The organism is Azonexus sp. R2A61 (assembly GCF_021401135.1).
Classification (GTDB): Bacteria; Pseudomonadota; Gammaproteobacteria; order Burkholderiales; family Rhodocyclaceae; genus Azonexus.
Map to the genome: position 1 here is coordinate 617,512 of NZ_JACBFO010000001.1, position 223,560 is coordinate 841,071.

The following is a 223,560-nucleotide window of genomic DNA, read 5'->3' on the forward strand; positions in this document are numbered from 1 at the left end:
GAGAACATGGACCTGCAGCTCGAATACTGCAAGGAAGCCCCGTTCTACACCCTTGGCCCCTTGACCACCGACATCGCGCCGGGCTACGACCACATCACCAGCGGCATTGGCGCCGCGATGATCGGCTGGTACGGCACGGCCATGCTCTGCTACGTGACGCCGAAGGAGCACCTCGGCCTGCCCGACAAGAACGACGTCAAGGAAGGCATCATCACCTACAAGCTCGCCGCCCACGCCGCCGACCTGGCCAAGGGCCATCCCGGCGCGCAGATTCGCGACAACGCGCTGTCCAAGGCGCGCTACGAGTTCCGCTGGGACGACCAGTTCAACCTCGGCCTCGACCCGGACAAGGCCAAGTCCTTCCACGACGAAACCCTGCCCAAGGAATCGGCCAAGGTCGCCCACTTCTGTTCGATGTGCGGCCCGCATTTCTGCTCGATGAAGATCACGCAGGATGTGCGCGATTTCGCTGCACAACAGGGTTTGAACGACGAAGATGCGTTGCAGAAGGGTATGGAGACCAAGGCCGTCGAATTCGTGAAGACCGGGGCGGAGATCTACCACAAGGTATGAGCGAGCCTACGGCGCCTAGCGAAGGCGTCCTGATTCGACTGGCCGCCTGGGTCGAACGCCGTTTCCGGCAGGCCCAGGCGTACGTCCGTTCCAACCAGAACTACCTGCTGGCGCAGGGCAGGATATGGCTGGGCCGTGCCGTGTTCTGGAGTTTCGGCATCATCGTCGGTCTGGCAGCAGTCGGCTTCGCATTGATGACCGACCATGCGGCCCATTTTTTTGCCACGGCGGCCGGGCGCCATCCCTGGCTGCCTTTCGTCGTCGCGCCGCTGGCCGGGGCCGGTTTGCTGTGGGTGACCCGGAACTGGTTTCCGGGCTCGCAGGGGTCGGGGATTCCGCAGGTGATCGCCGAAATGAAGCGGGCCACCGATCGGCCGTGGCGGCCGTTGATTTCGTTGCGCATTGCCGTCGGCAAGATCATGGTTGGTGTGGCTGCGGTCGGTTCCGGGTTTTCGTTCGGCCGCGAGGGGCCGACGGTGCAGGTCGGTGCCTGCCTGATGGCGGCGGCCGGCCGTTTTCTGCCGACCACCCTGCGCATCCAGCGCGCCCATCTGCTCGTCGCCGGCGGCGCCGCCGGCATCGCCGCTGCCTTCAATGCACCGCTGGCCGGCATCGTGTTTGCCATCGAGGAGCTGTCGCGCAGCATCGAGTCGCGGATGAGCGGCGTGGTGATTACCGCGATCGTGCTGGCCGGCGTGATCGCCCAGCATTTCCTGGGCAGCGACAATTATTTCGGGCGTGTCGTGGTGTTCGGTGACAGTGCCGAACTGGCTTACGCGATTTTCGTCTGCGCCCTGGTGACCGGCATTACCGGCGGCTTGTTCGCCCGTCTGTTGCTGACCTCGGCGCTGGGCTGGAAGGGGCGGCTGGCCGACTGGCGCGCCGCGCATCCTTACGGTTTCGTGGCCTTCTGCGGCCTGCTGGTCGCCGCGCTCGGGCATGTCACCGGCGGCGTCACCTGGGGCAGCGGTTTCGAGCAGACGCACATGTTGCTGAGCGGTCAGGCCGACATGCCCTGGTATTTCGGGCCGGCCAAGTTCGTTGCCACCGTGGTTTCCTATCTTTCCGGACTGCCGGGCGGCATCTTCGCGCCATCGCTGGCCATCGGCGCCGGCGTTGGGCAGAACCTGCAGCCCTTGCTCGGCGGTCATGCCTTTCCGACGACGGTGGTCGTGCTGTGCATGGTCGGTTTTCTTGCCGCGGCCACGCAGGCGCCGATCACCGCCTTCGTGATCGTCATGGAGATGGTCGACGGCTATCCGCTGGTGATCGGCCTGATGGCCACTGCGCTGATCGCTTCGGCGGTCTCGCGGCTGGTCTCGCGGCCACTCTATTCCTCGCTGGCCGAACACATGGTGCGCCAGCAGCAACCGCCGCCGGCGGCCACACAGGCGGCGATTAGCGAGCCGCCTGCCGAGACGCCGAAAACATCGGCCGGCTAGCCGGCCGCCGTTTTCAGAGAGTCAGGTTGCTGCGCAGACGGGCCAGCAGTTTCACGCCGACGCCCTTGGCCCGGGTCAGTTCGTCGAGCGAGGCGTAGGGACGGGCGGCAACGATGGCCTTGGCGAGTGTCTTGCTGATGCCTTTGACAGCGGCGATTTCCGCTTCCGTTGCGCTGTTGACCGCAACCTTGCCGGCGCTCGTCTTGCCGGCAGCCGTTGCCGGTTTGGCCGTTGCCGGGCGCGCCAGCGGACGGAAGTCGCGGGTCAGGTAACCAGCCGGCGTCCACTCGCGCAGCATCAGGGTCAGGTGGCCGTTGGCCGGCAGTTCGCCAGTCGGTACGCTGAAGCGCAGGTCTTGCCAGCTCTGCTGGCCGTCCAGGCTGCCGAGCATCAGGCCGGCGACCGGCTCGCCCTGCCAGGGGCCGCCGTCGCAGGGGGCGGCGAGCGCCCAGATTTCCAGCGCCAGCGTGCCGCTGCGGTTGTCGCTGGGGCGCGGGTTGATGATGCGGTCGACGGCGATTTCGGCGGTTTTTTCGTCAAAGCCGACGTTGACCGCAGCTTGCAGGGCCGGTTGGACAAAAACGATCGGCGCCGGATAGGCCGCGCGGTCGGCGATTTCGCCATCGCGCAGCAGTTCCAGTGCCGGCCACCACGGGCCTTCACCGGCCGGCGGGACGAGCAGGGCGTCGCCGGCGATCAGCGATTGACCCGGCGGCAGCGGCAGCGTGGCGACGACGATGCCGTTGCCGACCACCAGGCGCAGCGCCCAGTTCGCCGAGGTGTCGGGAATGTCGCTGAGTTCGGCATTCAGATGGACGAAGTCGCCGTCGGTACGATAGCCGTGGCGGGGGCCCAGGCGGATGGATTGGGTAGGCATGTGTCGAGCTCCGGGAGCGGCAAAAAGGCGCGCATTATAGGCAGGTCGCGATGGAAATCCGGTGAAATCCAAAAGAATATTTTGTGATGCACTCATGCGGTGCAAATGGCTTGCGGATGCGGCTTTCGGCGTGATTGTATTGTCCGGAATGCGACATGCCAATATGATATTTCCGCACTGCAAAGAGGCGTTTTCCGGCAGCTTGCCGTCGGGTTTGCGACAATGGCCGGATGTCCGAGGAAATTCCCGTTTGCCGTGCCGGTTGCGGCGCCTGTTGCATCGCCCCGTCGATCTCGTCGCTGGCCAAGCCGGCGGGCGAGCCGTGCCGGCATCTCGACGCCGAATGGCGTTGCCGGCTGTTCGGCGATCCGCGGCGGCCGGCCTGCTGCGGCGGCCTGCAACCGTCCGTCGAGATGTGCGGCAGCAGCCGGGCGCATGCCCTGCAGTGGCTCGCTGAACTGGAGGCGCAGACCCGGCCCTGAGGGTAAAATGCGCGCTCCTGTCATAGAAGCGCCCCCATGGATACCCTGCTCCTGTTCAAAGCCCTGATCCTCGGCATCGTCGAGGGTCTGACCGAATTCCTGCCGATCTCGTCGACCGGCCACCTGATCATCATCGGCAGCCTGCTCGACTACACCGACGAGCAGAGCAAGGTGTTCAAGATCGTCATTCAGTTGGCGGCCATCCTTGCCGTCTGCTGGTTCTACCGCGAGCGCATCGTCCGCGTCGTCGGCGGCCTGGGTAACGATCCCGCGCAACGCCGTTTCACCGGCCTGCTGATCGTCGGTTTCCTGCCGGCGGCGGTGCTCGGACTGATGTTCCACAGCATCATCAAAAACTACCTGTTCAACCCGTTGACCGTGGCCGGCGCGCTGATCGTCGGCGGTCTGGTCATCCTCTACGTCGAGCGCAAGGCTTACCACCCGCGGGTGGACAGCGTCGAGGCGATGGGCTGGCAGGATGCGCTGAAGGTCGGCTTCGCCCAGGCGATGGCAATGTTCCCGGGCGTTTCGCGTTCCGGCGCGACGATCATGGGCGGACTGATCTTCGGCCTGTCGCGCAAGACGGCGACCGAGTTCTCCTTCTTCCTGGCCATTCCGACGATGTTCGCGGCGACCGTCTACGACGTCTACAAGAACTGGTCGCTGCTGCACATGGCTGATCTGCCGGTGTTCGCTGTCGGCTTCGTGGCCTCTTTCGTCGCCGCGATGCTGACCGTCAAGGCGCTGCTGCGTTACGTCTCCAGTCACGATTTCACCGTTTTTGCCTGGTATCGCATCGTTTTTGGCGTGATCGTGCTGTTGACCGCGCAATTCGGCTGGGTCGAGTGGCACGCGGGCTGATCCTTTACCTGCACGGTTTCCGTTCCTCGCCAGGCGCCTGGAAGTCGCGCCTGCTTGGCGAGGCAATGGCCGAACGCGGGTTGGCGGAACATTTCCTCTGCCCGCCCTTGTCGTCGGTGCCGGCGCAGGCGATGGCCGACGTGTCGGCGCTGATCGGAAACGCGCAGACGCAAGGGCGCGGGCCGGTGACCCTGGTCGGTTCCTCGCTCGGTGGGCATTACGCCAGTTATCTGGCGGCCCGCCACGGTTTGCGCGCGGTGCTGATCAACCCGGCTGCGGTCGACCGGCTGGATCCGGACAAATTCGTCGGCGAACACCGTTACCTGCACGGCGAGGACAGCTTCGTGTTTACCCGCGAACATGCCGCGCAATTGCACGCCCAGATCCTGCCGCCGCCGGTCGACGATCTGTGGCTGCTGCTGGAAACCGGCGACGAGGTGCTCGACTACCGGCAGGCGCAGGCTTTCTGGCTGGGCTGTCGGCAAACGGTGCTCGAAGGCGGCGATCACAGCTTCACCCGTTTTCCTGAGTTCATCCCGCAAATACTTGAATACGCGAGGTTATAATCCGCCGATGAACGTATTATTCGAAGAAGACGGCGGTTTCAAGGCAGGCAGCATCATGGCCGACAACGACAGTTCGTTGCAGGTCGAAATGCCCTCCGGCAAGCGCAGCAAGATCAAGTCGGCCAACGTGTTGCTGCGTTTCGCAGCCCCGGCGGCCAGTGCCCTGCTCGACCAGGCAACGCCGCTGGCCGATGAAATCGAGGCGGATTTCCTGTGGGAGTGTGTCAGCGATGGCGAATTTTCGTTTCTGGATTTTGCCCGTGATTACTACGGACACGACCCCGCGCCGGTCGAAGCGACGGCGGTGCTGCTTGCCCTGCACGCAGCGCCCGTCTATTTTCATCGCAAAGGCAAAGGGCATTTCCGCAAGGCGCCTGCCGACATTCTCGCAGCCGCTCTGGCCAATTTTGAAAAAAAGCGTCAGCAAGCGCTGGCGATGGAAGGCTGGCTCGCCGAGCTGAAGGCATTCCGCCTGCCGCCGGAAATCGGCGCGCTCACCGACGCCCTGCTCTACGCGCCGGACCGCAACAAGCCGGAAACCAAGGCCTTCGAGAGCGCCTGCGCCGAAACCGGCCTGAGCGCCGCGCAACTGCTGTTCAAGTGCGGCGCGATCAAGTCGGCCTACCACCTGCACTACAAGCGTTTCCTGCACGAGCAGTTCCCCAGGGGCACCGGCTTCCCGGCGCTTGAGGCACCCGGCCTGCCGTCCGATCTGCCGAAAGCCGGCGTGCGCGCTTTCTCGATCGACGACGCCAACACCACCGAGATCGACGACGCGCTGTCGGTCACCTGGCTGCCCGGCATCGGCACCCGCATCGGCATCCATATCGCTGCGCCGGGGCTGGCCATCGAGCACGGCTCGCCGCTCGATGGCGTCGCCCGCGCCCGGCTGTCGACGGTGTACATGCCCGGCAACAAGATCACCATGCTGCCTGACGCCGTGGTCCAGAACTACACGCTGGCCGGCGGCGTCGATTGCCCGGCGGTGTCGCTGTATCTGACGGTCAACGACGTTTTCGAGGTGGTTTCCCACGAATCCTGCGTCGAACTGGTGCACATCGCCGACAACCTGCGTCACCACGACGTCGAACCCTGGTTCAACGCCGAGACGGTCGGCGGCGCCCTGCCGGACAAGCCCTTTGCCCGCGAGCTGCTGCATCTGTGGCACTTCGCTAACGCCTGCGAAGGCCGCCGCGGCAAGCCGTCGGCGGTGCAGGGCGTGAACGACTACAATTTCGAGATCGCCGGCGACCTCGCCGACCCGGACAGTTGCACTGTCGGCATCAGCGAGCGCAAGCGCGGCAGTCCGCTCGACAAGCTGGTCGCCGAGCTGATGATCGTCGCCAATTCGACCTGGGGCGGTCTGCTTGCCGAGAAGAACATCGCCTGCCTGTACCGCGCCCAGACCCAGGGCAAGGTGCGCATGACCACTTCGCCGCTGCCGCACGAAGGCCTCGGCGTGCCGCAATACGCGTGGATGACCTCGCCGCTGCGCCGCTATTGCGACCTGGTCAACCAGTGGCAGCTGATCGCCTGCCTGCGCGGCAATCCGCCGCCCTTCCCGCAAAAGTCGGCCGAGCTGTTCGCGGCGATGCGCGATTTCGAGCTGACCTACGCCGCCTACGCCGATTTTCAGCGGCTGATGGAGCGCTACTGGTGCCTGCGCTGGCTGCAGCAGCATCAGGTCGTCGAGATCGAGGCGACGGTACGTCGCGAACAACTGGTCAAGCTTGACCACCTGCCGCTGATGCTGCGCGTGCCGTCGATGCCGGCCGATCTGGCGCCGGGCAGTCGCGTGCGTCTGGCCGTTGAGCAGATCGATCTGCTCGGGCCCGAGGTGAGCGCCCGCTTCGTTGTCGCCCTCGATTCGGCTGAAGCCGAAGCCGCGCTGCCGGAGGACGAGGCGGCGTGAGCAAGCGCTTGGCCCTGCCCCTGCCGGAAAATCCCGCCGATCGCCGGTTGACCCTGGCGATCGTGGTTTCCCTGCTGGCGCACGGCCTGCTGTTGTCACTGCATTTCGCCTTTCCCGATGCGTCGAAGATCGCCCGTGAAAAGGCACTCGACATCATCCTGGTCAATGCCCGGTCGGCCAAGCGCCCGCACGATGCGCAGGCGCTGGCGCAGAGCAACCTGGATGGCGGCGGCAACACCGATGCCGAGCGGCGCGCGGCAACCCCCCTGCCGTCCACCGAACGGCAGGAGTCGGGCAATGACCTGCAGCAATTGCGCCGTCGCGTGCGCGAACTGGAGGCTCAGCAGCAGCGCATGCTGACGCAGGCCGAGAGCAAGGCCCGGGTGAATGCGGCCGAAACCCGCAGCGAGCAGCCGGCGCCGGCACCGGTCAGCGGCCTGGACCTGGCCGATACGGCGCGGGCGATGGCCCGCCTGGAAGGCGAGATCAACAAGGCAATCGATGAATACAACAAGCGGCCGCAGAAGAAGTTTATCGGCGCACGCACGATGGAATACGGCCTGGCGCCGTATTTCGATGCCTGGAAGCAGAAGATCGAGCGTATCGGCACGCTGAATTATCCCGAGGAAGCGCGCGGCAAGCTGTACGGCAAGGTAGTGATCTACGTCGAGCTGCGCGTCGACGACGGCAGCATCTACAACGTCGAGATTTCCCGTTCGTCCGGGCACAAGGTGCTTGATCAGGCGGCCATGCGCATCTTGCGCCTCGGCGCGCCCTTCGGGCCGATTCCGCGCGAGGCGATGGGTGGCGCGAGCATCCTGTCGTTTGCCCGCGAATGGAATTTCGTGCCCGGCGATACCGTCGCCACCAGCAACCGCTAGAACTCCATCATGTCCGATCTCTACGCCGTGTTCGGCAATCCGATTGCCCACTCGAAATCGCCGCTGATCCACGCTGCCTTTGCCCGCTCGACCGGGCAGGATCTGATTTACGAGGCGCGGCTGGCGCCGGTGGACGGCTTTGCCGCCGCCGTTGCCGAATTCGTCGCCGCGGGCGGGCGCGGCGCCAACGTCACCGTGCCGTTCAAGGAAGAGGCCTTCCGTCTGTGCGACGAACTCAGTCCGCGCGCGGCGCGGGCCGGTGCGGTCAACACCTTGCGTTTCGAAAAAAGCCGGGTGTTCGGTGACAACACCGACGGTGCCGGGCTGGTCGCCGACATCGAAGGCAATCTGGCCTTCCCGCTGCCCGGCAAACGGGTCCTGTTGCTTGGCGCCGGCGGTGCTGCGCGCGGGGTGATCGAGCCGTTGCTGGCCGCTCGGCCGGCTGCGCTGGCCATCGCCAACCGCAGCGCCGACAAGGCCGAGGCGCTGGCTGCGCTGTTTGCCGACATGGCTGCGGTCGACGCCGGAGATTTCGCAAAAATGGCCGGCAGAAGTTTCGATCTGGTAATCAACGCGACCTCGGCGAGCCTTTCCGGCAACGCCCTGCCGCTGCCGGAGGGCCTGTTCGCGCCGGGCGCGCTGGCCTACGACATGATGTACGGCAAGGGTGAAACGCCCTTCCTGCGCCAGGCCCGCGAGCAGGGGGCGGCACAGCTGGCCGACGGTCTGGGCATGCTGGTCGGCCAGGCGGCCGAAGCTTTCGCCGTATGGCGCGGCGTGCGGCCGGCGACGGCGCCGGTGCTGGCCGGTTTGCGCCAGGCGCTGGCCGGATGAAAACCGTCGGCCGCTGGCTGCGACGCGGCCTGCTGTTCGCCATCGGTGCGCTTGTCCTGTGGCTGCTCTGGCTGCTGGCCTGGGTCGCCTTCTGGGGGGTGGTCAATCCGGGAACGACGCGTTTCATGGAAATCCGCCTCGCCGAATTGCGCGAAAAGCAGCCGGATGCAGTGCTGCGCCAGCAATGGGTGCCTTACGAGCGCATCTCGACCCATCTGAAGCGGGCGATCATCGCCGCCGAGGACGCGAAGTTCGTCGATCATGAAGGCTTCGACTGGGAAGGTATCCAGAAAGCCATCGAAAAGAACCAGAAAAAAGGGCGCTTCGTCGCCGGCGGCTCGACGATCAGCCAGCAACTGGCGAAGAATCTCTTCCTGTCGCCGACCAAATCCTATTTCCGCAAGGCCGAGGAAGCGGTGATCACGCTGATGCTGGAAAACCTGTGGAGCAAGCAGCGCATCTTCGAGGTTTACCTGAACGTGATCGAATGGGGCAACGGCGTGTTCGGTGCCGAAGCCGCGGCACGTCATTACTACGGCGTGTCGGCCGGCCAGCTTGGGCCGGAACAGGCGGCGCGACTGGCCGGCATGGTGCCTAATCCGCGCTTCTACGACCGCAACCGCAGCGCGCCGGGCCTCGGTCGCAAGACGGCGATCATCTTGGCCCGGATGCCTTCGGCCAGCGTGCCCTGAAGCGCTCCGCCTAAGGGTAATCCGCAGCAATTTGCCCCTTGGTCCGCACCGTCGCGGTGCTAGAATGCCGCATCTTTTGCGGCACTGCACCATGAGCGAAGAAGGCCAACTGACCGACACCGAAGACCTGCAGGAGCGCCTCGCCGAGGTGCAGACCCTGCTCGCTCGGCACAAGCTGGTCGAGGAGCTGGTGCACCGTCAGGAAGGGCCGCGCCACGAGCTGGTCGAAGGGCTGGTGCACAAGCAGCATCTGCACGAACTGCAGCACATGCTGGAGCCGATGCACCCGGCCGACATCGCCTTCATCCTCGAGGCGTTGCCGCTCGACGATCGTCTGATCGTCTGGGATCTGGTCAAGGCCGAACACGACGGCGAAATCCTGCTCGAAGTCTCCGACGCGGTGCGCGAAAGCCTCATCGAGTCGATGGAGCGCACCGAGCTGCTGGCCGCCGCCGAAACGCTGGATGCCGACGAGCTGGCCGACCTGGCCCCCGATCTGCCGCAGAGCGTCATCGACGACGTCTTCCAGAGCCTGTCGGTCGAGGAGCGCGAACACCTGCGGGCGGCGATGTCCTATCCCGAGGATTCGGTCGGCGCGATCATGGACTTCGACATGGTCACCGTGCGCGAGGACGTCACGCTCGAAGTCGTGCTGCGCTATCTGCGCCGCTTCGACGAACTGCCCGATCATACCGACCAGCTGTTCGTGGTCGACCGCAACGAGCATCTGAAGGGCGTGCTGCCGTTGAACATCCTGCTGGTCAACGAAGTCGAGGTCGAGGTCGGCTCGCTGATGCATGCCGACTTCGTCCATTTCGAGCCGGACGATGATGCCGAGGACGCCGCCAAGGCTTTCGAGCGTTACGATCTGGTGTCGGCGCCGGTGGTTGACAGCATCGGCCGGCTGGTCGGCCGGGTGACGGTCAACGAGGTCGTCGACTACATCCGTGAGGAAGCCGAGCAGGAGCAACTGGCGCAGGCCGGTCTGGCCGAGGAGGAAGACATCTTCGCCTCGGTCTGGGATTCGGTGCGCAACCGCTGGGCCTGGCTGGCGATCAATCTGGTCACCGCCTTCGTCGCTTCGCGGGTGATCGGCGCCTTCGAAGGGTCGATCGAGAAGCTGGTGGCGCTGGCCGCGCTGATGCCGATCGTTGCCGGTATCGGCGGCAATTCCGGCAATCAGACGATTACCATGATCGTGCGGGCGATCGCCATGGGTCAGGTCCAGCCCGATGCGATGCGCCGCCTGCTGCGCAAGGAACTCGGCGTGGCGACGATCAACGGCCTGATCTGGGGCGGCCTGCTGGGCATTGCCGCCTGGTGGCTGTACGGCAGCTATCCGCTCGGCCTGGTGATGACTGCGGCGATGACGCTCAACCTGTTGCTTGCCGCGACGGCTGGCGTCGGTATTCCGCTGCTGCGCCAGAAATTCGGCGCCGACCCGGCGGTCGGTGGTTCGGTGATGATCACCGCACTGACCGATTCCGGCGGTTTCTTCATCTTCCTCGGTCTGGCGACCGTGTTCCTTCTCTGAGCCTTCAGCGAGCTGTCTGAGTATCCGGTTGCCACGCGGAGGGGGTTGGCAAACAGCCGAGACGGCGCAGCATACGTTCCGGCGATAGCAGGATCAGTATCCGCCGTTCGCCGGCTTCGTCGATCGGTTTGACCAGCGCGTCGATGAGTGACGTGCCGTCGCTCATCATCTCGGGAAGCGCTTCTATCCTGCCGGCGGGAATTTCGCTGACGGCAGCCAGCTGGTCGATCAGGATGCCGAAGCGCGGTCCGTTGCGGCCGGATTCGAGCACGACGATCTGGCGCTGTCCGCGGTCGCCGGCCCGGCGGCGTTCGGGCGATGGCGTACGGCTGGCCAGCAACGGGGCCGGGTCGATCACGCTCAGCGCCTCGCCGCGATACATCAGGCAGCCACAGAGATTGTTGCCATGGTCGGGCAAGGGGGTCAGGTGCTCGCAGGCGACGGCCTCGATTACCTGCTCGGCGCGAATGCCGTACCAGTTGCCGGCGATGTGGAAACACGCGATGTCGACTCCGTTCGCACCGGTCTGGCGTTTGGCCGCCGTCTGCTGAGCGACGGGCATGCGCTGCCGGGCCAGGCGTTCGCCGTCGACGATGCCGGCGGAAAGCGGGCGGAATACCAGCGCCAGTACATCGTCGCGCTGCGCCGTTTCGCCACTCCGGTATTCCCGGTAGCCGGCGCTCATCGTCGAACCGACGGCGTAGTAGCGCCCATCGAAGATGACGATGTTGGTGAAGCTTTCGCCGCGGCCCAGATTGAAGAATTCGGAACCGATCAGCAGCGGGGTACCGGCTTCGATGTGCGGCGCTGTCGTCGCCATGACCCGGCCGTCGCGGCCGGCGAACACGGCAAAGGTATCCGGGACCGGGCTGCCATCGGTCTGTCGTGGCAGGATGTCGTCGAGCATGGCGCGGAACTGCGGCTCGGCATCGAACACGATGGCGATGCCGCCGACCGGCTCGTTGCTGTCGGGGGCGCGGACGGTCGCCGCATGGATGTAGGTCGGGCGTCCGTCGTAGAGCGGGCTGGGTTCGAAGGCGGATTGCGTGTAGTGCTGCGTGTCGGCCAGATTCAGCGTCGGGCGGACCCAGGCCGCTTCTAGTCGGCGGCCCAGCCAGTCGTTGTCGGCCGGGTTGGAGACGGCGACCACCTTGCCGCTGCCGTCGAACAGCATCAGGTTGCTGTAGACGGTGTACAAGGCATTGATCCGGCGCAGCACGTCGGTCAGTCGTGCCCGTTGCCCGGCATCGATGTTGCCGGGCTGAGCGAGTATCTCCCGGAAGCATGGCGTGAGCGCCCACCAGCGGCAATCGTTGGCCCGTTCGTACAGGTTGCGGTCCAGAATATCGATGGCCAGCGCCGCTTGCGTGCCGCAGTCGAACAGCGTCGATGAAATCACCGCCTTGTAGAGATTGGCGATCGCGCTGGCGAATACCGTGCGCGTGTGTTCCCCGGTATGTCCGATCTCGCGCAGCAGGATTTTGGCGAAACCGGCATTCTGTGCCGCATCGGGATCGCGACACAGCCAGACGTGACCGTTCCAGACCGAACGGTTCAGTTCATCCTGAATACGTGCCGCTTCGCGCGGGATGGCTTTGAGTTCCGGGCTGAACAGCGTCGAGGTTTCCAGGACGCCGGCCAGGAAGTCGTCGGGAACCATGGCCAGTTCCTCGCAGCCCGAGCTTTCGAAGGCGTGGTTGAGTGGCGTCAGCGCATGCGCGACCCAGCCGGGCACCCGGTAGCCCTGATAGCCGTGTGTCCGGCGCGTGGTGGCCAGGTATTCCCGGCCGGCAAAGCGGACGATGCGGCAGGCGTCGTCGGCGACAGCTTCGAGCGTAACGCCGAGCGGAAACTGGTTGGTGTCGCTGCTGGCGATGACCCGGCCGGTTGCATCGAGCAGGGTGATGACGGTCCAGTCATCCGGCGCCACCAGGCTGTCGAAAATCCGCCGGCATTCATCCTGGAAGCGGAAGCACAGGCACAGGATGGCGACCGGTCGCGTGCCGTCTTCCGACATGACGCGATAGGCGTAGATCAGCGGGCTGGGATCGCCCGGCAGCAGATCGCTGGGCCGGAAGATTTCGACATAGCCGGCGTCGGTGGCCAGCGCTTCGCCGATCAGCCGGTCTTGCGAAGCGCTGACCGGATTGTTGCCGTCGAGCTGCAGCAGCACCTCGCCGGACGGCGAGAGCAGCATGATGTTGTGGTAGACCGAGTATTTCTCGACATATTCGGTGAAGCGGGACAGCAGCTTCATGCTGGCGAACGGGTCCGATGTCCGTCTCGGGTCGTCGCAGCCGGCCTCGGCAAAGCGCCGTATCTCGCTGTCGGTGGCCAGGAAACCGATATCGGCGGTGCGCTCGAAAAGGTTGCGGGTCAGCACGTCGACCGCAATACCGGCAGCGGCGCCGAGATGCAGCAGGGCTTTCTTGTGCTGCTCGCGGACCAGTTGCTCGAGCAGTATGTCGGCCTGACGGTTGAATTCGCCACGCATCGCGCTGATGTCGGTGCCGGCCGAGAGCAGTTGTCCGAGCAGGCTGAGCTGGTCGTAAGCGGCCCGGATTTCCGCCAGTCGGGCACGATCTTCGGCCAGGCTGTGCATGAAGCCGGCCAGATAGTCGAGACCGGGTTGTGGGCGGGCGTGGGCGCGTTTTCTCATGAGGTGGCTCCGGAATGGTGCAGCGACAGGTCGTTGCAGCAAAAACGGTGCCCGATGAAACGAGCCATTCCGGGGCAAAACTGCCCTGTTGTGGGGGCGGGTGCAGGCTTTGGCAAAAAAAGGCGCACCTTCCGGGTGCGCCGTTGCGTGCCAGACGCAGGGCGGTTCGGGCCCGCCCTGCGCTGTCCGCATGTGTCGCCGCTCGCGTCAGGCGGCGATTGACGCAGATCGCCTGTCAGCAGGAACGAAACAGGCGGAACCGCTGGCGTTCAGGCTTGCGTCGCGAACCAGGCATCCGCGGCGGCAATCGTGCCGGCGATGTCGGCCTCGCTGTGCGCGGCCGAGACGAAACCGGCCTCGAAGGCCGACGGCGCGAAGTAGTGGCCGGCTTCGATCATGGCGTGGAAGAAGCGGTTGAATGCTTCCTTGTCGCAAGCCAGCACTTCGTCGTAGCTGCCCGGGCAACGCTCGGCGAAATAGAGGCCGAACATGCCGCCGACGTTCTGCGCGCTGAAGGCGACACCGTGCTTCTGCGCAGCGGCGACCAGGCCATCGCACAGCGCCTTGGTTTTTGCGGTCAACGCCTCGTAGAAGCCTTTTTCCTGAATGAGCTTCAACGTCGCCAGCCCGGCCGCCGTGGCGACCGGGTTGCCAGACAGCGTGCCGGCCTGATAGACCGGGCCGAGCGGCGCGATCTTTTCCATGATCTCGCGGCGACCGCCGAAGGCGCCCATGGGCATGCCGCCGCCGACCACCTTGCCGAAGGTGGACAGGTCCGGGGTGATGCCAAAGAGGCCTTGCGCGCTCTTCAGGCCGACGCGGAAGCCGGTCATCACTTCGTCGAAAATGAGCACGGCGCCGTACTGCGCGGTCAGCTCGCGCATGGCCTTGAGGAATTCCGCCGTCGGCGCGATCAGGTTCATGTTGCCGACCACCGGCTCGACGATCACCGCGGCGATCTTGTCGCCGTGCGCCTTGAAGGCTTCGGCCAGACCCTGCGGGTCGTTGTAGGTGAGGACCATGGTCGTTTCGGCGGTGCCGGCCGGTACGCCGCCCGACGACGGGTTGCCGAAGGTGAGCAGGCCGGAACCGGCCTTGACCAGCAGATGGTCGGCGTGACCGTGGTAGCAGCCCTCGAACTTGACCAGGATGTCGCGGCCGGTGAAGCCGCGCGCCAGGCGGATGGCGCTCATCGTCGCCTCGGTGCCGGAGGAAACCAGGCGGACCATGTCGAGCGACGGCACCATCTCGCAGAGCAGATCGGCGATCTCGACCTCGCGCTCGGTCGGCGCGCCGAAGGAGAGGCCGTCGACCACCGCGGCCTGCACGGCGGCGATGACCTGCGGGTGGGCGTGGCCGAGGATCATCGGGCCCCAGGAGCCGACGTAGTCGGTGTACCACTTGCCGTCGGCGTCCTGGACCTGGCTGCCAGCGCCCTTCTGGAAGAACAGCGGCGTGCCGCCGACCGAGCGGAAGGCGCGCACCGGCGAATTGACGCCGCCAGGGATGTGTTTCTGGGCGCGGGCGAAGAGTTCTTCGTTACGGGAGGTCATGACTGGGCTTCCTCGAAAAGTCGTTGATAGGCGGCGGCGCGGGCTTCGATGTCCGGTGCCGAAAAAAGATCGGTGATGACGGCGAGCAGGTCGACGCCGGCGGCGAGCAGCGGCGGTGCGTTAGCGACGGTGATGCCGCCGATGGCGCAAAGGGCTGCGGTCAACTGCGGTTTTTGATCAAAAAACAGGTCGACCGTGGCGCTTGCGGCATCCGGCTTGATCGACGACGGATAGACCGCGCCGAAGGCGACGTAGTCGGCCCCGGCCTGCTGGGCAGCCGCGGCCAGTGCCGGTTCGGCGTAGCAGGAGGCGCCGAGGATGGCTGCCGGACCGAGGATGGCGCGGGCCAGTTTCAGATTGCCGTCGTCGCGGCCGAGGTGAACCCCGTCGGCATCGACCAGTCGGCACAGCGGCAGGTCGTCGTTGATCAGCAGGCGGGCCGAGTAGCGGCGTGTCAGGGCGCGCAAGGCATGGGCGCGGCTGACGCGTTCGGTCGGCGGGCTGGTCTTGTCGCGGTATTGCAGCAGCCGGCAGCCGCCCTGCAGCGCGGCGTCGACTTCGGTCAGCAGTCGGGCGCGGTCGCTGCGTTCCGGCGTGATCGCGTAGAGCCCGCGCAAGCTTGCGCGCGATTCAGGCATTCTGCCCGTTCTCCTGTTCGGCCTCGTCGCCGCGGGCCCAGAACAGGCGGTCCGGAATGAACTGGCCCATGCCGCCGCGGAAGCCGTGCTTGAGCGCCTGCCAGGTGTAGTCCTGGGCATCGCGAACGGCTTCCTCGATGCTGGCACCGCCGGCGATGCAGCCGGCAATGGCCGAGGCCAGCGTGCACCCGGAACCGTGGTAACTGCCCGGCAGCCGTTCCCAGCGGTCGTGGCGCAGGGTGCCCTCCGGCCCGTACAGCGTATTGATGACCAGCGGCGTGTTTTCGTGCGTGCCGGTGATCAGCACGTACTGGGCGCCCATCTCGATCAGCCGGGTGGCGCACAGGTCGAGCGCCGGTTCGTTGTCGTCCTCGTCGCTTTCCGCCAGCCGCCGGGCTTCCGGTGCGTTGGGCGTGATCAGCGTGGTCTGCGGCAACAGCATCTCGCGCATTGCGGCAATGATGTCCTCGCCGGACAGATTGTCGCCACGCCCGGAGGCGAGCACCGGGTCCAGCACCAGCGGGATTTCCGGGTAGTCCGAGACGATTTCGGCGACCATCAGCACGTTTTCGACGCTGCCCAGCAGGCCGACCTTGAAAGCGGCCACCGGCATGTCTTCGAGCACGGTCCGCGCCTGCTGTTCGAGCAGTTCGGCGGCGACCGCCTGCAGGCTGGTGACGCCGGTGGTGTCCTGGACGGTCAGCGCGGTCAGCGCGGTCAACGGATGGCAGCCCAGGCTGGCCAGCGTCAGGATGTCGGCCTGGATGCCGGCGCCGGAAGTCGGGTCGCTGGCGGCAAACACCAGCACCTGGGCGGGGGTGGCGGGGATCGGGGTGTGATTTGGCATGAAGGCTTGGCGCCGGCGGGTTCTTGATGGGCGGGCGCCCGATTCTAGCCGATTCGCCGGGCGACCGGCGGCCATCCGTCGGATGATGCAACAGTGCGGCGGGACTTGGCCCCGACGTGCGCTTCCGTAGTATGATGCGCCGATAGCAAGGACACGCATCCATTTCGAGCCAGGGGACAGCGAATTGACTGATTTATCCAGACTGCGCGGCGTCCGGGTGATGGTCATCGACGACAGCAACACCATCCGGCGCAGTGCCGAGATATTTCTCGTGCAGGCCGGTTGTCAGGTCGTGTTGGCCGAGGACGGTTTCGACGCACTGGCGAAGATCGCCGATCATCAGCCGGCCGTGATCTTCTGCGACATCATGATGCCTCGTCTGGACGGTTACCAGACCTGCGCCCTGATCAAGAAAAACCCCCGTTTCAAGGCCACCCCGGTGATCATGCTGTCGTCCAAGGACGGCCTGTTCGACCGGGCGCGCGGTCGCATGGTCGGCTCCGATCAGTACCTGACCAAGCCGTTTACCAAGGACAGTCTGCTGCAGACGGTAGCCACTTTCGCGCTGCCGGCGGAAACGGAAATCAACCCGTAGTTTCAGGAAGCAACAAATGCCCGTCAAGAACATACTCGTCGTCGACGATTCCCCTACCGAACGTTTCTTCGCGGTCGATCTGCTGACCAAGGCCGGCTATCAGGTGAGCACGGCCGAGAATGGCGAGGAAGGCATCGCCAAGGCGAAGGTGGAGAAGCCGGACCTGATTCTGATGGACGTCGTGATGCCTGGGCTGAACGGCTACCAGGCCACCCGCACGCTGACCCGGGACGAAGCCACCAAGCACATCCCGGTGATCGTGTGCACGACCAAGGGCCAGGAAACCGACAAGATCTGGGGCTTGCGCCAGGGGGCGGTCGATTATCTGGTCAAGCCGCTCAATCCGACCGACCTGCTGGCGCGCATCGCCGCCCTGTCCTGACCGGCGATGGCCCGCAAGAGCAGCCTTCGCGACTTTCAGGCCTATCTGGCCGGGCGCCTCAGCGATGCGGCGCAGGGCGGGCGGGCGGCCTCGTGGTTGGGGATCGAGGCGCGCGGCGAGTCCTGGCTGGTAGAACTATCTGATGGTGGCGAAATCGTGCAGGCACCGCAGTTGACCGAAGTGCCGCTGACGCGCCCCTGGTTTGCCGGAATCGCCAACGTACGCGGCAACCTGCATTCGGTGACCGATTTTTCGGCTTTTCTGGGTGGACCGCAGACACCGCGTAATGCCAATACCCGTCTGCTGTTGATCGGCACGCGGCATGGTTCGAATGCCGCGCTGCTGGTATCGCGCATGCTGGGGCTGAAAAACCCGGAGGATTTCGTCCCGGCCGACGCCGACGAACAGTTGCCGGCGTGGGGGCGCCAGCGCTTCTCGGATGTCCATGGCGGGATGTGGCACAAGTTGTCGGTCCGCGAATTGCTGGCCGATCCGGAATTCATGAATATCGGAACCTGAGATCAAAGGCGGATCGCGAAAAGCGGTTCGAGAGGAGGAAAACGACATGGCATTCAGCCTGAAGCTGCCGAAATTCGGCGCCGGTGCGAAAAATGATGGACCGATGACGATCGCTGCTGACGAAGACGCGACGACACCGGGCCGCAAGTCGGCAAAGTTGCCGATGCCCGCCTTCCTGGCGGACAAGCCGGCCGTCCAGCAGATGAAGATCCTGGGTGGCGTGTTCGTCGCCCTGCTGCTGCTGATCGCGGTGCTGGTCTTCCAGGACAACCGCAGTTCGACCTACGGTACCGCCTACGTCGCGGCCTCCGGCGAAATGCGCATGCTGTCGCAACGGCTGGCCAAGGCTTCCTCCCTTGCGCTGCAGGGCAACCCGGAGGCCTTCGTCCAGCTCAATGATTCGCGCAACACCTTCGCCACCCTGCTGGAACGACTGAATGCCGGCGGTGAGTTGAGCGGTGTCGATGTGCCGGCTTCGCCGGGAGCGGTCAGGCCTCAGCTCGAGGCGCTTGGCGAACTGTGGGCGCAGACCGACAAGGACGCTTCGGCGGTGCTGGCGCAACAGAAGAGCCTGGTCGAACTCGGCCGTAGCGTGGCAACCATCGACGACAACAATGCGGTGATGCTCGAGCTGACCGAACAGGTCGCCTCGCTGAAACTGCAGGCCGGTGCCGGTGCGCGCGACGTTTTTTCGGCCAACCAGCTGGTCATGCTGACCCAGCGGATTGCGAAGAATGCTTCCGCGCTGCGGGTCGGTACCGAAATCAACCCGGAGGTCGCTTTCCTGCTCGGCAAGGACACCAACAACTTCCGCGACCTGCTGCAGGGCTTGCTCAAGGCGGGGGGCGATGGTGAGGTGCGGGGCAAGCTGGACGCCTTGCAGGCGGCGTTCAAGGATTACGAGACGGCGATTTCCGGCATCCTTGGCAACATGCAGCCGCTAGTCCTGTCCAAGCAGGCCGGTTCGCGCATCTTCAACGGCAGCGAGCAACTCCTGCTGGCAACCGACGAACTGGCGCGCGCCTATCAGGCCGGCCTCGCCGGGCATGCCTTCTTCCTGCTCTTCCTGGTCCTGTTGATCGCGGCCGCGGCCGGCGTGCTTTATCTGCTGGCCCGGGTCTATTTGGCCGACAACCAGCAACGGACGCTGGAAGCCGAAGCCCAGCGCCTGACCTCCGAGCAGGCCAACCGTGAAAACCAGGATGCCATCCTGCGCCTGATGAACGAACTGGGCGACCTGGCCGACGGCGACCTGACCGTTACCGCCACCGTGTCCGAGAACATCACCGGTGCGATCGCCGACTCGATCAACTACACCATCGAAGAACTGCGCGTGTTGGTCGGCCGCATCAACGATGCGGCAAATCGCGTGACGGCGGCGACCGAAATCGCCCGCCAGACGTCTTCCGAACTGCTCAGCGCCGCCGAGCGCCAGTCCAGCGAAATTCAGGAAGCCGGTCAGTCGGCGTTGGTCATGGCGCGGTCGATGAACGAAGTGTCGGGTAACGCCATGCAATCCGCCCAGGTTGCCCGCCAGTCGCTGCAAGCCGCCGAAAAAGGGACACAGGCGGTGCAGGATTCGATCAAGGGCATGAACGAAATCCGCAACCAGATTCAGGAAACCTCGAAGCGGATCAAGCGCCTCGGCGAAAGCTCGCAGGAGATCGGTGAAATCGTGGAGCTGATTTCCGACATTACCGAACAGACCAACGTGCTGGCGCTGAATGCCGCCATCCAGGCGGCTTCCGCCGGCGATGCCGGGCGCGGCTTTACCGTGGTTGCGGAAGAAGTGCAGCGTCTGGCCGAACGCTCGGGTGAAGCAACCAAGCAGATCGCGGCCATCGTGAAAACCATCCAGACCGATACCCAGGACGCGGTTTCCGCGATGGAGCAATCGACACAGGGGGTGGTCGAAGGGGCCAAACTGTCCGATGCCGCCGGTCAGGCACTGTCCGAGATCGGACAGGTGTCGCGCAATCTGGCCGACCTGATCGAGTCGATCTCGGGCGCAACGCAGGAGCAGGCCGATTCGGCAACACACGTTGCCGGTCTGATGCAGGACATCCTGCGGGTGACCGAGCAGACCACCGCCGGTACGCAGCGTACCGCCGAGGCGGTCGATGAACTGTCCGCGCTGGCTTCCGAACTGAAGGGCTCGGTGGCCGGTTTCAAGGTCGATTGATTCTGATAGACGAGCGCGCATGAACGTCGCAACGGAATTCGATCTCGGTCCGCTGACCTGGGTCAAGGGCGAGATCGACCTGGCCCTGGGCCGGGCCGAGGAAGCGCTGGCCGCCTGGGTGGCCAGCGGTGATCCAACGCAGGTCAAGTTCTGCCGGACGCATGTGCACCAGGTGAACGGTGCGCTCGACATCGTTGGCCTGAGCGGGGTGACCGAGTTGACCGAATTGCTCGAAGCCCTGCTCCTCGACGTCGAGGAGGGGCGGCTGGCAGCGGCGGCGATCGTGCACGAGGTGGCGGCCGAAGCCCTGGCGGCATTGCGGCAGTATCTCGACGACCTGATCGCTGGCGAAGCCCATCAACCCTTGCGCCTGCTGCCGATCTACGGGCGCCTAGCCGAGGCGCGCGGGGCGCCGCCAGTGCATCCCGGCGACCTGTTCTATCCCGACCTCAGCCTGCGACCGCCGAAAGCGCAGATCACGCCGCCGGTGCTGACGCCGGACGAAATGCGTAAGGCGCTGCGGACGCAACGCGCCCGATTCCAGAAAGGCCTGTTGCGCTGGCTGAAACAGCCGGCCGAGGCGGCGGCCGGGCGCCAGGCGATGAGCGACGCGCTGGCCGCCATTGAAGCGCTACAGCCGAATGCCGCCGCCCGGTCGTTCTGGTGGGTGTCGCAGGCCTTTCTTGAAGCGCTCGGCGAACCGAGTATCGCCAATGAACCGTTGGCCCGCCAACTATGTTCGCGCATCGATCTGCAGATTCGCCGCTTGCTCGAAGGCTCGGGCAATCTGGCCGAGCGTGTCATGCGCGAGGCATTGTTCTATGTGGCCCAGGCGCCGGCCGACGCTGCGCCGCTGGTGTCCCAGGCGCAGGAAATCTTCGATTTGCCGGCCCTGCTGCCGTCGACCGCAGCGGTGCAGGCCCTGCCCAAGGCGCAGGAAATCGCCTTGCGCCGACTGCGCGAACTGGTGGTCGGCCTCGAGGAAGGCTGGAACAAGTACTGTGCCGGCAGTCCGGCCAGTCTGGCGGCGTTCGTCGAACAGGCGCGGCAGGCCGCACAACTGACCGGCGAACTGGGTCATACCGACCTGAAGCGGCTCGGTCAGGGCATGCTGGCCATCGCCAACTGGCTGCTCGAAGACGCTGCCCGTTTTGCCGACAATGTCGCCATGGAGGTGGCAACCGCCATTCTGCTGCTGGCCGATGCGCAGGAGAATTTCCGGCGGCTGGGTACCGATTTCGCGCAGCAGGTCGATCTGATGGTCGATCGGCTCTATGCCTGCATCGCCGGCCGTCAGGCCAGCAACGAGGCGCTGCCGCTGCTCGACGAAATGACCCGTCGGGCGCAGGAAAAGCTGCTCATCGCCCAGGTCGGCCGGGAAATCCAGGCCAGCCTGGCTCAGGTCGAGCAGGCGCTCGACGGCTTCTTCCGCGACACCGGCAAGGGGCTGGATACCAAAGCCCTTGAGGCGCCGCTCAAGCAGATCGGCGGCGCACTGGCGATGCTCGGGCATTTTGCTGCGGTCAACAGCCTGAAACAGACGATTTCCCGGATCGAGGGCTTTGCCGCGCCCGGCTATGTGCCGGCCGAAGGCGATTTCCAGACGGTGGCCGACGAACTCTCGGTGCTCGGCTTCTTCGTCGATGCGCTGCAACACGGCGAGCACGATTTCACCGCCTTCTCCCGCCGCCTGCACGGCGAAAGCGAGGCGGTTGTCGCCGACGATCCGGTGCTGACGGTCGAGGCCGAACTGGCTCAGCAGGCACGCGAAACCAAGGCGTTGGCCGATGCATTGCGGGCAGCGCCCGACAACCAGCATCTGCAGGAAGCCTTGCGCCAGAACCTGACGACCCTGCAGAAGGACGCCGATCTGGTGGCCGACCGCGAACTCGGCGAATCGGCCAAGGCCGCACTGGCTGCGCTGGAGTCCGGCGAACAGGTCGAAGCGGCCCTGTCCGGCCTGCGTGCGCCGCAGCTCGATGCGCCGGCGCCGTCTGCCGAAACGCTTGAACTGGCCGGTTCCAGCCATGAAATGATCGATGCCGAGCTGCTGGCCATCTTCATCGAGGAAGCGCACGAAGTGCTGGCCGCGATGGCGGAACAGAAGGGTTTGCTGGCGGCCGATCCGCACAACCTCGACGCACTCACCACGATCCGCCGCAACACCCACACGCTGAAGGGTTCCGGTCGCATGGTCGGGCTGGGCGAGCTAGGCGAAACGGCCTGGGAAATCGAACAGACGCTCAACCTGTGGTTGCGCCAGGACATGGCGGTCACGCCGGAACTGCTGGGCATGATCGACGACGAGCATGCGCTGTTCTCGGCCTGGGTCGCCCATCTGGCCAGCGGCGAAGGCACGGCGCCCGAGCCGCGGGCGCTGGTTGCGCTGGCCGCTCGTCTGCGCGGCGTCGAGGCAGTGGATGCTATCGAGGGAGCGCTGCCGCAGGCCGCCGAAGTGCCATCGGAAAGTCTGCCGGCGGCCGAGCTCACGGTCGAGGAGATCACACTCGATCTGCCGGATTTCCTGCCTGACGAGATCGACGCCATCGCCGTGACGGCGGAAGATACGTCCGCCGCCGAACCGCCGGTCGAGCAAACGGCGACCGAACCGGCCACCGAAGTGCCCGCCATCCTGTCGGACGACTCGACGCTGGCTGCCGAAGCGCTTGCACCGGTGCAGACCATCCAGGTCTCGCCGACCTTGTACGACATCTTCCGGGATGAAGCGCGCGGGCATCTGGTCACCCTGATCGAGGCCTTTGCAGTGATCGATGCCGATCCGCTGGCACCGACCACCTTCGAAATGACACGGGCAGCCCACACCCTCGGCGGCATCGCCGCGACGGTCGGCCTGTTGCCCCTGCATCATCTGGCGATCGCGCTCGAGCACGCCCTGTTGCGGCGCGATGCGTCGGGTCAGCCGGGCAGTGTCGAAGGTCTGGAAACGGTGCGTCAGGCGATCCTGACCTTGCGCGAAATGTACGACGGACTGGCCGTGCAGCGGATGCCGGAAGAGGCTTCGTCGCTGCTCGTTGCGTTGACCGAGATCTTCCAGCACGTGCCGTCGGCGCCGGTTGCCGGCGAAGGCGTGGCGGAGGTCATCCCGCTTTACCCGGCGGCCCGGGAAGCGGCGCCGGCCGAGCCGGCTGTCGATGTCGCGCCGGCCGTCGCCAGCGTGCTGCCGCAACTGAACGATGAACTCGACGAGCAACTGCTGCCGATCTTCCTTGAAGAAGCGGTGGATCAGTTGCGCGAATTGACCGAGCAACTGCGTGCCTGGCGCCAGGCACCGAAGGAGGGGGCCGCGCCGCGTGCCATCGCCCGCCTGTTGCACACCTTCAAGGGCAATGCCCGGATGGCCGGGGCGATGAACCTCGGCGAAGCCACCCACCTGCTTGAGACGCGTGTTCAGGAAGCCAGCGTGGCCGGCGATGCAACCAGCGCGTTCATCGACGAAATCGAGAACGGTTGCGATGCGCTGGCCCAGGCGGTCGAGCGCCTGTTGGCTGGTGAATCGGCGACAGCGACCGGGCACGAAGGCCTCGCCGATGCCGGAGAAATTGCGCCGGCGGAGCCGTCGACCGCAGCCGACGGCCCATCGGTCGGCGAGACCGATGGCGCGGGCCAGCAGGCCAACCTGCGCGTACGCGCCGACCTGATCGACCGGCTGGTCAACGAGGCCGGCGAGCTGTCCATCGCCCGCGCCCGGATCGAAGGCGAAATGCGCGGCCTGAAGGGCTCGTTGCTCGACCTGACCGAAAACGTCATCCGTCTGCGCCGCCAGTTGCGCGAGATCGAAATCCAGGCCGAGACCCAGATCCAGACGCGTGTCGCCCAGTCGCACGACGGTCAGGCCGAATTCGATCCGCTCGAACTCGACCGCTTCACGCGCTTCCAGGAGCTGACCCGCTTCATGGCCGAGTCGGTCAACGACGTGGCGACCGTGCAGCAGACCTTGCTCAAGAACCTCGACGACGCCAACGCCGCCATCCTCGCCCAGGCACGCCTCAACCGCAGCCTGCAGCAGGAGCTGATGGGTGTGCGCATGTTGCCGTTTGCCAGCCAGTCGGAACGGCTCTACCGGATCGTCCGGCAGACTGCCAAGGAAGTCGGCAAGCGGGCCAACCTCGACATCGTCGGCGGTCAGGTCGATGTCGACCGTTCGGTGCTGGACAAGATGCTGGCGCCGATCGAACACATGCTGCGCAACGCGATCACCCACGGCATCGAAGCGCGCGACGAGCGTGTCGCTGCCGGCAAGGCGGAAAGCGGCGAAATCGTCCTGAAACTGGCTCAGGAAGCCAACGAAATCATCCTGACGCTGAGCGACGACGGGCGCGGCCTGGACCGCGGGCGCATCCGGGCGCGGGCCGAAGCCCTCGGGCTGCTGGCGCCGGATGCCGATATCGGCGATGCGGCACTGTTCGATTTCATCTTCCAGCCCGGGTTTTCGACCGCCAGCGAGGTGACCCAGGTATCCGGCCGCGGCGTCGGCATGGATGTGGTCAAGACCGAAGTCTCGGCGCTGGGCGGGCGCATCGAAATCGCCAGCGAAGCCGGTCAGGGCACCACCTTCCGCCTCTACCTGCCGCTGACGTTGGCGGTCACGCAGACGCTGCTGGTGCGGGCGGCGACGCAGATGTTCGCCGTGCCGTCGACGATGATCGAGCAGGTGCTCGAACTGAAGGAAAAGGGCCTCAACGCGATCCGCGAGGTCGGCGAAGCCGTATGGCAGGGGCAGCACTATCCCTTCCATTTCCTGCCCCATCTGCTGGGTGACGTACAAACGCAGCCGGAAGCGCATCGCCAGTACTGGGTGCTGCTGCTGCGTTCGGGCAGCCAGCGCGTTGGGGTGCTGGTCGACGAACTGAAGGGCAACCAGGAAGTCGTCGTCAAGAATATCGGTGCCCAGCTGGCGCGCGTGGTCGGCGTGGCCGGGGCGACCGTGCTCGGCGACGGACGCGTGGTGCTGATTCTCAACCCGGTCGCGCTGGCCAGCCGCCGCGATGCGCTGCCGGCCGGCAGCGTGGTGCCGCGCGCCGTGGTGGCGCAGGGCGAGCAGCGTCTGCCGACGGTGATGATCGTCGACGACTCGCTGACCGTGCGCAAGATCACCAGCCGCCTGCTGCTGCGCGAGGGCTATCAGGTCCTGCTGGCCAAGGACGGCGTCGATGCGCTGGAGCATCTGGTCGACGAACGGCCGGATGTCATCCTGTCCGACATCGAGATGCCGCGCATGGACGGTTTCGACTTCGTCCGCAACGTCCGGGCCGACGCGCAGCTGCGGCATATTCCGGTGATCATGATCACCTCGCGCACGGCCGACCGGCATCGCAACTACGCGCTGGAAATCGGCGCCAACCATTACCTCGGCAAGCCCTACGACGAGGAAGAACTGCTCGCGCTGGTCGCCGGCTATTGTCGGAAAGCCGAGTGATTTCCGGTTGACCGCAGCGCTGCGGTCAACCGGCTGCCATTGCCGAAAATCGCAAGCCGCGCTCGCCAGCGAAATTCCTGCATGCCTATAATGAGAACTTGTTTCGATTGAAGCCGGGGAAAGCGGTCCGATGGACAAGGAACAGGAAATTCTCGCGATCAGCCGGCTGGTCTTCGACCTGACCCGGATCGACGGCGGTGACCTGGACGACATGCTGGGGCGCTTGCATGAGCTGCTGTGTTCGCTGCCCGGCATCCGGGTTTTGCCGCACAGCCTGATCCTGCTGTACAACTCGCGCGGGCTGTTGCTGCAGGCGGCCCAGTTCGGCCTGCCGCCGGCCTGGGACTGCATCGATGCCGAAGTTTCGCCGTATCACCTGGCGTCGGAGGACGACGACCAGGTCGTGCTGAGCCGCAGCGTTGCGGCGCGTCTGCCGTTGCCGATGCGGCAAAGCATTCCGGCCGATGCCGCTTGCTTCATGCTGCCGCTGCGCGACAACGGCCGCCTGATCGGCAAGGCATTGATCTTCGTCGATCCCGGCTGGCAGGCCGATGCCATCGAATTCGAGTTCATGGGCGACCTGGCGCAGGCGTTGTCGGTACTCGTCTGTCGCCTGATCATCAACGAAACCCTGCGCGTGCGCGAGGTCGAACTGGAAGATGCCCGGACCGACGCCATCCGGCGTCTCGGCACGGCTTCCGAATATCGCGACAACGAGACTGGCATGCACATCATGCGCATGACCCATATCGCCACCGCGATCGCCAAGGCCATGGGCCTGTCGGCCGAGGAGCGCGAATTGCTGAGTATCTGTGCGCCGATGCACGACGTCGGCAAGATCGGCATTCCCGATGCCATCCTGCTCAAGCCGGGTCGGCTGTCGTCCGACGAATACGAGGTGATGAAGGGCCATACCGGCATCGGCAAGCGCCTGCTCGATGGCGACGATGCGCTGATCCAGGCGGCCCGCGACATTGCCGCCAGTCACCACGAGCACTGGGACGGCGGCGGTTACCCGGAAGGTCTGGCGGGAGAGGACATCCCGCTGCTGGCGAGGATTTGCGCGGTTTCCGACGTGTTCGACGCGCTGACTTCGCGGCGCCCCTACAAGGATCCCTGGCCGGTCGATCAGGCGGTGGCCTGGGTGCGCGAGAAATCCGGCAGCCATTTCGATCCGGCGGTCGTCGCAGGGTTCATGCAGGCATTGCCGGAGGTGATGCGCATCCGCGAACTGTACCGCGACGACATCATCGATCCGAATCAGGTGCTCGACCTGCCCGAACTGCCGCCGCACCAATGCGAGTGGGTGCGCTGGGACGATGCACTGAGCGTCGGCATCGACGTCATCGACGAGCATCATCGTTACCTGTTCGACCTGACCAACGATCTCTACGAAGTCGTGTCGACCAAGCGCGGCTCGCGCGAGGTGGCGCGCGTCATGAAGGCGCTCGATCAGTACGTGCAGGTGCATTTCCGGGCCGAGGAACGGATGATGGATCATCACGGCTATCACGCCCTGGGGCGCCAGCGGCACCAGCATGGCGAGTTCGAGGCGCGCCTGCGCGAGTTCTACGCCGAACTGCACGACAACCCGCTGACGGCGCAATTCGACGTGCTGGTCTATCTGCGGACCTGGCTGGTCCGCCACATCCTGCACGAGGATGCCCGCTTGCGCGAACTGGTGAATTGACCGCCTTGCTGCGGTCGACCGCAGCCTAGCCGGTTTTTCTGACCACCGCGTAGCGCGCCAGGGTTTTCTCCCGGGCCGCCGCGTGATCGACGATGGGCGCCGGGTAGTCGCGGCCGATGACGGTGCCGATGGCCTCCTGTTCCAGGTGTCCCATGCGCCACGGTGCGTGGATGTACTTGTCCGGTACCCGCGCCAGTTCCGGCAGGTAGCGGCGGATGAATCTGCCCTGCGGGTCGAATTTTTCCGACTGGGTGACCGGGTTGAAGATGCGGAAGTAGGGCTGCGCATCGCAGCCGCTGGACGACGCCCACTGCCAGCCGCCGTTGTTGGCCGACAGGTCGAAATCGTTCAGGTGATCGGCAAAGTATTTCTCGCCCAGCCGCCAGTCGACCCCAAGATCCTTGCACAGGAAGGAGGCGGCGACCATGCGCAGCCGGTTGTGCATCCAGCCGCTATGGTTGAGCTGACGCATCGCCGCGTCGACCAGCGGATAACCGGTACGCCCCTGCTGCCAGGCAGCCAGGCCGGCCGGCCAGTCATCCCAGCGGATGGCGTCGTATTCGGGCTTGAAAGCGCCGTCGACCGCATGCGGGAAACGGTCGAGGATCATGAAGTAGAAATCGCGCCAGATCAGCTCGTTGAGCCAGCTGTCGGCTCCCTCGGCGAGCGCTGCGGTGACCAGTTCGCGGATCGATAGGGTGCCGAAACGCAGGTGCACCGACAGGTAGCTGACGCCCTTGACCGCCGGAAAATCACGCAACTGGCCGTAGCGGGCGAGGCGCGATGTGCGGAACTCGTCCCACAGGGCGCGGGCGCCCGACATGCCCGGCTGGATGCCCAGTTCGCCCAGATTGGTCGGCAGGAAGCCGAGCTCGGCCAGCCCGGGCAAAGCATTTTCCGGGCTGGGCGCGAGTCGACCGCGACAATCGATCGGCGCGTGGTCGGCCGCGGTCAGGCGCTTGAGCCAGGCATTGCGGTACGGCGTGAACACCGTGTACGGGCGGCCGGCACCGGTGAGCAGGGTATCGCAGTCGAAGATCGCCTGATCCCGGCAGGCATGGAAGCGGATGCCCTGTTCGGCCAGCCGGCGCTCGACCGTGGTGTCGCGCTGCTTGGCGGCAGGCTCGTAATCGCGGTTGGCGAATACGGCACCGACTCCCAGCTGGCGGGCCAGGGCGGGAATCTCGTCGACGGCGCGGCCGTGCCGGACCAGCAGTCCGCCGCCCCGCTGACGGAGCGCAGCATCCAGTTCGCGCAGGCTGCCGAGGATGAATTCCAGCCGCCGATCCCGGCGCTCGGGCAGGGCATCGAGGATGTCGGTATCGAAGACGAAGGCGCAGTGCACCGGCGCACCGCTGGCGATGGCGGCGCCGAGTGCGGCGTGATCGTGGTCGCGCAGGTCGCGACGGAACCAGACAAGGGCGGGGGCAGGCATGGCGGATCGTTCCGGAATTGTTCCGCCGGCATTATAAAAAAACCGCCGCACCCGGGGGCGCGGCGGTTTGCCTGCAGGGAGCTCGTCGAGCGGTCAGGAACCGATCAGGCCGCCGTTGTCCTTGGTGATGACAATGGTCGTCGAGCGCGGACGGGCGCTGCCGCCATCCGGCCAGTGGCTTTCGAAGCTGGCCGGGGTGCCGATCACGCCGGCGCCGGTATTTTCGCCCGGGTGCTGGATATTGACGAAGATTGCCTTGCCATCGGGGGTTTCGGTGATGCCGGTGATTTCGCAACCCTTCGGACCGACCAGGAAGCGGCGCAGTGTCGCCGGCGTCGCATTCTTGCCGGCGTAGCTGGTCACCGATTGGTCGGCACCGGCATTGGCCGGTACCGCCAGGTTGTCGACGGTGACCGTGCGACCGTCGCCGACCTTGCCCGGCAGCGCGGCGAGCATCATGCAGTTGGTCACGTCGGTATAGGCGCCATCGTCGGTCTGCAGCCACATCAGGCCGGGTACCGCCTGGCTGAACCATAGGCCGTCCGGGCTGGAGAAGTTGTTGTCATCGGTCAGGCCGGAGAGGTTGATCGAGGTGTTGCCGAACTGATCGTCCTCGGCACCGAACAGGTAGACGTCCCAGGTGAAGGTGGTTGCGGCATGGTCGTCACCGGTTTCGCGAATGCGCACGATGTGGCCGTTGACGTTGCCGGTGTTGCCTTCGCCATCGTTGTAGTAGCGCGGATTGGCCGCGTCGAGGGCGCGCGATTTGCCGCCGGTCGTCGTGCCGGTCTTGCCGCGGTCGCTGTTGTTGGTCAGCGTGACGTAGATTTCACCGGTCACCGGATGCACGCCGGTCCATTCCGGACGGTCCATCGGCGTTGCGCCGACGACGTCAGCCGCGATCCGGCAGTTGATCAGCACATCGGCCTGGTCGGCAAAGCCGTAAGCGGCAGCGGCAATGGCGGCATCGGCGATGTTGAGTTCGGTCCAGGTGCCGCTGCCGTTGGCAGCGAAGGTGGCGACGTAGAGCTTGCCGTCGTCGAGATACTTGTCGCCCGAAGTAAGGCCGCCATTGGCATCGCTGGCGCTCCAGTTCTGGGTCGACACGTATTTGTAGATGTACTCGCCGCGGGAATCGTCGCCCATGTAGTAGACGATCGGCTTGCCGACCACAGCCTTGGCCGGCTGGGCGCCTTCGTGGCCGAAGCGGCCCATCGCGGTACGCTTGTGCGGCGCACTGGCCGGGGCATATGGGTCGATCTCGACGACCCAGCCCATGGTGTTGGCGGCGTTGCGGTAGTCGGCCGTTGCATCGGCGCCGGTCTGCGAGATGTTCCAGCGATCGTAGAGCCCGTTGCCGCTGGTGTCGCCGCCGGTCGGGTTGGCCCAGCCGTAGCTGCCGTTGCTGGCACCGGAGCCGATATAGCGGTTCTGGGCCGCGGTTTCCTTGGCCGAGGAGAGCGAGGCGCTGGTCTGGCGCTTGAAGTAGCCGGCCCAGTTTTCCTCGCAGGTCAGATAGGTGCCCCACGGCGTGGTGCCGTTGGCGCAGTTGTTCAGCGTGCCGCGGGTGGCGACGCCGGTCAGCGAGTAGGGCGTGACCATCAGGTCGTCGCCGGCCGCCGGACCGCTCAGGGTCATGTCGCTGGCTGCGGTGTAGCGGCGGTTGAACCCGGACAGCTTGTTGACCGAGAAACTGCCGCTACGGACGACCTCGATCACCGACACGCCGTGGGCATGAACTTCCTTGTCGATCTGGGAGACGACGCGCGACGCGGTCGGGAAGCCGGCACCGACTTCGGCGACGGTGTGCAGGAAGATCTGCGTGATGTTTTCGTGGTTCATGCACAGCAGGCCGCGGCCGACGTTGCTCAGGTCCTTGGCCAGGCCGCTGCTGTTCAGGCCGAAATAAGCCATGCCGTCGTGGTGGTCGCCGGCGCGGAACTGGAAGCTGGCTGCCGTGTCGGTGCCATCGTTGGCATAGCTCGGGGTCAGCGTGTTGATCGGGTCGCCGAGGCGGTAGAGCGTCGTGAAGGTGTAGCCGCCCGGAATGCGCAGTTCGTCGGTCAGGCCCTTGGCGACGGCGCTGAAGCCGAGCGAGAAGGCGTTGCTGCTTTCACTCTTGCTGTCGTTGCAGCCGGCGAGGCCGAAGCTCATGAAACTGCCGGCAGCGAGGCCGAAGCTGCCCTTCAGCAGGTTGCGGCGCGACAGGCGGGCTTCCAGCACGCTGGCGAAATCGAGGTTGCCGGAGTCGTTCCTGGAAACGTCGTCGCAGCCGTTCGGGGAGTCGGGGTGGTGTTTGGTCAAGGCGTCGGACATGGCGGTGGCTAGTAAAGGGAAATGAAGGAAGCGGCATTATCGAAAGCCATCATGACACGGCGATGAACGGCATGTTTCAGGGCAGGCTGGCCGAAACCCGGTAGTCTCCCGGCGCCGTCTGCGCGGTTCCGGGCAGCATGCCCAGATAGGGAGCGAGGATGCCGAGCGCCGGCGCCTGCAGGCGGATGTCGGCATGCAGTCGATGTCCGTCGATCCGTGCGTCGGCCCGGACGATCTCGCCGCGGCCGCCGGCGAGTTGGCCGGTAAAGCCGCTGTCGGGCAGGTATTGCCAGTCGAGGCGATAGTCGCCCAGCGGAAAATCGGCGAGCAGCCCGCTGGCGGCGCCCAGCCAGCGGATCTGCCCGTCACCTTGCCAGCGCTGCAGCGCGGCGGGATCGATGCGCAGCCGGGCCGAGTCGATTTGCAGCAAGCCTTGCCAGTGCGCGGTCGGCAGCGCCAGTGCCGGCTGGCCGAGCACGGCGTTCGCCGGTACGGCCAGATCGGCGATCTCGATGCGGTTCGGGGCCGTCCAGCGCACCACGCCATTGGCCAGGAAGAGTTCGCCGATGGCCCCGTCGGCCGGCAGGCGCCAGCGCAAGTCGCCGAGGTCGATCCAGTTGCCGTCGATGGCGACGAACAGGCGTCCACTGCCGCGCCAGATGCTGCCTTGCGTGGCGGCGATCCGGCACTGGCCGGCGCAGGCGTTCTCGGCCAGGCGACCGGCGAGATGCGCCGGCAAGCGCAGGATGAGCAAGATCAGCAGCGCGGCGAACGCGCCGAGCCAGGGCGTCCGCTTCACGATTCGCCGCCGGCCGGGCGGTAGACGGCATCGATTTGCAGTCGCCCGTCGACGTCGCGGAGCGTGCATTTTTCGGGAATCAAGCGGTATTCCCTTTGCACGGCTGCGGTCCACGCGATCCAGCGGGCAAAATCCGCCTGCCCGGTCAGGGCGAGCCGCCGGCCTTGCCAGCGGGCCTGCATGCCCGGCCCGAGTTCGCTCAGTCGGGCCTCGATGGCCGGCTGGAGCGTTGCCATCGATGGCGCTTCGAGATCGCCCGGCGGGGCTTGCAGACGCCATGCTTCGGCCAGTTGCGTCATGCGTTCCGCACTGGCGGCGAGTATCGGCAACTGGCGCAACTGACGTTGCCGGTATTGCGCCAGCGACCACAGCGTCTGCGCCAGCAGGGCAACGAGCAGGATGCCGGCGAGCAGGCGCAGGGCCAGGCGCTCGCGCGGTGCGCGCTGCGACCAGAAGGCCTGGGTGCGCTGGCGCAGGCTGGGGGGCAACGGCGCTCTCATCGTGTTTCTCCGGGCGTCAGCGTCAATTCGTCGGGCGATGTCGCATCCAGCGCGATGCCCCGGCGCGCCGCGGCGGCGCTCAATCGTGCGCGGTTCTCGGCATCGAGCCGGGCGCTGATCCGCAAGCGGCCGTCGGCATAGTCCATGGCAACGATGCGCAGGCTGCCGGCGGGTAGCTCGGCGAGTGGCGCGGCCAGTGCCAGGAAATCGTCGGCCGCCAGTTGGCCGTTCTGCCGGCGGGCGTCGGCCAGCCGTCGTTCGAGCTGGCGCTGCGGGTCGACCTTGACGGCGCCCGGCAAAGCCGCGGTAAAGGCCTGGTCGATGCGGCCGCGCATTTGCCGTTCCTGCCAGGCGAACCAGGCGCTCTGGGCGACCAGCAGGGCGACCAGCAGCAGGCTGCCAAGCCCCGCCAGGCGGCCGGCCGGGCGCAGCCGGGAGAGCCAGGCGACGGGCGCTCGCGGCGGGGCCAGTTCGCCGTACAGGAAGCCGGGGCCGGCCGGCGCCAGCGGCGGCTGTTCGCTGCGCGGCAGGCGGTCTAGCGTTTCGTCGTGGCGGCCGGCCGGCGCGTCGTCGAGCACATGCAGCGTCAGTTCGGGGCCGAGGCCCGGCCACTGCGTCAGTCCGGCATCCGGCGCGAGGCTGTGGCAGCTGTCGGCATGGCTGATGGTGAGTTCGCCGCCGCACAGCCAGGCCGCCGGGTGCGGACGGCACAGGCCGAGCGGCCAGGCGGCGCGCGGCGTCCAGCCGAGTTCGCGCAGCCGCTCGACGAGGGCGGCGAGGCGCGCCCGCGCAACGATGCCGACGCGTTGCCCGCTTTTTTCCGGATTTTCGCTGTCGACCGCAAACAGCAATTGCGCCGGCGCCTCGAGCAGTTGTTCCTCGAGCGCGGCGCCGATCACTGCCGGCCGGTGGCCGGCCGGCGGGGGCGGCAGCGCGACCCGTCGGGCGCTGGTCTGGCGGCCGGCCAGCAGCAGGATGCAGGATGCGCCGTTTGCCGGCGGCGCGGGCCACTGTGCCGGTTCGCTGCAGCCGCGGCGCAGCAGCCGGCCGGCGGCATCGTGCAGCAGCCACGGGCAGTCGCGGCGGCGTTGCGGCCAGTCGGCAGGAATGATCAGGGTCAGGGTAGGGGTCACAGCAAGGTCAGCCAGAGAAGGATGGGTTGCCGGCCGGCCAGCGGCCGTTGCAGCAGCGCGACGGCACGGCTGCGGGCATGCTCGCGGTCGACTTCGATGTCGACCAGAAAATGCCGGCTGCCGGCGGCGATCGGGACCAGGCTGGCGGGCAGTCCGGGGTCGGCCAGGCGGTTGCGGAAATCGCTGCTGTCGCGAAAGGGCAGGCTGCGCCGGCCATCGGCGAGGACCCGTGCGGCGGCCAGCGACAGCCCCGGCTGGATCGCCGCCAGCACTTCCGGCGTCGCGGTATTCACGTTCACCGGCTGCTGGCCGGCCAGGACGCCGATATGCGTTTGCAGGCGGGCGAGCACGGCCGGCGTGTAGCCGACGATCCGTTTCAGGTCGCCGGGCGTGCGCAGCGGCTGGCCGGGTTCGGCGGCTGCCGGGCGGGTGCCGTCGGGACGGCTGCCCAGATGGTCGGCCAGCGTCTCGGCCAGTTCGGGCGCCAGGCCCAGCGACAGCAGCAGGCGGCGATAGGCGGCGTAGGCCCGGTCGTCGATCCGGCCGTCGTCGCGGCGCAGGTTGTTGAGGTTGAAGCGGCCCTGCAGGTCGCTGATGCGCCCGCGCAGCGTTGCCGATTCGTGGCGCAGCGGCGGGAGTTGGCGTGCCCATTCCTCGTCCAGCGAGTCGACCGGGCCGCGCGTCGCGTCGGCGGCCAGCAGGCTGCCCGCATAGTCCACCGCGTTGCGCGCCAGTTCGCCGGTCTGCGCCTTGTCGCGCAGCAGTGCGCTGCGTTCGATCCAGTCGTCCATCCGGCCGTAGAGCATGCTGCCGGTCGCGGCGACCAGCGCGACGACGAGCATCGCGGCGATCACCGCACTGCCGCGTTGTTGCGGTCGACGGTCCGCCGGCGGCATTTTTGCAGCCGGGTCAGCGCGCGGCGGCGACATCGAAAATCCTTTCCAGCGTACCGAGTTCGTGCAGCCGGATGCGGATGCGCAGCGCGCGCGGCAGGTCTTGCGGGTCGCGCGGGCGCCAGGCGGTCAGCCAGCGGTTGTCGCGATCCAGGCTGGCCAGTTCGATGGCCTCGACGCCGGTGAGCAGGGTGTAGGCCTGCGTCGGTGCGCTGGAGTCGATCGATGGCCAGGTCAGCAGTTCGAGCCGGTCGTCGCGCAGGCGCCAGGTGATGCGTCCGAGGCTGTCGCCGGCATCGGCGATCCGGCTCAGGGTCAGCTGCGTCGCCTCCTGCTGCCAGGCGGCGGTGCGCCGTCCGGCGTCGTCGCGGCCCGGCTGGCCGACCGCCTGGCGGACGTCGCTGCCCAGCCGGGCGAAGGTCAGTGCGACGTCCTGCCAGCGAACGGCCATCGCCTGCAGGCGTTCGGCGTGGCGGGTCGAGGCTTCCAGGCCACGGTAGCCGAGCACGCCGAGCAGGCCGAGCAAGGCCACGGCGACCAGGATTTCGATCAGCGTGAAGCCGCGTTGCGGGCGCATCAGGGACGCCCCAGGTAGCCGACCAGCGTGGCCAGCGCTACGTCCTGGTCGGCGGCGGCAACCGCGATCTCGAAGCGCCGGAAGCTGTCGCGGGCCGCCGGTTCGACGCGCATGCGCCAGACGAAATCGCGCTCGCCCAGGCGGCTGCTTCCCTGTGTGCTGCCCGCTTCGGGCCAGGCGCGGGTGGCGTGCAGCAGCGCCGCCTGGTTTTCGGCGACCCAGCCGGCCAGCTGGCGTTCGCGCAGCGCTTCGGCGGTGTTCGCCGCGCCCAGTCCGGCACGGCCGGCAGCGGCCAGGCCGAGCGCCAGGATGGCCAGCGCGACCAGGATTTCGAGCAGCGTGAAGCCGCCAGTCCGGCGCGTCACGGCAGCCGCTCCATGGCGATCGCGCCGCTCGGCCGGCCGGCGATGCGCCAGCGTTTTCCGCCGTCGTCGAGGTCGACCGCAAAGAGCGGCGGAATTGCCGCAAAAACAATGCGGCCGCCGGTCATGCCGGTCTGCCCTTCGATGTCCAGCGTGCTCAGTCGCAGCCCCGCGGGCAGCGGCCGCCAGTGGCCGTCGGCGCCGGCCGCCGGTCGCCATTGCCCGTTTTCGTCGACCAGCAGGCGGGCGGCGGTCAGGTTGCCGGGCGCCTGGCCGATCTCCCAGGCCCAGGGCCGCGCGCCGGCCAGCGCGCGGCGGGCCGCCAGATCGGCCTGGCGATGCCAGTCGCGCAGCGCTGCCGAGCGCTCGGCAGCGGCCGGATCGGGCATCGCCAGCGCGACGCCGCCGGCCAGCACGCCGACGATGACCAGCGCGACGAGAATCTCGATCAGCGTGAAGCCGCAGTTTTTTGCGGTCGACCGCGGTCGACCGCAGAAAACCGTCGGCCGATCACAGCGACCAGTTGCCGATGTCCGCATCGTGGCCTTCGCCGCCCGGCGCGCCGTCGGCGCCGAAGCTGAACACGTCGATTTCGCCGCGCAGTCCCGGATTCAGGTACTGGTAGGGCTGGCCCCACGGGTCGAGCGGCAGCCGCTCGACGTAGCCGCCGGCCTTCCAGCCGTCGGGGATCGGCGCCAGCGTCGGCTTTTCGGTCAGCGCCTTCAGGCCCTGTTCGCTGGTTGGGTAGCGGCGGTTGTCGAGGCGGTAGAGCTTGAGCGCCTGCAGCAGGCCGGCGATGTCCTGGCGGGCGGCGACGATGCGCGCCTCGTCCGGCCGGCTCATCACCTTGGGAACGACCAGCGCGGCGAGAATGCCGAGGATGACGACGACGACCATGACTTCGATGAGGGTGAAGCCGGTCTGGCGAAAAATGGGGTTTTTCATGGGTTTACCGCAGCAGTTGGTTGATTTCGATGATCGGTTGCAGGATCGCCAGCACGATGAGCAGCACGACGCCGCCCATCAGCAGGATCAGCAGCGGTTCGAGCAGCGTCGTCGCGGTGCTCAGCCGGGTGGTGACTTCGTCGTTCTGCTGGCGCGCCGCTTTTTCCAGCATTTCGCCCAGTCGACCGGAGGATTCACCGCTGCCGACCATATGCACCAGCAGCGGCGGAAACCGCCCGGAACGGGCGAGCGCGCGCTGCAGGCTGCTGCCTTCGCGGACCTCGGCGGTGGCGGCGGTCAGCGCCTGCTGCAGCGGCGCCAGCCAGACCACCGCGCAGGCCGCCTGCAGCGCGCCGAGCAGCGGCACGCCGCTCGACACCAGGATGGCCAGCGTCTGCGCCAGCCGGGCGCTGTCCAGCGCGACCAGCAGCCGGCCGAGCACCGGCAGGCGCATCAGCCGCGACTGCCGGGCGTGGCGGAAGGCGGCATGGCGCCAGGCGCGGCGCCACAGCCAGAGACCGCCGGCGGCGCCGGCCAGCAGCAGCGGCCAGATCGCGCGCAGGGCATCGCTGACCAGGATCAGGCCCTGCGTCAGCAAAGGCAGGCTCTGCTTGCCGCTCTGGAACACGGCGACGACCTGCGGCACGACGTAGAGCATCAGCGCGCCGACGACGAGCAGCGCGACGACGCTGACGACGGCCGGGTAGATCGTCGCCTGCAGGATTTTCTGGCGCAGCGCGCCGCTGCTTTCCAGGCTGTCGGCCAGCCGTTGCATGACCTGGTCGAGCTGGCCGCTCTGCTCGCCGGCGGCGACCAGCGCGCGGTACAGGCTGCCGAAGGTCTGCGGGAAATGTTCCAGCGCCCGGTGCAGCGGGTGGCCGGCCAGCAGTTCGTCGCGGATCGCGCCGAGCAGTTGCCGGGTCGGCGCCTCGTCGCTCTGTTCGATCAGCGCCGCCAGCGCGCGTTCGATCGGAATGCCGGCGGCGAGCAGCGTGGACCAGCGGCGGGTGAGCAGCATCAGCGCGGTGTTGCCGAGGCGCGGCGGGCGGCCGCCGGTGCTTGTCGCGCCGACGGTTTTTGCGGCGGTCTGCAGGTCGACCGCAAGCAGGCCGCGCTCGCGCAGCGCGCTGCGCGCCTGGCGCGGCGAATCGGCGTCGATGCTGCCCTGGCTTTCGCGGCCGTCGAGGGCGATGGCCCGGTAGTGGAAGGCGGTCATCGGCGCGGTCTCAGGCGCGCGTCACGCGCAGCAGTTCTGCCAGCGAGGTATCGCCGGAACGCAGCCAGCGCCGGCCGTCCTCGCCGAGCAGACGCAAGGCCCGCGCGCCGCGCGCCGGATCGCCGGCGGCCTCGCGCAGGGCGCGCTCGCCGGCCTGCTGGTGGATCAGCGGGCGCAGGCCGTCGTCCACTTCGAGCAGTTCGTACAGGCCGAGCCGGCCGAGGTAGCCGGTGTGTGCGCACTGCGGGCAGCCGACCGGCTGCCACAGCCGGCCGATTTCTGCCGGCAGCCCGGCGTCGACCGCAGCCGGGCCGGGCTGGCGGCAATGCGGACACAGCCGGCGCACCAGGCGCTGGGCGAGCACGCCGAGCAGCGACGACGACAGCAGGAAGGGCTCGATGCCCATGTCGGTCAGCCGCGTTGCCGCGCTGGCCGCATCGTTGGTGTGCAGCGTGGCCAGCACCAGATGGCCGGTCAGGCTGGCCTGGACGGCGATCTGCGCGGTTTCGGCATCGCGGATTTCGCCGATCATGACGACGTCCGGGTCCTGCCGCAGGATGGCGCGCAAGGCCTTGGCGAAGCTCATGTCGATGCGCGGATTGACCTGGATCTGGCCGATGCCGGGCAGGTCGTACTCGACCGGGTCCTCGACCGTCATGATGTTCAGCCGGCGGGCGTCGAGCCGCGACAGCGCGGCGTACAGCGTCGTCGTCTTGCCCGAGCCGGTCGGGCCGGTGACCAGCAGGATGCCGTGCGGCTGGCGGATCAGCGCATCGATGCGGGCCAGCGTGTCGTCGCCCATGCCCAGCTTGCTCAGGTCGAGGCGCGCCGGGTCCTTGTCGAGCAGACGCAGCACGACGCGTTCGCCGTGGCTCGACGGCAAGGTGGAGACGCGCACGTCCATGCCGCGGCCGGCGATGCGGACGCCGATGCGGCCGTCCTGCGGCAGGCGTTTCTCGGCGATGTCGAGGCCGGCCATGATCTTGATCCGCGAGACCATCGCCGCGTGCAGCGCGCGTTTCGGCGAGACCACGTCGTGCAGCACGCCGTCGAGGCGGAAACGGACGACCGACTCGCGCTCGTAGGGCTCGATGTGGATGTCGGAGGCGTTCTCGCGCGCCGCCTGGGTGAGCAGCGCGTTGATCATGCGGATGATCGGTGCGTCGTGCTGCGCGTCGAGCAGATCCTCGACCGGCGGCAGTTCCTCGACCAGGCGGGCGATGTCGAGGTCCTGGCCGATGTCGCTGGCGACCTCGGCGGCGCTCTGCTCGCCGCCGGCGTAGGCGGCGGCCAGGCGGCGTTCGAATTCGTCGGTGTCGACTGCCTGCGGCCGCAGCGGCCGGTCGAAGACGCGCGCCAGTTCGCCGAGCGCGGCCAACGGCGGGCCGCCGGCCTGGTCGTGGCGGTACCAGATGTCGACGACCTCGCCGCCGATGTCGCCGGCCAGCACCCCGTTGGCCCGCGCAAAGGCGTAGGGCAGGCGGCGCCCGGCCAGACTCACGGGCGATCTCCGGCAACAGCGCCCGCTGCCGGCAGGCGCGGCCCCTCGTGCTCGCCCCAGAGCGCCGGATTGCGCGCATCCTGAGCGATCTGCCGGTCGAGCAGCAGGCCGTAGCGGTCGCCGGCCAGTGCCTCGTAATCGCCGGCTTCACGGACGATGCGCGGGCGCAGGAAGACCATCAGGTTGGTCTTCTTGCGGTTGCGCGTTTCGTAGCGGAACAGGTTGCGGATGAGCGGGATGTCGCCGAGCAGCGGCACCTTTTCCTGATTGTTCGTCAGGTTGTCCTCGATCAGCCCGCCGAGCACGATCAGCCGGCCGTCGTCGACCAGCACGCTGGATTCCAGTGCGCGCTTGTTGGTGATCGGGCCGGCGGCGTTGGTCGAGGTGCCGGATTGCACCGACGACGCTTCCTGGTAGATCTGCAGATGCACCACGCCGCCTTCGGTGATCTTCGGCCGCACCTTCAGCGTCAGCCCGACGTCGCGCCGCTCGTAGGTCTGGAAGGGCGTCACCGAGGTCGATGCCGAGCTGGTGCTGTACGAACCGGTGACGAAGGGCAGGTTCTGGCCGATGACGATCTTCGCCTCCTCGTTGTCCAGCGTCATGATGCTCGGCGTCGACAGGATGTTGGCCTGCGCCTCGCTCTCCAGGAAACGGGCGAGCAGGCCGAGGTTGGTGATGGTGCCCAGGCCGGGCACGTTGACCGTTCCGTTGACTACGCCGAAGTTCAGGCCGCGGCCGAGATTGGCCATGCTGGTCGCCGCCGAGACGATGTTCTGGCCGCTGTTGCCGAAATTGGTGCCGCCGACCGCGCGCGTGCCATTGCCCGACAGGCCGCTCAGGTCCTGCCACTGGATGCCGAATTCGGCGGCCCGCTCGGCCGACAGTTCGACGATCAGCGCCTCGATGTGCACCTGCGCCCGGCGCCGGTCGAGCAGCCCGATGACGTTCTGCAGGTTGGCGAACAGGCTGTCCGGCGCGGTGACGATCAGGGAATTGCTGGCCGGATCGGCCTGGATCATGCTCCCAGGCTGCAGGCCGCCGCTGTTGTGCTGGCTGCCGCCGGTTGCGCTCGCGGCGTTGCCGGCCGGGGCGAGGGCGCTGCTCTGGGCGCTACCGGCGAGCGTGTTCTGGCCGACGCCGAGGCTTGCGGTCGACAGCGGGCTGGCGGCATTTTGCGTCGTGCCGCCTTCGCTGCCGAGGATGGCGCGCAGGGTTTGCGCCAGTTGCGCCGCGTCGGCGTGCTTCAACGGCACGACGCGGATGTTGCCGACGCCGGCTTCCGGGCGGTCCATCTCGGCCGCCATGCGCGCCGCACGAACCTGCAGCGCCGGGTTGTCCGAGCGCAGGAACAGGCGGTTGCCGCGCAGGTCGGTGCCGACGCTCAGATTGCCGCCGCCGTTGGCGCTGCCGGCCGGAAACAGCGTCTGCAGGCTGCGCGCCGCTTCCAGCGCCGAGACGTGGCGCAGCGTGACGACCTGCGGATCGTTGCCCTGCGGCACGTCGATCGAGGCCAGGATGCGCTCGATGCGGCGCAGGTTGTCGGCCGATTCGGAAATCACCAGCGTGTTGCTCGCCGCATTGGCGCTGATCGCCTGGTTGGCGCCGATCAGCGGTTTCAGCGCGTTGACCAGTTGCGGCGCCGATTCGTAGCGGACCGGGAAGACCTGGGTGACGATCTGCTCGCCGCCGGCACCGGGCTTGCCGACCGCGCCGGGCTGCATGCGGGCATCGGCTTCGGGCAGGATGCGCGTGACGTTTTTGCCCTCGACGACGGCGAAACCCTGCAGGCGCAGCGCGGCGACCAGCGTCTGATAGGCGGTGTCGGGCGTTACCGGGCGGCCGGAAACGATGTTGATGCTGCCCTTGACGCGCGGATCGATGATGAAATTGCGGCCGGTCACCTGGCCGACCGCCTTGACCGCCGATTCGATGTCGGCGCCGACGAAGTTGATGGTCAGCGGGGCGCTCGGTTCGCCGCGCAGCGCGGTTGCGGTCGACATCAGGCAAAGGGCAAAAACCGTGGCGGCGAGGGGGCGGAGCATCCGGGAATCAATCATGGTCGGGAGCGGCCGGTGCGGTGCCGGCGGGTTGCGGGAGCGTCAGGCGGCTGTGGCCGGCGGGACCGGTCAGGACGACCGCGTCGCGTTCGATGCGGTCGACCCGGGTGCCGGCGGAAATTTCCTCGCCGACGGCAAGGACCAGGATGTCCGGCTGGCCGTCGCGGCGGATCAAGGCACGCGCCAGGCGAGGATCGGCGGAAGCGGCGATACCGGCGAGCAGCAGGTTGGCCGGCGCGCTGGCCGCCGTCTGGCGGGGAGCGGAAAAATCGAGCGCGGCCAGTTGCCCGGCGACGCGCAGCGGGTCGCGTTCGATGTCGACGACCGGTGCCGGTCGCGGCAGCAGGAAATCGCCGATCAGCCCGGTGGCCAGCCAGCCGAAGCCGAGCGCGACGAGCAGCGTGGCCAGCGGCCCGGCGATCCGGGCGGCGGTGTCGGCCGGCGGGATGGGACGGCGCATCAAGGGCGGCAAGCGAAGGCGGCGCATGGCAATGGCGAAGGCGATGACGAGCCGGCGACATTAATGCAATCCTGTTACGTTTCCGTGACGCCGCCCGGTGGCTGTCGTCCGCACCCGTCCGGGCCGGGTTTTCCTTTAAAATCGCGTCCATGGACAACGTCAATCTGACCGATCACTTCCTGATTGCCATGCCGGCGCTCGAAGACCCCTATTTCGCCAACGCGCTGGTCTACATCTGCGAGCACAACGAAAACGGCGCACTCGGCATCATCGTCAACCGGCCGCTCGACATGAACCTGGCCGGCCTGTTCGAGAAAATCGAGATCAAGCTCGAAGCCGAGTCGCTGGCCGGTCTGCCGGTCTATTTCGGCGGCCCGGTGCAGCTCGACCGCGGTTTCGTGCTGCATCGACCGGTCGGTCACTGGCAATCGACGCTGGCGGTGAACAGCGAGGTCGGCCTGACGTCGTCGCGCGACGTGCTGGCTGCCGTCGGCAAGGACGGCCAGCCGTCGGAAATCCTGGTGTCGCTCGGCTATGCCGGCTGGGATGCCGGTCAGCTGGAAGACGAAATTGCCCAGAATTCCTGGTTGACCGTGGCCGCGCCTGCCGCAATCCTGTTCGATCTGCCGCCCGAGGAGCGTCTGGCGGCGGCGATGCAGAAGCTGGGCATCAGTTTTTCGCAGCTTTCCGACGTGGCCGGGCACGCCTGACGTGGGCACCGTGCTGGCTTTCGATTTCGGTGAGAAGCGCATCGGCGTGGCAACCGGCGAAACGCTGCTCGGCAGCGCCCATCCGCTGACGGTGATCCGCGCCGAATCGAACGACCAGCGTTTTGCCGAGATCGGCAAGCTGATCGCCGAATGGCAGCCGGAGCGGTTGATAGTCGGCTTGCCGACGCACGTCGATGGTACGCCGCATGAAATGACGCGTCTGGCGACCAAGTTCGCCGAACGTCTGGGAAAACGTTTTCAATTGCCCGTTTCGCTGGCCGACGAGCGCCTGACTTCGCTCGATGCCGAAGCCCGGTTGCGCGAAACCGGTCGCAACGCCAAATCCGCCAAGCCGCTGCTCGATGCGGTGGCGGCTCAACTGATCCTGCAAACCTGGTTCGAAAGTTCTCCGCATGTCTCTTCCTGAATCCCTGCCGGACGCCGACGCGCAGTGCCGCCAGCTGGCGGATGCGCTGCGTCCGCACCTGTCGAAGCAGCCGGTGCTGGTCGGCATCTACAGCGGCGGCGCCTGGGTCGCCGAGCGCCTGGCCGAACTGCTCGGTCTGCCCGACGAAATCGGCCTGATCGACGTTTCCTTCTACCGCGACGATTTCGCCGAGAAGGGCCTGCATCCGCAGGTCAAGCCGACGCTGATCCCCTTCGACGTCGAGGGCCGGCACATCGTACTGGTCGACGACGTGCTGTACACCGGCCGGACGACGCGGGCGGCGATCAACGAACTGTTCGACTACGGCCGGCCGGCTTCGGTGACGCTGGCGGTGCTCGCCGACCGCGGCGGCCGCGAGTTGCCGATCTCCGCCGACTGGTGCGTCTGGCCGACGGCGCTGCCGGCCGGACAGAACCTGGTGCTGGCGCGCGACGAGCGCGGTCAACTTGCCTGGAGACTGGAAAATGCATAACCCGCAGTTGAACGAGCATGGCGAACTGATTCACCTGCTGTCCACCGAAGGCTTGCCGCGGCGCATCCTCGAGCAGATTCTCGACACCGCCGAATCCTTCATGGAAGTGTCGGCGCGCGAGGTCAAGAAGGTGCCGCTGCTGCGCGGCAAGAGCGTGTTCAACCTGTTCTTCGAGAACTCGACGCGCACCCGGACGACCTTCGAGATTGCCGCCAAGCGTTTGAGCGCCGACGTCATCAACCTCGACATCGGCCGTTCGTCGACGGCCAAGGGCGAAACCCTGCTCGACACCATCGACAACCTCTGTTCGATGCACGCCAACCTGTTCGTCGTCCGCCACGCCTCCTCCGGCGCGCCCTACCTGATCGCCGATCACCTGCGGCGCATCGGCCGCGACGACATCCACGTCGTCAATGCCGGCGACGGGCGTCATGCGCACCCGACGCAAGGCCTGCTCGACATGTACACCATCCGCCACTTCAAGAAGGATTTCTCGAACCTGCGCGTGGCCATCGTCGGCGACATCCTGCACTCGCGCGTCGCCCGTTCCGACATCCACGCGCTGACCACGCTCGGCGTGCCGGAAGTCCGCGCCATCGGGCCAGAGACGTTGCTGCCCAAGCACCTCGACAAGCTCGGCGTGCAGGTTTTTCACGACATGAACGAAGGCATCCGCGACTGCGACGTGGTGATCATGCTGCGCCTGCAGAACGAGCGCATGAACGGTGCGCTGCTGCCGTCGGCCGGCGAGTATTTCCGTCACTACGGCCTGACCCCGCAGAAGCTGGCGCTGGCCAAGCCGGACGCCATCGTCATGCATCCGGGGCCGATGAACCGCGGCGTCGAAATCCATTCGGCCGTGGCCGACGGGCCGCAGGCGGTCATCCTCAATCAGGTCACTTTCGGCATCGCCGTGCGCATGGCGGTGATGAGCATCGTTGCGGGGAACTGAGCGCATGAACATCGAAATCAAGAACGGCCGCGTGATCGATCCGAAACATGCGGTCGACCGCGAAAATACCTCGCTTTTCATCGTCGACCGCAAGATTGCCGCGATCGGCACGGCGCCGGCCGGCTTCGTCGCCGAACAGACGATCGACGCTGCCGGCTGCGTCGTCTGTCCCGGCCTGATCGACCTCGGCGCCCGGCTCAATTCCATCGAGGCCGAACTGGCAGCGGCGGTGGCCGGCGGCGTGACCAGCGTCGTCGTCCCGCCGGATGCCGATCCGCCGCTCGACGAGCCGGAACTGGCCGACCGCCTGGTGCATCGCGCCAAGGAAATCGGCAAGGCGCGCGTCTTCCCGCTCGGCGCGCTGACGCTGGGCCTGAAGGGCGAGCGTCTGTCGGAACTGGCCGGACTCAAGAAGGCCGGCTGCGTCGCTTTCTCGCAGGCCAAGGTGCCGGTGATCGATACCGAAGCGCTGCTGCGCTCGCTGGAATATGCCGCGACCTTCGGCTTCCCGGTCTTCCTGCACGCGCAGGATCACTGGCTGTCGCGCAACGGCATCGCCCACGACGGCGAGGTCGCCGCGCGGCTCGGCCTGGCCGGCATCCCGGTGGCCGCCGAGACCATCGCCATCGCCACCATCGTCCAGCTGGTCCGCGACACCGGTTGTCGCGTGCACCTGACGCGGCTGTCGTCGGCGGCCGGCATCCGCCAGCTCAAGGCGGCGATCGACGAAGGCCTGCCGGTCAGTTTCGATGTCGGTATCCACCACCTGCTGCTGACCGAAAACGACATCGGTTTCTTCAATACCCACGCCCGGTTCATGCCGCCGCTGCGCACCCAGGCCGACCGCGAGGCGCTGTCGACTGCCGTTGCCGAAGGCTGGGCGGCGATCTGCTCGGATCACACGCCGGTCGGCGCCGACGACAAGCTGGTGCCGTTCGCCGAAGCCCGGCCCGGTGCCACCGGCCTCGAAGTGTTGCTGCCGCTGACGCTGAAATGGGCCGCCGCCGCCGGTGTCGACCTGATCGACGCACTGGCCCGGATCACCAGCACGCCGGCCGACATTCTCGGCCTGCCGGGCGGCACGCTGGCCGTCGGAGCCGTTGCCGACATCTGCATCTTCGATCCGGCGGAAACCTGGGTGCTCGGTCCGGAAACCCTGAAGAGCCGCGGCAAGAACTCGCCCTGGCTCGGCTATCCGTTGAGCGGCAAGGTCCGGGCGACGCTGGTCAGCGGTCGGCGCGTTTTCTGAAGACGCCCGGAGCGACCCGAAAACGGCCCTGCGGGGCCGTTTTTATTTGGCCGTTAATTTATTTGTCATATTCATTTAGAATGAATGGCCCGTGTGGGCGTTCATTCGAGGAGCTTTCCATGAAACATCTCATCGCGCTGATTACCGGCCTGCTGGCCGCCATTGCCGTCGCCTACGCGGCGGTCGACCTGAACTCCGCAAGCGTCGCACAGCTGGATGGCGTCAAGGGTATCGGCCCTGGCAAGGCCAAGGCCATCGTCGAATACCGGGAGAAGAACGGGCCGTTCAAGTCGGTTGACGACCTGAAGAACGTCAAGGGATTCGGCGACAAGAGCATCGCCAAGCTGCGCGGAGAACTGACGGTGGGCGGCGCGGCGCCGGCGAAGGCGGCGAAATAGGGGCTCAGCCCCCGGCCAGCGCGGCCGCCTGCGCTGCGCTGGCCCCGCTGACGGCCAGCACCTTGCGCCGCGAGGTCTGGCCGCTTTTCAATTGCACGGCCGATTTCGGCAGGTCCAGCCGATCCGCCACATAACCGATCAGCGCCGCATTGGCCTTGCCGTCGACCGGCGGCGCGGCCAGCCGGATTTTCAATGCGTCGCCATGCAGGCCGGCGATGTCGGTCTTTTTCGCGCCGGGCTGGATGTGCAGCGTCAACAGCAGCACGCCGTCGCCGTCGACGCGGTACCAGTCGGCCATCAGACGAACATCAGCACGACCTGCAGCAGCAGGATGGCGACCAGTGGCGACAGGTCGATGCCGGAAATCAGCGGCACGATGCGCCGGAGCGGATCGAGAATCGGCCGGACCAGCTGATTGACCGGCGCGGCGATCGGCGAATAGGGATTGACCCAGGACAGTACCGCCTGCAGGATCAGCGCGCCGATCATGATGTAGATGGCCAGCCGGATCGTGCCGCGCACGGCCAGCATCAGGATCATCAGCGCCATGCCGGCACCGTCGGCGCTCAGCGCGATCGGCGACAGCGCCAGGACCAGGCCGGCCAGCATCAGTTGCAACCACAGCACGGCGACCAGGCTGGCCCAGTCGACGCCGGCCACGCCGGGGACGATGCGGCGCAACGGCTTGACGGCCCAGTTGGTCAGGCGGACGACGAAGTCACCGAGTTGTCCGGCGAACGAAACGCGGGCCAGCTGCATCATGAAACGCAGCAGGAACAGCGTGCAGAAAAAGCTGACGACGGCGTTGAGCAGAAAGAAGATGGCTTCCATCAGTCGGCTCCGAGCAGCTTGCCGAGTTCCGCACCTCGTGCGGCGGCGGCGTGGCAGCCGGCGACGATGCCGGCCTTGACGCCGCGCTCGTCCATGACCTGCAGCGCGGCGGCCGTGGTGCCGCCCTTGGAGGTGACGCGCTCGCGCAGCGTGGATGCCGGCTCTTCCGAGCGGGCGGCCAGCGCGGCGGCACCCTGGACGGTCTCGATGGCCAGCTGCCGGGCTTGTTCGGTGCTGAACCCGAGTTCGCTGGCAGCCTGCTGCAGTGCTTCGATGAACAGGAAGACGTAAGCCGGCCCGCTGCCCGAAATCGCAGTCACGCCATCCATTTTGGCTTCGTCGTCGATCCACACGGTGCTGCCGACGGCGTGCAGCACGCTGTCGGCGATGTCGCGGCCGATCGCGTCCACGTCGGGCGCAGCGCACAGGCCGGTGATTCCGGCACCGATCAGGGCCGGCGTGTTCGGCATGCAGCGCACGATGCGCCGGTGACCGCCCAGCCAGCGGCTCAGCGCGGCGATGTCGAGACCGGCAGCGATGCTGATCACCAGGGCGTTGCCGAGCCGGCCGACGAGCGGTGCCACGGCTTCCTTCATCTGCTGCGGCTTGACCGCCAGCACCAGCACGTCGGGTGCCGCCGGTGCCTGCGTTGCCGCTTCGTGGCAGATCACGCCGTAGCTGCCGGCCAGCCGGCCGCGCGCTTCGCTGCCCGGGTCGATGACGTGGATGTCGCTGGCCGCGTAGCCTTGCTTGACCATGCCGCCGATGAGGGCGTTGGCCATGTTGCCGCCGCCGAGGAACAGAATCTTCATGTGTAGTCTCTTTCACCAAAAATGGCCGTGCCGACGCGAACGATGGTCGCACCTTCGGCGATGGCCGCTTCGAGATCGTGGGTCATGCCGATCGACAGGGTATCGAGCGGCAGGCCGGCAGCGCGGATCTGATCGGCCAGTTCGCGCAGGCGGCGGAAGGGAAGGCGCTGCAGTACGGGGTCGTCAACCGGTTCCGGAATCGCCATCAGACCGCGCAGGCGAAGTCCGGGCAGGTCGGCGACTGCCTGGCACAGGGCCTGGGCTTCATCCGGCCGGCAACCGCTCTTGCTGGCTTCGCCGGACACGTTGACCTGCACGCAGACGTTGAGTGGCGGCAACCCGGCCGGACGCTGTTCGGACAGGCGTTCGGCGATTTTCCTGCGGTCGACCGAATGTACCCAGGAAAAATGTTCGGCCACCGCCCGCGTCTTGTTGCTCTGCAACGGACCGATGAAATGCCAGTCGAGCCTGCGGTCGACCGCCGTGGCCAGCACTTTTTCAACGCCTTCCTGGACGTAGTTCTCGCCGAAGGCCAGTTGCCCGGCGGCGACCGCAGCAAGGACATCGTCCAGCGGCTTGGTCTTGCTCACCGCCAGCAGCGTCACCGAATCCGGCGAGCGGCCGGCGGCCCGCGCTGCTTGGGCGATCCGGGCGCGAACAGCTTGCAGGTTGGCGGCGATTGCGCTCATAATTCAGCGGGCATTTTTTCAAACAACCCAGTATACACGGGCTCCGGGAACGAACCGCATGGACATCACCGAACTGCTGGCCTTCAGCGTCAAGAACAAGGCTTCCGACCTTCACCTTTCCGCTGGCCTGCCACCGATGATCCGGGTGCACGGCGACGTCCGGCGGATCAATCTGCCGCCGATGGAGCACAAGGACGTGCACGGCATGGTGTACGACATCATGAACGACGGCCAGCGCAAGGTCTTCGAAGAGACGCTGGAGTGCGACTTCTCGTTCGAGATTCCCAACCTGGCGCGTTTCCGGGTCAATGCCTACAACCAGAACCGCGGTGCCGGCGCCGTCTTCCGGACGATTCCGACCAAGGTGCTGACGCTGGAAGAGTTGAACTGCCCGAAAATCTTCCGCGAGATTTCCGAATATCCGCGCGGTATCGTGCTGGTGACCGGCCCGACCGGCTCCGGCAAGTCGACGACGCTGGCGGCGATGGTCAACCACGTCAACGAAAACGACTACGGCCACATCCTGACCGTCGAGGACCCGATTGAATTCGTCCACGAGTCGAAGAAGTGCCTGATCAACCAGCGCGAGGTCGGCCCGCATACGCTGTCCTTCTCGAACGCACTGCGCGCCGCGCTGCGCGAGGATCCGGACGTCATCCTGGTCGGCGAATTGCGCGACCTGGAAACCATCCGCCTGGCGCTGACCGCAGCCGAGACCGGCCACCTGGTGTTCGGCACGCTGCACACCTCGTCGGCGGCCAAGACCATCGACCGTATCGTCGACGTGTTTCCGGCTGCCGAAAAGGACATGGTCCGCGCGATGCTGTCCGAATCGCTGCGCGCGGTGATCTCGCAGACGCTGCTCAAGACCAAGGACGGTCAGGGCCGTGTCGCGGCGCACGAGATCATGATCGGCACGCCGGCCATCCGCAACCTGATCCGCGAGAACAAGGTCGCCCAGATGTACTCGGCGATCCAGACCGGCCAGTCAGCGGGCATGCAGACGCTCGACCAGTGTCTGATCGACCTGGTTCGTCGCAACGTCATTTCGAGCAACGAGGCACGCCTGCGCGCCGCCAACAAGGACGCCTTCCCGGCCTGAGCGGCCGCGGCGTCAGCAAGGGGAAACCATGGAACGCGATCAGGCCATGAAATTCATGCACGACCTGCTGCGCCTGATGGCGCAGAAGCGAGGGTCGGACCTGTTCATCACTGCCGGCTTTCCGCCGGCGATCAAGATCGACGGCAAGGTGACGCCGGTCTCCAACCAGGTGTTGACCGCCCAGCACACCGCCGAACTGGCACGGTCGATCATGAACGATCGCCAGGCCGCCGAATTCGAAGCTTCGCGCGAGTGCAACTTCGCCATCTCGCCGACCGGCATCGGCCGTTTCCGGGTCAATGCGCTGGTCCAGCAGGGGCGCGTCGCGGTGGTCTGCCGGACGATCAACATGAGCATCCCGACCCTCGACGATCTCGGCCTGCCGGCGGTGGTCAAGGACCTGGCGATGACCAAGCGCGGCCTGATCATCTTCGTCGGCGGCACCGGCACCGGCAAGACCACCTCGCTGGCGGCGCTGGTCGATTACCGCAACGAGAACAGCTACGGCCACATCATCACGATCGAGGACCCGATCGAATACGTGCACGAGCACAAGAACTGCATCGTCACCCAGCGCGAGGTCGGCGTCGACACCGACGACTGGGCGCCGGCGCTGAAGAACACGCTGCGTCAGGCACCGGACGTCATCCTGATGGGCGAAATCCGCGACCGCGATACCATGGACTACGCCATCGCCTTCGCCGAGACCGGCCACCTGGCGCTGGCGACGCTGCACGCCAACAGCACCAACCAGGCGATCGACCGGATCATCAATTTCTTCCCGGAAGAGCGCCGCCAGCAGTTGCTGATGGACCTGTCGCTGAACGTCCGGGCGATGGTCTCGCAACGCCTGCTGCCGAAGAAGGACGGCAAGGGCCGGGTTGCCGCGGTCGAGGTGATGCTCAACTCACCGTTGATTTCCGACCTGATCTTCAAGGGCGAGGTGCACGAGATCAAGGAAATCATGAAGAAATCGCGCGAACTGGGCATGCAGACCTTCGACCAGTCGTTGTTCGATCTCTACGAAGCCGGCAAGATCACCTACGAGGATGCCTTGCGCAACGCCGATTCGCTGAACGACCTGCGCCTGCAGATCAAGCTGCACGGCAAGGAAGCCAAGGACCGGGATCTCGCTGCCGGCATCGGCCATCTCGATATTGTCTGAGCGGAGGTCTTTCATGCGGCGTTACCGGTTTTCCCTTCAAGCAAGCATTTTTTCCGTTTTTCTGGCGTTGACCGCAGCAAGCGTCCAGGCCGCCGGTCTCGATGCCATTTCCAGCGGCGACGCCAGTGCGGGCGTCAAGGAAGCGCTCGCCAAGGGCGCCGATTTCGCCGTCGCCTCGCTGGGCAAGAGCGATGGTTTCCTCGGCAACGACAAGGTCAAGATTCCGCTGCCCGGCTACCTGCAGAAGGCCGAATCGGCCCTGCGCATGTTCGGCATGGGCAAGCAGGCCGATCAATTGGTCGAAACGATGAACCGGGCTGCCGAGAACGCCGTCGCCGAAGCCAAGCCGGTCCTGTCCGATGCCATCAAGCGCATGACGGTTCAGGATGCCAAGGCCATCCTGACCGGCGGCGACGATAGCGTGACCCAGTATTTCCGCCGTACGACCAGCGATCAACTGGCCGCCCGCTTCATGCCCATCGTCAAGAAGCAGACCGGCAAGCTGCAGCTGGCCGACCAGTACAACGCTTTCGCCGGCAAGGCGGCCAGTGCGGGCCTGGTCGACAAGAAGGATGCCGATCTCGACAGCTATGTCACGCAGAAGGCGATGGACGGCCTGTTCCTGATGATCGCCGAGGAAGAGAAGAAGCTGCGCGCGAATCCGGTGGCAGCCGGGAGTGCCGTGCTGAAGAAGGTGTTCGGCGCACTGTAAGGCGCTGATTCAAGTTTGTCGGGCCACCGGCCGTTAATCCCGGTAAAGGAGCCTGGCCATGAAGTTGTCCCGTCTCGAAGGCAAGACCACCGCCTACTCCCGCGATGCGATGGAGCGGGCGGCGCATGCCGGCGATCAGGCGGTACGGCGGGTCGAGGCGATGGAAGGCATGGCCGGCGACCGCGAGCGCAGCGTACGCCAGGAGGTCGATCTGATCGAGCCCGGGGCGATCGGCCCTTTCGACGGTGCCGGACATGTGCTCGACGAGGCTCGCGCCGTGGCCGGACAACTGGCCGAACTCGATGACATGCAACAGCTGATCGATACCCAGGCGATGGGCCACTGGCGCCCGGGTGTGGACGACGAGGCCTGAACTCGCCGGCCGGCGGGTTAAAATGCGCGGCCCTTTTCGACGTTTTCGGGTTCGCCCTTTCCGATGTCCGGTCTCAATCCCCAGCAACGCGAAGCGATCTACTATCTTGACGGCCCCCTGCTCGTGCTCGCCGGCGCCGGCTCGGGCAAGACCCGGGTGATCACGCAGAAGATCGCCTACCTGGTTCAGGATTGCGGTTTTCAGCCGCGCAACATTGCCGCCATCACCTTCACCAACAAGGCGGCCAGGGAAATGCACGAGCGCGTCGGCAAACTGCTGTCGGCATCGGTGGCCAACGAACTGCAGATCTCGACCTTCCACTCGCTCGGCGTGCGCATCCTGCGTGAGGAAGCCAAGGCGCTCGGCTACAAGCCGCGTTTCTCGATCTTCGATTCGGCGGATTGTGCCGGCATCATCGGCGATTGTGCGAAGACCGTGGACAAGGCGACGCTGCGCCGCCTGCAGTCGATCATTTCGAACTGGAAGAATGCGCTGGTGACGCCGGAGGCGGCCCGTCACCTCGCGACAAACGAGCACGAGGCGCTCGCCGCCGGCGCCTATCTGAGCTACGAGGCGACCTTGAAGGCCTATCAGGCGGTCGATTTCGACGACCTGATCGGTCTGCCGGTCAGACTGTTCAGCGAGCATCCGCAGATCGCCGAGAAGTGGCAGAACCGCTTGCGCTACCTGCTGGTCGACGAATACCAGGACACCAACGCCTGCCAGTACCAACTGCTCAAATTGCTGACCGGCGTCCGTGCGCAGTTCACCGCGGTGGGCGACGACGACCAGGCGATCTACGGCTGGCGCGGCGCCGACATCGACAACCTGAAGAAGCTGCCGGCCGAATTTCCCGGTCTGAAGGTGATCAAACTCGAGCAGAATTACCGGTCGACCGTGCGTATCCTCAAGGCCGCCAACAACGTCATCGCGCACAACGAAAAACTGTTCGACAAGACCCTGTGGTCCGAGCTGGGCCATGGCGATCCGGTGCATGTCACCGCCTGCCGCGACAACGAGAGCGAGGCCGAAAGCGTGGTCATGAAGCTGCAGGCGCATCGCTTCGAGCATCGCGGCAAGTTCCGCGACTACGCCATCCTCTACCGCTCGAACCATCAGGCGCGCCTGCTCGAAACGCAATTGCGCAACCAGAAGATTCCCTACCTGTTGTCCGGCGGCCAGTCCTTCTTCGACAAGGCCGAGATCAAGGACATCACCAGCTACCTGCGCCTGCTGGCCAACGAGGACGACGACCCCGCCTTCATTCGTGCGGCGACCACGCCCAAGCGCGGTATCGGTGCGGCGACGCTGCAGGTGCTCGGCCAGTATGCCGGCGAGCGTCATGTCTCGCTGTTCCACGCCGCCTTCGAAGAGGGGTTCGCCCATCGCGTGCAAGCCCGACAACAGGAACCGTTGCTCGAATTCTGCGAATTCATCAACCGCATGCAGCACCGGGCCGGCCGCGAACCGGCCCAACAGGTGCTGCCCGACCTGCTCAAGGCGATCGATTACGAGACTTACCTGTACGATGCCGAAGAGCAGCGCACGGCCCAGAACCGCTGGGCCAACGTCTGCGAATTCGCCGAATGGATCAACAAGAAAGGCGAAGAGGACGGCAAGACCTTGGTTGACATGGTCCAGAGCATTGCCCTGATCAACATGCTGGAGAAGCAGAACGGCGAGGAAATCGATGCCGTCCAGCTGTCGACCCTGCATGCCTCGAAGGGACTGGAGTACAAACATGTCTTCCTGGTCGGCGTCGAGGAAGGCATCCTGCCCCATCGTGAATCGCTCGATCCGGCCAAGTTGCAGGAAGAGCGGCGCTTGATGTACGTCGGCATCACCCGCGCCCAGCGCTCGCTGCATATCAGCTGGTGCGAGAAGCGCAAGCAGGCGCGCGAGCTGATTCCCTGCGAAGCTTCGCGCTTCATCGCCGAAATGGGCGAAGATATCCGCCACACCGGCGGCAAGCAGGCGGCGCCGCCGGACAAGGCAACCGGCAGCGCCCGGCTCGATGCCATGAAGGCGATGCTGGCCGGCAAGCGCTGAAAAATCGTTTATTCCTGCGGTCGACCGCAGAAAGACGGGAAAAACCCGGGGCGGGAAAAACAAAAGGGAGGCCGCAGCCTCCCTTTTTGTTGCAAGCGTCGGGCGCTTACTTGACCTTGCTCATCACGTATTCGACGGCGTTCTTCACTTCCTCGTCGGACAGCGAGGCACCACCCTTCGGCGGCATCGCGTTCTTGCCGTTGGTGACGCTCTTGATCAGGGCGGCTTCGCCTTGTGCGATGCGCGGGGCCCAGGCAGCCTTGTCGTCGATCTTCGGCGCGCCGGCGGCACCGGTGTTGTGGCAGGCACCGCAAACGGTGTTGTAAATCGTCGGGCCATCCTTCGGGCCGCTGTCGGCGGCTGCGGCGTCGGCCTTGGCCAGCGCAAAGCCGGCAACCGGCTGGATGCGGGATTCGGCATCGTCGGCGGCGCTACCGGCGGCCGGCGAGAAGGACTTGTTGGTCAGCGGATAGATGATGGCAATCAGGACGATCGCGATCACGATCGTCACCCACATGATGCGCTTGGAGGAGTGTTGCTCGGCCATGCTGGAGACCCCGTTGCAAATAAATTAAAGTTCGCGATTATACGGCGCGTTCGTTGCACTGCGCAAAAAAAACCCCGCCAGCGGCGGGGTTGAAATTTCTCGAATGGGGGAGATTCGAGAGGAGGGGTTCAATGAGACGATTGCAGTGTATGTCGTCGGACACGCCGGGTCTGTCGCTGTTTGATGCAGGTTCTGTAACCAATTGTTCCCGGAGAGGATATGACCATGGAAAACTCGATCGAAGCGCTCGCCGTCCGTCTGGGCGAAGTCCTGTCGGCACACGGCGCCAGCCTGGCGACGGCTGAATCCTGCACCGGCGGCTGGGTGGCTCAGGCGGTGACGTCGGTGGCCGGCAGTTCGGCCTGGTTCGATCGCGGCTTCGTGACCTATTCGAACGCTGCCAAGCAGGAGATGCTGGACGTCAGCGATCTGACGCTGGCACGCCACGGCGCGGTTTCCGAGGCGACGGCGCGGGCGATGGCCCTGGGGGCGCTGGCGCACAGCCGGGCCGACTGGGCAGTGGCGATCACCGGCGTTGCCGGTCCCGGCGGCGGAACGCCGGAGAAACCCGTGGGCCTGGTGTGTTTTGCCTGGGCCGGCCGGGAGGCCGGTTGCGAGGCGCAGGTCTGCCGGTTCGACGGCGATCGTGAAAGCGTGCGTGAACAGTCGGTCAGGCAGGCCTTGCGCGGACTGATCGAGCGGATCGAAGCCGCCCGCCTCGTCGCCTGAGCCTTACAGCTGCCCGGCGACTTCCTCGACAATGCCGGAGAACAGCTGGTCGATGATTGCAGCGGCGGCCCCCGGCGGCTTGCGGTAACCGAGCCAGACGGTTTCCGGCTGTTCCGGCAGCGTGTACACGGAAATGGCGAAGGGACAGAGCACGATGTTGTGCGGATCGACTTCCATCGTCTGGCGCGACAGGGACGCCGAGCAGAATTCGATGATTTCGGCCTGCGTGAACAATTTGCGGCTGGCACCGATGTCGGCGCCGGTCCGTTCCAGCATGTCGCCAATATGCGAAACCTGGCTGATCACCATGCCGCGGTTTTCGATGGCCATGACCACGGCGTCCCTGGCCTCGGCAAATGTTCCCTTCAGCGGGCGGTTGACCCGCCATTCGTCGGCATTGGCCAGCGGAATGGCCAGAATCAGCAGCAGGGTGGACAGCAGTTGGCGCATGGTGCGGGCTCTCGGCATCACTCGGGCAGCGGTTCGAACAGGGCGGCGATGTCCTCGTCGCCGAATTTGACGTTCACCTGATGATCCTCCGACAGGATGCCGGCCGCCAGTTCCGCCTTGCGTTCCTGCAGCGCGAGAATCTTTTCCTCGATGCTGCCGCTGACGATCAGCTTGTAGACGAAGACCGGCTTGTCCTGTCCCAGTCGGTGCGCCCGGTCGGTGGCCTGGTTTTCGACCGCCGGGTTCCACCACGGATCGTAGTGGATCACGGTATCGGCGGCGGTCAGGTTGAGACCGACCCCGCCGGCTTTCAGGCTGATCAGGAAGATCGGGAGCTCGCCTTCCTGGAAGCGGCGGATCGGCGTCTCGCGGTCGACCGTGTCGCCGGTCAGAATCGCGTAAGTCAGGCCGATTTCACGCAACTCTTCCTCGATCAGCGCGAGCATGCTGGTGAATTGCGAGAACACCAGGATGCGTCGTCCCTCTTCGACCAGTTCCGGCAGCATGGCCATCAGCAGATCGAGTTTGGCGCGTTCGCTGACCTTGCGCGCTGCGGCGGCGCGTACCAGGCGCGGGTCGCAACAGACCTGGCGCAGCTTGAGCAGGGCGTCGAGGATGACGATCTGGCTGCGTGCCAGGCCGCGCTGGGCGATTTCGTCGCGAATCTTGGCGTCCATCGCCGCGCGCACGGTTTCGTAGAGATCGCGTTGCCCGCCTTCGAGCTCCACGCTGCGCACGATCACAGTCTTCGGCGGCAGTTCCTGGGCGACATCTTCTTTCTTGCGGCGCAGGATGAAAGGGCGGATGCGGCGGGCCAGCAGGTCGCGGCGGTCGGCGTCGCCCTGTTTCTCGATCGGTGTCCGCCAATGGCGGGTGAACTGCTTGCTGCTGCCGAGGAAGCCGGGGAGCAGGAAGTCGAATTGGCTCCATAGCTCGCCGAGGTGGTTTTCCAGCGGCGTGCCGGTCAGGCACAGGCGATGCCGGGCGTCGATCTTGCGCACGGCCTCGGCGCTTCGGCTCTGGGCATTCTTGACGGTTTGCGCTTCGTCGAGGATCAGCAGGTGGTAGCTGTGTTCCATCAGCTCCGCGGCATCGCGCCAGAGCAACGGATAGGTCGTCAGCACCACGTCGTGCGCCGGGATGTCCGGGAAATGCTTCTTGCGTTCCGGGCCGTGCAGCGACAGCACGCGCAGGCTGGGGGCGAAACGTGCGGCTTCGCTCTTCCAGTTGAAGATCAGCGAGGTCGGCAGGATAACCAGTGCCGGCCGGTCGAGGCGGCCGCCTTCCTTTTCCAGCATCAGGTGAGCGAGCGTCTGCGCCGTTTTGCCCAGCCCCATGTCGTCGGCGAGGATGCCGGACAACTGGTTGGTGCGCAGGAACTGCAGCCAGGCCAGGCCTTCCTTCTGGTACGGGCGCAGCGACAGGCGCAAGCCTTCGGGCGGCGCGATGTCGCCGATGCCCTGGGCCGCTTGCAGACGCTCGGCCAATGCCATGACATCGTTCTGACCGCGGAACAGCCAGCGGCTGGTGTCGGTCAGTTCGGCCAGGCGCGGTGCATCGAAACGCGACAGGCGCAGGGTCGGGCCGCCGGAGAAGCCGTCAAACAGGTCGATCAGGGTTGCTGCCAGCGGTTTGATGCGGCCGGCCGGTACGCGCAGGCGCTTGCCGCGCGGGGTCAGCAGCTCGATGCCTTCCTCGTCCGGGATGCGGCCCAGTTCGCCGCCTTCCAGCCAGCGCGGGTCGCGTCGGAACAGCGAGGCGAGCAGCGGGGCGAGCGGTAGGCGCTCGCCTTCGACGATGATGCCCATGTCGAGGTCGAACCAGCCGTCTTCCGCTTCGAGCAGTTCGGCTTCCCAGCTATCGACGTCGACCACGTGGTGGCGGAAATCCTCGGGAAACTCGATCTGCCAACCGGCCTGGCGTAGCCGGGCGAGCGCATCCTGCATGAAGGGAAACCAGCTTTCCTCGCTGTCCAGCCCGTAGATGCCTTCCGGCTGGCTGCCGAAGGTGTGCAGGGTGTGCGGCGGCAGTTTCTGCAGGCCGTTTGCGGTCAACGCCGCCAGCGCGGCCTTTTCCTCGTCCGGCCGGCGCCTGACGCGCACCGTTTCGCCTTCCGGCAGGGTGACGAATTCGTTCTTCTCGTCCGGACGCAGGTCGGCATCGGCATAGCGGAAAAGGACCCGGGCGACATCGAACAGACCGCCACCGAAACTCTGCGTGTATTTGCGCCAGGCCCGCTGGCCATGTGTATGCAGCGTTTCCAGCATCAGCACCGGCTGCAGCGGACCGTCGATCAGCCGCAGGCGGGCGCCGGCATCCTCGGCCGGCAGCGGCAGGTCGGGCGCCAGCTCGGACAGGGCCTCGGCAACCAGGCCGGCTTCCTTGGCCGACAGCGGCGGTAGCGTGAACAAGCGGTTGACCACGGCCGGATTGCCGGTGACCTTGAGCGGCCCGGTTTCCCCTTCGGTGAGATCGACATACCACGGGGGATCGACCCCGACGATCAGTTCGGTCGCCGGTTCGGGTTTCAGGTAGGGGCGCTGGAAACCGTTGCCGTCGATCTGCCAGCCGACGCTGGCCGGGCGTTCGCTGCCGATGTTCAGCGGCAGCGCCAGATCCACTTCCGGATATAGCCGGTGCGTGGCCGCCATCCGTTCGAGCAGTTCGGCGCCATGCTTCGGTCCCAGGCCGTAGGCGCGCAGGCCGCTGTCGTGGCCGCGTTCGGCCCATAGCAGGCGCAGAATGCCCAGGTCTTCCTCGCCGACGAACTGGGGCGGTACGATCAGTGCCCGGTCGACCTTCCACCATTCCTCGGCATTGTCGGGATACTTTCCCTTGCGCAGCTCGATGCCGAAACGGCGGCGGTCACTGGTCCATTTCAGGATGTAGAAGAGTTGCTGGCGGGCGGTGGTCGGCCGGGCCTTCTTCTTGGCCACGGCGATCGATGCCCGGCGCAGGTCCTCGACCCAGGACAGTACGCTGCCGCTGAGCCGTTCCTTCGGGTTGCGTTCCGCGATGGCTTTCAGCAGCACTGCGGCGACGTGCTTGCAGTGCTTGCCAACCGGACAGGTGCACCGGGAAATCAGGACTTCGCCCTTGGCGGCCGGCGCGATCAGCGCTTCGACGCGATAGGGTTGGCGCGCCGAGCCGGGGACCTGGGCGCGCAGTTCGCCATCCTCGATGCTGAAGTCGCGGACCAGATCGACATAGGAGCGGCCCTTGACGAGTTCGTTCTCGCCAAGCCAGTCGGCGATGTCGTCTTCGCTGAAGCTTTCGGCCAGGTCGGCAGGCGAGCGCATCAGTAGAACCCGCTGGCCAGCGAAGCGGCCAGGATCAGCGCGATCACGGCCAGCCAGAGATTTTGCCGGCGCACGGCACGGGTCAGTTGCTCGATCTGTGGTTGCAGATCGGTGGGCGGTTGTTGCGCCAGACGCTGGTGCACGAGGCGCGGCAACTGGGGTAAGGTGCGCGCCAGGTAGGGGGCTTCCTGCTTCAGGTTACGGACGATGCCGCGCCAGCCGACCTGCTCGCTCATCCAGCGTTCGAGGAAGGGCTTGGCGGTCTTCCACAGGTCGAGCTCGGGGTCGAGCTGGCGGCCGAGGCCCTCGATGTTGAGCAGGGTCTTCTGCAGCATCACCAGTTGCGGCTGGATCTCGACGTTGAAGCGGCGCGAGGTCTGGAACAGGCGCAGCAGCACCTTGCCGAAGGAAATGTCCTTCAACGGCCGGTCGAAGATCGGCTCGCAGACGGCGCGGATGGCCGCTTCGAACTCGTCGACGCGGGTGTCCTTGGGCGCCCAGCCGGATTCGATGTGGGCTTCGGCGACGCGTTTGTAATCCCGGCGGAAGAAGGCGAGGAAGTTCTGCGCCAGGTAGTTCTTGTCGGTGTCGGTCAGCGTGCCGACGATGCCGAAGTCGAGCGCGATGTAGCGCCCGTCGGCGGCGACGAAGATGTTGCCGGGGTGCATGTCGGCATGGAAGAAGCCGTCGCGGAAGACCTGTGTGAAAAAAATCTCGACGCCGGCGGCCGAAAGCTTGGACAGGTCGATTCCCTCGTTGCGCAGCCGTTCGGTCTGGGAGATCGGCACGCCGTGCATGCGCTCCATGACCATTACGGTCGACGTGCAGAAATCCCAATGAACCTCGGGCACGATGAGCAGCGTCGAGTCGGTGAAATTGCGGCGCAGCTGGGAGGCATTGGCCGCCTCGCGCATCAGGTCCAGTTCGTCGCGCAGGTACTTGGCGAATTCGGCGACCACTTCACGCGGTTTCAGGCGCTTGCCATCGGCCCACAGGCGTTCGAGCAGGCCGGCGAAAGTATCCATCAGCGCCAGATCATGCTCGATGACGGCGCTCATGTTCGGGCGCAGGATCTTGACTGCAACCTCGTGACCGCCGTCCTCTTCCTTCAGGCGGGCGAAGTGCACCTGGGCGATCGACGCCGAGGCGACCGGTTGCGGGTCGAACTGCGCGAACACCTCGTTGGCCGGGCGGCCGTAGGCCTTCTCGATCTGCGCCAGGGCCAGATCGGAGGCGAAAGGCGGCACGCGATCCTGCAGCTTGGCCAGTTCGTCGGCGATATCGGTGGGCATCAGGTCGCGGCGGGTGGACAACACCTGACCGAACTTGACGAAAATCGGCCCCAGGGCCTCCAGCGCCAGACGCAGGCGTACGGCACGCGGCGCCGACAGGTCACGCCAGAACTGCAGCGCCTTTGCCAGCTTGACCAGCCGACCGCTCGGTTCGTGTTCGAGCACCATTTCGTCGAGGCCGAAACGGCTGGCGACGGCGGCGATCTTGAGCAGGCGGAAGAGGCGCATCGGCGAACGCGGACTAGGGTCGGGCAAACGGGCATGCTAACACGGCCGATGCCCGCCTGTCGCCGCTTCCGGCGAGCTATCTCTTCACCTTGCGAAGGCATAAATTGGCGATAATGCGGAACGAATCAATCACGCTCACCATCACGCCCGGTAAAGCCAACGATGTCAGATCCGCGCAGTCCCTCGGAAATCGCCCGCGAAGCGCTCATTCATCTGGCCGCCCGCCATCTGCCGCCGACCCCGGCCAATTTCCAGTCCTGCTACAACGAAATCGCCGGCCTGCCCGAGGCGGCACCGTTTCCGGAAACGCAGCTGCGGCAATTGGCCGATGCTCTGGTGCCGCATGGCGATGTCCAGAAGGAGGCCCTGCACCGGGTTGCGACGGGCATCCAGGGGCGGAGCTGGATGGCGGTTCAGGAAGGCTTGCTGGCCTTCGTTGCCGGTCGCGACAGGCTTGCGGTCGACAGCCTGCCCGAGGGATTTTCCAGGGCGCTGGTGCGGCTGCTGGAAACCGTGCTGCCGGCGTTCGGCGAGGACGACCCCCGGCTGGCCCAGGCGGCGCAGGCGACGCTCGCCGAACTGCGCCGGCCTGGCTGCGAGGTGCTCCTGGTCGAACAATCGCTGCGCCGGCTGGCGCATCAGGCCGCATTTGCCGTCGAGGAATCGATCGAGGTACGCCAGTCGTTGCTGCATCTGTTGCATCTGATCATCGAGAACATCGGCGAGCTGAGTCTCGACGATTCCTGGCTCAAGGGGCAGATCGACGGCCTGCTGGCGGCGGTCGAGCCGCCGCTGACGCTGCGCCACCTTGACGAGATGGAACGCCGGCTGCGCGATGTGATGGACAAGCAGAGCCGGGCCAAGGCGCGTTCGGTCGAAGCGCAGGAAGAAATGCGGCTGATGTTGTCCGCGTTCATCGACCGCCTGGCTTCGATGAACGCGTCGAGCGCGAGCTTCGAACAGAATATCGAGTCGAGCGCCAAACGCATCGAAGCGGTGTCGCGGATCGAGGATGTCGCGCCGCTGCTCAAGGAAATCGTCGTCGCGACGCATGCGATGGCCGAAGAAACCTCGCATTCGCGCGAACAGTTGCGCGACCTGCAGGACAAGGTGCGGGCGACCGAGGCCGAACTGGTGCAACTGCATCTGGAACTGGACAACGCCAGCGCGCTGGCCCGCCACGACCCGCTGACCGACGCGCTCAACCGCAAGGGGCTGGACGAAGCGCTGATCCGCGAGATCGCCGCGGTCCGCCGGCGCGATGTGCCCTTGTCGGTCTGCCTGCTCGACATCGACAACTTCAAGAAACTCAACGATCGGCTGGGCCACGCCGTCGGCGACGACGCGCTGGTGCACCTGGCCAACGTCGCCCGGCGCTGCATGCGGCCGACCGACACGCTGGCCCGCTACGGCGGCGAGGAGTTCGTCATCCTGATGCCGGACACCTCGCTCGAACCCGGCATTGAAGTCATGACCCGCCTGCAGCGCGAACTGACCAAGGCCTTCTTCATGGCCGGCAAGGAAAAGCTGCTGATCACCTTCAGTGCCGGCGTCGCCCAGTTGCTGGCCGACGAGGACGGTCACGGCGCCATCCGGCGTGCCGACGAGGCAATGTATCTCGCCAAGCGCGCCGGCAAGAACCGCGTCTTTGGTGCCTGACGGCGTGTTCCTGCGGCAGGGCTTTCCGCCGGTGGCGGCGGCCGATTCCCGTTTTCTCGTGCTCGGCAGCATGCCGGGCCAGGCCTCGCTCGATGCCGCCTGTTATTACGCCCATCCGCGCAATGCCTTCTGGCCGATCATGGGCGACTTGCTCGGTTTCGCGCCGACCGCCGCTTACGCGGTTCGCCTGCAGGCATTGCTCGACGCCGGAATCGCGCTGTGGGACGTGATCGGTCGCTGTCGCCGTGCCGGCAGCCTGGATGCAGCGATCGAGCCGGACAGCATCGAAGTGAACGATTTTCCGGCCTTTCTTGCGGTCCACCGCAAGATCGAGGCGATTTTCTTCAACGGCGCCGCTGCCGAAAGCGCTTTTCGACGGCATGTGCTGCCGTCGTTGGCCGGGCCGCTGCCCCGTCGCTTGCGCCTGCCGTCGACCAGTCCGGCCCATGCCGCGCTGACGCTGGCCGACAAGCGGTCGGCCTGGGCGGTCGGCCTCGGTCTGCCGAATCGGCCCGGCAGCGTATAATCGCGCTTTTGCTATTTTTCCGCCGCCAATGGCCCAAGACGTCAAGAATCAACTGACCGCCCTGTTGCAACAGGCGCTGGCCAGTGTCGCCCCGACCGCCACCACGACCGCCATCCAGCTCGAACGCCCGCGCGATCCATCGCACGGCGATTTCGCCACCAACCTGGCGATGCTGCTGGCCAAGGCCCTGAAAAAAAATCCGCGCGAGATTGCCCAGCAACTGGTCAACGAACTGCCGCCCTCGTCGCTGGTGACGGCCGCCGAAGTGGCCGGTGCAGGTTTCATCAACTTCCGCCTCGCCGCCGGCAGCAAGACCGACGTGGTCAAGGCCGTGCTTGGCGAAAAAGGCGATTTCGGGCGGTCGACCGCAGGACAGCGGCAAAAAGTCCAGGTCGAGTTCGTCTCGGCCAACCCGACCGGCCCGCTGCACGTCGGCCACGGCCGCGGCGCTGCCTACGGCGCCTCGCTGTCCAGCCTGCTGAGCTTCGCCGGCTGGGATGTGACCCGCGAATACTATGTGAACGACGCCGGCCGTCAGATGGACATCCTCGGTTTGTCCACCTGGTTGCGCTACTTCGACCAGCAGGGCGAGACGCTGCCCTTCCCGCCGAACGCCTACCAGGGCGACTATGTGCGCGAGATGGCCCGCCAGCTGTTTGCCGCGCACGGCGCCAAGTACCTCCGTCCGGTCGCCGATGTGCTGGCCGGCACGCCGGGCCTGCCGGCCGCCGATCGCGCCGACGACGAGGCCAAGCAGCAGCGCGAACTGCATCTCGATGCGCTGATCGCCCGCGCCAAGGAATTGCTGGGCGAGGATTGGCACTATGTGCATCAGCACGCGCTCAACGAGCAACTGGAAGACTGCCGCGGCGACCTGAAGGAGTTCGGCGTCGAATTCGACGTCTGGTTCTCCGAGAAAGCGCTCTACGACACCGGCCTGGTCGCCCGTTGCGTGGCGCTGCTTGAAGAAAAAGGTCACATCTACGTGCAGAACGGCGCCAAGTGGTTCCGCTCGACCGCCTTCGGCGACGAGAAGGACCGCGTTGTCCAGCGCGAGAACGGCCTGTTCACCTATTTCGCTTCCGACATCGCTTATCACCTGAACAAATTCGAGCGCGGTTTCGACAAGGTCATCAACATCTGGGGTGCCGATCACCACGGCTACATCCCGCGTGTTACCGGTGCCGTCAAGGCGCTCGACCTCGACAGCGACAAGCTGCAGGTGGCGCTGGTCCAGTTTGCCGTGCTCTACCGCAACGGCCAGAAGGCGTCGATGTCGACGCGTTCCGGCGAGTTCGTCACGCTGCGCGAGCTGCGCCGCGAAGTCGGCAACGATGCCTGCCGTTTCTTCTATGCGCTGCGCAAGTCGGACCAGCACCTCGATTTCGACCTCGACCTGGCCAAGAGCCAGACCAACGAGAATCCGGTGTACTACATCCAGTACGCGCACGCCCGCGTCTGCTCGGTGATCAACCAGTGGAACGGTGACCTCGCCGAGCTTGCCGCGGCCGACCTGAGCCTGCTCGCCCATCCGCGCGAACTGGCGATCGCCAACCAACTCGGCCAGTTCCGCGAAGTCATCGAGACCGCTGCCCGCGACCTGGCACCGCATTCGATCGCCTTCTACTTGAAGGACCTGGCCGGCGAGTTTCATGGCTGGTACAACGCCGAGCGCATGCTGGTCGACGATGCCGCGCTGCGCGATGCGCGCGTCGCGCTGGCGGCGGCGGTGCGTCAGGTGATCCGCAACGGTCTGGCCATTCTGGGTGTCAGCTGCCCGGAATCCATGTAAGGAAAAACGATGAGTCGCGACATGAAAAACCGCAAGACGCCGGCCAGGAAGAAATCCGGCGGCGGCACGCTGATCGGCATGTTCATCGGGCTGGTGCTCGGTGTCTGCCTGGCCGCCGGCGTCGTCTGGTACATCAACAAGGCGCCGTTGCCGTTCAATCCGGCCGTGCAGAACGGGGCGCCGCCGGTGCAGGCGCCGGACAAGCCGGTGGTGCTGCCCGGCAAGCCGGGCGATCCAGCCGAGAAGCGCTTCCAGTTCTACGACATCCTGCCCGGCAAGGCCGATGCCGAACCGGACAAGGCCGCCAAGCCGGCCGAGGCTGCGCAGCCGTCCCCGGCGCCGAAGGATGAACCGAAGAAGGATGCCGGCAAGGAGAGCAAGACGCCGCTGTTCCTGCAGGCAGGTTCGTTCAGCACGGCCCAGGATGCCGACAACCAGAAGGCGAAGCTGGCCTTCATGGGGGTCGAGGCCGTCGTCCAGCAGGTCATGATCGAGGACAAGACGCTGTATCGTGTCCGCATCGGTCCCTACTTCAAGCTCGACGAATTGAACAAGGTCCGCTCCGATCTTGCCAAATCGGGCATCGAAGCCCAACTGTCCAAATAAGGAGACGCGCATGCAACTGACTCGCCGGAAATTCGTCGGCGGCATTTTTGCCGGTACTGCCCTGTTGACCGCAAGCGGTTCGCTGTTCGCCCAGGTCGCCGGGCGTGATTTCGCGCCGCTCAGCCCGGTTCAGCCGACCGACGACGCTGCGAAGATCGAGGTGCTGGAGTTCTTCAGCTACGGTTGTCCGCACTGCGCCGATTTCAATCCGCTGCTCAGCGCCTGGGCCGCCAAGTTGCCGGCCGACGTCTATCTGAAGAAGGTGCCGGTCAGCTTCGGTCGCGCCGCCTGGGCCAATATCGCCCGGGTGTATTACGCGCTGGAGCTGCTGGGCGAGACCAAGCGTCTGGATGCCGACATCTTCCGCGCCATTCACGGCGAACGGGTCAATCTGTTCGAAGAGCGCGCGGCCACCGATTGGCTGGTCGCCCATGGCGTCGACCGCAAGAAGTTCAGCGATGCCTTTGCGTCGTTCGGCGTCGCCAGCAAGCTGCGCCGCGGCGATCAGATGGCGCAGGCCTATCGGATCACCGGTGTGCCAACGCTTGCCGTCGACGGCAAGTTCATGGTTTCCGGCGCCGATTTCCAGGAGCAACTGGCGGTTGCCGACAAGCTGATCGCTCGCGCACGCGCCGAGAAAAGCAAGAAGTAATTGCCGCTCAAGGTCTTCATCACGGGCGCCTCGTCGGGGATCGGCGAGGCGCTTGCCGTTTACTACGCCGGCCAGGGCGCCTGCCTCGGTCTGGCTGCCCGGCGGGCTGAGCAACTGGCGGCGTTGAACGCCCGCCTGGGCGGGCGTCACGCCTGCTATCCGCTCGATGTGGCGGATGCGGCGGCCGTTCAGGCGGCGGCCGACGATTTCGTCGCCCGCTTCGGTGCGCCGGACATTGTCATCGCCAATGCCGGCGTGTCGGCCGGCACGCTGACCGAGTGTGCGGAAGATCTGGCGATGTTCCGGCGTATTTTCGAGATCAACGTGTTCGGCATGGCGGCTACCTTCGCCGCCTTCATCCCGGCGATGAAACAGTCCGGCGGGGAGATGCGGCGGCTGGTCGGCATCGCCTCGGTCGCCGGTATCCGCGGCCTGCCGGGCGCGGAAGCCTATTCCGCCTCGAAGGCGGCGACGATCGCCTATCTGGAGAGCCTGCGGCTGGAGATGCGGCCGTACGGCATTCCGGTGGTGACCATTGCGCCGGGTTACATCGCAACGCCGATGACTGCGGTCAACCCGTACCGAATGCCCTTTTTGCTGCCGGTCGACCGCGCTGCCGCGCGCTTTGCCGCGGCCATCGCGCGCGGCACCAGTTATACGGTGATTCCGTGGCCGATGGGTATCGTCGCCAAACTGCTGCGCCTGTTACCGAACTGGCTGTACGACCGGCTGTTCGTCGGTGCGCCGCGCAAACCGCGCCGCACCGGGTGACTCCCGGGTTCAGTGCCGGATGGCTGGCGGATCGTTTTCGGCCAGCCCGCTGACTTCGGCAAAGCAGCCTTCAAGCGGGCACTGGCGATCGGCCGGGCAATCGTGTTCGCGGGCACATTCGCGCTGGGTTTCGTCGGTCAGCACCATTTCATGAACGGCTTCGCAACGGGCGATGGGGGCGTCAAAGATGGACATGGCATTCTCCCTTTTCATGAAGCTTTGATTTCACTATAGACTGCGCCGCAGTTTTTGCACTTGCCGGCAATGCCGCTTGCCCGGGGTTTCGTTAAAATGCGCGGATGTTGCAGATCAAGATCAATGGCGAAGACCGCCTGTTTCCGCCCCCGCTGACCGTCGCGGCGCTCGTTGCGCATCTGGGATACGCCGGCAAGCGCATCGCCGTCGAGAGAAACGGCGAAATCGTCCCGAAGAGCCTGCACGGCGAAACGCCGCTGGCGTCGGGCGATCAACTCGAAATCGTCGTCGCCGTCGGCGGCGGCTGAACCGGAGAACTCCATGCATCAACTGACCATCGCCGGCAAGGCGTACCGTTCCCGTTTACTCGTCGGCACCGGCAAGTACAAGGATTTCGCCGAGACCCGCGCGGCCATCGACGCTTCCGGCGCCGAGATCGTCACCGTCGCCGTGCGCCGCGTGAACATCGGCCAGGACGCCGGCCAGCCGAGCCTGCTCGACGCCGTGCCGCCGTCGCAATTCACCATCCTGCCCAACACCGCCGGCTGCTACACGGCCGACGATGCGGTGCGCACCCTGCGCCTGGCGCGTGAGCTGCTCGACGGCCATCCGCTGTGCAAGCTCGAAGTTCTCGGCGACCCGACCAACCTCTTCCCGAACATGCCGGAAACCCTGAAGGCCGCCGAGACGCTGGTCAAGGAAGGTTTCGAGGTGATGGTCTACTGCGCCGACGATCCGATCCAGTGCAAGATGCTCGAAGAGATCGGTTGCGTCGCGGTGATGCCGCTCGCCTCGCTGATCGGCTCGGGCATGGGCATCGTCAATCCGTGGAACCTGCGCCTGATCATCGACAACGCCAAGGTGCCGATCATCGTCGATGCCGGCGTCGGCACCGCCTCGGATGCGACCATCGCGATGGAATTGGGCTGCGACGGCGTGCTGATGAACACCGCCATCGCCCACGCCAAGGACCCGGTACTCATGGCCAGCGCCATGAAGAAGGGTATCGAGGCCGGCCGCGAGGCTTTCCTGGCCGGCCGCATGGCCCGCAAATACTACTCGGCCGACCCCTCGTCGCCGACCACTGGACTGATCGGTTCATGAGCGACGACCTGCTGATCCACCCCGCCGCCGAAGGCGACGAAGGCGAATACACCGCCGGCCGTACCGGGCATGGCCACATCAAGAGCTTCGTCCGCCGCGCCGGCCGCATGTCGGAAGCGCAGCAACGCTACTACGAGACGATGCTGCCGAAGATCGGCATCCCGTATCAGCCGGCCAATATCGACCTGGCTGCGGTCTACGGCCGCAATGCGCCAAAAATCCTCGAAATCGGCTGCGGCATGGGCGAAACCACGGCGCGCATCGCCGAGGCCCACCCGGAGAACGACTACTTCGGGCTGGAAGTGCATGTCCCCGGCGTCGGCGCGCTGTGCAAGCTGATCGCCGAGAAGAACCTGAGCAACCTGCGCATCGGCAACCATGATGCGGTCGAGGTCGTCCGTGACATGCTGCCGGAAGGCGCGCTCGACGGCATCCACATCTTCTTCCCCGATCCCTGGCACAAGACGCGGCACAAGAAGCGCCGGCTGATCCAGCCGCCCTTCGTTGCGCTGCTCGCCTCGCGCCTGAAGCCGGGCGGCTACATCCATTGCGCCACCGACTGGGAAAACTACGCGCTGCAGATGCTCGACGTGCTCGGCCGCGAGCCCAGCCTGGAAAACAGCGTCGCCAACCCGTCGACCGTGGACCTCGCCGCCGCGCTCGATGCCGATTCCGCCGCCGGCCTGGCCGGCTTCGCCCCGCGCCCGGATTACCGGCCGCTGACCAAATTCGAGAACCGCGGCCTGCGTCTGGGCCACGGTGTCTGGGATCTCGTCTTCCGGAAACGCTGAACGCAATGCTTGGCCGATGATTGTTCGGGCCGACAACGGACCCGAACAATCGTTTCCGGACAATTGTTACAGGTTGTAATGGGAATGAATCTCAATTATGATTCGGCCCGTCGACGCTGCACGCCCCTGAAATGTCCGCAATCGATTGATGTCGTGCCGGGGGCTTGAACGTCATTTGAAAATTCCTACGCCAGCCAGCCATCGCCAGCCAGTGTGCACTCTCAGGAGAAAACATGGTGCTGCGCATGACACCGGTCGCTCTGGCGATCAGCATGCTGGCCGTGCCCCATTGGGCAACGGCGCAATCGACCGCAGAAACGGGTAACGAAGTCACGCTGTCTTCGGTTCAGGTATCCGCCAGCGCGGAAGGACCGAGCGATCTGCCGAAAGCCTATGCCGGCGGTCAGGTGGCGAAAGGCGCCCGGCTCGGCCTGCTGGGCAACCAGGATGTGATGGATACGCCGTTCAGCGTCACCAGCTATACCGCGAAGCTGATCGAGGATCAGGGCGCCAAGCGGGTAGCCGACGTACTCGACAACGATCCGTCGGTACGCTTCACCACGTCGGCGTCGCACATGTACGAGAACTTCCGGCTGCGCGGCTTCGACGTGCATTCGTCCGATCTGGCGATCAACGGCATGTACGGCCTGGCGCCGCTCGGCAATTCGACGCTGGAATTTGTCGAGCGCGTCGAAGTGTTCAAGGGGCCGAGCGCGATGTTCACCGGCATGGCGCCCAGCGGCGGCATCGGCGGCACCATCAACCTGGTGCCCAAGCGCGCTGGCGACGATCCGCTGAACCGGCTGACTTTCGGTTATGAAACGCAGAGCCAGTTCGGCGCAAGTGCCGATATCGGACGCCGCTTCGGCGAGCGCAAAGAATTCGGCGTGCGCGTCAACGGTTCGTATACCGATGGCGAGACCGCGCTGAGCGGCCAGGACAAGACCAACAAGTTCCTGTCGGCGGCGCTCGACTATCGCGGCGAGTCCCTGACCGCCACGCTGGACATCTATCGCAGCAAACAATCATTCACCGGCGGTTCGCCGGCCATGTTCGGTTTCATCAGCCCGAATATCCCGAATGCACCGGACCCGCGGACCAATTTCCTGCGTTCGGCGGCCGGCGAACTGGAAAGCCAGGCCATCATCGGGCGCGTCGAATACGCCTTCAACAAGAACGTCACGGCCTTCGTCAGCGTCGGCAAGCGGACGCACGACTACTCAGGCTGGGTGAACGGCACGCACGTGCATAACGTCCAGTCGAACGGCAACGCACAGGTGCGCGGCGTCGCGCAAGTCGGTTACGACGATGCGCTGTCTTCCGAAGCGGGGGTGCGGATGAACTTCAGCACTGGCAGCGTGCGTCACGAGATGGTCGTGCAGGCAACCCGGCTGGATCTCGAGTCCGGTAGCCTGTCCAATACGACCGGCATGGTAGCGACCAGCTTCGGCAATCCCACCGCACCGGTTTTGCCGGTGATGCCCGGCGGGCCGATTCCAATGACTTCGGATACCACCCTTTCCAGTCTGGCGGTCGTGGATAGCTTGTCATTCATGCAGGATGCGCTTCGTCTGACGCTCGGTCTGCGCCAGCAACGGGTCGAGCAGACCAGCTGGAATGCGGCCGGCACGATGGTGACCGGTGACTACGACGAAAGGGCGTTGACGCCGGCCTTGGGGATTGTCGTCAAACCGTGGGGGGAGGGAATCTCGCTGTACGCCAGCTATGTCGAGGGGCTCAGCAAGGGGATGAGCTTTACCACGGTCAATGGCTATGCGAACAATCAGACGACGAAGCCTTATAAGACCAAGCAGAAGGAAATCGGCCTGAAGTGGAATGCCGGCACGTTCGCCAATACGTTCAGCGTTTTTGAAATCACCCAGCCGACGGTGACGAGCGTCACTGCGGGCGGCTTCGGCAACTACGTGGCTCACGAAGGCAACGAGTCGCAGGTCCGTGGCCTGGAATGGAATACCTTCGGGGCAATCATGCCAACGCTACGTGTGCTGGGCGGCGTTTCCTATACCCGGAGTGAGTTGACCGAAACCTACAACGGTCAGAACGTGGGTAACGAGATTTATGGTGTGCCGCGCTGGCAGGCCAACCTCGGCGCCGAATGGGACACGCCGTTGTCCGGTTTCAGCCTGAACACGCGCCTGGTCGCCACGTCGCAGCAGTATCTGGATAACGCCAATACCTACCGGATTCCCGGCTGGGGTGTGATGGATCTGGGGGCCAGGTACGAGACCCGCATCGGGGCATACAAGACCACCTTCCGCGTGAACGTGCGGAACTTGTTCGATCGTCACTACTACTCGGGCAGTTTTGCCGAACCGCGGGCGACGCTGGGGGTGGGGCGCACCGTGCAGGCGTCGGCTTCGCTGGACTTCTGATCCCGTGTTGCGCCTAGCGAAAGCGTTGCTGCTGTGCGGCTTCGCACTGGAAGCTCTGGTACGCCCGGCTGTTGCCGCGGGCGAGCTGGCAAGCTGGGCACCGGTCGTCGTGCCGGCGGCCCGTCAGCTCGACGTGCGTTCATCGGTCGGCGGCCACCTCTATCGGCTGTTCGTCTCGGTGCCGGATGTTCCGGTGCCGGCGAACGGTTTTCCGGTGCTTTACGTGCTCGATGGCAATGCCGCCTTTCCGGTCGCCGCCTTTCTGGCGCGCGGTGCGGCCGGGCGCAGCGAGGTGACCGGTCATGTGCCGCCGATCGTCGTCGGCATCGGCTATCCCGAGGCGCGCGATTTCGATGTGCCGGCCCGCCGGCGCGATTACACGCCGGGCGGCGAGGGCATCGCCGAGGGCGGCGCCGGACGCTTTCTCGATTTCATCGAGCGCGACGTGAAGCCGCTGATTGCGGCCAATCATGCGGTCGACCGCAGCCGGCAGGCGATTTTCGGTCATTCCTTCGGCGGGCTTTTCGTGCTGCATGCGCTGTTCACCAGGCCCGGCAGTTTCTCGACCTTCGTCGCTTCCAGCCCGTCGATCTGGTGGCAGGACAAGGTGGTGCTCAAGGATTTGCCGGCGCTGCTGCAGGGCGCTATCCGGCCTCGGGTGCAGATCAGCGTCGGCGCCCGGGAGGACGATCCGCCCAAGGGCAATTATCCGCCCGAGATGCGGGCGATGATCGCCAGCCGGCTGATGATTCCGCCGGCTCGCGAACTGGTGGCGGCATTCGATGCCGCGCCCGCTTGGGCGGGCAAGGTGGTCTACCACGAACTGGCCGGCGAGGATCACGGTCCGGCCTGGCTGCCGGCGCTGAGCCGCGGCATGCAGTTCTTTCTCGAACAACCCTGAGTGTGAGCCGATGAATGCATTTACCACGAGCGGTCTGCTGCTGTGTTTCCTGGGGTGCTGTGCGATCTATCTCGCCTCGCCCAACCAGCGCTGGCTGGTGCGTCCCTTGTCCGCTCGCCCGGGCCGTGCGCTCGGCGGCATCCTGCTGATTCTCGGCGGCCTGGCGCTGGGGCAGGCCATGCAGGCGGTCACCGCGGCGTTCGTCTTCGCGACCTGGCTGATGCTGCTGTTTTCCCTGCTGCCTTACGTCGCCGTACTGCGGCAGGCCGATGGTGAGCGCTGAGATGGCCGACAAGCTGCCGCCGATCCGTCGCGACTGGGTGTCGAAAAGCCTGGCCGGCTTTCTGCTCGGGGCGGTGCTGGCATTTGCCGCCAGCGCCCTGTTCAATGTACTGAGCGCCGACCTGCCGATGTCCGTGCGCGGCCAACTGGCGATGTGGCTGGTGCCGCCAGTCTGGCTGGGCGCGCTCGGTGGCGTCTATTTCTTTGCCAGCGGCCTGCGCGCCTGGCTGTGGCTGGGGGGCGCCAGCGCGCTGCTGCTCGGGCTGCTGCTTGCCTTGCGCCTGTCCTGAATCCGACGGGAAATCATGAGAACCGACTTCGTCCGCATCTACAAATCGGTCCACACCTGGACCGGCATCCTGACCGGCATGGCCTTGTTCATTGCCTTCTACGCCGGGGCGCTGACCGTTTTCAAGGAACCGCTGGCACGCTGGGTCGCGCCGCCCGCCGAAATGCGTCCGGTGACGCTGGCCGACGCGCCGCAACTGATCGCCCGGACCCTGGCCGAGCATCCCGACAGCGCCCGCGATTTCACCCTCCATCTGCACGACGCCGAGCATCTGCCGGCGCGCCTGGGCTGGCAGCTCCGACCTGCCGACGGCGACGACCACGACGAATCCGGCGTGCGCCATTTTGCGGCGACGCTGGACGAAGGCGGTGCCGTGCAGGTCAACGAATACCGTCCGTCCGAACTGCCCGGATTCATCGATACCCTGCACCGCGTCGTCGGCCTGCCGTTCGATACCGATCCGAACCGCTGGGTGATGGGCGTCGTCGCCGCGCTCTATGCGCTGGCGCTGATTTCCGGCGTCGTCGTGCTGCTGCCCTCGCTGGTCAAGGATTTCTTCGCGCTGCGCGTCGGCCGTAACCTGAAGCGGATGTGGCTCGACGCGCACAACGTGGTCGGTATCGTCAGCCTGCCTTTTCACGTCGTCATGGCGTTGACCGCAGCAGTGTTCGCCTTTCACGACGGCATCTACGCGCTGCAGGATCAACTGCTTCACGACGGCAAATGGGGCTCGGCCTTCCAGCGGCCCAAGCCGTCGGCCGCCGCCGCGCAGCGCGATCCGGCAGCGATGCTGACGCCGCAGGCGCTGGTCGACAAGGCGATGGTGTTTGCCCCCGGTTTCGTGCCGAGCATGCTGCAATACCAGCAGGTGACCGGCCCGCGCGCCGTCGTCCGCGTCTGGGGCAAGGACGAGGCGGCGGTGTCGCCGCGCGCCCGCGGCGGTTTCCTGGCCATCGACCCCTATTCCGGCAAGGTGATGAGCAGCGATTTCCTGCCCGGCCGGCAAAGCACGGGCAACCTCGTGATCAGCAGCTTCTTCGCGCTGCACATGGCCGCATTCGGCGGGAGCGCGGTGCAATGGATGTACTTCGTGCTTGGCCTGGCCGGCGCCTGGCTGTTCTACAGCGGCAATCTGCTCTGGGTGGAAACCCGGCGCCGCAAGCAGACTCGCGAGATGCCCGAAGCGCCGGTGCAGCGACGCGACACGCGCCTGATGGCCGCGGCGACGGTCGGCGTTTGTCTGGGCTGCATCTGCGGCATTTCGCTGGCCATGGTTGGCGGCAAATGGCTATATGCCCTGGCCGGTCCTGCGGTCGACGCGACGCGCCTGCTGTATTACGCGGCCTTCTTCGCCTGCATCGGCTGGGCCTTTCTGGTCGGTGCGGCGCGCTCGGTCGTCCCGTTGTTGTGGCTGGCCTGCGGATTGACGCTGGCCATCCCGCTGACCTCGCTGAGCGGCGCGCTGCTGCCGGCTTCCGGCCTGTGGGCGCACGCCTCGTGGGCGAGCCTGGGCGTCGACCTGACGGCGTTGGCCGGTGCTGTCGCCCTGGCGATCATGGCCCGGGTGACGGCGCGGCGAATTGCCGCCGGACGGCCCGACAGCGTCTGGTCGGTGCCGGCATCGACGACGGCGCCGGTCGCGACGGCAAACCAGTCCTGACCCGCTGAGCGCCCGTTTACCGATTCTTGCCGAAGCGGCGAACGCGGGGCGGGGCGACTGGTACACTGCGGGTTTTGCCTTTGCCGCCTTCCATCATGTGGTTCAAAAACCTGCAAATCTACCGCCTGCCCGCGCCGTGGGCGATCGACCTGGCCAAACTCGACGAGCAACTGGCGCGCGGTGAATTCACCCGCTGCCCGTCCAACCAGCCGATGTCGCGCGGCTGGGTGTCGCCGCGCAAGGATGGCGCGCTGATCTACGCCAACAACCGTCAGTGGCTGATCGCGCTGGCCGTCGAGCAGCGCCTGCTGCCGTCGTCGGTGGTCAATGAAACGGCGCAGGAGCGCGCCGAGAAGATCGCCGACGAGCAGGGCTACCGGCCCGGCCGCAAGCAAATGAAGGAAATCAAGGAGCGCGTCACCGAGGAGCTGATGCCGCGCGCCTTCACCAAGAAGCGCGCGACCTTCGTCTGGATCGACACCAGCAACGGCTGGTTCGTCGTCGACGCCGGCAGCCAGGGCAAGGCCGAGGAAGTCATCGAACACCTGCGCCACTGCCTCGACGAGTTCCCGTTGAAGCCGCTGCACACGCAACTTTCGCCGCAATCGGCGATGGCCGACTGGCTGGCCGGCGGCGACGCCCCGGCCGGTTTTACGGTCGACCGCGATTGCGAGCTGAAATCGGTCGCCGAGGAAAAGGCCGCGGTGCGCTACGTCCGCCATCCGCTGGGCGACGAAGTCGGCGCCGAGATCAAGGCCCACCTCGCCGCCGGCAAGCTGCCGACGCGCCTGGCGCTGACCTGGGACGAACGCATCTCCTTCGTGCTGACCGAGAAGCTGGAAATCAAGCGGCTGACCTTCCTCGACATCCTCAAGGAAGAAGCCGAGAAAAGCGCCGAGCGTGCCGACGAGCAGTTCGACGCCGATTTCGCGCTGATGACCGGCGAACTGGTGCGCTTCCTGCCGCAACTGGTTGAAGCGCTGGGCGGCGAACAGGTCGAGGCCGACGCGCCCGCTGCTGCGCCGGCCGCCGCCGCCGGCACGCCGCCGTGGGAAGCCTGAAACCCAACGACGCCTGTCCCTGCGGCAGCGGCAAGCCTTACGCCGCCTGCTGCGGTCCACTGCATTCTGGCGAAAAAACCGCGTCGACCGCAGAAGCCTTGATGCGCTCGCGCTACGCCGCCTATGTGCTGAAACAGGCGGACTACCTGCGGGCGACCTGGCACGCCTCGACGCGGCCGAGCGAACTCGACCTCGCCGCCGACGATAGCAAATGGCTGGGCCTCGAAGTGCGCGCTCACCAGCAGCAGGACGAGGCACACGCGACGGTCGATTTCGTCGCCCGCTACCGCATCGCCGGGCGCGGCCACCGGCTGCGCGAACTGTCCCGTTTCGTCCGCGAGGACGGGCGCTGGTACTACGTCGACGGCGATCTCGCCGACTGAGGCCGCCGGCGGTATCGATGTCCGAAAACGGCGAGCGGATCGCCGTCCGGCTGCTAGAGTTTCGTCCATGGAGACGAGACCGATGAACGATGACCAACGCGCCTGCTATGCCGCCTTCAAGGCCAAGGACGTGCGCTTCGACGGGCGTTTCTTCGTCGGCGTCGCATCCACCGGCATCTACTGCCGGCCGGTCTGCCTGGCCCGCTTGCCCAAGCCGGAGAACTGCAGCTTCCACCCGAGCGCGGCTGCCGCCGAACAGGCCGGTTTCCGTCCCTGCCTGCTCTGTCGGCCCGAACTGGCGCCGGGCAACGCGCCGCTCGATGCCGCCGCGTCGCTCGCCCAGCGCGCCGCCCGCCTGCTCGAAGACCATTGCGCCAGCGAGCACCGCGTCGACGAACTGGCGCGTCGGCTGGGCTGCAGCGATCGCCACCTGCGCCGGGTATTCGCCGCCGCCTACCATGTGACGCCGATCCAGTACCTGCAGACCTGCCGCCTGCTGCTCGCCAAGCAACTGCTGACCGACAGCGCGCTGCCGGTCATCGACGTTGCCATGGCCGCCGGTTTCGGCAGCCTGCGCCGCTTCAACGCGCTGTTCGCCCGCCAGTACCGGATGGCGCCCAGCGCCTTGCGCCGCCAGGCCGGGCCGTCGGGGGCGGCGGCCGATGCCGTGACGCTGGCGCTCGGCTACCGGCCGCCCTACCGCTGGGAGGCGCAACTGGCTTTCCTGGCGGCGCGGGCGATTCCCGGCGTCGAGCAGGTGGCCGACGGCGAATACCGGCGTGCCGTGTGCCTGCCCGACGCAGCCGGCAAGCCGCTGAGCGGCTGGTTGCGGGTCGGTCACCGGCCGGAAAAGCGGGTGCTCACTGTGGCTGTAGACGCTGCGCTGTTGCCGGTGCTGCCGCGCGTGCTGGCCCGCGTACGCCATCTGTTCGACCTCGGCTGCGACCCCGACGCGGTCTACGAAACGCTGGCGCCGATCAACGCCTTGCGGCCCGGCGCCGTCGTCCTCGGCACCCGCCTGCCCGGCTGCTTCGACCCCTTCGAAATGGCCGTGCGCGCCGTGCTTGGCCAGCAGATCACGGTCAAGGCCGCCGCCACGCTCGCCACCCGGCTGGTTGCTGCGCACGGCATCCCGGTCGTCACCGGCATCGCCGGGTTGAGCCATGTCTTCCCGTCGCCGCAAGGCATCGTCGCCCTGGGCGACGGCGTCGGCGATGCGCTCGGCGGGCTGGGCATCACCGGGGCACGGGCGCGCACCATCCAGGCGCTGGCCCGGCTGTTCGCCGACGGCGCAATCGACTGGGACGGCGGCGCCGAACCGGCGGCGGTCGTCGAAACCTTGCAGCGCGTGCCCGGCATCGGCCCATGGACGGCGCAATACATCGCCCTGCGCGCGCTCGGCTGGCCGGATGCCTTTCCGCACGCCGACTACGGCCTCGGCCAGGCGCTGGCACCGCGCACGCCGCGCGAGATTCTGGCGCTGGCCGAAGCCTGGCGGCCGTGGCGCGGCTACGCGACGATCAACCTGTGGCACTCGCTGGCCGCCTGAAAGGAGACTCCATGCGCTACACGACCCATTACGAATCGCCGCTCGGCCTGATGCTGCTGGCCGGCGACGGCGAATTCCTGAGCGGCCTGTGGTTCGTCGGCCAGAAATATTTCGCCGCCGGACTTTGCGGCGAGCCGCTGGTCAACGACGAGCTGCCCGCCTTCGCGGCGGCGCGGGCCTGGCTGGACGACTATTTCGCCGGCCGCCGGCCGGCCAGCGCCGGGTTGCCGCTGGCGCCTGCCGGCAGTTCCTTCCGGCGGGCGGTGTGGGACTTGCTGCGCGAGATTCCCTACGGCGAGACCACGACCTACGGCGAACTCGCCCGCCAACTGGCCGCTCGCCTCGGGCGCAGTGCCATGTCGGCGCAGGCGGTTGGCGGCGCCGTCGGCCACAACCCGCTGACCCTGATCGTGCCGTGCCACCGCGTCGTCGGTGCCGACGGCAGCCTGACCGGCTACGCCGGCGGTATCGAGCGCAAGCGCCAACTGCTCGGCCTGGAAGGCGTGGACATGGCGGGCTTCTACCTGCCGAGCCAGGGAACGGCGCTCTGAGCGGCGCCGGTTTTTTCGCAATTCCTGCGGTCGACCGCAGGAATCGGCAAAATCAGCCGCAAGCCCCGCGCACGATTCTTTCCGTCTTCACTTCGTCGATCCCGGCGTGGCCGCCGAGCGTCATCTTGCCGTGGGCGCGCAGGCCGGCGAGCACCCGGTCGGCGGCGTCGGCTTCGTTGATGCCGGCGTCGCGCAGGTGGAGCGGCATGTTGACGCTGCGGTAGAAGGCTTCCATGGCGGCGATAGCGTCCTCGGCGCTCGGCGCGCTGAGGCCGAAGACTTCGCGGCCGAATTGCTCCAGCTTCTCGCGCTTGTATTCGATCAGCTCGCGCAGCAGCGCCGGCTGGATGATCGCCAGCGTGCGGCCGTGGTCGATGCCCCACAGCGCGGTCAGTTCGACGGCGATGCGGTGGGTCGCCCAGTCCTGCGGCACGCCGACGCCGATGATCCCGCACAGTGCCTGGTTGGCCGCCCACATCAGGTTCTGCTGCCAGTCGGGTTCGGCGTGGCGGTCGAAGGTTTCGGCCAGGCGGACCAGCGCTTTCATCACTGCCTCGGCGTAACCGTCCTGGACCAGCGCGCCGACCGGGTAGGTCAGGTACTGCTCGCAGACATGGACGAAGGCATCGACGATGCCGTTTTCCAGTTGGCGCACCGGCAGGCTGGCCATCACCGTCGGGTTGAGCACGGCGAAGCGTGGCCGCGCCGGCGGTACGAAGAAGGCGCGCTTGTCCTGCGTCGCGGTGTTGGTCACCACCGAGCCGGCGTTCGATTCCGAGCCGGTGGCCGGCAGCGTCAGCACGACGCCGACCGGCAGCGCCTGCTGCGGCTGGTGCTTGCCGATCACGATGTCCCAGCCGTCGCCGTCGTAAAGCGCGGCGCAGGCGACGTACTTGGCGCCGTCGGACACCGAACCGCCGCCGACGCCGAGGATGAAGCCGATTTTTTCGCGTCTGACCAGGTCGACCGCCAGATTCAGCGTCGCCAGCGTCGGGTTGGCCTCGACGCCGCCGAACTCGACCACGTCGCGCCCGGCCAGCGCGGCGCGGATGCCGTCGTAGACGCCGTTCTTCTTGATCGAGCCGCCGCCGTAGAGGAGCAGCACGCGCGCTTCGGCCGGCAGCAGCGCCGGCAACTGGGCGAAGCTGTCGGGGCCGAAAACGATGCGCGTCGGGTTGTGGTAATCGAATGCGAACAGGTGGCTCATGCTTGTCTCCGTTTTTGCTTCAATTTTGCGGTCGACCGCAGGATAGGCGGAAAAATCTCAGGCGCAAGCGGTGGCGGCGATGTCGAGTGCGCGCAGGCGCAGTGCCGGCTCGAAGATGTCACAGACCAGCATCAGTTCGTCGGCCTGCGTCGCCTGGCGGAGCGCGCCCAGTCCTTCGCGCACGCGGTCCGGCCCGCCGATCACGGCGGCACCGAGGAAATCGCCGATGCCGGCTTTCTCCTGCGCCGACAGGCTTTCGAGAAAACCGGCCACGGGCGGCGGCAGCGGCCGGCGGTCGCCGCGCAGGATGCCGAGCACGCGCTGGAAGATGCTGGTGGCGAGGAAAGCGGCTTCTTCGTCGCTTGCGGCGGCGACCAGCGGCACGCCGACGATCACGTAGGGTTTGGCCAGCGTCGCCGACGGCCGGAAGTTGCCGCGATAGACGGCCAGCGCCTGGTGCAGCAGGGCCGGCGCGAAGTGCGACGCGAAGGCGTAGGGGAGGCCGCGCTCGGCGGCCAGCCGAGCGGAAAACAGGCTGGAACCGAGCAGCCAGATCGGCACCTCGGTGCCGGCGCCGGGCATGGCGACCAGCGGCTGGCCGGGCTGCGCCGGGGCGAGCAGGCGCTGCAGTTCGGCGACGTCGCGCGGGAAATCGTCCTCGCGTTCGATACGGTCGCGGCGCAGCGCGTGCATGGTCAGGCGGTCGGTGCCGGGGGCGCGGCCGAGGCCGAGGTCGATCCGCCCGGGATACAGCTCGGCGAGAGTGCCGAAAGCCTCGGCAACGACCAGCGGCGCGTGGTTGGGCAGCATGACGCCGCCGGAACCGACGCGGATCGTCCTGGTCGCGCCGGCCATGTGGCCGACCAGCACGGCGGTGGCCGAACTGGCGATACCCGGCATGTTGTGGTGCTCGGCCAGCCAGTAGCGGGCGAAACCGAGCTTTTCGGCGTGGCGGGCGGCATCGGTGGCGATCCGCAGCGCCTCGGCCACGCTGCCGCCCTGGCGCACGGCAACCAGGTCGAGCAGGGAGAGTTTCACATCGGCGAGCGGGTTCATGCGCTTTCCTCCTGTAATCGTTGCTGGATGTCGGCAACCGCCGGGCGTCGGCTGGCGATCCAGCCGAGCAGCGAGAGCAGCGCCAGGCCGCCGCCGATGAGCAGGATGCCGGCGACTTCGCTGCTCTTGAAGGCTTCGCCGAAGGTCAGCCGCGACGACAGGATGGCGACCACCGGCGTGCCCAGCACCGACAGGCTGGCTTCCCAGGCCGGCACGCGGTCGAGGATGTAGATCCACAGCCACCAGCAGAGCGCGGTGCTGAACACCGACATGAAGCCGAGGATGCCGGCGTAGCTCCAGGTCCAGTCGGTCGGCCGCTCGGGAATAACCAGCGCCAACACGAGCAGCGGAATCGAGCCGAGCGCCATCTGCCACGCCGTCAATGTCAGCAGGTCCACCGGCTGGCGGCCGCGCAGGCGCTTGACCAGAATGGTGCCGATGGCCCAGCAGATGGCGGCGCAGAGGCCGAGCGCCGGGCTCAACAGGCCGCCATGCATTGCCCACGGTTCGATGATCAGCAGCAGGCCGATCAGCGTGCACGCGGCGGCGATCCACTGCGTGCCGCGCACCCGTTCGCCGAGGATCGGCCAGGCCAGCAGCAGCGTCCAGATCGGCATGGTGAAGATGAGCACCGCCGTCTTGCCCGGCCCGCCTTCGACCAGCGCCCAGGTCTGGAAGATCATGAAACCGGCGACCTGGGTCAGCGCAATGCCCAGCGTCGCGCCGGGGGCGGTCAGCGTCAGCTTGCGGCCGGTCAGGCGCAGCGCGATGAACAGCGCCACGGCGCTGCCGATGCAGCGCTCGGCGGCGAAGGCGAAGGGCGGCGAGTATTCCAGCCCGTGCTTGGCCAGCACCCAGGTGTAGCCCCAGATCGAGGAAAGGACGATCAGCGCCTGGATCGGGCGCCAGCGGTCGGAAGAAGTCATGGTGTTCTCTGTCTGGCGCGGCGGCATCTGCGCACCGCCGCGCCCGGGGTTGGGTGTGGGCGCTTACGCCAAGGTCGGGTAGTCGGTGTAACCCTCGGCCCCGCCGCCGTACAGCTTGTCGGCGCGCAGTTCGTTCCAAGGCGCGCCTTCGCGCAGACGGCGGACGAGGTCCGGGTTGGCGATGAAGCCGCGGCCGAAGGCGATCAGATCGGCCCCACCGTCGGCGATCACCTGTTCGGCCAGTTCCTTGCTGTAGCCGTTGTTCACCAGCCAAGCCCCCTTGAAGGCGCGACGGGCGGCGGCGTAATCGAAGCTGGCGCCGTCCGGCGTGCGCGTGCCGCCGGTTTCGCCCTCGATGACGTGCAGGAAGGCCAGGCCGTAGCCGGCCAGCTTGTCGATCACGTAGCCGTAGAGCGCCTGCGGGTTGCTGTCGAGCGGCGCGGTGAAGGTGGTCAGCGGGCTCAGGCGGATGCCGGTGCGGCCGGCGCCGATCTCGCCGACGATGGCCTCGACCACCTCGAACAACAGGCGGGCGCGGTTCTCGATGCTGCCGCCGTAGGGGCCGCTGCGGTCATTGACGCTGTCGCGCAGGAACTGTTCGAGCAGGTAGGTGTTGGCGGCGTGGATCTCGACGCCGTCGAAACCGGCGGCGATGGCGTTGCGCGCCGCCAGCCGGTAATCATTGACCAGACCGGGCAGCTCGTCGTCGCGCAGCGCACGCGGCGCCGACACCGGCACGAAACCGTCGCGGGTGAAGGTGCTCGCCTCGGCGGTGCGGGCGGTGGAGGACACCGGCGCGGCGCCGTCCGGCAGCAGCGACACATGCGAAATGCGGCCGACGTGCCACAACTGCAGCACGATCCGGCCGCCTTCGGCATGCACGGCGTCGGTGACGGCACGCCAGGCAGCGACCTGCTCGGCCGACCAGATGCCCGGCGTATCGAGGTAGCCCTGCGCCATCGGCGAGATCGGGCTGGCCTCGGCGATGATCAGGCCGGCGCTGGCGCGCTGGCGGTAATACTCGACGGTCAGCGGGCCGGGACAGTTGCCGGCGACGGCGCGATTGCGCGTCAGCGGCGCCATCACGATGCGGTTGGCGAGGGCGATGTCGCCGATCTGGATCGGCTCGAACAGCGTGGTCATGGCGTTTCTCCTGAGGTTTGATTAGACCGGTCGTCTAGTTTCTTGCGTCAAAAAAGGGCCGTCGACGGACGGCCCGGAAATCAATCAGCGGCTCAACAACTGCCGGGTGAACTGCAAGGCATTCTCCAGCGGCTGCGCCTGGCGCTGCAGCTTGGCCAGCAGGCTGGCGCCCAGCCACAACTGGTACAGCGTCTGCGCCGTCGCCGCGGCATTGAGCGGCGGGATCGAACCATCGGCCATGCCGGTTTCGAGCAGCCGGGCAATGCGGCTGACGATCTGCCCGGTGCCGTCGCGCAGCGTCTCGCGCATCGGATCGGACAAGTCGGCCACCTCGCCGCCCAGCTTGACCACCAGGCACTGCTGCTCGGCACACGCCGCCTGCTTGTCCAGCCAGCGCTGCCAGTAGCACGCCAGCCGCTCCTGCGCACTCAGCGCCTCGGCCGCGAACAGCGCATCGAGATCGGCCAGGTAACGCGCGAAGTAATCCTCCAGCAAGGCCTGCCCGTACTGCTCCTTGGACTCGAAGTAATGGTAGAACGACCCCTTGGGCACCCCGGCCGCGGTCAGAATCTCGTTCAACCCGACACTGGCAAAGCCCTTGCCGGCAATGATGCGCTGGCCGGTTTCAAGGACATGCTGGCGGGTGTTGTCGTGACGGGTTTTCATGGGGTGGGATTGTGCACTTGATTAGACCGGTCGTCTAGTTTGTGTCTAATGGATACAAACTAGAGATTCGTGGAACCTAGACTGACTCCCTCCTGCGTCAGGGCGATCTGCCGGGATTATTACAGAAGCAAGTTGCGTAGTGCATAATCGCAAAATCGTCGCATACCGATCATTATTTTGCCAATGCAAGGCGATCGCATCGAATGGTATGACATCAACTAACGGCTAGGGATCTGGGATGGACAGCTATCAAGAAATCGTTTTACGGTTAGGTCAATATTTGGAAGATATTGAAGCAGACCGAGCAAAACCGCTTGTCGATGCCGCAAACAAATATCGGCTTGCTGCGGAGGCTATTTGCAAGGCCATCATACTCGGGCATGGGAGACAGCCACAGGGACTTCTCGAAAAGCTGATTGCAGATGCCTTGAAACATGTCGAAGCTGATGAAACGGCTCGCGATGCAGGTATGTTCAAAACCGAAATAAGATACCTGCAAAACGTGGGTAACACATATTCTCACGATGGTTCCGGTAGCGATCTATCCAATAAACAGTGTCAGTCGGCAGCTTTTGATTCATTGACTAAGGTTATTTGGATAGCGTTCTTCGGTAATGGGAATCTTGATGCTCCTAGAATCCCGAGATCAATGGAAAATCAAATTCCGACCAGAACGCTTGGACGAGTTAAATTCGAAAATCCGAGAGCGGAAGAAGTGGTGCGCCTTTGTTTTCCAAAGCACCGAGTCGAGACTAAGCTAAAACGATCCGATCACGACAATCGCCTCGTGTACGACTATGTGACAGCTGATCTTGGAGGCGGATTGTCTAAGGGCATGATTTTTCTTCGATCGCGTACAGCGCTTGAGAAATCCCTTCACGATTTTCTTGAGATTTTTAGAAATTATTTTCCAGATTCCCTTGAGATTATCACACCGCGAGCTTACCGCCCCGATGGCGGAGAAATTGATCGACGAAAATCGATAGTTGATGTTGTGCGAGATTTGTCTTTGGACTCTAGAGGTCGGAAAGTCCATGTGAAGTATTTTGATGATTTTGTGTGGGATTCGTGCCTTCCAGAGGTATTCAGGGCTGGCGATTTTTCTGCCGAAAAAACCTCCAATTTCATTGAGCAAACACTCTTTTCTCTGGATGATTCTGGAGAGCCAGTCGGCGACTATCTAAGCACCTCTGAATATGTCTCAAATATCTTAAAAAGTTCGAATAGCTTTAATCCTGTGCATGTGGTTACGGGGCCTGCTGGAATAGGAAAAACAACATTCTGCGACGACATTTCATTATATATTAATTCTCAAGATCGAAAACGAGTTATTCTGTTGTCGGCAACTGATTTTCGTGAGATTTCGATTTCTACTAGCATTGATTCAGTGAGCGACCTGTATAAGGTGGCGGTGGCAAATGGCTTGCTCGATGATGCAAACTCAATTGAGAGCCACAACTTCGAAATAAATCTAGCATGTGGAAATTTTGTACTGCTAATTGATGGATTTGATGAACTAGAATCTCATTTAGGTACCTCGCTGAATTTTGAAAAGTTCATGAGGTCACTGGTTGACCTGGAGGAATGCTTTAGGAAGGTTCTAGTTATTCTGACGGTTAGAAATTACAACTTGGAGCGATTCCAGCATGTTCGACAGGCGTCTATTTGCCGCTTACGTGGATTTTCTAGCCAGGATACTGATCGTTATCTCGCGGGACGTCTGCCTAAGGAAACTATTCCAGAAGCCAAGAGGCTTTTGCAAGCATTTAATGAGAACGGCGAGTCTGAAAGGCTTACAACGATTCCTTTGTACGCGTCACTTATCTGCGATTATTTGATCGATGACGAGGAATCGGTATCAAGCCAGCCTTTGGTTGTAAAATCTGATAGTGCGAGGTTTTTTACAAGTGGCAAGCCGCTTGATACTTTGGTTAAAAAAATAGTCGATCGTGAAATAACGAAGCAGTCGCTGGGTAATATCGGCCCGGACGATTTTTTTGATATCTTAATTGAGATTATTCGGGCTCCTCAGTGTACAGTAACTAAGGAAAGTCTACTAAGTTACATCAGCGCCTGTGATAGTGATGAGCCGACAGTTAATCCCGTAAATTTTCTGCGAAACCCGTTCCTTTTGTGGGATGGTGAAACTATTACATTCAAATATGATTCACTTTCTTACTTCTTTAAATCGCGGCTATTAGCACGCAAAATAATAGACGGTCAGTTTTCCGAACAGCCGGCTATTGAATTCATGGCTGAGTTTTGCCGTGGGGACGGGCCGCTTTATGACGAGATTGTGGCTGTTCTTCCTCCTGCTACGTATGCATATCGTCCTAATACTATAAAGTGGTTTAGGAGTCTCGTGCAATATGCTAAAAGAGATGCTGGTTCGACATTGCCTTGGCGTAAAGCCATAAGTGCATTCATGTACTGGGCAGTCAGTAGAAATATCGATAAGGCCGAGCGCTCCGAAACTATCAATGTGTATTTCGAAAGCAAAATATGGCCAGGGTTCTCCATATTTGGTGAGTTTTTTCCGGTTAATCTGTCCGGGATTACGGTTCAAGATGGTCATATTGAAAACTACACAAATCTGCAGAACTGTGAATATGTTAACGGTGTCGCTGTTTTCTATAATACACAAGTTAACTTTGATGATCGATCTCTTCCTGATAAATTGGATCGTTCGCTATTTGGGGCTGGTTGTAAATTTAGCTCAAACCTTTCAGCATCTTTCCAAACAAAGAAAGTGGCAGACGAATCTTGGTATGAGGTAATTCGTGACAACTTGTATAAGATAATTAAGGTTGGTTTTCGAGCGAATCATTTTTCTTGGAAGAGTGGTAGTGTATATAAAACTGTCACGGTTGTTGGGAAATTGTCACTTAATGCATACCTTGAGTTCTTAAGCGAAAAAGGTGTTTTGGATATTGAAATTAGCCGTGCTGATTCGGAACCTGGATATGTCGTATCGAAGAATTGGTCCGACGATGCAAGAAAGCTTGTTGAAGAGAAAAACGTAACGAAGCGGATGGCTGCTTTAATTGCTGATCTAATAAGATCAGCCTGATAGCGATCTACAGATTTATGGTTTCACTAATGTGCTGGATTCTGCGCTTTGTCTCCACGGAGCCTACGCGGCCGATCAATAGAAGTCGGCACTGGGCACGGGAAGGCGCGCTCCCCTTTAGTGGCTACCGGTCTGGTCTTGCTTCTGTTAATGGTTGCAATGGCCGATCAGCACTTGAAGCTTATTAAATAACCGCATACGTATAACAATTCTTAACCCACCCCTCCGCCCCACCCCGGTACGATAGCCTTTTCCCCTCAGGAGCGAATCATGGGTCTTCTCGATCAAGTAGTCGGCGGGCTGGCCGCCAATGCCCTCGGTGGCAAGGGTAACGGGCTGGCCGAGATGGCCATGCAGTTGGTCAATCAGTATCCGGGCGGCCTCGGCGGTCTGGTGCAGGCTTTTCAGCAGGGTGGGCTGGGTGAGATCGTCAATTCCTGGGTGTCGACCGGGCAGAACCTGCCGGTGTCGGGCGATCAGTTGAGTTCGGTGCTCGGCAGCGACTTCCTCGGCAAGCTGGCCGGGCAGGCCGGGGTGGCGCCGCAGGAGGTGGCGAACGGGCTGGCCGAATTCCTGCCCGGGCTGGTCGATCAACTGACGCCGGGCGGCAAGCTGCCGGAAGGCGGCGACCTGCTGGCGCAGGGGCTGAACATGCTGAAGAAGGGCGGGCTGTTCGGCTGAGGCCGGGCGGCGTCTGCCGGGAGCGTCCGATGAAATTCGGCTACACCATCCTTTATGTCGATGATGTCCGCCGGACGCTCGATTTCTACGTTGCCGCCTTCGGGCTGAGCGTGCGCTTCCTGCATGAGAGCGGCGACTTCGGCGAGCTGGAGACTGGCGGCACGGCGCTCGCCTTTTCCTCGCGGGCGCTGATGCGCCAGCTGGGTAAGCAGCCGTCGGCGCCGGTTTGCGGCGCGCCCAGTTTCGAAATTGCTTTCGTCTGCGACGATGTCGCGGCGGCGGTCGACCGCGCGCTGGCGGCCGGGGCGCGCCTGGTGCAGGCGCCGGAGGCGATGCCCTGGGGGCAGACGGTGGCTTACGTGGCCGACCTGGAAGGTTTCCTGGTCGAGCTGTGTACGCCGGTCGGCGGCTAGAGGAAGCGTTCGAGCAATACGTTGAGGAAGCGCCGGCCCTTGGCGGTCGGCGCGATCTTTTCCGGGCCGAGGTCGAGCAGACCGTCGGCCTGCGCCGCCTTGAGTTGCGGCAGGATCGCGGTCAGCGGCCGCGAGGTGCGCAGTTCGAACAGGCTGGGGGCGAAGCCGTCGGCCAGGCGCAGCGCGTTCATCATGAATTCGAAGGGCAGTTCGGCGACGGCGACTTCGTGCTCTTCCTGAATCGGTCGACCGGCGCGGACATTTTCCAGATAGGCCTTGGGGTGCTTGTGGCGCATCTGGCGCAGCACGCGGTCGTGCAGCGTCAGCTTGGAATGGGCGCCGGCGCCGATGCCGAGGTAGTCGCCGAAATGCCAGTAGTTGAGGTTGTGCAGGCACTGCCGGCCGGGCTGGGCGAAGGCCGAGGTCTCGTAGTTGGCGTAGCCGGCGGCGGCCAGCCGGGCTTCGATGGCTTCCTGCATGTCGGCGCACAGGTCGCCTTCGGGCAGGTCGGGCGGGAAGGCGGCGAAGTGCGTGTTCGGCTCCAGCGTTAGCTGGTAGCAGGAGAGGTGCGGCGGCGCGAAGGACAGCGCGGTGTCGATGTCGGCGAGCGCTTGCGCCTGCGTTTGATAAGGCAGGCCGTACATCAGGTCGAGATTGAAGCGCTCGAAGTGCTCGCCGGCCAGTTGCGCCGCGCGCTTCGCTTCGGCGCTGCCGTGGATGCGGCCGAGCGCCTTGAGGTGCTCGTCGTTGAAGCTCTGGATGCCGAGCGACAGCCGATTGACCCCGGCGGCGCGAAAGCCGGCGAACTTGCCGGCCTCGACCGTGCCGGGATTGGCTTCGAGCGTGATCTCTGCCTCCGGCGACAACATCGCCAGCGCCCGGAAGGCGCCGATCAGCTCGTCGATGGCGCCCGGCGACAGCAGGCTGGGCGTGCCGCCGCCGAAGAACACTGTCTGCACCGGCCGGCCCCAGATCAGCGGCAGCGCCGACTGCAGATCGGCGATCAGCGCATCGACATACTCGCGCTCGGGAATCTCGCCGCCGTTCTCGTGCGAGTTGAAGTCGCAATACGGACACTTGCGCACGCACCACGGGATATGGACGTAGAGCGAGAGGACCGGGGATTTGCGGAATTCGAGCGGATTTTCGGGGTTTTTTGCGGTCGACCGTACGGGTTCGGCAAAAATCGGGATGGTCTTCGCCACGCTCAGAGTTCCGGCAGCCGCTCGATCAGCTTCTGCATCGCCCGGCCGCGGTGCGAGACGCGGTTCTTGGTATCGGCGTCGAGTTCGGCGGCGGTTTTTCCGAACTCCGGGACGAAGAACAGCGGGTCGTAGCCGAAGCCGCCGTCGCCGCGGTGTTGGTCGACGATTTGGCCGTACCATTCGCCTTCGGCGATGATCGGTTGCGGGTCGTCGGCGCTGCGGCAGAGGACCAGGCAGCTGACGAAGTGGGCGCGGCGGTCAGCCTTGCCGGCGAGTTCGGCGAGCAGTTTTTCGTTGTTGCGGGCATCGGATTTCGGTTCGCCGGCATAACGGGCGGAAATTACGCCCGGCGCGCCGCCGAGCGCCTTGACGCACAGGCCGGAGTCGTCGGCGAGCGCCGGCAGGCCGCTGAGCCGGGCGGCGTGGCGGGCTTTGGCCAGCGCGTTCTCGACGAAGGTGCAGTGCGGCTCCTCGGCTTCCGGGATGCCGAGCTGGCCTTGTGGGATGACTTCGAAGCCGAGCGGTGCGAGCAGCGCGTTGAGCTCCTTCATCTTCTTGGCGTTGTTCGAGGCGAGGACGAGTTTTTGCATGGCGGGGAAATCCGGGCGTCGGAAATTGGCGGAATCTGACGGTCGACCGTCAGATTCCGGGAAAAACGGTTCAGCTGGCGAGCGCGCTCTGCTGTTCGGCGACCAGCTGGCGGATGCCCATCTGGGCGAGGTCCATCAGCACGTTCATCTGTTCGCGGCTGAATGGCTCGCCTTCGGCCGTGCCCTGGACTTCGACGATGCCGCCCTTGCCGGTCATGATCACGTTCATGTCGGTGTCGCAGTTGGAGTCTTCCGGGTAGTCGAGGTCGAGCACGGCGCTGCCTTCATAGATGCCGACCGAGATCGCGGCGACGTGGTCCTTGACCGGGTTGGCCGCCAGCTTGCCGGCCTGCACCAGCTTTTCGCAGGCTTCGTAGAGGGCGATCCAGGCGCCGGTGATCGAGGCGCAGCGGGTGCCGCCGTCGGCTTGCAGGACGTCGCAGTCGAGGGTGATCTGGCGTTCGCCGAGCGCCTTGAGGTCGGTCACGGCGCGCAGGCTGCGGCCGATCAGGCGCTGGATTTCCTGGGTGCGGCCGGTCTGCTTGCCCTTGGCGGCTTCACGCGACGAACGGGTGTGCGTGGCGCGCGGCAGCATGCCGTATTCGGCGGTGACCCAGCCCTGGCCCTTGCCGCGCAGGAAGGGCGGCAGGCTTTCCTCGACCGAGGCGGTGCACAGCACGCGGGTGTCGCCCATTTCGATCAGCACCGAACCTTCGGCGTGGCGGGTGAAATTGCGGGTGATCTTGACGGCGCGGAGCTGGTCCGGCTGGCGTTGGCTGGGACGCATGGGGATTTCCTTATTTTTTCGGGTTGTACTTGTCGATGGCGGCGCGGATTTCGTCGATCGCCGCCTCGATCTCGTCTTCCGACAGTTCGCTCTTGTAGGCCGGGTTGCGGCCGAACTGGTCGAGTCGCGTGGTGACCTGGTCGATCGACATGGTCTGGGTCGAGATGGCGCTGCTGGCTTCTTCGACGTAGTGGTCTTCCCAGCGTACGGCGACGACCGACAGATTGTCGCCGTACTGGCCGCCCTTGGTTTCCGCCTGCGACAGCAGCATCGGCACCACTTGCAGCAGGTTGGCGCCCTTGAGCGCGACGGCCATCGTTTCGCCGGAGGTGACGCCCCACAGGCCGTCGGTGCACAGCAGCAGGATGTCGCCGTGTTCCAGCGGCGTCTTGCGCGAGTAGTCGATTTCCGGCGGTGTCGGGCTGCCGAGGCAGCTGTAGATCTTGTTGCGGTCGGGGTGGCGGGCGGCCTGCGCTTCGCTGACCAGGCCTTCCTCGAGCAGCAGGCGGATGCGCGAATGATCCTTGGTCTGGGCGATGATGCGGCCGTTGCGCATCAGGAACAGACGCGAATCGCCGGCATGCGCCCAGTAGGCGATGTTGTCCTGGACCACGCAGGCAACGCAGGTGGTGCGTGGCGAATCGGCCAGCCGGTGGCGGGCGGTGTAGTCGAGGATGGCGTGGTGGGCGTTGGTCATGCCCTTCTGCAGGAAGCGGAAAGGGTCGGCGAGCGCCGGCCGGGCCTCGCGCTGGAAGGCGTCGGCCAGTGTCTGGACGGCGATCTGGGCGGCGACTTCGCCGTGGTGATGACCGCCCATGCCGTCGGCGACCACCATCATCAGCGCGTCGCGCGAATAGCAGTAGCTCAGGCGGTCTTCGTTGTTGGCGCGGCCGCCCTGGCGGCTTTCCTGATAGATGGTGAATCTCATCGGGCAGCGTTCCGGAATTTGCCGACGACGCGGTCGAACCAGCCAGGCTCGGCCTTGTGCATCGGCGGGACGGTGGCGACCAGCGCCTTCTGCAGGGCGAACACGCTTTGCGGACGGTACAGGTGGTTGAGGTTCAGGCACCAGTCGATGATTTCGAGCAGCCGGTCCGACAACTGCCCTTCCCAGCGCACCATCGCCGGCGTCAGCGTGTCCTTCTTCAGCCGCTCGTCGGCGGCCGGCGGCGGGCAGCCGGCCAGGCAGGCGTACATCGAGGCGCCGACGCTGTAGATGTCGCTCCACGGCCCCAGATCCTTGCGGTTGCCGTAGTGTTCGGGCGACGCGAAGCCCGGGGTGTACATCGGCTTGAGCATCGGCTGGTCGCTGACCAGGGTTTGCCGGGCGGCGCCGAAATCGATCAACACCGGGGTGTTGTCGGCGCGCAGATAAATGTTCGAGGGCTTCAGGTCGAGATGCAGCAGTTTGTGCGAATGCACTTCGCGCAGGCCGTTCAGCATGCGGGTGAACACGTTGCGGATGAAACGCTCGGAAACGTGTCCCTGGTGCTTCTGGATGTATTCCTGCAGGGTGCGGCCGTGCTCGTATTCCATGACCATGTAGACGGTCTCGTTGGCCCGGAAGAAGTTGAGCACGCGGATCACGTTGGGATGCGACAGCTTGGCCAGCGCCCGCCCTTCCTCGAAGAAACACTTCATGCCGTAGCGGAAGGCGCCCAGGTGTTCCGGCGTGATCAGCGGCTTGACTTCGCCCTTGGCCCGCAATGCCAGGCTGTTCGGCAGGTATTCCTTGATCGCCACCTGCCGGCCGTCGGGGTCCGCGGCGAGATACACGATGGAGAAACCGCCAAGCGAAAGCTGGCGATCTATCGTGTACTCCTCCAGTGGGTGCCCCCCGGGCAGCGGGTGATTGGCTTGTTGCGCCATCTGTCTCGCGGTTATGATCCAGAGGCAGGCATTGTCGGGCGTGTTGTCCGACCTGTAAAGCTGGAGACTCCCCGAGCATGATATGCAGCATGACCGGATATGCAGTGAAAACCCGCGATCTTGAACGCGGCACGCTGCAGATCGAACTGAAAAGCGTCAATTCCCGTTACCTCGATTTCCACTTCCGCATCGCCGACGATCTGCGGGCCCTGGAAATCCCGCTGCGCGAGTTGCTGGCCAGCCATCTGTCGCGCGGCAAGGTCGAGTGCCGGCTGTCGTTCAACGCAGCGGCGGCGCGCGGCGAGCAACTGCAGATCAATGGCGAGCTGCTGTCGTCGTTGCGCCTGCTCGGCGCGCAAGTCCGGGAAGCGCTGCCCGAGGCGTCGCCGCTATCGGTCAACGAAGTGTTGCGCTGGCCCGGCATGTTCGGTGAGCAGGGCATCGATTTTGCCGCGCTGGGCCCGGAAGTGTTGGCGCTGGCGCGCGAAGCACTGAAGGATTTCACCGCGACACGGGCACGCGAAGGTGAAAAACTGGCCCAGACCATCGTCGACCGCGTCGATGCGATGCGCGAGATCGTGCGCGGCGTCGAGCCGCGCATTCCGGAAGCGCAGGCGCTGTTCACCGACAAGCTGCGGCAGCGGTTGGTCGAGGCGCTGGGCAACGCCAGCGACGACCGCATCCTGCAGGAAGTCGCCGTGTTTGCCACGCGCATCGACGTCGCCGAGGAACTGGCCCGCCTGAACACCCATCTCGACGAAGTGCGACGTATCCTGAAAGCCGGCGGCGCCTGCGGCAAGCGTCTTGATTTCCTGATGCAGGAACTGAATCGCGAAGCCAATACCCTGGCGTCGAAGTCGGCGATCACCGAAGTGTCGCAGGCGGCGATGGAGCTCAAGCTGCTGATCGAGCAGATGCGCGAGCAGATCCAGAACCTGGAATAAGGAATGGCGATGTCCGGCAACCTCTACGTCGTCGCGGCGCCTTCCGGCGCCGGCAAGACCACGCTGGTGCGCATGCTGCTGGCCAGCGAGGCCGGCGTTAACCTGTCGATTTCGCACACCACGCGTTCGCCGCGTCCGGGCGAGAGCGATGGGCGGGAATACCATTTCGTTGCGGTCGACGCCTTCCGCGCGATGATTTCGCGCGGCGAGTTTCTCGAATGGGCGGAGGTGCATGGCAATTTCTACGGCACCTCGAAATCGCGCATCGCCGAACAGCTGGCCGCCGGCAGCGACGTGCTGCTGGAAATCGACTGGCAGGGCGCGCAGCAGGTGCGGCAGCAGTTTCCGGAGGCCATCGGCATCTTCATCCTGCCGCCGTCGATGGAGGAACTGACCCGGCGGCTGACCGGTCGCGGGACCGATGCGCCGGAGGTCGTCGAACGTCGTCTTGCCGCGGCACAGGCGGAAATGCGCCATGTCGGGGAATTCGACTATGTTATTATTAACGACCAGTTGGACCAGGCATTGGACGATTTGCGCGCCGTTGTGCGTGCCGCCCGCCTGGCCGTCGGCAAGCAGCGTGCGCGTCATGCCGGGTTGTTTGCCAAGTTGTTATGAACGAAAGAATTTCCGAGGTTTGCCATGGCTCGCGTTACCGTCGATGATTGCCTGAAAAGGATTCCCAACCGCTTCCAGATGACCCTGGCCGCCGCGCATCGCGCTCGCCAGATCGCCAACGGCGCGACGCCGCTGGTCGATGTCGAGAAGGACAAGCCGACCGTTGTCGCACTGCGCGAAATGGCGATCGGCAAGGTCGGGCTGGAAGTCCTCAACCGCGGCCAGGCCTGAGCGACAGGGCGGTGAAGCCGGATGGACCCAGCGCCGTCGCTCCCGCCCAGCTATGAGGAACCCGCTTACCGGGTCTTCCTCGACAGTCTCGATTATCTTCCGCCGACTGATGTAGAACGCATCAAGTCGGCGTTTGCCTTTTCCGCGAAGGCGCATGCGCATCAGAAGCGCATGTCCGGCGAGCCCTACATCACGCATCCGCTGGCCGTTGCCGGCGCGGTGGTCGAATGGCGCATGGACGCCGATGCCGTCTGTGCCGCGTTGCTGCACGACACGATGGAGGACACCGGCGCGACCAAGCAGGAGCTGGCCGAAAAATTCGGCAAGCCGGTCGCCGAGCTGGTCGATGGCCTGTCCAAGCTCGACAAGATGGAATTCGCTTCCTATCAGGAAGCGCAGGCCGAGAATTTCCGCAAGATGCTGATGGCGATGGCGCGCGATCTGCGCGTCGTGCTGATCAAGCTGGCCGACCGTCAGCACAATGTTCAGACGATGTCGGCGATGCGCGTCGACAAGCGGGTGCGCATCGCCCGCGAAACGCTGGAAATCTACGCGCCGATCGCCTTGCGCCTCGGGTTGAACAAGCTGTATCGCGACTTGCAGGACACTTCGTTCCGGCTGATCCATCCGCATCGCGCCGAGGTGCTGAGCAAGGCCTTGAAGGCCGCGCGCGGCAACCGTGCCGAACTGCTCGGACGCATCCAGGACGGCATCTGCGACAAGCTTGCGCATGCCGGGCTGAAGGCGGATGTCTTCGGGCGCGAGAAGAGCCTTTACTCGATCTTCCGCAAGATGAAGGACAAGCACCTGTCGTTTTCGCAGGTGCTCGACATCTACGGTTTCCGTGTCGTCGTCGACAATGTGCCGACCTGCTATCTGGCGCTCGGCGCGCTGCATGCGCTGTACAAGCCGGTGCCGGGCAAGTTCAAGGATTACATCGCGATTCCCAAGGCCAACGGCTACCAGTCGCTGCACACGACCTTGATCGGCCCCTACGGCACGCCGGTCGAAGTGCAGATCCGCACGCGCGAGATGCACAACGTCGCTCAGGAAGGCGTTGCTGCGCACTGGCTGTACAAGGACGACGGCGAGTCCAGCGCCGATCTGCAGATCAAGACGCACAAATGGCTGCAATCGCTGCTCGAGATGCAGAGCAGCGACTCGGCCGAGTTCTTCGAAAACGTCAAGATCGACCTCTTCCCGGACGAGGTTTACGTCTTCACGCCCAAGGGCAAGATCCTCGCCATGCCCAGCGGGGCGACGGCGGTCGATTTCGCTTACGCGGTGCATACCGATGTCGGTAATCATTGTTCGGCGGCGCGCATCAACCACGAACTGGCGCCGCTGCGCACCGAGCTGAAGAACGGCGATCTGGTCGAGATCGTCACCTCGCCGAAGGCAACGCCCAACCCGGTGTGGCTGAGCTATGTGAAGACCGGTCGGGCGCGCAGCAAGATCCGGCATTTCCTGCGCACGACGCAGAACGAGGAATCGGCCCGGCTCGGCGAACGGCTGTTGCGCCAGGAATTGCTGTCGCTCGGCGTGGTGCCGATCTCGATCCCCGGCGAAGCCTGGGATGCGCTGGTCAAGGCCGGCGGTCAGCAGTCGCTCGAGGAGGTGTATACCGATATCGGTCTGGGCAAGCGCCTGCCCTCCGTCGTCGCCCGGCGTCTGCTGGCGCGCGAGGACATCCAGGCCGACAAGGCGCAGCACATGACGCTGGCGATTCACGGCAACGAAGGCATGGCGATCCAGCTGGCGCGCTGCTGTCAGCCGATTCCGGGCGATCCGATCATCGGTTCGATCCGCAAGGGCAGCGGTATGGTGATCCACACCCACGATTGCCCGAGCATCCGCAAATCGCGCTCCAGCGAGCCGCAGAAATGGATCGACGTCGAGTGGGAGCCGGAAGACGGCAAACTGTTCGACCTGCGCATCCGGATCGAGGTCAAGAACACGCGCGGCGTGCTGGCCCAGGTTTCCGGCGCCATCGCCGAGGCCGGCTCGAACATCGAGCACGTGTCGATGGATGCCGATCCGGAGCGTCTGTTCACCCTGCTGCGGTTCACCATCCAGGTGGCCAACCGCACCCACCTGGCTGCGGTGATGCGCGGCCTGCGTCATATTCCGGAAGTCACCCGGATTACCCGGGAACGGGGCGGAGAGGCATGAAGGTTCTGGTGCTGGGTGCCGGTGTCATCGGAGTGACCAGTGCCTGGTACCTGAACGCGGCCGGTCATCAGGTCACGGTGCTCGAGCGGCAACCGGGCGTGGCCCTCGAAACCAGCTTTGCCAACGGCGGCCAGGTTTCGGTATCGCATGCCGAACCCTGGGCCAATCCGCATGTCTTTTCGCAATTGCTGCGCTGGTTCGGGCGCGAGGATGCGCCATTGCTCTGGCGCTGGCGCGTCGATCCGGCGCAACTGGCCTGGGGGCTGCGTTTCCTGCGCGAATGCACGCCTGGCCGGACGCAGGCCAACGTCGCGGCGATCGTCGCGCTGGCCCTGTATAGCCGGGAACGCCTGCAGACGCTGCGCGACGAGCTCGGCCTGCACTACGACCAGTTGGCGCGTGGCATCCTTCACGTCTATACCGATCCGCGTGCCTATGCCCTGGCGCTCGAAGCGGCGCGCCTGATGCGCCAGTTCGGGCTGGATCGCGAACCGGTCGATGTCGACGCCTGCCTGCGCATCGAACCGGCGTTGACCGAGGCCCGGCATCTGCTCGTCGGCGGCGATTACACCCCGTCCGACGAGTCGGGCGATGCCCATTTGTTCACCCGCCAACTGGCGGAGCGGGCGGCGGCGGCCGGCGTCGTTTTTCGCCACGGTATCCAGGTCGACCGCATGGCGGCGGCCGGCGGCCGGGTGGCCGGCGTCATCGCCAGCGACGGACAGAGTACCGATCTATACACTGCTGATGCCTATGTCGTGGCCCTGGGCAGTCATGCACCGGGTCTGTTGCGGCCGCTCGGCGTCGGTCTGCCGATCTATCCGGCGAAGGGCTATTCGGCGACGCTGACGCTGGCCGACGGTGCCGTGGCGCCGAGCGTCAGCATCACCGACGACGAGCGCCGACTGGTCTTCTCGCGCCTGGGCAATCGCCTGCGCGTTGCCGGCACGGCGGAGTTCAACGGCTTCAACCTGGCACTCAACGAGGTGCGCTGCCGGGCGCTGATCGAACGGGCGCAACGCCTGTTCCCCCGGCTCGAGGTCGAGGGCGAGCCGCAGTTCTGGTGCGGCTTGCGTCCGGCCACGCCGTCCAACGTCCCGGTCATCGGACGGGCCAGGCGTTATGCCAACCTGTGGTTGAATGCCGGCCACGGTACGCTGGGCTGGACCATGGCCTGCGGCTCGGGCGCCGCGCTGGCGGATTTGATGTCGGGACGTCGGGCTCGGGCGGCCTTCCCCTTTCTGTGCTGATCGACACCCATTGCCATCTCGATGCCGGCGAATTCGACGGCGATCGGGCGCAGGTGTATGCCCATGCCTTGCTCCACGGCGTCGAACGCATCGTCGTGCCGGCAGTTGCGGTCGACGGCTTTGCCGGCACCAAAAGCACCGTCGCCGCCTATTCCCGCTGTGTTGCGGCGTATGGAATCCATCCGCTCTATGTGATGCAGGCAGGCGAGGACGATCTGGTGCAGGTCGGCGACTGGCTGGATCGCGAGCGGCCGGTCGCCGTCGGCGAGATCGGGCTGGATTTTCATGTGCCGGGCATCGATGCGGCGCGGCAGCAAAGTTTTTTCGTCGCGCAATTGAAACTGGCCAGGGCGCGCGATTTGCCGGTGATCCTGCATGTGCGGCGCGCGGTCGATGCGGTGCTGCGCGAACTGCGGCGGGTGCGCGTGCGCGGCGGCATCGCCCATGCTTTCAACGGGAGTCCGCAGCAGGCCGCGGAGTTCATCAAGCTCGGCTTCAAGCTCGGTTTCGGCGGTGCCGCGACTTACTCCGGTTCAACCCGCATCCGCCAGCTGGCGGCAACGTTGCCGATCGAGAGCATCGTGCTCGAGACCGACGCTCCGGACATCCCTCCGGTCTGGCTCAACCGGGGGCGCAATGCGCCGGGCGAACTGCCGCGCATTGCGGCGGAAGTCGCGGCCCTGCGGGGGATGCCGCCCGCAGCGCTGATCGCTGCGACGGGCGATAACGCCAGGGGGGTGCTGGGTTTTTCCTGATTGCTGCGGTCGACCGCAGCAATCAGGAAAAACTGCGCGTGAACCGTTCGGCGTTTGCTTGGGGCGGTAAAAACAAAGCCGCTTGCCCCGGCGGGCAAAGCGGCTTTGGCGACGCGGCGTCGACGATGTCGGTGCGTCAGGCGGCGAGCAGGCCGCGCATTTTTTGCAGCGCCTTGGCTTCGATCTGGCGGATGCGCTCGGCCGAAACGTCGAACTCGGCGGCCAGTTCGTGCAGCGTCGCCGCTTCGCCTTCGGCCAGCCAGCGGGCTTCGACGATCCGCCGGCTGCGCGGATCGAGGGCTTCCAGTGCGCCATGCAGGCCTTCCTGCTGCAGGTGCGCCTTGGCCTTGTTTTCCAGCACGCGGGTCGGTTCGTAGCGCGAGTCGGCCAGGTAGTCGATCGGCGCGAAGCTGTCCTCGCCGTCGTCCGGGCTGCCTTCCAGCGCCAGATCGCGGCCGGTCAGCCGGGTTTCCATCTCGACCACTTCCTCCGGCTTGACGCCGAGCTTGCCGGCGACTTCGGCGGCCTGCGTGCCGGACAGCGTGTCGACGCCCTCGTAGTCGTTCTTCAGGCTGCGCAGGTTGAAGAACAGCTTGCGCTGCGCCTTGGTCGTGGCGACCTTGACCAGCCGCCAGTTCTTCAGGATGTATTCGTGAATCTCGGCCTTGATCCAGTGCATCGCGAACGACACCAGACGCACGCCGCGCGTCGGATCGAAGCGCTTGACCGCCTTCATCAGGCCGATGTTGCCTTCCTGAATCAGGTCGGCGTGCGGCAGGCCGTAGCCGAGGTAGCCGCGGGCGATCGAAATCACCAGACGCAGATGCGACAGCACGAGCTGGCGGGCCGCTTCCACATCGCCTTCGTTGTGGAAACGCTCGGCCAGCCGGGTCTCTTCCGCCTCGGACAGCATCGGATAACGGTTCGCCGCCTGGATGTAGGCGTCGATGTTGCCGACGGCTGAGGGCATGGGAAGCGCCATAGCTTGGGTCATAGCGTAATATCCTCCTTCAACGTTTGAATCCATTTTAGCACTCGCAAACTCAGAGTGCTAACAGACATGCAAGTTCCCATTTATCGGGGGCGTTTCGCCCCGTCGCCGACCGGTCCGCTGCATTTCGGCTCGCTGGTTGCCGCTGTCGGCAGCCACCTCGACGCCCGTACACAAGGCGGAGAATGGCTGGTCCGCATGGAAGACGTCGATGCGCCGCGTTGCGTGCCGGGGGCCGCCGACGACATCCTGCGTACGCTGGAGGCCTTCGGTTTCGCCTGGGACGGGCCGGTGCTGTACCAGCATCGGCGCAGCGAGGCCTATGCGGCGGCGCTCGATGCACTGATCGACGCGGGCGACGTGTATCCCTGCGCCTGTTCGCGCAAGGATATCGCCGAGGCGGCAAGACGCATGGCGGACGATGGCGGGCCGGTCTATCCGGGCACCTGCCGTCGTGGACTGCCGGCCGGCCAGCCAGCGCGGGCCTGGCGGTTGCGCGTCGGAAATTCGCCGGTTTCCTTCGTCGACCGCATCCAGGGTGAAATCTGTCAGCGTCTGGCGGACGATGTCGGCGATTTTGTGCTGCGCCGGGCCGACGGCCTGTTCGCCTACCAACTGGCAGTCACGGTCGACGATCATTTCCAGCAGATTTCCGATGTCGTGCGCGGCGCCGACCTGTTGGCGTCAACCCCGCGCCAGATCGCGCTGTTGCAGGCGCTCGGTTATTCGCTGCCGCGCTACGCGCATCTGCCGGTGGCGGCCAATCCGGCGGGTGAAAAATGGTCCAAGCAGACGCGGGCGCCGGCGCTGGACGTCGGCCGCGCACCTGCCGAACTGGTCCGTGCGCTGCATTTCCTGGGTCAGGCAGCGCCACCGGCACTGGCGACGGCCGACGTCGCCACGGTCTGGGCCTGGGCCTGCGAGCACTGGCGCTTCGACCGGGTGCCGCGCCGGGCGGCGATCATGGCGCCGGCGGTCGGCGGCTGATCTGGGCTTCGGCGTGCCAGTGCTTGTGGCCGTAGCCGGCGATGCCGACCAGCGCACGTATCAGGCCGTAGCTCAGCCAACTGAGCAGCCTTGCCGGCCAGGCCCGGGTGGCCAGGTCGCCGGCCCGAATCTCGCGGGCGCCGTCGGCGATGGCGTCGTGCAGGCTGGCGCGTAGTTCGCCGGCAAACTGCGCGTCGCGGACGAACAGGTTGGCCTCCTTGGCAAGCAGCAGGCTGAACGGATCGATGTTCGACGAACCGACGGTTGCCCAGTCCCGGTCGATCACGGCGACCTTGGCGTGCAGGAAGCTCTTTTCGTATTCGAAGATGCGGATGCCGGCCTTCAGCGCCGCGGCATAGAGCGTGCGTGTCGCGTGATGCAGCAGCGGATGGTCGCTCTTGCCCTGGAGCAGGATGCCGATCCGTACGCCGCGCCGGGCGGCGGCGAACAGCGCGCGGCCGAAGCGGATGCCGGGCAGGAAGTAGGCATTGGCGATCAGGATTTCCACCTCGGCGGCGTCGATCGCGTCGATGTAGGCGTTCAGGATGTCGTTGCGGTGGCGGATGTTGTCGCGGATCAGGAAGGCGGCCTGTTGCGTGCCGGCAAGCTCGCAGCAGGGCTGATGCAATGGCCGGATGCGGAAACGCCGCTTGAAGTTGACCCAGGTGACGATTTCCCACATCCGGCGGGCCGCGTGATGCACCTGCGCCAGCACCGGGCCTTCGATGCGCACCGCGTAGTCGTAGCGCGGGCGCATGTCTTCGGGGGCGTTGTCGTCGTCGACGATGTTGATGCCGCCGACGAAGGCGACGCGCCCGTCGATCACCGCCAGTTTGCGGTGCAGCCGACGCAGGCGGTGGCGGGCCAGGCGCAAGGAGCCCAGTTCGGGGCGGTAGAACAGGGTGCGGACGCCGGCGGCGGACAGTTGCGGACGGAAATCGGCGGCGAAATTCCGGGCGCCGAAGCCGTCGACCGTGACATTGACCGTGACGCCCCGGCGCGCCGCCGCGCACAGCGCCGAGGCGACTTCATGGCCGACCGCGTCGTTGGCGAAGATATAGCTTTCGAGGTAGATCTCGCGTTGTGCCGCGGCCAGCGCGGCAAGCAGGGCGGGAAAATAGGCCCGGCCGGAGTTGAGCAGGGTCAGCTGGTTGCCGGGGAGGAACTCAGTATCCATGCACCGTCAGGTGGGCCGACAACGCCGCATGATCGGAGATGGCCGACCACGGGGCGCCGAAATGCACTTCGGTCTGGGCGATCTTGAAGCCACGGACGTAGATGCGGTCGAGCCGGAACATCGGCAGGGCCGCCGGAAAACTGCGTACCGGCCGGCCGGCCGGCGCGCTGAAGGCTTCTTGCAGGTCGAGGCGGCGGGCCAGGTGTTCGCAGGCGCGGCTGCGCCAGTCGTTGAAGTCGCCGGCAACGATCAGCGGGGCGCCTGGATCGTCGAGGCGGTCGAGATAATCGGCCAGCGCATCCATCTGGCGGCGGCGGGAATGGCCGAACAGCGACAGGTGCACGCAGACGCAGTGCGCCGCCGGGCCGTTGGGTAGTTCGATCCGGCAGTGCAGCAGGCCGCGCTTCTCGAAGTGCAGGTGGGTGACGTCCTGATTGTGCGCGTGCAGGATGGGAAAGCGCGACAGGATCGCGTTGCCGTGGTGGCCGTGGTCGTAGACCATGTTGCGGCCATAGGCCGACTGCCAGATTTCCTCGGCGAGGAATTCGTGCTGCGGTCGACCGGGCCAGTCGGCATGTTTTTCCGCGTGCCCCAGATGCAGGCCCTGGACTTCCTGCAGGAAGACCAGGTCGGGGTTCAGATGGCGCAAGCGCTCGCGCAGCTCATGCACCATCATCCGCCGGTTGAATTGCGAGAAGCCCTTGTGGATGTTGTAGGTGGTGATGTGAATTATGTTCTTATCTCTTTGATTAGTAACAGTATTCACTTTTAAAGACCTCGATTTTTCACCCAGTTTTTAGCAACTGCTATACTGTGCATGTTATCAACCTTTTCTTGCAAACATCCACAGATTATGGCCTACCTCTTCAAATCAGGAAATAACACCTATTACAGGGTCACAATAAATAGAAAAGGTCACAAGGTCAATAAGCTTTTCCACTCATTTAAAGAAGCAGATAGATTTGAGAAAGCTACAAGAGAAGCAATTGATGCAGGAACTTATATTGATGAAGATACAAAGCTCTTATTAATTCCCACAGTTAGAACTTTATTAGAAGATTACTTTACTCTTATTGAGAATAATAATTCTCACTATGTAGCTTATAAACAAACAATCAAGAACAAGAGATTTAAGTTACTAACTCAAATTCCATCAGTGCAAATTACTTTGCCTGATATGCAAGTCTATTACAGCAATTACAGAACAATAAACAATTCAAATCTTGATGGCTCTGTTCCATTAGGTGACTTCTATATTGATACTGTTGATGATTATTTAATTAGAAGATATGTAGAAGCAAGAAAAGAAGCAGGTTTAAAAGATGGCTCAATAAGTACAGAAGTCATTTATATTAAGTCAGCTTTTAAAGTAGTTAATAGACTGTATCCACAGTTAAAGAGTGAAGATATATTTATCCAAAATCCTTTTGATGCTTTAACTAGGGCAGATTTGCCAAAGAGGTCACCATCTAGAAAAAAGATTATTAGTCAAGAGAATTTAGATAAAGCACTAGAATTTTTCAGCAGTAAGAAAAATAAACAATATTTACTTGCATACAAAATTTGTTTGGAAACAGGTTTAAGAAAAACTGAATGCTTGTCAATTCAACTTCAAAATGTCAGCAGGGAAAAGGGGGAGATTTATCTACCCATCACCAAAAATGGCAGGCCAAGAACTGTAAAGATAAGTGAAGAAATTTTGTCTTTATTGCCATTGGAAGAGATTACAGGCCCACTGTTCACCATTTCAGTGTCAGCTATTAACATGGAATGGTCCAGGTGCTTTAAAACCCTCCCAAAGGGTTCTAGACCTGTTTGGCACAGTCTCAAAAACACAGCCATTAGCAAAGCATTAAGTGACAGTAAAGAGTTCCAAATTGCTGAAAACTTCCAAATTAGTGTTGAGTCACTAAAACAATATCAGCAAGATGAAGAACTACAAAAATTCTTTGAAAAGCTTTTGAGAGGTGAAAAGCCAACAGCAGAAGAAGCTTCAAAATATATTGGTGGTCACTCTTCATTAGGCATGACACAAAAATATTTTGTAGATAAGAAATAATTGTGCTAGTGTTACTTTGTAACTATTTACTAGGAGTAATTTAAATGTCTAAGGCTGTTGAAATTCAAAAGCAAAAGGAAGAATTGCAAAAGCAACTTGCTTCACTTGAAATTGAGCAAGCTAAAATCATTGAAGCTGAACAAGATAAATGGATTGCAGACCACAAACAAGAAATGGAAGCTTTGGGTTTGTATGCAATGAAGAAAGGTGGAGCCAAGAAGAAGAAGTAATTATTCTTCCATCAAAAACAAAAGGACTCTTTTTAGAGTCCTTTTTTTATTTCTTAAATCATTGCCCCCTAATTGGGTAAGTACTTAAAGCAACAATATCAGGATGGCTTTTATCTCCTAAACCCAAAGATTCAACCTTGCTCAAAACTAAATCTTTTTGAGCTTTACTAACATACATTTTATTGCCAATAGGTCCAGAAAAATCAGCTAGTAATTTCTTTCCTGCTGGTGATAGCTCATTAGAAAATAAATCAATTTCAGTTTTGCTTTCTAATGGCTTATCAATTGCTTTTGGTGTTACTGCTTTTAATTCATCTGCTTTTGGCCTTTTGCTTTTACCTGAGCATTCATAATAGTATTTTAAGAATGTATTGAAGGATATTGTTCTCTTGTTTATTTGGAAAATATCCAGTTTCTTTATTATTTCATTATAGACTTCATTAAGGCTAAATCCATATTCTAGTTTTGCCTTAATCTTAGGATATACATATTCCATACTGCTCTTAATATTGCTTGTTTCTTTCTTTCTACCTGTCAAATTGCTATTAAATATTTCATCTATATCTTGCATATAATATCTCCTTATATTATTAGATATATATAAAGTACAAGATAAATATAAATTGTCAACTAGTAAATAATATTTGTTGACATTCTGGAATAAATCAGTATAGGTATAAGTATGAGAGTAGTATAGATATAGATTTAATTGGGTGTTTACATATATGTGGCACTTAATGGGAAGGACAAAAACAGCAAGGCTACTCACATCACCGTAGGTGATATGAACCTTGTTAGGACTTTGTCCTAATACCTAAAAGGGATTCTCCCTTTACCCTTTTAAAGTCAAAACCATATTGCTCTCTTTATATAAGGAGCAGTCATGGAAGAAAAAGAAAAAAAGACTTTGCCAGAGTTTTATAAAAGGAAGCCTGCTAGAACAAAAAGAATTGAAGTCTTATTGTCCCAAGATGAATTTGAGTTATTGCAATTTCATTTGCAGAAGAAATTATATGCAGGCAATAAATCAGGTAGGCCAGATTTTTTTAGAGCTTGTATTCAAAATCCCATTGAGCCAGAAATTCACAATTACAAAATTAGGCTCTTAAAAGAACTAAATAAAATTGGAGTAAATTTAAATCAAGGTGTAAAAGCTTTGCATATTTTGAATCACAAACTAAATGATTCACCATATAAGCCAGAACATCATCAAGCATTAATTGATGCAACTAAATCTTTAATTGCAATTGAGCAAGCAATTAAGGAGTTAAGAAAATGAATATCTCATTTTTCCCAACTGGTCAAAATTGTGTTAATTCAGCAATTGCATATGTGTTTGGTGAAATAGATTCAAAAGGAATAAAAAGAACTATTGAACCTGAATTGCTAAGAGGTGACCCTGAACTAGTTAAATCTGTTTGTGATGAAACAGACAGGTTATATAAATATACAAGTGGCTCACTTAATTTTGCATTAGGTGAAAGACCTAATGACATACAGATTGCAAATGTTATTGATGACTTTGAAAGAAGAATGTTTGCAGGGTTAGATAAATCTTCTTATGCAATGATGTGGGTGAAGCATGAAAATGCAGATGGAAAAATAGATTTGCATTTCATAACACCAAGAACAAATTTAGATACTGGTCAAGCAATGAATATTAAGCCACCTGGTAAAGGTATGGAGTTAAGTTTAGATGCTTGGAGAGACACAATAAATCATCAATTGGGTTATCAAAGAGTTTTAGAAAGTCCTGAAATTAAGGACAATAAAACAGCTTGGGAAAATCATGGTGACAGCAAAAAATCTATTGATGCAGAAATAAAGCTGTTAGTAAATTATGGTGATATTAAAAGTAGGGATGAAATTAAAGAGTATTTAAAGAGTGAAGGATTCACTATTGAAAGAGATACAAAATCATCAATCTCTATTAATAGGCCTGAATGGAAAGAAGAAAATAAAAAAAATATTAGATTAGAGGGAGGTATTTATGAGCAAGGATTTAATTTTAGAAAAGAGGATAGAGAGCATAGTTACAGAGAAAATTCAAGAGGGGGTAGTGAATACTCTAAATCCATTGCTGAAGCAGCAAGAAGACTTGATGAATTTACAAAGCAAAGAACTGAGTTCAATGAAAAAAAATATGGAGGTATTCAACAGCAGACTTATGAAAACCAACTTACAAATGCTTCTATCTCCATTGCTGATAGGAATAATTTTAATGAGTTGTCTAATAAGTTGGGGCCTATATCAAGCAAACCAAATAACAAAGAACTCTCAATTACTAGTGGTGGGGGAAAATCAAATGATGTTAGAAATAAACAACCCCAAATATCATTACCAGCAAACAACAATAGAGGGGAAAGAGTACATAATAATCAAGAAGAAATAAAATCTTCCCCTATTGTTTCAACACCAACACAGCAACAAACTATTTCCAGCTCATCAATGGGAATAAATAAAGCTGCCAAGGTTCAGGGTATTGAGGGTTCATTGAGTTCTATCAAAGCTCAATTAATTGCATTAGGTGGTAAATTTTCAAATGACCCTAATGAAGCAATGAAATTATTTGCTCAAATAAATAGCTTAAAAGCACAAGAACAACAATTATTAGTTCAGCTTCAACAAGCTAAATTAGAATTGAATGGTAAGAGTTTACAAATAAAAGATGGTGGTATTTCTTTATAAGTTGCTTCTAGCAACCAATTGAACAGAGTTCAATAAACAGAGGTTTTGATTTTGGTTTTTGTTTTTAGATAATAAAAAAGCTCTAGATTAAGAGAGCTTTATTTATTTGAGTAAGGAGTACCCGTCACTTACTGCACTACCAATCAGAATTTAGTCTCATTGCAAGACATATATATATTGTATTCTGCATTATTGATTTTGTCAATATATTCATTGACAAATAATTAATATTTGCTATCATATTTATACCAATCAGGAGTAAATATGTATAACAATAATAATACAGAATTCTTTATATTGGTTAGTCTAGGATTAACCAATTATGCAGGTAGATAATACATTAACAAGATTTTATAATCACTTATCTACTGTTGATAAACTGCAATGTGCAAATAAGTTTGATGATGGCATTAGTTTATTGCCTTTGAATTATGCAAAGCACAAGAAGAATATACAAGTTCACCCATTCAAAAAGCAATATATAGCTCTTGATATTGATTATCCAATAACAAGATTTGAGATTGTAAAAATGGGTTTTAAACTGCCAACAATCTTTATACAGAATCCAAAAAATGGACATGCTCATATTCTGTATGAATTAACTTGTCCTGTATCTTTCCAACCCAACAGCAGAAAAGCCCCTCAAAAGCTCTTTAAAGAGGTTTCAAAGGTATTGGGTGAGGAAATGGGAGCAGATGAAAACTATGCAGGCCATTTCATCAAAAACCCACTTAATAAAGCCTGGACAGTTCATACTAATGATGTCACTTATGAATTAAAAGACTTTCTTGCAGACAGTGAAAGCTTAAATAAAGACTATTCAAAAGCAGTCAGCAGTAAAAACATTGAGATTGGAAGAAATCAAACAATCTTTGACACAATAAGAAAAATAGCTTATCAAAGTGTTTTGTTTGCTACTTGTCCAAAAGAATTTAAAGAACAAGTATTAAATGATTGTAAAACACTAAATCAATCATTTGATAACCCATTAACAGGTAAAGAAGTAAAACAAATTGCTACATCAATATCTAAATGGGTTTGGAATAAAAAAGCATCAATCATTGCCAATGATAAGCAATCAAAGAAAAATATTGGAATAATGGGATTTGGCCCTAATGCTTTACAGGGTGCAATACCTGTAAATGCTGATGAAGTCAAAACAAGACAATCAGCAGGAGCAAAGTACACAGCAAATATAAAATCATCAGCAACATTAAAAACCCTTCAAAAGGCTTTTAAAGAGCTTTCTAATGCTGTATATACTCCAACACAAAAGGAACTAGCAGAACATACTAAATTAGGTATTGCAACAATTAAAAGACATTGGAAGTCTATTATTTAATTGTATTTTAAAAAGGTATCATTAGGTATATCAGGTAAATAGTATTTATACAGTAGTAAATCTATATAAATAGATATAAGAATAAATTAAGAGATATAGATATATGTTGCTTTTAGCAATAGGGTTTATATTCACAAAGTGAATAAAAAAGGGCAAAATTTTCGCCCCGCCTCACCCCATAAGCCACAAATCCAGATCCATCAAAACATTCTATTTAGCAGTATCTAGCAATTCACCAGTTTTGACCATCTGTAACACGTTGATAAGTAACAGAATAAAAAATGTGTAAGTAATAGGTGACGATGTGCAGCGGCCGGCTCATGGGCGTCCGATCAGGAAATCTCCAGCATCCGGTCGAGCGCCAGACGGGCGAATTTCACCTCGTGTTCCGGCACCTTGATCTGGTTGACCACCTTGCCGTCGACCAGGTTTTCCAGCGTCCACGCCAGGTGCTGCGGGTCGATGCGCTGCATCGTCGAGCACATGCAGACGGTGGTCGCCATGAACTGGACGATCTTGCCTTGTGGCAGCACCTCTTTCGCCAGACGGTCGACCAGGTTGAGTTCGGTGCCGACCAGCCAGCGCGTACCGGCCGGCGCTTCCTTGATCGTCTTGACGATGTGCTCGGTCGAACCGACGTAATCGGACGCCGCGCAGACCTCGAAATTGCACTCGGGGTGAGCGATCACTTTGCCGTCCGGGTACTTGGCGCGGAAAGCATCGATGTGCGACTTCTGGAACATCTGGTGCACCGAGCAGTGACCCTTCCAGAGCAGGATTTTTGCCTTTTTCACCTGATCGACCGTCAGACCGCCCATTTCCAGGTCCGGATCCCAGACGACCATCTCGTCCATCGGGAAACCCATCTGGTGGCCGGTCCACCGGCCGAGGTGCTGGTCGGGGAAGAACAGCACCTTGGGCCGCTGCGCGAAGGCCCACTTGGCGATGGTGCCGGCGTTCGACGAGGTGCACACGATGCCGCCGTGTTCGCCGCAGAAGGCCTTCAGGTCGGCCGCCGAGTTGATGTAGGTGACCGGCGTGACCTCGTTCTCGACGTCGATCACCGAAGCCAGTTCGCGCCAGCAGCGTTCGACTTTGGCCAGGTTGGCCATGTCGGCCATCGAACAGCCGGCGGCAAGGTCGGGCAGGATGGCGATCTGGTGCGGCGCGGTCATGATGTCGGCGACTTCGGCCATGAAATGCACGCCGCAGAAGATCACGTACTCGGAATCGGTCTGCGCCGCCAGCTTGGACAGCTTCAGCGAATCGCCGGTGAGGTCGGCGTGCTGGTAGACGTCGGCGCGTTGATAGTGGTGCCCGAGGATCACGGCACGCTTGCCGAGCTTGGCGCGGGCGGCGCGGATGCGTTCCTGGCAGGCGTCGTCGGAGAGCTTGTTGAACGGGTCGAAGGCGATGGTCGCGGTGTGCATGGTTTTTGATGAAAGGGCGCGGTCGACCGCGCGAAAAGGCGAATTATCCCTGAATCCACGGCAGTCCGGCCTTGCGCCAGCCACCGACATTGTTGCGCTGGCCGTTGGCGTCCTTGTCGCCTTCGAAGCCTTCGAGGATGTTGTAGCAGTTGGTGTAGCCGATCTCCGTGGCGGCCGTTGCCGCGCCGATCGAACGTACGCCGCTGCGGCACAGGAATAGCACCAGTGCTTCGGGATCGACGCGTTGCTTGAGCTCGGCCAGGAAATTGGGGTTGCGCACGCTGCCCGGATACTGGTTCCACTCGATTTCGACCGACCCCGGTATGCGGCCGACCCAATCCCACTCGGCCCGCGTTCGCACATCCACCAGGCGGGCGCCGGGGGCGGACTGCAGCAGCACATGGGCTTCGGCCGGCAACAAATCGCCCTGATAGGGGCGGTCCAGCGCCTGGCCTCGGGCCTTGGCCAGTTCGAGAATTTCGCTTAATTGTCCCATGGTCGTCGACTGCTAGAATCAGGAGGCTACAGTATAGGACAGACATGATGGCGCACGGACGGCAAGGCACGGAATCGGCACAGGCACGGGATCGCGAGGCGCAGAAGGCGACCTGGGTCAGCGTGGCGGTCAATCTGGCAATGACCTTGCTGCAGATACTCGTCGGCTGGCTGGCGCATTCGCAGTCGCTGATCGCGCATGGCCTGCATTCCTTTTCCGATCTGCTCTCCGATTTCCTGGTGCTCTGGGCCAGCCGGCAGGGGGCGCAGCCGGCCGACCGCACCCATCCTTACGGTCATGCCCGGGTGGAAACCGCCGCCACGCTGGCGCTCGGGCTCTCGCTCGCGGCAATCGGCGGCGGCATCCTCTGGGAATCCGGCTGGCGCCTGCAGGCCGGCGGCGAGTTGCCGGTCATCGCCTGGTCGGCGATGTGGGTGGCCGTCGCGACCGTGTTGGTCAAGGAGGGGCTCTATCACTACCTGATTGCTGCAGCCCGTCGCTTGCGCTCCCAGTTGTTGACGGCCAACGCCATGCATACGCGGGCAGATGCGGCTTCGGCCCTGGTCGTCGTCGTTGGCATCGGCGGGGCGCTGGCTGGCTGGGATTTTCTCGACCTGCTGGCGGCGGCGGTGATGGGTTTCATGATCCTGCGCATGGGGGTTGTGCTGGCCTGGGGCGCCATTCAGGAACTGATCGATACGGCGCTTGACGATAGCCAGGTCGATGCGATCCTCGGCAGCCTGCAGTCGGCGCCCGGTGTGCGTGGGCTGCACGGCTTGCGGACCCGGCGGATGGCCGGGCAGGCTCTGGTTGATGTCCATCTGCAGGTCGATCCCCGGATCAGTGTTTCCGAGGCGCATCGCATCGGCGAACTGGCGCGCCGGCAGGTGCTGGCGGAGCATCCGGAGGTCCTCGATGTGCTGGTTCATATCGATCCCGAGGACGATGGCACCGGCTTGTCGCGTCCCGACGAGATGCCCGACCGGGCCGAGGTGCTGGCAGCGCTGGCCCCGGTGCTGCAGGACGGGCTGCGGCTCGACCGTTTGCAACTCCATTATCTGGCCGGGGGGGTCGATGTCGATCTGGCCTTGCTTTGTCCGCCAGCGATCGAGTTGGCAAGACTGGCAGCGATCGAAGGGCATGCCCGACAGGCCTTGTCCGGCCTGCGCGGGGTGCGGGAAGTCAAAGTGGCGTGCATTAATGCACAAAACTAGTGCGCACAGGTGTTTTGCGCACTAGTTTTGTGCGTCGTGGATTGTGCGATTTCCGTCATCTCATTGTGGCAGAATGCAAAACTCGATCGTCGCTTAGTGGCATGCTTTCTGCTAACACCCCCGCTGCGATTTTTTGATTCTTGCCGGAGGTTCCGGCAACTCGTGTTTTCTTAGGAGACTTACGCTTATGGCAACCCCGCAAGACGTGATGAAGATGGTCAAGGAAAACGACGCCAAGTTCGTCGATTTCCGTTTCACCGACACCCGTGGCAAGGAACAGCACGTCACCGTGCCGGTCTCCGCCTTCGACGAAGACAAGTTTGAAAACGGTCACGCTTTCGACGGTTCCTCCATCGCTGGCTGGAAGGGCATCCAGGCTTCCGACATGCTGCTGATGCCGGACCCCGCCACCGCCTACATCGATCCGTTCTTCGACGAAACCACCGTCGTCCTGACCTGCGACGTCGTCGATCCGACCGATGGCCGCGGCTACGACCGTGACCCGCGCTCGATCGCCAAGCGCGCCGAAGCCTATCTGAAGTCTTCCGGCCTGGGCGATACCGCCTACTTCGGTCCGGAACCCGAATTCTTCATCTTCGACGGCGTCGAATGGTCCGTCGACATGTCCGGCTGCAATCTCAAGATCCATTCCGCCGAAGCCTCCTGGGGTGCCGGCGAGAAGAATGACGGCAACGGTGCCACCGGTCACCGCCCGGCCGTCAAGGGCGGCTATTTCCCGGTTCCGCCGGTCGACAGCCTGCACGACATCCGTTCCGCCATGGTTCTGACGCTGGAAGCGCTGGGCGTGCCGGTTGAAGTGCATCACCACGAAGTGGCCAATGCCGGCCAGTGCGAAATCGGTACCAAGTTCAGCACGCTGGTTCAGCGCGCCGACTGGACCCAGATCCAGAAGTACGTGACCCACAACGTCGCGCACCAGTACGGCAAGACCGCCACCTTCATGCCGAAGCCGATCGTCGGCGACAACGGTTCGGGCATGCACGTTCACCAGTCCGTCTGGAAGGACGGCAAGAACCTGTTCGCCGGTGACGGCTACGCCGGTCTGTCCGAGTTCGCCCTGTACTACATCGGCGGCATCATCAAGCACGCCAAGGCACTGAACGCGATCACCAACCCGGGTACCAACTCCTACAAGCGTCTGGTCCCGCACTACGAAGCCCCGGTCAAGCTGGCCTACTCCGCCAAGAACCGTTCGGCTTCGATCCGTATCCCGTTCGTTGCCTCGACCAAGGGTCGTCGCGTCGAAGCCCGTTTCCCGGATCCGCTGTCGAACCCGTACCTGTGCTTCTCGGCCCTGCTGATGGCCGGTCTGGACGGCGTGCAGAACAAGATCCACCCGGGCGATCCGGCTTCCAAGAACCTGTACGACCTGCCGCCGGAAGAAGATGCACAGATCCCGACCGTCTGCGCCTCGCTGGAAGAAGCCCTGGCCTCGCTGGATGCCGATCGCGAATTCCTGACCCGTGGCGGTGTCTTCTCCAACGACTGGATCGATGCCTACATCGCCCTGAAGATGGACGAAGTGAACAAGGTTCGCATGACGACCCACCCGGTCGAATTCGACCTGTACTACAGCCTGTAATTCCCGGGCATGCGAGAAAGGGCGGGGTTTCCCGCCCTTTTTTCGTCAACCTTCCGGGATCGTCGAAGCAATCTCGGCTAAACTCTGGGGTCCCGGAGGAATGATGACGATGACACGTTTTCTGATCGGCTCGCTGCTTGTGCTCCTGGCTGTTGCCGCACATGCGCAGGCCATCTATCGGTGTACCGACGACGGTGGCAGCGTGCTCATTTCGAACAGCCGTCAGGGCAAGAACTGCAAGACAATTGCTGGCGACGCGCCGGTGAATTCCTCCGTCGGGACTCCCGCAAAAGCGCGCTCGGCCAGCAGCAATCCGACGCCGGGAGATTTTCCCCGGGTTGGCGAGAGCACCCAGAAGGCCCGCGACGGGGATCGTCGCCATATTCTCGAGCAGGAACTGGGCGTCGAGCAGCGCGGTCTGGAGCAGGCCAAGCGCGAACTGGGCGAACAGGAAGCCGCCAAGCAGCCGGCCGATCGCCTGCAGGCACAGCGCGAGAAGATCGCCCGGCACGAACGCAACATCCAGGCGATCCAGAAGGAACTCGGCAATCTACGCTGAGCATAAAAAGCGATGAACGTTACCCATGCCAATTTCGCGGGCCTCGACCTGCTCGCCTCGGCGGTGCTGCTGATCGATGAAGAGCAGGGCATCCGGTTCGTCAATCCATCCGGCGAGAATCTGTTGGCCGTCAGCAGTCGGGCGGTTGTTGGCAAGCGATTGAGCGATATCTGCACCTGTTCCGCCACCCTGCAGTCGGCAATCGACAACGGTCTGGCCAACAACTGGGGTTATACCGGTCAAAACATCGAACTGAAGCGCGGTGACGGCGAAGTGCTGCATCTCAACTGCACGGTCACCCCGCTGCGCCCGGATATTGCGGCTGGCATGCGCTTGCTGCTTGAACTGCAGCCGATCGAACATCATCTCGCGGCAACCCGCGAAGAGCGTCTACTTGAACAGCAGCAGGCGAACCGCGAACTGATCCGCAATCTGGCGCACGAAATCAAGAACCCGCTGGGCGGTATCCGGGGGGCGGCCCAGTTGCTCGAACACGAATTGAGCAATCCGTCGCTCAAGGAGTACACCCAGGTCATCATCAAGGAAGCGGACCGACTGCAGGATCTGATGCAGCGGCTATTGACGCCGCATCGGGCGATGCTGCCGACGACCGTCAACATCCACGAAATCCTGGAGCGAGTGCGCAGCCTGCTGACTGCGGAGTTTCCCGGTTCGCTGCAGATGCAGCGGGACTACGATACCAGCCTGCCGGAACTGGTCGGCGACCGCGAGCAACTGATACAGGCGGTCCTCAATATCGCCCGCAATGCGGCGCAGGCAATGGAAGGCGCTGGCGAAATCGTGCTCCGCACGCGGGCCCTGCGGCAGGTGACGCTGGCCAAGAAACGCTATCGTCTGGCCATGGAGATCAAGGTCATCGACAACGGTCCCGGCATCCCGGAAAAGATTCGCGAGCGCATGTTCTATCCGCTGGTCTCGGGTCGCGAAGGCGGTAGCGGCCTCGGATTGACCATCGCTCAGAACTTCATTCAGCATCATCACGGCACGATCGATTGCAGCAGTCAGCCAGGGAAGACCGTATTCACGCTGCGTCTGCCGGTCGAGCAGGGTTGATGCGGCGGCAGGTCTGACTCTTGCTTCGTGGACGTCCATTCCAATGACGATAAAAGACAACATGAAACCAGTCTGGATCGTAGATGACGATCGCTCCATTCGCTGGGTCCTCGAGAAGACGCTGTCGCGCGAGGGGATTCCGTTCAAGAGCTATGCTTCGGCGAGCGAAGCCATTTCCCAACTCGAGCAAGGCATCGAGCCGCCACAGGTATTGATGTCGGACATCCGCATGCCCGGACAGTCCGGTCTCGAGTTGCTGCAGGAGGTCAAAACCCGCTTCCCGAGTGTGCCGGTCATCATCATGACCGCCTATTCCGACCTGGAAAGCGCCGTTGCCGCTTTTCAGGGCGGCGCTTTCGAATATCTGCCCAAACCCTTTGACGTCGATCAGGCCGTCGAACTGATCCGCCGGGCGATCGACGAGTCGATGCACCAGGCTGGTGCATCCGAGGAGGAGGGGCTGGTGCCCGAAATCCTCGGTCAGGCTCCGGCCATGCAGGAGGTGTTCCGTGCCATCGGCCGCCTCGCGCTGTCGCACGCCACGGTCCTGATCACCGGTGAATCCGGTTCCGGCAAGGAACTGGTGGCGCGTGCCCTGCATCGCCATAGCCCGCGGGCGGACAAGCCCTTCATCGCCATCAATACCGCGGCGATCCCCAAGGACTTGCTGGAATCCGAACTGTTCGGCCACGAACGCGGCGCCTTTACCGGCGCCCAGACGCAACGCCGCGGGCGTTTCGAGCAGGCCGAGGGGGGCACTTTGTTCCTCGACGAAATCGGCGACATGCCCGCCGAGTTGCAGACTCGCCTGTTGCGAGTGCTGTCGGATGGCCATTTCTACCGGGTCGGTGGGCATTCTCCGATCAAGGCCAACGTCCGCGTCATTGCGGCGACCCATCAGAATCTGGAAAACCGGGTCAAGGACGGCATGTTCCGCGAGGATCTTTTCCATCGCCTGAACGTCATCCGCATCCGTCTGCCGGCCCTGCGCGAGCGACGCGAGGACATCCCGCTGCTGACCCGCCACTTCCTGCAGAAGAGCGCCCGTGAGCTCGGCGTCGAGGCCAAGCGACTGTCCGACGCAGCGCTCAAGTATCTGTGCGGCCTGGACTTTCAGGGTAACGTCCGGCAACTGGAAAACCTCTGCCATTGGCTGACCGTCATGGCCCCGGGGCAGCAGGTTGAAGTCGGCGATCTGCCGGGTGAGTTGCGCGAAGCGACGCCGGTGGCGCTGGCAACCGACTGGGAAAGTGCGCTCGAAGGCGAGGTCGACCGCATGCTGGCGCGCGGGGTGCCTGACGTCCATGGCGTGCTTTCGCAGGTCTTCGAACGGATCCTGATTGCCCGGGCACTGGCGCATACCGGCGGCCGCCGCATCGAAGCGGCGCAGGCGCTGGGTATCGGTCGCAACACGATTACCCGAAAGATCGCTGAACTCGGCATCGAAGGCGGCAAGGAGGCCTCCGGGGAGTAAAATTCCCGGATGACCCTGCTTGATCCCGTTCGGCTGAAAGCCGCACTTGGTGCGCTGGCGGTGCGCTTCGACGTCGATGCGCTCGACCGGTGTGCCTCGACCAACGATGAAATCGCACGTCGTGCCGCGGCCAACGCGCCGTCCGGCACGGTCGTCGTTGCCGACCGGCAGTCTGCCGGGCGTGGGCGGCGCGGACGCCACTGGCTGTCGGCGCCGGAATCCAGCCTCACCTTTTCGATGCTCTGGCGTTTCGGCGGTTCGCCGTCGGCGCTGAGCGGTCTGTCGCTGGCCGTTGGCGTGGCCCTGGCGCGCGCCCTGAATCGTCTGGGCGCCCGTGACGTGCACCTCAAATGGCCGAACGACGTGCTGTGGCTGAATGACGGGCAGGCGGCCAAACTGGCCGGCATTCTCATCGAGTTGTCGTCCGATCGACGGGCAACCCAGGTCATCATCGGCATCGGCCTGAATCTGGCGCCACCGGCCGGCGATCTTGGTCAGCCGGTTGCCGGACTGGAGCAGACGGGGGCCGTGGTCGAGCGTCATCAGGTTCTGGCCGCCATACTTGCCGCGTTGCATGAGGTGCTGGCGATTTTTGCGGTCGACGGCTTTGCCACGTTGAAAAACGAATGGCAGACGCTCAACGCCTGGCAGGACCGGCCGGTCGTCGTGCTGGGCGATGCTACCGAGATTTCGGGCATCTGCCGCGGCGCCGACGACGACGGTGCCCTGCTCGTCGAGACCGACGCCGGTCTACGGCGCGTGCTGGCCGGCGACCTCAGTCTGCGTGGCGCATGATCCTGTGCATCGACAGCGGCAACAGCCGCATCAAATGGGGGATCGCTGCCGAGGCCGCCAGCGCGTGGCTGGCGGAAGGCGTTCTGGCGCACGAGGAGGTTGGCGCGTTTGCCGCATTGTCGGCCAACTGGCCGCAGTTGCGCTGTGTGATGCTGGCCAATGTGGCGGGACCAGCCGTTGAAGCGGCGATTTGCGCAGCGCTGGGGGAAGCCGCCGGGCGGGTGCGGATCGTACGTAGCGCGTCGTCCGCTGCCGGGGTGGTCAATCGTTATGAAAATCCGGAAAAACTTGGGGTCGACCGCTGGTGTGCGCTGATTGCCGCCCGCAGTCTGGGGGTTTCGTCGCAACTGGTGGTCATGGCCGGTACGGCGACCACGATCGACGGCCTGGATGCGGAGGGGAATTTCCTGGGCGGGGTGATCCTGCCGGGGCGGGCGCTGATGCACGCGGCGCTGGCCCGGGGAACGGCCGGCCTGCCGTTGGCCCAAGGAGTTTACGCCGACTGGCCGCGCCGGACCGACGATGCCATCGCCAGCGGCGCCGTCGAAGCCCTGACCGGTGCCATCGAGCGCGCCTGGCGGCGTTTGCCTGGCGAGGAAAGGAGCTGCCTGCTGTCGGGTGGGGATGCCATGACGTTGACGAATCATCTTGTCATTCCGCATCGGTGCGTGGAAAATCTTCCCCTGTTGGGGCTGCGAGTCTTGGCCAGCCTGTCATTGCATCGGGAAGCGTGATTCACCATGGAAATCATTCCGGTTGCCGAACTGAAGATCGGCATGTTCGTCGTCGAACCGGATTGTCCATGGTCGGAGTTTTCGTTTGCCCTTCAAGGGTTTGTGGTTTCCCGCCCGGAGCAGGTCGTGCAGTTCCGGGAAAAGTGCCGCTTTGTCCAGATCGACCGCTCGCGATCCCTTGAGGCGTACTATGTGGCGCCGAAAGTCCAGACTGATCGTCCTCTGAAGGCGAAACCGCTGATTACCACTGCAACGGTGGTCGAGGCAGTGCCGCGGCAGGCGGCACCGCTGTTCGCTGCGCAGCGGGTCGAACAGCAACGGCGGCGCCGGAAGTTTCTGGATTTCCTGCAGGCGCAGGAGGACGACGCGGCGCTGCATGCGCTGAATCGGGAACTGGGACGCATCGAGCCGCGGTACGACGCGCTGGTCCAGTCGCTGCAGAGTTCGTTCCAGTCGATCGCCAGTGACCGCTACTTCGATATCAATGGCGTCCGCGAAGGCGTCCGCGATCTTGCCGGCAGCCTGCAGCGCAATCCGGATGCCTTGATGTGGCTGTTGCGCCTGAAGGGCATCGATCAATACAGTTTCGATCATGCGATGGATGTCTCGGTGCATCTGCTGCTGCTCGGCACCCAGGTGGGCTGGCGCGGGCCGCATCTGGTCGATCTCGGGCTGGCCGGCATGTTGCAGGATGTCGGCAAGACCCAGGTGTCCGCTGACCTGCTGGCCAAACGCGATCCGCTGAGCGTTGCCGAGCAGGAACTGATCCGTTCGCACGTGGCCAGTTCGCTGGAGATCCTGACGACCCAGACGCAGGTGTCGACGGAAGTCCTGCAGATCGTTTCGCGGCATCACGAGCGTCGCGACGGTAGCGGTTACCCGCGCGGTCTTCAGGAGGGGGCAATCGGCATCGGCGCCGAAATGGCCGGTCTGGTCGATTCGTTCTGCGCGATGCTGAAAAACAAGCCTTATCGCACCGCGATCGGCCACCAGCAGGCGCTCGAGGAACTGTTCAACCTGCGTGGCCGGCAGTTCAATGCGGCCTTGATGGAACAGTTCGTCCAGTGTGTCGGCCTGTATCCGATCGGTACGCTGGTCGAACTGTCTACCGGCGAGGTCGGGGTCGTCATCCAGCAGAACCGCGTGCAGCGCTCGCGGCCGCGCGTGCTGCTGATGCTCGATGCGGCCAAGGAAATGGTCAGCGGCTATCGTGTTGTCGATCTGCGCGAGCCAGCGTCGGCCGCCATTCGCGTCAGTCGGGCGCTGCCGCACGATGCCTACGGGCTGGATCGTCATGAGCTCTATCTCGGCTGAGCCACCCGGTTTCTTCGATTTTGAAGCCTATGCGCTGCCGGCCGAGGCATTGCGTTCGTTGCCGGCCCTGCAGGCGCCGTGGCGCGACCATCTGCTGCGTCAGGCGGAAACCGTGCCGGCTGATCCCGATTTTCGGCATTTCCTGGTGTTGACCGCAGAATTGCCGGTATCGATCGGCGATGTCGGCTGGCAGCAGCAATGGATGCGCGCCTGGTACCGGCTGCATGGCCGCGATTGTTCGCCGGCGCGTTTGCAGCAACTGCTGCATGCAGCGAGTGCGCATTGCGAGGCCTTCCTGCTCGAGGACACCGCAAACGCCGTGCCGCGCCTGCATTACGAACTGATCGGCATGCTGAACCGGGCGGTGCTGGCCGCCATCGGGTGCGCCATCGAATTGAGCGAGGAGGCCCGACGGGAAGAACGCGGCCCGCCCGGGGAACTGGCGGCGCTGGCTTGTCTTCGGCGCTTGCTGGCGGATGCCAGGCCGGCCGCCGTGCTGTCGGTCGCCCTGCTCGACCGGGAGGCCTGCTCGGTGCTGACGGCCAGCGACCGGCAGCGCCTGCCGAGCTTGCTGGCGGATCATCTGGCGCGCCTGTTGCACGACGGCGACAGCGTGTTCATCGGCCGCGAAGGCGAATGGCTGGTCGTACTGCCCGAGGTTCTCGGCATGGCCCAGGCCGGGTTGGCGGCTGCCCGGATCGGCCGGGCCTTTGCCGAACCGGTCAGGCTGTTCGGCGGCCGCTCGCTGCTCCTGCAGGCGACCGTCGGTGCCGCCATGTTGCCCGAACATGGCGAGGATGCGGAAAGTGCGCTGCAGGCTGCGCGTCTGGCGCGCTGGAGCCTGGTCGGCAGCGACCAGGCGTTTGGCTGGTATGCACGTTCGATGAGCCACGACTGGCAGCATCGCATTGCCCTTGCCGAAGAACTCCAGGCAGCACTCAATGGCGATGCCCTGCAGTTGTTCCTGCAGCCCCAGGTTGACCTGGTCAGCCTGCAATGCACCGGCGCCGAGCTGCTGTTGCGCTGGCAACGCCGGGACGGCAGCTGGGTCGCGCCGCCCGAGATCGTGGCCTTGATCGAGGAAAACGGCTGGCGGCCCTTGTTCACCGACTGGCTGGTGCGCGGGGCACTGCAAATGGCGAGCGAGCTCGACCGCGCGGATATCGGCGTTTCGCTGTCGTTCAATCTGACCGCCGCCGATCTGGTGGATCGCGAGCTTCCCGAGCTGCTGGCCCAGCGTTGCGCAACCTGGGAGGTGCCGGCGGCGCGGTTCACACTGGAATTGACCGAATCGGCGTTGATGGGCGATCGCCATGCCGGTCTGGCGGTGATGCAGCGGCTGCGTGCGCAGGGGTTCCGCATCGCGCTCGACGATTTCGGGACCGGCTATTCCTCGCTCAGCTATCTGGTCGGCTTGCCGATCAACGAGATCAAGATCGATCGGGCCTTCATCGTCGCCATGCTCGACACCGAAGAGGGGCTGCGCATCGTGCGGACCATCGTTGATCTGGCGCGCGATCTCGATCTGCGGCCACTGGCCGAGGGCGTCGAGAGCGAGGCTCAGCGCAACTGCCTGATCGGCCTGGGTTGTCATCTGGCGCAGGGCTTCCTCTATGCGCAGCCGATGCCGCTCGGCGAGTTCGTTGCCTGGCATCGCCAACGCAACGCTTGAACAAAGCCCGGCGAGCGGAGACAATCCGGCGTCATTGCCGACCTGCAGGGATATCGCCATGTTCGACCCGGTGCTCAACCAGTTGCCCGCTTTCGCCGGCTTCTTCGCCACGGCGATCGTCCTGCTCGTGCTGTTTGTGCTGCTGTACGTCTGGGTGACGCCCTACAACGAGCTGGCGATGATCCGTGAGGGCAATACCGCTGCCGCGATCAGCCTGGGCGGTGCGCTGCTTGGCTATGCACTGCCGATCGGCGTTTCGGTGGCGACCAGTCACGATATCGCGGTCATGGTCGGCTGGGGCGTCGTGGCCGGTGCGGTCCAGTTGGGGGCGTATCTTGTCGCCCGTCTGGCCTTGCCCGATCTCGGCGTGGCGATCCCGCACGAGCGCCGCTCGGCCGGCATTTTCATGGCATCCCTTTCCGTCGGCGTCGGCATCCTGAACGCCGCCTGCATCGTCTGACCAACCCGCTTACCGAACGGAGGCTCGCATGGCCCTGATGGACTTCATCAAGAAACAATTCATCGACATCCTGCAATGGACCGAGGATGCCGACGGCACGCTGGCCTGGCGCTTCCCGATGCAGGAGATGGAAATCCAGAACGGTGCCAGCCTGACCGTGCGCGATTCGCAGATGGCGATCTTCGTCGACGAAGGGCAGGTCGCCGATGTCTTCGGCCCGGGCATGTACAAGCTGAATACCCAGACGCTGCCGGTCCTGACCTATCTGAAGAACTGGGACAAACTGTTCGAATCCCCGTTCAAGAGCGATCTGTACTTCTTTTCGACCCGTGGACAGCTCGATCAGAAGTGGGGCACGCCGAACCCGATCACCATCCGCGACAAGGAATTCGGCATCGTCCGCCTGCGCGCTTTCGGGATTTACTCGTATCACCTGGTCGACCCCAAGATCTTCTACCAGAAGGTTTCCGGTACCCGCGGCAGCTATACCCGCGAAGAGCTCGAAGGGCAGTTGCGCAGCACGCTGGTCGCCGGGCTGACCGACCTGTTCGGCGAATCCGGCGTGGCCTTCATCGACATGGCGGCCAATCAGGACGAGTTCGGCAAGGCGATGCTGCAGAAGGCGGCGCCGCTGTTCGCCGACTACGGCCTGCAGCTCGACACGCTGGTCGTGCAGAACGTGTCGCTGCCCGAGGAACTGCAGAAGCTGCTCGACCAGAAGATCGGCATGAACATGATCGGCGACATGCAGCGCTACACGCAGTTCCAGGTCGCCAGCAGCATTCCCGATGCGGCCAGGAACGAAGGCGGCATCGCGGCGATGGGTGTCGGCCTTGGCGCCGGCGTCGGCTTTGGCCAGGTGGTCGGCCAGGCCATGGCCTCGGCGATGCAACCGGCCGCTGCCGCGGTATCGGCCGACGATGTCGTGGCGACGCTGGAAAAGCTGCACGGCCTGGTCGAGAAGGGCATCCTCAGTCAGGCCGAGTTCGATGCCAAGAAAGCGGAATTGCTGAAAAAGCTGAGTTGACCGCAGCACCGTGGCGCTGACCGCCTCCTGTCCCTCCTGCGGCGCGCCGGTCGTCTTCCGTTCGGCGTCGTCGGTCTTTGCCGTCTGCGACTATTGCAGCAGCACGCTGGTCCGCCACGACCAGACGCTGGAAGACATCGGCAAGATGGCGGCACTGGTCGAGGATCGCTCGCCGCTGCAACTGGGTGCCGAGGGCAGCTACCGGGGCGTGCATTTTGCGCTGATCGGACGCATCCAGATCCGCTATGGCGAAGGGCTCTGGAACGAATGGCATCTGCTGTTCGACGACATGCGCACCGGTTGGCTGTCGGAGGCCGCCGGCGAGTATGTGCTGAGCTTCGTCCAGCCGGTGCAGGAAGTGGTGCCGGCCTTCGACGAATGGCGCATCGGCGAGCGTTTCGTGCTGGCCGGCCAGTCCTGGGTGGTGAGCAATCTCGAACGTGCCGAGTGCGTCGCCGGCCAGGGCGAGTTGCCGTTCAAGGTCGGTGCCGGCTATCCGGTCAATGCGGTCGACCTGCGTAACGGGCGGAATTTCGCCACGCTCGATTATTCGGAAACGGCCCCCTTGCTGTTCGTCGGCGAGGCCGTCGATTTCGGCGCGCTGGCGATGAACGGGCTGCGCGACGGCATGGCCGTGCCGACGCGCAAGGTGGACACCCGGGTCTTTCGCTGTCCGGCCTGCGGTGCGCCGATGCAGGCGCGCGATGCGAGCATCCAGGCGGTCGGCTGTGCGAGTTGCGGGGCGGTGGTCGATACCAGCGACGAGACGCTGCGCCTGCTGTCCAAGGCCCTAAAGCAGCGCGACGGCGGCTTTGCCCCGCGCCTGCCGCTGGGCAGCAAGGGGCGGCTGGCGGGGCAAGCGGTCGAGCTGATCGGTTTCCTGGTCAAGCGCAGCAAGGTGGACGGCATCGCCTACCACTGGCGGGAGTACCTGCTGGCCGGCGAGAACGGGAGCTACCGCTGGCTCACCGAATACAACAATCACTGGACCCTGGTCGATGTCCTGTCCGATCCACCCAACGTCGGCGGCAACGAACTCGCCGATGTGCGCTGGCAGGGCGAGCGCTACCGGCATTTCTCGACGGCGGCGCGGGCCGAGGTGGTGCATGTCGAAGGGGAGTTCACCTGGCGGGTCCGGCGTGGCGAGATCAACCGGGTGACCGACTATGTCGCACCGCCGCATACGTTGTCGCGCGAAACGGATGACAAGACGCTGAGCTGGTCGCTCGGGACTTATGTCGAGCCGGCCGTGATCGCTGCCGCCTTCGGTCTGAAATCGGGGCTGCCGGCCCCGATCGGCGTCGGCGCCTGCCAGCCCAATCCGTGGGCCGAAGGGCATCGCAAGGTGTGCCGGCTGTTCTGGAAACTGGCGCTGGTCGCGGTGTTGGTCCAGGCCTGGTTCGTCATCGGCGGCGGTGGCAGCACGCTGCTCCGCCAAACTTTCGACTTCGCCCCGAACGGTCTCGAGGAAAGCCGGCAGACCGGCGAATTCCGGATCGATGGCAAGCCGCGCAAGATCGCCGTGCGCAATCAGACCAATCTGGACAACAACTGGGCCGTCTTCGAACTGCTGCTGGTCGACAAGAACACCGGCCAGGCCTGGCCCGCGGCGCGCGAGGTTTCCTACTACCATGGCTACGACGACGGTTACTGGTCTGAAGGCGACAATGCCGACGAGGTCGTCTTCCTGAACGTTCCGCCGGGGACCTACTATCTGACGGTCGACGCCGAGCTGGCCCCGGAAAAGCCCCTGCCGCTGCGCAGTGCGCTGGAGGTCCGGACAGCCGGTGCCGGCTGGTCGAACTTTGTGCTGGTGATGATCTTCCTGGTGGCTTTCCCGGTATTCACCCGGCTGCGCCACCATGCCTTCGAGGTCCGGCGCTGGGCCGACAGCGATCACGCGCCGGACGACGACGAGGACGACTGATGTTCGACAAATTCAACCTGGCTGCCGCCATCCTCGCCCTGAGCCTGTTCGGCTATGCCCAGCAGCAGGGCTGGAACCTGTTTGACAACGTCGCCAATCCGGACGGCCGCAGCGGCGGTAGCGGCCGGGTCTATCACAAGTAGTTTCAGTCGCCGCCACATCCGCCGCCGTCACCGCCGGAATCTCCACCGCTGTCGCCGGCACAGCCACTGCTGCAGCCGATGTGGCTGGCACAGTACCCGTCGCTGTTGCCCGTCTGACCGGCCGCCAGGCAGTCGAGCCGGAAAACGAAGCCACCGGCGATGCCTAGCGCCGCGTCGAGTGCAAACAACCGGGGCAGGCGTGCAGGGGTTTTCGGATCGATGCCTTCGTGGGCGCAGGCCAGTCGCCAGGCGAGCCGGATACCGTCGCCAGCCTGTGTCGGCGATGCCATGGCCTCGACTGGCGTATGGTGCAGGAAGCGTCCGAACGCCTTGTGGCAGAAAGTGTCGTATTGCCGCGTAAAGAGGATGAATTCGTGCCAGGCATCGTCAACCGCCTGCGAAGGCATCGCTACCATCCGGCGGCCGGCCCGGTTGCAGATCAGGAAATAGTCGCGCAAGCCCTCCAAAACTTCTCCGCGCTGGCTTTCCGACAGGGACGGCCGACGTGCGGCCAGACGTTGGTCGAGGCGCGCTTGTAGCGGGAAGCTTTCGATGAAGCGGGCGCGACCGGCCCGGCGCCAAGACCGCCAGGCGAGCATGAGCAGGCCGGCAAGCAGGCCAAGCAGCAGGTATTTCATGCACTGACGGCGAAGCAGAGGTACTTCACTTCGAGGTATTCCTCGAGTCCGTACTTCGAGCCCTCGCGACCGAGGCCGGATTGCTTGATGCCGCCGAACGGGGCCACTTCGTTCGAGATCAGGCCGCTGTTGATGCCAACCATGCCGTATTCGAGCGCCTCGCCGACACGCCAGGCACGGCCGACATCGCGCGAGAAGAAGTAGGCAGCAAGGCCAAACTCGGTGTCGTTGGCCATGGCGATGGCCTCGGCCTCGGTCGAAAAGCGGAATAGCGGGGCAATCGGACCAAAGGTTTCTTCGCGGGCGACCTGCATCTGCGACGTCACGTCGGCCAGCACGGTCGGCTGATAGAAATTGCCGCCGCGCGCGTGGCGGGCGCCGCCGCACAGCACGCGCGCGCCCTTGGCGACGGCGTCGGCGACATGCGCCTCGACCTTGGCCAGGCCGGCGGCGTTGATCAGCGGCCCCTGGGCAACGCCGGGTTCGTCGCCGGCGCCGACCGGCAAACGACCGGCTCGTTCGGCCAGGCGCGCAGCGAAGGCCTCATAGATGCCGTCCTGCACCAGGAAGCGGTTGGCGCAGACGCAGGTCTGGCCGGTATTGCGGTATTTTGCCGCCAGCGCGCCGTCGACCGCAGCATCGAGGTCGGCGTCGTCGAAGACGATGAAGGGCGCGTTGCCGCCCAGTTCGAGCGACAGTTTTTTGAGGCTCGGCGCGCATTGCTGCATCAACAGCCGGCCGACTGCGGTCGACCCGGTGAACGACAGTTTTCTCACCGTCGGATTGGCACACAACTCGCCGCCGATTTCGGCCGGCTTGCCGGTCACCACGTTGAACACCCCGGCCGGCAAGCCGGCCTGTTCGGCCAGTACTGCCAGCGCCAGGGCGGTCAGCGGTGTCGCTTCGGCCGGCTTGACGACGACCGGGCAGCCGGCGGCCAGTGCCGGGGCCACCTTGCGCGTGATCATCGCCAGCGGGAAGTTCCACGGCGTGATTGCCGCGCAGACGCCGACCGGCTGCTTGACGACGAGCAGGCGCTGCGCCGGGTTCGGACTGGGAATGCTTTCACCGTAGCTGCGTTTGCCTTCCTCGGCGAACCATTCGACGAAGGAGGCGCCGTACGTCACTTCCCCCCTGGCTTCGCTGAGCGGCTTGCCGCCCTCGGCGGTGATCAGTTGAGCCAGATCGTCGGCGTTCTCCAGAATCAGGCGAAACCAGGTGTGCAGCAACTGGCTGCGCTGTTTCGCGGTGAGTGCGCGCCAGGCCGGCCAGGCGGCGTCGGCGGCGGCGATCGCCCGCCGCGTTTCGGCAGCGCCGGCAAGCGGTACCTTGCCGATCTGCTCACCGCTGGCCGGATCGATGACGGCCAGCGTTTGGCCGTCGTCGGCATCGACCCATTTTCCGTCGATCAGGTTGGTTGACCGCAGCAGGGAAAGATTCTGGAGATTCATGGTCTTGAAAAATCCTGTAAAAACGGTAAGTTGTAGAAACTTTCAAGAAAAAGGATGAGATCGATGCGTTGGCGCTTGAGCTTCGTTGCCTGTCTCGCGCTGTGCCTGGCGGCCTGCGGTTCGCCGGCGTCGCGGCCGGTTGCGACTATAGCGCATGCCCCGCGCCCGGTCAGCGCGCAAGGGGCCGAGGTGGTGCTGTACGCGATGAGCCTGATCGATACCGGCTACCGCTTCGGCGGCAAGAATCCCGATGCCGGGCTCGATTGCAGCGGCATGGTCAGCTATATCTACGGCCAGGCGGCCGGTCTGCGGGTCGGCGGCAGTGCGGCGGATATCGCCCGTCAGGCGCGGCCGATCGGACGGGACGAATTGCGGCCCGGCGATCTGGTGTTCTTCAACACCCTGAACCGCCCGTTCTCGCATGTCGGCATCTACATCGGCGACGACCGTTTCGTGCATGCGCCGTCGAGCAACGGGCGGGTGCGCATCGACCAGTTGGCCAGCGGCTATTTCGCACAACGTTACGAGGCCGCGCGCACGCTGCTCGACTAGGCTTCAGGCGTAGGCGGCTTCGCCGAGCGCGCCGGAGACGCGTTGCCGGAGATCGTCGACGTCGTCGACCGACAGGCCGAGATAGTCGAGGGCCCGGGCAAACAGCTCGTGGCCGACTTCGATGTCCTCGCCCTCCTGGATTTCTGCCAGCAGGTGTTCGGCAACCTGGGTCACCGCGATGAAGGCGAGCGCGCCGCCGGGTAGCGTGCGGTCCGGCAGGTCGTAGGCGTCAAGCTCGTGGTGGAAGCGGATGGCTTGCCCGAGGATGGCCGGCAAGCCCCAGTTGCGGACCAGCAGCGAACCGACGATCGGGTGGGTGCAGGGAAAGTAATCGTTTTCCGCCTGGACGATGGGAGTGCCGTCCTGCACGCAGCGTTCGAGTACTTTGCCGTAATCCGGGAAGCGTTTCATCATCAGTGGAATGGCTGCGTCGTGAAACAGCGCGTAGGTGTAAGCGGCATCGGGCGATACGCCATAAACCCGGCGGGCGATCAGGCTGGCGGCGACGGCGAGCTGGCCGGCGCGTTTCCAGAAACCGTCCAGCCAGGCGGCCGGCAGGCCGCCGATGCTGTTGCGCAACGCCGAGGCGACCACCACACAGACGATGTTGCGGGTACCCAGGCGGTCGATCGCCTGACGTACGCCGCTGACCGACGAGCCGCCGCCGTAAATCGGCGAATTGGCCAGTTTGACGGCGGCCGCCGACATGCCCGGATCGTTGGTGATGATGGCGGCCAGCCGGCGGATGTCCGGTTCGTCCTTCTGCGCTTCGTTCATTGCCTCGGTGACGAAGGTCGGGCAGGCGGGGATATCGACGGTGGCGAGAACTTTCTGCAGTTCGTCTGGGTTCAGGTCGCGGGGGGACGGGCTCATCTTCTGCTTGTTGTCGGCTGGCTGGGGATGCCGGAAGCTTATTCGATTCGCTCCGATGGACGCAAGCCGCAGTGCAGAGTAGAATCCGCATCCTTCCGCCCGTAGCTCAGCTGGATAGAGTACTGCCCTCCGAAGGCAGGGGTCGTGCGTTCGAATCGCGCCGGGCGGGCCAGCATTCCCGAAGCCACCGTGTTCCCCACGGTGGCTTTTTCATTCCTGGCCGGCCAGCGTGATGCCGGCGTGCAGCAGATAGTCGCGTACCGCCTTGATTTCCTGTCGGCTGCAGGTGTTGCTGTTGTGCGGGTGGTGCAGGAATCCCTCGCAGCCGTTGAGCAGGATGCGGAAGCGGGCGCCGTGGGCGGGCTGGATGTCGGCACCGAGATGCTTGAGCAGCGATTCGATCTCGCGCCAGTGAATGTTGGCCGGCAGCGGGTCGTGGAAGATGCTGCGCAACAGTTGCGCGTGCTTGTGGCTCATGGCGTTCTCCTGCGAATCAGGATGTCGCCATTGTATGCCTGCTGCGGTCGACGGTCAGGAAACCAGGATTTTCAGCAGCGCCAGCAGCAGCAGCGTGTAACCGGCGGCGATCAGGTCGTCGGCCATCACGCCGAAGCCGTTCTTCACGTGCTCGTCGAAGTAACGGGCCGGTTGCGGCTTGGTGATGTCGAAGAACCGGAACAGCGCAAAGGCGGTCAGCTGCCACAGCCAGCCACCGGGCGTCAGCAGCAGGACCAGCCAGAAGGGGACGATTTCGTCCCAGACGATGCTGCCGTGATCCGGATCGCCGAGCGCGCGGCCGGCAACGTCGATGAACCAGATGCCGGCCAGGTAGGCTGCGGCGAACAGGAACAGCAACTGGCCGTCGGTGAAATACGGGCGGAACAGGATGAAGCTGGCCCACGCGAACAGCGTGCCGAAGGTGCCCGGCGCCTTGCCGGCCAGCCCGCTGCCGCAGCCGCAGGCGAAGAAATGCGCCGGATGGGCAAACAGGAAGCGGAGGTCGGGTCTGCGTTGGCCGGATTCAGACAAAGTGCTCGTACCCCCGGCGTGCGAATTCGACGGGGCGGCCGTCGGGATCGGAAACCGTCACCTCGCCGGCCGGTCCGGCGACGATCTCGCCGATCGGCCACAGCGGCAGTTCGAGCTGCGCAGCGAGCCGGGCGATCTCGGGGCTGCGTGCGGCGGGTACCGTGAAACACAGTTCGTAATCGTCGCCGCCCGCCACCTGGCAATCGAGTGCGATGCGTCGCAACTCGGCGTCGTAGTGCTGGCCGCTGCCGGCCAGGTCGCGCAGTTGCGGCAGCTGGACCAGGCGCACCGCGGCGGCACAGCCCGAGCGCTCGGCAATATGGCCGAGATCGGCGAGCAGGCCGTCGGAAACGTCGATCGCCGCACTGGCCAATCCGACCAGGGCCTGGCCGAGGGCAACGCGCGGCCGCGGTTTTTCGAGCGCCGCGACGCACAGGCGCGGCCACGGCTCGGGCAGTTTGACCCGACCTTGCAGATGGGCCAGCCCGAGCGCGGCCAGACCGGGCCGACCGGAGACCCAGATCTGCTCGCCGGGGCGGGCACCGTCGCGGCGCAGGGCGCGGCCGGGTTCGATTTCGCCGAAGGCGGTGACGCAGAGGTTGAGTGGCCCTTGCGTGGTGTCGCCGCCGATCACGTCGACGCCGTATTCGGCGGCACAGGCGAAGAAGCCGTCGGCGAATTTTGCGATCCACGGCTCGTCGACCGCAGGCAGTGCGCCGGCCAGCGTCACCCAGCGCGGCACCGCGCCCATGGCGGCGAGGTCGGAGAGATTGACGGCGAGCGCCTTCCAGCCGAGGTTCTTCGGGTCGGTGTCGGGCAGGAAATGCGTGCCGGCGACCAGCATGTCGGTGGTCACCGCCAACTGCTTGCCGGGCGACGGCTGGATCAGGGCGCAGTCGTCGCCGGGGCCGAGTACGGCCGACGGCGTCGGACGGGCGAAATGGCGGGCAATCAGCCCGAATTCGCCGGCCATCGTCTTACTTGCCCTGGCGGCGCGCGGCGACCTCGGTCGGGCGCAGCACGGCGGCAATCTTGTCGAGCACGCCGTTGACGTACTTGTGTCCGTCGGTACCGCCGAAGGACTTGGCCAGTTCGATGGCTTCGTTGATGATCACGCGGTACGGCGTTTCCGGATGGTTGGCCATCTCGAAGGTGCCGAGCAGCAGCAGGCTGGCCTCGACCGGCGATAGTTCGCCGAACGGCCGGTCGATGTGCGTGGCGATGCGCTCGGTCAGCGCGACGTGCTGGCCGATCACGCCGCGCAGTGTGCCGACGAAGAATTCGCGGTCGGCCTTGGCGAAGCCTTCCATTTCCGGCGCGTAGGCTTCGATGGCGGCCTCGTCGGCACCGCCGACGCGCCATTGGTAAAGCCCTTGCAGCACGAATTCGCGGGCCCGGCGGCGGGCCGATTTCGGCTTGGCGGTTTGGTTCTGTTCGCTCATTGACCCAGTGCCTTCTTCAGATTGGCCATTTCGACGGCGGCTTGTGCGCAGTCGGTCCCCTTCGGTTGCATGCGGACTTCGGCCTGTTCGTCGGTCTCGCAGGTCAGGATGCCGTTGGCGATCGGCACGCCGGTGTGCAGCTGGACTTCCATGATCGCGCGGCAGGCGTCGTTGGACACCACCTCGAAATGGTAGGTTTCGCCGCGGATGACCGCGCCGAGTGCGATCAGCGCGTCGTAGCGGCCGCTTTGCGCCATGGTCTGCAGGACCAGCGGAATCTCCAGTGCGCCGGGCACGCTGGCGATGCGCATGTCGCCATCGGCCACGCCGAGGCGCTTGAGTTCGGCGATGCAGGCGGAAAGCAGGCCTTCGCAGACCGGCAGGTTGAAGCGGCTCATCACGACGCCGACACGCAGGCCGGTGCCGGAAAGGTCGTTGTCGTATTCGAAGACGTTGTCGAAGCGGGGCATGAATCAGAGTTCCGTGGGCGAGGTGACGAAGCCGGTGACTTCGAGCTGGAAGCCGGCCATGGAAGGCATCTTGCGCTGGCTGGCGAGCAGCCGCATCTGGGTGACGCCGAGGTCGCGCAGGATCTGCGCGCCGATGCCGTAGGTGCGCGGGTCCCATTTCTGTTGCGGGCGCGGCACGACGTTGCGGCCGGTCAGCCGGTCGAGCAGCGCCTCGCCGTCTTCCGGGCGGTGCATCAGCACGATCACGCCGTGGCCGTTGCGGGCCAGTGCGGCCTGCGCCTGGTCGATCGAGAAGGATTGCGCCTTGCTGTCCGGATCGAGGAAATCGAGCACGGACAGCGGCTCATGGACGCGGACCAGGGTTTCGCCGTCGGCCGGAATGCTGCCCTTGACCATCGCCAGGTGGGTGGCGCCGGCAGCACGGTCGACATAGGCGATCAGCTGAAAATCGCCGTGCGGCGTGGCGACGGTTTTCTCGGTGACGCGCTCGACCAGGGTTTCCGAGGCGGCGCGATAGTGGATCAGATCGGCGATGGTGCCGATCTTCAGGCCGTGTGTGCGGGAAAATTCGATCAGTTCCGGCAGCCGGGCCATCGTGCCGTCGTCGTTCATGATCTCGCAGATCACGGCGGCCGGCTCGCAGCCGGCCATCGCCGACAGGTCGCAACCGGCTTCGGTATGGCCGGCGCGGACCAGCACGCCGCCTTCGCGGGCGGTGATCGGGAAGACGTGGCCGGGCTGCACGATGTCGTCGGCCACGGCGTTGCGGGCGACGGCGGTGCGGATGGTGTGCGCGCGGTCGGCGGCCGAGATGCCGGTGGTGACGCCTTCGGCGGCTTCGATGGAGACCGTGAAGGCGGTCCCGAACTGGGTGCCGTTGCTGCGCGCCATCTGGCTCAGGCCAAGGCGTTTGCAGCGGGCTTCGGTCAGGGTCAGGCAGATCAGGCCACGACCATGCTTGGCCATGAAATTGATGGCTTCCGGGGTGACGTATTCGGCGGCCATCAGCAGATCGCCCTCGTTTTCGCGGTCTTCTTCGTCGACCAGGACGACCATGCGGCCAGCCTTGAGTTCGGCAACGATTTCCTCGGTCGAGGCGATGGCGGGATGCGGAGGCATTTTGGGGGATTTCCGGTGCTGCGAGAGGACCCGTATTTTCGCAGAAACGGGGGGCGGCCGGGAGAGTTTCTGGGGTAGCATGCGCGCCATGCAACAGGCGCTGCTCTTCTCGGTCTTCATCATCGCGTCCTGCGGGCTGGCCTACGAACTGGTCGCCGCGGCACTGTCGTCCTATCTGCTGGGCGATTCGGTGATGCAGTTCTCGACGGTGATCGGCACCTATCTGTTCGCCATGGGCGTCGGCTCCTGGTTGTCGAAATACGTGACCCGCGACCTGATCGGCACCTTCATCCGGATCGAACTGCTGGTCGGCGTGATCGGCGGGTTTTCGGCGCTGGCGATGTTTGCCGCCTTCGTCTGGCTGCCCAGTCCGTTCCGGCTGCTGCTCTATGTTGCGGTGTTCGGGGTCGGCGTGCTGGTCGGCCTGGAGATTCCGCTGGTGATGCGCATCCTGAAGCGCGATCTGGCCTTTCGCGATCTGGTGTCGCAAGTGCTCACTTTCGATTATCTCGGCGCACTGGCAGTGTCTTTGCTGTTTCCGCTGCTGCTGGCGCCCTATCTCGGCATGATGCGTACCGGCTTGCTGTTCGGCTTGCTCAACGTTGCGGTCGCTTTCTGGGCCTTGCGCCTGTTCGCCGACCAGTTGCCGGCCCGTCGCGGCCTGTGGGTGCAGGGCGGGGTGGCCGGCGTGCTGCTGGCCGCGGGTTTTGCCGGTGCCGGGCAGTTGACCGCGCTGGCCGAGGCGCATGTCTATGCCGACGATATCGTCTATGCCCGTTCATCGCCGTACCAGCGCATCGTGGTCACCCGCTGGCGCGACGACCTGCGCCTGTTCCTCAACGGCAATCTGCAGTTCTCGTCGCACGACGAATACCGTTACCACGAGGCGTTGGTTCATCCCGGTCTGGCCGCCTTGCCGGCGGCGCGGCGGGTGCTGGTGCTGGGCGGCGGTGACGGACTGGCGCTGCGCGAAATCCTGAAATATCCGCAGGTCGAGAAGGTGACGCTGGTCGACCTCGATCCGGCGATGACCGAACTGTTCTCGACGGCGCCGGCGCTGGTCGAACTGAATGGCGGCGCCTTGAGTTCGCCGCGTGCCGAGGTGATCAACGCCGACGCGCTGGTCTGGCTGGAATCCGGCCAGGGCTCGGCGGCCGACTTTTACGATTTCATCGTTGTCGATTTCCCCGATCCGAACAATTTTGCACTGGGCAAGCTGTATTCGTCGGCCTTCTACCGGTTGCTCGAAAAGCGGCTGGCCGCCAACGGGCTGATCGTCGTCCAGTCGACCTCGCCGTTCTATGCCCGCCAGTCCTTCTGGTGCGTGGTGACGACGCTCGAGGATGTCGGTCTGCAGACGGCGCCCTACCACACGCTGGTGCCGTCCTTCGGCGACTGGGGATTCATCCTGGCGGGGCGGAGAAATTATGCGTTTCCTGCGGTCGACCGCAGCAAAACCCGATTTTTGACCAGCGAGGCGCTGCCCGGCATGTTCGATTTCCCGGCCGACATCGCGCGGCTGCCGGTCGACGTCAACCGCCTGAACAACCAGGCGCTGGTCCGTTATTTCGAGGCCGAGTGGGCGCGGGTCAACCGTTGAGACGGGTCGGCCGGTAGCTGCGCAGGTATTCGACGATCCGGTCGGCCGGCAGCGGTTTGCTGTACAGGAAACCCTGCAGCGTGTCGCAGCCGAGACGGGCGAGAAAGTCGCGCTGGGTCGACGTTTCGACGCCTTCGGCAACCAGTTCGAGGCCGAGATTGTGGCCGAGGGCGACGGTCGCCGAGCAGATGGCGGCGTCGTTCTGGTCGGTTTCGATGTCCTGGACGAAGGAGCGGTCCAGCTTCAGGCGCTGGATCGGCAGATGCTTCAGGTAGGCGAGCGACGAATAGCCGGTACCGAAGTCGTCGATCGCCAGCACGATGCCCATGTCCGACAACTGGTTGAGGATGGACAGGGTCAGCTCGGGATTCTGCATCGCCGTGCTTTCGGTGATTTCCAGCTCGATGTCCTGCGGCGTCAGTTCGTAGCAGGCCAGCGCGCCGCGCACCACCGACGGCAGGTTCTCGTGGCGCAACTGCTGTGCCGAGATGTTCACCGCAACGCGGAAACCGTGCAGGCCGCAATCGCGGAAATGCCTGACGTTGCGGCAGGTTTCCCAGAACACCCAGTCGCCCAGCGGCTGGATCAGACCGGTTTCCTCGGCCACCGGAATGAAGCGGCCGGGCGGGACCTCGCCCAGTTGCGGGTGACGCCAGCGGGCCAGCGCTTCCAGGCCGACGATCTGGCCGTCGCTGAGCCGCACCTGCGGCTGGAAGTGCAGCGTGAACGGGCTGTGTGTCGGGGTGATCGACGATAGCGCCTCGCGCAGCGCGTTTTCCAGTTCGAGACGGGCGGCAGCGGCGGCGTTCATGTGCTTGGCGTAGAACTGGTAGTTGTTACGGCCGGCGCTCTTGGCGTGGTACATCGCCGTATCGGCGTTGCGCAGCAGCGTCTCTCCGTCGCGTCCGTCGCCCGGGTAAATGGCGATGCCGATGCTCGGCGTCGCATACAGCGTGTGCGGACCGACCCGGTGGCTGCTGTCGGAGAGGCTGCGCTGCACCTTGCCGGCGATCGAGGCGATGGTCATCGCGCAGTCGATGTCGGGCAGCACGACGACGAATTCGTCGCCACCCAGCCGGGCAACGATGTCGCTGGCCCGCACGCAGTCGCGCAGCCGGTTGGCGACGCTTTTCAGCAGTTCGTCGCCGACATGGTGGCCGAGCGTGTCGTTGACCATCTTGAAATGGTCGAGGTCGATCAACATCAGTGCCACCTGCTTGTGGTCCCGTTCGCAGGCGCGGATCGACAGCTCGATCTGCGATTCGAAGGACAGCCGGTTGGGCAGGTGGGTCAGCGGGTCGTGGTAGGCCAGATGCAGCAACTGGTTGCTGGCCTCGATCCGTTCGCCGATGTCGGCGAAGGTGGCGACGTAGTTGGCGATCCGGTTCTCGTTGTCGCGTACTGCCGATACGGTCAGCCAGATCGGGTAGAGATTGCCGTCCTTGCGCCGGTCCCAGATTTCGCCGGACCACGCGCCGTCCTCGTTGATCGCCCGCCACATCTCGGCGTAGAACGCCGGTTCGTTGCGCCCCGACGAGAACATGCGCGGATTGCGCCCGATCACTTCTTCGGCCGAATAACCGGAAAGCTGGCTGAATGCGGCGTTGACCGCAATGATGCGGTTGTCGCGGTCGGTGACCAGGATCGCTTCGCTGCATTGCACGAAGATCCGGCGCAACACTGCCTCGCCCAATGCTCCGATGGGCGTTTGTACGGGTGAGGCAGTGGATGTCGTCATCAGGGTGGGATCAGACGTTGAACAGGAAATGCGGGCTGGAAGGCTTGATTTCACTGGTCATGGCGTCGGGGGCTCTCATAAAGTGCCCCCAAAGGTGCCACCAATTTAATCGGATAGGGGCGAACACCTGCGTACAGTGGGGGCCGATTTGTCTCTAAATCAGGGCTGAGAAGCGAATCCCCTCAGCCCCGTCATTTTACCCAAAGATGGCTTGTTCCACCTTTCCGAAATCCAAGTAACGGCCATGTAGGGCATCGGCAGCCTCAGCATCTCCAATGGCACGAAAGGCGGCGATGCAGTCTTCCAGCGTGACGACTTGGAAACCCGACACTTGAGGATCGGTAGAGGCCAAGTGTTCCCGATAGGCATTCACGCCCGCCCGGCATTGACGGTTCTGCTCTGGATGGATCACGACAAAGCGCCCGGTTGAGTACAGGCCATTGTGAATCATGGCCCGGCTAAGCATGTGTTCCCGCCACAACTGCTGCACTGGATTTCCCCGCAGGGCAGGAGCCTCCGGGTCTTTGTAGATTCCAGCCAGTCGGGAAAGCTCATCGTAGCGAGGGCGTAGCCCAGCCAACGGTTCGGCCATCGTCTCCGAATACTTCATCTCGATAGCGATAAAGCCAGTTTCACCATCCGGGGTGATGCAGACGACGAACACGTCAAAGGCGCTATTGTCATCCGTGAAGGCAGGATCACCGCGGCTCGGCGAATGCTCGAAGTAAATTCCCTTCACTGCTGCAACATAGTCGGGGAACATGTGGCGGAAAAACAGATTAGCCTTCTCCGCGTCCAGCTTCATCCAGCCAAACAGGTTGAAACACAGCGGCTGACTGGAGAGCATGTTGCTCCAGAGGCGTTCCTGCTCGATGACAGCTCCAATTTCGCGATAGACCGACTCGCGAAGAGCCAGCTTGGCAATATCGGGAGTGAGGAAGTTGCCGCCCTGCTTGGCGCTCTCGGCATCAATACGGCTGCCCAGCTTGCGCCGCTTTCCCTTGGGAGAGCGATGAGTACCAATCGGCAAGCCTCTCTCGTCACGCCATAGCGATTGCAGGAAACGTGCTGCGGCCTTGAATCGAGTGTCGCCGGGTTCATTGACCCGATGTGCTTTTAGGATGGCAGCCGGGACAAGGGGGATTCGGTTGAACTGCATGTGTGGCTCCTTGCGTAGTGAAGGCCAACGGTAGCCTTCTCAGCAATGGATTCAGTGAGCCACAGAATTTCTTTATGGCTTGCCCTTCACTGTGGCAAGTCGAACATGCCGCATGTGGTCGCACAGTGCCTTGACTTGATCGATGACGAATTCGCCGTCTTCGGGTGGCAGGCTCTCCAGCCATGCCGAAATGCGGATGGCCTGATCGGTCGGAGACGCGGATGCCTCAGACAACAAATCTGCAACGCTGGTTTTCAATACGCCAGCCAGCCTGTCGAGTGTGACCAAGGCTGGCACTGTCACACCACGCTCAAACCGGGAAACGGTTTCAGCATCCACTCCGAGTCGTTCGGCCAACTGATCTTGCGTCCAGCTAAGCGCCTTCCGCCGCTCGGCTATTCTCTGTCCGAGTCGCTTCCCGAGTTGCTGCCGCATAGCCCCTGTTTCGCCCATATCTGTTGCCTTAAAAAACAACTCGTATGGTTGAGATGCCGACCGGCAATCAGAAGGGTGTGATATGTTGCCTATCTACATATTGATACGATTATTGGCTTCAAAGGAGTGGCGTGTGGGCAAGTCAGCTAGCAACCCGAAGTGGGTGGAGTACATTCAGAGCCGGATTGAAAGAGCCAAACAATGGCGAGAGGAATTGCCCACCCACGAACAACTGGCCGAGAACTATCGGTATGTACGAATTCTCGGTAAGAGCTTCCGCGCCATATCAATTAGTCCAACCAACCCCTGCGGGCGGTTACTCAGGAAGGACAACGGCAGCGAGGTATCAGGCTGTGCAACGATAAAAGGCGCCATACTGAGCGCACAAGGGGCTCACCCCTATGACCACTCTGCGGACTTCAAGCCTGCCCGACATAAAACAGCAAAAGCTGACACGCCAGCAAAGCCAGAACACAAAATCCAAGCGTTTCTGATCCGTCATGCCCTGATGAATGGGCAAAAGCTCCATGGCATTCTGACGGGATTTGATGGCGACTTAGACGATCTGATATTCGTGACCGATGAGCTTTCCACGGGTGAGTTACGTGCAGACATCATTGCACTGGGCGGGAAAAATGGACGATATTTCCCCGTTTTTATCGAGTTGAAGGTCAAGCGCGAGTTGAAGCGCCTGATGGGGCAGCTTGAAGGTGCGCAGGCCCTTATGAATATCGCGGGGCAAGATTTCATAAAAATGCTCTCGGCAGCTTCGGGTATTCCCAATGAAAAAATTTCTTTCGATGGCTACCGGCTCATGATCGTGTGGCCCCCTGTTTCAGGGGGCAAGGAGGCAAATCGAGTAGAGGATGCGCGCTCGAAAGGATTTCTGTTTGCCGAATATGGCCAGCAGGGCGATGCTAAATACGAGTTCAAACGTAACTGATCGGTGCAGGATTCAGTAACTGCAAGTATGCAACTGCCTGATTTGCTTTGGCGGCGGCGGTGAATATTGCTTGTTTGTCACCTTTCAGAATCCTGAGCCACGATTCGATGTAACGAGCATGGTCAATACGTGGCTCAGGAGAAATACCGAGTTCCGCGCACAGAAACGCTGAACCAAGTTCGGCAATCAGTTCCTCTGCAGCATAGGCCTCACTTCCGAATCGGTTGCGAAGGTCACGGTCACAACGGCTGGCGTGACCCGACCAATGCACCAGTTCATGCAGTGCTACGCTGTAATAGCTCTGTGCATCCTTGAATGCACCATCGGGCGGCAAGTGGATTTCATCCTTACTGGGGATGTAGCAGGCCTGACGGCTATCGTGATAAAAGCTTGCCTTGCTGGCTTTGATGAAAATTTCGGCGGCTGCATGTCGTTCGATGGGGCCCAGTTCTGGAGCGGGTGAAGGAGTGAATCCATCCACCTGTGCCGCGTTGAACACATAGGCAGCTTTTGCGATGAAATGCCGACGTGGTTCCTGTTCGTCGCTCCCTGTCGATTGCTGGCCTGCCTCAATAGTCTTGAAGAACACGGTCAGCGTGCCTTTTTCTCCCTTGCGGACTTGCGCACCGATAGCTTGCCATTGTCGGAACGTTGCCCATTCAGCCGTGACATAGGTACTGTGTTGCTGGCTGGCCCATAGCGCCAAAACGTTGATGCCATGATAGGCATAGCGGCCGACTGGATTGTGCGGGAGGCCGATGGCTGGCCCGGTGCAGAGTTTCGGATTCCAGGGCATTTGATAGTCGCCAGCACCGGCCTCGATGGCTGCGATGATCTGATTGGTGATGCGCTGGTGAAGGTCTTCCCTCGGCGTATCCTGCCGCATGTCTGAAATCCCCAATGGCTACGTGACACGGGGAATTCAATGCTAAGAGCCAAGAGTTTATCCTTTTGAAATGATTCCTTGCCCTTTCGTCATCGGGCAACAACCAGCCAACTGTGGTCGCGCGTCTCTTCCAGAAAGTGGCTATCTAAATGGCAGCTGCACACAGAAACCTCCTGAGGCAGAAGGCAGGGGTGCTGAGATAGAATGCAGCTGTCCTAACTTTTTGCCGGTAAATTCTGTGCAGCTGCGCCACCAAATATTCGCGCTTAACGTTACCGGCGAGATCGTATCGGTCGCGGACGTTTCACGCGGACTGGCCTGTGGCTGCTCCTGCTATGTGTGCGGTAGCCGGCTTGTAGCATGTCAAGGCACTGTACGCGAGTGGTACTTCGCGCACGAAGCAAAATCGAATTGCACTGGCGGACTTGAAACATTGCTGCACAAGGCGGCGAAACAGGTGCTGTTATTAGCACGCGACGTAATGCTGCCGGAGGTTACGGTGTCGAGCGTTTTCAGGCTGCCGGATGGTCGGCACGGTGGTGCCACCGCTAGACGTGAGGCTTGGTTACAGCACTACGAAGACCCAAGACCTGAGGTGGATTTTGGCAGTGTGCAACCAGACGTAGTGATCGAGACGGATTTAGGGCCGATCTGGATTGAGATCGTGGTTACGAATCCAGTGAGTAGCGACAAACTCGTGAAACTGAAGGCGCTCGGCGTACCGGTGCTTGAACTGAAGCTGGGGTTGCCGCACTTTGCCGGGCAAAGCGCTTGGGGTCTGCTGCGTCAGGCGGTGTTATACGAGAAAACCACGCGAAAATGGCTCATCGAGCCGCGTATTCCAGAACTCGAAGCAGAAGCGGAGCGACTTTCCAAGGAAGAGGCAGAGCGACGAAAGTTGCCATTTCCCCCTGATCTGACCGCGGAGCATGAACGGTGTCCAGCGAATCCGGAACCAGCTCCGCCGTCCAAAAACAACTACCACTGTGGCCGAACGGTGGTGATTTTGCGCCAACTGAAATTTGGGGTTTCAGTAGCTGCGCAGACCTCTGATTTCGCGCTGGACCCTTATGTTACGCGTCAGTTGGCCCTCTGGGGCGGTCGGTACAGCGAAAAGCACAAAAACTGGATATTCCCGGCAGATAAAGAGGCAAGGTTGCGGGACGCACTAACTAGACTTGAAAAGAAGATTGCGCAGCAGTCTGCACAGGAAATACATAAGCGGGTGCTAGATGCATACTACGCGGAGCAGGCGGACTAAGGTGCGGCAGTATTGGTTGCACCGCGTTGGCCGATGAATACTTAGCTGTAGAAGTCGCGACCTGATCTGACAGTTCCCCTCCGAACCATGCCATTGCTTTCGACCTCAAGGCTTTATCAGCTTGCAAACGTAGCTATGCAGCCGGTCGCTCCATGCAGAGCGATAGCGTTGCAGAATCTCTTTGCCGACGAAATAAAGCTCGGTCGGTTCTAGTTCGGTGACAGTCGAATTGCCGTCGAAATACGTCTCCTCGCTTTCCAGCACCTCGGCATTCTCATGTCCCTTGACCTGTTCAAGATGCCAATAATCATCAAGCCAGATCAGCGAGGCAGTGGCAACGCGATTGCCTGACAGGTCTTGGATCGAGAACACCCGCGCCAGCCCCCTATGGCAAAGATCATCGTAGTGACCGGCGCAGTGCTTCATAGCTCGCCCCTCGGCCCTCAGTTGCTTTGAGGTGGTCAGCGGGATAATAAGGTATTCGCCGATTTCGCACTCCGGCAAATCAGATGCCCATTCGAGATTCCGCTTCTTTTTGCGCTTGGCGCCCAGTCCGAACAGGGAATTCAGAAAATCTGGATGTGCCCGGTTTTCTTTTGCGTCGGCCATCTTCATACCTCCCACCATTCGCCGTCTTGGCGATAAACCACGTTGCTGAACAGTTCGCTGTATTTGTCCGTGGCGAAGCTGTGGATCGGGATCAATGCGCGGGGAGCCAATGCCTCGGCAAAGCGTTTTAAGTCCTTAGGGCTGGCGTGTCCGGAGGTGTGGATGTGGCGCATCTCGATGCCCAAGGTTTTCAGCCATGCTTCCGTCGAGGCATAGGTGCCCTGTTCAAGATAGCCCGCCCATTGGGAATAGATGTAACTGGCCTGATCCAGACAGCCGGCGTCGTCGAGGTCGGGGCGCATCAAGGGGCGGAACAGGATGACGGCGTTACGGCCAATCTCCTTCAGTTGCTCCTGATAGATGCGGTTTGCCGAGTGCTGCTTGAGCAGCGGGAACCACTCATTTTTCTTGACCTGAATGGCTTGCAGCTTCGGCAGGTAAAGGTGAATGCCCGGCCAGTCGGACTGCGGAATGTTCTTGTTTTCGGTGGCGGCGAGGATCGCTGCGGCATAAAGGTCGATGATGAGCGGGCGGCCAGTACGCTTGCAGGCTCGATAGAGGGTGACAACGCGGTCGATGTTCTGCGTTGACGTGTGGAACATCACCATGCCTTTGGTGGCCTTGAGGTGGGCGACGATTTCGGCCTCAAGATCGATTTCGGTCGGAAACGATTCATCCGATTCCAGGCGCGACAGGGAGGAGCCTTCCATGAAGAGGGCGTCAATGTCCTTCGGCGGGTTCGCCACCAGATGCTCGTACAGCTTCGCCTTGCGGCCGTGTGCGCGGAAATCACCGCTGTAAAAAATGCGCTTGCCCTCGGCCTCGATCAGGAACGAATAGGCATCGTAGGCTGAGTGATCGACCAGATACGGGGTGATGCGGAATGCACCGATTTCGATGGTCTTGCCATGCTCCAGATCAGGGCCATTGAGCAATGGCAACGGTTGTCCGGTGAAGGGGGCGGCAGCTTGCACAATCCGACGTGCGGCAGCGCCCATGACGACGGGCGTATTTCCTGACAGGTGGTGCAGCAGCCCGTAGTGGTCGATATGGGGATGAGAGATTACGATACCCCGCAGGTCGTCACCGGCGATTTCCGGCACCAGATTCGTATCGGTTGCATCGCCATCCAGTGGCAAGCCGAAATCCAGAGCGATGCGGTCGCCGGCTGCGGCCAACTCGATACAGGTTCCGCCAATTTGTTGCGTGCCACGGTGAATGCGAACTTTCATACTGAACTCCTTGCGGGCTGGTTGATGTTGCCATTGTTGAACGGCCAAGCGACACTCTGCGTCGTTTGCGGAATGCATCATGGTATTCAAACAGTCAGGAGAGAACTTTGGACGCTTTGCTACGGCACTGGGCGATGCTGCGCCTGATTCCCCGCCATCCACGGCGAATTGACACCGGCAGGATTCGTGATGAACTGGAGCGGCAGGGTTACGACATTACCTTGCGGTCGATTCAGCGTGATCTCAATAAGCTTTCGGCAGTGCTGCCGTTGTGCAGTGACCAAAGCAAGCCGCAAGGCTGGTGGTGGCAGGCCGATGCCGATTTGTTGGAGATTCCCGGCCTCGATCCGCAAGCCGCCTTGGTCTTCAAGATGGCTGAGCAGCATTTGAAACAAGTGCTACCGGCTTCAACACTGGATTCTCTGCGTCCGTGGTTCCGGGCGGCGAATGGCGTACTGGATGCACTGCCGGATGGCGTTGGCGACTGGAACAATAAAGTTCGCATCCTGCCCAGCGGCCCGCCATTGATCCCTCCGAGCATCAATGCGGATGTGCAGTCGGCCATTTACCAAGGGCTGTTTGAGAATCGGCGCTTGGCACTGAATTACAAGCCAAGGGGGGCGGCCAATGCCAAGTCCTACGAGATAAATCCGATGGCAGTGGTTCAACGTGGGCATTCGATTTACATCGTCTGCACCAGCGGGGATGACAGTAATCCCAAGTCGTTCCTGATGCATCGCATCGAATCGGCCATGGTGCTTGATGACCCGGCTAGCTGCCCAGCGGGGTTCGATGTGGATGCCTACATTGCCGAGGGGGAGCTTGGTTATCGGCTGGGGCCTCCGATAAAGCTGGTTGCTGACTTCGATGCTAAGGCAGCATTAGTCCTTCACGAGACGCCTATTGCGACTGACCAAATTATCAGAGGGGAATCGGCGGGGAAGGTGCAACTCACGGCAACTGTTGCCGACACAAGAGAACTGCGAGCTTGGTTACGGGGTTTTGGCAGTGCTGTCCAAGTGCTCAGCCCAGTAGGATTCCTTGAAGATTAAAGACCCATTCGGATCACTTCAGGAGCCGGAAATAAAAATTCCGTAGAGTCCTACCCCCTGTTTTTCTTATATGTAGCTCCTACAACCAACTTGGAGTACAACATGAGTAACGGCAATTTCGAACTCAACCAGAACGGTCATTGTAACGCACGTTTCCTGATTGAACGAGGAGATTGCGGCTATCGCCCCGGCGAAAAATTTCCGATCGTTTGGGGGCACTCTGATGACGCGCAAATTCTTAGGGCTGTTATCGGCAGGAACGAAGATGAGTATGAGAAAAGCCTGGAATATGAAGATGCACGGCGGCGTTTCTCAACAGCTGTAGCACTTGGGTACGGCAAAAAAGTAGTGGCGGGGCCAAAACGTTGGAAGGCGGCTCGTGAGCATCAGCGTTGGCATCGAACGTTGAAAATTACGTTCAACGATCCTTTCGCGTTGCCACGGCACATAAAGGGCCATGAATTTGTGCGGCTCTACAATGCGGTAGCCTTCGCCAACTCAAAAAATGCCATTCTGAACGTCCATCTGACAATTAGCTGGAAGCTGTTGGGGTATGGCAATGACGAGGCTGCTGACTTGCCTCTCAGCAAGCTTTTCATCAAGAACTATACCCAGTGGTGCTCTGACAACGACATCGACTGCATATGGATTTACTCGAACGAGTTTAGCGGGGTGGCCGGCTTGCATACGCATTTGATGACTTCGGTTAGTGAGGAAATGCAGGATGCCTTTAGGGAGTTTGTCGAAAAGCGACTTCAAGAGATAAACAGACTGCAGAGCTTAAACGAGGCTGCCTGCGATATTTCAATTCCCAAGAGCAGGCAAGTTGCTCGGCAGTGGATTCGATTCCAGTACCTGTGCAAAGGGGTTGATCCGAATGCCAGGCTGAAACACGCCAACGGCATTGACAGCATGTTTGTCTCCGATCTGATTCGATTTGGGTACGAGAATCCGGGGAGCGTTGGCTGTAGGCGGCGCTGCGGGGTGTCTCGAAACCTTGATAAATCAGCGCGAAAGGAAGCGGGCTTCGTATCAACGCTGGAGAAGGGGTATCTCAATGTGAGTCTTCTTTATCCTGATGACGAAAAAGCCGATGTGCCGTTTGACTTGACGTTGCTTAATTTGTAAGCGGGTGAAGGCCGTCAGGGATGGCGGCCTTGGCCTTTTTGGGTCAGTATCTTCAAACGGCAGGAATCATTGGTGCTTGATGAAAATTAGCATCTATTATTCATGTAGATAGCTCAGCCAATAAGGTGCCGAAGTTGACTATAAGGAGCGCCATCTCGGCGGTGGCGATAAACGCCTCCGCAGACGCGCGCTCATCGGAATAATCGGGGCCATGCGCCATTGGCAGCCAAGATTGATTCGAGGCCGGCAAGCCCCTTCTCCGCGCGGCGTTGGCCTTCGCCATCAATCGTGATGGTGCCCGTTCTGGGCCAGAAATTGATGGGGCCAATCTTGATCTGGTCGGGCGGAAAATGCTGGTAATAAACTCCGCGCTGATCGAGCCACGCCATCGCCTCTTTCATGGCAAGGGCGGCAAGCTGTTCTTTGTTGATAGCTAAGCTCATCGGTCTTCTCCTCGGGGCCTTGGCATGTTGGTAGGTTTTGTGGCTAAGGCTGTGGGTATCCATCGATGGATGGATAGATAGGCATGGCGGGATTGTGGGGGTAGGGGGGGTAAGAAATATCCAACTGACCCGGCCACTGTGACTATTTTTTGCAAAAAATTTTTGTCGGCCAAGCGATGCGCTGAGGCCATAAAAAACGGCACTGCCGGATGGTCAGTGCCGTTATCCAGAGAGTTGGCGTTACCGGGAAACTCATCAGGGGAAATTAGCAGCGTCGCTGGTCTGGAAGCGCTGCCAGCCAACGCTCAGCGTCATTCCTGATAATGAATGTGCGCTTCCCAAATTTCTTCGCGGGAAGCCTCCCTGCCTTGATTTCGGCATAGGTGGCAGTTCTGCCGATGCCTGCCCATTGGCAGAATTCGTTGATGGAGAAAACGCCCTTGAGCGGTTGTTGAATATCCTGCTGATCCATGTGGCACCTGACTGGAAGTTTATGGTGCCGGATATAGAGTTGCAGGACGCCTCTTGCTAGGCGGCTGCAACGGCGAGGCCGGGGTACTGCCGTTGCGAAAAACCATCTCAAAAATGGCGCAAAAAGCTCGCCTGACGTGCCTGTGACATACTGCGCAAACCCTAACTACCTCCCGGCCTCCGGTACAGGGCTAAGCAGCCCGTTCTTGCTTGATCGGGATCACGTTGCTTTCGCCCTTTTTCCACTGATCGAGCAAATCCGCCCATTGCTGCATCATCACGGCGCGATCCTTGAAATAGTCGGCATGGTTGTAGGTGCGACGAACGGCGTTCGGTTCCTCATGGGCAAGCTGACGCTCGATCCAATCAGGAGAGTAGCCCATCTCATTCAGGCGCGTGCTGCCGGTGGTGCGTGTGGCATGGGGGCTGAACTTCCCCGACCAGTCCAAGACATGCAGCATCTGGCGAAACGAGGCTGTAACCATCGGCTTGGTTCTGTCGTCCCGGTGCGGGAAAAGATGTGTCTTGGTGCTGGTCAGAGTGTGCATCCCCTTGAGCAGGGTGACGGCCTGGTGTGGCAAGGGAATCAGATGCTCCTTGCGTTTCTTCATACGCTCGGCGGGGATACGCCAGACGGCAGCCTCAAGGTCGAATTCTGCCCACTCGGCTTCGACAACTTCGGAAGGCCGGGCGAGGGTCAGCCACATCAGATTGAATGCGCACTGAGTTTGATAATTGCCGCCGTGACCATCGACAGCTTTCAGCAATTCGCCAATCTCGACAGTGGTCAAAGGGCGTTTGTGCTGGGTCTTGTTGGCGGCAATCGCCTTGCGTACCGGATAAACAGGATCGGTTTCGGCACGAAGCGTGGCGACGGCGAATTCAAAGATGGCTGACATGGTGCGTTTCGCCTCTTGGCAAACGCTGTTGCCGTTGTTCTTGTCCGCCCGTTTCAGGATGTCGAGAATATGGACCGGTGCAACCTGCTTGGCAGGCAGCTTGCCGATGTGCGGGAAAACCACGCGCTCCAGCATGTTGATTCGGCGCTTCTTCGTGATTTCCTCCCAGTCCCGGAGGGCAACCCATTCTCTGGCAATCGCCTCGAAGGTGTTGGCTTGCTCAAGGCTGGCCTTGAGCCGGTCAAGGTGCTTTTGCTGGGCAGGATGGATGCCCTTCTTGACCAGTTTCCGGGCGGCCTCCATTGCATCTCGCGCTTCCTTGAGTGACAGATTCGGGTACTTGCCGAAAGCGCAGCGGTTTTCCTTGCCGAGCAGCCGGTATTTCCAGCGCCAGAGCTTCGAGCCGTTCGGCTTGATCTCAAGATAAAGGCCATCGCCTACCGCGATTTTGTAGGGCTTGTCGCTCGGCTTGGCTGCCCGTAGTGCCGCATCGCTAATCCCTCGTCTGGGTGCGCGGTTCTGGCTGCTGCCGGGGGCATGGTTTTCGGGGCTAACGCCAGTATTGGCGCGGGTTTCAGTCGTTTGCATGGGGACGTTTCCTCCGTGAAGGGAGGGCACGCACCGCGCGTGCCCCCAGCCTTGCCCCCATGTAGGCAGTTTGCCCGCGAACTCACTAGATCATTGGCGAACAAACTACCCCCTGTTTTCAATATGTTACGAAGTTCTTCGATCTTCGGCGAACACCTGAGAACAGGATTTGCTGCTTAGACGTTGAACAGGAAGTTCATCACATCGCCATCCTTGACGACATAATCCTTGCCTTCGGCGCGCATCTTGCCGGCTTCCTTGGCGCCCGATTCGCCCTTGAACTGGACGAAGTCCTCGAAGGCGATGGTCTGGGCGCGGATGAAGCCGCGCTCGAAGTCGGTGTGGATGACGCCGGCCGCCTGCGGCGCGGTGTCGCCGGCGTGGATGGTCCAGGCGCGCACTTCCTTGACGCCCGCCGTGAAGTAGGTCTGCAGGCCGAGCAGCTTGTAGCCGGCGCGGATCAGGCGGTCCAGGCCGGCTTCGTGCAGGCCCATCGATTCCAGGAATTCGATCTTGTCGGCGTCGTCCAGATCGGCGATCTCGGCCTCGATGTTGGCGCACAGCGCGACGACCTGGGCGCCCTCGGCGGCAGCGTGCTGCTCGACGGCCGCGAGCAGCGGGTTGTCGGTGAAACCGGTGTCGGCGACGTTGGCGGCGTAGAGCACCGGCTTGGCGGTGATCAGGCAGAAGGGCTTGAGGCTGGCCCACTCTTCCTTGGACAGGTCGAGCGCGCGCACCGCCTTGCCCTGATCGAGCTGGGCCATGCACTTCTCGAGCACGGCGACCAGGACCTTGGCTTCCTTATCGCCGGCATTGGCCGGTTTCTTGTAGCGGTTCAGCGCCTTTTCCACGGTCGACATGTCGGCCAGCGCCAATTCCGTATCGATGACCTCGATGTCGCGGATCGGATCGACGCTGCCGGAGACGTGCACGACGTTCGGGTCGTCGAAGCAGCGGACCACGTGCACGATGGCATCGGTCTCGCGGATGTTGGCCAGGAACTGGTTGCCCAGGCCTTCGCCCTTGGAGGCGCCGGCAACCAGTCCGGCGATGTCGACGAACTCGACGATGGCCGGCTGAATCTTCTGCGGCTTGACGATCTCGGACAGCGCCTTCAGGCGCGGGTCCGGCACCTCGACGATGCCGACGTTCGGCTCGATGGTGCAGAAGGGGTAGTTGGCGGCTTCGATGCCGGCCTTGGTGAGCGCGTTGAACAGGGTGGACTTGCCGACGTTGGGCAGGCCGACGATGCCGCATTTCAAAGACATGATGTATTCCTCAGACGGCTTTGCCGTGCAACTGTTGCTGGGCGCCAGGGAAATCCCCGGCAGCGAGTTTGGGCCAGGCCAGCAGACTGCGCTGCAGGGCCTGTTCGATGTCGGGCGCTTCTTCCTTGCGCGGCGGATGCAGCACGAAGTCGACGACCTGCTGGGCCAGATTGAGCGTGCGCGGATGGCCGATGCCCAGGCGCAGACGCCAGAAGTCCGGCGTGCCCAGTCTGGCCTGGATGTCCTTCAGGCCGTTGTGGCCGCCGTTGCCGCCGCCCTGCTTGAGACGGATGCCGCCCGGCGGCAGGTCGAGCTCGTCGTGCACGACGAGGATCTCGGCCGGCGTGATCTTGTAGAAATTGGCCAGTGCAGCGACCGACTGACCGGAACGGTTCATGTAGGTCGAGGGTTGCAACAACCACAGTTCCCCGGCGCGGCCGGCCTTGCCGAAGAACTTGGCCTGCGGCGCGAGCGTGACGCGCAGCGCTTCGGCCAGACGGTCGACGAACCAGAAGCCGACGTTATGTCGGGTGGCTTCGTATTCCTGGCCCGGATTGCCGAGGCCGACGACGAGACGGGGCGTGGTCATGTGCATGTATGTGAAAAGGCCGCCGGGGCATCTGCCTGCGGCGGCCAAGTATAGCGAAGGAGCCGGGATTATTCGGCGGCGGCTTCGCCTTCGGCTTCCTGCGCGCCACCCTTGCCGACGATGCTGACGACGATCGGGTCGTCTTCGCCGTGCTTGACCAGGGCCACGCCCTTCGGCAGCTTGACCTGGGAAGCGTGGATGTTCTCACCGACCTTCATCGCGCTGAGGTTGACTTCGATGAACTCGGGCAGGTCCTTGGCCAGGCAGTGCACGTCCAGTTCGGTCGTCACGTGGTTGACCAGGCCGCCGCCCAGCTTGACGCCCGGTGCGTCTTCTTCGCCGACGAAGTGCAGCGGCACCTTGATGTGCAGTTCGTGCGTGGCGTCGACGCGCTGGAAGTCGATGTGCAGGATCTGTTGCTTGTAGGCGTGCGTCTGGTAATCGCGCAGCAGGACCTGTTCCTTCTTGCCGTCGATGACCAGGTTGATGATCGAAGCGTAGAAGGCTTCCTTCTTCATCTTCAGCAGCAGGTCGTTGTGGTGGGTTTCGATGGCGACCGGGGCGGCGTCGCCGCCGTAGACGATACCCGGAACCATGCCGGCGCGACGCAGGCGGCGGCTCGCACTCGTGCCCTGCAGATCACGCTTGTTGGCGATAACTTCGAATTGCATGTTGATACTCCAGAATGTTTCCCGAACCGCGACCAGAACGGGAGGTTGAAAAAATCAGTCGATGAACAGCGAGGACACGGAATCGTCGTTGCTGATCCTGCGGATGGTTTCGGCCAGGATGTCGGCGACCGACAGCTGGCGGATGCGCGGCGACGCAGCAGCATCGTCGCGCAGCGGAATGGTGTCGGTGACCACCAGGGCGTCGAGGTCGGAAGTGTTCACGCGCTCGACGGCCGGGCCGGACAGCACCGGGTGCGTGCAGTAGGCGACGACCTTGCTGGCACCGTTGGCTTTCAGCGCGGTGGCGGCCTTGCACAGCGTGCCGGCGGTATCGACCATGTCGTCCATGATGATGCAGGTGCGGCCCTTGACGTCGCCGATGATGTTCATCACTTCGGAAACGTTGGCCTTGGGGCGGCGCTTGTCGATGATCGCCAGATCGCATTCGAGGCGCTTGGCCAGCGAGCGGGCGCGGACGACGCCGCCGTGGTCGGGCGAAACGACCATCGGGTTTTCGTAGTCCTGCTTCTTGATGTCTTCGAGCAGGATCGGCAGGGCGTAGATGTTGTCGACCGGGATATCGAAGAAGCCCTGGATCTGCTCGGCGTGCAGGTCCATGGTCAGCACGCGGTCGACGCCGGAGGCGACGAGCATGTTGGCGACCAGCTTGGCGGCGATGGGCACGCGCGACGAACGCGAGCGGCGATCCTGGCGGGCATAGCCGAAATACGGGATGGCGGCGGTGATGCGACCGGCCGAGGCGCGCTTCAGCGAATCGACGACGACCAGCAGTTCCATCAGGTTGTCGTTGGTCGGGGCGCAGGTCGATTGCAGCACGAAGATGTCGCGACCGCGGACGTGTTCCTGCAGCTCGACGCTGACTTCACCGTCCGAGAAGCGGCCGACGTTGGCGCGGCCGAGATCGACGTTCAGATTCTTCGCGACGGTTGCCGCCAGCTTGGGGTTGGCGTTGCCGGTGAAAACCATCAGGCTGTTGTAGGCCATGTTTCTCATTCCTCCGGGTTCCCGCTGGCGCCGCGGATTTGCCCGATACAATGAAAATCGGGCAGGCCTAAGACCTGCCCGAAGGGAATCTGGCAGAGGAGGAAGGATTCGAACCTTCGAATGCCGGAATCAAAATCCGGTGCCTTGACCAACTTGGCGACTCCCCTGCGGTCGTTCAAACGGGCTCCGTCCGAACGAGGCGCGAATGATACAGGAGGGTTGGCGGGAAAGCCAGCCTTTTCAGCAGATTTTTGCCAACGGATGTTCGCTCAGCCCGTCGGCCAGCCAGCCGCGCATGCCGGCCGGCAGTTCGGCGAGCGTTGCCGCCGCCGCCGCCGGATCGGCATAGGGTGCGAAGACGCAGGCGCCGGAGCCGGTCATCATGGCTTGCGGATTGCGTGCCTTGAGCCAGGCCAGGTGTTCGGCGACGGCCGGAAAACGGGCGCAGGCGACCGCTTCCAGATCGTTGTGGCCGATGCCGGGGCGCCAGTCGGCGGCGGCGATGGCCGGCGTCGAACGGCACAGTTCCGGGGCCGTGAAAATTGCCGCGGTCGGCACGTGGACCGCAGGATGCAATACCAGGTAGGTGGCCGGCGGCAGGTCGATGTCGGTGAAGGTTTCGCCGACCCCTTCGGCGAAAGTGTTGTGGCCGTGGATGAAGACCGGGACGTCGGCGCCCAGCGTCAGGCCGATTTTTTCCAGTTCGCTGCGGTCGACCGCAAGATTCCACAAAAAATTGAGTGCCAGCAGCACGGTGGCGGCATCGGATGAGCCGCCACCCAGTCCGCCGCCCATCGGCAGCGTCTTGTCCAGGCGGATCGTGGCGCCCTGGCGGCAGCCGGTGGCCTGTTGCAGCAGGCGGGCGGCACGTACGGTCAGGTCGTCGCCGGGCGCGACGCCGGGCGTCGGCGTGGCGAGGACGATGGCGCCGTCGTCGCGCGGGGCGAAGTGCAGGGTGTCCTGGCGGTCGATGAAGCGGAAGACGGTCTGCAGCAGGTGATAGCCGTCGGTACGGCGGCCGGTGACGTGCAGGAAAAGGTTGAGCTTGGCCGGTGCCGGCCAGGCGCTGTGCCAGTTCCAGTCGGCGGAAGGGGCGTTCATGGCAGGGCTTTCCAGTTTTCCAGGCGCAGGCGCAGGTCGACCGCAGGGCCGCGGGCGTTGAGCCGGCCGGGCGGCAGATCCGGGGCGTCGCCGTCGTAGAAGTAGTCGATTCGCCAGTCGCCTTCGTCCAGGCGCAGCGGTCGTTGTTGCGCATCGCGTTCGAGCCGGCCGTCCGGTGTCGGCCGGCCGAGCAGCCAGCCGGCCAGCCGCGAGACCGGCAGCGCCTGGCCGGTCAGGTCGGCGAGCAGGCGTTCGGGGTCGCTGTCGGTGTAGGTCTTGTCGTCGGCGGTGCGCAGCGTGGCGCCGTCCGGCGTCATGTCGATCTCGGCCAGGCCGATGCCGAGCGGATTGGCGAGCAGTACGCGGTCGTGGCCGTCGCGGTGCGTCCAGCTCAGGCGGCCGCCGCTGTTCTGCGGTCGACCGTCGGCATCGACCGTTTTCAGCGCAAAACGGCCGTCGACCGCAAAGTCGGCAATGCCGTCGCGGACGGGCGGCGGCGCCAGGCTGATGCAACCGGCCAGCAGGCCGCTCAGCAGCCCGGCAAACAGTCGGTTCAAGGCAGGAATTTCTTCAGCGTGTCGGCCAGCGTGCTGTTGTCCGGATGGTGCTGGCGGGCTTCCAGCCAGATGCGGCGGGCTTCGTCGCGACGTTCGGCGATCCACAGCACTTCGCCGAGGTGGGCGGCGATTTCGGGATCGGGCTTGATCCGGTAGGCACGTTGCAGCGTGTCCAGCGCTTCGCCGATGCGGCCGCGCCGGTACTGAACCCAGCCCAGGCTGTCGAGGATGAAGGGGTCTTCCGGCGCCAGCTTGTTGGCCCGGCCGATCAGCGTTTCGGCTTCCGGCAGGCGGATGTTGCGGTCGGCCAGCGAATAGCCGAGCGCGTTCAGCGCATGGGCGTGATCCGGCTGCAGGGTCAGCAAGCGCTTGAGCCAGGTTTCCATCTGCTCGTGCTTGCCGATGCGTTCGGCGCTGAGCGCCGCGTCGTAGAGCAGTTCGGGGTCGTCCGGTTGCGTGGTCAGCGCCTTGTCGAGCGTTGCGTAGGCTTCGTCGTGGCGTCCGGCCTCGCGCAGCAACTGGGCTTCCGACAGCACCAGCTGGGTGCGTTCGCCGGGCGTCGTGCCGCGGGTTTCGTGCAGCAGTGCGCGTGCTTCCTCGCCGCGGCCGAGTTCGAGCAGCAACTGCGCGCTGCGCGCCCGTGCAGCGACGTAGCGTTCGCCGCTGGTGACCTGCTGGAAATGTCCCAGGGCCTTGTCCTTTTCGCCGGCTTCCTGGGCGATCTGGCCGAGCAGGAAATGTATCGTGCTGCGGTCCGGGAAAGGCGTCTTCAGCAGGCGTTCGAGGCGGTCGCGGCCGATCTCCCGCTGGTTCTGCTGCAGGGCCAGCATGGCGCCCGGATAGAGCAGGGCAGGATCGTCCGGGCTGGCCTTGATCAGCGCATCGTAGTGACCCAGCGCTTCGTCGTAGCGCTTTTCGCCGATCAGCAGGCGAGCCAGTGCGAGACGGGCTTCGCGGGCTTCGGGGTAGCGCTTGACGAAGGCTTGCAGGTCCTCGAAGGCCTTGGTATTCGACTGGCGGGACTGGATCTGGGCCCGGGCGATCGCGGCGATCTCCCAGTCGGGACGCAGGCGCAGCGCCTGTTCGACCGAGGTCAGCGCGCGTGGCTCCTGGCCGGCGGCCAGTGCTGCCTGGGTCAGCGCGAAATGCGCTTCCGGCAGATCGAGGTAGGGCGCGGTCAGGCGGTCGACCAGTTCGAGTACGGCATTCTTGTCCTGGATGCGGGCCAGCGTGCGGTTGAGGTGGAGCAGGTTGCCCGGCAGGTTTTCCTTGTCCTGGGCGAGCAGGGCCGCCAGTTGCGGGCCGAGTTCGTCGATCCGGCCGGCCTGGATGAGCAGCGCGGCTTCGGCCTGGCGGGCCCGGGTCGATTCCGGTTCGGCCTGTCGCCAGCGTTCGGCCAGGGCCAGCGCCAGGTCGTTGCGCCCGGCAAAGCCGGCGATTTCGGTGGCGCGGGCCAGCGCCTGCGGGTCGCCGGTGCGTTCGGCGAGGTCGGCCCAGGCTTCGAGGGCCAGCCGGGCATCGCCGCGCTGCAGCGCGAACTCGCCGAGCAGGACCTGAAAGACGGAGCGCGCCACCATGTCTTCGGCGACACCGTCGCGCGAAGCCTGGGCAAAGGCGGCAGGCGGCAGTGCGAGGCAGCTGGCCAGGGAAAGGGCGACGACGATTTTCTTCGGCAACATGGCGGACATTCCGGATCGGGGGTGTGTTTGAACACGATAAATCGGGTAAGTTTGCGATGTTATTTGGGATTCCACGGAGGAACAAGCGATGCCCGAGTTGCCCGAGGTCGAGGTCTGCCGGTTGGGGATAGCGCCGGAACTCGAAGGACGGGAAATCCGCGGGGTGACGATACGTGCGCCGAAGCTGCGCCACGAAATCCCGCGCGAACTGTCCGGCCTGCTGCCGGGCTGCCTGATCGTTGCCGTGCGCCGACGCGGCAAGTACCTGCTGATCGACTGCCGGCGGGACGGGAAATCGGCCGTCGAAGGCACGCTGATCCTGCACCTGGGGATGTCGGGCAACCTGCGCTTCGTGCCGCCCGAACTGCCGCCCGGCAAGCACGATCACTTCGACCTGGTGCTGTCCGGCACGATCCTGCGTTTCGCCGATCCGCGCCGCTTCGGCGTGATCCTGTGGCAGCCGGGACCGCCGGCCGAGGCCGAGCGGCATCCGCTGATCGCCGTGCTCGGCATCGAGCCGCTGTCCGACGCGTTTACGGTCGACTGGCTGTACGAGCGGATTTCCCGCCGTGGCGGGCCGATCAAGCCGATATTGATGGACGGCCATCTGGTGGTCGGTATCGGCAATATCTACGCCTCGGAAAGTCTCTTCCGGGCGGGGATTTCACCGCTGCGTGCCGCCGGCCGCATCAGTCGGCTGCGTTATGAAGCCCTGGTACCGGCGATCCGTTCGACATTGCTGGACGCCATCGCGGCCGGCGGCAGCAGCATTCACGATTACGTGCACAGCGACGGCGGCGCCGGCTGCTTCCAGATCCAGGCCGGCGTCTACGACCGGGCCGGTCAGCCCTGCCTGCGTTGCGGCGGCGTCGTCCGCCAGGTCCGCCAGGGCGGGCGCAGCACCTATTACTGTGCCGGTTGTCAGCACTGAATGCCGGCGGCAACTTGCTGTTTTCATGCTAAATTGGAATGTCGGATTTTTCCGGAGCCATAACCGTCATGTCGCTCGCCAACCAATTCGCCGCCTACACTGCCTGGCGCACGCTGCTGTCCAACGATATCGGGGAGTTCCAGGCCTGGCTGGGCGATAACGAACTGTCCGACGGCCAGACCGATCTGCGCCTGTCGCAACTGCAGGAACGCCTGCGCGAGGACCGGCTGAACGTTGCCTTCGTCGCCGAGTTCTCGCGCGGCAAGTCCGAACTGATCAACGCCATCTTCTTCGCCGACTACGGCAACCGCATGCTGCCCTCGTCGGCCGGACGGACGACGATGTGTCCGACCGAACTGCTGTTCGACGGCAACAAGCTGCCCTGCGTCGAACTGCTGCCCATCCAGACGCGTGCCTCGAACGCCGGCGTCGGCGAATACAAGCGCTTCCCCGAGGAGTGGACGGTGTTGCCGCTCGACATCGAGTCGCCGGAAGCGATGCAGGAAGCCCTGCGTCACGTCAGCGAGACGACGCGGGTGACGCCTGAGGAGGCCGGGCGTCTCGGCTTCGAGGTGGGCGGCGGCGAGATCGACCTGTATCGCGTCGGCGACGATGGTCTGGTCGAGGTTCCGCGCTGGCGCCACGCGCTGATCAATTTTCCGCATCCGCTGCTCAAGCAGGGGCTGGTCATCCTCGACACGCCGGGCCTCAACGCGATCGGCGCCGAACCGGAGCTGACCCTGTCGCTGCTGCCCAACGCGCACGCGGTGCTGTTCATCCTGGCGGCTGACACCGGTGTTACCCAGTCCGACCTGACGATCTGGAAGGAGCACATCTGTACCGGCGGCTCGACCCGGCGCGGACGCATGGTCGTGCTGAACAAGATCGACGGCCAGTGGGACGAGCTGAAAAGCCCGGCCGAGATCGATGCCGAGATTGCCCGCCAGGCGCAGTCCTGTGCCGACATTCTCGATCTGTCGGTCGCTCAGGTGTTCCCGGTTTCGGCACAGAAGGGGCTGGTCGCCAAGGTGAACGGCGATGCCGGGCTGCTGGCCCGCAGCCGTCTGCCGGCGCTGGAGAACGCGCTATCCGGCGAACTGATTCCGGCCAAGCGCGACATCGTCTGCGAGAGCACCGAAAGCGAATTCGGCGACGTCAGCAAGCGCGTGCGCGGCCTGCTCGACTCGCGGCTGCGCGGCCTGCACGAGCAGTTGTCCGAGCTGACCGAACTGCGCGGCAAGAACAAGGGCGTCGTCGAATACATGATGGGCAAGGTGCGCGCCGAGAAGGAAGAGTTCGAGGCCGGCCTGCAGCGCTACTACGCGGTGCGCAGCGTGTTCTCGACGCTGACCAACAACCTGTTTGGCCATCTCGGTCTCGACGGCCTGCGCCAGCTCACCGGCCAGACGCGCGAGGCGATGCTGGAGGCCAGCTTTTCCAAGACACTGTCGGATGCGATGGGCGGTTTCTTCGCCAAGGCCCGCGAATCGCTGGCCAAGTCCAATCACGAAGTTGGCGAGATCCTGGCGATGATGGAGGCGGTGTACAAGCGGTTCGCCGTCGAGCACGGGCTCAAGCTGGGGGCACCGACGGCATTTTCGCTGCTGCGCTACGAGAAGGAGCTGGACCGCCTGCAAGCCTGGTGCGATACGCACCTGAATACGGTGGTGACGCTGCTGACGCACGACAAGCGGAACATCACGCAGAAGTTCTTCGAGGAAGTGGCGATTCAGGTCCGGCGTGCTTTCGAGCGGGCCAACAAGGATGCCGAGGTGTGGTTGCGGGCGATCATGGCGCCGATGGAAACGCAGGTCCGCGAACACCAGATCCAGCTGAAGCGGCGGCTGGAAAGCATCAAGCGCATCCACCAAGCGACCGATACGCTGGAAGACCGCATTGTCGAACTGGAAAGCGTCGAACAGTCGCTGCAGCGGCAACTCGCCGAACTGCACGGCATCGTCGCCCGCGTCGAGCAATTGCTGTCGCCCGCCCAGATGGCCGAGTTGCGCGCCGCCTGACGGCATTGTCGCGGTCAACCCGCGGTCGACGCAAAAAAGCCCGCGTTTCCCCAACGCGGGCTTTTGCTGGCGGGCGCAGCCTCAGGCGCGGCTATTGCCGGTCAGCTTCTCGTACTTGCCCCAGAGCTGGTCTTCCGATTCGACGACGTCCGGGTTCTTCGGAATGCAATCGACCGGGCAGACCTGTACGCACTGCGGTTCGTCATAGTGACCGACGCACTCGGTGCACTTCGACGGATCGATCTGGTAGATCTCCTCGCCCTGCGAAATTGCTTCGTTCGGGCATTCCGGTTCGCACACGTCGCAGTTGATGCACTCGTCGGTAATCATCAGAGCCATGGTTGTGGTTCCTCTCTCGGTTAGGCTGTCGCCCGCAGGCGCTTTTCGACACAAGGTTGTACAAATTTGCTGACGTCGCCGCCCAGGCGCGCGATTTCGCGGACCATCGTGGCGGAGATGAACATGTATTGCTCGCCAGGCGTCAGGAATACCGTTTCGACCTCGGGATAGAGGTTACGGTTCATTCCGGCCATCTGGAATTCGTATTCGAAATCGGATACCGCGCGCAGACCGCGCACGATGACCTTGGCGCCCTTTTCATGCACGAAGCTCATCAGCAGCGTGTTGAAGCCGACGATCTCGACGTTCGGCAGATCGCCGATCACTTCGCGCGCCATCTCGACGCGATCGGCCAGCGAAAAGCGCGGCTGCTTGTTCGGGCTTTCGGCGATCGCCAGGATCAAGCGGTCGAACAGGCTGGCGGCACGACGCACCAGATCCTCGTGACCGCGGGTGATCGGGTCGAAGGTGCCGGGGTAGAGCGCTACGCGGTGGTCGAGTTTGGTCAAGTCGATGCTCGTCGCAACAAATGAAAATGGACCTCGCCCGCCTTGCCGTGGCGTACCGTCCGCCAATCGCCAAGCGAGTCGATTTCGTATTCCGCCTCGACGTAGAGCGCCGCGTCCTCGTTCAGCGCTGCCGGCAGAAGCGGGGTCAGACGCGCGATCCAGTCCTTGCGATAAGGCGGATCGACGAAGACGAGATCGAACCCCGTCGTCACGGAAGCCAAATATTGTAACGCATCCCCGCGTACGATCCGCACCGAAGGCGGTTTGTGCAGCAATTCGTGGTTTTCCTGCAACGCGGCGAGGACGCGCGGCGACTTCTCGATCATCACCACTTCGGCGGCGCCCCGCGACGCGGCTTCGAAACCGAGCGCACCGCTGCCGGCGAACAGGTCCAGGCAGCGCCAGCCGTCCAGTTCCTGGCCGAGCCAGTTGAACAGCGTCTCGCGAACGCGGTCCGGCGTCGGTCGCAGCCCTTCGCTGTCCGGGAAACGCAGCACGCGGCGGCGGTATTCGCCGCCGACGATACGAACCGCGTTCAATCCGCCGCCACCGTCACGGTGATCAGGTCGGCCGGCCGGACATGGCGGGAAAATGCCGCCTTGACGTCGTCGACCGTGACCGCGTCGACCTTGCCCTGGTACTGGTCCAGGTAATCGAGCGGCAGGCCGTAGAAGGCAATCGTCGCGACATTGGCCAGCAGTTTGGCGTTGCTGTCCAGGCGCAGCGGGAAGCTGCCGGTCAGGTTGGCCTTGGCGGCGGCCAGCTCTTCCTCGCTCGGCCCCTTGGCGACGAATTCGTCGACCACGTCGCGCACCACCTTGATCGCTTCCCTGGCCTGCTGGCGCTTGGTCTGCAGGCCGATCTGGAAGGGGCCGGTCTGGCGCATCGGCGCGAAGTAGCTGTAGACGCTGTAGGCATAGCCGCGCTTGTCGCGGACTTCCTGGACCAGGCGCGAAACGAAGCCGCCACCGCCGAGCGTGTAGTTGCCGACCAGCAGCGGGAAGAAATCGGGATTGCCGCGTTCGATCGCCGGCAGGCCGATGCTGATGTGCGCCTGGCTGGCCGGGTGGGCGAGGGCGATGGTGGCCGGCTTGGGCATGCCGGGCGCGGCCGGCAGCGCCGGCGCTTCGCCAGGTGGCAGCGCCTTGCTCAGGCGCTCGGCGATCTGTTCGGCGCGCCGGCGGTCGAGCTTGCCGATCAACGTCAGCGTGGCATTGCCGGCGGTGTACAACTGCCGGTGAAAGGCGACGACATCGGCGTGTTCGATGGCGGCGATGCTCTCCGGCGTCGCCTGGCGGCCGTACGGGTGCTCGGGGTAGAGGGCTTCCCAGAAAGCCTTGCCGCCGATCGTCTCGGGCCGCGTCATCGCTTCCTTCAGGTTGGCGATGGTGCGGGCCTTTTCCCGTTCAAGGATGGCGGCGTCCAGGTGCGGTGCCCGCAGGACGTCGGCGAGTACGGCCAGTGCCGGGTCGAGCTTGTCGCCGGCGGTCAGCGTGCGCAGCGACACATTGGCGCGATCGGTGTCGGCACCGCCGCCGAGGCGGGCGCCGAGGTCGGCCAGTAGTTCCGAGATTGCCGTTTCGTCGCGCTCGCCGGCCCCGAGGTCGAGAATGCCGCGGGTCAGGGCCGCCAGGCCGGCCTTGTCGGCCGGATCGAACATCGAGCCGGCGGCGAAATCGAGTTGCACGTCGAGCATCGGCAGCGTCGGTGCGGCGACGAAATAAACGCGGACGCCGTTGGCGGTGGTCCAGTGTTCGATGGCGACGCCCGCCTGGGCGAGGCTGGCGGCGGCGAAGAGCAGGGCTGCGGTCAACAGTCTTTTCATGGTGATTTTCCTCAGTGACGGACGGCCGTGGCGGGGCGGCGCGGCTTGCCGTCGAGCGGCTGCGGGTCGAGGATGCCGACGGTCAGCGCGTCGTCGGAGAAATACTTGCGGGCGACCGCCTGCACCTCTTCGGCGGTGACCTTCTGCAACCGGTCGAGCATCGTGTCGACATCCTTCCACGACAGGCCGACGGCTTCCATCTGGCCGATTTCCATGGCCTGGCCGAACATCGAGTCGAGTTTGTAGACCTGGCCGGCGACCAGTTGCGCCTTGGTCCGCTTCAGTTCGGCCGGCGTCACGCCGTCCTGCTGGATGCGGGCGATCTCGGCGCGCAGCGCGGCTTCGACGTCGGCAACGCTCCTGCCTTCGGCCGGGCTGGCATACAGGTAGAGCATGCCCGGGCCGCGTGCCGTGTTGTCGTATTCGATGCCGGCCGAGACGGCGATCTTGTCCTCGCGGACCAGCTTCTTGTTGAACCGGGCGGCGTCGTGGCCGTCGAGAATGCCGGCCAGAATTTCCAGCGCGTAAGGGTCGCGGTCCGTCGCCGGATTGCGCAGGATCGGCGCCTTGTAGCCCATCACCAGGATCGGCAGTTCGGCCGGTGCCTTGACGGTGATCCGGCGCGGACCTTCCTGGCGCGGTTCGACCAGTTGCCGACGCGCCGGCAAGGCGCGGCCGGCCAGGCTGCCGTAGATCCGCTCGGCATCGGCGAAGACCTGCTTGTGGTCGACATCGCCGGCGATCACGACGTAGGCGTTGTTGGGCACGTACCACTGGTCGTACCAGGCCTTGGCGTCGGCCGCGGTCATCGTTTCCAGGTCGTCCATCCAGCCGATGATCGGGCGGCGGTAGGGATGTACCAGGAAGGCGGCCGCCGTCATCTGTTCGAACAGTTTCGACTGCGGGTTGTCGTCGGTGCGCATGCGGCGCTCTTCCATGACCACCTTGATCTCCTGTTCGAACTCCTTGGGATCGACGTTCAGATGGCGCATGCGGTCGGCCTCGAGTGCCATCATCTCGGGCAGCTTTTCCTTCGGCACCTGCTGGAAGTAGGCGGTGTAGTCACGGCTGGTGAACGCGTTGTCGCGGCCGCCGGCGGCGGCCACGCGCTTGTTGAACTCGCCGGGACCGACTGTCGGCGTGCCCTTGAACATCATGTGCTCGAGCACGTGGGCGACGCCGGAATGGCCGTCCACCTCATCCATGCTGCCGATCCGGTACCACACCATGTTGACCGCCGTGGGCGCCCGGCGGTCTTCCTTGACGATCACGCGCAGGCCGTTGCTCAGCGTTGTTTCGTAAGGATTGGCCAGGGCTGCGGTCGACAGCCAGGGGGCCAGGAAAAGGGCCAGGACAAGAGGAGGGGCTTGGCGAAGCAGTCGTCGCATGATCATGGGAAATTGGGCTTTCTGCTAGAATTCGGGGCTGTTTTCGCAGCGCTTCGGCTGCGCCATCCGCATCATGTAGGGCGGCATCTTAACCGGCGCGCCGCCCGCCTGTCAGCCTGCCCTGAGACACCGATTCCCATGTTCAGTTTCCTGAAGAAATCCACGCCCGACGCCGCCCCGAGCGAAGCGCCGGCCGCGCCGTCGTGGCGCGAGCGCCTGTTCAAGGGCTTGTCCAAGACCCGTGCGCAATGGGGCGGCAAGCTCAAGTCGCTGTTTTCGCGCGGCAAGGTCGACGACGAACTGCTCGAAGAACTGGAAACCCTGCTGCTGACGTCCGACGTCGGCATCGAGGCGACCACCCACCTGCTTGACGAGCTGAAGGCCGCCGCCAAGCGCGACAAGCTGGAAACGCCGGAAGCGATCCAGCAGGCGCTGCACGATGCGCTGCTGACCACGCTTCAGCCGCTCGAATCGCCGCTCGATGTGAGCACCCACAAACCCTACGTGATCATGATCGCCGGGGTGAACGGTGCCGGCAAGACGACCTCGATCGGCAAGCTGGCCAAGTATTTCCAGAGCCAGGGCAGGAGCGTGCTGCTGGCCGCCGGCGATACCTTCCGCGCCGCTGCCCGCGAACAGCTGCAGACCTGGGGCGAGCGCAACAACGTCACGGTCATCGCCCAGGAATCCGGCGATCCGGCGGCCGTCATCTTCGACGCCATCTCGGCCGCCAAGGCGCGCGGCATCGACGTCGTGCTGGCCGACACCGCCGGCCGGCTGCCCACCCAGCTGCACCTGATGGACGAAATCGCCAAGGTCCGTCGCGTCATCCAGAAAATCGAGCCGGACGGCCCGCACGAAACCCTGCTGGTGCTCGACGCCAACATCGGCCAGAACGCGCTGCAGCAGGTCAAGGCCTTCGACAAGGCAATCAACGTCACCGGCCTGGTCGTCACCAAGCTCGACGGTACCGCCAAGGGCGGCGTCGTCGCGGCGATCGCCCGCCAGTGCCCGAAGCCGATCCGCTTCATCGGTGTCGGCGAGCAGATCGACGACCTCCGTCCGTTCTCCGCCAAAGACTTCGTCGACGCGTTGTTCGAACAATGATCGTCGCCAGCCAGCTCACCAAACGCTATCCCGGCGGCTTCGATGCGCTGGGCGGCGTCAGCTTCACCATCGGGGCCGGCGAAATGGTGCTGATCACCGGTCATTCTGGTGCCGGCAAGACGACGCTGGTCAAGTTGCTGGCGTCGATCGAACGACCGACCTCGGGCAGCCTGGTGGTCAACGGGCAGAACCTGTCGGCCCTGCGGCGCAGCGCGATTCCCTACGTGCGCCGGCATTTCGGCCTGATCTTCCAGGATCAGAAGCTGTTGTTCGACCGCAGCGCGCTGGATAACGTCATGCTGCCCCTGCAGATCGCCGGTCTGTCGCGGCGCGAAGCGGTGCGCCGGGCGCAGGCGGCGCTCGACAAGGTCGGCCTGCTGGCGCGCGAAAAGGCCAATCCGATCGCCCTGTCCGGCGGCGAACAGCAGCGCCTGGCGATCGCCCGGGCGGTGGTCAACCGGCCGACCGTGTTGCTGGCCGACGAGCCGACCGCCAACCTCGATCCCGAATCGGCGCAGGACATCCTCGATCTGTTCACCGATTTCCACCGGGTCGGCGTGACCATCGTCGTCGCCACCCACGACCGTGCCTGGGTCGAACGCTGCGCGCCCAACGTGCTGCGCCTGGATCACGGGAGACTGATATGAACCGCTGGCTTTCCCAGCACCGCGCGGCCTTCGGCCTGGCCTTGCGCCGGCTTGGTGCGACGCCGTTCAACACGCTGCTGTCGCTGCTCGCCATCGGCATCGCGCTGACCCTGCCGGCCTTCGGCTACGTCGCGCTCGACAACCTGCGCAATCTCGGCGGCAGCGCTTCCGGCGTGCAGCAGATCAGCGTCTTCATGGACGTCGGGGCCAGCCGCGAAGCCGTGGCCGATACCGAAAAACGCCTGCGCGCGCTGTCGACCGCAAGAATCACCTTCGTCTCCCGCGACGAGGCGCTGAAGCGCCTGCAGACCAGCGAAGGGATGGCCGAAATCGTCGCCAGCCTGCCGCGCAACCCGCTGCCCGACGCGTTTATCGTCGAACCGGCGAATCTCGACCCGGATGCGCTGGAAGTGCTGCGCAAGGAACTCGCCGGCTGGCCCAGGGTTGCCCACGTCCAGCTCGATTCGGCCTGGGTCAAGCGCTTCGATGCTTTCCTGCGGCTCGGCAAGCTGGCCCTGCTGATGCTGGCCGGGCTGTTCGGCGCCGGGCTGATCGCCGTCACCTTCAATACCATCCGCCTCCAGGTCATGGCCCAGGCGGCCGAAATCGAGGTGGCGCGGATGATCGGTGCGACCGATGGCTTCATCCGCCGGCCTTTCCTGTATTTCGGTGCGCTGCAGGGCGCGCTTGGCGGCCTGATCGCCGCCGGTCTGGTGGCCGGCGCTTTGCGCCTGCTCAACGGGCCGGTCGGTGAACTGGCCGCGTTGTACGGCGGCGATTTCGCGTTGCGTCTGCCGGCCGTGCCGGAAATCGCCGCACTGGCCGGCATCGGCGCCGTGCTTGGCTGGGTCGGCGCGCAACTGTCGGTCGGCCTGTCGCTGCGCCGGTTTGACTGACCGGCGGGAATTCCTCGTCAGTCTGGGGGCGGCCGCGCTGGCCGCCTGTGCGCCCAACGCAACAATTCCGCTGCCGCCCGGTGAACTGCTCGGCATGAACCACACCAGCGCGCACCGCCTGCTCGGCGGCATCGGCGGCGCGCCGCAGGCAACCCGACGGACCGGGGTCGTGATCGTCGGCGCCGGCGTTTCCGGGCTGTCGGCGGCGTGGACGCTGGCCCGTGCCGGAATCGACGATTTCCTCGTCCTCGATCTCGAAGACTCGCCCGGCGGCAACGCCCGCGCCGGCCATTCGCCGCTGACCGCCTATCCGTGGGGTGCGCACTACCTGCCGCTGCCCGGCCGCGACGCGGTGTACGTCCGCGAACTGCTCGCCGAACTGGGCGTGCTGATCGGCGATCCCGCCGCCGAGCGGCCGCGTTACGACGAGCGCTACCTGTGCGCCGCGCCGCAGGAGCGTGTCTTCAAGGACGGCCTGTGGCACGACGGACTGTTGCCGCAGCGCGGTCGCAGCGACGACGAGTGGGAACAGCAGCAGCGTTTCCAGGCCCGCATGGCCGAGCTGAAACAGGCACGCGGCCGTGACGGCCGCTGGGTCTTTGCGCTGCCGATGGCCTTGTCGTCGGCCGATGCCGAATGGCGCGCGCTCGACCGGCAGAACTTCCGCGACTGGCTGAACGGCGAAGGCTTCACCTCGCCGGCGCTGCACTGGCTGGCCAACTACGCCTGCCGCGACGATTACGGCACCGACTACGCGCAGACCTCGGCCTGGGCCGGGCTGCATTACTTCGCCTGCCGCCGCGGCCACGGCCTGGATGCGGCCGACGACGCCGTGCTCACCGCGCCGGAAGGCAACGCCTGGCTGGTCGCCGGTTTGGCCCGCCATGCCGCCGGCCGTATCCTGACCGATGCGCTGGCCTGGCGTATCGAGGCTGGCCAGCGGCAGGTTGCGGTCGACGTGCTGCACGGCGAAAAAACGCTGCGCATCGAAGCCGGCCGGCTGATCTGGGCGGCACCGGCCTTCGTGTTGCCGCGCGTCTGGCCGGCGATGCCCGGGACGCTGCGCGAGGCGGCGCTGGCCGCCGACTATGCGCCCTGGCTGGTCGCCAACCTGCACCTGTCGGCGCTGCCGCAGGAACGCCACGGTGCGCCGCCGGCCTGGGACAACGTGCTGCACGCCAGCAGCGGCCTCGGCTACGTCAACGCCATGCACCAGACCCTGCGCCGCCAGCCGCTCGGCACCGTGTTCACCTGGTATCGCGCGCTGCACGACCTGCCGCCGGCGCAGGCTCGGCAACGGCTGCTGGAAACGCCGCGCGAAACCTGGGCCGAGGGCATCCTGCGCGAACTGGAAGTCGTCCATCCGGACATCCGCCGCTTGTGCACCCGACTCGACGTATTCCGCTACGGCCACGCCATGCGCCGACCGATACCGGGCGCGCTGTTCGACGGCCATCGGGGAAAACTGACGGCTTTCCGCCACCCGCGCATCGCGCTGGCGCATGCCGACCTGTCCGGCTTTTCGCTGTTCGAGGAAGCGCAGTACCGCGGTGTCGAGGCAGCGCGGCAGGTGCTGGCTGCGGCGCGCGGTTCAGCCTAGCCAGAAGCCGACGATGGCCAGCGTCAGCAGCGTGACCGGGACGCCGATCCGGGCGTGCTGGCGCCAGTCGATGGCGATGCCCTGCTTGGCCGCCAGATCGGCGACGATCAGGTTGGCGATCGAACCGACCAGCAACAGGTTGCCGGCCAGCGTGCTGACCAGCGCCAGCGTGACGCCGGCTTGCGGCGTCTGCAGGTGCGGCAGCAGCAACATCACCGCGGGGACGTTGGAGACCAGGTTGGACAGGCCGACGCCGACGACGAACAACGGGCCGGTATCGCCCAGGTGGATGCCGTGGCCGGCCAGCCAATCGACCGCCAGTCCGGCCAGCCCGGTCTGCTGGAAGGCGTGATTGACGACGAACAGGCCGATGAACAGCACCAGCAGTTCCCAGTCGACGAAACCCATCACGCGGGAGGAATGGAAGCGGCTCGACAACAGCAGCAGACCGGCACCGACCAGCGCGGCGACGTCGCGCGGCCAGTCGGTGCACAGGAAGACGACGAGCAGCACGCCGGCAACCAGCAGGCCCTTGGCGGTCTGCCAGCGGTCGAAAACCGGCGTTTCCTCGCGGTCGACCGCAAGATCGGCGATTTTTGCGGTCGACCGCCGGTTTTGCGCAAAATCCGGCCCGAAAACCAGCCACAGCCACAGCGCGAGCAGACCGAGCGCGACCGGCGGCAGCGCCCGCCACAGGTAGTCGGCGAAATGCAGCTGCAGTACCGAGCCGATCAGCATGTTCTGCGGGTTGCCGATCAGCGTCGCCGCCGAACCGATATTGGCGGCGCAGGCCAGGCCGACCAGCCAGCGTACCGGCGGGTAACCGCGCTGGAGGCACAGGCGGGCGACCATCGGCGTCATCGCCAGGCAGACGATGTCGTTCGAGAACACCGCCGACAGTGCGCCGGCCACGGCGATGACCGCGCCGAGCAGGCCGCGCTCGCCGAACGGCAGTGCAACGACGCGCCGGGTCACTTCGCTGTAGAAGCCGCCCAGCCGCATTTGCGCCGAAACGACCATGAAGGCGAACAGCAACAGCAGGGTCGGCAGGTGAATGGCCCGTGCCGCGTCTTCGGTGCTCACCGCGCCGATGCCGACGACGGCGATGCCGCCGAGCAGCGCGACGCCGCTGCGGTCGAGCTTGAGCCTGGGCAGGCCGCCGAGGAACATGCCGAGATAGACGATGGCGAAGACGGCGACGATGGCGGTCTGCAGCGGATGCGTCTCGATGGCGAGCCAGGGCGCGACGAGGTCGGGATTCAAGGGGCGTTCAGCGGTAGATCAGGAAAGCGTCGCGGGCTGCGGTCCACACTGCCTCGTCGGCAGAAACCGCCTGATCGAGGTCGCTCGGTGTCGCCGCCGGGTCGTCGACCCACTCGCGCAGCAGCGGCGAGCCGTTGATCAGGTCGATCGCCAGCCGCTCGAATTCGTACTCGTAGCCGAAGTCGCGCCAGATCGGGTAGTCCGGATAAAGCCGGCGGATTGCCTTGAAGGCCAGCGCCTGCAGCCGCCAGGGCCGGAACGCGGCGTGGTCGTAATACGGGCCTTCGCTGTGGATTTGCAGCGCCTGGCACAGTTGACCGTGGAATTTGTGGAAGGTCGGCTCGAACCAGCAGACGCGCAGCTTGCCGCCGGCCAGCCAGTCCGGCGCGAGCGCTTGCATCTCGGCGAGCACGGCGGCGGCGTCGATGTCCGGCGCGCCGAACAGGAATTCCAGCGGTCGCGTCGTGCCGCGCCCTTCGCTCAAGGTCGTCCCTTCGAGCATCACGGTGCCGGCGTAGGCGCGCGCCATCGACAGGTTGGGCGCGTTCGGGCTGGGGTTGATCCAGGTCCGCTCGCCGAGCGGCCAGCCGTAGCCGGGCGCCGCGTCGGGCTGCCAGCCGCTCATTTCGACGACGCGGTAATCGACGTCGAGCTGCAACTGGGCGATGAACCAGGCACCGAGCTCGCCCATGGTCAGGCCGTGGCGCATCGGCAGCGGGCCGGCGCCGACGAAGCTTTCCCAGCCCTCGCGCAGCGTGAAGCCTTCGACCGGCCGGCCGGCCGGGTTCGGGCGGTCGAGCACCCAGACCGACTTGCCGTGTTCGGCAGCGGCTTCGAGCACGTAGCGCAGCGTGGTGATGAAGGTGTAGATGCGGCAGCCGAGGTCCTGCAGGTCGACCAGCAGCACGTCGAAAGTGTCCATCATCGCCGCCGTCGGACGGCGCACTTCGCCGTACAGGCTGAAGATCGGGATGCCGTGCTGCGGATCGACGAAATCCGGCGATTCGACCATGTTGTCCTGCTTGTCGCCCTTGATGCCGTGTTGCGGGCCGAAGGCGGCGGTCAGCTTGAGGTCGGGCAGCGCGGCCAGCGCGTCGAGGCTGTGCGTCAGCTCGGCGGTGACCGAGGCCGGATGGGCGAGCAGGGCGAGGCGGCGGCCGGCGAGCGGGCGGCGCAGTTCGGGATCGGCCAGCAGGCGGTCGATGCCGAACAGGAGGTTTTGCGTCATGGCAAGGGCAGCATGAAGCTGTCGCGAAGGTGGAAGTCGGGGCGCTCGGCCGTGTGGCGCAGGGCCCAGTAGCTGAGTTCGCCGTCGGCGTGCTCGGCGACCATGGTCAGGCCGATGCGCGTGGCGTCGGGCGGCAGTACGCCAGCCGGTAGTTCGACGACGAGATGCAGCATGCGGCCGTCGTCCATGCGGTCGACGCGCAGCGGCTGCGGAATTTGCCAGTTTTCGTCGCGCTGGCGGGTATCGGTGAAGCGGTAGGCGGCCCAGCAGCCGGACGGAGAGAAGTTGAATTCGTGGTAGCTGCTGTCGGTATCGCCGGCGACGAACGCCTCGCAGCAGGTATGACGCCACAGACCGTCGACCGGCATGGCCGGGCGCCGCGCCGGAATGCGTAGCGCATCGATACCGAAAATCCGGTAGTGCAGACGCAGGCCGCCGGTCGCCAGACGGCCGACTTCGGCAGCGACGACCAGGCCGGCAGGCGGCTTGCTGGCGGCATGGCAGTGCAGGGCGTGGAAGCTCACGGTCGACGCAGGAAATAGGGCGGTTAACAGACGCTACTTTACCCGCTCCTCCCTTGGTCGGCACAGGCTTTTGGAGTAATTTAGCGCATTTGCGGCGTCGACCGCAGGGAGAGAGAAAAAAGCATGACACCGTTGCGCATCAACCTTGAACAGGACGAAATCCCCACCCACTGGTACAACGTCGTCGCCGACATGCCCAACCCGCCGGCACCGCCGCTCGGGCCGGACGGCAAGCCGGTGCCGCCGGAAGCGATGGGGGCGATCTTCCCGGATCCCATCCTCGAGCAGGAAATGACCGCCGAGCGCTGGATTCCGATTCCCGAGGAAGTGCGCCAGATCTACGCGCAATGGCGCCCGGCGCCGCTGGTTCGCGCCTTGCGCCTGGAGCAGATGCTGGGCACGCCGGCGAAGATATTCTTCAAGTACGAAGGCGTCTCGCCGGCCGGTTCGCACAAGCCGAATTCGGCCGTGCCGCAGGCCTACTACAACAAGCTGGCCGGCACCCAGAAGCTGACCACCGAGACCGGCGCCGGCCAGTGGGGTTCGTCGATCGCCTATGCCGGCCAGATGTTCGGCCTGCCGGTGCGCGTCTTCATGGTCAACGTCAGCTACCAGCAGAAGCCCTTCCGCCGCTCGATGATGCAGACCTGGGGCGCCGAAGTCTTCGCCTCGCCGACCAATCTGACCAACGCCGGGCGCGCCGCGCTGGCCGCCGATCCCGACTGCCAGGGCTCGCTCGGCCTGGCGATCTCGGAAGCCGTCGAGGAAGCCGCCGCCGATCCCAATACCTGCTACACGCTCGGCTCGGTGCTCAACCATGTGCTGCTGCACCAGACGGTGATCGGCCTGGAAGCGAAGAAGCAGTTCGACAAGATCGGCGGCTATCCGGACGTGATCTTCGGGCCCTGCGGCGGCGGTTCCAGCTTCGGCGGCATTGCCTTCCCGTTCCTCGCCGACAAGGCAGCCGGCGATCCGCGCGCCAGGAACCTGCGCTGCGTCGCCGTCGAGCCGACCTCCTGCCCGACGCTGACCAAGGGCGCCTACACCTACGACTACGGCGACGCTTCCGGCTACACGCCGATCATGAAGATGTACACGCTCGGCCACGACTTCATGCCGCCCGGCATCCACGCCGGCGGCCTGCGCTACCACGGTGCCTCGCCGCTGCTCTCGCAGCTCTTCCACGAAAAGCTGCTGGAAGCGGTGGCTGTGCCGCAGGTCGGTACCTTCGAGGCCGGCGTCCAGTTCGCCCGCGCCGAAGGCATCATCCCGGCGCCGGAATCCTGCCACGCGATCCGCGCGACCATCGACGAGGCGCTGCGCTGCAAGGCGACCGGCGAAGCCAAGACGCTGCTCTTCTGCCTGACCGGCCACGGCCACTTCGACATGGCGTCCTACGACAAGTACTTCACCGGCAAGCTGGAAGACTACGACTATCCGGCCGAAGCCATCGTCGAGTCGCTGAAGCACCTGCCCAAGGTCGGCTGATTCCGTGAAAGCGATCGTCTTCCTGCTGGTGCTGGCCAACCTGCTGTTCTACGCTTTCACCGAAGGTTATTTCGGTCAGTCGGACAATCCGGATGCAATGCGCGTCGCGCAGCAGGTGGCGCCGGACGCGATGCGTATCGTCGCGCGCGGCGAGGCGCCGCCGGCCGCCGAGCCGCAGGCGGTGGCCGAACCGGCCCAGGCCGTCGGGGAAACCCCGGTCGAGGCGCCGGCCGGGACGGCCGCCGAAGCCCGTGCGGAAACGCTTTGTCAGGCTTGGGGGCCGCTGACGCTGGGCGAGGCGGAGAAATTCAGCGCCTTGGTCGGCGAGCGCTTCGCCGATTTTCGCCTGTCCCGCCAGGGTGGGGGCGACGGCTGGTGGGTGCACATCCCGCCGCTGGCCGACAAGGCGGCGGCCGACAAGAAGGGCGCCGAGCTGAAGGCGCTCGGCATCGGCGATTACTTCATCGTGCAGGACGGCCTGAGCCGCAACGCCATTTCGCTCGGCGTGTTCACCACCGAAAAGGGCGGCCGGGAACGGTTGAACGAACTGAAGGGCAAGGGCGTGCGCTCGGCCCGTCTGGGGCTGCGGCCGGACAAGGACGGCGGCGTGCGTTTCGAGCTCAGCGGGCCGGCGGCGCAGGCCGATGCCCTGCAGACGGAACTGGCTGCCGCACTGCCCAAACGCAGTCCCCGCGACTGTCCATGAGCCGTTACGTCGTTGGCCTGACCGGCGGCATCGGCAGCGGCAAGTCGACGGTGGCCGACGCTTTCGTCGCACAGGGGGCGGCGCTGGTCGATACCGACGCGATCGCCCACGAACTGACCGCGCCGCAAGGCGCGGCCATGCCCGAACTGATTGCCGCTTTCGGCGACGACATCGTCGATGCCGACGGTGCGCTCGACCGGGCGGCGATGCGTCGGCGGGTATTTGCCGATCCGGCGGCGCGAGGCCGGCTGGAAGCCATCCTGCATCCGCGCATCCGCGCCCTGTCGGCCGAACGCGTCCAGGCGGCGTCGGCAGCCTACGCGATCCTTGCCGTGCCGCTGCTGGTCGAAAGCGGCCAGTGGCAGACGCGCTGCGACCGCGTACTGGTCGTCGACTGCCCGGAAGCGGTGCAGATCGAGCGGGTCGGCCGGCGCAGCGGGCTGTCGGCCGACGAGGTCCGGGCGATCATGGCCGCCCAGGCCAGCCGCGAGCAGCGGCTGGCGGTGGCCGACGACATCGTGCGCAACGACGGCGAGCGAACGAATCTTTACCGTCAGGTCGCGGCGCTGCATCTAAAATATCTCGAATTGGCCGCAGAAAAAACTTAAAGCAAGCTGTTGAGATTTGCATGCAAATAGCTCAGAATTCAGGCAATTTTTCCGATTTACGGAAGCCGGCCGCGTGATCACCTACGAATATCCGTTCAACGAGCGCATCCGCACACTGTTGCGGCTCGAAGACCTCTTCGAGAAAACCGCGTACTTCGTGCGGGCGGACGGCCGTCAGGAACACCATGCGGCGCTGGTCACGCTGTTCGAGATTCTCGAAGTCGCCGGTCGCGCCGATCTGAAAATGGATCTGATCCAGGAACTGGAGCGTCAGCGCCAGACCTTGCTCGCCTTCCGCAACAACCCCGACATTTCCGAAGAAGCGCTGTCCGGCGCGCTCTACGAGATCGAGCAGTCGTCGGCCGCGCTGCTGGCGATGACCGGCAAGATCGGCCAGTACCTGCGCGACAACGACTGGCTGATGGGCATCAAGAGCCGCGCTGCGATTCCCGGCGGGGTCTGCGAGTTCGACCTGCCGTCCTATCACTGGTGGCTGCACCGCTCGCCCGAGGTCCGGCGCGAGGCGCTGGAGGGCTGGTGCAAGCCGATGTTCGCGTTGCGCGACGCCTCCGACATCGTGTTGCGCCTGCTCCGTTCGAGCGGCCGGCCCAAGCGCTACACCGCCGCGCACGGCCAGTTCCAGCTGAATCTGGGCGGCACCTCGGCGCAAATGGTGCGCGTCGTGGTCGGTGTCGACGAGGCGGCGATTCCTGAAGTCAGCGCCAACAAGTATTTCCTGAACATCCGCTTCACCAAGCCGCCGGCCGGCGAGATCAAGGCCCGCGGCTGCGAGCGCGATGTCGATTTCGATCTGACCTTCTGCAACCTGTGACCAAACCGCGTAAAGTCCGCTGCCCGCAATGCGGCCAGGACGCCCTGTGGGCGCCCGAGAATCCCTGGCGTCCGTTCTGTTCCGAGCGCTGCAAGCAGATCGACCTGGGCGCCTGGGCCAACGAGAGTTATCGCATCGCCGGCAAGTCGACCGACGACGAGATGCCGGGTACGGATTTCCCCGAAACGCGCAGTTGACCGCAGCGTTTGCCGGGCGACCGGTTTTTTGCCGATTTCTGCGGTCGACCGCAGGAATTCCCGCTTTTTCTCCGCTTTACCAGCCGCGCATCAATGCTACGCCGTGCGCGCCGTGCGCCTGCGCTTCGTCGTGCTGTGCCGGGCGCAGGCCGCCCAGCGCAAAGACCGGAATGCGGTTGTCGGCCGCCCGTTCGGCAAATCCCTGCCAGCCGATGCCGGGCGCTTCCGGATGGCTCGGCGTCGGCAGTACCGGGCCGAGCAGCGCGTAATCCAGGTCCAGTTCGCCGGCGCGGCGAATTTCTGCCGCGTCGTGGCAGGAGGCGCCGACCCAGGCAAAATCCGGGCGGGCCGTGCAGGCGGCCAGCTGGTCGGCGCTCAGGTGGAGGCCGTCGGCCGCGATGCGGCGGGCCAGCGTCGCGTCGCCATTGACCACGACCAGCGCACCGTGCGCGTGCGCCAGCCGGCAGACGGCTTCGCCGAAGTGTTGGCGCTGTGCCGGCGGCAGCGCTTTGTCGCGCAGCTGGATCAGCCGCAGGCCCTTGTCCAGCGCCGCTTCCAGTCGTTCGAGCTGGCGCTCGATGCCTTCGCTTTCGGCATTGGTAATGGCCATCGTGGTCGGCAGCGACAGGCCTTTCAGGATCGGGTCGTTGGCCGGCAGGATCGGCGCGACGTGGATGCTTTTGCCGCATTCGAACCAGTCGACCGCACTATGTTCGAGCGGGCCGGTGACGCCGATTTCTCCGGTCCACGCGGTGACCCGCCAGAAATTCAGGTGCACCGTCGCGTGCGGGTAGGTGAAGCGCTTGTGCAGCCAGGGGGCGCAGTCGGTGACGGTGATCCCCATTTCTTCCTGCAGTTCGCGAATCAGCGCCTGGCGCACGCTTTCGCCGGCTTCCAGCTTGCCGCCGGGAAACTCCCAGTAGCCCGCGTAAACCTTGCCGACCGGCCGCTGGGCGAGCAGGAAACGGCGGCCGTCGTCGCGCAGCATGACCGCCGCGGCTACCTGCACGGCATCGCTCATGGCCGGTTCCGCCGGGCGGTTTTCTTCTGGCGGCCGGCCAGGTCGCGGGCGAACTGCCAGGCGACGCGGCCCGAGCGCGAACCGCGGCCGAGCGCCCAGTTCAGTGCTTCGCGCTCGTTGGCGGCGATCTGCTTGTCGCTGACGCCGAAACTGCGGGCCCAGTGGGCGTAGACCGCCAGATAGTCGTCCTGCGAGAAGGGATAGAAGGAAATCCACAGGCCGAAACGTTCGGACAGCGAAATCTTTTCCTCTACCGCTTCGCCGGGGTGGATTTCGTCGTCGACGCGCTGCGTTTCGAGGTTTTCGGCGTGGTATTCCGGCATCAGGTGGCGGCGGTTCGACGTGGCGTAGATCAGCACGTTGTCGGGCGGCGCCGAGACCGAACCGTCGAGCACCGATTTCAGCGCCTTGTACGCCGTTTCGCCGGCTTCGAAGGAAATGTCGTCGCAGAAAATGATGAATTTTTCCGGTCGACCGTCGAGCAGGTCGGTAATGTCCGGCAAGTCGACCAGATCGTTCTTGTCCACCTCGATCAGGCGCAGGCCCTGGTCCGAGAATTCATTCAGCACGGCCTTCACCAGCGACGACTTGCCGCAGCCGCGGGCGCCGGTCAGCAGTACGTTGTTGGCGCCGCGACCGCCGACGAATTGACGCGTGTTGGCGACGATGCGCGCCTTCTGGTCGTCTACCGTCTCGATGTCGTCGAGCCCGATCGGGTGCGGCTTGGCGACCGGCTGCAGCCAGCCGCGGCCCTGCGATTTGCGCCAGCGGTAAGCCGGTGCCGACCAGTCGACGGCCGGTGCCGGCGGCGGCAGGAAAGTCTCCAGGCGGCCGAGCAGACTTTCGGCGCGTTCGAGCAGACGGGCGAGCTGGGCGGGGTTCAGGGCGGGAGCGTTCATCGCGGCGGGTATACTGACGAAAAGTCGATCACTCTAACCAAAGCCATGTCAAAACGCCACGCCGTCGCCCTGTTGTCCGCCCTGTTGCTGAGTGCCTGCGGCAGCCTGTCGCCGACCCGGGAAAAAACCGCCGAGCCGGCGCCGAGCTGCCCGCCCTGCGCCGCCTGTCCGGTCTGCCCGTCGCCCGACAAGCCCAAGCCGCCGGAATTCTCGCGCACGCTGACCGAAGTGGACTGGGCCGAACTGCCAGGCTGGCGCGACGACGATCATGCCGCCGCCTGGCCGGCCTTCATGCAGAGCTGCCGCGGCCTGCGCAACCGTGCCGGTGCCGAAGCCTGGCGGCCGGTCTGTGCCGCCGCCGCCCAGGTCGACGGCAAGTCGGCCGACGCCGTGCGCCGGTTCTTCGAAAGTCACTTGGTACCGCATCGCATCGCCAGCGGCGACGGTGCGGTCGACGGCATGGTCACCGGTTATTACGAGCCGCTGCTGCAGGGCAGCCGCACGCGCAGCCGGCAGTTTGCCCAGCCGGTGCTCGGCGTGCCCGGCGATCTGCTGACCGTCGACCTCGGCGATCTTTTCCCCGAGCTGAAAGGCAAGCGCGTGCGCGGCCGGGTCGAAGGCAACAAGGTCGTTCCCTACTGGTCGCGCGGCGAACTGCTGGCACGCGGCGACAAGCTGCCGGCGCGCACCCTGGCCTACGTGGACGACGCCATCGAACTGTTCTTCCTGCAGGTGCAGGGCTCCGGCCGCATCCGCCTGCCCGACGGCAGCCTGATGCGCGTCAACTATGCCGACCAGAACGGTCATCCCTACCGCTCGATCGGCCGCGTGTTGGTCGACCGCGGCGACCTCAAGCTCGAAGAAGCCTCGATGCAGGGCATTCAGGCCTGGGCGCGCGCCAATCCGGCGCGCCTGGACGAACTGCTCAACAGCAACCCGAGCTACGTCTTCTTCCGCGAAACCCCGGCCAACGACGATGGCCCGCAGGGGGCGCTCGGCGTGCCGCTGACCGCCGAACGCAGCATCGCCGTGGATACCCGCTCGGTACCGCTGGGTGCGCCGGTCTTCCTGGCCACCACCCGGCCCAATTCCCCGCAGCCGCTGCAGCGCCTGGTGATGGCCCAGGACGTCGGCGGTGCGATCCGTGGAGCGGTGCGCGCCGATTTCTTCTGGGGCTTCGGCAAGGAGGCGGGGGCGCTGGCCGGCCGCATGAAACAGTCCGGCCGGATGTGGGTACTGCTGCCGCGCGGCTACGCACCGAAATAGCAAACGGATGCACAAAAACAATGCGCATCCTTGTTTGATGCACAAACAAGGTGCGAATAGCGCCGAATCCCGGCGAGTGAGCGAAGATCTAATGCACTGATTTAAAACATCATTGACGCACTGGAATGGTGCTTGCTTTTCGTGCTCCCGATTTCAACTCGGGGATATCCCATGGATAGCTATCAATCTGGCGGCAATGTGCTGTTCATCCTGCTGGGTGCCATCATGGTGCTCGCCATGCATGCCGGCTTCGCCTTTCTCGAAGTCGGCACCGTGCGCAAAAAGAACCAGGTCAACGCGCTGGTTAAGATTTTGACCGACTTCAGCGTGTCGACCGTGGCCTACTTCTTCATCGGTTACGGCATCGCCTACGGCGTGCATTTCTTCGACGGCGTCGACACGCTGGCCCAAGTGCACGGTTTCCAATTGACCAAGTTTTTCTTCCTGCTGACCTTTGCCGCGGCCATTCCGGCGATCATCTCCGGCGGCATCGCCGAGCGTGCCAAGTTCCAGCCGCAACTGGCCGCCACCTTCCTGCTGGTCGGCTTCGTCTATCCCTTCTTCGAAGGTATCGCCTGGAATCAGGCCTTCGGCATCCAGGCCTGGCTGCTGGCCACCTTCGGCGCCGAATTCCACGATTTCGCCGGTTCCATCGTGGTGCATGCGATGGGTGGCTGGATCGCGCTACCCGCCGTGCTGCTGCTCGGCGCGCGTTACGGCCGCTATACCAAGGACGGTCGGATGTCGGCCCATCCGCCGTCGTCGATCCCCTTCCTGGCGCTCGGCGCCTGGATTCTCGCGGTGGGCTGGTTCGGCTTCAACGTGATGAGTGCGCAGACGCTGGACAAGATTTCCGGCCTGGTCGCCGTCAATTCTCTGATGGCGATGGTCGGCGGCACCTTGGCCGCGCTGGTGATCGGCAAGAACGACCCCGGTTTCGTGCATAACGGCCCGCTCGCCGGCCTGGTGGCCATCTGCGCGGGCTCCGATCTGGTGCATCCGATCGGCGCGCTGGCCATCGGCGCCGTGGCCGGCGGCCTGTTCGTGCATATGTTCACGCTGACCCAGAACCGCTGGAAGATTGACGATGTCCTCGGCGTCTGGCCGCTGCACGGCCTGTGCGGCGCCTGGGGCGGCATCGCCGCCGGCATCTTCGGCCAGCATGCGCTGGGTGGCGCCGGCGGTGTCTCCTTCATGTCGCAACTGATCATGACGCTGCTCGCCATCGCCATTGCGCTGATCGGCGGCTTTGCGGTCTACGGCGGCCTGAAGGCAATTTTCGGCCTGCGCCTGGATCAGGAACAGGAATACGAAGGCGCCGATCTGAGCATCCACCGCATCACGGCGACGCCGGAGCGCGAACCGAACTGGTGATTGGCGGTTGATCGACAACAATTAAGTCGGTTGGATGAATGATGTGAGAAAGGCCCGGTGTTTGCCGGGCCTTTCTTTTTGAAGTCAGGAACTCGGCCAATCCGGTCGTTGATGCGCTACGGCCCATTACGACCGCTGTGACCCGCTATCCTGTCGGGTGCGAGATGCCATCGGTCTGCCTAGAGCGTTAGACATAATCTGTAGCTTGACCAAATCCAAAACGATTCATCAACTATTGATTAGAAATTAACGTCTCCTACTTGCCTTGACTATTCGTTGAGGCAAATTCAGTCCACGAGATTTTCTCCTGAAACGGAAATGGACAGCATACAGGTGTGATAGATGTTAAATATGAAACCTTGCAGGAGTAGCGCAAGATAGACAATCCAGCCAGAAAATATGGAGAGCCCGATGGTTGCCAGTATTCGTTTGATGTCCGGGAGATCACCAGCTGCCATGAGGATTGCATTCCCAAGCATCCCGCTTGGGAGTGCAAAAATCTTTACCATCAAGGCAGCAATCAAGAACCATGTGTAATGGGCGAACGTGTGCATAAATATCGCAAATGTCGCCTTCAGCCATGAAATTCCGCTGTTGTTGCTGTTTATTTCAGCCATCTTCACGAACAGTCGGGGGTTTGTAATTGTGGCGAACACAGTGAACCCAGCGATTAAGAAGCCTAGGATTGTTGTTACGAATGATATTCCTAGGTCAATTACTTGCCTAGAATGACTGACAACAACGCTAGTTTCGATAGAAGTGGTTAAATAAATCCATAGAACTACAAAAGTTAACAATACAGAGGGAATAACAGACCCCCAAGGAAATGCAAGCTTCCAAGTTAGTCGGTAAACATCCCACAGGCTGGAATCAGCCAGGAGCTCATCAGCAATCTTCTGATTGTTCGGCATCGCTCTTTGATGCTGATTTAGAAATATTTTCCAGCTTATTAGAGGCCTGTCCGGCAGCTCGGTGAACCACTATTTCCTTTTCGGCTTTGAGCTGTGAAAAAATTGAAAAGACCGATTGAACAAAATCTTTCATTTTTTTTGGAATTCCGTCGAGCGGTATTGATAACCGAAAATTTTCATTCGTTCCTTTGATGGTTTCTCCGGAATGACCCTTTCCATTTACTTTAGCCTCAATGTTGCCATCCTTTGTTACCTCTTCAAGTTGTTTTCCCAGCTCTGACGTATTTGTTGGGCTGGTTTCTACTATTGTTATACCCTTAGATCCGGTTGCTTGTTTTTCTGCTCTCAGTTGCTCAATCAACGGTTTGAATGAGGTGGAGTGGTTGGTGTCATTAATTTTAAACTCCACTCGATTGATTTTCTTGAACCTATTGAGAAAATCAGAAATTGAAATGGTGCTTGGAAGTTCAACAATATTTAGTTCAGGACGAGGCAACTCTTTGAGCAATTCCGTCAAAATGTCTCCAGCCTTAAGTCCTTTACGTTCCTTGCGCCGGCGTTTGACCTCTCCCTTCATATATTTCGCCCAAGCTTGAATTAGATGGTAGTGCATTGTCGAGCGAAACATTCCCAGCGGGGGCGCGTGGGGCGTTTCTGGAACGTATAACAAGGTGTGTGAAGAAAGCACCAATACAAATCGAGCACTAGTTGCTGACTCCATTTCTCCGGGGCTTGGAACAAGCTCTGTATCTCGAAGTACGTGACTTCGCGTTAATGCCAGATCCCTTACGAATTTTCCCGCTAGAACCGGCTCTGGCGCGCCCCCTTTATCAGCGACATCTATAAGAGCGAGGTCAAAAATGAAAAACTCGTTTTTTCCATATTTTCGAGGCGGGCTGTCAAAGAAGGCGGGGCGGACGATTTCATCAAACATGTCGAGCAGCACTTTCTTGTCGCCGAAACGACAAGTGAAATTTGCAATAAGCATCGATGGTTTGAAGGACATAGAGGTTCTCTAATTTGCTAGGTCGACAATGCTTAAAGAATAAACGACATCGTCGTAGTTTTGCAATTTTTTCGTTCGACTATCCGATAGTTTTGTAATTTGATCGGTGCGTATTTAATTTGTAGTTAGTTTCGAATGAATCCGTGGCGCCGCATGTGCAGGGATAGTCGAGCGGCGGGATCTGCTGAAGAGCGGGTTGGACTCAAATACCGGACGCTAAAGTGATTGCTGTCGAAGGACCGCAAAGGCCGATGACCAGTCACTCAGAATGCAAACAAGGCCCGGCAGATGCCGGGCCTTATCTTTCGCTATTCCGCCAAGCGATGTTCAGCCAAACACCGGCAAGCTCTCGTAATCCCCTTTCAGGATGTCGCGGCTGTCCAGTTTGAGCCAGCCTTCGATGGCTGTTGCGTAAACGCGGCGGAAGTCGGTGGTGTATTGCAGGTTGTCGGTGGCATCGAGTGCGGTCAGCGACGGGGGTTGTCCGTAGTGGCCGCCGCGGATGCCTTTGCCGATGAGGTACATCGGGTTGGCGGTGCCGTGGTCGGTGCCCAGGCTGGTGTTTTCCCGGGCCCGCCGGCCGAATTCGGAGAAGGCCAGCAGGCAGACGCGGTCGGCCTGGCCGATCCGTTCGAGGTCGCGCATGAAGCCGAGCACGGCGTCGGCGGTGTAGGTCAGCAGGCGCTGGTGCAGGTCGCTCTGCTGCACGTGCGTGTCGAAGGCGTTGTGCGGGTAGGCGGTGTAGTAGAGCTGCGTCGGCAGGCCGGCAGCGATGCAGGCGGCGATCTTGTTCAGGCCGAGCGGGAAGATGCCGTAGTCCACCGGCGTCGTGTATTTCCGCCAGGCTTCGCGGACGATGGCGGAGGAGTCGCGGGCGCTGCGGGCGATGTCGTTCAGGTAGGCGCGCGAGGCGTTGCGCCCGGCGTATTCGGGGACGTGGTCGAGCAGCGCGTGTTCCTGCTGGTAGCCGTCGCGCATGAATTTCTCGGGGTCGTCGAAAACCACCGGCGTGTGCAGCCGGCTGCGCACCGCGAGCGATTGCGCTTCGTCGATGTTGATCAGCAGGTTGGGCGTCGGCTGCGGCGACAGCGCGTCGGCGGTGCGGCCGAACCAGCCGTATTCGGCGCCGCTGTTGGGGGCGGCGGTGTGCCACCAGGCCATCGACGTGAAGTGCGAGAAGGACGGCGCCGCATAACCGCAGCCATGCACGATGGCCAGCCGGCCGTCGTGCCACAGCCGTTCCATGCCGGCCATGCCGGGGTTGAAACCGTAGTGGTCGTCCAGCCGGCGCAGGCGCTGGCGAGGAATGCCGATGTTGGGGCGCAGCCGGTAGTAGGCATCGTCACCGTAGGGGACGACGGTGTTGAGTCCGTCGTTGCCGCCGGACAGTTCGAGGACGACGAGGATGCGTCCGGTGCTGGCGGCCTGGGCGGCTGCGTGGGCGATGCTGCCGAACAGCGAGGGCGCGGCCAGGGGCGCCAGGGTATTCAGGCCGAGGCCGGCAAGGGTGCCTTGCAGCAGTCGGCGGCGGGTGGCGGAGGGGTTCATGCGTGTCCTTGTCAGCCGAGTTGATATTCGGGGCGGCTCAGCAGCAGATGCAGCGTCAGGCGCAGCGGTTCTTCGGCATAGCTTGCCGCCGCCGGCAGGTCGGTCGTGCCCAGTTCCCGTTCGAGAAAGCCGGCCAGCGCCTGGCGGTCGGCGTCGCCCAGGCGCACCGACAGGAAGCGTCGTTCGAGATGCAGCACGGCATCCTGCGGTGTCCGGCAACCGGCCTTGAGCAGCATGCCGGTCAGGTCGATGCGGGCCAGCGTGCGCGGAATCGGTTTGACGCGCTCGATGGCCATCTGCCAGCCGCGATAACTGGCATAGCGGGTGTTGAAGTCTTCATCGCGGTCGGTGTTGAGGTTGGCCATGGCCAGGTTGCCCGGCGTTTCGTCCTTGCCGACCGGGCGGGTGGCGCTGGTGATGTCCTGGCCGGCACGGATGCGCTCATGCACGGCGCGGATTTCGGTGCCGGTGGCCAGGCTCGGATAGCGGTCCTGCGGGATGAAACCGATGTCGGGGAACATCAGGTCGAAGGCGAAGTTGCCGCGTTGCAGCAGCAGCCCCGGCGTGATCCAGCTGCGCCCGCCGGCCCAGCCGGCGACCGTCGGCGGGTAGAGCAGGCGCTGGCCGAGCGCCGCCGTGGTTTCGTTGAAATCCGGCGCGCCGGGCAGTTCGTGCAGGCCGAGCTTGCGGTAGGTGGAAACGACCAGTTCGACCGGGCTCTTGATATGGGTGGCGACGGCCGGTTCGGCATAGAAGTCGCGCGACAGCAGCAGGCTTTCCATGAACGGCGCGATTTCGTAGTTGCCGCTGCGCAGCATGTCGCCCAGTTGCTTGCGCAATGCCGGTTCGGGGTCGGCCCGGACGAAGAAGGCGTAGAGCTTGGCGGCGACGTATTCGGCGGTGACCGGCTGGGCGAGGATGAGGTCGATGACGTCGGTGCCGTCGAAGCGGCCGCGACGGCCGAGCACGGTCTTTTCGCCGTCGTCGTGCAACTGGCGGTCGACGCGGAAGCTCAGGTCGTCGTAGCGCCAGCCGGTGAATGCCCGGGCCGCTTCCCGGATGTCCTGCTCGCTGTAGTTGCCGACGCCCATCGAGAACAGTTCCATGATCTCGCGGGCGAAGTTCTCGTTCGGCGCGCCCTTCACGTTCACGCCGGCGTCGAGGAAGGCGAGCATGGCCGGGTCCTGCGCCACGCTGACGAGGAGCCGGCGGAAGTTGCCGCGTCCCTGCTGCTGGAACAACTGCAGCTGACGCTGCATCTTGCGGTAGTCGCGTACCTTTTCTTCGGTGGTGGCGAAATGGCCGTGCCAGAACAGCGCCATCTTTTCCTCGAACGGCCGCGGCGAAGCGAGCATGCGTTGCGCCCACCAGTAGTTCAGCCGGTGCGTTTCGAGGCGGCTGGCCCGCAGCCAGTAGAAGAACTGGTTGGTCACCGGTTGCAGCCGGCGATTGCCTTCCGGCTTGACCTTGACGCCCATGGCGGCGCCGGTCTTCTTGGCCAGGTCGGTGGCGGCCGGGCGGCTGGGAGGAAAGTCCTCGAGCCCGGGCATGAATACCCCGGAAGCGTCGAAGGGCGGCAGCGCCGTCCTGGGCGCGCCTTCGAAATAGACCAGCCGGCGCACGGCCTGGCGGGGAGAGAGTGCGGCCAGCCGGTCGATCTCTTCCGGCGTGCCGCCGAAGCCGGCACGTTCGAGCAGGTGGGCCGCTTTATCGCGGTTCCATTCGCTGGCCGGGAGCGGAGAAAAGTCGCCCTGGCCGCGGTCGACCGCAAGTACGGCCGAGGTCGCGAAGAGGGCGGCGAGCAGTCCGCCGAGGCGGAATTTTTGTGCGAGGTTCATGATCAGAAGGCGTAGCTGGCCGATACGCCGGCCATGTAGTTGCGCCCGGGGGCGGGGCGAAATAGCGCTCGTTGGCATCGTTGACCGAAACCCCGCCGACGTAGCGCTTGTCGGCCAGGTTTTCGATCCGGACGAATTCCTTGAAACGCCACGATCCGGTTTTCTGTTCGAAGCCGGCGCGCCAGTTGACGACGGCGTAGCTGTCGGCCGCATCGCTGTTCAGGTCGTTGACGTAGACCTTGCCGCTGTAGCGGGCTTCCAGCGCCGTCGTGAAGCCGATCGACGGTGCCTGCCACGAGAGTTCGCCGTAGCCGCTGATGCGCGGGGCGCCGGGCAGCCGGTTGCCCTGGTTGACGGTGCCGGCACCGTTGCCGGACAGGAAGGCGTCCTCGAAACGGGCATCGAGCAGCGCGTAGGCCAGGTAGAGGTTCAGGTTGCCGGGCAACTGGCTGTCGAAGGACAGCTCGACGCCCTGGCGTCGCGTCCGGCCGGCATTGCGGTAGGTGTTGCGGCCGCCGAGGCTGACGCCGGTGACGATTTCGTCGTCCGTGCGGATGTCGAAGACGGCGAGGTTCAGGCGGCTGCTGTCGCCGATCACCGCCTTGATGCCGGCTTCGGCATTGCGCGAGGTGCTGGGCTGCAGTGCGAAATTGAGGCCGGAACCGACCGGGCGATAGGCCAGTTCGATGAAGGTCGGCGTTTCGAAGCCCTTGCCGTAGTTGGCGTAGAGATTGACCGTCGGGGTCAGCCGGTAGAGCACGCCGAATACCGGGCTGGTGTTGCTGTAGTTGATGCTGCCGCTGTCGTCCGGGTTGCCGCCGTTGATGTAGCGGTCGTTGGCGGCGAAATGCAGGCTGCTGTGGCGCAGGCCGCCGGTCAGCACCCAGTGCTCGCCGGCCAGCCATTCGGCCTGCAGGTACTGGCTGGTGCTGCGCACGATGTTGTCTTCGTCGCGGCGCAGGTCGCCCTGCTCGCCGTTGTTGTTGACGTAGCCCTTGCGCACGTCCTTCATGTATTGGTATTCGATGCCGCCGGTCAGGGTCAGCAGGCCGGCGGCGGTCGGCAATTTGTGCGTCCAGCGCGCGTCGACCCCGCTGAAGTTGCGGTCGACGACGCTGATCCCGCCGGAACTGGTCGGGCCGGCGCCGGTGATGCCCAGCCGGCCGAAGACTTCGCGCTGGCCGGCATGGGCGACGATGGCGAAGCTGTTGCGCCCGTCGACGCGGTGTTCCAGGTTGAGGCCGGCGTGGGTCTGGCGCTTGCTGCCGCCGGTGTTGAAGGTCGATGCGCTGGCGGCCGCCTGGCGGGGATCGGCGGCCATCTGGGCGCGGGTCAGACCTTGCGGATCTTCGTTGTAAGGCTGGTCGAGCGCATTCAGGATCAGGGTCAGCTTGGTGTCGTCGTCGGGCCGGTAGCTGAACTTGCCGTTGAACTGGTCGCGCCGCGCTGCACTGTGCTCGCGGTAACCGTCGGTTTCGTAGCGGGTGAGATCGACCAGGTAATTGAATTTGCCTTGCTGGCCGCCAAGCTGCAGGCCGCTGCGCCAGGTGTTGAAGCTGCCGGCGTAGTAGTTCGCCGTGACCGTCGGCCGGGCCGGGCCGTCCTGCGTGAACAGCTGGATCACGCCGCCGGACGAGTTGCCGTACAGCGTGGAGAACGGCCCGCGCATGACTTCCAGCCGCTCCGCCGAACCGAGGCTGAAACTGCCGCTCTGGCCTTGGCCGTCCGGCATCGATAACGGGATGCCGTCGGCGTAGACGCGGATGCCGCGGATGCCGAAGGCCGAGCGGGCGCCGAAGCCGCGCGACGAGACCTGCTGGTCGGACGACAGGCGGTACTGGTTCGGCGCGACGATGCCGGGAATCCGCGACAGCGATTCCGAGGCGTTGACCTGAAACTGCCCTTCGCGCAGTTGCTCGCCGCTGACGACGTCGATCGAGACCGGGACATCGAAGCTCGACTGCTCGATGCGCGTTGCCGTCATGACCACCGGCGCCAGCGTCAGCGCCGCCTCGTCGGCGGCCCAGGCGCCGGCCGGGAACAGCCCGGCGATCAGCCAGGCAATCGGGGAAAGGGCGGGGCGGGCGGTGGGTCGGTGCTGTGCTGCGTTCATGTCGGGGCGGAGGCGGAAAGTGGATCGATCCGTGCAGCTTAGATTTCGCTGCCTCCGGGCGCCTCATGAAAGCCGCCGGAATCGCCTCATGATTTTCTGGATTCCAGGCATCGGTCAGCGCTATTCGCGTATGCGGTTGAGTTTATACAGCGCATTTTCCTATGCTTGTCGGCGGCGTCTCCGGCATGGCCGCGAACGGGGGGCGACCGGCGGCATCAACGACAACGGCGGCAGAGAACGGAAACGAGGAAAGGATCCCCATGAGCCATACGACGACGGAGCTCGAAACGCTCCTGATGCAGCGCTCGCTGACCGATGCCCAGTTGCAGGCGGCGGCGGAAGCGGCTGCCGATTTCCGCATCCTGCCGGATGCGACGGTACTCAAGATCGGCGGTCAGAGCGTCATCGACCGCGGCCGTTCCGGCCTGTATCCGCTGGTCGACGAAATCGTCGCCGCGCGCCGGGATCACAAGCTGTTGATCGGCACCGGTGCCGGCACGCGTGCCCGTCACTTGTATTCGATCGCCGCCGGGCTGAATCTGCCGGCCGGCGTGCTGGCCCAACTGGGTGCCTCGGTGGCCGACCAGAACGCGGCGATGCTCGGCCAGCTGCTGGCCAAGTACGGCATTCCGGTGGTCGGCGGGGCCGGCCTGTCGACCGTGCCCCTGTCGATTGCCGAGGTCAATGCGGTGGTCTTCAGCGGCATGCCGCCGTACAAGCTGTGGGTACGTCCGTCGGCCGACAGCGTGATTCCGCCGTACCGCACCGACGCCGGCTGTTTCCTGCTGGCCGAACAGTTCGGCTGCAAGGCGATGATCTACGTCAAGGACGAGAACGGCCTGTACACCGACAACCCGAAGACGGCGAAGAACGCCACTTTCATCCCGAAGATTTCGGTTGGCGAGATGAAGGCCCGGGGCTTGCACGACTCGATCCTCGAGTTCCCGGTGCTCGACCTGATCCAGTCCGCCCGTCATGTCCGCCAGGTCCAGGTCATCAACGGCCTGGTGCCGGGCAACCTGAGCCGCGCGCTCGCCGGCGAACACGTCGGCACCATCATCACCGCAGACTGAGGACGAAGCCATGGCCGAAATCACCAATACCATCAAGCATGTCGCTTCGCCGCTCGCCCGCCAGACGCTGCAGGACGGCGCGCTGACCCTGCCGGTCGCCGGCGTTCGCCCGATCCGCATGCTGCCCTGGCTGCAGGTCGTCAAGATCGGCGGCCGCTCGATCATGGACCGCGGCGCCGAAGCGATCCTGCCGATCGTCGACGAAATCCGCAAACTGCTGCCCGAGCATCGCCTGCTGATCCTGACCGGCGCCGGCATCCGTGCCCGCCACCTCTACGGCGTCGGCCTCGACCTCGGTCTGCCGGTCGGTTCGCTGGCGCCGCTGGCGGCCAGCGAGGCCGGCCAGAACGGCCACATCCTGGCGTCGATGCTGGCGCCGGAAGGCGTCTCCTACGTCGAGCATCCGACCATCGCCAGCCAGCTGGCAATCCACCTGCAGGCGGCGCGTGCCGTGGTCGGCAGCGGCTTCCCGCCCTACCACCATCACGAATTCCCGACCTCGCGGATTCCGATGCACCGGGCCGATACCGGCGCCTTCCTGCTGGCCGACGCGCTGGGCGCCGCCGGGCTGACCATCGTCGAGGACGTCGATGGCGTTTACAGCACCGATCCGCAAGGCGCGGACGGCGCCCGCGCCGAGTTCCTGCCCGAGGTGAGCGCTGCCGAACTGGCCGCCGGCAACGGTACCCTGCCTTTCGACCGGGCGCTGCTCGACGTGATGGCCAACGCACGTCACCTGGAGCGGGTGCAGGTGGTCAACGGCCTGGTGCCGGGACGCCTGACCGCCGCCCTGCGCGGCGAGCATGTCGGCACGCTGATCCATACCGGCGCCGCCGCGCGCTGAACCGGAGGCGGCATTATTGCGGTCGACCGCGTGTCGACCGCAAAAAAGCCCGGCGCAAGCCGGGCTTTGTCTTTGCCGGTGTCGGGTTTATTTGATGCCCTGGCCGAGCTTGACCCCATTCACCACGACGCCGTACAGATTGACGCCGTCGTTCTCGTGGTAGCGCTTGCGCGTTTCGTCGATGCTGCCGTTCACCAGTCGCGGGTCCTGCGGCCGTTCGTGCGAGTTGATGAAGGCGGCGACGTCCCAGGCTTCCTGATCGCTCAGGGTCTCGCCCTTGCCGAGCGGCATGTTGTGCTGGATGAAGCCGGCGGCGGTGTTGATGCGGTGCATGCCGGCACCCCAGTTGTAGGAATCCTTGCCCCACAGCGCCGGGAAGACCGAAGTCACGCCGACCTTCTGGCCTTCTCCGTCGGCGCCGTGGCAGATGGCGCACTGCTTGTCGTAGACAACCTTGCCGCGCGCGATGTCGTAGCCGCCCCTGGGCGGCGGCGGTTCGTCGAAGCCGCGGCCGGGCAGCGATTTGCCGACCGGTGCGCCGGTCGACAGCCAGTGGGAATAGACCGTCAGCGCGGTCAGGATCTCGCTGTCGGCAGCCGGCGGCTTGCCGTTCATGCTGAACTGGAAGCAGCCCTGCATGCGCTCGACAAAGGTGTTCACCTTGTTGTTTTTCTTGCGGTAAGCCGGGTACATCGGATAAGCCGCCCACAGCGGCGCCGAATTGGCTTTGCGACCACGGTCGATGTGGCAGTTCACGCAGTTCATTTCGTTGCCGACGTAATCGGGCGCCAGCGCCTTGGTGTTCATGAACAGGTCCTGGCCGCGGCGTACCAGATCGCCGAACGCATTGTTCGGGATGTCACGCTCTTCGGGGGGCTGGAAATACGGCTGGCCTTTCGTCCTGGCCGGTGCGCCGGGCAACTGGCTCTGGTCGTCGAAGCGCGACGGGTCGGCGCCGGCGGCGCCCAGGCTGATGCCGGCAAGCAGCAGCGGGAGGAGGCGGGTCAGGGTCGGGGTGAGATGGCTTTGCATCGGGGAATCCTCTGGATTTTGGCGTTTTTCGACGGTTTACCGCAGGCGGTGCTGGCTTTCGTCGAAAGCCTCCGGAGATTCGCCCAGGCCGGCGAAATAGGCGGCGACCGCCTTGATTTCGGCCTCGCTCAGATCGGCCGCGATGTGCTGCATCAGGCCGTTCGGGTCGTTGCGCCGGGTCGGCGGCACGGCGGCGACCGCCTTCGTCTTCTTCGTCGCCGGTACGGCCCTGGTGCCTCGCCAGGCCTGCAGTTGCGCTTCGATGTACTCGGCTCCCTGGCCGGCCAGCGGCGGAAAGGCGCTACCGACGCCGACCCCGGACGGGCCGTGGCAGAGCGTGCATTCCGGGATATTGCGTTCCCAGGCGCCGCGCAGTGCCAGCCAGGCGCCGCTGCCCGGCTGCGGTCGCTCACCCGCTGCTGCCGGCTTGACGTTGACCTTGGGGCGCGCGGCATAGGCTTTGGCCACGGCGGCGATTTCCTCGTCGCTCAGCGACTGGGCGATCGGCTGCATCACCGGGTTTTCCCGGCGGCCGGCGCGAAAGTCGGCCAGTTGCTTGGCGATGTAGGCTTCGGGCAATCCGGCCAGGCGCGGAAAGCCGGCAGCGGCCATGCCCTTGCCGTCGGCGCCGTGGCAGGTGATGCAAGGCAGTGCCGCCGGGTTGGCGCCGCCTTTCTGCATCAGGGTCTCGCCGTCGTTGGCGTGGACGTACAGTGGGACGAGCAACAGGATCGAGGCGAACCGGGCCGCGATCCCCTTCGGGGTCGGGTATCTCATCGGACTACTCCGTTGTGCCGGCATGCCCGGTCGGCCTTGCGGTCGACGGTCGGGAAGCGGCTTTTTTTATCGGTTGGGGTCGGGGGCGAAAGTCGCCGGGGCATCAGGCCGCCGGGCCATGCACGTACCGGTGACTGTCGGTACAGTCTAGGAAAGCCGTTCGGCGGCGGCTATTCCCGCTTCGGGCTAAGGCGCTAATCGGTTTTGATTAGCGCGGGGCGGTCGACCGCAGCCGGCGGCGCCGCCAAAAGAAAAGCCCCGCCGGGGCGGGGCCTTGTCGCGCGCCGGTGGCCGGCTTATTTCTCGCGTTCGTAGATCACGTCGGCGCGGCGGTTTTCGGCCCAGGCCTCGTCATTGTGGCCGAGCAGCTTGGGCTTGGCCTTGCCGAAGGTCTTGACGGTGACCTGCTTGCCGTCGGCGCCGTGACCGACCAGCGTGGCCCGCACGCTTTGCGCACGACGCAGGCCGAGGCGCTGGTTGTAGTCGGCGCTGCCGCGTTCGTCGGCGTGGCCTTCGATGCGCACGCGGGCTTCCGGATGCTTGGCCAGATAGCGGGCATGGGCCTGCAGGATCGGGGCGTAGTCGGACTTGAGGTCGGATTTGTCGAGATCGAAGTAAACGCTGCGCTGGGTGCGCAGGCCTTCCTCGTCCATGCGGATCGGGGTTTCCTCGACCGGCTTGGCGGCAGCCACCGCCGTCGTCTGCGGTCCCTGCAGTTCCGGCGGCACCGGCTGGCCGAGCAGGCCGGGGTGAACCTTCAGCGCACCGCTCTGGCTGACGTGCTTGCTGGGCGGAATCTCGCCGCGGGTGCTGCAGGCGCCGAGGGCGGCAGCCAGCAGCAGGGACAGGGTGACGGAGCGGATGAGCGAGGCGCGCATGGCGAAGCGGTTCGGCAGGGAAAGTGCGCATGATAGCGACTTGGCGGGTTTCCGGCCAGCGGCGACGCGTCGGCTCGGGCAGGGCGGCCGGGGGCGAATGTTATAATCGGCGCCCCTTGTCCTGCCTGTCTGCTTTCCGGTGATCTTTTCGCTCGGCATCAACCATCATTCGGCCCCGCTCGCCATCCGCGAACGCGTGGCGTTCGGTGCCGACCGCCTGCAGCACGCGCTGGGCGAACTGGCCCAGGGGCAGGGGGTGCGCGAGGTGGCGATCCTCTCGACCTGCAACCGGACGGAAATCTATTGTTCCGCCGAATCGCCGCAGCAGGTCGTGGACTGGCTGAGCGCCTATCACCAGGTCGCGCAGGCCGATCTGGCGCCTTACCTGTACGTGCATGATCAGCCCGATGCGATCCGCCATGCTTTCCGGGTGGCCTGCGGGCTCGATTCGATGGTCATCGGTGAGCCGCAGATCCTCGGACAGGTCAAGGACGCCGTGCGTGCCGCCGAAACGGCCGGCACGCTGGGCACGCAATTGCACAAGCTGTTCCAGCGCGCCTTCTCGGTGGCCAAGGAAGTGCGGTCGACGACGGCGATCGGCGCCAACATCGTGTCGATGGCGGCGGCCGGCGTGCATCTGGCCGAGCGCATCTTCGAGTCGGTGGCCGGCCAGCGCATCCTGTTCATCGGCGCCGGCGAGATGATCGAACTGTGCGCCGCGCATTTCTGCGCCGAGAAGCCGAAGGCGGTGACCGTCGCCAACCGTACCGTCGAACGCGGCCGGACGCTGGCCGAGCGTTACGGCGGCACGGCGATCCGCCTGGACGAACTGCCGGACCATCTGGCCCAGCACGACATCGTCGTTTCCTGCACCGCCAGCCCGCTGCCGATCATCGGCCTGGGCATGGTCGAACGGGCGGTCAAGGCACGCCGCCACCGGCCGATGTTCATCGTCGATCTGGCGGTGCCGCGCGACGTCGAGCAGGAAGTCGGCGAACTCGACGACGTCTTTCTCTACACCGTCGACGACCTCGCGCAGATCGTCGAGAGCGGCCTGGAATCGCGCCAGGCGGCGGTCGTCGAAGCCGAGGGCATCATCGGCCAGCGGGTCCAGGAATTCCTCGGCTGGCTGCAGTCGCGCGATACCGTGCCGGTGATCCGTTCGCTGCGCGATTCGGTCGAGCGCATGCGCCGGCACGAACTCGAACATGCCCAGAAACTGCTGGCCAAGGGCGAGTCGCCGGAAAAGGTGCTGGAACTGTTGTCGCAGCGTCTGAGCAACAAGCTGCTGCACGCGCCGACCAGCACGCTGAATGCTGCCGAAGGCGAGGATCGCAACGCGCTGCAGGCGGCGGCCAGCCGTCTGTTCCACCTGCATCCCGGCGATTGATCCGGCCGGCGGCCGGGTTCGCCGGCCGCCGTTTCAGGACGGCGTGTCCTGGCGCGCCAGTTCGCGGGCCGAGACGAGACAGTTGCGGCCGCTGCGCTTGGCGGCCAGCAATGCCTTGTCGGCGGCTTCGATCAGCGTGTCGCCGCTCAGGTAATCGGGCAGACCGGCGACGCCGCAGCTGAAGGTGGCGCGCAGTGCGCCGCGTGCGTGGGCTTGCGGCAGGCGGGCGAAATCCTCGCGGATGCGGTCGATCAAGGCCATCGCCCGGCTCGGTTCGACGCCCGGCAGGACGACGATGAATTCCTCGCCGCCGTAACGGCCGATCAGGTCGCTGGCGCGCAGCCGGCCGCGCAGCAGCCAGGCCAGGCTGCGGATCACCTGGTCGCCGACCGGGTGGCCGTAGCTGTCGTTGATCGACTTGAAGCGGTCGATGTCGATCATCGCCACGGTCAGGTGGCCGGCCGGCAGCGCGCGGCGCAGCAGTTGTTCGAGTTGTTCCTTGGAGGCCGAATGGTTGAGCAGGCCGGTCAGGCTGTCGTGGCGGCCGGAGCGCAGCATGTCGCGGTGGCGCTCGACCTTGGTCTTGACCACCGAGGCCAGGATGATCGGATTGGTCGGCTTGGTCAGGAACTGGTCGCCGCCCAGGCGCAGCGCTTCGACCTGCAGCGCGATGTCGGTCTCGCCGGACAGGTAGATGACCGGCGTGGACTTGAATTCCGGAATCTGGCGCAGCGCACGGGTGACTTCGACGCCGGTGCAGAACGGCATGTACATGTCCATCAGGATGGCGTGCGGCCGGTAATCGCTGGCCGCATCGAGCAGTTCGCGCGGGTCGTTGATCGCCCGGCTGTCGATGTTGTGCAGCGCCAGCGCCTTGCGGATGTGGGCGACGGCGGTCGGTGAATCCTCGACGATCAATACCCGGCAGATTTCCTGTTCGCGGGCTTCGATCAGGTCGAGGATGCGCGACAGGATGTCGCTGATGCGTACGCCGGCCGGTACGCAGACGTTGGCGCCGGCCCGCTGCAGGCCGATCACGGTTTCCAGCGACGAGGGCACCGACAGGCAGTAGAAATAGCTGCCGATATAGCGGTTGCGCAGACGCTGGATGTCGGCGATGGCCTGTTGCGACCAGACGCTGTCCTCGCGGTCGGGGACGAAGATCACCGCCAGCGGCGCTTCGCCGTCCGGCGGTTCGTCGCGCCAACGGCAGTCGGCCACGGTGAAACCGAAGAAATCCAGTTGCTCGCGCAGGGCTGCGGTCCACGGGTGTCCGTTGCGGGAAACGATCAGGATGCCGCGCTGGCAGGCCCAGGCGTCCTGGTCGCCGGATTCGTCGTGGCGCTTGCTGGCGATGGCCGGCGTCTCGTGGCGGTAGAGCACGGTCAGCAGCGTGTCGAGCTGTTGCGAAATCTGCGCGGCCAGCGTTTCGCCGACCGGGTGGGCGTCGCGTTCGCCGAACAGCGTCAGCGCCCGGTTTTCCAGCTCCTGGCAGGCGGCCGCCAGGCCCGGCAGGTTATGCTGGTCCAGCCGCTCGGTCAGGCCGTTCAGCGACAGCGTGAACTCGATGAAATGATCGAAGTTGCCGCTGTTCAGATAGGCCTGCCAACGACGGTCGAGCGTCTTGGCGAGAGCGATGAGGACGTGGGGAAGGGAGCGCATGCCGGGTCGGGAGCAAAAAGGGATTATCCCGTTCGCTTCCGGGCTTGGCAATCGCAGCGGACGAAAGGCATGCATTGTCGGTTAACATATGGCCCCTTTGCGCCCTTCCCGCCTGCCGGCCGCTGCATGAAGCCCTCCATTCGCCAGAAACTCGATCTGCTGGTCGACCGCCTCGATGAAATCGACCGCATGCTGTCGTCGCCCGACGCGGCCGGCGACATGGCGCAGTTCACTCGGCTGTCGCGCGAGCGCGCCGAGGTCGAGCCGGTGGTTGTGCAGTACACCGCCTTCCGCCAGGCTGAGAACGACATCGTCGAAGCCGAGGCGATGCTGGCCGATCCCGACATGCGCGAATTCGCCGAGGAGGAGATGGCGGTTGCCCGCGGCAAGCTGCCGGCGCTCGAGGTCGAGCTGCAGAAGCTGCTGCTGCCCCGGGACCCCAACGACGAGCGCAACGTCATCCTGGAAATCCGTGCCGGTACCGGCGGCGACGAGTCGGCGCTGTTTGCCGGCGACCTGTTCCGCATGTACTCGCGTTACGCCGAGCGCCAGCGCTGGCCGGTCGAAGTGCTGTCGGCCAGCGAATCCGATCTCGGCGGCTACAAGGAAGTGATCTGCCGCATCGCCGGCAACGGCGCCTATTCGCGGCTCAAGTTCGAATCCGGCGGCCACCGTGTGCAGCGCGTGCCGGAAACCGAAACCCAGGGGCGTATCCATACCTCGGCCTGCACCGTCGCGGTGATGCCGGAAGCCGACGAGGTCGAGGATGTCGACCTCAACCCGGCCGACCTGCGCATCGACACCTTCCGCGCCTCGGGTGCCGGTGGTCAGCACATCAACAAGACCGATTCGGCGGTGCGCATCACCCACCTGCCGACCGGCATCGTCGCCGAATGTCAGGACGGCCGCTCGCAGCACGCCAACAAGGCGTCGGCGATGCGCGTGCTGGCGGCACGGATCAAGGACGTGCAGGTGCGCGCCCAGCAAAGCCACATCGCCAGCACGCGCAAGAGCCTGATCGGTTCCGGCGACCGCTCCGAGCGCATCCGCACCTACAACTTCCCGCAGTGCCGGGTCACCGATCACCGCATCAACCTGACGCTGTACAAGATCGCCGCGATCATGGAAGGCGACATGGACGAAGTGCTCGACGCGCTGGCCGCCGAACACCAGGCCGACCTGCTGGCCGAACTGGCCGAGCAGCAATGACGCTGGGCGAGGCGCTGGCCGCCGCGCGCGGCCGCATCGACCGGCTCGACGCCCGCTTGCTGCTGCAAACCGTCAGCGGCTGCACGCATGCGGATTTGCTGGCGCGGCCCGAAACGCCGCTGCTCGGGCCGGCCGCCGAGCAGTTTCTGGCCTGGGTCGACCGTCGTGCCGGCGGCGAACCGCTGGCCTATCTGGTCGGCGAGGCCGAGTTTCGCGGCCGGGTCTTCCAGGTATCGCCCGACGTGCTGATTCCGCGGCCGGAAACCGAAATCCTGATCGATCTTGCGGTCGACCGCAGCAAAACGCTAAAAAATCCGCGACTGCTCGATCTCGGCACCGGTTCCGGCATCGTCGCCATTTCGCTGGCGCTGGAATGTCCGGCGGCCGAGCTTGTTGCGGTCGACCTGTCGCCGGCGGCAATTTCCGTCGCCCGCAACAATGCCGGGCGGCTGGGCGCGCGCGTCGGCTTCGTTGAGAGCGACTGGTTCTCGGCGCTGGCCGGGCAAAAATTCGACCTGATCGTTTCGAACCCGCCTTACGTCGCCGACGGCGATCCGCACCTGGCGCTGAACGGCCTGCCCTTCGAGCCGCAGATGGCGCTGACCGACGGCGAGCCGGGCGGCAACGGGCTGGCCTGCATCCGCCGTATCGTCGGCGAAGCGCCGGCCTATCTCAATGCCGGCGGCTGGCTGCTGTTCGAGCATGGCTACGACCAGGGCGAAGCCAGCCGGAACTTATTGCGCGCTACCGGGTTCCAAAGCGCGTTCACTCATCCCGACCTGGCCGGCATCGACCGCGTGTCCGGCGGTCAACTTTGAAAAGCAGGAGAAAAGCATGTCCGACGTTCAGCAACGCATCCGGGAAACCGTGACCGGCAATCCGGTCGTCCTCTACATGAAGGGCGATGCCCGCTTCCCGCAGTGCGGTTTCTCGGCGACCGCGGTGCAGATCCTCAAGGCCTGCGGCGTCGACGAGTTTGTCACGGTCAACGTGCTGGCCGACGAGGAAATCCGCCAGGGCATCAAGGAATACGCCAGCTGGCCGACCATTCCGCAGCTCTACGTCAAGGGCGAATTCGTCGGCGGCTGCGACATCATGCGCGAGATGTACCAGGCCGGCGAACTGCAGCAGATGCTGGAAGGCATCGCCAAGGTCTGAGGCGACGCCCGCCGTGCAGGACCGAGGCCGCCCGCGGGCGGCCTTTTTCGTCAACCCTTGCGGCTGATCCGCCCGAGGATGGCCTCGGGGATGTTTTTCAGCGCCAGCACCCGGTCGACCGCACCCAGCTTGACCGCCTCCTTGGGCATGCCGTAAACCACGCAGCTGTCCTCGTCCTGGCCGACCGTCCAGGCGCCGGCATCGTGCATCTCCTTGAGCCCCTTGGCGCCGTCGTCGCCCATGCCGGTCATGATGATGCCGACCGCGTTGCGCCCGGCGAAGCGGGCCGCCGAGCGGAACAGGACGTCGACCGATGGACAGTGGCGGCTGACCGGCGGGCCCTCGACGACGTCGACGACGTACTGGGCGCCGTTGCGGCGCAGCATCATGTGCTTGCCGCCGGGGGCGATCAGGGCGCGCCCGGCCATCACCCGGTCGCCGTGCGCCGCCTCCTTGACCTCGATCTGGCAGAGGCTGTTCAGCCGCTGGGCGAAGGCCGCGGTGAACTTCGCGGGCATGTGCTGGACGATGACCAGGCCCGGGCAGACGCGGGGCAGGGCGGTGAGCACGACTTCCAGGGCCTGCGTGCCGCCGGTTGAGGTGCCGATGGCGACGATGTTCTCGGTGGTCTGGGCCATCGCCTGGCCGTGCTCGGCCGGGGCCAGCATGACGTCGGCCGACAGCTTGGCCGGGCCCGGGCCGAGCGGGGCCAGCGGTCGCGCCGGGCCGAGGCGCTTGAGGTTGGCCTTGGCGGCGGCGCGGATGGCGTGGATCAGTTCGCTGGCGCTTTCAAGCAGGAACTGGCGCAGCGCGGTCTTCGGCTTGGTGACGATGGCGAAGGCGCCGGCGGCGAGCACCTGCATCGCGGTTTCCGAACCGCGCTCGGTCAGCGTCGAACAGATGATCACCGGCGTCGGGCGGCTGGCCATGATCTTCTTGAGGAAGGTCACGCCGTCCATGCGCGGCATCTCGACGTCGAGCACGATGACGTCGGGCCAGGCCTTCTGCATCCGCTCGAGCGCGAAGATCGGGTCCGGTGCGGTGGCGATCACCTCGATCCCGGCATCTTCGCCGAGGCTGGCCGAGAGAACCTGGCGGACGACGGCGGAGTCGTCGACGATCATTACCTTGATGGTTTGCATGCGGTGCTTTCTCCTGAGTCAGCCTGGTCTGCGACCAGGGTCGAATGCCTGAGATGGACGTGGCCGCTCCAGATGTCGAAGAGCAGGTGGCGATGGCCGTAGCCTTCGACATGCCCGCCGACACAGGTCAGGCAATGGTTTTGCAGCAGCGCCAGGGCGGCCTCGACGTTTTTCTTGCCGATGTGCCGGTCGTTGCGTCGGGTCAGTTCGGGAAACATGTTGCCGCCGCCGAAGATGCGCAGGCGGAAGCTGGCCGGGGTCAGGCCGTGGCGGCGGATTTCATCGAGCATCAACTGCATCGCCTCGTCGGCATAGCGTCCGTCCGGCAACGCGCCGCAGCGGCTGCCGCGGCTGGGCAGCATGAAGTGGCTCATGCCGCCGACCAATTCCTGCGGGTGCCAGAAAACCAGCGAGACGCACGAGCCGAGCACGGTACGCAGGCGCGTGTAGCGGTCGCCGAAGTGGAGTTCGCCGGGTTGCAGGAAATACTCGATGACACCGTCGGGCTTACGCATCGGGCTTGCGGTAGATCGAAGGGCGGACCGGCTTCAGCGCCTCGGTGATGCCGTTCAGGTTTTCCGAATGGCTGATCATGAAGTGGCCGCCGGGCCGGAGCATCGGCAGGAGGCGGCGGACGACCTGCTGCTTGGTTTCGACGTCGAAGTAGATCATCACGTTGCGCAGGAAGATGACGTCGAAGATGCCGAGATTGGGCAGGGCGTTGTTCAGATTGATCTGGCGAAAGCCGACCCGCTCGCGCAACGCCGGATTGATCAGGACGCTGCCCTCGTGGGCGCCGATGCCGCGCAGGCAGTGCTTGTGCAGCAGGGGCCGGGGGATGCCGTCGCAATCGGCGAGCGGATAGAGGCCGCCGGCCGCTTCCTTGAGGACGCGGGTGCTCAGGTCGGACGCGACGATTTCCCAGGGGCGCTGCAGGCCGAGGCTTTCGGCGAGCACCATGGCGATCGTGTAGGGCTCCTCGCCGCTCGAGCAGGCAGCGCTCCAGACGCGGAACGGGCCGCGTCCGATGGCGCCGGGCAGGATCTGGTCGCGCAGGAAATCGAAATGCTTCGGCTCGCGGAAGAAGTAGGTCTCGTTGGTGGTCAGCAGGTCGATGGCGTGCTGCATTTCCTGAGCGTTTCCCTGGACCTGCCGGAAATACTCGCTGTAGCTGCCGATCTCGAGCTGGCGCAGGCGCTTCGACAGGCGCCCGGCGACCAGCGGTTTCTTGGCGTCGCCCAGGCTGATTCCCGCCTGCTTGTGGATCAGGCTGCGGAACAGCTGGAACTCCTTGTCGCTGAGTACGGCGGGGGCGCCTGGATTTTCCCGGACCACGATCCGCTCCCGCTCAGCCAGCCGCCAGCGCCGCTTCGGGGCGCTCGGCGAAGGCCGACAAGGTGGCCAGCTCGTCGACCGAGAGCACGCGTCCCATGTCGAGCAGGATCACGAAGCGGCCGGCGATCTTGCCCATGCCGGAAATGAAGTCGGCGCGGATGCGCGCGCCGAAAGCCGGCGGCGGCTCGATCTCGGCCTGCGGGATCTCGAGGACCTCGCTGACCGTATCGACGACGATGCCGATCACTTGGTGATCGTCGTCGGCGCCGAGTTCGATGATGACGATGCAGGTGCGCCGGGTGACCTCGGTGGCTGGCGCACCGAAGCGCGCCTTCAGGTCGATTACCGGCACCACCGCGCCGCGCAGGTTGATGACGCCGCGAATGCTGGGCGGCATCATCGGCACGGTGGTGATCTGGCCGAATTCGATGATTTCCTTGACGCTCAGGGTCTCGACGGCAAACATCTCGCCGCCCAGGGTGAAGGTCAGGTACTGGCGCGGCTCGGCCGGCTGTGCCGCGGTTGCCGTGGGAGCGGGCGAATGCATGGCTCAGCCCTCGAACTGGACGAAATCGGCATGGCTGAACACCGCTGCCTTGCCTTTGCCCTTGGCCGGCGACTCCTGACGCAGCGCGCGGTGGCCGGCGTCGCGCGGGTTGGCGCTGCCGACCCGGAAGAAGGACATCACCTGGGTCAGGCTTTCAGCCTGCGAGCTCATCTCCTCGGCGGTGGCAGCCAGTTCTTCCGACGACGACGCATTCTGCTGGGTGGCCTGGCTGAGCTGGGTCATCGCGGCGTTGATCTGGCCGACGCCGGAGCTTTGTTCGTCGGAGGCCGAGGTGATTTCCTGGACTAGGTCGGAGGTCTTGGTGATGGTCGGGATGATCACCTCGAACAGGTCGCCGGCGCGCTCGGCCAGGGCCACGCTGCTCTTGGCGGTTTCGCTGATTTCCTGGGCGGCGATCTGGCTGCGCTCGGCCAGCTTGCGCACTTCGGCGGCGACCACCGCGAAGCCCTTGCCGTGCTCGCCGGCACGGGCCGCTTCGATGGCGGCGTTGAGCGCGAGCAGATTGGTCTGGTAGGCGATGTCGTCGACGATGCCGATCTTGTCGGCGATGCTCTTCATCGCGGTGACCGTCGAGCGCACTGCCTCGCCGCCTTCGACGGCTTCCTTGGCGGCCTTGCTGGCCATGCCGTCGGTGAGCTTGGCGTTATCGCTGTTCTGCGTCACCGAGGCGGCCATTTCTTCCATCGACGCCGAGGTTTCCTCGACCGACGCGGCCTGTTCGGAAGACGATTGCGACAGGCTCTGGGCGGTTGCCGACACTTCTTCCGAGGCGCTGGCCAGGGATTCGGCGGTGGCGCGGACTTCGGCAATCGTCGAGGACAGGCGTTCGACCATGTTGCGCAGGTTGAACAGCAGGCTGTCGTTGTCGCCCGGCTTGGTGTCGACGCGGAGGGTCATGTCGCCTTCCGACATCGCCTTGATGATTTCGGCGGCGTAGGCCGGTTCGCCACCCAGTTGGCGCATCAGGCTGCGGGTGATCAGCAGGCCGATCAGGCTGACGGCGATCAGCGTGGCCAGGCCGGTGACGATGGCTACCCAATGGGCATTGGCTTCGGTGGCGGTGGCTTCGTCGGCGGCCTTCTTGCCGAGTTCGGCGTTGTACTGGCGATGTTCCTCGAAGGCTTCCCAGAGCCGGGCCATCACGCGCTGGTTGGCCATCAGCAGGTCACGCGCTTCTTCCATCTTGTTGGCCCGCGAGAGGATCAGGACCTTCTCTCGCAACTGGTCGAAATCGGCCAGGGCGGCGCGATCCGCCGCCAGCAGGCTACGGTCCTTGTCGTCGGTGAGCAGTGTTTCGTAAGCCTTGAGCGCTTCATCGATATCCTTGCGGCTGGTGCTCATCCGTTCCTCGATGCCGGCCATCACCTTGTCGTCGGAGGCGGCGATGTGCTGCCAGAGCTGGGTGCGCATCGCGGCCATCGGCGAGAAGGCCTGGTCGATGGTGAGCAGGCTGGGAACGGTATTGGCGTTGCCGTAGTTGGCCGAGTTGAAGACCCGGTTCATCTGGGTCAGGCCGAGGACGGCGAGGAGGACGACGCCAAGTGCTGCCGAGAGCACGAGGAAGATCATTTTTTTGGTGACGGTCATGATGGGTCTCCGGGGAGGAAGGGTTGCCGCTGGCGGCAGACGATGATTGGAAGGGCTGCGGTTTAGGTGTTGCTGGTGCATGTTTCGGTGCCGCCGGTTGCCGCCGGCTGGCTTTGCTGGGTGACCTGCCTGACCAGGCCCGGGATGTCGAGGATCAGGGCGACCTCGCCACTGCCCAGGATGGTCGAGCCGCCGATGCCGCGGATCTGGCTGAAGACCTTGCCGAGCGGTTTGATCACGGTCTGGAACTCGCCCATCAGGCGATCGACGACGAGGCCGGCACGCTGTCCAGCGTACTGGACGACGACCACGTTTTCGCGCGTCGGGGGCGGTGCGCTGACCTCGAATTGCTCGCGCAGGCGGACGAAAGGCAGGACGCTGCCGCGCAGGTTGAGGTAGTCCGGCGCTGTCTGCTCGCTGGCCGGCAGCGCCGGCAGTTCGATGCATTCGACCACCATGTCGAGCGGCAGCACGTAGGCGGCGTTGCCGACGCCGACCATGAAGCCGTCGATGATCGCCAGGGTCAGCGGCAGGCGGATGCGTACCGTGGTGCCGACACCCTCGACGCTTTCGATGTCGACGGTGCCGCGCAGCGCCATGATGTTGCGCTTGACCACGTCCATGCCGACGCCGCGGCCGGAGAGCTTGCTCACCTGTTCGGCGGTGGAGAAGCCCGGCTCGAAGACGAGGTTGAAGATTTCCTTGTCGGACAGGGCCTGGCTCTCGCCGATCAGGCCGCGTTCGATCGCCTTCTTGAGGATCCGCGCCTTGTTCAGGCCGCCGCCGTCGTCGCTGACTTCGATGACGATGCTGCCGGATTCGTGGAAGGCGTTGAGGCGGAGTTGCCCGGTGGCCGGTTTGCCCCGCGCCAGGCGGACCTCGGCGGGTTCGATGCCGTGGTCCATCGAGTTGCGGACGATGTGGGTCAGCGGGTCGCCGATCTTCTCGACGACGGTCTTGTCGAGTTCGGTATCGCCGCCGCGGATGTCGAGCGCGATGTCCTTGCCGATTTCCTTGGCGACGTCCCTGACCACCCGCCGGAAGCGGTTGAAGGTGGCCCCGATCTGCACCATGCGCAGGGTCAGTGCCGAGTCGCGGACGTCTTCGACCAGCCGCGAGACCAGGGTCGTCGCCTCGATCAGCGCCGGCAGCTTCGAGTTACGTGCGACCATGCTGGCGCCGGCGCCGGCGATGATCAGTTCTCCGACCAGGTTGATCAGTTGGTCGAGCTTGCCGGCGTCGACCCGGATCAGGCTGCTTTCGCTGCTCTTGTTCTCCTTGACCGACGGCTCAGCGACTTCTCCGCCGAGCATGCTGGCTGCTCCCGCGGGGGCATCGCCGGGGTGGTTCAGCGCGGCAATCTCTTCCGGGCCAAGACTGCCCAGCGCGAGCAGGATGGCCTGCATCCCGGCGTCCTTATCCAGCGTGTCGATCATCCGGCGGTACGTGTCCAGCGGAGCACCCGGCGGCAGCACATGGATCAGGCAGTCGTCGCGGATGAACTCGAAGGCGCCATTGATCTCGTCCGGCGTCCGGTCGCTGGCAAAAGCCAGTTCGACGCCGAGATAGCAGGCTTCCGGATCGATTTCCGCGAGCGATGGAATGGCATCGGTCACGCAATGAAGCGCAGCGATTTCGCCGAGTGTCGCCAGGTAGCGGAGGATGGATACGGGGTCCATGCCATGGCGCAACACGTCCGGGCCGAAGCGCAGCGAAATGTGCCAATGCGGGTTGTTGACCGCAGCAAGGTCGGCTGTTGTCGCCGGCTTGTCCGCCGACGGCTGTTTGGCGTCTGCGGCGAGCGCTGCGTCGAGGTAGCTTTCCAGCCTGGCCTGCAATGCCTGTCCGTCGGCCTGGATGGCTGCGCCCGGAGAGGCCTGGGCGGCCAGCAGTTCGATCAGCTGTCCGAGGTGGTCGCCGGCTTTCAGCAGCAGGGCGCCGAGGCCCGGGTCGAGCGCGATTTCGTTGTTGCGGACGCGGTCGAGCACGCTCTCGGCAACGTGGGTGAAGGCGACGATGTGGTCGAGGCCGAACAGGCCGGCGCTGCCCTTGATGGTGTGGGCGGCGCGGAAGATGGCGTTGATCGTTTCCGGGTCGTTCGGCCGGCTTTCCATGTCGAGCAGGGCTTCTTCCATCTGCAGCAGCAGTTCCCGGCTTTCGGCGATGAAGGTCTGCAGGGGGTCTTCGTGTTCGGCGCTCATTGTCCGGCCTCGCTTTCCTGGTGAAGGGCGTCGCTGCCCAGCTGTTCGTTCAGCCGGACAAGGTCGAACAGCCCGCGGACCGCGGCGCTGGGGTTCGCCAGCTCGAGCTGGCGGCCTTCGCCGTTGGCCAGGCGCTTGGCCGCCAGCAGCAGTTGCAGGCCGGCGCTGTCGATTTCGGCGACTTCGGCAAGCTGCAGCCGGATGTCGTCGGTGCCGGCCATTTCGCCGATCAGGCGGTCGCGCCATTCGCTGGCGGTATAGATCGTCAGTTCGCCGCTGATGGTGATGTCGCGGCTGCTGCGGGCGGATTCGTTCATGATTGCGCCTCCTCGGGCTGGGGATTCAGGGCAGGATCAGCTTGCCGACCGCTGCCAGCATCTGTGCCGGCTGGAAGGGCTTGACCACCCAGGCCTTGGCGCCGGCGGCCTGGCCGGCCTGCTTCTTGGCGTCGCCGGCTTCGGTTGTGAGCATGATCACCGGGGTGAATTTGTAGGCCGGCAGCTGCTTGCTTTCCTTGACGAAGGTGATGCCGTCCATGTTGGGCATGTTCACGTCGCTGATGATCAGGTGGATCTTGCGACCGTCGAGTTTCTTCAATCCGTCGACGCCGTCGCACGCTTCGATCACGTCGTAGCCGGCGCCCTTGAGGGCGATGCTGACGACTTGCCGCAGCGACGCGGAGTCATCGACGATCAGGATGGTCTTGGCCATGGTTTTCTCCGTCATTCAAAAAAAGGTGATGTCGTCGGTGTCGGCGCCCTGGTTGGCGCCGGTGCCGGCATGCAGGCGGTGCTGCTCGGGGGTGGTGAATTGCCGGGTCATGTCGTGCAACCAGGCGGCGGGGTCGAGTTGGCCGGCCGGGCGCCCGGCGGCGACCTCGCCGCCGGCCAGCCGGAGGCGTTCCTCAAGCTGGCGCAAGTCGATCCGGACGTGGTCCAGGATCTGGCCGACCCGGTCCTGGAACTGCAGGGCGACCAGCACATCGGCGATTTCGCGGCCGATGTGTTCGCCCTGGCGGGTCAGGGTGCTGGCGTTGTCGACCAGCACCTCGGCGGCATTCCGCAGCCGTGCTACAACGTCGCCGATGTGCGTGCCCGCGTTGTCGATCAGCTGGAGCTCCTGTTCGGCATAGTGCTGGGAACTGAGCAGCGTGCTGGCGATGCACTGATTGACGACGGCGACGGTTTCCGCAATCTTCTTGCCGGTATCGCCGGAGAGGGATGAGAGCTTGCGGACTTCGTCGGCGACCACGGCAAAGCCTCGGCCGGTTTCGCCTGCCCTGGCCGCTTCGATGGCGGCGTTGAGGGCCAGCAGATTGGTTTGTTTGGCGATTTCGCCGACATCCCGGGCCATCGATTCCAGCTGGCCGGTCTTGGCGGACAGGTCATGCACCTGGTGCAGGAGCGCATCCTTGTTGCTCAGCGTGCCCTGCAGGCGGGCGATGATTCCGTTCAGTTCGGCTTCGCTGCTGGCCAGCAAGCCCGCCATGTCGACGCCTTCTCCGGAGCGGGCTGCGGCAATGGTGTTCTGGACGCCTTCGGAGAGGCTGCCGAAGCGTTGGCTGAGCGCGGTGATCGATTCCTCGGTCTGACTATGGACGATGTCGATCTGGCTTGCCCAGATCGGCAGGACCTGTACGCACAGTTCGTCGAGCCCCTGCAGGCGGGCCGCTGCCATTTCCTGCGTCGTGCGTCGTGCCTCGTTCAGGTGTTCGTGCCAGGCCTGTTGTTGTGCCTTGCTCAGGTGCCGTAGCCAGAATGCGCCGATGCTTGTGGCCAGCAGCATGACGGCGATGCTTCCGGCTGCCGGGAGGCTCCAGCCAAGTCCGAACAGGCTGATTGCACAACCGCCCAGTAGCGCAGGCATCAGGGGCAGGGGCGAGATTGCGCCCGGGAGCGGGTGCGATGGACTCATGCTTTTCTCCGGTGGTTCTGGCGTCCTTGGCGGAAGGCGCGGATCAGGCCGCACATTTCGTCGGATGAAGGGGGTTTGCCGAGCAGAACGAATTCGGTGGGCAGGTATTGCTGGCATTGGCCGGCCATGTCTGCGGGATTGGCGGTCAAGGCGATCAGCAGTGGGCCGGCGGGACGGGGGGTCTGCTGTTGTGCGCCGAGGGCGGTCAGGTCGAGCTCGTCGATGTCGGCGATGAGCACGTCCGGCGTGTCGTTGCCGAGGTTGAGCAGGCTTTCGAAGGTGTTCGGTGAAAGCCGGATCTTGCTGTCCGGGAACAACTCGCCCAGGACTTTCCCGAGCGCTTCGCGTTCCTGCTGGTTGCTTTCGATGACCAGGATGGTCAGGTGACGATCGCCGGAAGCTGTGTCGTCGTGTTGCCGGGTGAGCATCTGCGCGATCGAATGGCGCAGGATGCGGCGGTGACCTCCCGGTGTCTTCCAGGCCTCAAGCATTCCCTGTTCGACCCAGAGCTGGATCGTGCGTACGCTGACCCCGAGGGTTCTCGCGGCTTCGCTGGTGGAACAGGTATCGGGAGGGGTGATGAGTGTTTTCATGGCGTCTGCAAGGTTTTGCAGATATTGCCATTTTTATTATTATTGTCAATAGATTTAATTTATTTGTTGTTTTGTTGTCATTATTGGTGTTTTTTGGCTTTGGCCAAAAGAAAGCCCGCTGACGAGCGGGCTTGTGCGCTGAAGAGACTGGGCGTCTCAGACTTCGGCGACCTGGAAGTCGATGGTCGGACCGTCCATGACCACTTCCTTGACCGCGCAGTGTTTGATGCTGTCGAGGATGGCGGCCTTCTGCTCGGCACTGAAATGGGCCGGAAAACGGACGTCGGTCTTGAATTTGGCCAGCGTCAGCGGGCCTTTCGGGCCGGCGAAGGGCTTGCAGTCGATGGCGATGCCTTCGGCCGCAATGCCCAGCTCCTTGCAGGCCTTCTTGGCGTACACCGCGGCGCAGGCGGCGAGTGTTGCGTAGAAACCTTCGAGCGGGTTCATCAGGCTGCCGTTCAGCGCGAAGCTGGCTTCGTGCTTGCCGGTACTGACCTTGATCAGCGGGGAATTGTCACAGAGGGTGGCGTACATGCGGTTCGTCCTGAAGGATGTTTTCGTTCGACGAGGTTTCGTCGCGAACCGCGATCATATCAGCAGTTGCTTATATGATGAAATTGCCCCCTTGGGGCGGGCCGCCGATGTCCGGCGACCCGTCGGGCATCGGCGCCAGGCCCTCAGCCCAGACGCTGGCGGGCGCGGGCGACGGCGGTCCGCACCTGTTCCGGCGCCGTGCCGCCGATGTGGTTGCGCGAGGCCAGCGAGCCTTCCACGGTCAACACCGAAAAAACGTCATTTTCGATCAGCGGCGAGAACTGCTGCAGTTCTTCCAGCGTCAGGCCGGGCAGGTCGACGCCCTTGAACTCGGCGGCCTTGACCGCGTGGCCGACCGCTTCGTGGGCATCGCGGAAGGGCAGGCCCTTCTTGGTCAGGTAGTCGGCGAGGTCGGTCGCGGTGGCGAAGCCCTGGGTCAGCGCGGCCTTCATGTTGTCGGCGCGCACCGTGATGCCGCCGGCCATGTCGGCGAAGATGCGCAGCGTGTCGGTGACGGTGTCGACGGCGTCGAACAGCGGCTCTTTATCTTCCTGGTTGTCCTTGTTGTAGGCCAGCGGCTGCGACTTCATCAGCGTCAGCAGGCTGATCAGCTGGCCGTACACGCGGCCGGTCTTGCCGCGCGCCAGTTCCGGCACGTCCGGGTTCTTCTTCTGCGGCATGATCGAGGAACCGGTGCAGAAGCGGTCGGCGATCTGGATGAAGCCGACGCGCGGGCTCATCCACATCACCAGTTCTTCGGACAGGCGGCTGATGTGCATCATCAGCAGCGCGCAGGCGGCGGTGAATTCGATGGCGAAGTCGCGATCCGACACGGCATCCAGCGAGTTCTCGCAGACGCCTTCGAAGCCGAGTTGTTCGGCGACGAATTCACGGTCGATCGGGTAGGTGGTGCCGGCCAACGCGGCCGAACCGAGCGGCAGGCGGGCGACGCGCTTGCGGCAGTCGGCGAAGCGCTCGGCGTCGCGGCCGAACATTTCGAAATAGGCCAGCATGTGGTGGCCAAAGGTGACCGGCTGGGCGACCTGCAGGTGCGTGAAGCCAGGCATGGCGGTTGCTGCTTCCTTTTCGGCCAGGTCGACCAGTGCACCGCGGAAGGCTTTTAGCAGCAGCTGGATGTCGTCGATCGCGTCGCGCAGGTAGAGACGGATGTCGGTGGCGACCTGGTCGTTGCGCGAGCGGCCGGTGTGCAGGCGCTTGCCGGCATCGCCGACGAGGGCGGTGAGGCGCTTTTCGATATTGAGGTGCACGTCTTCCAGGTCGAGCGACCATTCGAAGCTGCCCGATTCGATTTCCTCAGCCACGATGGCCATGCCGCGCTCGATGTCGGCCAGATCCTGGGTACTGATGATGCCTTGCCGGGCGAGCATCGTGGCGTGCGCCAGCGAGCCCCGGATGTCCTGGCGCCACATGCGCTGGTCGAAATCGACCGAAGCCGTGTAGCGTTTGACGAGATCGGAGACCGGCTCGGAGAAGCGGCCGGCCCAGGTGTATTGATTGGCGTTGGAAGTCATGACTTGGGTCTAGAATCGGGAATCTGACGACGGAACAACTCGGGGAAGGTGCGCCGCAGGCGCAGAAAGATGGCAAGTATACGGTACTTTCCGGCGACCCAGCCGCTGCCCGACTGGCGCAATTTCGGCATCATGCTGCGCGTGCTGCTGGGCGGCAATGCGCTGGCGGCGCTGGCGGCTTTGGTGCGCGCCCGCGATGCCGGCGACTGGTGGGCGCAGTATGTCGATCTGGCGGCGCTGGTCGAGCCGGTGCTGCTGATCGGGCTCGGACTGCTGGCGCTCGGTCGCGATGCATTGTGGCGCCTGCCGCTGCGTGTCGGCCAGTCGCTGGTGGTGGCGCTGGCGGCCGGGCTGGCGACGGCGATCCATGCGCATGCCGGCCTGCTCGGCCTGGCCGAGGACGGCGTCTGGCGTTCCGGCCTGCTGGCCGGCGTGGCGACGGCCCTGCTGCTGCTGTATTTCGAGCTGCGCTCGCGGGCCTTTTCGCCGGCCCAGGCCGAGGCACGGCTGGCTGCGCTGAACGCGCGCATCCGGCCGCATTTCCTGTTCAATTCGCTGAATGCCGTGCTGTCGCTGATCCGCGCCCGGCCGCAGCAGGCCGAGCAGGCGTTGGAGTCGTTGTCCGACCTGTTCCGGGCAGCCATGCGCGATCCGGGCGAGCTGGCCAGCCTGGCCGATGAAATCGCGCTCGGTCGCCAGTATCTGGAACTGGAGCAGTTGCGGCTGGGCGAGCGTCTTGCGGTCGACTGGCAGATCGGCGACATTTCCATGGATCTGCCGATTCCGCCGCTGATGTTGCAGCCGCTGCTCGAGAACGCCGTTTACCACGGCATCGAGCCCGCGCCGGCAGGTGGAACGGTCAGCATCGCGTTGGCCCGGAAAGGCGACGATCTGCATATCCGGATCGCCAATCCGACCGTCGGTCGGCCCGAACCGGCCGTCGGCAACCGAATGGCATTGGCCAACATCCGCGAACGTCTGGCGCTGTATTACGATCTGGAAGCGCGACTCGAAACCGAGGTCGGCGACCATCATTACGAAGTCCGCATCATCCTGCCATGTCAACGCAAACGCCCCTGAGAATCCTGCTGGTCGACGACGAGCCGCTGGCCCGCGATCGATTGCGCACGCTGCTCGGCGATCTGGCCGGGGATTTTCCGGGCATCGTCGTCGGCGAGGCCGGCAACGGCATGCAGGCCCTCGAATTCCTCAATACGCAGGCGGTCGATCTGGTGCTGTGCGACATCCGCATGCCCGGCATGGACGGCATCGAGCTTGCCTCGCATCTCGGCCGACTGTCGCCGGCGCCGGCGGTGATCTTCACCACTGCCTACGACAACTATGCGGTGCAGGCCTTTGAGCTGAACGCGGTCGATTACCTGATGAAACCGGTACGCGCGCAGCGTTTGCTGGCGGCGCTGCAGAAGTTGCCGCAACCGGCGCCGGATGCCGAGGTGCTCGGCGGCATCGGCCGGGCGGTGCGCGGCGGCGGACGCAGTCATCTGTCGTGCCACGAGCGTGGCCGGCTGCTGCTGGTGCCGGTGTCCGAGGTCCTTTACTTCAAGGCCGACCTCAAATATGTCGCTGCGCACACGGTCGACCGCGAGTATCTGCTCGACGAATCCCTGAATCATCTCGAGAGCGAATTCGCCGATCGTTTCCTGCGCCTGCATCGGGCCGTGCTGATCGCCCGCCACGCGCTGGCCGGCTTCGAGAAGGCCGCCGACGACGATGCCGAGGCCTATGGCTGGGCACTGCTGCGGGGGCGGCCGGAAAAATTGCCGGTCAGCCGGCGCCAGTGGGCTGCCGCAAGGCAGGCGGCCGGCGGCTGATCAGGCGCCGGCCAGATTGTCGGGGCGCACCAGCTTGAGGTGCGGTAGCGGAATCTCGATGCCCAGGCGGTCGAACGCCTGTTTGGCCCGCCGCAGGTATTCGCGGCGTACCGACCATTGCTCGCTGGCCGCCACCTGGAAGCGGCAGCGGATGACGATGGCCGAATCGGCCCACTGATCGACCCCGGCGATTTCCAGATCGGCCAGGATCTTCGGCGCGAAGGCCGGGTCCTCGCGCAGTGCCGCACCGACGTCGCGCATCACGCCGATCACCCGGTCGACATCCTCGCCGTGCGTGATGCCGAGGTCGATCACCGCATAGGCGAAACCGCGGCTCATGTTGGTGACCACGGTGATCTGGCCGTTCGGCACGTAATGCACGTTGCCCCCGTAGTCGCGCAAGCGCAGGTAGCGCAGCGTCAATTCCTCGACGGCACCGATCTTGCCGCCGGCCTCGATGACGTCGCCGATGCGGATCTGGTTTTCCAGTAGCAGGAAGAAGCCGGAAAAATAATCCTTGACCAGGCTCTGTGCGCCGAAACCGATCGCAATGCCGGCCACGCCGGCGGCGCCGAGCAGCGGCGCGACCGAGATGCCGAGTTCGCCGAGGACCAGCAATACGGTGACGGCGCTGATGGCCACGGTGAGCGTATAGCGGACGACGCGGGTCAGGGTATGCACGCGCTGTACCGCGTCGCGCGATTCCTGGCGGCTGGCGACGGTTTCGCGCAGGCGCGGCAGCAGGAGGCGGATCGCCGCCTGGGCGGCAAAGGCCAGCACGACGATGACGGCGATGCGCAGCGGCGTGGCGAAGGTATTGAGCAGGAGTTGCAAGGTCTTGTAGTCGCTTTCCATGGCTTTGTTCGGGCCTTATTAAGTTTAATTTCAATGCAAATTTATGTCGGAGTTTTTTAAACAATATTATTAATCAAATAGATGCTGTGTTACGATACGTAACCTCGTGGCCTTTAATATATTTAAACACAAAATATTTTTGTGGATGGCCTGTCAGCCTCCCCGGCCTGTTCCGGGGTGAACAAGGAGGTTCCCCATGCTGCTCGCGACCGATCTCGACGGCACCTTTCTCGGCGGCCGGCCCGAACACCGGCAAGCCCTTTACCAACTGATCAACGGCAATCGCGACGTTCAACTCGTGTTCGTGACCGGGCGCGGGCTGGAAGCGGTGATGCCGCTGCTGGCCGATCCGGCGATTCCGCAACCCGACTACATCATCTGCGATGTCGGCGGTACCGTCGTCGATGGCAGCCTGCAGCCGGTTCAGCCGCTGCAGGCTGCCATCGACGCCCGCTGGCCGGGCGAGCATGTGGTGGCCGAGGCGATGCGTGCCTTTCCCGAACTCGAGCGCCAGGAGGTGCCGCAGCGCCGCCGTTGTTCCTATTTCTGCCATGTCGATGCGGTGACGCCGGCGATGACCGAGTTGGCGGCAGGCCTGGGGTGCGCCGTGCTGTATTCGGACAGCCGCTATCTCGACATCCTGCCGGCCGGCGTCAACAAGGGGAGCACCTTGACGGCGCTGGTCGAGCATCTCGGCATCGAGCGCCAGCGCGTGCTGGTTGCCGGCGATACCCTGAACGACCTGTCGATGTTCGAGGCGGGGTTTCAGGGCGTGTGCGTCGGCTGCTCGGAAGCCGGCCTGATCGAGGCGACGCGCCATCTGCCCGCGACGCTGCACGCCGATGATGCCGGCTGCGGTGGCATCCTGCAGGCAATCCTGCATTTCGGCCTGCTCGCCCGCTGGCAGGTGCAGCCGGCCGAGTCGCCGGCGTGCGGCGGCGCGCGCCTGGTGATGGTCTATCACCGGCTGCCTTACGAAGAACAGCGGATCAACGGCCGGCTGGTGATGCGCCGGCCGAAATCGCCGAACGGCATCATTCCGACGCTGCTTTCCTTCTTCGCCGGCGGCCAGCGCGGTTCGTGGGTCGCCTGGAGCGTGCATGACGCGCTGGCCGATCCGCCTTTCGAGAGCCACACGACGGTCGATGCCGAGGCCTATCCCGGGCTGCTCGCCGCCCGGGTCGCCTTGAGCAAGGACGAGGTCGATGTCTTCTACAAGCGCTTTTCCAAGGAAGCCTTCTGGCCGACGCTGCATACCTTCTGGGAGCGCGCGGTGTTCCGTGAGGAGGACTGGCAGGTGTTTCTTGCGGTCAACCGCAAATTTGCCGAAAAAACCGCCGCCGAGGCGGCGCCGGGCGCCACCGTCTGGCTGCACGACTACAACCTGTGGATGGTGCCGGCGGCGCTGCGCGAACTGCGTCCCGACCTGCGCATCGCCTTCTATCACCACACCTATTTTCCGTCGGCCGACGTGTTCAACGTGCTGCCGTGGCGGCGGGAGATCGTCGGCAGCCTGCTGCAGTGCGACTACATCGGTTTCCACATTCCGCGGCAGTCGGAGAATTTCGTCGATGTCGCCGGTGGCGTCGCGCCGCTGAAGATCGTCGAGCGCCGGGCCTGTGCGCCGCGCTTCCTGAGTTACGGCTGTGCCGTCGGGCTGGAGACGATGACCACGCAGATCGAGGTGCATGGCCGGCGCATCGGCCTCGGCGCGCATCCGGTCGGCCTCGATCTGGGGCGCATCGGGCAGGCGCTGGACGACCGCCGGACGCCCGGCCGCCGGGCGGCGATCCGCGACGAGTTCGACGAGCGCACGCTGGTCCTGTCGGTCGAGCGCCTCGATTACACCAAGGGCACGCTGGAGAAGATCCGCGCCTTTGGCGAACTGCTGCTCCACTACCCGGCCTTGTGCGGCAAGGTGTCCCTGGTCGTCGTCTGTGTGCCGGCGGCGAAGGAAATGACGGTCTACGACGAATTGCAGGTGCAGATCGAACAGGCGGTCGGCCGTGTGAACGGACAGTTCAACGAAGTCGGCTGGTCGCCGATCCGCTTTTTCTTCCGGCCGCTGCCCTTCGAGGAAGTTGTCGCCTGGTACGCCGAGGCCGACGTGATGTGGATCACGCCGCTGCGCGACGGCCTCAATCTGGTGTGCAAGGAGTACGTCGCGACGCAGGGGCGGACGGGCGGCGACGGCGTGCTGGTACTGTCCGAGTTCGCCGGCGCGGCGGCGGAGTTGCACGCTGCGGTGCTGACCAATCCGCATGATCCGGTCGACCTGCGTGAACGCTTGAAAATGGCCATCGACATGGGGATGGCCGAGCGTCAGGAGCGCCTGCGCACGCTGTACGACACGGTGTGCCACAACGACGTTGAGCGTTGGGGGCGGGAGTTCCTCGATGCGGTGGCGGCGGTGCCGACGGCCTGAGCGGCCAGGCCGGCGCTTTCAGTCGGCCGCGGCGAAACTGAGGCCCCCCGCGCCGGCCGACGGTCCATCGGCCGGCAGTGCGTCGCCGCGATCCCAGTAGGGCGGATCGCCGAAACGCTGCTGCAGGTAATCGATGAACACGCGCACCTTGGGCGGCAGGTGCCGGTTCGGCAAATGCACCGCGTACAGGAAGCGCTCCAGCGGCACGTAGCCCGGCAGCACCTCGACCAGCCGGCCGGCCTGCAGTTCGCGGCCGACGATGAAGGTCGGCAACAGCGCCAGCCCGAGACCGCCGACGACGGCCTGCGACAGCGCCTCGTCGTCGTTGATGCGCAAGCTGCCATCGACTGGCGCTTCGATCTCGCCGTCCGGCCCGTTCAGGCGCCAGGCGCCGCGCGCGGCGATGTGCGTGTAATCCAGGCAGTTGTGCCGGCGCAGTTCGGCCGGCGTCTGCGGCGTACCGTGGCGCGCCAGGTAGGCCGGGCTGGCGCAGATCTTCCGGTGGATCGGCGCCAGCCGGCGAGCGACCAGGTTCTCGCCGGGGGCCGGCGTGATGCGCAGCGCCAGGTCGTAACCTTCCTCGACCAGATCGGCCAGCCGGTCGCTGATCGTCATGTCCACGCCGATTTCCGGATACTGCGCCATGAAACCGGGCAGCGCCGGCGCGACATGCAGCGTGCCGAAGGCCACCGACGTGGCGATGCGCAAGGTGCCGCGCGGCGCGCGGTGCAGGCGGTGAATGGTGTTGTCGGCCTGGGCGAGTTCCTCGAGGATGCGGTCGCAATGCTCGAAATAGGCTTCGCCGACTTCGGTCAGGCCGAGCCGCCGCGTGCTCCGGTGCAGCAGGCGGACCCCGAGCGCCGCCTCCAGCCGGGCGACCGCCTTGCTGACGCGCGACTTCGAAACGCCCATGCGCTGTGCGGCGAGCGAAAAGCTGCGCGCCTTCACGACCTGCGCAAAGACCAGCATGTCCTTGATGTCGAGAGTGTGCTTTGTTTCCATATTGGAAACAGTATTGTTCGGATTTGCCAGCTTATCAAGCGCCGGGATAGCGCCTAAGATGCCCTTGCCTTGCCCGTCGGGCGTCCAGCCTGCGGGCCGGACTGCGCCGGGCATTCCTTGTTTGAGGGTTTTGCCATGTCCCAGCCGAATCTGCTGCTGAGCGACGACGATTTCGTCCGTCTGCTGTCACTGTCTCCGCCGCCCGAACTGCGGGCCGAACTGGAACGTGCCATTGTTGTTCCTGTGGAATCAATGTCGCCCGATGTGGTGGGGATGCACTCGCGCGTCCGCTACTGCGACGAATCGAGCGGCCAGTTGCGCGAAGTCGAACTCGTCTATCCCGACGAGGTGGATATCGCCGCCGGCCGGATTTCGGTGCTGGCACCGGTCGGCGCCGCGTTGATCGGGGTCAGCGTCGGTCAGACGATCGACTGGCCCTTCCCGGATGGTCGCCCGCGCACGCTGCGCGTGGTCGAGGTTTTACCGCCGCCGGCCGAGGCCGGTAGTGCGGGGGTTGAGGAGACGCCGGCCTGATTGCCGGTCATCGCAGGAAAGGCGCCGTAGAGCGCCTTCATTCCGTTGGGAGAAACGATCTTGAAGTTGAATTCCGCCGACGAATTCGTCGCTCGCGTGGCCGCCCGCAACCCGGGGCAGCCGGAATACCTGCAGGCGGTCGAGGAAGTGATCGCCAGCCTGTGGCCCTTCCTCGCAAGCCATCCGCGTTACGCCGAGCAGGGGCTGCTCGAACGTCTGGTCGAACCCGAGCGCATCGTGATGTTCCGCGTCGCCTGGGTCGATGACCGCGGCGACGTGCAGGTCAATCGCGGCTACCGTATCCAGCATTCGTCGGCGATCGGCCCCTACAAGGGCGGTATCCGCTTCCATCCTTCGGTCGACCTGTCGATCCTGAAATTTCTCGCCTTCGAGCAGACCTTCAAGAACGCGCTGACCACGCTGCCGATGGGCGGCGCCAAGGGCGGTTCCGATTTCGATCCGAAGGGGCGCAGCCCCGGCGAGGTGATGCGTTTCTGCCAGGCCTTCGTGACCGAACTGTTCCGCCACGTCGGTTCGGACACCGATGTGCCGGCCGGCGACATCGGCGTCGGCGGCCGCGAGGTTGGTTTCATGGCCGGCATGATGAAGAAGCTGTCGAACCGTGCCGACTGCGTGTTCACCGGCAAGGGGCTGGCCTTCGGCGGCTCGCTGATGCGTCCCGAAGCGACCGGTTACGGCACCGTCTACTTTGCCGAGGAAATGCTGCGCCAGATCGGCCGTTCGCTGGAGGGCCTGCGCGTTGCCGTGTCCGGCTCCGGCAATGTCGCCCAGTACGCCGTCGAAAAGGCCATGCAGCTCGGCGCCCGGGTGGTCACCGTCTCCGATTCGAGCGGTACCGTCGTCGACGAGGAAGGCTTCACGCCGGCCAAGCTGGCCGAACTGATGGACGTCAAGAACCACCGCTACGGCCGCGTCGACGAATACGCGCAGCGCATCCCCGGCGCCACCTTCCTGCCCGGCGCCAAGCCCTGGTCGGTGCCGGTGGAGGTTGCGCTGCCCTGCGCGACGCAGAACGAACTCGACGAAACCGACGCCCGTCGCCTGGTCACCAAGGGCGTCCTGTGCGTCGCCGAAGGGGCCAACATGCCGTCGACGGCGGCGGCGGTCGAAGTCTTCGAGCACAGCGGCGTGCTCTACGCCCCGGGCAAGGCCAGCAATGCCGGCGGCGTGGCGACTTCCGGGCTGGAAATGAGCCAGAACGCGATGCGCCTGTCGTGGCCGCGCGAGGAAGTCGACGCCCGCCTGCTCGATATCATGCGCGGCATCCACGATGCCTGCCTGCGTTACGGTCGGCGCGAGGACGGCACGGTCAGTTACGTCAACGGCGCGAACATCGCGGGCTTCGTCAAGGTGGCGGAGGCGATGCTGGCGCAGGGGGTGGTTTGATTTTTGGTTGGTTTTTCTGAAGCGCTGTTTTTCGCCGTTGACCGGCGACGTTACTTTCCTCTTGTTTCGCCAAGAAGAAAGTAAGCAAAGAAGAAGGCGACCCTGGGTCGGCGCCGGGCTGTGCCCGGTGCCCTGCGCTACTCGGTTTTCGCGGGGGCTGCGCAACTCGGGGCTGCGCCCCTCAGACAGTGCTCGCCCTGTTTCCGCGAAACCCTGCGTTGCTCGGCGCCTCCCAAGGGGCCCGGAAAACCGGCGGTGTGCTGCGGTCGACGGTAGAAAAAACGAGAAAAGTACGGTCGACCGCAAAAAAAGGCGATTTTTGCGGTCGCCGCGAAAGGCACTTTTTATTGTCTCTGGCGTTTCCGCCGTGACGCTTCTCGGGTCCCCTGTCTGCAGCGCCGAGCAACGCAGAAGGGCCGGGGGCAGTCGGCGAGCACTGTTTGAGGGGCGCAGCCCCGAGTTGCGCAGCCGCCCGGCCCTTCGAGTCGCGCAGGGCAGTCGGCGGAACGCCGACCGCGTAAGTCAGGGTCGCCTTTTCTTTGGCTACTTTCTTTTGGCGAAGCAAAAGAAAGTACGCTCGCCGGTCAACGGCGAAAACCAGCGCTAAATCAACCAAAAAAGCGCCCGCCAAGGACGAAACTAGCCATTCCGGCCTGGCCGTCCCCTCACCCCAACGCCCGACTCACCACCTCATGAACATCCCGCGCCAGCCCGGCATGATCGCGAATCCGCTCCAGCGCGCTGCGGGCGTGCGCCTGGCGGCCGGCGTCGAACTTCTTCCAGCGATCGAAGCTGCGCGCCAGGCGTGAGGCGACCTGCGGATTCTTGTCGTGCAGCAGCAGGATGCGCTCGGCCATGAAGGCGTAACCGCTGCCGTCGGCGGCATGGAAACGGACTAGGTTGGCGCCGAAGGCGCGGATCAGCGCGTAGATCTTGTTCGGGTTGCCGGCGTCGAAGGCCGGGTGGGCGGTCAGCGCCTTGACGGTGGCCAGCGTGTCCGGTCGGCGGCTGGTCGATTGCGCCTGCAGCCATTTGTCGACAACCAGCGCTTCATCCTTCCATTGCGCGTAGAACTCGGCCAGCGCCTGCTCGCGCTGTGGGCAGACCGGCCCATTGACGTTGGCCAGCGCGGCCAGCGCGGCGAACTGGTCGGTCATGTTGTCGGCCGCCTTGAATTGCGCGTAAGCCAGCTGGCGGACGGCGTCGGTATCGAGTTCGAGCAGGTAGGACAGGCACAGGTTGCGCAGCGCGCGGCGGCCGGCCTGCTCGCTGTTCGGCGCGTAGGGCTCGGTCACGGTCAACGCGGCGTAGAGGCCGGAAAAATCGCCTTCGAGCTGTTCGGCGAGATGCCGGCGCAGGGCGTTGCGGGCGGCGTGCAGGGCATCCGGATCGACGATGTCGAGCTGTTCGGCCAGCGTCGTTTCGCCGGGCAGGGTCAGCGCTTCGGCGACGAAGGCGGCACCGCGCTCGTGCTGTGTCTGCAGCAGGCGGCGGCAGGCGGCGACGAAGCTGTCCGGCCAGTGCGGGGCGCGGCCGGCGGCGAGTTCGGCGGCGGCGTCGAGGATCAGCGTCGAGGCCAGCCGCTGGCCGGCTTCCCAGGCGTTGAACGGGTCGCTTTCGTGGGCCAGCAGCAGCGTCAGCTGCTCGGGCGTGTAGTCGAAGTCGAGATTGACCGGCGCCGAGAAGTCGCGCAGCAGTGACGGCACGGCGTCTTCCGCGACGTTTTCGAAGACGAAGGACTGCGTGGTGGCGGTCATCTGCAGCGTGCGTTCGCTGCCGGCCACTGGCGTGCCGTCGGCGGCGAACAGCGCGACACGGATCGGGATCAGGTAAGGTGCCGCGTCGCTGGCGCGCGGATTGGATTGCGCGAAGGTCAGCGTGCAGGTCCTGGATTCTGCGTCGAAATGGGCGTCGACCGTGACTTTCGGCGTGCCCGGTTCGTTGTACCAGCGCATGAACTGGGTGAAGTCGAAACCGCTGGCGGCGGCCATCGCGGCGACGAAATCCTCGCAGGTGACGGCCTGGCCGTCGTGCCGGCGGAAGTATTCGTCCATGCCGGCGCGGAAACCGTCGCGGCCAATCAGCGTCTGGATCATGCGGATGACTTCGGCGCCCTTTTCATAGACCGTGGCGGTGTAGAAGTTGTTGATCTCGACGAAGCTCGCCGGCCGGATCGGGTGCGCCATCGGGCCGGCATCCTCCGGGAACTGCGCGGCGCGCAGGCCGCGCACCTCGCGGATGCGGGCGGTCTGGCGGTTGTGCGTGTCGGCACCGAATTCCTGGTCGCGGAAGACGGTCAGGCCTTCCTTCAAGGAGAGCTGGAACCAGTCGCGGCAGGTCACGCGGTTGCCGGTCCAGTTGTGGAAATACTCGTGCGCGACGACGCGGTCGATGTTCTCGAAATCGACGTCGGTGGCGACATCCGGGCGGGCCAACACGTATTTCGTGTTGAAGATGTTCAGGCCCTTGTTTTCCATCGCGCCCATGTTGAAGTCGCCGACGGCGACGATCATGTAATGGTCGAGGTCGCATTCCAGGCCGAAACGCTGCTCGTCCCAGGCCATCGATTTCTTCAGCGCTTCCATCGCGTGCGGGCACTGGTCGAGCTTGCCCGGTTCGACGTAGATGGCGAGCTGCACCGTGCGGCCGGAAGCGGTTTTGAAGGTGTCACGCAGTACATCGAGCTTGCCGGCGACGACGGCGAACAGATAGGCGGGCTTCCTGAACGGGTCGGCCCACTTGGCCCAATGGCGGCCGTCGGCCTCGTCGCCGCTGTCCACCGGGTTGCCGTTGGCCAGCAGCACCGGGAATTGTGCCTGGTCGGCGTGCAGCGTCACCGTATAGACGGACATCACGTCCGGCCGGTCGAGGAACCAGGTGATGCGGCGGAAACCCTGCGCCTCGCACTGCGTGAAGTAGCCGTCCTTGGAGCGGTACAGGCCGGACAGGCGGGTGTTCTTGTCGGGATCGATGCGGACGACGGTGGTCAGCGTGCAGGCGTCGGGCAGGCCGTCTACGGTCAACGTCGTCGGCGTGGCAAAAAACGGCGTTTCCTGGCCGTCGACCGCAAGCGACACGGTGTTCAGTTCCTCGCCGTCGAGCGTCAGCGGACGCGGCGGCACGTCCGGATTGCGGCGGATGGCCAGCGTCGCGCGTACCGTGGCGGCGCCGGTTTCGAGCGAAATGTCGAGGTCGACCGTATCGATCCACCAGGCGGGCGCGGTGTAATCCTTCAGGTAGACGGTTTGCGGGGTATCGGTTTTCATTGTCGTGGGCCGGAAATGCGGGGTCGGGGAAGCGAAGATGATACGCCAAAGCCGCCCGTCGGCCGCCGACGGGATATGTGCTCGGGGTATCATTCGGTTTTCTTGCGGTCGATTCCCATTTCCGATGAAAAACCTTCCGATCCTGTTGTTGACCGCGCTCGTGCTGGGCGCCTGCGGCGACAAGTCCGCCGAACCGGGCGCCGCGACCGCCGAGCTGCGTCCGGCCTTGACCGTCGAGCTGGTGGTGCCGCGCACTGAAGACTGGCCGCGCACGCTGACCGCCAACGGCAACGTCGCCGCCTGGCAGGAAGCAGTGATCGGTGCCGAAGTGGCGGGTTACCGGATCGCCGAGGTGCTGGTCGATGTCGGCAGCAAGGTGAGGAAAGGGCAGCCGCTGGCGCGCATCGATGCGTCGACGGTGGCCAGCGAAGTGGCCGAAGCGAAGGCGGCGGTGGCCGAGCTGGAAGCCTCGGTGGCCGAGGCCAGGGGCAATGCGCAACGCGCCGTCGAACTGCAGGCGCGCGGGTTTTACAGCCAGCAGATGAATACCCAGTACCAGACCGCCGAACAGGGCGCCGCTGCCCGACTGTCGGCGGCCCGTGCCCGGCTGCAGGCGGCCGAGTTGCGGCTGGCGCGAACCAGCGTGCTGGCGCCCGACGACGGTGTCGTGTCGGCGCGTTCGGCGACGGTCGGTTCGCTGACCCAGGCCGGTCAGGAACTGTTCCGGCTGATTCGCGGCGGTCGGCTGGAGTGGCGGGCCGAAGTCCCGTCGGCCGATCTGGCCGGTTTGCGTACCGGCATGCCGGTACGGATCGCCGCTCCGGGCGGGGCCACGGTCGAAGGCAAGGTGCGCAGCGTGGCGCCCAGCGTCGATGCCGGTTCGCGCAACGGCATCGTCTATGTCGACCTTGCGCCGGACGATGCCGTCCGCGCCGGCATGTTCGCCCGCGGCGAATTCCTGCTCGCCGCCGCGCCGGCGCGCACCGTGCCGGAAGGCGCGCTGGTGCTGCGCGAAGGCTTCGCCTACGTGTTCCGCCTCGATGGCGAGGCGCAGGTAGCCCAGACCAAGGTGGCGCTCGGCCGGCGCCAGGATGGCCGGGTGGAAATCGTCGACGGCTTGCCCGACGGTGCCCGCGTCGTGGCCGCCGGCGCCGGCTTCCTGGCCGACGGCGACCGGGTGCGCGTGACCAACGCGACGCCGGCGGTGCCGGCCGCCACCGTGGGCGCTGCCAAATGAACGTCTCCGCCTGGTCGATCCGCAACCCGATCCCGGCCATCCTGCTCTTCATCCTGCTGACGCTGGCCGGCCTGGTCGCCTTCAAGGCGATGAAGATCCAGCAGTTCATGGATATCGACCTGCCGATGGTCACCGTCGCCGCCGCCTTGCCGGGCGCCGCACCGGCGCAGATGGAAACCGAGGTGGCGCGCAAGATCGAGAATTCGATCGCCACCGTGCAAGGGCTCAAGCACTTGTACACCAAGGTCCAGGACGGCATGGTGACGATCACCGCCGAGTTCCGCCTGGAGAAGCCGACGCAAGAAGCGGTGGATGACGTGCGCGATGCCGTGTCGCGGGTCCGCTCCGACCTGCCGGGCGATCTGCGCGATCCGGTGATCAGCCGCATTTCGGTGACCGGTGCGCCGATCCTGACCTACACCGTGTCGTCGTCGCGGATGGACGAGGAGGCGCTGTCCTGGTTCGTCGACAACACGATCAGCAAGGCCATCCTGTCGGCCCGCGGCGTCGGCGCCGTGGCCCGGGTCGGCGGGGTGACGCGCGAAGTGCGGATCGAACTCGATCCGGCGCGCATGCTGTCGCTCGGCGTCACCGCCGCCGATGTGTCGCGTCAGCTGCGGCGCATCCAGCAGGAAGCGTCGGGCGGCCGCACCGACATCGGCGGTGTCGAGCAGTCGGTGCGCACCATCGGCACGGTGCAGACGGCGGCCGAACTGGCGGCGATGGACATCGTGCTGGGCGACGGCCGGCGGGTCCGTCTCGATCAACTGGCAACGGTCTCCGACACGATCGCCGAGCGGCGCAGCGCGGCGCTGCTCGACGGCAAGCCGGTGGTCAGTTTCGAAATTTCGCGCAGCCGCGGCGCCGGCGAGGTCGAGGTGGCCGAGGCGGTGGGCGTGGTGCTCGAACGGCTGCGTGCCGACCATCCGGACATCGAGATCACCGAGGCCTTCAACTTCGTCGATCCGGTGATCGAAAACTACGACGGCTCGATGAAGCTGCTGATCGAAGGCGCCATCCTCGCCGTCGTCGTCGTCTGGCTGTTCCTGCGCGACGGCCGCGCCACCTTCGTCGCCGCGACGGCCTTGCCGCTGTCGATCATTCCGACTTTCGCCGCGATGTACCTGATGGGCTTCACGCTCAACGTCGTTACCTTGTTGTCGATGTCGCTGGTGGTCGGCATCCTGGTCGACGACGCGATCGTCGAGATCGAGAACATCATGCGCCACCTGCGCATGGGCAAGACGCCCTTCCAGGCGGCCATGGAAGCCGCCGACGAGATCGGCCTGGCGGTCATCGCCACCACCTTCACGCTGATCGCGGTATTCCTGCCGACCGCCTTCATGAGCGGCGTGGCCGGCAAATTCTTCGTCCAGTTCGGGTGGACCGCAGCCATCGCCGTGTTCTTCTCGCTGGTCGTCGCCCGCATGCTGACCCCCATGATGGCGGCCTACCTGCTCAAGCCCGTCGCCGACCAGGCGCAGCCGCGCTGGCTCGGCATCTACGAGGGCTGGGCCGGCTGGTGCCTGCGTCACCGCTTGCTGACCCTGGGCGGCGCCGCGCTGTTCTTCTTCGGCTCCTTCGCGTTGGTGCCGTTGCTGCCGACCGGTTTTCTGCCGCCCGACGATCTGTCGCAGACGCAGATCCACCTCGAATTGCCGCCCGGCACGCGTTACGAGCAAACTTATGCGGCGGCCGAACAGGCCCGCCGCATCGTCGCCGCCAATCCGCACGTGCGCCTGGTGTATACCGCGCTGGGCGGCGGGTCGGCCGGCAAGGACCCGTTCGCGCCGTCCGGTGCCGCCGAGGTGCGCAAGGCGACGCTGACCGTCAACCTGACGCCGCGCGAAGCGCGCGGCGGGGTCACCAAGCAGTCGGTCGAAAGCGATCTGCGCGAAGCCCTGACCGCCATTCCCGGCACCCGCGTCAAGGTCGGGCTGGCTTCCGGCAACGAGAAATACGTGCTGGTGCTGGCCGGCGAGGACGGCCGCGTGCTGTCCGAACACGCCCGTGTCGTCGAACGCGAGCTGCGCGGCATTCCCGGCGTCGGTGCCGTCACCACGACGGCCAGCCTGACCCGGCCGGAGTTCACCATCCGTCCCGATTTCGCCCGCATGGCCGACCTCGGCGTGACCTCGGCGGCGATTGCCGACACGCTGCGCATCGCCACCGCCGGCGACTACGATCAGGGCCTGGCCAAGCTCAATCTGGCGCAGCGCCAGGTGCCCATCGTCGTCAAACTGCCGGAAGCGGCGCGGACCGATCTCGACCTGCTGCGCCAGTTGACCGTGCCCGGCCGCAACGGCCCGGTACAGCTGGAAAGCATCGCCGACATCGGCATTGCCGGCGGGCCGGCCGAAATCGATCGTTACGACCGCTTGCGCAACGTCAATTTCGAGATCGAACTGAACGGCCGCGCGCTGGGCGACGTCGAAAAGGCGACCAAGGCGCTCTCCAGCCTGCAGCAACTGCCGCCCGGCATCATCCAGAGCACCGTCGGCGATGCCGAAACGATGGGCGAACTGTTCCAGAGCTTCGGCCTGGCGATGGGCACCGGCGTACTGTGCATCTATATCGTGCTGGTGCTGCTGTTCAAGGACTTCGTCCAGCCGGCGACCATCCTTGCCGCGCTGGTCCTGTCGGTGCCCGGCGCCTTCCTGGCGCTGTTCGTTGCCCAGCAGGCGGTGTCGATGCCGTCGATGATCGGCATGATCATGCTGATGGGCATCGCCACCAAGAACTCCATCCTGCTTGTCGACTATGTCATCCTGGCTCGTCGCGACCACGGCCTGTCGCGCCGCGACGCGCTGCTCGACGCCTGCCGGAAGCGGGCCCGGCCGATCGTCATGACGACCATCGCGATGGGCGCCGGCATGCTGCCGATCGCGCTCGGCATCGGCGTCGATGCCAGCTTCCGCTCGCCGATGGCGACGGTGGTGATCGGCGGGCTGATCACCTCGACCTTCCTCAGTCTGCTGGTGATTCCGGTGGTGTTTACCTATGTTGACGATTTGATCGTCTGGGTGAGGGAGCGGGTGGGGCGTCGGGCGTAGTTTTTTGCCGGGTTTTGCTGTTGACCGGTGGGTGTTGCTGAGGCTCGGGGTTCCGTGCCTGACGCGGGGTGGGTTTTCTGAAAGGCGGTTTTCCGCCGTTGACCGGCGGGCGTACTTTCTTCTTGCGTCGCCAAGAAGAAAGTAGCCAAAGAAGAAGGCGACCCTGGGTCGGCGCCGGGCTTTGCCCGGTTCCCTGTGCTACTCGGGCGGTCGGGCGGCTGGCTAAACTCGCCTTCGGCTCGGACAACGCCAGCCGACGGCCCCCGACCGCCCTGCGTTGCTCGGCGCCTTCCAAGGGGCCCGAAACCGATGGTGTGCTGCGGTCGACGGGGAAAATGGGCGAAAAAGCCGGTCGACCACACAAGAAGCGCAAAAAAACGAATCTTGCGGTCGACGGCACAAAAACCATTTTTTCCGCCAAGGTTTCCGCCGTGACGTTTTCCCGGTTCCCTGTGTTTCGCGCCGAGCAACGCAGAAGGGCCGGGGGATTTCGGCTGGCGTTGTCTGAGGCCCGCAGGGCCGAGTTTAGCCAGCCGCCCGGTCCTTCGAGTCGCGCAGGGCAGTCGGCGGCACGCCGACCGCGAAAGTCAGGGTCGCCTTCTTTTGGCTACTTTTCTTGGCGAAGCAAGAAAAGTACGCCCGCGCGTCAGGCGCGGAACCCGGCATTTCCGTAACAACGACGCCCGCCGGTCAACGGCGGAAAGCCGCCTCTCAGAAAATCCAACCCGCGCCGCAAGCGCAGAACCCGGCGTCTCGGAACTAACGATGCCCACCGGTAACCGGCGGCAAGCAGGGTTTAGCGGTGCGCCTGCAACAGCACCTCAGAGCACCAAGCGTCCCAGATACCAGGCCACCGCCGCGATCAGCGCGCTGCACGGGATCGTCAGCACCCAGGCCCAGACGATGCCGCCGGCGACGCCCCAGCGGACGTGCCGGGCGCCGCGCGTGGTGCCGACGCCGGCAATGGCGCCGGTGATGGTGTGGGTGGTGGACACCGGAATGCCGAAGGCGGAGGCGAGGAACAGCGTGAAGGCGCCGCCGCTGTTGGCGCAGAAGCCGCGCGCCTGGTTCAGCTTGGTGATCCGGTTACCCATCGTCTTGACGATGCGCCAGCCGCCGAACATCGTGCCCAGGCCCATCGCGGTGTAGCAGGCGAGGACGATCCAGCCGGGGATTTCCGAGTCGATGGTCGACATGTCGGCGGCGATCAGGATCATCCAGATGATGCCGATCGTCTTCTGTGCATCGTTGCCGCCATGGCCGAGGCTGTAAGCGGCGGCCGACAGCAACTGGAGGCGGCGGAAATGCTTGTCCACCTTGCGGGGGGCCATGTTTCGGCAGATCCACGAGACCGCGACCATCAGCAGGCCGCCGACGACGAAGCCGAGCAGCGGGGCGACGAAGATGAAGGCGATGATCTTCAGGACGCCGGCGCTGACCAGGCTGCCGAAGCCGGCCTTGCAGACGGCGGCACCGACCAGGCCGCCGACCAGGGCGTGCGACGACGACGACGGGATGCCGTAGTACCAGGTGATGATGTTCCAGGCGATGGCGCCGGCCAGCGCGCCGAAGATCACGTAGTGATCGACGATGCTCGGGTCGATGGTGCCCTTGCCGATGGTCGAGGCGACCTTCAGGTGGAACAGGAAATAGGCGAGGAAGTTGAACGATGCCGCCCAGATCACCGCATGGTGCGGCTTGAGCACCCGCGTCGAGACGATGGTGGCGATCGAGTTGGCGGCATCGTGGAAGCCGTTCATGAAATCGAACAGCAGGGCGACGACGATCAGGGTGACGACGACCCCGAGGCCGATATGCAGGCTTTCCATGATCGGGGAGACTCAGGAATTCTCGAGAACGATGGCTTCGACGGTGCCGGCGACATCCTTGCAGCGGTCGCTGACCGATTCGAGCAGCTGGTAGATTTCCTTGAGCTTGATGACTTCGCGGACGTCCGGTTCTTCGCGGAAGGTCTTGGACATGGCAACGCGCAGCAGGCGGTCGACTTCCGCTTCGAGATCGTCGATTTCGTGGCACAGCTTGAGGATTTGCGGCGCGTTGTCCATGTTGTGCAGCAGCTTGACCAGGGCGGTGACCTGCTTGCAGCAGCGTTCGGTGATCTCGGCCATCGACTTGGCTTCGGCCGGGATGCGGTGGATGTCGTAGAGCGACATCGCTTCGGCGACGTCCTGCATCATGTCGATGATGTCGTCCATGCCGTTGATCAGCTGATGGATTTCGTCGCGGTCGAACGGGGTGATGAAGGCGCTGTGCAGGTGGGCCAGCACGTCATGGGTGATCTTGTCGGCGGCGCTCTCCAGGCGGTCGATTTCGTCGGCCAGGGCCTGTGCTTCGTTTTCTGCAGCCCCGCTGGCCAGGGCATCGATCAATCGGGTCAGGGCGGTGCCGCCCAGCGAGATCAGTTCTCCGTGTGCATTGAAGTGGTCGAAATATTTGCCCTCTTTGGGCATCAGCGCGCCGAACATGACGGTTCTTTTAAAAAAATGTGACGGGCGCGCATTTTAGCACCCGCCGATATGCGCGCTTGCGCTGGATCAAACGCGGGTCAAATTATCGCCGTCGGGCGTCAGGCGTGAACGATGCCGAAGATCATGAAATAGATCATCGCCGCCATCAGCGCCGAGGCGGGCACGGTGACGATCCAGGCCGCGGCGATCCTGAACACGGCCGAGCGCTTGACCAGTTCGTGGCGGTACACCTTGCGGATCTGCTTGCGTTCGCGCTTGGTCAGATCGGCCTGGGCGGTGCGCGCCTTCAACTGGTCCAGCATCTCGCGCTTCTCCTTGACGCTGGCCTTGGCGAAGCGGTTCAGGAAGGCATCGACCACGTCGCGGTCGCTGCCGAGATGGTGTTCGCGGATTTCCTCGATCATCTGTGAATAACTGGTCTTGATGAACTCGCGCAGGAAGCCGACGCCGAACACGCCGCCCAGCGCGATGTGCGTCGAGCTGACCGGCAGGCCGAGTTGCGAGGCGACGATGACGGTGACGGCCGCCGACATGGCGATGCAGAAAGCCCGCATCTGGTCGAGTTCGGTGATTTCCGAACCGACCGTACGGATCAGCTTGGGCCCGTACAGCGACAGGCCGAGCGAGATGCCGATCGCGCCGATCATCATCACCCACAGCGGAATCGATGCCTTTTCCGATAGCTGGCCGTTCATCGCCGTATCGGCGATTGCCGCCAGCGGGCCGACCGCGTTGGCCACGTCGTTGGCGCCGTGGGCGAAACTGAGCAAGGCGGCGGCACAGATCAGCGGCACGGTGAACAGCGAATTGATGCTGGCCTTGGTGTTGTTCAGGCGGATTGCCCGGGCCGAGATCCGCCGGCGCATCAGCCACCAGGTCAGCAGTCCCAGTCCACCGCCGATCAGCCCGGCGGTCAGCGGGTCGCTGTGCCAGATCCGGTTCAGGCCTTTCAGGATCAGGTAGGTCGAGAAGGCAAAGGCCATCAGGCCGATCAGCACCGGGACGGTCCGCTGCGCGGCAGCGACCATGTCGGACTGATAGGTGATGGCGCGCTTGATCCAGTAGAGAAAGGCCGCGGCAACGATGCCGCCCAGGACCGGCGAGATCACCCAGCTGGCCGCGATGCCACCCATCGTTCCCCAGTTGGCGGCGGACAGGCCGCCGGCCGCAATGCCGGCACCCAGCACGGCGCCGACGATGGAATGGGTGGTCGACACCGGGGCGCCGATCGCTGTCGCGATGTTCAGCCAGATCGCACCGGCGAGCAGTGCCGCGGTCATCAGCCAGATGAAGCGATTGCTGTCGAGAATGGCCTCCGGCTTGATGATGCCGCTACGGATCGTCGATACCACGTCGCCGCCGGCGATCAAGGCGCCGGCCATTTCGAAGACGGCGGCGATGATGATGGCGCCGCCCATGGTGATCGCGCGCGAGCCGACCGCCGGGCCGACGTTGTTGGCGACGTCGTTGGCGCCGATGTTCATCGCCATGTAGCCGCCGATCATCGACGCGACGACCAGCATGATGCCCTGGCTGCCGGTGAGACCGACGCCGAGGGCGGTGTAGATCATCGTGCAGACGACGAACAGCAGGCCCAGGCCCAGTCGCGAAACTTCGCGCCGGCCGCGCCGGGTCGCCTTTTCGATATCGGCGAAATCCTTGAATTCCATGGGGTGTCCTCTCCGTGACGCCGCTGCTGGCCGATTTCTGCGGTCGACGGCCTGGCCGGGCGAAAAATGGATTGTGACATTTTTCCGGCCGGGCTGTCGCTGGGCCGCCGACCTGTCACAGGCTAGAATCGGGGCAAGGAGGATGTTCATGAACCCCATCGGATTCGTTGCCGTCGGCGTCGGCGCCGCCTTGGGCGCCTGGCTGCGCTGGCTGCTCGGGCTGGCGCTCAATCCGCTGTTCGTTGCGCTGCCGTTGGGGACCCTGGCCGCCAACCTGCTCGGCGGTTACCTGGTCGGCGCCGCTGTCGGTCTGTTCCACCTCAATGCGCAATGGCCGCTGGCGCTGAAACTGTTCGCCATCACCGGCTTTCTCGGCGGCCTGACCACCTTCTCGACCTTTTCGGCAGAGGTCGTCGAGCGGCTGCTGGCCGGGCAGCCGGCACTGGCCTTCGGCCTCGCCACCCTGCACCTGGCCGGCTCGCTGACCGCCACCTGGCTGGGGCTGGCGACGGTCGGCGCGACGCGGATCTGGAGTTGAGGGTTCAGAGTACCCGGGCCAGATGCTGGCCCAGCGTGGTTTCGTTGACGAAGCTGAGTTCGTAGGTTGCCGATAGCCCGCGCGCGCTGTCGTCGGTCAGCCCCGCAACGCACATGACGAATTGCCAGGGCTCGAGCCCGAGCCGTTTCTTCAGCGCCAGGTAGCGGTCGAGGTTCTGCCGGAACTCGCCCGACTTGCATTCGATGCAGATCGGCGTCTTGCCGTCGATCAGCAGGAAAACATCGATCTCGTAGCGGTCGCCGTTGCCCAGCACCAGTTCCAGCCCGCGGGCGCAGGAGAAGCGCTTGCCGCGTTCCTGTGTCTGGCGCAGGCTGCGCATCAGGGCGAGCCATTCCAGCCATTCGCCGGCGAAGAAGTTGCGGATGCCGGGTGCCGATTGCAGGATCAGCCGGACGTTGTTCTCGGCCTTGTTGTGAAAGCATTTGGCGACGAAAGAAAAATCGTAGAGCTGCTGGCAGAAGCGCGACAGCGCGGCGGCCTCGTCCGGCGTCTTTTTGTCGAGATGGATGGTGACGCTGCTGTGTTCCTTCTGCTGCGCCCAGCGCAGCCGGTCGACGACCTCGCGCAGCAGGCCGGGGTTGGCGCCGATGGCTTCGGCCACTTCGTCGAAGAAACCGCTGGTGTCGACCCGGCGCAGATCGGCCTGGACCTTGATCTGCTTGCGGTTGAACCAGTCGTAGATCGGACCGTGCTGCAGTTCGGTGGCGAAGCGGTCGGTATTGGTCAGGTCGAAGCTGCTGTCGGCTGCCGGCTGGCCTTCGGGGGCGGCGGGCTGGCCCTTGAGACGGATCAGCTCGCGCTGGGCGTCGAAATACTTGTCGAGCAGCT

214 protein-coding genes and 2 tRNA genes (2 of these 216 cut by a window edge) are annotated in these 223,560 nt (G+C 64.1%); 108 read left to right on the top strand and 108 right to left on the bottom strand.

What is annotated here, in order from left to right:
- Together thiC and L0962_RS03080 are read left to right on the top strand one after the other, a co-directional pair.
- Positions 1–573: the final stretch of a phosphomethylpyrimidine synthase ThiC gene (gene thiC, locus L0962_RS03075; RefSeq protein WP_234084016.1), read on the top strand. The gene continues 1,344 nt to the left of window position 1, outside the view; only the last 573 of its 1,917 coding nucleotides appear in the window; its start codon lies off the left edge, out of view; the stop codon is at positions 571–573.
- On the top strand, positions 570–2,015 hold the full coding sequence (locus L0962_RS03080) for a chloride channel protein (protein ID WP_234084018.1): 1,446 nt from the start codon (positions 570–572) through the stop codon (positions 2,013–2,015). The genes thiC and L0962_RS03080 overlap by 4 nt, the downstream gene beginning before the upstream one ends.
- A 13-nt stretch (positions 2,016–2,028) precedes the next feature.
- Here the strand turns inward: L0962_RS03080 and L0962_RS03085 are convergent, their stop codons facing one another.
- Entirely contained in the window at positions 2,029–2,892 is an 864-nt protein-coding gene (locus L0962_RS03085; protein WP_234084020.1) for a helix-hairpin-helix domain-containing protein, read from the bottom strand.
- A gap of 230 nt (positions 2,893–3,122) precedes the next feature.
- Here L0962_RS03085 and L0962_RS03090 point away from each other — a divergent pair, with 230 nt between their 5' ends.
- From L0962_RS03090 to mgtE, 8 genes are all read left to right on the top strand, one after another.
- Complete coding sequence (locus L0962_RS03090) at positions 3,123–3,374, top strand: YkgJ family cysteine cluster protein (RefSeq protein ID WP_234084022.1); 252 nt, start codon at positions 3,123–3,125, stop codon at positions 3,372–3,374.
- A 36-nt stretch (positions 3,375–3,410) separates the two neighbouring features.
- Positions 3,411–4,235, top strand: a complete 825-nt coding sequence (locus tag L0962_RS03095; protein ID WP_234084024.1) for an undecaprenyl-diphosphate phosphatase — start codon at positions 3,411–3,413, stop codon at positions 4,233–4,235.
- On the top strand, positions 4,220–4,801 hold the full coding sequence (locus tag L0962_RS03100; protein ID WP_234084026.1) for a YqiA/YcfP family alpha/beta fold hydrolase: 582 nt from the start codon (positions 4,220–4,222) through the stop codon (positions 4,799–4,801). The genes L0962_RS03095 and L0962_RS03100 overlap by 16 nt, the downstream gene beginning before the upstream one ends.
- Positions 4,802–4,808: 7 nt before the next feature.
- A complete protein-coding gene (locus L0962_RS03105; RefSeq protein ID WP_234084029.1) occupies positions 4,809–6,713 on the top strand; it encodes a ribonuclease catalytic domain-containing protein in 1,905 nt (634 codons plus the stop codon).
- Positions 6,710–7,594, top strand: coding sequence for a TonB family protein (locus L0962_RS18270; protein ID WP_234084031.1), 885 nt, complete (start codon positions 6,710–6,712; stop codon positions 7,592–7,594). Before L0962_RS03105 ends, L0962_RS18270 begins: the two co-directional genes overlap by 4 nt.
- A 9-nt stretch (positions 7,595–7,603) precedes the next feature.
- On the top strand, positions 7,604–8,428 hold the full coding sequence (aroE, locus tag L0962_RS03115; protein ID WP_234084033.1) for a shikimate dehydrogenase: 825 nt from the start codon (positions 7,604–7,606) through the stop codon (positions 8,426–8,428).
- Positions 8,425–9,120: a monofunctional biosynthetic peptidoglycan transglycosylase gene (gene mtgA, locus L0962_RS03120; protein ID WP_234084035.1), complete on the top strand. Its 696-nt coding sequence runs from the start codon at positions 8,425–8,427 to the stop codon at positions 9,118–9,120. The genes aroE and mtgA overlap by 4 nt, the downstream gene beginning before the upstream one ends.
- 91 nt (positions 9,121–9,211) lie before the next feature.
- Positions 9,212–10,654 (top strand): magnesium transporter, encoded by a 1,443-nt coding sequence (gene mgtE / locus L0962_RS03125; RefSeq protein WP_234084037.1) that lies wholly within the window; start codon positions 9,212–9,214, stop codon positions 10,652–10,654.
- 4 nt (positions 10,655–10,658) lie between these two features.
- On the opposite strand, the gene L0962_RS03130 is transcribed toward mgtE, so the two are convergent.
- The 4 genes from L0962_RS03130 to L0962_RS03145 form a co-directional block, all read right to left on the bottom strand.
- On the bottom strand, positions 10,659–13,313 hold the full coding sequence (locus L0962_RS03130) for a chemotaxis protein CheW (RefSeq protein ID WP_234084039.1): 2,655 nt from the start codon (positions 13,311–13,313) through the stop codon (positions 10,659–10,661).
- Positions 13,314–13,582: 269 nt separating this feature from the next.
- Complete coding sequence (hemL, locus tag L0962_RS03135) at positions 13,583–14,866, bottom strand: glutamate-1-semialdehyde 2,1-aminomutase (RefSeq protein WP_234084041.1); 1,284 nt, start codon at positions 14,864–14,866, stop codon at positions 13,583–13,585.
- Complete coding sequence (thiE, locus tag L0962_RS03140; protein WP_234084043.1) at positions 14,863–15,504, bottom strand: thiamine phosphate synthase; 642 nt, start codon at positions 15,502–15,504, stop codon at positions 14,863–14,865. The genes hemL and thiE overlap by 4 nt, the downstream gene beginning before the upstream one ends.
- Positions 15,497–16,351 (bottom strand): hydroxymethylpyrimidine/phosphomethylpyrimidine kinase, encoded by an 855-nt coding sequence (locus tag L0962_RS03145; RefSeq protein ID WP_234084045.1) that lies wholly within the window; start codon positions 16,349–16,351, stop codon positions 15,497–15,499. The genes thiE and L0962_RS03145 overlap by 8 nt, the downstream gene beginning before the upstream one ends.
- A 220-nt stretch (positions 16,352–16,571) precedes the next feature.
- On the opposite strand from L0962_RS03145, the gene L0962_RS03150 reads away from it, so the two are divergent.
- The 6 genes from L0962_RS03150 to L0962_RS03175 all read left to right on the top strand — a co-directional run bounded on the left by L0962_RS03150 (position 16,572) and on the right by L0962_RS03175 (position 27,156).
- On the top strand, positions 16,572–16,946 hold the full coding sequence (locus L0962_RS03150) for a PleD family two-component system response regulator (RefSeq protein ID WP_234085071.1): 375 nt from the start codon (positions 16,572–16,574) through the stop codon (positions 16,944–16,946).
- A 16-nt stretch (positions 16,947–16,962) separates the two neighbouring features.
- Entirely contained in the window at positions 16,963–17,328 is a 366-nt protein-coding gene (locus L0962_RS03155; RefSeq protein ID WP_234084047.1) for a response regulator transcription factor, read from the top strand.
- Between the two features lie 6 nt (positions 17,329–17,334).
- A complete protein-coding gene (locus L0962_RS03160) occupies positions 17,335–17,847 on the top strand; it encodes a chemotaxis protein CheW (RefSeq protein ID WP_234084049.1) in 513 nt (170 codons plus the stop codon).
- A 46-nt stretch (positions 17,848–17,893) separates the two neighbouring features.
- Positions 17,894–20,029: a methyl-accepting chemotaxis protein gene (locus L0962_RS03165; RefSeq protein ID WP_234084051.1), complete on the top strand. Its 2,136-nt coding sequence runs from the start codon at positions 17,894–17,896 to the stop codon at positions 20,027–20,029.
- Between the two features lie 19 nt (positions 20,030–20,048).
- A complete protein-coding gene (locus tag L0962_RS03170) occupies positions 20,049–25,466 on the top strand; it encodes an Hpt domain-containing protein (RefSeq protein WP_234084053.1) in 5,418 nt (1,805 codons plus the stop codon).
- 130 nt (positions 25,467–25,596) lie between these two features.
- Positions 25,597–27,156 (top strand): bacteriohemerythrin, encoded by a 1,560-nt coding sequence (locus tag L0962_RS03175; RefSeq protein ID WP_234084063.1) that lies wholly within the window; start codon positions 25,597–25,599, stop codon positions 27,154–27,156.
- 25 nt (positions 27,157–27,181) lie between these two features.
- On the opposite strand, the gene L0962_RS03180 is transcribed toward L0962_RS03175, so the two are convergent.
- The 14 genes from L0962_RS03180 to L0962_RS03245 all read right to left on the bottom strand — a co-directional run bounded on the left by L0962_RS03180 (position 27,182) and on the right by L0962_RS03245 (position 41,353).
- The gene (locus L0962_RS03180; RefSeq protein WP_234084066.1) at positions 27,182–28,591 is read right to left on the bottom strand and encodes a deoxyribodipyrimidine photo-lyase; all 1,410 of its coding nucleotides are present in this window, start codon (positions 28,589–28,591) and stop codon (positions 27,182–27,184) included.
- 93 nt (positions 28,592–28,684) lie between these two features.
- Positions 28,685–30,907 carry a PhoX family phosphatase gene (locus L0962_RS03185; RefSeq protein WP_234084068.1) on the bottom strand — a complete coding sequence of 741 codons (2,223 nt, stop codon included), beginning with the start codon at positions 30,905–30,907 and terminating at the stop codon, positions 28,685–28,687.
- A gap of 76 nt (positions 30,908–30,983) precedes the next feature.
- Positions 30,984–31,706: a type II secretion system protein N gene (locus L0962_RS03190; protein WP_234084077.1), complete on the bottom strand. Its 723-nt coding sequence runs from the start codon at positions 31,704–31,706 to the stop codon at positions 30,984–30,986.
- Positions 31,703–32,206, bottom strand: coding sequence for a type II secretion system protein GspM (gspM, locus tag L0962_RS03195; RefSeq protein ID WP_234084079.1), 504 nt, complete (start codon positions 32,204–32,206; stop codon positions 31,703–31,705). The genes L0962_RS03190 and gspM overlap by 4 nt, the downstream gene beginning before the upstream one ends.
- Positions 32,203–33,339: a type II secretion system protein GspL gene (gene gspL, locus L0962_RS03200; RefSeq protein WP_234084089.1), complete on the bottom strand. Its 1,137-nt coding sequence runs from the start codon at positions 33,337–33,339 to the stop codon at positions 32,203–32,205. The genes gspM and gspL overlap by 4 nt, the downstream gene beginning before the upstream one ends.
- Positions 33,336–34,268, bottom strand: coding sequence for a type II secretion system minor pseudopilin GspK (gspK, locus tag L0962_RS03205; RefSeq protein ID WP_234084091.1), 933 nt, complete (start codon positions 34,266–34,268; stop codon positions 33,336–33,338). The genes gspL and gspK overlap by 4 nt, the downstream gene beginning before the upstream one ends.
- Entirely contained in the window at positions 34,249–34,809 is a 561-nt protein-coding gene (gene gspJ, locus L0962_RS03210; RefSeq protein WP_234084093.1) for a type II secretion system minor pseudopilin GspJ, read from the bottom strand. Before gspJ ends, gspK begins: the two co-directional genes overlap by 20 nt.
- Entirely contained in the window at positions 34,809–35,174 is a 366-nt protein-coding gene (gene gspI, locus L0962_RS03215) for a type II secretion system minor pseudopilin GspI (protein ID WP_234084096.1), read from the bottom strand. The genes gspJ and gspI overlap by 1 nt, the downstream gene beginning before the upstream one ends.
- Positions 35,171–35,710, bottom strand: a complete 540-nt coding sequence (locus L0962_RS03220) for a type II secretion system protein (RefSeq protein ID WP_234084098.1) — start codon at positions 35,708–35,710, stop codon at positions 35,171–35,173. The genes gspI and L0962_RS03220 overlap by 4 nt, the downstream gene beginning before the upstream one ends.
- On the bottom strand, positions 35,682–36,116 hold the full coding sequence (gene gspG / locus L0962_RS03225; protein ID WP_234084100.1) for a type II secretion system major pseudopilin GspG: 435 nt from the start codon (positions 36,114–36,116) through the stop codon (positions 35,682–35,684). The genes L0962_RS03220 and gspG overlap by 29 nt, the downstream gene beginning before the upstream one ends.
- Before the next feature lie 4 nt (positions 36,117–36,120).
- The gene (gene gspF, locus L0962_RS03230) at positions 36,121–37,332 is read right to left on the bottom strand and encodes a type II secretion system inner membrane protein GspF (protein WP_234084102.1); all 1,212 of its coding nucleotides are present in this window, start codon (positions 37,330–37,332) and stop codon (positions 36,121–36,123) included.
- Positions 37,333–37,342: 10 nt separating this feature from the next.
- Complete coding sequence (gspE, locus tag L0962_RS03235; protein ID WP_234084104.1) at positions 37,343–38,833, bottom strand: type II secretion system ATPase GspE; 1,491 nt, start codon at positions 38,831–38,833, stop codon at positions 37,343–37,345.
- A complete protein-coding gene (gspD, locus tag L0962_RS03240; protein ID WP_234084113.1) occupies positions 38,830–40,878 on the bottom strand; it encodes a type II secretion system secretin GspD in 2,049 nt (682 codons plus the stop codon). Before gspD ends, gspE begins: the two co-directional genes overlap by 4 nt.
- A gap of 7 nt (positions 40,879–40,885) precedes the next feature.
- Positions 40,886–41,353, bottom strand: coding sequence for a type II secretion system protein N (locus L0962_RS03245; protein ID WP_234084116.1), 468 nt, complete (start codon positions 41,351–41,353; stop codon positions 40,886–40,888).
- Between the two features lie 149 nt (positions 41,354–41,502).
- On the opposite strand from L0962_RS03245, the gene L0962_RS03250 reads away from it, so the two are divergent.
- The 6 genes from L0962_RS03250 to L0962_RS03275 all read left to right on the top strand — a co-directional run bounded on the left by L0962_RS03250 (position 41,503) and on the right by L0962_RS03275 (position 45,582).
- A complete protein-coding gene (locus tag L0962_RS03250) occupies positions 41,503–42,063 on the top strand; it encodes a YqgE/AlgH family protein (RefSeq protein WP_234084118.1) in 561 nt (186 codons plus the stop codon).
- Position 42,064: 1 nt separating this feature from the next.
- Positions 42,065–42,490: a Holliday junction resolvase RuvX gene (ruvX, locus tag L0962_RS03255; protein ID WP_234084120.1), complete on the top strand. Its 426-nt coding sequence runs from the start codon at positions 42,065–42,067 to the stop codon at positions 42,488–42,490.
- Positions 42,477–42,983, top strand: coding sequence for a bifunctional pyr operon transcriptional regulator/uracil phosphoribosyltransferase PyrR (gene pyrR / locus L0962_RS03260; RefSeq protein WP_234084122.1), 507 nt, complete (start codon positions 42,477–42,479; stop codon positions 42,981–42,983). The genes ruvX and pyrR overlap by 14 nt, the downstream gene beginning before the upstream one ends.
- Positions 42,976–43,935, top strand: coding sequence for an aspartate carbamoyltransferase catalytic subunit (locus L0962_RS03265; RefSeq protein WP_234084124.1), 960 nt, complete (start codon positions 42,976–42,978; stop codon positions 43,933–43,935). The genes pyrR and L0962_RS03265 overlap by 8 nt, the downstream gene beginning before the upstream one ends.
- 4 nt (positions 43,936–43,939) lie before the next feature.
- Positions 43,940–45,184, top strand: coding sequence for a dihydroorotase (locus L0962_RS03270; protein ID WP_234084127.1), 1,245 nt, complete (start codon positions 43,940–43,942; stop codon positions 45,182–45,184).
- A 119-nt stretch (positions 45,185–45,303) separates the two neighbouring features.
- Positions 45,304–45,582, top strand: a complete 279-nt coding sequence (locus L0962_RS03275; RefSeq protein WP_234084129.1) for a helix-hairpin-helix domain-containing protein — start codon at positions 45,304–45,306, stop codon at positions 45,580–45,582.
- 4 nt (positions 45,583–45,586) lie between these two features.
- On the opposite strand, the gene L0962_RS03280 is transcribed toward L0962_RS03275, so the two are convergent.
- The 4 genes from L0962_RS03280 to L0962_RS03295 are packed head-to-tail and all read right to left on the bottom strand — an operon-like array spanning position 45,587 to position 47,914.
- Positions 45,587–45,880: a DUF167 domain-containing protein gene (locus L0962_RS03280; protein ID WP_234084130.1), complete on the bottom strand. Its 294-nt coding sequence runs from the start codon at positions 45,878–45,880 to the stop codon at positions 45,587–45,589.
- Positions 45,880–46,413, bottom strand: a complete 534-nt coding sequence (locus L0962_RS03285) for a YggT family protein (RefSeq protein ID WP_234084133.1) — start codon at positions 46,411–46,413, stop codon at positions 45,880–45,882. Before L0962_RS03285 ends, L0962_RS03280 begins: the two co-directional genes overlap by 1 nt.
- Complete coding sequence (proC, locus tag L0962_RS03290) at positions 46,413–47,225, bottom strand: pyrroline-5-carboxylate reductase (RefSeq protein WP_234084134.1); 813 nt, start codon at positions 47,223–47,225, stop codon at positions 46,413–46,415. The genes L0962_RS03285 and proC overlap by 1 nt, the downstream gene beginning before the upstream one ends.
- The gene (locus tag L0962_RS03295) at positions 47,222–47,914 is read right to left on the bottom strand and encodes a YggS family pyridoxal phosphate-dependent enzyme (RefSeq protein WP_234084136.1); all 693 of its coding nucleotides are present in this window, start codon (positions 47,912–47,914) and stop codon (positions 47,222–47,224) included. Before L0962_RS03295 ends, proC begins: the two co-directional genes overlap by 4 nt.
- Positions 47,915–47,972: 58 nt before the next feature.
- Between L0962_RS03295 and L0962_RS03300 the strand changes: the two genes are divergently transcribed.
- The 5 genes from L0962_RS03300 to L0962_RS03320 all read left to right on the top strand — a co-directional run bounded on the left by L0962_RS03300 (position 47,973) and on the right by L0962_RS03320 (position 53,315).
- The gene (locus L0962_RS03300; protein ID WP_234084138.1) at positions 47,973–49,016 is read left to right on the top strand and encodes a type IV pilus twitching motility protein PilT; all 1,044 of its coding nucleotides are present in this window, start codon (positions 47,973–47,975) and stop codon (positions 49,014–49,016) included.
- Positions 49,017–49,044: 28 nt separating this feature from the next.
- Entirely contained in the window at positions 49,045–50,181 is a 1,137-nt protein-coding gene (locus L0962_RS03305; protein ID WP_301332237.1) for a PilT/PilU family type 4a pilus ATPase, read from the top strand.
- 13 nt (positions 50,182–50,194) lie between these two features.
- On the top strand, positions 50,195–50,893 hold the full coding sequence (locus L0962_RS03310) for a DUF4197 domain-containing protein (RefSeq protein WP_234084140.1): 699 nt from the start codon (positions 50,195–50,197) through the stop codon (positions 50,891–50,893).
- Positions 50,894–50,951: 58 nt separating this feature from the next.
- Positions 50,952–51,266: a hypothetical protein gene (locus L0962_RS03315; protein ID WP_234084142.1), complete on the top strand. Its 315-nt coding sequence runs from the start codon at positions 50,952–50,954 to the stop codon at positions 51,264–51,266.
- Between the two features lie 63 nt (positions 51,267–51,329).
- Positions 51,330–53,315, top strand: coding sequence for a UvrD-helicase domain-containing protein (locus L0962_RS03320; protein WP_234084144.1), 1,986 nt, complete (start codon positions 51,330–51,332; stop codon positions 53,313–53,315).
- A 106-nt stretch (positions 53,316–53,421) separates the two neighbouring features.
- Here L0962_RS03320 and L0962_RS03325 read toward each other — a convergent pair whose 3' ends face one another.
- On the bottom strand, positions 53,422–53,862 hold the full coding sequence (locus L0962_RS03325) for a cytochrome c5 family protein (protein WP_234084153.1): 441 nt from the start codon (positions 53,860–53,862) through the stop codon (positions 53,422–53,424).
- Between the two features lie 219 nt (positions 53,863–54,081).
- Here L0962_RS03325 and pncC point away from each other — a divergent pair, with 219 nt between their 5' ends.
- Positions 54,082–54,591 (top strand): nicotinamide-nucleotide amidase, encoded by a 510-nt coding sequence (gene pncC / locus L0962_RS03330; protein ID WP_234084155.1) that lies wholly within the window; start codon positions 54,082–54,084, stop codon positions 54,589–54,591.
- 3 nt (positions 54,592–54,594) lie between these two features.
- On the opposite strand, the gene L0962_RS03335 is transcribed toward pncC, so the two are convergent.
- The 3 genes from L0962_RS03335 to ubiB are packed head-to-tail and all read right to left on the bottom strand — an operon-like array spanning position 54,595 to position 59,860.
- Positions 54,595–55,041 carry a DUF302 domain-containing protein gene (locus L0962_RS03335; RefSeq protein ID WP_234084157.1) on the bottom strand — a complete coding sequence of 149 codons (447 nt, stop codon included), beginning with the start codon at positions 55,039–55,041 and terminating at the stop codon, positions 54,595–54,597.
- Between the two features lie 17 nt (positions 55,042–55,058).
- The gene (locus tag L0962_RS03340) at positions 55,059–58,340 is read right to left on the bottom strand and encodes a DEAD/DEAH box helicase (protein WP_234084159.1); all 3,282 of its coding nucleotides are present in this window, start codon (positions 58,338–58,340) and stop codon (positions 55,059–55,061) included.
- Positions 58,340–59,860, bottom strand: a complete 1,521-nt coding sequence (ubiB, locus tag L0962_RS03345) for a ubiquinone biosynthesis regulatory protein kinase UbiB (RefSeq protein WP_234084161.1) — start codon at positions 59,858–59,860, stop codon at positions 58,340–58,342. The genes L0962_RS03340 and ubiB overlap by 1 nt, the downstream gene beginning before the upstream one ends.
- 162 nt (positions 59,861–60,022) lie before the next feature.
- Between ubiB and L0962_RS03350 the strand changes: the two genes are divergently transcribed.
- Genes L0962_RS03350 through L0962_RS03375 form a run of 6 tightly spaced genes read left to right on the top strand, consistent with a single transcriptional unit; the run spans position 60,023 to position 65,866 of the window.
- The gene (locus tag L0962_RS03350) at positions 60,023–61,519 is read left to right on the top strand and encodes a diguanylate cyclase (RefSeq protein ID WP_234084164.1); all 1,497 of its coding nucleotides are present in this window, start codon (positions 60,023–60,025) and stop codon (positions 61,517–61,519) included.
- Positions 61,512–62,045, top strand: coding sequence for a DNA-deoxyinosine glycosylase (locus tag L0962_RS03355; protein ID WP_367398007.1), 534 nt, complete (start codon positions 61,512–61,514; stop codon positions 62,043–62,045). Before L0962_RS03350 ends, L0962_RS03355 begins: the two co-directional genes overlap by 8 nt.
- Positions 62,046–62,073: 28 nt before the next feature.
- Complete coding sequence (gene argS / locus L0962_RS03360; RefSeq protein ID WP_234084166.1) at positions 62,074–63,837, top strand: arginine--tRNA ligase; 1,764 nt, start codon at positions 62,074–62,076, stop codon at positions 63,835–63,837.
- A gap of 9 nt (positions 63,838–63,846) precedes the next feature.
- The gene (locus L0962_RS03365; RefSeq protein ID WP_234084169.1) at positions 63,847–64,443 is read left to right on the top strand and encodes an SPOR domain-containing protein; all 597 of its coding nucleotides are present in this window, start codon (positions 63,847–63,849) and stop codon (positions 64,441–64,443) included.
- Between the two features lie 10 nt (positions 64,444–64,453).
- Entirely contained in the window at positions 64,454–65,095 is a 642-nt protein-coding gene (locus L0962_RS03370; protein WP_234084182.1) for a thiol:disulfide interchange protein DsbA/DsbL, read from the top strand.
- Positions 65,096–65,866 carry an SDR family oxidoreductase gene (locus tag L0962_RS03375; protein WP_234084183.1) on the top strand — a complete coding sequence of 257 codons (771 nt, stop codon included), beginning with the start codon at positions 65,096–65,098 and terminating at the stop codon, positions 65,864–65,866.
- Positions 65,867–65,875: 9 nt separating this feature from the next.
- On the opposite strand, the gene L0962_RS03380 is transcribed toward L0962_RS03375, so the two are convergent.
- Positions 65,876–66,061 (bottom strand): hypothetical protein, encoded by a 186-nt coding sequence (locus L0962_RS03380; protein ID WP_234084184.1) that lies wholly within the window; start codon positions 66,059–66,061, stop codon positions 65,876–65,878.
- Positions 66,062–66,165: 104 nt separating this feature from the next.
- Between L0962_RS03380 and thiS the strand changes: the two genes are divergently transcribed.
- The 12 genes from thiS to L0962_RS03440 all read left to right on the top strand — a co-directional run bounded on the left by thiS (position 66,166) and on the right by L0962_RS03440 (position 77,025).
- On the top strand, positions 66,166–66,369 hold the full coding sequence (thiS, locus tag L0962_RS03385; protein WP_234084185.1) for a sulfur carrier protein ThiS: 204 nt from the start codon (positions 66,166–66,168) through the stop codon (positions 66,367–66,369).
- Positions 66,370–66,382: 13 nt separating this feature from the next.
- Positions 66,383–67,165 carry a thiazole synthase gene (locus tag L0962_RS03390; RefSeq protein ID WP_234084186.1) on the top strand — a complete coding sequence of 261 codons (783 nt, stop codon included), beginning with the start codon at positions 66,383–66,385 and terminating at the stop codon, positions 67,163–67,165.
- Complete coding sequence (gene trmB, locus L0962_RS03395; protein ID WP_234084187.1) at positions 67,162–67,956, top strand: tRNA (guanosine(46)-N7)-methyltransferase TrmB; 795 nt, start codon at positions 67,162–67,164, stop codon at positions 67,954–67,956. Before L0962_RS03390 ends, trmB begins: the two co-directional genes overlap by 4 nt.
- A gap of 233 nt (positions 67,957–68,189) precedes the next feature.
- Positions 68,190–70,349, top strand: coding sequence for a TonB-dependent siderophore receptor (locus L0962_RS03400; protein WP_234084188.1), 2,160 nt, complete (start codon positions 68,190–68,192; stop codon positions 70,347–70,349).
- Between the two features lie 4 nt (positions 70,350–70,353).
- Positions 70,354–71,250, top strand: a complete 897-nt coding sequence (locus L0962_RS03405) for an alpha/beta hydrolase-fold protein (RefSeq protein ID WP_234084189.1) — start codon at positions 70,354–70,356, stop codon at positions 71,248–71,250.
- Positions 71,251–71,260: 10 nt separating this feature from the next.
- Positions 71,261–71,533 (top strand): hypothetical protein, encoded by a 273-nt coding sequence (locus L0962_RS03410; RefSeq protein WP_234084190.1) that lies wholly within the window; start codon positions 71,261–71,263, stop codon positions 71,531–71,533.
- Position 71,534: 1 nt separating this feature from the next.
- Complete coding sequence (locus L0962_RS03415) at positions 71,535–71,822, top strand: hypothetical protein (RefSeq protein ID WP_234084191.1); 288 nt, start codon at positions 71,535–71,537, stop codon at positions 71,820–71,822.
- A 15-nt stretch (positions 71,823–71,837) separates the two neighbouring features.
- The gene (locus tag L0962_RS03420) at positions 71,838–73,481 is read left to right on the top strand and encodes a PepSY domain-containing protein (RefSeq protein ID WP_234084192.1); all 1,644 of its coding nucleotides are present in this window, start codon (positions 71,838–71,840) and stop codon (positions 73,479–73,481) included.
- Between the two features lie 95 nt (positions 73,482–73,576).
- Positions 73,577–74,542 carry a recombination-associated protein RdgC gene (locus L0962_RS03425; RefSeq protein WP_234084193.1) on the top strand — a complete coding sequence of 322 codons (966 nt, stop codon included), beginning with the start codon at positions 73,577–73,579 and terminating at the stop codon, positions 74,540–74,542.
- Positions 74,539–74,925 (top strand): YchJ family protein, encoded by a 387-nt coding sequence (locus L0962_RS03430; protein ID WP_234085077.1) that lies wholly within the window; start codon positions 74,539–74,541, stop codon positions 74,923–74,925. Before L0962_RS03425 ends, L0962_RS03430 begins: the two co-directional genes overlap by 4 nt.
- 82 nt (positions 74,926–75,007) lie before the next feature.
- Positions 75,008–76,474 carry a DNA-3-methyladenine glycosylase 2 family protein gene (locus L0962_RS03435; protein ID WP_234084194.1) on the top strand — a complete coding sequence of 489 codons (1,467 nt, stop codon included), beginning with the start codon at positions 75,008–75,010 and terminating at the stop codon, positions 76,472–76,474.
- A gap of 11 nt (positions 76,475–76,485) precedes the next feature.
- Positions 76,486–77,025: a methylated-DNA--[protein]-cysteine S-methyltransferase gene (locus tag L0962_RS03440; RefSeq protein ID WP_234084195.1), complete on the top strand. Its 540-nt coding sequence runs from the start codon at positions 76,486–76,488 to the stop codon at positions 77,023–77,025.
- A gap of 52 nt (positions 77,026–77,077) precedes the next feature.
- Here L0962_RS03440 and L0962_RS03445 read toward each other — a convergent pair whose 3' ends face one another.
- The 5 genes from L0962_RS03445 to L0962_RS03465 form a co-directional block, all read right to left on the bottom strand.
- Positions 77,078–78,232, bottom strand: coding sequence for an iron-containing alcohol dehydrogenase (locus L0962_RS03445; RefSeq protein ID WP_234084196.1), 1,155 nt, complete (start codon positions 78,230–78,232; stop codon positions 77,078–77,080).
- A 57-nt stretch (positions 78,233–78,289) separates the two neighbouring features.
- Positions 78,290–79,288 (bottom strand): LLM class flavin-dependent oxidoreductase, encoded by a 999-nt coding sequence (locus L0962_RS03450; protein ID WP_234084197.1) that lies wholly within the window; start codon positions 79,286–79,288, stop codon positions 78,290–78,292.
- On the bottom strand, positions 79,285–80,214 hold the full coding sequence (locus tag L0962_RS03455) for a DMT family transporter (protein ID WP_234084198.1): 930 nt from the start codon (positions 80,212–80,214) through the stop codon (positions 79,285–79,287). The genes L0962_RS03450 and L0962_RS03455 overlap by 4 nt, the downstream gene beginning before the upstream one ends.
- Before the next feature lie 63 nt (positions 80,215–80,277).
- Positions 80,278–81,357, bottom strand: a complete 1,080-nt coding sequence (locus L0962_RS03460; RefSeq protein WP_234084201.1) for an alkene reductase — start codon at positions 81,355–81,357, stop codon at positions 80,278–80,280.
- Positions 81,358–81,441: 84 nt separating this feature from the next.
- Positions 81,442–82,023, bottom strand: a complete 582-nt coding sequence (locus L0962_RS03465) for a TetR/AcrR family transcriptional regulator (protein ID WP_234084203.1) — start codon at positions 82,021–82,023, stop codon at positions 81,442–81,444.
- Positions 82,024–82,261: 238 nt separating this feature from the next.
- On the opposite strand from L0962_RS03465, the gene L0962_RS03470 reads away from it, so the two are divergent.
- The 3 genes from L0962_RS03470 to L0962_RS03480 all read left to right on the top strand — a co-directional run bounded on the left by L0962_RS03470 (position 82,262) and on the right by L0962_RS03480 (position 86,187).
- A complete protein-coding gene (locus L0962_RS03470; RefSeq protein WP_234084204.1) occupies positions 82,262–85,093 on the top strand; it encodes an NACHT domain-containing NTPase in 2,832 nt (943 codons plus the stop codon).
- A 270-nt stretch (positions 85,094–85,363) separates the two neighbouring features.
- Positions 85,364–85,774: a YidB family protein gene (locus L0962_RS03475; protein WP_234084206.1), complete on the top strand. Its 411-nt coding sequence runs from the start codon at positions 85,364–85,366 to the stop codon at positions 85,772–85,774.
- 29 nt (positions 85,775–85,803) lie between these two features.
- A complete protein-coding gene (locus L0962_RS03480; protein ID WP_234084208.1) occupies positions 85,804–86,187 on the top strand; it encodes a VOC family protein in 384 nt (127 codons plus the stop codon).
- On the opposite strand, the gene hemW is transcribed toward L0962_RS03480, so the two are convergent.
- The 5 genes from hemW to L0962_RS03505 form a co-directional block, all read right to left on the bottom strand.
- The gene (gene hemW / locus L0962_RS03485) at positions 86,184–87,392 is read right to left on the bottom strand and encodes a radical SAM family heme chaperone HemW (protein ID WP_234084210.1); all 1,209 of its coding nucleotides are present in this window, start codon (positions 87,390–87,392) and stop codon (positions 86,184–86,186) included. The two genes, L0962_RS03480 and hemW, sit on opposite strands and share 4 nt — an antisense overlap.
- Positions 87,393–87,394: 2 nt before the next feature.
- A complete protein-coding gene (rdgB, locus tag L0962_RS03490) occupies positions 87,395–87,982 on the bottom strand; it encodes an RdgB/HAM1 family non-canonical purine NTP pyrophosphatase (RefSeq protein WP_234084212.1) in 588 nt (195 codons plus the stop codon).
- Between the two features lie 70 nt (positions 87,983–88,052).
- Positions 88,053–88,769 (bottom strand): ribonuclease PH, encoded by a 717-nt coding sequence (gene rph / locus L0962_RS03495; protein WP_234084213.1) that lies wholly within the window; start codon positions 88,767–88,769, stop codon positions 88,053–88,055.
- A gap of 10 nt (positions 88,770–88,779) precedes the next feature.
- The gene (locus L0962_RS03500) at positions 88,780–89,697 is read right to left on the bottom strand and encodes a PP2C family serine/threonine-protein phosphatase (RefSeq protein ID WP_234084216.1); all 918 of its coding nucleotides are present in this window, start codon (positions 89,695–89,697) and stop codon (positions 88,780–88,782) included.
- A complete protein-coding gene (locus L0962_RS03505) occupies positions 89,694–90,638 on the bottom strand; it encodes a serine/threonine-protein kinase (RefSeq protein ID WP_234084218.1) in 945 nt (314 codons plus the stop codon). Before L0962_RS03505 ends, L0962_RS03500 begins: the two co-directional genes overlap by 4 nt.
- A 77-nt stretch (positions 90,639–90,715) precedes the next feature.
- Between L0962_RS03505 and L0962_RS03510 the strand changes: the two genes are divergently transcribed.
- Genes L0962_RS03510 through L0962_RS03535 form a run of 6 tightly spaced genes read left to right on the top strand, consistent with a single transcriptional unit; the run spans position 90,716 to position 96,608 of the window.
- The gene (locus L0962_RS03510) at positions 90,716–91,582 is read left to right on the top strand and encodes a YicC/YloC family endoribonuclease (RefSeq protein ID WP_234084220.1); all 867 of its coding nucleotides are present in this window, start codon (positions 90,716–90,718) and stop codon (positions 91,580–91,582) included.
- A gap of 3 nt (positions 91,583–91,585) precedes the next feature.
- Positions 91,586–92,200 carry a guanylate kinase gene (gene gmk / locus L0962_RS03515; protein ID WP_367398008.1) on the top strand — a complete coding sequence of 205 codons (615 nt, stop codon included), beginning with the start codon at positions 91,586–91,588 and terminating at the stop codon, positions 92,198–92,200.
- Between the two features lie 24 nt (positions 92,201–92,224).
- The gene (gene rpoZ, locus L0962_RS03520) at positions 92,225–92,431 is read left to right on the top strand and encodes a DNA-directed RNA polymerase subunit omega (protein WP_234084224.1); all 207 of its coding nucleotides are present in this window, start codon (positions 92,225–92,227) and stop codon (positions 92,429–92,431) included.
- 21 nt (positions 92,432–92,452) lie between these two features.
- Positions 92,453–94,603 carry a bifunctional (p)ppGpp synthetase/guanosine-3',5'-bis(diphosphate) 3'-pyrophosphohydrolase gene (locus L0962_RS03525; RefSeq protein ID WP_234084226.1) on the top strand — a complete coding sequence of 717 codons (2,151 nt, stop codon included), beginning with the start codon at positions 92,453–92,455 and terminating at the stop codon, positions 94,601–94,603.
- Positions 94,600–95,853, top strand: coding sequence for a D-amino acid dehydrogenase (locus tag L0962_RS03530; RefSeq protein ID WP_234084228.1), 1,254 nt, complete (start codon positions 94,600–94,602; stop codon positions 95,851–95,853). Before L0962_RS03525 ends, L0962_RS03530 begins: the two co-directional genes overlap by 4 nt.
- Positions 95,847–96,608: a TatD family hydrolase gene (locus L0962_RS03535; protein WP_234084230.1), complete on the top strand. Its 762-nt coding sequence runs from the start codon at positions 95,847–95,849 to the stop codon at positions 96,606–96,608. Before L0962_RS03530 ends, L0962_RS03535 begins: the two co-directional genes overlap by 7 nt.
- A 136-nt stretch (positions 96,609–96,744) precedes the next feature.
- Here the strand turns inward: L0962_RS03535 and rpoH are convergent, their stop codons facing one another.
- Positions 96,745–97,602 carry an RNA polymerase sigma factor RpoH gene (rpoH, locus tag L0962_RS03540; RefSeq protein WP_234084232.1) on the bottom strand — a complete coding sequence of 286 codons (858 nt, stop codon included), beginning with the start codon at positions 97,600–97,602 and terminating at the stop codon, positions 96,745–96,747.
- A 66-nt stretch (positions 97,603–97,668) separates the two neighbouring features.
- On the opposite strand from rpoH, the gene gluQRS reads away from it, so the two are divergent.
- Positions 97,669–98,586, top strand: a complete 918-nt coding sequence (gluQRS, locus tag L0962_RS03545) for a tRNA glutamyl-Q(34) synthetase GluQRS (protein WP_234084234.1) — start codon at positions 97,669–97,671, stop codon at positions 98,584–98,586.
- Here the strand turns inward: gluQRS and clsB are convergent.
- Positions 98,561–99,763, bottom strand: a complete 1,203-nt coding sequence (clsB, locus tag L0962_RS03550) for a cardiolipin synthase ClsB (RefSeq protein WP_234084236.1) — start codon at positions 99,761–99,763, stop codon at positions 98,561–98,563. The two genes, gluQRS and clsB, sit on opposite strands and share 26 nt — an antisense overlap.
- Positions 99,753–100,529 carry an endonuclease/exonuclease/phosphatase family protein gene (locus L0962_RS03555; RefSeq protein WP_367398009.1) on the bottom strand — a complete coding sequence of 259 codons (777 nt, stop codon included), beginning with the start codon at positions 100,527–100,529 and terminating at the stop codon, positions 99,753–99,755. Before L0962_RS03555 ends, clsB begins: the two co-directional genes overlap by 11 nt.
- An 87-nt stretch (positions 100,530–100,616) precedes the next feature.
- On the opposite strand from L0962_RS03555, the gene L0962_RS03560 reads away from it, so the two are divergent.
- Together L0962_RS03560 and L0962_RS03565 are read left to right on the top strand one after the other, a co-directional pair.
- Positions 100,617–101,822 (top strand): tyrosine-type recombinase/integrase, encoded by a 1,206-nt coding sequence (locus L0962_RS03560; protein ID WP_234084238.1) that lies wholly within the window; start codon positions 100,617–100,619, stop codon positions 101,820–101,822.
- Between the two features lie 44 nt (positions 101,823–101,866).
- Entirely contained in the window at positions 101,867–102,052 is a 186-nt protein-coding gene (locus tag L0962_RS03565; protein ID WP_234084240.1) for a hypothetical protein, read from the top strand.
- A 58-nt stretch (positions 102,053–102,110) separates the two neighbouring features.
- On the opposite strand, the gene L0962_RS03570 is transcribed toward L0962_RS03565, so the two are convergent.
- Complete coding sequence (locus tag L0962_RS03570) at positions 102,111–102,623, bottom strand: hypothetical protein (RefSeq protein ID WP_234084242.1); 513 nt, start codon at positions 102,621–102,623, stop codon at positions 102,111–102,113.
- Between the two features lie 312 nt (positions 102,624–102,935).
- On the opposite strand from L0962_RS03570, the gene L0962_RS03575 reads away from it, so the two are divergent.
- From L0962_RS03575 to L0962_RS03585, 3 genes are all read left to right on the top strand, one after another.
- On the top strand, positions 102,936–103,331 hold the full coding sequence (locus L0962_RS03575; protein ID WP_234084244.1) for a hypothetical protein: 396 nt from the start codon (positions 102,936–102,938) through the stop codon (positions 103,329–103,331).
- Entirely contained in the window at positions 103,328–104,740 is a 1,413-nt protein-coding gene (locus L0962_RS03580; RefSeq protein ID WP_234084246.1) for a relaxase/mobilization nuclease domain-containing protein, read from the top strand. The genes L0962_RS03575 and L0962_RS03580 overlap by 4 nt, the downstream gene beginning before the upstream one ends.
- A gap of 322 nt (positions 104,741–105,062) precedes the next feature.
- Complete coding sequence (locus L0962_RS03585) at positions 105,063–106,082, top strand: replication initiation protein (protein ID WP_234084248.1); 1,020 nt, start codon at positions 105,063–105,065, stop codon at positions 106,080–106,082.
- Between the two features lie 332 nt (positions 106,083–106,414).
- Here the strand turns inward: L0962_RS03585 and nadA are convergent, their stop codons facing one another.
- Both nadA and L0962_RS03595 read right to left on the bottom strand, forming a co-directional pair.
- Entirely contained in the window at positions 106,415–107,512 is a 1,098-nt protein-coding gene (nadA, locus tag L0962_RS03590) for a quinolinate synthase NadA (RefSeq protein ID WP_234084251.1), read from the bottom strand.
- A gap of 43 nt (positions 107,513–107,555) precedes the next feature.
- Complete coding sequence (locus L0962_RS03595; RefSeq protein WP_234084253.1) at positions 107,556–108,008, bottom strand: rhodanese-like domain-containing protein; 453 nt, start codon at positions 108,006–108,008, stop codon at positions 107,556–107,558.
- Positions 108,009–108,052: 44 nt separating this feature from the next.
- On the opposite strand from L0962_RS03595, the gene L0962_RS03600 reads away from it, so the two are divergent.
- From L0962_RS03600 to L0962_RS03660, 13 genes are all read left to right on the top strand, one after another.
- A complete protein-coding gene (locus L0962_RS03600) occupies positions 108,053–109,222 on the top strand; it encodes a cation diffusion facilitator family transporter (RefSeq protein ID WP_234084258.1) in 1,170 nt (389 codons plus the stop codon).
- Positions 109,223–109,409: 187 nt separating this feature from the next.
- Positions 109,410–110,825, top strand: coding sequence for a type I glutamate--ammonia ligase (glnA, locus tag L0962_RS03605; RefSeq protein ID WP_234084260.1), 1,416 nt, complete (start codon positions 109,410–109,412; stop codon positions 110,823–110,825).
- A 109-nt stretch (positions 110,826–110,934) separates the two neighbouring features.
- On the top strand, positions 110,935–111,384 hold the full coding sequence (locus L0962_RS03610; protein ID WP_234084262.1) for a DUF4124 domain-containing protein: 450 nt from the start codon (positions 110,935–110,937) through the stop codon (positions 111,382–111,384).
- A 12-nt stretch (positions 111,385–111,396) separates the two neighbouring features.
- The gene (glnL, locus tag L0962_RS03615) at positions 111,397–112,458 is read left to right on the top strand and encodes a nitrogen regulation protein NR(II) (RefSeq protein WP_234084264.1); all 1,062 of its coding nucleotides are present in this window, start codon (positions 111,397–111,399) and stop codon (positions 112,456–112,458) included.
- A gap of 61 nt (positions 112,459–112,519) precedes the next feature.
- A complete protein-coding gene (gene ntrC / locus L0962_RS03620) occupies positions 112,520–113,932 on the top strand; it encodes a nitrogen regulation protein NR(I) (protein WP_234084266.1) in 1,413 nt (470 codons plus the stop codon).
- Between the two features lie 9 nt (positions 113,933–113,941).
- Positions 113,942–114,727, top strand: coding sequence for a biotin--[acetyl-CoA-carboxylase] ligase (locus L0962_RS03625; RefSeq protein WP_234084268.1), 786 nt, complete (start codon positions 113,942–113,944; stop codon positions 114,725–114,727).
- A complete protein-coding gene (locus tag L0962_RS03630; protein ID WP_234084269.1) occupies positions 114,724–115,461 on the top strand; it encodes a type III pantothenate kinase in 738 nt (245 codons plus the stop codon). The genes L0962_RS03625 and L0962_RS03630 overlap by 4 nt, the downstream gene beginning before the upstream one ends.
- A 6-nt stretch (positions 115,462–115,467) precedes the next feature.
- The gene (locus L0962_RS03635) at positions 115,468–116,775 is read left to right on the top strand and encodes an HD-GYP domain-containing protein (RefSeq protein WP_234084271.1); all 1,308 of its coding nucleotides are present in this window, start codon (positions 115,468–115,470) and stop codon (positions 116,773–116,775) included.
- On the top strand, positions 116,756–118,447 hold the full coding sequence (locus tag L0962_RS03640; protein WP_234084273.1) for an EAL domain-containing protein: 1,692 nt from the start codon (positions 116,756–116,758) through the stop codon (positions 118,445–118,447). Before L0962_RS03635 ends, L0962_RS03640 begins: the two co-directional genes overlap by 20 nt.
- A 58-nt stretch (positions 118,448–118,505) precedes the next feature.
- On the top strand, positions 118,506–118,907 hold the full coding sequence (locus tag L0962_RS03645) for a DUF350 domain-containing protein (RefSeq protein ID WP_234084275.1): 402 nt from the start codon (positions 118,506–118,508) through the stop codon (positions 118,905–118,907).
- A 28-nt stretch (positions 118,908–118,935) separates the two neighbouring features.
- The gene (locus tag L0962_RS03650; protein WP_234084277.1) at positions 118,936–119,934 is read left to right on the top strand and encodes an SPFH domain-containing protein; all 999 of its coding nucleotides are present in this window, start codon (positions 118,936–118,938) and stop codon (positions 119,932–119,934) included.
- A 10-nt stretch (positions 119,935–119,944) separates the two neighbouring features.
- Positions 119,945–121,861, top strand: coding sequence for a DUF4178 domain-containing protein (locus L0962_RS03655; protein ID WP_234084279.1), 1,917 nt, complete (start codon positions 119,945–119,947; stop codon positions 121,859–121,861).
- A complete protein-coding gene (locus L0962_RS03660) occupies positions 121,861–122,004 on the top strand; it encodes a hypothetical protein (protein ID WP_234084282.1) in 144 nt (47 codons plus the stop codon). The genes L0962_RS03655 and L0962_RS03660 overlap by 1 nt, the downstream gene beginning before the upstream one ends.
- Positions 122,005–122,006: 2 nt before the next feature.
- Here L0962_RS03660 and L0962_RS03665 read toward each other — a convergent pair whose 3' ends face one another.
- Complete coding sequence (locus L0962_RS03665) at positions 122,007–122,642, bottom strand: hypothetical protein (RefSeq protein WP_234084284.1); 636 nt, start codon at positions 122,640–122,642, stop codon at positions 122,007–122,009.
- A complete protein-coding gene (locus tag L0962_RS03670) occupies positions 122,639–124,093 on the bottom strand; it encodes an NAD-dependent succinate-semialdehyde dehydrogenase (RefSeq protein ID WP_234084286.1) in 1,455 nt (484 codons plus the stop codon). Before L0962_RS03670 ends, L0962_RS03665 begins: the two co-directional genes overlap by 4 nt.
- Positions 124,094–124,156: 63 nt before the next feature.
- On the opposite strand from L0962_RS03670, the gene L0962_RS03675 reads away from it, so the two are divergent.
- Complete coding sequence (locus L0962_RS03675; RefSeq protein ID WP_234084288.1) at positions 124,157–124,645, top strand: C40 family peptidase; 489 nt, start codon at positions 124,157–124,159, stop codon at positions 124,643–124,645.
- A 3-nt stretch (positions 124,646–124,648) separates the two neighbouring features.
- Here L0962_RS03675 and L0962_RS03680 read toward each other — a convergent pair whose 3' ends face one another.
- Entirely contained in the window at positions 124,649–125,518 is an 870-nt protein-coding gene (locus L0962_RS03680; protein ID WP_234084290.1) for an HDOD domain-containing protein, read from the bottom strand.
- Positions 125,519–125,613: 95 nt separating this feature from the next.
- Between L0962_RS03680 and L0962_RS03685 the strand changes: the two genes are divergently transcribed.
- Positions 125,614–125,690 (top strand) — tRNA-Arg (locus tag L0962_RS03685).
- 38 nt (positions 125,691–125,728) lie between these two features.
- Here the strand turns inward: L0962_RS03685 and L0962_RS03690 are convergent.
- Genes L0962_RS03690 through ribBA form a run of 6 tightly spaced genes read right to left on the bottom strand, consistent with a single transcriptional unit; the run spans position 125,729 to position 129,578 of the window.
- Positions 125,729–125,995: a type II toxin-antitoxin system HicA family toxin gene (locus L0962_RS03690; RefSeq protein WP_234084293.1), complete on the bottom strand. Its 267-nt coding sequence runs from the start codon at positions 125,993–125,995 to the stop codon at positions 125,729–125,731.
- Between the two features lie 54 nt (positions 125,996–126,049).
- Positions 126,050–126,547, bottom strand: a complete 498-nt coding sequence (locus tag L0962_RS03695) for a phosphatidylglycerophosphatase A (protein ID WP_234084295.1) — start codon at positions 126,545–126,547, stop codon at positions 126,050–126,052.
- Positions 126,540–127,520, bottom strand: a complete 981-nt coding sequence (gene thiL / locus L0962_RS03700) for a thiamine-phosphate kinase (RefSeq protein ID WP_234084297.1) — start codon at positions 127,518–127,520, stop codon at positions 126,540–126,542. The genes L0962_RS03695 and thiL overlap by 8 nt, the downstream gene beginning before the upstream one ends.
- A 4-nt stretch (positions 127,521–127,524) precedes the next feature.
- Complete coding sequence (nusB, locus tag L0962_RS03705; RefSeq protein WP_234084299.1) at positions 127,525–127,989, bottom strand: transcription antitermination factor NusB; 465 nt, start codon at positions 127,987–127,989, stop codon at positions 127,525–127,527.
- Complete coding sequence (gene ribH / locus L0962_RS03710; protein ID WP_234084301.1) at positions 127,986–128,459, bottom strand: 6,7-dimethyl-8-ribityllumazine synthase; 474 nt, start codon at positions 128,457–128,459, stop codon at positions 127,986–127,988. The genes nusB and ribH overlap by 4 nt, the downstream gene beginning before the upstream one ends.
- Before the next feature lie 3 nt (positions 128,460–128,462).
- Positions 128,463–129,578: a bifunctional 3,4-dihydroxy-2-butanone-4-phosphate synthase/GTP cyclohydrolase II gene (ribBA, locus tag L0962_RS03715; protein ID WP_234084303.1), complete on the bottom strand. Its 1,116-nt coding sequence runs from the start codon at positions 129,576–129,578 to the stop codon at positions 128,463–128,465.
- 79 nt (positions 129,579–129,657) lie between these two features.
- On the opposite strand from ribBA, the gene L0962_RS03720 reads away from it, so the two are divergent.
- The gene (locus L0962_RS03720) at positions 129,658–131,178 is read left to right on the top strand and encodes a polyamine aminopropyltransferase (RefSeq protein ID WP_234084305.1); all 1,521 of its coding nucleotides are present in this window, start codon (positions 129,658–129,660) and stop codon (positions 131,176–131,178) included.
- Here L0962_RS03720 and L0962_RS03725 read toward each other — a convergent pair.
- From L0962_RS03725 to L0962_RS03735, 3 genes are all read right to left on the bottom strand, one after another.
- Positions 131,168–132,916 (bottom strand): bifunctional diguanylate cyclase/phosphodiesterase, encoded by a 1,749-nt coding sequence (locus L0962_RS03725; protein ID WP_234084307.1) that lies wholly within the window; start codon positions 132,914–132,916, stop codon positions 131,168–131,170. The two genes, L0962_RS03720 and L0962_RS03725, sit on opposite strands and share 11 nt — an antisense overlap.
- 196 nt (positions 132,917–133,112) lie before the next feature.
- A complete protein-coding gene (locus tag L0962_RS03730; RefSeq protein ID WP_234084309.1) occupies positions 133,113–134,075 on the bottom strand; it encodes a hypothetical protein in 963 nt (320 codons plus the stop codon).
- Positions 134,076–134,147: 72 nt separating this feature from the next.
- Positions 134,148–134,510 carry a helix-turn-helix domain-containing protein gene (locus tag L0962_RS03735; RefSeq protein WP_234084311.1) on the bottom strand — a complete coding sequence of 121 codons (363 nt, stop codon included), beginning with the start codon at positions 134,508–134,510 and terminating at the stop codon, positions 134,148–134,150.
- Between the two features lie 82 nt (positions 134,511–134,592).
- Between L0962_RS03735 and L0962_RS03740 the strand changes: the two genes are divergently transcribed.
- Positions 134,593–135,453 carry a hypothetical protein gene (locus tag L0962_RS03740; protein ID WP_234084313.1) on the top strand — a complete coding sequence of 287 codons (861 nt, stop codon included), beginning with the start codon at positions 134,593–134,595 and terminating at the stop codon, positions 135,451–135,453.
- Here L0962_RS03740 and L0962_RS03745 read toward each other — a convergent pair.
- Entirely contained in the window at positions 135,440–136,339 is a 900-nt protein-coding gene (locus L0962_RS03745; protein WP_234084315.1) for an ArdC family protein, read from the bottom strand. The genes L0962_RS03740 and L0962_RS03745 overlap by 14 nt on opposite strands.
- A gap of 433 nt (positions 136,340–136,772) precedes the next feature.
- On the opposite strand from L0962_RS03745, the gene L0962_RS03750 reads away from it, so the two are divergent.
- Complete coding sequence (locus L0962_RS03750) at positions 136,773–137,600, top strand: hypothetical protein (protein ID WP_234084318.1); 828 nt, start codon at positions 136,773–136,775, stop codon at positions 137,598–137,600.
- Between the two features lie 105 nt (positions 137,601–137,705).
- On the opposite strand, the gene L0962_RS03755 is transcribed toward L0962_RS03750, so the two are convergent.
- Positions 137,706–138,209, bottom strand: coding sequence for a PcfJ domain-containing protein (locus L0962_RS03755; RefSeq protein ID WP_234084320.1), 504 nt, complete (start codon positions 138,207–138,209; stop codon positions 137,706–137,708).
- A 2-nt stretch (positions 138,210–138,211) separates the two neighbouring features.
- Complete coding sequence (locus tag L0962_RS03760; RefSeq protein WP_234084322.1) at positions 138,212–139,441, bottom strand: MBL fold metallo-hydrolase; 1,230 nt, start codon at positions 139,439–139,441, stop codon at positions 138,212–138,214.
- Between the two features lie 134 nt (positions 139,442–139,575).
- Between L0962_RS03760 and L0962_RS03765 the strand changes: the two genes are divergently transcribed.
- Together L0962_RS03765 and L0962_RS03770 are read left to right on the top strand one after the other, a co-directional pair.
- Entirely contained in the window at positions 139,576–140,493 is a 918-nt protein-coding gene (locus tag L0962_RS03765) for a YafY family protein (RefSeq protein ID WP_234084324.1), read from the top strand.
- Positions 140,494–140,595: 102 nt separating this feature from the next.
- A complete protein-coding gene (locus L0962_RS03770) occupies positions 140,596–141,621 on the top strand; it encodes a hypothetical protein (protein ID WP_234084327.1) in 1,026 nt (341 codons plus the stop codon).
- Between the two features lie 191 nt (positions 141,622–141,812).
- On the opposite strand, the gene L0962_RS03775 is transcribed toward L0962_RS03770, so the two are convergent.
- The 11 genes from L0962_RS03775 to L0962_RS03825 all read right to left on the bottom strand — a co-directional run bounded on the left by L0962_RS03775 (position 141,813) and on the right by L0962_RS03825 (position 150,892).
- The gene (locus L0962_RS03775) at positions 141,813–142,064 is read right to left on the bottom strand and encodes a hypothetical protein (RefSeq protein WP_234084328.1); all 252 of its coding nucleotides are present in this window, start codon (positions 142,062–142,064) and stop codon (positions 141,813–141,815) included.
- Positions 142,065–142,329: 265 nt separating this feature from the next.
- Complete coding sequence (locus tag L0962_RS03780; RefSeq protein WP_234084330.1) at positions 142,330–142,536, bottom strand: helix-turn-helix domain-containing protein; 207 nt, start codon at positions 142,534–142,536, stop codon at positions 142,330–142,332.
- Positions 142,537–142,726: 190 nt separating this feature from the next.
- A complete protein-coding gene (locus tag L0962_RS03785) occupies positions 142,727–144,022 on the bottom strand; it encodes a tyrosine-type recombinase/integrase (protein ID WP_234084332.1) in 1,296 nt (431 codons plus the stop codon).
- A 176-nt stretch (positions 144,023–144,198) separates the two neighbouring features.
- On the bottom strand, positions 144,199–145,290 hold the full coding sequence (gene ychF, locus L0962_RS03790) for a redox-regulated ATPase YchF (RefSeq protein WP_234084349.1): 1,092 nt from the start codon (positions 145,288–145,290) through the stop codon (positions 144,199–144,201).
- A 10-nt stretch (positions 145,291–145,300) separates the two neighbouring features.
- Positions 145,301–145,879: an aminoacyl-tRNA hydrolase gene (pth, locus tag L0962_RS03795; RefSeq protein ID WP_234084351.1), complete on the bottom strand. Its 579-nt coding sequence runs from the start codon at positions 145,877–145,879 to the stop codon at positions 145,301–145,303.
- Positions 145,880–145,947: 68 nt separating this feature from the next.
- On the bottom strand, positions 145,948–146,550 hold the full coding sequence (locus L0962_RS03800; RefSeq protein WP_234084354.1) for a 50S ribosomal protein L25/general stress protein Ctc: 603 nt from the start codon (positions 146,548–146,550) through the stop codon (positions 145,948–145,950).
- Between the two features lie 54 nt (positions 146,551–146,604).
- Complete coding sequence (locus L0962_RS03805; RefSeq protein ID WP_234084356.1) at positions 146,605–147,555, bottom strand: ribose-phosphate pyrophosphokinase; 951 nt, start codon at positions 147,553–147,555, stop codon at positions 146,605–146,607.
- Between the two features lie 90 nt (positions 147,556–147,645).
- A tRNA-Gln gene (locus L0962_RS03810) sits at positions 147,646–147,722 on the bottom strand.
- Between the two features lie 73 nt (positions 147,723–147,795).
- Complete coding sequence (ispE, locus tag L0962_RS03815; RefSeq protein WP_234084358.1) at positions 147,796–148,656, bottom strand: 4-(cytidine 5'-diphospho)-2-C-methyl-D-erythritol kinase; 861 nt, start codon at positions 148,654–148,656, stop codon at positions 147,796–147,798.
- Positions 148,653–149,213, bottom strand: coding sequence for a lipoprotein insertase outer membrane protein LolB (lolB, locus tag L0962_RS03820; RefSeq protein ID WP_234084360.1), 561 nt, complete (start codon positions 149,211–149,213; stop codon positions 148,653–148,655). The genes ispE and lolB overlap by 4 nt, the downstream gene beginning before the upstream one ends.
- Positions 149,210–150,892, bottom strand: coding sequence for a tetratricopeptide repeat protein (locus L0962_RS03825; RefSeq protein ID WP_234084362.1), 1,683 nt, complete (start codon positions 150,890–150,892; stop codon positions 149,210–149,212). Before L0962_RS03825 ends, lolB begins: the two co-directional genes overlap by 4 nt.
- 88 nt (positions 150,893–150,980) lie before the next feature.
- On the opposite strand from L0962_RS03825, the gene mutM reads away from it, so the two are divergent.
- Positions 150,981–151,823 (top strand): bifunctional DNA-formamidopyrimidine glycosylase/DNA-(apurinic or apyrimidinic site) lyase, encoded by an 843-nt coding sequence (gene mutM / locus L0962_RS03830; RefSeq protein ID WP_234084364.1) that lies wholly within the window; start codon positions 150,981–150,983, stop codon positions 151,821–151,823.
- 68 nt (positions 151,824–151,891) lie between these two features.
- Complete coding sequence (locus L0962_RS03835) at positions 151,892–153,841, top strand: dynamin family protein (RefSeq protein ID WP_234084367.1); 1,950 nt, start codon at positions 151,892–151,894, stop codon at positions 153,839–153,841.
- Between the two features lie 81 nt (positions 153,842–153,922).
- On the opposite strand, the gene L0962_RS03840 is transcribed toward L0962_RS03835, so the two are convergent.
- Genes L0962_RS03840 through L0962_RS03860 form a run of 5 tightly spaced genes read right to left on the bottom strand, consistent with a single transcriptional unit; the run spans position 153,923 to position 157,902 of the window.
- A complete protein-coding gene (locus L0962_RS03840; protein ID WP_234084369.1) occupies positions 153,923–154,180 on the bottom strand; it encodes a YfhL family 4Fe-4S dicluster ferredoxin in 258 nt (85 codons plus the stop codon).
- 20 nt (positions 154,181–154,200) lie between these two features.
- The gene (coaD, locus tag L0962_RS03845) at positions 154,201–154,689 is read right to left on the bottom strand and encodes a pantetheine-phosphate adenylyltransferase (RefSeq protein ID WP_234084371.1); all 489 of its coding nucleotides are present in this window, start codon (positions 154,687–154,689) and stop codon (positions 154,201–154,203) included.
- Positions 154,686–155,228, bottom strand: a complete 543-nt coding sequence (gene rsmD / locus L0962_RS03850; protein WP_234084373.1) for a 16S rRNA (guanine(966)-N(2))-methyltransferase RsmD — start codon at positions 155,226–155,228, stop codon at positions 154,686–154,688. Before rsmD ends, coaD begins: the two co-directional genes overlap by 4 nt.
- Positions 155,225–156,514, bottom strand: a complete 1,290-nt coding sequence (locus L0962_RS03855; RefSeq protein WP_234084376.1) for a pitrilysin family protein — start codon at positions 156,512–156,514, stop codon at positions 155,225–155,227. The genes rsmD and L0962_RS03855 overlap by 4 nt, the downstream gene beginning before the upstream one ends.
- Positions 156,515–156,525: 11 nt before the next feature.
- Positions 156,526–157,902, bottom strand: coding sequence for a pitrilysin family protein (locus L0962_RS03860; protein ID WP_234084378.1), 1,377 nt, complete (start codon positions 157,900–157,902; stop codon positions 156,526–156,528).
- Between the two features lie 138 nt (positions 157,903–158,040).
- Between L0962_RS03860 and ftsY the strand changes: the two genes are divergently transcribed.
- The 4 genes from ftsY to L0962_RS03880 are packed head-to-tail and all read left to right on the top strand — an operon-like array spanning position 158,041 to position 162,152.
- The gene (ftsY, locus tag L0962_RS03865; protein ID WP_234084381.1) at positions 158,041–159,009 is read left to right on the top strand and encodes a signal recognition particle-docking protein FtsY; all 969 of its coding nucleotides are present in this window, start codon (positions 158,041–158,043) and stop codon (positions 159,007–159,009) included.
- Positions 159,006–159,656, top strand: a complete 651-nt coding sequence (locus L0962_RS03870) for a cell division ATP-binding protein FtsE (RefSeq protein WP_234084383.1) — start codon at positions 159,006–159,008, stop codon at positions 159,654–159,656. Before ftsY ends, L0962_RS03870 begins: the two co-directional genes overlap by 4 nt.
- On the top strand, positions 159,653–160,552 hold the full coding sequence (gene ftsX, locus L0962_RS03875; protein ID WP_234084385.1) for a permease-like cell division protein FtsX: 900 nt from the start codon (positions 159,653–159,655) through the stop codon (positions 160,550–160,552). The genes L0962_RS03870 and ftsX overlap by 4 nt, the downstream gene beginning before the upstream one ends.
- Positions 160,545–162,152, top strand: coding sequence for an NAD(P)/FAD-dependent oxidoreductase (locus L0962_RS03880; RefSeq protein ID WP_234084388.1), 1,608 nt, complete (start codon positions 160,545–160,547; stop codon positions 162,150–162,152). Before ftsX ends, L0962_RS03880 begins: the two co-directional genes overlap by 8 nt.
- Here L0962_RS03880 and L0962_RS03885 read toward each other — a convergent pair.
- From L0962_RS03885 to L0962_RS03895, 3 genes are read right to left on the bottom strand one after another with little or no spacing between them, the layout of a single operon-like run.
- A complete protein-coding gene (locus L0962_RS03885; protein ID WP_234084390.1) occupies positions 162,144–163,415 on the bottom strand; it encodes an anion transporter in 1,272 nt (423 codons plus the stop codon). The two genes, L0962_RS03880 and L0962_RS03885, sit on opposite strands and share 9 nt — an antisense overlap.
- A 7-nt stretch (positions 163,416–163,422) precedes the next feature.
- The gene (locus L0962_RS03890) at positions 163,423–164,643 is read right to left on the bottom strand and encodes an exo-beta-N-acetylmuramidase NamZ domain-containing protein (protein ID WP_234084392.1); all 1,221 of its coding nucleotides are present in this window, start codon (positions 164,641–164,643) and stop codon (positions 163,423–163,425) included.
- Positions 164,640–165,167 (bottom strand): DOMON-like domain-containing protein, encoded by a 528-nt coding sequence (locus tag L0962_RS03895; RefSeq protein ID WP_234084394.1) that lies wholly within the window; start codon positions 165,165–165,167, stop codon positions 164,640–164,642. The genes L0962_RS03890 and L0962_RS03895 overlap by 4 nt, the downstream gene beginning before the upstream one ends.
- 123 nt (positions 165,168–165,290) lie before the next feature.
- Between L0962_RS03895 and L0962_RS03900 the strand changes: the two genes are divergently transcribed.
- From L0962_RS03900 to L0962_RS03920, 5 genes are all read left to right on the top strand, one after another.
- Entirely contained in the window at positions 165,291–166,655 is a 1,365-nt protein-coding gene (locus tag L0962_RS03900; protein WP_234084396.1) for a TrpB-like pyridoxal phosphate-dependent enzyme, read from the top strand.
- Positions 166,656–166,659: 4 nt separating this feature from the next.
- Positions 166,660–167,361: a hypothetical protein gene (locus L0962_RS03905; RefSeq protein WP_234084398.1), complete on the top strand. Its 702-nt coding sequence runs from the start codon at positions 166,660–166,662 to the stop codon at positions 167,359–167,361.
- Positions 167,358–167,969 (top strand): dephospho-CoA kinase, encoded by a 612-nt coding sequence (gene coaE, locus L0962_RS03910; RefSeq protein ID WP_234084400.1) that lies wholly within the window; start codon positions 167,358–167,360, stop codon positions 167,967–167,969. The genes L0962_RS03905 and coaE overlap by 4 nt, the downstream gene beginning before the upstream one ends.
- A gap of 73 nt (positions 167,970–168,042) precedes the next feature.
- The gene (zapD, locus tag L0962_RS03915) at positions 168,043–168,801 is read left to right on the top strand and encodes a cell division protein ZapD (protein ID WP_234084402.1); all 759 of its coding nucleotides are present in this window, start codon (positions 168,043–168,045) and stop codon (positions 168,799–168,801) included.
- Complete coding sequence (locus L0962_RS03920; protein WP_234084404.1) at positions 168,798–168,998, top strand: DNA gyrase inhibitor YacG; 201 nt, start codon at positions 168,798–168,800, stop codon at positions 168,996–168,998. Before zapD ends, L0962_RS03920 begins: the two co-directional genes overlap by 4 nt.
- Positions 168,999–169,074: 76 nt before the next feature.
- Here L0962_RS03920 and L0962_RS03925 read toward each other — a convergent pair whose 3' ends face one another.
- A complete protein-coding gene (locus tag L0962_RS03925) occupies positions 169,075–170,019 on the bottom strand; it encodes a Nudix family hydrolase (protein ID WP_234084405.1) in 945 nt (314 codons plus the stop codon).
- A complete protein-coding gene (locus L0962_RS03930; protein WP_234084407.1) occupies positions 170,016–170,918 on the bottom strand; it encodes an ATP-binding protein in 903 nt (300 codons plus the stop codon). The genes L0962_RS03925 and L0962_RS03930 overlap by 4 nt, the downstream gene beginning before the upstream one ends.
- A 45-nt stretch (positions 170,919–170,963) precedes the next feature.
- Between L0962_RS03930 and L0962_RS03935 the strand changes: the two genes are divergently transcribed.
- Together L0962_RS03935 and L0962_RS03940 are read left to right on the top strand one after the other, a co-directional pair.
- Complete coding sequence (locus tag L0962_RS03935; protein WP_234084409.1) at positions 170,964–172,184, top strand: murein transglycosylase A; 1,221 nt, start codon at positions 170,964–170,966, stop codon at positions 172,182–172,184.
- A gap of 171 nt (positions 172,185–172,355) precedes the next feature.
- Positions 172,356–173,558 carry an ammonium transporter gene (locus tag L0962_RS03940; RefSeq protein ID WP_234084411.1) on the top strand — a complete coding sequence of 401 codons (1,203 nt, stop codon included), beginning with the start codon at positions 172,356–172,358 and terminating at the stop codon, positions 173,556–173,558.
- A 287-nt stretch (positions 173,559–173,845) separates the two neighbouring features.
- Here L0962_RS03940 and L0962_RS03945 read toward each other — a convergent pair whose 3' ends face one another.
- From L0962_RS03945 to L0962_RS03965, 5 genes are all read right to left on the bottom strand, one after another.
- On the bottom strand, positions 173,846–174,469 hold the full coding sequence (locus L0962_RS03945; RefSeq protein WP_234084412.1) for a hypothetical protein: 624 nt from the start codon (positions 174,467–174,469) through the stop codon (positions 173,846–173,848).
- On the bottom strand, positions 174,444–175,475 hold the full coding sequence (locus L0962_RS03950) for a hypothetical protein (protein WP_234084414.1): 1,032 nt from the start codon (positions 175,473–175,475) through the stop codon (positions 174,444–174,446). The genes L0962_RS03945 and L0962_RS03950 overlap by 26 nt, the downstream gene beginning before the upstream one ends.
- Positions 175,476–175,802: 327 nt before the next feature.
- On the bottom strand, positions 175,803–177,023 hold the full coding sequence (locus L0962_RS03955; RefSeq protein ID WP_234084417.1) for a DUF1501 domain-containing protein: 1,221 nt from the start codon (positions 177,021–177,023) through the stop codon (positions 175,803–175,805).
- An 11-nt stretch (positions 177,024–177,034) separates the two neighbouring features.
- Positions 177,035–178,828 (bottom strand): DUF1800 family protein, encoded by a 1,794-nt coding sequence (locus tag L0962_RS03960; protein WP_234085083.1) that lies wholly within the window; start codon positions 178,826–178,828, stop codon positions 177,035–177,037.
- Positions 178,731–180,974, bottom strand: coding sequence for a TonB-dependent receptor (locus tag L0962_RS03965; RefSeq protein ID WP_234084419.1), 2,244 nt, complete (start codon positions 180,972–180,974; stop codon positions 178,731–178,733). The genes L0962_RS03960 and L0962_RS03965 overlap by 98 nt, the downstream gene beginning before the upstream one ends.
- A gap of 260 nt (positions 180,975–181,234) precedes the next feature.
- Here L0962_RS03965 and L0962_RS03970 point away from each other — a divergent pair, with 260 nt between their 5' ends.
- Positions 181,235–182,047: a hypothetical protein gene (locus tag L0962_RS03970; RefSeq protein ID WP_234084421.1), complete on the top strand. Its 813-nt coding sequence runs from the start codon at positions 181,235–181,237 to the stop codon at positions 182,045–182,047.
- 10 nt (positions 182,048–182,057) lie between these two features.
- The gene (locus tag L0962_RS03975) at positions 182,058–182,891 is read left to right on the top strand and encodes a hypothetical protein (RefSeq protein ID WP_234084423.1); all 834 of its coding nucleotides are present in this window, start codon (positions 182,058–182,060) and stop codon (positions 182,889–182,891) included.
- A gap of 87 nt (positions 182,892–182,978) precedes the next feature.
- Here L0962_RS03975 and L0962_RS03980 read toward each other — a convergent pair whose 3' ends face one another.
- The 3 genes from L0962_RS03980 to L0962_RS03990 all read right to left on the bottom strand — a co-directional run bounded on the left by L0962_RS03980 (position 182,979) and on the right by L0962_RS03990 (position 185,578).
- On the bottom strand, positions 182,979–183,923 hold the full coding sequence (locus L0962_RS03980; RefSeq protein ID WP_234084425.1) for a c-type cytochrome: 945 nt from the start codon (positions 183,921–183,923) through the stop codon (positions 182,979–182,981).
- A gap of 36 nt (positions 183,924–183,959) precedes the next feature.
- Positions 183,960–184,700, bottom strand: a complete 741-nt coding sequence (locus L0962_RS03985; protein WP_234084433.1) for a c-type cytochrome — start codon at positions 184,698–184,700, stop codon at positions 183,960–183,962.
- 296 nt (positions 184,701–184,996) lie between these two features.
- The gene (locus L0962_RS03990; RefSeq protein WP_234084435.1) at positions 184,997–185,578 is read right to left on the bottom strand and encodes an OmpA family protein; all 582 of its coding nucleotides are present in this window, start codon (positions 185,576–185,578) and stop codon (positions 184,997–184,999) included.
- Positions 185,579–185,717: 139 nt separating this feature from the next.
- Between L0962_RS03990 and hemA the strand changes: the two genes are divergently transcribed.
- On the top strand, positions 185,718–186,968 hold the full coding sequence (hemA, locus tag L0962_RS03995; RefSeq protein ID WP_234084437.1) for a glutamyl-tRNA reductase: 1,251 nt from the start codon (positions 185,718–185,720) through the stop codon (positions 186,966–186,968).
- Positions 186,969–187,001: 33 nt separating this feature from the next.
- On the opposite strand, the gene L0962_RS04000 is transcribed toward hemA, so the two are convergent.
- Positions 187,002–188,630 (bottom strand): diguanylate cyclase, encoded by a 1,629-nt coding sequence (locus L0962_RS04000; RefSeq protein WP_234084447.1) that lies wholly within the window; start codon positions 188,628–188,630, stop codon positions 187,002–187,004.
- A gap of 126 nt (positions 188,631–188,756) precedes the next feature.
- On the opposite strand from L0962_RS04000, the gene prfA reads away from it, so the two are divergent.
- Genes prfA through grxD form a run of 3 tightly spaced genes read left to right on the top strand, consistent with a single transcriptional unit; the run spans position 188,757 to position 190,997 of the window.
- Positions 188,757–189,839 carry a peptide chain release factor 1 gene (gene prfA / locus L0962_RS04005; protein WP_234084449.1) on the top strand — a complete coding sequence of 361 codons (1,083 nt, stop codon included), beginning with the start codon at positions 188,757–188,759 and terminating at the stop codon, positions 189,837–189,839.
- The gene (prmC, locus tag L0962_RS04010; protein WP_234084451.1) at positions 189,836–190,657 is read left to right on the top strand and encodes a peptide chain release factor N(5)-glutamine methyltransferase; all 822 of its coding nucleotides are present in this window, start codon (positions 189,836–189,838) and stop codon (positions 190,655–190,657) included. Before prfA ends, prmC begins: the two co-directional genes overlap by 4 nt.
- A 16-nt stretch (positions 190,658–190,673) precedes the next feature.
- Complete coding sequence (gene grxD / locus L0962_RS04015) at positions 190,674–190,997, top strand: Grx4 family monothiol glutaredoxin (protein WP_234084454.1); 324 nt, start codon at positions 190,674–190,676, stop codon at positions 190,995–190,997.
- 50 nt (positions 190,998–191,047) lie between these two features.
- Here grxD and L0962_RS04020 read toward each other — a convergent pair whose 3' ends face one another.
- The 12 genes from L0962_RS04020 to argH form a co-directional block, all read right to left on the bottom strand.
- Positions 191,048–192,139: a chemotaxis response regulator protein-glutamate methylesterase gene (locus L0962_RS04020; RefSeq protein WP_234084456.1), complete on the bottom strand. Its 1,092-nt coding sequence runs from the start codon at positions 192,137–192,139 to the stop codon at positions 191,048–191,050.
- Positions 192,121–192,654, bottom strand: coding sequence for a chemotaxis protein CheD (locus L0962_RS04025; protein WP_234084458.1), 534 nt, complete (start codon positions 192,652–192,654; stop codon positions 192,121–192,123). The genes L0962_RS04020 and L0962_RS04025 overlap by 19 nt, the downstream gene beginning before the upstream one ends.
- Entirely contained in the window at positions 192,647–193,474 is an 828-nt protein-coding gene (locus L0962_RS04030; protein WP_234084460.1) for a protein-glutamate O-methyltransferase CheR, read from the bottom strand. The genes L0962_RS04025 and L0962_RS04030 overlap by 8 nt, the downstream gene beginning before the upstream one ends.
- A 13-nt stretch (positions 193,475–193,487) precedes the next feature.
- On the bottom strand, positions 193,488–194,021 hold the full coding sequence (locus L0962_RS04035; protein ID WP_234084462.1) for a chemotaxis protein CheW: 534 nt from the start codon (positions 194,019–194,021) through the stop codon (positions 193,488–193,490).
- A gap of 3 nt (positions 194,022–194,024) precedes the next feature.
- The gene (locus L0962_RS04040) at positions 194,025–195,629 is read right to left on the bottom strand and encodes a methyl-accepting chemotaxis protein (RefSeq protein WP_234084464.1); all 1,605 of its coding nucleotides are present in this window, start codon (positions 195,627–195,629) and stop codon (positions 194,025–194,027) included.
- Positions 195,630–195,691: 62 nt separating this feature from the next.
- Positions 195,692–197,830: a chemotaxis protein CheA gene (locus L0962_RS04045; protein WP_234084466.1), complete on the bottom strand. Its 2,139-nt coding sequence runs from the start codon at positions 197,828–197,830 to the stop codon at positions 195,692–195,694.
- On the bottom strand, positions 197,827–198,147 hold the full coding sequence (locus L0962_RS04050; RefSeq protein WP_234084468.1) for a lipid asymmetry maintenance protein MlaB: 321 nt from the start codon (positions 198,145–198,147) through the stop codon (positions 197,827–197,829). The genes L0962_RS04045 and L0962_RS04050 overlap by 4 nt, the downstream gene beginning before the upstream one ends.
- A 25-nt stretch (positions 198,148–198,172) precedes the next feature.
- Positions 198,173–198,541, bottom strand: coding sequence for a response regulator (locus L0962_RS04055; RefSeq protein WP_234084470.1), 369 nt, complete (start codon positions 198,539–198,541; stop codon positions 198,173–198,175).
- A 15-nt stretch (positions 198,542–198,556) separates the two neighbouring features.
- The gene (locus L0962_RS04060; RefSeq protein WP_234084472.1) at positions 198,557–199,744 is read right to left on the bottom strand and encodes a methyl-accepting chemotaxis protein; all 1,188 of its coding nucleotides are present in this window, start codon (positions 199,742–199,744) and stop codon (positions 198,557–198,559) included.
- Positions 199,741–200,337 (bottom strand): helix-turn-helix domain-containing protein, encoded by a 597-nt coding sequence (locus tag L0962_RS04065; protein ID WP_234084475.1) that lies wholly within the window; start codon positions 200,335–200,337, stop codon positions 199,741–199,743. Before L0962_RS04065 ends, L0962_RS04060 begins: the two co-directional genes overlap by 4 nt.
- A gap of 156 nt (positions 200,338–200,493) precedes the next feature.
- Positions 200,494–200,871 (bottom strand): OsmC family protein, encoded by a 378-nt coding sequence (locus tag L0962_RS04070; protein ID WP_234084477.1) that lies wholly within the window; start codon positions 200,869–200,871, stop codon positions 200,494–200,496.
- A gap of 143 nt (positions 200,872–201,014) precedes the next feature.
- Positions 201,015–202,403 carry an argininosuccinate lyase gene (gene argH / locus L0962_RS04075; protein WP_234084486.1) on the bottom strand — a complete coding sequence of 463 codons (1,389 nt, stop codon included), beginning with the start codon at positions 202,401–202,403 and terminating at the stop codon, positions 201,015–201,017.
- Between the two features lie 69 nt (positions 202,404–202,472).
- Here argH and L0962_RS04080 point away from each other — a divergent pair, with 69 nt between their 5' ends.
- Entirely contained in the window at positions 202,473–203,483 is a 1,011-nt protein-coding gene (locus L0962_RS04080; RefSeq protein WP_234084488.1) for a sensor histidine kinase, read from the top strand.
- Entirely contained in the window at positions 203,462–204,235 is a 774-nt protein-coding gene (locus tag L0962_RS04085; protein ID WP_234084490.1) for a LytTR family DNA-binding domain-containing protein, read from the top strand. The genes L0962_RS04080 and L0962_RS04085 overlap by 22 nt, the downstream gene beginning before the upstream one ends.
- Here the strand turns inward: L0962_RS04085 and L0962_RS04090 are convergent, their stop codons facing one another.
- A complete protein-coding gene (locus tag L0962_RS04090) occupies positions 204,236–205,090 on the bottom strand; it encodes a mechanosensitive ion channel family protein (RefSeq protein WP_234084492.1) in 855 nt (284 codons plus the stop codon). It lies immediately after the preceding gene.
- 196 nt (positions 205,091–205,286) lie between these two features.
- Between L0962_RS04090 and ggpS the strand changes: the two genes are divergently transcribed.
- Positions 205,287–207,515, top strand: a complete 2,229-nt coding sequence (ggpS, locus tag L0962_RS04095) for a glucosylglycerol-phosphate synthase (RefSeq protein WP_234084494.1) — start codon at positions 205,287–205,289, stop codon at positions 207,513–207,515.
- Between the two features lie 18 nt (positions 207,516–207,533).
- On the opposite strand, the gene L0962_RS04100 is transcribed toward ggpS, so the two are convergent.
- Positions 207,534–208,517, bottom strand: coding sequence for a LysR family transcriptional regulator (locus L0962_RS04100; RefSeq protein ID WP_234084496.1), 984 nt, complete (start codon positions 208,515–208,517; stop codon positions 207,534–207,536).
- 135 nt (positions 208,518–208,652) lie between these two features.
- Between L0962_RS04100 and rnk the strand changes: the two genes are divergently transcribed.
- On the top strand, positions 208,653–209,051 hold the full coding sequence (gene rnk / locus L0962_RS04105) for a nucleoside diphosphate kinase regulator (protein ID WP_234084503.1): 399 nt from the start codon (positions 208,653–208,655) through the stop codon (positions 209,049–209,051).
- Positions 209,052–209,111: 60 nt separating this feature from the next.
- A complete protein-coding gene (gene gdhA / locus L0962_RS04110) occupies positions 209,112–210,458 on the top strand; it encodes an NADP-specific glutamate dehydrogenase (RefSeq protein ID WP_234084505.1) in 1,347 nt (448 codons plus the stop codon).
- 665 nt (positions 210,459–211,123) lie between these two features.
- Here gdhA and pepN read toward each other — a convergent pair.
- Positions 211,124–213,724, bottom strand: coding sequence for an aminopeptidase N (pepN, locus tag L0962_RS04115; protein WP_234084507.1), 2,601 nt, complete (start codon positions 213,722–213,724; stop codon positions 211,124–211,126).
- 124 nt (positions 213,725–213,848) lie between these two features.
- Here pepN and L0962_RS04120 point away from each other — a divergent pair, with 124 nt between their 5' ends.
- Both L0962_RS04120 and L0962_RS04125 read left to right on the top strand, forming a co-directional pair.
- Entirely contained in the window at positions 213,849–214,961 is a 1,113-nt protein-coding gene (locus L0962_RS04120) for an efflux RND transporter periplasmic adaptor subunit (RefSeq protein WP_234084509.1), read from the top strand.
- A complete protein-coding gene (locus tag L0962_RS04125) occupies positions 214,958–218,014 on the top strand; it encodes an efflux RND transporter permease subunit (RefSeq protein ID WP_234084511.1) in 3,057 nt (1,018 codons plus the stop codon). Before L0962_RS04120 ends, L0962_RS04125 begins: the two co-directional genes overlap by 4 nt.
- A gap of 821 nt (positions 218,015–218,835) precedes the next feature.
- Here L0962_RS04125 and L0962_RS04130 read toward each other — a convergent pair.
- From L0962_RS04130 to L0962_RS04140, 3 genes are all read right to left on the bottom strand, one after another.
- On the bottom strand, positions 218,836–219,843 hold the full coding sequence (locus L0962_RS04130) for an inorganic phosphate transporter (RefSeq protein WP_234084513.1): 1,008 nt from the start codon (positions 219,841–219,843) through the stop codon (positions 218,836–218,838).
- Positions 219,844–219,855: 12 nt separating this feature from the next.
- A complete protein-coding gene (locus tag L0962_RS04135; protein ID WP_234084515.1) occupies positions 219,856–220,500 on the bottom strand; it encodes a DUF47 domain-containing protein in 645 nt (214 codons plus the stop codon).
- A gap of 101 nt (positions 220,501–220,601) precedes the next feature.
- Positions 220,602–222,173, bottom strand: a complete 1,572-nt coding sequence (locus L0962_RS04140; protein ID WP_234084517.1) for an inorganic phosphate transporter — start codon at positions 222,171–222,173, stop codon at positions 220,602–220,604.
- 148 nt (positions 222,174–222,321) lie between these two features.
- On the opposite strand from L0962_RS04140, the gene crcB reads away from it, so the two are divergent.
- Positions 222,322–222,711, top strand: coding sequence for a fluoride efflux transporter CrcB (crcB, locus tag L0962_RS04145; protein ID WP_234084519.1), 390 nt, complete (start codon positions 222,322–222,324; stop codon positions 222,709–222,711).
- 4 nt (positions 222,712–222,715) lie between these two features.
- Here crcB and L0962_RS04150 read toward each other — a convergent pair whose 3' ends face one another.
- Positions 222,716–223,560, bottom strand: the 3' portion of a protein-coding gene (locus tag L0962_RS04150) for a DUF1887 family protein (RefSeq protein WP_234084521.1). 130 nt of this gene lie beyond the right edge of the window; only the last 845 of its 975 coding nucleotides appear in the window; the start codon falls outside the window, past its right edge; its stop codon occupies positions 222,716–222,718.

Excerpts from the sequence above, each read along its gene's own strand:
- L0962_RS03080 (WP_234084018.1), top strand. The coding sequence starts at position 570 with ATGAGCGAGCCTACGGCGCCTAGCGAAGGCGTCCTGATTCGACTGGCC.
- L0962_RS03085 (WP_234084020.1), bottom strand. The coding sequence starts at position 2,892 with ATGCCTACCCAATCCATCCGCCTGGGCCCCCGCCACGGCTATCGTACC.
- L0962_RS03090 (WP_234084022.1), top strand. The coding sequence starts at position 3,123 with ATGTCCGAGGAAATTCCCGTTTGCCGTGCCGGTTGCGGCGCCTGTTGC.
- L0962_RS03095 (WP_234084024.1), top strand. The coding sequence starts at position 3,411 with ATGGATACCCTGCTCCTGTTCAAAGCCCTGATCCTCGGCATCGTCGAG.
- L0962_RS03105 (WP_234084029.1), top strand. The coding sequence starts at position 4,809 with ATGAACGTATTATTCGAAGAAGACGGCGGTTTCAAGGCAGGCAGCATC.
- aroE (WP_234084033.1), top strand. The coding sequence starts at position 7,604 with ATGTCCGATCTCTACGCCGTGTTCGGCAATCCGATTGCCCACTCGAAA.
- mtgA (WP_234084035.1), top strand. The coding sequence starts at position 8,425 with ATGAAAACCGTCGGCCGCTGGCTGCGACGCGGCCTGCTGTTCGCCATC.
- mgtE (WP_234084037.1), top strand. The coding sequence starts at position 9,212 with ATGAGCGAAGAAGGCCAACTGACCGACACCGAAGACCTGCAGGAGCGC.
- L0962_RS03130 (WP_234084039.1), bottom strand. The coding sequence starts at position 13,313 with ATGAGAAAACGCGCCCACGCCCGCCCACAACCCGGTCTCGACTATCTG.
- hemL (WP_234084041.1), bottom strand. The coding sequence starts at position 14,866 with ATGACCTCCCGTAACGAAGAACTCTTCGCCCGCGCCCAGAAACACATC.
- thiE (WP_234084043.1), bottom strand. The coding sequence starts at position 15,504 with ATGCCTGAATCGCGCGCAAGCTTGCGCGGGCTCTACGCGATCACGCCG.
- L0962_RS03145 (WP_234084045.1), bottom strand. The coding sequence starts at position 16,351 with ATGCCAAATCACACCCCGATCCCCGCCACCCCCGCCCAGGTGCTGGTG.
- L0962_RS03150 (WP_234085071.1), top strand. The coding sequence starts at position 16,572 with ATGGTCATCGACGACAGCAACACCATCCGGCGCAGTGCCGAGATATTT.
- L0962_RS03155 (WP_234084047.1), top strand. The coding sequence starts at position 16,963 with ATGCCCGTCAAGAACATACTCGTCGTCGACGATTCCCCTACCGAACGT.
- L0962_RS03160 (WP_234084049.1), top strand. The coding sequence starts at position 17,335 with ATGGCCCGCAAGAGCAGCCTTCGCGACTTTCAGGCCTATCTGGCCGGG.
- L0962_RS03165 (WP_234084051.1), top strand. The coding sequence starts at position 17,894 with ATGGCATTCAGCCTGAAGCTGCCGAAATTCGGCGCCGGTGCGAAAAAT.
- L0962_RS03170 (WP_234084053.1), top strand. The coding sequence starts at position 20,049 with ATGAACGTCGCAACGGAATTCGATCTCGGTCCGCTGACCTGGGTCAAG.
- L0962_RS03175 (WP_234084063.1), top strand. The coding sequence starts at position 25,597 with ATGGACAAGGAACAGGAAATTCTCGCGATCAGCCGGCTGGTCTTCGAC.
- L0962_RS03180 (WP_234084066.1), bottom strand. The coding sequence starts at position 28,591 with ATGCCTGCCCCCGCCCTTGTCTGGTTCCGTCGCGACCTGCGCGACCAC.
- L0962_RS03185 (WP_234084068.1), bottom strand. The coding sequence starts at position 30,907 with ATGTCCGACGCCTTGACCAAACACCACCCCGACTCCCCGAACGGCTGC.
- gspM (WP_234084079.1), bottom strand. The coding sequence starts at position 32,206 with ATGAGAGCGCCGTTGCCCCCCAGCCTGCGCCAGCGCACCCAGGCCTTC.
- gspK (WP_234084091.1), bottom strand. The coding sequence starts at position 34,268 with ATGTCGCCGCCGCGCGCTGACCCGGCTGCAAAAATGCCGCCGGCGGAC.
- gspJ (WP_234084093.1), bottom strand. The coding sequence starts at position 34,809 with ATGCGCCCGCAACGCGGCTTCACGCTGATCGAAATCCTGGTCGCCGTG.
- L0962_RS03220 (WP_234084098.1), bottom strand. The coding sequence starts at position 35,710 with ATGCGGACATCGGCAACTGGTCGCTGTGATCGGCCGACGGTTTTCTGC.
- gspG (WP_234084100.1), bottom strand. The coding sequence starts at position 36,116 with ATGAAAAACCCCATTTTTCGCCAGACCGGCTTCACCCTCATCGAAGTC.
- gspF (WP_234084102.1), bottom strand. The coding sequence starts at position 37,332 with ATGACCGCCTTCCACTACCGGGCCATCGCCCTCGACGGCCGCGAAAGC.
- gspD (WP_234084113.1), bottom strand. The coding sequence starts at position 40,878 with ATGCTCCGCCCCCTCGCCGCCACGGTTTTTGCCCTTTGCCTGATGTCG.
- L0962_RS03245 (WP_234084116.1), bottom strand. The coding sequence starts at position 41,353 with ATGCGCCGTCCCATCCCGCCGGCCGACACCGCCGCCCGGATCGCCGGG.
- L0962_RS03250 (WP_234084118.1), top strand. The coding sequence starts at position 41,503 with ATGGACAACGTCAATCTGACCGATCACTTCCTGATTGCCATGCCGGCG.
- pyrR (WP_234084122.1), top strand. The coding sequence starts at position 42,477 with ATGTCTCTTCCTGAATCCCTGCCGGACGCCGACGCGCAGTGCCGCCAG.
- L0962_RS03265 (WP_234084124.1), top strand. The coding sequence starts at position 42,976 with ATGCATAACCCGCAGTTGAACGAGCATGGCGAACTGATTCACCTGCTG.
- L0962_RS03270 (WP_234084127.1), top strand. The coding sequence starts at position 43,940 with ATGAACATCGAAATCAAGAACGGCCGCGTGATCGATCCGAAACATGCG.
- L0962_RS03275 (WP_234084129.1), top strand. The coding sequence starts at position 45,304 with ATGAAACATCTCATCGCGCTGATTACCGGCCTGCTGGCCGCCATTGCC.
- L0962_RS03280 (WP_234084130.1), bottom strand. The coding sequence starts at position 45,880 with ATGGCCGACTGGTACCGCGTCGACGGCGACGGCGTGCTGCTGTTGACG.
- L0962_RS03285 (WP_234084133.1), bottom strand. The coding sequence starts at position 46,413 with ATGGAAGCCATCTTCTTTCTGCTCAACGCCGTCGTCAGCTTTTTCTGC.
- proC (WP_234084134.1), bottom strand. The coding sequence starts at position 47,225 with ATGAAGATTCTGTTCCTCGGCGGCGGCAACATGGCCAACGCCCTCATC.
- L0962_RS03295 (WP_234084136.1), bottom strand. The coding sequence starts at position 47,914 with ATGAGCGCAATCGCCGCCAACCTGCAAGCTGTTCGCGCCCGGATCGCC.
- L0962_RS03300 (WP_234084138.1), top strand. The coding sequence starts at position 47,973 with ATGGACATCACCGAACTGCTGGCCTTCAGCGTCAAGAACAAGGCTTCC.
- L0962_RS03305 (WP_301332237.1), top strand. The coding sequence starts at position 49,045 with ATGGAACGCGATCAGGCCATGAAATTCATGCACGACCTGCTGCGCCTG.
- L0962_RS03310 (WP_234084140.1), top strand. The coding sequence starts at position 50,195 with ATGCGGCGTTACCGGTTTTCCCTTCAAGCAAGCATTTTTTCCGTTTTT.
- L0962_RS03315 (WP_234084142.1), top strand. The coding sequence starts at position 50,952 with ATGAAGTTGTCCCGTCTCGAAGGCAAGACCACCGCCTACTCCCGCGAT.
- L0962_RS03320 (WP_234084144.1), top strand. The coding sequence starts at position 51,330 with ATGTCCGGTCTCAATCCCCAGCAACGCGAAGCGATCTACTATCTTGAC.
- L0962_RS03325 (WP_234084153.1), bottom strand. The coding sequence starts at position 53,862 with ATGGCCGAGCAACACTCCTCCAAGCGCATCATGTGGGTGACGATCGTG.
- pncC (WP_234084155.1), top strand. The coding sequence starts at position 54,082 with ATGACCATGGAAAACTCGATCGAAGCGCTCGCCGTCCGTCTGGGCGAA.
- L0962_RS03335 (WP_234084157.1), bottom strand. The coding sequence starts at position 55,041 with ATGCGCCAACTGCTGTCCACCCTGCTGCTGATTCTGGCCATTCCGCTG.
- L0962_RS03340 (WP_234084159.1), bottom strand. The coding sequence starts at position 58,340 with ATGCGCTCGCCTGCCGACCTGGCCGAAAGCTTCAGCGAAGACGACATC.
- ubiB (WP_234084161.1), bottom strand. The coding sequence starts at position 59,860 with ATGCGCCTCTTCCGCCTGCTCAAGATCGCCGCCGTCGCCAGCCGTTTC.
- L0962_RS03350 (WP_234084164.1), top strand. The coding sequence starts at position 60,023 with ATGTCAGATCCGCGCAGTCCCTCGGAAATCGCCCGCGAAGCGCTCATT.
- argS (WP_234084166.1), top strand. The coding sequence starts at position 62,074 with ATGGCCCAAGACGTCAAGAATCAACTGACCGCCCTGTTGCAACAGGCG.
- L0962_RS03365 (WP_234084169.1), top strand. The coding sequence starts at position 63,847 with ATGAGTCGCGACATGAAAAACCGCAAGACGCCGGCCAGGAAGAAATCC.
- L0962_RS03370 (WP_234084182.1), top strand. The coding sequence starts at position 64,454 with ATGCAACTGACTCGCCGGAAATTCGTCGGCGGCATTTTTGCCGGTACT.
- L0962_RS03380 (WP_234084184.1), bottom strand. The coding sequence starts at position 66,061 with ATGTCCATCTTTGACGCCCCCATCGCCCGTTGCGAAGCCGTTCATGAA.
- thiS (WP_234084185.1), top strand. The coding sequence starts at position 66,166 with ATGTTGCAGATCAAGATCAATGGCGAAGACCGCCTGTTTCCGCCCCCG.
- L0962_RS03390 (WP_234084186.1), top strand. The coding sequence starts at position 66,383 with ATGCATCAACTGACCATCGCCGGCAAGGCGTACCGTTCCCGTTTACTC.
- trmB (WP_234084187.1), top strand. The coding sequence starts at position 67,162 with ATGAGCGACGACCTGCTGATCCACCCCGCCGCCGAAGGCGACGAAGGC.
- L0962_RS03400 (WP_234084188.1), top strand. The coding sequence starts at position 68,190 with ATGGTGCTGCGCATGACACCGGTCGCTCTGGCGATCAGCATGCTGGCC.
- L0962_RS03410 (WP_234084190.1), top strand. The coding sequence starts at position 71,261 with ATGAATGCATTTACCACGAGCGGTCTGCTGCTGTGTTTCCTGGGGTGC.
- L0962_RS03415 (WP_234084191.1), top strand. The coding sequence starts at position 71,535 with ATGGCCGACAAGCTGCCGCCGATCCGTCGCGACTGGGTGTCGAAAAGC.
- L0962_RS03420 (WP_234084192.1), top strand. The coding sequence starts at position 71,838 with ATGAGAACCGACTTCGTCCGCATCTACAAATCGGTCCACACCTGGACC.
- L0962_RS03425 (WP_234084193.1), top strand. The coding sequence starts at position 73,577 with ATGTGGTTCAAAAACCTGCAAATCTACCGCCTGCCCGCGCCGTGGGCG.
- L0962_RS03435 (WP_234084194.1), top strand. The coding sequence starts at position 75,008 with ATGAACGATGACCAACGCGCCTGCTATGCCGCCTTCAAGGCCAAGGAC.
- L0962_RS03440 (WP_234084195.1), top strand. The coding sequence starts at position 76,486 with ATGCGCTACACGACCCATTACGAATCGCCGCTCGGCCTGATGCTGCTG.
- L0962_RS03445 (WP_234084196.1), bottom strand. The coding sequence starts at position 78,232 with ATGAGCCACCTGTTCGCATTCGATTACCACAACCCGACGCGCATCGTT.
- L0962_RS03450 (WP_234084197.1), bottom strand. The coding sequence starts at position 79,288 with ATGAACCCGCTCGCCGATGTGAAACTCTCCCTGCTCGACCTGGTTGCC.
- L0962_RS03455 (WP_234084198.1), bottom strand. The coding sequence starts at position 80,214 with ATGACTTCTTCCGACCGCTGGCGCCCGATCCAGGCGCTGATCGTCCTT.
- L0962_RS03460 (WP_234084201.1), bottom strand. The coding sequence starts at position 81,357 with ATGACCACGCTGTTCGAGCCGATCCAGATCGGCGACATCGCCCTCGCC.
- L0962_RS03465 (WP_234084203.1), bottom strand. The coding sequence starts at position 82,023 with ATGAAAACCCGTCACGACAACACCCGCCAGCATGTCCTTGAAACCGGC.
- L0962_RS03470 (WP_234084204.1), top strand. The coding sequence starts at position 82,262 with ATGGACAGCTATCAAGAAATCGTTTTACGGTTAGGTCAATATTTGGAA.
- L0962_RS03475 (WP_234084206.1), top strand. The coding sequence starts at position 85,364 with ATGGGTCTTCTCGATCAAGTAGTCGGCGGGCTGGCCGCCAATGCCCTC.
- L0962_RS03480 (WP_234084208.1), top strand. The coding sequence starts at position 85,804 with ATGAAATTCGGCTACACCATCCTTTATGTCGATGATGTCCGCCGGACG.
- rdgB (WP_234084212.1), bottom strand. The coding sequence starts at position 87,982 with ATGCAAAAACTCGTCCTCGCCTCGAACAACGCCAAGAAGATGAAGGAG.
- rph (WP_234084213.1), bottom strand. The coding sequence starts at position 88,769 with ATGCGTCCCAGCCAACGCCAGCCGGACCAGCTCCGCGCCGTCAAGATC.
- L0962_RS03500 (WP_234084216.1), bottom strand. The coding sequence starts at position 89,697 with ATGAGATTCACCATCTATCAGGAAAGCCGCCAGGGCGGCCGCGCCAAC.
- L0962_RS03505 (WP_234084218.1), bottom strand. The coding sequence starts at position 90,638 with ATGGCGCAACAAGCCAATCACCCGCTGCCCGGGGGGCACCCACTGGAG.
- L0962_RS03510 (WP_234084220.1), top strand. The coding sequence starts at position 90,716 with ATGATATGCAGCATGACCGGATATGCAGTGAAAACCCGCGATCTTGAA.
- gmk (WP_367398008.1), top strand. The coding sequence starts at position 91,586 with ATGGCGATGTCCGGCAACCTCTACGTCGTCGCGGCGCCTTCCGGCGCC.
- rpoZ (WP_234084224.1), top strand. The coding sequence starts at position 92,225 with ATGGCTCGCGTTACCGTCGATGATTGCCTGAAAAGGATTCCCAACCGC.
- L0962_RS03525 (WP_234084226.1), top strand. The coding sequence starts at position 92,453 with ATGGACCCAGCGCCGTCGCTCCCGCCCAGCTATGAGGAACCCGCTTAC.
- L0962_RS03530 (WP_234084228.1), top strand. The coding sequence starts at position 94,600 with ATGAAGGTTCTGGTGCTGGGTGCCGGTGTCATCGGAGTGACCAGTGCC.
- rpoH (WP_234084232.1), bottom strand. The coding sequence starts at position 97,602 with ATGACCCAAGCTATGGCGCTTCCCATGCCCTCAGCCGTCGGCAACATC.
- gluQRS (WP_234084234.1), top strand. The coding sequence starts at position 97,669 with ATGCAAGTTCCCATTTATCGGGGGCGTTTCGCCCCGTCGCCGACCGGT.
- clsB (WP_234084236.1), bottom strand. The coding sequence starts at position 99,763 with ATGGATACTGAGTTCCTCCCCGGCAACCAGCTGACCCTGCTCAACTCC.
- L0962_RS03560 (WP_234084238.1), top strand. The coding sequence starts at position 100,617 with ATGGCCTACCTCTTCAAATCAGGAAATAACACCTATTACAGGGTCACA.
- L0962_RS03565 (WP_234084240.1), top strand. The coding sequence starts at position 101,867 with ATGTCTAAGGCTGTTGAAATTCAAAAGCAAAAGGAAGAATTGCAAAAG.
- L0962_RS03570 (WP_234084242.1), bottom strand. The coding sequence starts at position 102,623 with ATGCAAGATATAGATGAAATATTTAATAGCAATTTGACAGGTAGAAAG.
- L0962_RS03575 (WP_234084244.1), top strand. The coding sequence starts at position 102,936 with ATGGAAGAAAAAGAAAAAAAGACTTTGCCAGAGTTTTATAAAAGGAAG.
- L0962_RS03580 (WP_234084246.1), top strand. The coding sequence starts at position 103,328 with ATGAATATCTCATTTTTCCCAACTGGTCAAAATTGTGTTAATTCAGCA.
- L0962_RS03585 (WP_234084248.1), top strand. The coding sequence starts at position 105,063 with ATGCAGGTAGATAATACATTAACAAGATTTTATAATCACTTATCTACT.
- nadA (WP_234084251.1), bottom strand. The coding sequence starts at position 107,512 with ATGCACACCGCGACCATCGCCTTCGACCCGTTCAACAAGCTCTCCGAC.
- L0962_RS03595 (WP_234084253.1), bottom strand. The coding sequence starts at position 108,008 with ATGGGACAATTAAGCGAAATTCTCGAACTGGCCAAGGCCCGAGGCCAG.
- L0962_RS03600 (WP_234084258.1), top strand. The coding sequence starts at position 108,053 with ATGATGGCGCACGGACGGCAAGGCACGGAATCGGCACAGGCACGGGAT.
- glnA (WP_234084260.1), top strand. The coding sequence starts at position 109,410 with ATGGCAACCCCGCAAGACGTGATGAAGATGGTCAAGGAAAACGACGCC.
- L0962_RS03610 (WP_234084262.1), top strand. The coding sequence starts at position 110,935 with ATGACACGTTTTCTGATCGGCTCGCTGCTTGTGCTCCTGGCTGTTGCC.
- glnL (WP_234084264.1), top strand. The coding sequence starts at position 111,397 with ATGAACGTTACCCATGCCAATTTCGCGGGCCTCGACCTGCTCGCCTCG.
- ntrC (WP_234084266.1), top strand. The coding sequence starts at position 112,520 with ATGAAACCAGTCTGGATCGTAGATGACGATCGCTCCATTCGCTGGGTC.
- L0962_RS03625 (WP_234084268.1), top strand. The coding sequence starts at position 113,942 with ATGACCCTGCTTGATCCCGTTCGGCTGAAAGCCGCACTTGGTGCGCTG.
- L0962_RS03630 (WP_234084269.1), top strand. The coding sequence starts at position 114,724 with ATGATCCTGTGCATCGACAGCGGCAACAGCCGCATCAAATGGGGGATC.
- L0962_RS03635 (WP_234084271.1), top strand. The coding sequence starts at position 115,468 with ATGGAAATCATTCCGGTTGCCGAACTGAAGATCGGCATGTTCGTCGTC.
- L0962_RS03640 (WP_234084273.1), top strand. The coding sequence starts at position 116,756 with ATGAGCTCTATCTCGGCTGAGCCACCCGGTTTCTTCGATTTTGAAGCC.
- L0962_RS03645 (WP_234084275.1), top strand. The coding sequence starts at position 118,506 with ATGTTCGACCCGGTGCTCAACCAGTTGCCCGCTTTCGCCGGCTTCTTC.
- L0962_RS03650 (WP_234084277.1), top strand. The coding sequence starts at position 118,936 with ATGGCCCTGATGGACTTCATCAAGAAACAATTCATCGACATCCTGCAA.
- L0962_RS03660 (WP_234084282.1), top strand. The coding sequence starts at position 121,861 with ATGTTCGACAAATTCAACCTGGCTGCCGCCATCCTCGCCCTGAGCCTG.
- L0962_RS03665 (WP_234084284.1), bottom strand. The coding sequence starts at position 122,642 with ATGAAATACCTGCTGCTTGGCCTGCTTGCCGGCCTGCTCATGCTCGCC.
- L0962_RS03670 (WP_234084286.1), bottom strand. The coding sequence starts at position 124,093 with ATGAATCTCCAGAATCTTTCCCTGCTGCGGTCAACCAACCTGATCGAC.
- L0962_RS03675 (WP_234084288.1), top strand. The coding sequence starts at position 124,157 with ATGCGTTGGCGCTTGAGCTTCGTTGCCTGTCTCGCGCTGTGCCTGGCG.
- L0962_RS03680 (WP_234084290.1), bottom strand. The coding sequence starts at position 125,518 with ATGAGCCCGTCCCCCCGCGACCTGAACCCAGACGAACTGCAGAAAGTT.
- L0962_RS03690 (WP_234084293.1), bottom strand. The coding sequence starts at position 125,995 with ATGAGCCACAAGCACGCGCAACTGTTGCGCAGCATCTTCCACGACCCG.
- thiL (WP_234084297.1), bottom strand. The coding sequence starts at position 127,520 with ATGGCCGGCGAATTCGGGCTGATTGCCCGCCATTTCGCCCGTCCGACG.
- nusB (WP_234084299.1), bottom strand. The coding sequence starts at position 127,989 with ATGAGCGAACAGAACCAAACCGCCAAGCCGAAATCGGCCCGCCGCCGG.
- ribH (WP_234084301.1), bottom strand. The coding sequence starts at position 128,459 with ATGCCCCGCTTCGACAACGTCTTCGAATACGACAACGACCTTTCCGGC.
- ribBA (WP_234084303.1), bottom strand. The coding sequence starts at position 129,578 with ATGCCTCCGCATCCCGCCATCGCCTCGACCGAGGAAATCGTTGCCGAA.
- L0962_RS03720 (WP_234084305.1), top strand. The coding sequence starts at position 129,658 with ATGCGCGCCATGCAACAGGCGCTGCTCTTCTCGGTCTTCATCATCGCG.
- L0962_RS03725 (WP_234084307.1), bottom strand. The coding sequence starts at position 132,916 with ATGACGACATCCACTGCCTCACCCGTACAAACGCCCATCGGAGCATTG.
- L0962_RS03730 (WP_234084309.1), bottom strand. The coding sequence starts at position 134,075 with ATGCAGTTCAACCGAATCCCCCTTGTCCCGGCTGCCATCCTAAAAGCA.
- L0962_RS03735 (WP_234084311.1), bottom strand. The coding sequence starts at position 134,510 with ATGCGGCAGCAACTCGGGAAGCGACTCGGACAGAGAATAGCCGAGCGG.
- L0962_RS03740 (WP_234084313.1), top strand. The coding sequence starts at position 134,593 with ATGTTGCCTATCTACATATTGATACGATTATTGGCTTCAAAGGAGTGG.
- L0962_RS03745 (WP_234084315.1), bottom strand. The coding sequence starts at position 136,339 with ATGCGGCAGGATACGCCGAGGGAAGACCTTCACCAGCGCATCACCAAT.
- L0962_RS03755 (WP_234084320.1), bottom strand. The coding sequence starts at position 138,209 with ATGGCCGACGCAAAAGAAAACCGGGCACATCCAGATTTTCTGAATTCC.
- L0962_RS03760 (WP_234084322.1), bottom strand. The coding sequence starts at position 139,441 with ATGAAAGTTCGCATTCACCGTGGCACGCAACAAATTGGCGGAACCTGT.
- L0962_RS03765 (WP_234084324.1), top strand. The coding sequence starts at position 139,576 with ATGCTGCGCCTGATTCCCCGCCATCCACGGCGAATTGACACCGGCAGG.
- L0962_RS03770 (WP_234084327.1), top strand. The coding sequence starts at position 140,596 with ATGAGTAACGGCAATTTCGAACTCAACCAGAACGGTCATTGTAACGCA.
- L0962_RS03775 (WP_234084328.1), bottom strand. The coding sequence starts at position 142,064 with ATGAGCTTAGCTATCAACAAAGAACAGCTTGCCGCCCTTGCCATGAAA.
- L0962_RS03780 (WP_234084330.1), bottom strand. The coding sequence starts at position 142,536 with ATGGATCAGCAGGATATTCAACAACCGCTCAAGGGCGTTTTCTCCATC.
- L0962_RS03785 (WP_234084332.1), bottom strand. The coding sequence starts at position 144,022 with ATGCAAACGACTGAAACCCGCGCCAATACTGGCGTTAGCCCCGAAAAC.
- ychF (WP_234084349.1), bottom strand. The coding sequence starts at position 145,290 with ATGTCTTTGAAATGCGGCATCGTCGGCCTGCCCAACGTCGGCAAGTCC.
- pth (WP_234084351.1), bottom strand. The coding sequence starts at position 145,879 with ATGACCACGCCCCGTCTCGTCGTCGGCCTCGGCAATCCGGGCCAGGAA.
- L0962_RS03800 (WP_234084354.1), bottom strand. The coding sequence starts at position 146,550 with ATGCAATTCGAAGTTATCGCCAACAAGCGTGATCTGCAGGGCACGAGT.
- L0962_RS03805 (WP_234084356.1), bottom strand. The coding sequence starts at position 147,555 with ATGGCCTACAACAGCCTGATGGTTTTCACCGGCAACGCCAACCCCAAG.
- ispE (WP_234084358.1), bottom strand. The coding sequence starts at position 148,656 with ATGAACGCCCCTTCCGCCGACTGGAACTGGCACAGCGCCTGGCCGGCA.
- L0962_RS03825 (WP_234084362.1), bottom strand. The coding sequence starts at position 150,892 with ATGTTGCCGAAGAAAATCGTCGTCGCCCTTTCCCTGGCCAGCTGCCTC.
- mutM (WP_234084364.1), top strand. The coding sequence starts at position 150,981 with ATGCCCGAGTTGCCCGAGGTCGAGGTCTGCCGGTTGGGGATAGCGCCG.
- L0962_RS03835 (WP_234084367.1), top strand. The coding sequence starts at position 151,892 with ATGTCGCTCGCCAACCAATTCGCCGCCTACACTGCCTGGCGCACGCTG.
- L0962_RS03840 (WP_234084369.1), bottom strand. The coding sequence starts at position 154,180 with ATGGCTCTGATGATTACCGACGAGTGCATCAACTGCGACGTGTGCGAA.
- L0962_RS03855 (WP_234084376.1), bottom strand. The coding sequence starts at position 156,514 with ATGAAAAGACTGTTGACCGCAGCCCTGCTCTTCGCCGCCGCCAGCCTC.
- L0962_RS03860 (WP_234084378.1), bottom strand. The coding sequence starts at position 157,902 with ATGCGACGACTGCTTCGCCAAGCCCCTCCTCTTGTCCTGGCCCTTTTC.
- ftsY (WP_234084381.1), top strand. The coding sequence starts at position 158,041 with ATGTTCAGTTTCCTGAAGAAATCCACGCCCGACGCCGCCCCGAGCGAA.
- L0962_RS03870 (WP_234084383.1), top strand. The coding sequence starts at position 159,006 with ATGATCGTCGCCAGCCAGCTCACCAAACGCTATCCCGGCGGCTTCGAT.
- ftsX (WP_234084385.1), top strand. The coding sequence starts at position 159,653 with ATGAACCGCTGGCTTTCCCAGCACCGCGCGGCCTTCGGCCTGGCCTTG.
- L0962_RS03890 (WP_234084392.1), bottom strand. The coding sequence starts at position 164,643 with ATGACGCAAAACCTCCTGTTCGGCATCGACCGCCTGCTGGCCGATCCC.
- L0962_RS03900 (WP_234084396.1), top strand. The coding sequence starts at position 165,291 with ATGACACCGTTGCGCATCAACCTTGAACAGGACGAAATCCCCACCCAC.
- coaE (WP_234084400.1), top strand. The coding sequence starts at position 167,358 with ATGAGCCGTTACGTCGTTGGCCTGACCGGCGGCATCGGCAGCGGCAAG.
- L0962_RS03925 (WP_234084405.1), bottom strand. The coding sequence starts at position 170,019 with ATGAGCGATGCCGTGCAGGTAGCCGCGGCGGTCATGCTGCGCGACGAC.
- L0962_RS03930 (WP_234084407.1), bottom strand. The coding sequence starts at position 170,918 with ATGAACGCTCCCGCCCTGAACCCCGCCCAGCTCGCCCGTCTGCTCGAA.
- L0962_RS03935 (WP_234084409.1), top strand. The coding sequence starts at position 170,964 with ATGTCAAAACGCCACGCCGTCGCCCTGTTGTCCGCCCTGTTGCTGAGT.
- L0962_RS03940 (WP_234084411.1), top strand. The coding sequence starts at position 172,356 with ATGGATAGCTATCAATCTGGCGGCAATGTGCTGTTCATCCTGCTGGGT.
- L0962_RS03945 (WP_234084412.1), bottom strand. The coding sequence starts at position 174,469 with ATGCCGAACAATCAGAAGATTGCTGATGAGCTCCTGGCTGATTCCAGC.
- L0962_RS03950 (WP_234084414.1), bottom strand. The coding sequence starts at position 175,475 with ATGTCCTTCAAACCATCGATGCTTATTGCAAATTTCACTTGTCGTTTC.
- L0962_RS03955 (WP_234084417.1), bottom strand. The coding sequence starts at position 177,023 with ATGAACCCCTCCGCCACCCGCCGCCGACTGCTGCAAGGCACCCTTGCC.
- L0962_RS03965 (WP_234084419.1), bottom strand. The coding sequence starts at position 180,974 with ATGAACGCAGCACAGCACCGACCCACCGCCCGCCCCGCCCTTTCCCCG.
- L0962_RS03970 (WP_234084421.1), top strand. The coding sequence starts at position 181,235 with ATGAGCCATACGACGACGGAGCTCGAAACGCTCCTGATGCAGCGCTCG.
- L0962_RS03975 (WP_234084423.1), top strand. The coding sequence starts at position 182,058 with ATGGCCGAAATCACCAATACCATCAAGCATGTCGCTTCGCCGCTCGCC.
- L0962_RS03980 (WP_234084425.1), bottom strand. The coding sequence starts at position 183,923 with ATGCAAAGCCATCTCACCCCGACCCTGACCCGCCTCCTCCCGCTGCTG.
- L0962_RS03985 (WP_234084433.1), bottom strand. The coding sequence starts at position 184,700 with ATGAGATACCCGACCCCGAAGGGGATCGCGGCCCGGTTCGCCTCGATC.
- L0962_RS03990 (WP_234084435.1), bottom strand. The coding sequence starts at position 185,578 with ATGCGCGCCTCGCTCATCCGCTCCGTCACCCTGTCCCTGCTGCTGGCT.
- L0962_RS04000 (WP_234084447.1), bottom strand. The coding sequence starts at position 188,630 with ATGCGCTCCCTTCCCCACGTCCTCATCGCTCTCGCCAAGACGCTCGAC.
- prfA (WP_234084449.1), top strand. The coding sequence starts at position 188,757 with ATGAAGCCCTCCATTCGCCAGAAACTCGATCTGCTGGTCGACCGCCTC.
- prmC (WP_234084451.1), top strand. The coding sequence starts at position 189,836 with ATGACGCTGGGCGAGGCGCTGGCCGCCGCGCGCGGCCGCATCGACCGG.
- grxD (WP_234084454.1), top strand. The coding sequence starts at position 190,674 with ATGTCCGACGTTCAGCAACGCATCCGGGAAACCGTGACCGGCAATCCG.
- L0962_RS04020 (WP_234084456.1), bottom strand. The coding sequence starts at position 192,139 with ATGCAAACCATCAAGGTAATGATCGTCGACGACTCCGCCGTCGTCCGC.
- L0962_RS04025 (WP_234084458.1), bottom strand. The coding sequence starts at position 192,654 with ATGCGTAAGCCCGACGGTGTCATCGAGTATTTCCTGCAACCCGGCGAA.
- L0962_RS04035 (WP_234084462.1), bottom strand. The coding sequence starts at position 194,021 with ATGCATTCGCCCGCTCCCACGGCAACCGCGGCACAGCCGGCCGAGCCG.
- L0962_RS04040 (WP_234084464.1), bottom strand. The coding sequence starts at position 195,629 with ATGACCGTCACCAAAAAAATGATCTTCCTCGTGCTCTCGGCAGCACTT.
- L0962_RS04045 (WP_234084466.1), bottom strand. The coding sequence starts at position 197,830 with ATGAGCGCCGAACACGAAGACCCCCTGCAGACCTTCATCGCCGAAAGC.
- L0962_RS04050 (WP_234084468.1), bottom strand. The coding sequence starts at position 198,147 with ATGAACGAATCCGCCCGCAGCAGCCGCGACATCACCATCAGCGGCGAA.
- L0962_RS04055 (WP_234084470.1), bottom strand. The coding sequence starts at position 198,541 with ATGGCCAAGACCATCCTGATCGTCGATGACTCCGCGTCGCTGCGGCAA.
- L0962_RS04060 (WP_234084472.1), bottom strand. The coding sequence starts at position 199,744 with ATGAGTCCATCGCACCCGCTCCCGGGCGCAATCTCGCCCCTGCCCCTG.
- L0962_RS04065 (WP_234084475.1), bottom strand. The coding sequence starts at position 200,337 with ATGAAAACACTCATCACCCCTCCCGATACCTGTTCCACCAGCGAAGCC.
- L0962_RS04070 (WP_234084477.1), bottom strand. The coding sequence starts at position 200,871 with ATGTACGCCACCCTCTGTGACAATTCCCCGCTGATCAAGGTCAGTACC.
- argH (WP_234084486.1), bottom strand. The coding sequence starts at position 202,403 with ATGACTTCCAACGCCAATCAATACACCTGGGCCGGCCGCTTCTCCGAG.
- L0962_RS04080 (WP_234084488.1), top strand. The coding sequence starts at position 202,473 with ATGGCAAGTATACGGTACTTTCCGGCGACCCAGCCGCTGCCCGACTGG.
- L0962_RS04085 (WP_234084490.1), top strand. The coding sequence starts at position 203,462 with ATGTCAACGCAAACGCCCCTGAGAATCCTGCTGGTCGACGACGAGCCG.
- L0962_RS04090 (WP_234084492.1), bottom strand. The coding sequence starts at position 205,090 with ATGGAAAGCGACTACAAGACCTTGCAACTCCTGCTCAATACCTTCGCC.
- ggpS (WP_234084494.1), top strand. The coding sequence starts at position 205,287 with ATGCTGCTCGCGACCGATCTCGACGGCACCTTTCTCGGCGGCCGGCCC.
- L0962_RS04100 (WP_234084496.1), bottom strand. The coding sequence starts at position 208,517 with ATGGAAACAAAGCACACTCTCGACATCAAGGACATGCTGGTCTTTGCG.
- rnk (WP_234084503.1), top strand. The coding sequence starts at position 208,653 with ATGTCCCAGCCGAATCTGCTGCTGAGCGACGACGATTTCGTCCGTCTG.
- pepN (WP_234084507.1), bottom strand. The coding sequence starts at position 213,724 with ATGAAAACCGATACCCCGCAAACCGTCTACCTGAAGGATTACACCGCG.
- L0962_RS04120 (WP_234084509.1), top strand. The coding sequence starts at position 213,849 with ATGAAAAACCTTCCGATCCTGTTGTTGACCGCGCTCGTGCTGGGCGCC.
- L0962_RS04125 (WP_234084511.1), top strand. The coding sequence starts at position 214,958 with ATGAACGTCTCCGCCTGGTCGATCCGCAACCCGATCCCGGCCATCCTG.
- L0962_RS04130 (WP_234084513.1), bottom strand. The coding sequence starts at position 219,843 with ATGGAAAGCCTGCATATCGGCCTCGGGGTCGTCGTCACCCTGATCGTC.
- L0962_RS04135 (WP_234084515.1), bottom strand. The coding sequence starts at position 220,500 with ATGTTCGGCGCGCTGATGCCCAAAGAGGGCAAATATTTCGACCACTTC.
- L0962_RS04140 (WP_234084517.1), bottom strand. The coding sequence starts at position 222,173 with ATGGAATTCAAGGATTTCGCCGATATCGAAAAGGCGACCCGGCGCGGC.
- crcB (WP_234084519.1), top strand. The coding sequence starts at position 222,322 with ATGAACCCCATCGGATTCGTTGCCGTCGGCGTCGGCGCCGCCTTGGGC.